Genomic DNA, 230,686 nt, shown 5'->3' on the forward strand with positions numbered 1-230,686 from the left:
CCCAATATTCGCGCGCGACTGCATCCACTTCGTCGCGGCTGGCATCGACGCAGGTCAGGTGCGCGGCGGCGGGCACGCTCGTCTCGCGCGCGATGCGGGCGACGGTGCCGTGGGTGCGGTCGCGGGTGGTACCGCCTGCCCCGTAGGTGACGCTGGCGAAGCGCGGCCCGAGCGGCGCAAGCGTCTGCACCGCGTCCCACATCGCCGCTTCCATCTTGTCGGTCTTGGGCGGGAAGAACTCGAACGACACGTCGGCATCGCCCGCCACATCGGCGAACAGCGGGCCGTCGAGCGCGCGGCGCGCTTCCTCGAGCTGTCCAACGGAAAGCGTCATGCGGCCTTGACCTCCAATTTGGCGTCGCCCGTCCGGCGCGCCAGCCACAATTTCACGGTAAGCTCGCCGCCCTCCAGCGTCTCGGTCCGCACCGGCGACAGACCGGCGGCGGCGAACCAGCCGAGCATCTGGTCGTCGGAGAAGCCCAGGCGCGCGTGATTGTCGCGCGTACGCAGTTCCTCGCGCTCGTGCGGGGCGAAGTCGGCGATCAGGAGCCGCCCCCCTACTCCCAGCACGCGCGCCGCCTCCGTGATGGCGGCGCCCGGCTGCTGCGCGAAGTGGAGGACGTGGTGCAGGATCGCGAGGTCGGCGGCACCGTCGGCAAGCGGCAGCGCATAGAGATCGGCCTGGCGAAGCTCAGCGCGGTCGAGCCCCTGCTCGGCCAGCTTGGCGCGGGCGAGCCGCAGCATTTCCGACGAGCGATCGACGCCGAGCGCGCGCTCCGCCTGCGGCGCGAACAGCTCGAGCATGCGGCCCGTGCCCGTGCCGATGTCGATGAGCTGTCCGACGCGCTCGCCGCCCAGCACCTGCGCCATCGCGCCCTCGACCGCGCTGTCGGCGACATGGAGGCTGCGGATCGCGTCCCAGGAGCCGGCATTCGCCTCGAACCATTCGGCGGCCGAGGCGGCGCGATCGGCGCGGACGGCGGCCAGGCGCGCGGTATCGGCGACCGCCCAATGGTCGCTGCCCGACGCTTCCCAGACGGCGTCGACCGCGGCGAGCAGCGCCGGCATCGCCGCGCCCGCCCCCATCGCGACGAACACCCAGCTGCCTTCCTTGCGGCGGCGCGCGAGGCCGGCGTCGCACAGGATCTTCACATGACGGCTGACGCGCGGCTGGCTTTGCCCCAGCACCTGCGCGAGTTCGCCGACCGACAGCTCCATCGCGCGTAGCAGCGCGACGATCCGAAGCCGGGTAGGATCGGCGAGCGCCTGAAAGATTTCGACTGCACCGGACATAGATGAAGATATAAAGATATCTTTATATGCGGTCAATGCCGTTCGCGCGTGTGATCCATGTTTGCGGATGCGGAACGAACCCGCGCGTCCGTGCGTCGTGCTCGCCAGCATTCACTACCGCAAAGGGCCGACCGATGAAGAAGACCGCGCTGATCCTTCCCGCCTTCGCCGCGCTGGCGCTCGCCGCGTGCAGCGAGAACGCGCAGCAGCAGACGGGCGAGGCCGCGGGCGCCGTTGCCGCCGACGTCAACGCGACCGTGGGCGATGCCGCTCGCGACGTCCGCGACGCCAGCGCCGAGGCGTTCGACGCGGCCGAGCGCACCGCCGACCGTGCCGGCCAGTCGATCGAGAACGGCGCCGATCGCGCCGGTGCGGCGATCGATCGCGGTGCGGACCGCGCGGCCAACGCTGCCGACCGCGCCAAGCGCGAGACCGGCCAGGAGCTCGAAGAAGCCGGTCGCGACATGCAGAAGAACTGATCCGTCTCGGGATCGTTGTGACGGGGTCGCGCCGCGCCTAGTGCCGGCGCGACCCTTTGCATTTCTGGAGGTTCGATGCGCCCCCTTGCCGCTGCCCTGCCCCTGTTCCTCCTCGCCGCCTGTGGGGCCGGCGACAACGACCCCGGCCCGGGCAGCGTGACGCAAAGCGAGGCGCGCGAGCTGAACGAGGCGGCCGAGATGCTGGACGTCAACGCCGTCTCTGCCGAGGCGCTCAACGATACGGGAGACGCGCAGTGACCGAGAATCGAAGGATCGGCGCGACCGATCTTCACACCCCGCCGATGGTCCTGGGCGGCAACGTTTTCGGCTGGACCACGGACGAGGCGACGAGCCATGCGATCCTCGACCGCTTCGTCGGTGCGGGCGGGACGATGATCGACACCGCCGATGTCTATTCGGCGTGGGTCGATGGCCATCAGGGCGGCGAGAGCGAGGCGGTGATCGGCCGCTGGCTCAAGGCGTCCGGACGGCACGGCGACGTCCTGATCGCGACCAAGGTCGGGATGCTGGGTGACCAGGGCCTGAAGCCCGACGCGATCGCCGCGGCTTGCGACGCGTCGCTCCAGCGGCTGGGCGTCGACACGATCGACCTCTATTACGCGCATCAGGACGACGAAAGCGTCCCGCAGGCGGAGATGCTCGGCGCGTTCCAGCGGCTGATCGACGCGGGCAAGGTCCGCCACATCGGCGCATCCAACTTCCACGCGATGCGGTTGAAGTCGGCGCTCGACATCGCCGCGGCCGAAGGACTTCCGCACTTCCGCGCGCTTCAACCCGAATACAACCTCGTCAGCCGCCACAAGTTCGAGGGCGAGCTTCAGAACCTGTGCGTCACGCAGAATATCGGCGTCCTGCCCTATTACGGTCTCGCCTCCGGTTTCCTGACCGGCAAGTACCGGACGCGCGACGATCTTTCGAAGAGCGTGCGCGGCGGGCGGATGGCCGAGCTGCTCGAGGGCAAGGGTGCCGCGGTGCTGGCGGCGATGGATGAGGTCGTCGCCGAAACCGGCGCGACCCATGCACAGGTCGCACTCGCGTGGCTCGCCGCGCAGCCGGGCATCGTCGCCCCGATCGCCAGCGCCACCAGCACCGCCCAATTGGACGATCTGATCGGCGCCTGGAGCCTCGAACTTGATGCCGATCAAGTCGAGCGGCTTTCCGACGCCGGAGTCTAGCGGTCTACGGAACTCATTGGCGTGATTATACTTTATCAGCGCCGTGACTGACCTAGACGACCCATCCGACACAGCCGATCGCTTCAAGACCATGATCGCCGACAAGTCGTTCCCCTGCGTGGGCGCGAAGTCGGCGCTCGGGCGCGGCCAGCTCGATCTTCTCTCCGCACGCTCGATCACCAGCGCGTGGGACGACATCGCCATTCACGAGGCGCTGATGCGCTTCGCCTGGGCGTATCGCGAGAACCCGACCTTGTTCCGCAGCTTCGCGGTGCTGTTCGACGGACCCGACGACCTCGACGAGGCGGGGTTCGAGGCGGCGCTCTGGACGCGGCTGCAATCGCTGACGGACAAGGACGAGTGGCGAGGCCAAGCCGCCGATCCGCGCGTCAGCAGCGACCCCGCGGATCCGCATTTCGGCATGAGCTTCGGCGGCGAGGCGTTCTTCATCGTCGGCCTCCACCCCCATGCCAGCCGCCCCGCCCGGCGCTTTGAACGGCCGGCGATCGTCTTCAACCTTCACGATCAGTTCGAGCTCCTCCGCGAGCAGAACCGCTACGAACAGCTTCGCGCCTCGATCATCGAGCGCGACGTGGCGCTGGCGGGAAGCGTGAACCCGATGCTCTCGCGTCACGGCGAGACGTCCGAGGCAAGGCAATATAGCGGCCGCGCGGTCGGCGACGGCTGGCGTTGCCCCTTCCACCGGAGCGGCGGCACCGGCGACGCCGACATGGGCGTCCTGCCATGAGCGGCGGCCGGATCGAGCCGCGCAGCGGCACCGCCTTCCTGCTGAACGCGGGGCAGGAACTCACCGTCATCGACCCGATGGGCGGCCAGGTCGCCGACCTTCTCGCAGTGGCGCGCGACGACGTGCGGGAGATGCTCTCGTCGGGCCGGACGCTCGACTATGCCGAGCGCATCTACCTGACGACGGGCGACAAGCTCTACTCGAACCGTTCAAACGTGATGCTGGAGATCGTCGGCGACGATGTCGGGCGTCACGACTTCCTGCTCACCCCGTGCAGCGAGGCGACGTTCCGCCTCTGCTACGACAACGAACCCCCGCATCAGGGGTGTCACGGCAATCTCGCCGGGGCGTTGGCGCCCTATGGGATCGAGGAGGACGCGGTCCCGATCGCGTTCAACTGCTTCATGAACGTCCCCGTCGATGGGGAGACCGGCCGGTTCAAGGTGCTGCCGCCGCTTAGCAAGCCCGGCGACACCGTGCGCTTCCGGGCGACGATGGACCTGGTGATCGGCCTAACCGCGTGCTCGGCCCCGGCGAGCAATGGCGGCAGCTTCAAACCGATCGATTGGTGCGTGACAGACTGATCTGGATTACTGTTATCGATAATCACTCGCAAAGTGATTGACAGTGCGAGTGACTCGCAATAGCCGAGCCCCGGCAAACAAGAGGGGTTCGGGGTGGCACATCAGTGTCTTGCACTTTCGTGCATCGGTTTTCTGGCAACCGCACCGGCCTATGCCGCAGAGGACGACACGCGTCCTGCCGCACCGGTGAACGATCCGGTCGGCCAGACGCGTCCGGCTGACCGCGACATCATCGTGACCGGGCAAAAGGAAGCCGCGCCGCCTCAGGTGGAAAGCCCCAAGGCGACGTCGGACATTCTGGACACGCCGCAGACGATCACCGTCGTCAGCGAGCAGACGATCCGCAAGCAGAACCTCCAGACGCTGCGCGACGTGCTTCAGACGATTCCCGGTATCACCTTTGGCGCGGGCGAAGGGGGCGGCGGCTATGGCGATTCGATCAACCTTCGCGGGTTCTCGGCCAACAACGACATCACCATCGATGGCGTCCGCGACAGCGCACAGTACAGCCGCACCGACCCGTTCAACCTGCAGCAAGTCGAGGTCTATAACGGCGCCAACAGCGTCTTCAACGGATCGGGCAGCGTCGGCGGGACGATCAACCTGGTCAGCAAGGTCCCGGGCACCGAGACGCTGACGATCGCCCAAGGGTCGGTCGGCACCGACGATTATTATCGCGGCTCGATCGATAGCAATGTGCGCGTGTCGGACTTCGCGGCGGTGCGCCTGAACGGCATGTACCATCACAACGGCGTGCCCGGCCGCGACGTCGAAACGTTCGAGCGCTGGGGCATCGCACCGTCGGTCACGCTCGGCATCGGCGGGTCGACCAGCCTGACCATCGCCTATGTCCATCAGGAGGATCGCAACGTCCCGATCTTCGGCGTGCCTTACTTCGACAACGGCATCACCGACGGCTTCGCCCCCGACTTCGACAAGTCGGGCTATTACGGGATCGAGAATCTCGATCGCCAGGACGTGACGATCGACCGCCTGACCGCGACCTTCCACCACGCGATCGACGACAGCCTCAGCGTCCGCAACCTGACCCGCTGGCAGCGCGTCGCGCAGTACAGCGTAACCTCCGCGCCGCAGGGCACCTTCTGCCTAGGCTCGACCGGGCGGCAGCCGATCGCCACCACGCCGGGCGCGACGGTGGGTGCCGCCTGCCCAGCCAACGTGCCTGCCGGCTTCTACCTGCCCTCGGGTCCGCGCGGCCTCGTGCGCGATCAGGAGAACCAGCTTCTCTACAACCAGCTCGACCTGCGGCATGAGGCGGGCGGTCGCGGCGGTGTGTACAACATCCTCAACATCGGCGTGTCCGGCCTCGTCGAGAGTTATCACCTCAACCAGGCGTCGCTGCTGCGCAACGCCGATGGCAGTGCGGTATCGCCGTTGCCGCTGATCGACATTTCCAACCCGAACACCAATTATTCGGGGCCGATCAACTACACGCTGACCTCACGCGCGCGCAGCGAGACGCGCAACATCGCGGTCTATGCTTTCGACACGCTCGAAATCGGGCCGATGTTCGAACTGAATGGCGGCGTCCGCTTCGAGCATCAGCATGCGACGTTCCGCAACCTGCCGCTCGCCTTCGTGCCGCCGGGCACGACGCCGCTGACCCCGCTCCAGCAGCAGCCGCAGGACAGCCGCGAGGACCTGTTCTCCTGGCGGGTTGGCGCCGTGTTCCACCCGGTGCAGGACGTCAGCCTGTACGCCGGCTATGGCAATGCCAAGACGCCGTCATCGGCGACGGTGCGCCTGGGCTGCGGTGTGCCCGCGACGCTCGGCGGCACCGACCCGTGCGCCGTCGCGCCGGAAACCGCCAAGAATTACGAGGCGGGGATCAAGGCCGGGCTGTTCGACCGCCGGCTCCAGTTCACCGCCGCCTTCTTCCGCAACGAGCGGACCAATTATCGCGTGCCGTCGAACGACCCGGCGCTGCCTGCGGGGCTGCAGGTGCTCGACGGGCGCAGCCGCGTCGATGGCATCGCGCTCGGCCTGTCGGGGAACGTCACACCCGCCTGGACCGTATTCGCCAACTACACCTATCTCGACAGCGAAGTGCTCCAGAGCATCTCCGACCGCGATGTGGCGGCCGGCGTCGTCGATCCGCAGCGGGGCAGCCGCCTCTTCCAGACGCCGGAGCATTCGGGCAGCCTGTTCACCACCTACAAGCTGCCGTTCGGGCTCGAGATCGGCTACGGCCTGACCTATCAGGGCGGGTTCGCGACCAACGCCCCGGTCGGCCTCAACCGCGTGCAGTTCGAAGTCGACGACTATCTGATCCACCGTGCCTTCGCCGCTTACACGCTTGCGGATCACTGGACGGTGCAGCTCAACGTCCAGAACTTCACCGACGAGCAGTATATTACTGGAATCCGCAACAATCTGAACGGCACGACCGGCGCGGTGACGGGCGGATGGGCGACGCCGGGCGACCGGCGGCAGGCGACGCTCAGCCTGTTCTACAGCTTCTGATTTCGATAGGCAGTCGCAATGCTGCTGGCGATCCCCCAAATTCTCGACGCCGATGGCGTGGCGCGCGTGCGCCGCGTCATCGATGGCGGGCGCTGGATCGACGGCAATGCGACCTCCGGACCCCAGGCGGCGCTCGCCAAGCGCAACGAGCAGTTGGTCGAGGATGACGCGGCGACGGTCGAGGCGGGGCGCGTCATCCTGGACGCGCTCGGCCGATCGCCGCTGTTCGTCGCGGGCGCGCTGCCGCTCAAGGTCTTTCCGCCGCTGTTCAACCGCTATGCCGGCGGCCAGGCGTTCGACGTCCATGTCGACAATGCGGTCCGGCTGAAGCGCGGCAGCGACTTTCGGTTGCGCAGCGACCTGTCGATGACGGTCTTCCTCGCCGATCCCGCCGACTATGATGGCGGCGAGCTGGTGGTCGAGGATTTGTTCGGCGAGCAACGGGTCAAGCTCGCCGCCGGCGACGCGGTGCTCTATCCCGCGTCCAGTCTGCACCGTGTCGAGCCAGTGACGCGCGGCACCCGTGTCGCCTCGTTCCTCTGGATCCAGTCGATGGTCCGCGACGATGGCGAGCGGCGCATCCTGTTCGACCTAGACCGCGCGATCCAGCGGGTCGCCGCCGACAAGGGCCAGGGCGACCGGTCGGTGGTCGAGCTGACCGGCGTCTATCACAATCTGCTTCGCCGATGGGCCGACGCATGAACGCCCCCACGCCCATCCGCCCCGCCGCCAAGCGCAACCTGCGCAGCTTCTGGATGCGCCAGTTCCAGACGTGGCACTGGATCAGCGCGGCGATCAGCCTGGCGGCGATGCTGCTGTTCTCGATCACCGGCATCACGCTCAACCACGCCTCGACTATCTCGGCCGAGCCGGTGGTAACGCAGCGCACCGGCCAATTGCCCGCGCCGCTGGTCCGCCGCCTGACCGGGAACGGCAGCGAGCCACTGTCACCCGCCGTCGCTGATGCCGTCGAGAACGCCATCGGCCTCGACGCGATCGGCCGCGCCGCCGAATGGTCGGACGGCGAGGTCTATGTCGCCCTCCCCCGCCCCGGCGGCGACGCGTGGGTCAGCATCGACCGGACGACCGGCGCGATCGAGGCGGAGGTGACCGACCGCGGCTGGATCGCGTGGGCCAATGATCTCCACAAGGGCCGCAACTCGGGCGCCGCCTGGTTCTGGTTCATCGACCTCTTCGCGGTGGCGTGCGTCGTCTTCACCATTACCGGGCTGCTGCTGCTCCAGATGCATGCGCGCCGCCGCCCCTCCACCTGGCCGATCGTCATCGCGGGGCTCGTCCTGCCCGCCGTGCTGGCGATCTTCTTCATCCATTAAGGGAGCCACGATGCGCCTTTCCTCGCTCATGCTGCTCGGCGGCGCGTTCTCGGCCCCAGCGGTCGCCGGGTCGGTGACGATCACCATCCCGCGCCTCAACGTCGCCGAATATCACCGCCCCTATGTCGCGGTCTGGATCGAGCCCGCCGCCGGCGGCCCCGCGCGTACCATCGCGATCTGGTACGACGTCAAGAAGGGCGGCGCGGAGCCGGGGACCAAGTGGCTCGCGGACCTGCGCGCCTGGTGGCGCAAGGGCGGGCGCAGCATGAAGCTGCCCGCCAATGGCGTCAGCGGCGCGACGCGCGCGCCGGGCACCCACACCATCCCGCTGCCCGCGGACATCAAGCCCGGCGACTATGTCCTCAATGTCGAGGCGGCGCGCGAGACCGGCGGGCGCGAGCTCGTTCGCGTGCCCCTCACCGTCCCGATCAAGCCCGCTCGCGCCGCCGGCAGCCACGAGCTCGGCGCCGTCACCCTCTCCGCCCGCTAAGGACGTCGCCCATGAACAAGCTCACCCTCCGCCTGCTCGCCGCCGCGGCGCTCGTTTCGGTGCCCGTCGGCGTTTCCGCGCACCGCCTGTGGCTGCTGCCCTCGGGAACGATCTTTTCCGGCACCGACAGCTGGGTGACGGTCGACATGGCCGCGTCCAACGACCTGTTCTATGCCGACCATCAGCCCGGCCGGCTGGACGGCATCAAGGTGTGGCGGCCCGACGGCAGCGACGGGCGGGTACAGAACGGCTCGACCGGCCGCTATCGCTCGGTGTTCGACGTCCAGCTCGATACGCCCGGCACGTGGAAGATCGGCATGGCGCAAACCGGCCTGATGGGCAGCTTCAAGGTCGGCGGCGTCGAGAAGCGCGTCGGCGGGCGCCCGCAGATGGGGCCGGATGGCAAGCGCCTGCCCCCGCTGACCGCCGCCGATATTCCCGCCGACGCAACCGACGTGCAGCTCTCCGAAGCCTCGACCCGCAACGAGATTTTCGTGACCGCGGGCGAGCCGACCGACACGGTGCTGAAGCCGATGGGCAAAGGCCTAGAGGTCGAGTGGCGCACCCATCCCGACGAGCTGGTCGCGGGTGAGCCCGCGCAGCTCCGCTTCCTGATCGACGGCAAGCCCGCTCCGAACCTGAAGGTCACGGTCGTCCCCGGCGGCAAGCGCTATCGCGATGCCGAGGGCGCGCGCGACCTGACGACGGGCGGCGACGGCATGCTCGCGGTCGATTGGCCGAACGCCGGCATGTACTGGCTGAACGCCGTCGCGGAGGATGCGGCGGCGACGACGCCGCGCGCGACCAAGCGGCGGATGAGCTACACCACGACGCTCGAGGTGATGACGCCCTGACCCCGCGCATCGCGCTCCCCCCGCGGCTGGATGCCGCCGCGCTCGCCGACCATGATCCGGCGGCGCGTCTCGCGGCGCTCGCGGGCGAGACGATGGGGACGACCTGGCGCATCCTCTATGCCGAGCGCGCCGTGCCTGTCGCGGCGGTGCGCGCGGCGGTCGAGGCGCGACTGGACGAGCTCGACGCGGCGCTGAGCCATTGGGCACCGGACTCCGCACTGTCGCGCTTCAACCGGTCGGCTGGCGAGTGGGTGACGGTGCCGCCCGATCTCGCCCATGTCGTCGACGCCGGGCTGGAGCTAGCACGCGTGAGCGGCGGCGCGTTCGATCCGGCGATAGGGGCCCTGGTCGACCTGTGGGGCTTCGGCCCGCCAGGGCATCAGCCGACGCCGGAGGACGCGGCGATCGCCGCGGCACGCGCTCGTTCGGGATGGCAGCGGCTCGATTGGGATCGCGAGGGGCGGCGATTGCGCCAGCCCGGCGGCGTCCAGCTCGATCTGTCGGGGGTTGCCAAGGGACATGCCGCCGACGCGCTTGCCGACCTGCTCGCGACATTCGGACTCCGGCACTGCATCGTCGAGGTCGGCGGCGAGTTCGCAGGGCGCGGAATGCGGCCGGATGGCGATCCCTGGTGGGTCGAGCTGGAGACACCGCCCGGCATGGCGTTGGCGCCCTTGAGAGTGGCGGCTCATCAGGTCGGCGTGGCGACCAGTGGCAGCTATGTCCGCGGCGCCCACAATCTCGACCCGCGCATTGGACGAGCGCCTGAGAACGGCGTCGTCGGCGTCAGCGTCGTCGCGCGAACCGCGATGGCTGCCGACGCGCTCGCGTCCGCGATCACTATCGCATGGCCGGATCTCGCGTCATTGGCGCCGCTTCGCCCGGCGGCGAGGATCATCGCGACCGAAAACGGGAGCGTGCGTGAGCACCTCACCCCCGCCCTCGCCGCGATGATCGATTGAGTCAGGCGGCCGCCTTCGAGTCGGCGTCGTCGGGTCCATAGACCTGATCGAGATAATAGCTGGCGAGCACATAGTGCGCCTGCACCACCGCGGGATGCTCCGCGCGCTGGGCCTGGACGAGTTCCTGTTCGGCTCGGCGGTAGAGATAATCGGTGTCGACGGAGGTTGGAGCGGTAACGCCGGTTTCGCTTGAGGATAATGCTTGGTTTTCCATGTACATGGAACGCTTTGCTCGCTCGATTGGTGCCGCGGTTGGTCGCAAATCGCAGAAACGCGTGATTGCGCACATCTTGGAAGATTGGGTATGCCGGCCTCTCAGGCGAGCGGCAGGACGGACGGTGATGATCGAGCAACGGGTATGAGCGACCTCGATCTAACGGCACTGTCCGGCTGGATTGCGGCACATGCGCCGCAGCTCGGCACAGCCACCGCCGCCGAGAAGTTCGCCGGCGGTCAGTCGAACCCCACGTATCGCATCGACACCAGCAAAGGCGGCGCGATCGTCCTCCGCCGCAAGCCGTTCGGCCCGATCCTGCCCTCCGCCCACGCGATCGAGCGCGAGTACCGGCTGATCGCCGCGCTCCATGCGACCGGCTTCCCGGTCCCCGTCCCCATCGCGCTGTGCGAAGATGCGGCGGTGATCGGCGCCGCCTTCTACCTGATGGCAAAGGTCGATGGAACAACGCACTGGGACGGCACGCTCCCATCCGTCCCGATGCCCGCACGGCGCCGGCATTATGAAGCGCTGATCGACACCCAGGCGGCGCTGCATCGCCTCGATCCCGATGCGCTCGGCCTCTCGGACTTTGCACCCCCGGGCAACTATATCGAGCGGCAGGTCGCGCGCTGGACGCGCCAGTACCGCGCCGCACAGACCGACGACATCGCCGAGGTCGAGCGCCTGATCGAGTGGCTGCCCACCACCTTGCCCGCGCAGGACCGCATCTCGATCATCCATGGCGATTACCGCATCGACAATCTCATCTATGGCGATGACGGCGACGTACGCGCGGTGCTCGACTGGGAGCTGGCGACGCTGGGCGATCCGGTCGCCGACTTCGCCTATCTGGCGATGAACTGGGCGATGCCGCGCGACGGCCGCGCGGGGCTGGCCGGCGTCGACTTCGCGGCCGAGGGATTGCCGACGCTCGACAAGGCGGTGGCGCGCTACTGCGCGGCGACGGGGCGGGCGGGCCTGCCCAATCTCAACTGGTATTTCGCCTACAACCTCTTCCGCCTGGTCGGCATCGTCCAGGGGATCAAGAAGCGCGTGATCGACGGCAACGCCTCAAGCGACCGTGCCGCGGCGATGGCCGAACGCGTGGTCCCGCTCGCGCAGGCGGCATGGGGGCAGGCGAAGCTGGCGGGGGCGTGAGCCTCTCCGGCCGTTCGTCCTGAGCCTGTCGAAGGACGTGTCCCGAACGTACGTGCTTCGACAAGCTCAGCACGAACGGGAGAGCGATCGTCAGTTCTTGACGGGCGTGCCCGAGGATGGGGGATTGACCGACTGCTGTGCGGTCGCGGTGATCGGCGGACCCTTGGCGATCGCGGCGGCGAGCAGGGTCGCTTCTCCGCACGGCTTGGTGCCGCACAGCGTCTTGATCTTGGCAAGGTTCTCGCGCGCCTTCGACACCGCGCCCTTGTCGACCAGCGCCTGACCCTGGCCGGCCAGCGCGGCGGGGTCGTTGGGCTCGATCGTCAGCGCCTCGCGATAGAAGCGGATCGACTTGCCGGGCAGCTCCTGCGAGCGCGCGACTTCGGCCAGCAGGATGAACGCCTGGCGGTTGCGCGGATCGACGACGACGGAGCTTTCGAGCAGGTCGTTGGCAGCGGAGAGGTTGCCCGCCGCGCGCGCCGCCTTCGCGCGCTCCATCAGCGCCAGCGACCGTGCGTCGATCTGGTCGTCCGGCCGCTGGCCGTGCAGCGACGTCGACAGGCTGACCGCGGCAAGGGCAAGGGCGACCGATACGCTGGTGAACCGCATGATGTTCTCCGAAACCACACTCACTGGGCTATCACGGCTTATTGAGGACCGCGACAAAAAAGCCGTCGGTCCCATGATGGAGGGGGTCGAGCCGGATTCCAAGGCCATGCGGCGTTCCCGCGGGCACCGGGGGTGGTGACACGTGCCAGCCGGGGTGACGCGAGAGGAACGCGTCGGCCTGATCGCGCCCCTCGGCATCCAGCAGCGAGCAGACGACATGGACCACCCGCCCGCCCGGTCGCACGAGATCGGCGGCGATATCGAGCAGCCGCCCCTGTGTGGCGGTCAGCCACGCCAGCCGGTCGGGCGTCAGTCGCCACCGCGCCTCCGGATTGCGGCGCCAGGTTCCAGTGCCCGAGCAAGGCGCATCGACGAGGACGAGGTCGGCGCCCTCGCTCCAGTCGGCCAGCGCCTCCGTCTCACGATTGGGGTTGAGGAGGCGCGTCTCGGCGATCGTCACGCCGGCGCGCTCGGCGCGCGGCGGCAGGCGCTGGAGGCGCGCGCGGTCGCTGTCGCTAGCGAGGATCGCGCCCTGGTTCGCCATCGCCGCGGCGAGCGCGAGCGTCTTGCCGCCCGCCCCCGCGCACAGGTCGACGACGCGCTCGCCCGGCCGCGCGGCGCAGGCGAGCGCGACGATCTGGCTGCCGGCGTCCTGCACCTCGATCGCGCCTGCTTCATGCTCGGGCAGGCGCTCGACCTGCGTGTTGGGCGGCAGGCGAAGCGCGTCGGGCAGGCCGGGGATCGGCTCCGCACCATCGATCGAGACCGATGCTGCGCGCAGGCGATTGATGCGGATGTCGAGCGGCGCGCGGTCGAGCAATGCCGCCTGGGTCGCCGCGTCGACGCCGGAGGCGGTGAGCGCATCGACCAGCCAGGCCGGCGCGATCCCGGGTTTCGCTGTCGGTTCGCCCTCGGCAACCGCCGGCGGGCCATAGCCATTGCCGTCGAACGCCGCCGCGATCGCCGGATCGTCGGCGAGTGCGAGCATCGCCGCTCGTCCGCTCGCCGGCACCTCGCCGCAGCGGCGGATCGCGCGATAGACGAGTTCGCGGATCGCGCGGCGATCCTTCGACCCGGCAAAGCGATGCGCGGCGAACCAGCGCGCGAGCACCGTATCGGCCGCCGCCCCGCCACCCTTGGCCGCGGCGATGACGAGGTCGAGGATCTCGATGGCCGATTGGACGCGTGCACCCGGGGTCATTCGCCGCGCTCCCTTGCCTGCTCGGCGGCGAGCTTGGCACGCGTCACGTGCCACTTCCGGCGAAGCCAGCGGATGCGCAGGAAGATGTAGAGTCCGGTGATCGCGACGATCAGCAGGACCTTTTGCTGATCGGTCATATGGGGAGGCGGGAAGAAGGTTGGTTCACGCAAAGGCGCAAAGACGCGAAGAAGGATTGTTCACGCGGAGGCGCAGAGGACGCAGAGAGGTTGAGCTTGCCGCGGAGCGGCTCTCCCAAACCACCTGCGTAGAGCGCGCCTGCGGCGCCGTTCAACGCAACTCCTCCGCGTTTCCGCGCCTCCGCGTGCATAACTGCTTCGCGCCCTTGCGCCTTTGCGTGAACAAACTTCTTCCTACCCTCACCGCGTCGGATAGTTCGGCGCCTCGCGCGTGATCGTCACGTCGTGGACGTGGCTTTCGCGGAGGCCCGCGCCGGTGATCCGCACGAAGCGCGCCCGCTCGCGCAGGTCCTTCAGCGTGGCGCTGCCGGTATAGCCCATCGCCGCCTTCACGCCGCCGACAAGCTGATGGATGACGTCGCGCGCCGGGCCCTTGAACGGCACCTGACCCTCGATTCCCTCAGGAACGAGCTTCATCTGGTCCTTGATGTCCTGCTGGAAATAGCGGTCGGCCGAACCGCGCGCCATCGCGCCGACGCTGCCCATGCCGCGGTACGACTTGTACGCGCGGCCCTGATACAGGAACGTCTCGCCCGGCGCTTCCTCGGTGCCCGCGAGCAGCGATCCGATCATCACCGCCGACGCGCCCGCCGCCAGTGCCTTGGCGACGTCGCCGGAGGTGCGGATGCCACCATCGGCGATCACCGGCACGCCCGCCTTCGCGCCCTCGCTTGCGGCATCCATCACCGCGGTGAGCTGCGGCACGCCGACGCCGGCGACGACGCGCGTGGTGCAGATCGAGCCCGGACCGATGCCGACCTTGATTCCGTCCGCGCCCGCATCGATCAGCGCCTTGGTCGCCTCGGCGGTCGCGACGTTGCCGGCGACGACCTGGACCGAGTTAGAGAGCTTCTTCACCCGCTCAACCGCGCGCGCGACGTCGCGGTTATGGCCGTGCGCGGTGTCGATGACGATCAGGTCGCACTCGGCATCGACCAGCGCGGCGGTCCGGTCATAGCCCTTGTCGCCCACCGTCGTCGCAGCCGCGACGCACAGGCGGCCGGCGGCATCCTTGGTCGCTTCCGGGTACAGCACCGCCTTTTCGATGTCCTTGACGGTGATGAGGCCGACACAGGCGTAGTTGTCGTCGACGACCAGCAGCTTCTCGATCCGGCGCTGGTGGAGCAGTCGGCGCGCCTCCTCCTGCGTGACGCCGGTCTTCACCGTCGCCAGATTGTCGCGCGTCATCAGCTCGGACACCGGCTGCTCCGGATTCTCGGCAAAGCGGACGTCGCGGTTGGTCAGGATGCCGACGAGCTTGCCGGATGCCTCGACCACCGGGATTCCGCTGATGCGATGGCGCTGCATCAGCGCCTGCGCGTCCTTGAGCGGTGCCGAGGGCGTGATGGTGATGGGGTTGACGACCATGCCGCTTTCGAAGCGCTTGACCTGGCGCACGGCGGCGACCTGTTCCTCGACCGACAGGTTGCGGTGGAGCACGCCGATGCCGCCCATCTGCGCCATGACGATCGCCATGTCGCTCTCGGTCACGGTGTCCATTGCCGAGGACAGGATCGGAATGTTGAGGTCCAGCCCGCGCGCCACCCGCGTGCGCGTGTCGGCCATGCTCGGCAGGACGTCCGATTCCGCCGGATAGAGGAGGACGTCGTCGAAGGTGAGGCCGAGAGTGATGTCCATGGGGGCGCCGGATCCTGTGGGTCGATTCGAGGATTGGCGGCCCATCTAAACGCGGGGGCCCGGATGCGCTACCCCCCTGCCCTCGTCTTCCTTATCGCCGCGCCAACAGCGCCCGCGCCTGCTCGACATGCATCGTCTCGATCATCCGCCCGCGATAGCGCTCCGCCCCGCCGGTCGCGGCGGCGATCAGCGCCTCCGCCTCGGCGATCTCGACCTCGCTCGGCCCGAACGCGCGCGCGGCGATATCGATCTGGTTGGGGTGGATCAGCGTCTTGCCGTCGAAGCCAAGGAGCCGTCCCGCGCTGCAATCCTCCGCCAGCCCCTCTGCGTCCTCCAGCGCGTTGTAAACGCCGTCAAGCGCCCAGCCGCCGCCCGCCCGTGCCGCGAGCACGATCGCCTGGAGCGCATAGCCGATCCCCGCGCGCCCGCTGTCCGCGGGGACGCCCAGCGTCGCGCGCAGGTCGTTGACGCCGGCGATGAGCCCTTCGACGCCGGGCACCGCGGCGATTGCGGGCGCCGCGAGCACCCCCGCGGGCGTCTCGATCATCGCCAGCACCGGCTTGCCCGCCGCCGCCACGCGCGCGGCGAGTTCGGCGGTCTCGACCTTTGGCACGACCAGATAGTCCGCCGCCGACGGCGCAACGGCTGCGACGTCCTCTCCGTGACAGCCATGATCCTCGCCATTGACGCGGATCGCGACCAGCCGCGGTCCGAAGCCTTCCTCCGCCGCGGCGACCGCGGCGGTGCGTGCGCGCGCCTTGTCCTCCTCGCGGACCGAATCTTCCAGGTCGAGGACGATCATCTCGGCGCCGAGCCCCCGCGCCTTCTCGATCGCGCGGGCATTCGATGCGGGGAGGAACAGCGACGTGCGCGGCGGTTGGCGAAGGGCGGTGCTCATGACGCGATCCCTACCCCCGCCTCATCTTCCCGTCATCCCGGACTTGATCGGAAATCCCGCTTCTTTCGAACCTGAAACGAAGAAGCGGGACCCCGGATCAAGTCCGGGGTGACGATGAGGCGGGATGCGCATAACATGCGACCGCAACACGGAGGGACAAGATGGACGGGATCGTCGGCGTGCTGGGACTGATCGTGCTGCTGGTGGTCGTGTACCTGTTCGCCAGCATCAAGATCGTGCGCCAGGGCTATCAATACACGATCGAGCATTTCGGCCGCTTCACCAGCGTCGCGCGACCCGGCTTCAACTTCTATCCCGCCTTCTTCTATCGCGTGGGTCGCCGCGTGAACATGATGGAGCAGGTGATCGACATTCCGGGGCAGGAGATCATCACCCGCGACAATGCAATGGTCTCGACCGACGGCGTCGTCTTCTTCCAGGTGCTCGACCCCGCCAAGGCCGCGTACGAAGTCTCCGACATGTTCGTGGCGCTGCAACAGATCACGACGACCAACCTGCGCACCGTCATGGGTTCGATGGACCTCGACGAAACGCTGTCGAAGCGTGACGAGATCAACGCGCGGCTGCTGTCGGTGGTCGACCACGCGACCAATCCCTGGGGCGTCAAGATCACGCGCGTCGAGATCAAGGACATCCGTCCGCCCGCCGACATCGTCAACGCGATGGGTCGTCAGATGAAGGCCGAGCGCGAGAAGCGCGCCAACATCCTGGAGGCCGAAGGCAGCCGCGCGAGCGAAATCCTGCGCGCGGAGGGCCAGAAGCAGGCACGCATCCTGGAGGCCGAGGGTCGGCGCGAATCCGCCTTTCGCGATGCCGAGGCACGCGAACGCGCCGCGGAGGCCGAGGCGAAGGCGACCGCGCTGGTCAGCGACGCGATCGAGCAGGGATCGGCCCAGGCGATCAACTATTTCGTCGCGCAGAAATATGTCGAGGCGATCGGCAAGTTCGCGACCAGCCCCAATGCCAAGACCGTGCTGTTCCCGGTCGAGGCAACGCAGCTGATCGGTACGCTGGGCGGCATCGGCGAGCTCGCGCGCGAGGCGCTCGGCCGCGAGCCTGCGCCCAAGCCGCCGTCCCCGCCGACGCGGCCGGGTGTGCCGCAGGTGCGCGAGGGCTGAGTTGGGCGACTGGCTGAGCCAGCCCGGCATTCTCTGGCTGATCGGCGCGGTGCTGCTCGCCGGCGTCGAGCTGATGGTGCCGGGCGTGTTCCTCGTCTTCCTCGCCTTTGCCGCGGCGGTGACGGGGGCGTTCACGTTGCTGTTCCCCGATCTGGGGCTCGGCGGCCAGCTTGCCAGCTTTGCCCTGTGGTCGGCGGCGGCGGTGGCGATCGGGCGGCGCTGGTATGGCGGCGATGCGGTGGCCTCGTCGGACCCGATGCTCAACGACCGGGCGGCACGCAGCATCGGCGCCACCGTCGTCGCCGCCAGCGACTTCGTGGCGGGCGAAGGGCGCGTGCGGCTGGGCGATGGCGAGTGGCCCGCGCGGGGGCCGGCGATGCGGACGGGCGCGACCGCGCGCGTCGTCGCCATTGACGGGCTGACGCTCGTCGTCGAACCTGTGGCTTCGTTGCCGGAGTAACCAATTCCCATGTCCTCGCCGCTGTCGTTGTCGCGCCGTACCCTCATGTCCGCCGCCGGCTCGGGCCTTGCGCTCGCCGCGCTGCCCGCCCGTGCTCGCCAGGCGGCGCCCGACCCCAGCGCCGCCGCGCTCGACGCGATCGCCGAGAGCTTCCTCGTCCTCCAGCCCGAGGGCGCAACGGGCCTGGGCATCGACACCGGCGCGCGCGCGCCGCTCAAGTCGCGCGTGACCGACCGGTCTCAGGCGGGTCGCGACAAGGAAGCGGCGTGGCTGCGCACCGCGCTCGGCCGCATCGAGACGCTGAAGCCGAGCGAGACGGCGCGCACCGATGTCGAGGTCGCACGCACTGCCTATTCGACCGCGCTGGAGGGCTATGGCTTTCCCTATGGCGCGATCGACATCGGCGGCTGGCGCAACGGGCCCTATGTCGTCGCGCAGAACATGGGCGCCTATCTCGACGTCCCCAAGTTCCTCGATTCGAGCCACACGGTCGAGACTGCCGCGGATGCCGAGGCCTATTTGGCGCGGCTGAACGCCTTTGCCGACCAGCTCGATGGCGAAACCGGGCGGCTGGAGAGCGCGCGCGGCCGCGGCATCGTCGCGTCCGACGTGCTCATGAAGAAGACGCTCGACGGCATCCGCCTGTCGCGCCAGGGGCAGCCGAAGGACTGGCTCGTCGTCAGCTCGCTCGCCAAGCGGACCGCCGCGATCTCCGGCAACTGGGCCGCGCGCGCCGAAAAGATTGCCGCCACCCGCGTCGCCCCCGCGCTAGACCGCCAGATCGCCGAGCTGGAGCAGCACGCCAGGGTCGCCACCGCGGATGCCGGCGTGTGGAAGTTCCGGGACGGCGACGCCTATTACGCCTGGGCACTCCGCGCCTCGACCACCACCCGCATGAGCCCGGACGAGGTCCATGCGATGGGCCGCGCCGAACTCGCCCGGCTCCAGTCCGAGATGGACGGCATCCTCAAGAAGCTCGGCTATTCAAGCGGCAGCGTGGGCGCGCGGATGATCGCGCTGGCCAAGGACCCGCGCTACACCTTCCCCAACGACGATGCCGGCCGCGCGCAGATCATGGCGCTGATCCAGGACCGCATCGCCGACATCCGCACCCGCCTGCCTCGCGCCTTCGCGACGCTGGTCGACGGGCGTGTCGAGGTCCGCCGGATTGCACCCGCCGAAGAGATCGGCGCGCCGGGCGCCTATGGCGGCGCGGGGTCGATCGACGGCAAGGTACCGGGCCGCTTCTGGATCAACCTGCGCACCACCGACCTGCACACCAAATACAGCCTGCCGACGCTGACCTATCACGAGTCGATCCCCGGCCATGTCTGGCAGGGCGAGTACACGCACAAGCTGCCGCTCATCCGCACGCTGATGGGCTTCAACGCCTATTCGGAGGGCTGGGCGCTCTACGCCGAGCAATTGGCGGGCGAGCTCGGCGTCTATGACGACGATCCGGTCGGACGGCTCGGCTATCTTCAGTCGATCGCGTTCCGCGCGTGCCGCCTCGTCGTCGACACCGGCCTCCATGCCAAGCGCTGGACGCGGGCGCAGGCGATCCAGTGGTTCGCGGAGACCAACGGCTCGGGCCTGGACGAGGTGACGAGCGAGGTCGACCGCTACTGCGCATGGCCGGGCCAGGCGTGCGGCTACAAGGTCGGGCACAGCGAGATCAATCGCCTGCGCATGGCGTCGCAGCAGCGGCTGGGCGATCGCTTCGACTTTCGCGGCTACAACGACGTGGTCGTGGGCGGCGGCGGCGTGCCGCTCAACGTCCTGGCGCAGAATGTCGAGCGGTGGGAGGCGTCACGTCGCGGCTGACGCGGGCGTGCCGTCCACCGCCACGCGGCGGCGCGGCAGCGCCTCCGGCATCTCGTCGCGGATATAGCCGAGCAGCGCCTCGCGAATGTCGCAGCGCAGGTCGAACGCGGTGCCCGCGTCGCGCGCAGTGGCGAGCACGCGGACCTCGATCGCATCCGGCTTGGTATCGGTGACCTGGAGCACGAAGGCGCGCCCGTCCCAGCGCGGGTTGGCCTTCACCACCCCCTCCGCATGCGCGCGCAGCCGGTCGATGTTGGTGGCGGGGTCGAGGTTCAGGAACACCGACCCCAGCAGCTGGCTGGCGTTGCGCGTCCAGTTCTGGAAGGGCTTCTCGAGGAATTGCGAGACCGGCACCACCAGCCGCCGCTCGTCCCACAGCGCGACGACCACGTACGTCAGCCGGATCTCCTCGATCCGCCCCCATTCGCCCTCGACGATGACGACGTCGTCCAGCCTTACGGGTTCGGTGAAGGCCATCTGGATGCCGGCGATCAGGTTCTTGAGGAGCGGCTGCGCAGCGGCACCGACCGCGAGGCCGGCGAGACCCGCCGAGGCCATCAGCGTGACGCCGACGCTGCGGATCGAAGGAATGCTGAGCAGCATCAGGCAGATCGTCAGGAAGCCCGCGCCGAACACCGCGATCCGCACCAGGATGGCGCTGCGCGTCCGCCGCCGCCGTGCGCGCAGATTGTCGGCGACGGTGATGTCGGCATCGAGCTCGATCGCCTTGCCCACCGCGCGGATCATCGCGATCGCGAGCGAGCCGACCAGCAGCGGCACGATCAGCCCCGCCGCCTGGGTCCACGCCGCATCCGCCGTCTTTGATAGGTCCAGGAAACGGCGCACCGTGGCGAGCGCGATGCCGACGCCGATCCAGCGCAGCGGCTTTCGCGCATGCGCGACGAAGATGTCGTCCGCCGACCCCGGCGTGCGCCGCGCGATCCGGTCGAGCACGCGCATGCCGAGCGCATGAATGACGAGCGCGATCAGGACGGCCAGCGCCACCACGCCGATATCGATGACGAAGCCGGGCACGCGCTGGCCCAGGAGCGTTACATGCTGCATGCGCGAACAACGCATGGGCGCGATGATGTTCCGAACGTCACAACGTGCTTGACGCTCGCCCCACCCCCCGGTAAGCGGCGCCTCTCGCAACGACGGCCCCTTCGTCTAGCGGTTAGGACGTCGCCCTCTCACGGCGAAAACACGAGTTCGATTCTCGTAGGGGTCACCAGCGACGACGCGGGCGTTACCGGCCCGCCTCATCCAGCCAGATCCGGAACTTACGTTGAAATATTGCGCTCCTCTGCGAACGCGGAGGATGGCGATGGATCACCGAGTTTCAAGCGTTACGTCGGAACGGCAGCTGCGTAAGAAGCTGATCGCGGCCGGTGCGGTTGCGGGTGCGGCGGCGATCGCGCTGCTGGCGACGCGCGGGGCGAGGCATCGCGACTTGCCGGTCACCTATCCACCGCTCGACGTGCCGAAGCCGCTCGCGCCCGACATCTGGGTGGTCGACAGCGGGCCGATCCACGTCGCCGGGCTGAGCCTGCCGCTACGCATGACCGTTGTTCGGTTGCCGGACGGTGGCCTGCTGCTCCACTCGCCCGTTCGGCACACGCCGGCGCTGGCCGAGGCGCTGGCGCCGATCGGGCCGGTCCGGCATCTGGTCGCGCCGAACATCGCGCATTGGACGTTCCTGACCGGCTGGCAGGCCGCCTTTCCTGAGGCCGTTACCTGGGCGGTCCCCGCGCTGCGCAAGCGCGCACCGGTGCGACGATCGGGGGTCCGCATCGACCTTGACCTGAGCGACATCGCGCCGGATGCCTGGTCAGGCGTCATCGACCAGCGGATCGTCCGCGGCCGCGGCTTCGAGGAGGCCGGCTTCTTCCACAAGCCGAGCGGAACGCTGATCCTGGTCGACCTGATCGAGAATCTGGAGCCGGCCAGGCTGCCGCCGATCACCTCGGCATTGATGCGGGCCACGCTGGCGACGCGCGAAACGACCGCGCTGCACGTACGCGCCGCCGTCGCGCTGGGTGGTGAGGCGGCGCGCGATGCGGTCGCGGCGCTCGTCGCCACCGCGCCGACCCGCGTCGTCTTCGCGCACGGGACGATCTTCACCGAGGACGCGGCGCGGCGTCTCCGCCGCGCCTTCGCGTGGCTGATCGGGTAGGCGCTCAGCCCATCGTCGGAATGACGAAGGCGTTGCTGCCGTCGGGCGACCCGTCGGGCCAGCGCTGCGTCACCGTCTTGACCTTGGTCCAGAAGCGCACGCCTTCCATGCCGTGCTGGTTGACGTCACCGAACGCCGAGCGCTTCCACCCGCCGAACGTATGATAAGCGACGGGCACGGGAATCGGCACGTTGATGCCGACCATGCCGACCTCGACGCGGGCGGCGAATTCGCGCGCGGCGTGGCCGTTGCGGGTGAAGATCGCGACACCGTTGCCGTATTGATGCTCGCTCGGCAGGCGCACCGCCGTCTCGAAATCGGGCGCACGGACGATCTGGAGGACGGGACCGAAGATCTCCTCCTGATAGCTCTGCATCTTCGGCGTCACGCGGTCGAACAGCGACGGACCGATGAAGAACCCTTCCTCATGCCCCTGAAGCGTGAAGCCGCGCCCGTCGACGACCAGCTCGGCGCCCTCGTCCACCCCGGTCTGGATCCAGTTCTCGACGCGCGCCTTGTGCGCGGCGTTCACGACCGGGCCGTAATGCGCCTCCGCATCGGTGGAGACGCCGACGCGCAGCTTCTCGATCGCGGGGATCAGCTTTTCGCGCAGCGCGTCGGCGGTCTTGTCGCCGACCGGCACCACGACGGGAAGCGCCATGCACCGCTCCCCTGCCGAGCCGAACGCCGCGCCCGACAGGTCGTTCACCACTTGGTCGAGGTCGGCGTCTGGCATGACGATGCCATGGTTCTTGGCGCCGCCCATCGCCTGGATGCGCTTCCCCGCCTCGACGCCGCGGCGATAGACATAGTGGGCGATGTCGGACGAGCCGACGAAGCTTACCGCCGAGATCGCGGGATGGTCGAGGATCGCGTCGACCATCTCCTTGTCGCCGTGCACGACCTGGAGAATACCCTCGGGCAGCCCCGCCTCGCGCATCAGCTCGGCCAGGCGAACCGGGACCGAGGGGTCGCGCTCGCTGGGCTTGAGGATGAAGGCGTTGCCGCAGGCGATCGCGACGCCGAACATCCACATCGGGATCATCGCGGGGAAGTTGAACGGCGTGATGCCCGCGCCGATGCCGAGCGGCATCCGCATCGAATAGACGTCGATGCCCGGCCCTGCCCCTTGCGTATATTCGCCCTTCAGCGCGTGCGGGATGCCACAGGCGAACTCGACGACCTCAAGGCCGCGCTGGATGTCGCCCTTGGCGTCGGCGATCACCTTGCCATGCTCGGACGAGAGCGTGCGGGCGAGCTCGTCCATGTTCGCCTCGACCAGTTCCTTGAAGCGGAACATGACGCGGGCGCGGCGCTGGGGGTTGGTGGCGGCCCAGGCGGGCTGCGCGGCACGCGCGGCGGCGACCGCGACCTCCAGCAACGCGGCGTCGCCGAGCGAAACCTCGGCCTGCACCTGGCCGCTGTTGGGGTCGAAAACCGGGCTGGTCCGCCCGCTGCCCGCCTCGCCCTGTCCCGCAATGAAATGATCGATTGCACGCATGCCGTCTCTCCTTGGCAGCTTGCTTGAACGCTTGCGCACGTGCAATCAACCCGCGATTCTGCAAGGCTGGACTGCATCGATGCAAGAGCGAGCACGCCTCTCCTGGACCGAACTCCAGGACTTCCTCGCGGTTGCGCGCGCGGGCAAATTGGGCGTGGCGGCGCGGACGATCGGCGTCGATGCCTCGACGATCGGGCGACGCATCCGCCGCCTTGAGCAGCGACTGGGACGGACGCTGTTCGAGCAGGGACGCGATGGCCAGACACTGACCGATTCGGGCGAGAAGCTGCTGATCCACGTCGAGGAGATGGATCGCGCCGCCCTGCCGATCGAGGACATGCCCGCCGACGGATCGACCCTCGCGGGGACGCTGCGGATCAGCGTGTCCGAAGGGTTCGGGACCGGCTTCCTCGCGCGGCACCTGGGTGAGTTCTGCGCCGCGCACCCCAAGCTCACGGTCGAACTCGTCGCCAGCTCGGGCTTTCTCAGCCCGTCACGGCGCGAAACCGATATCGCAATCATGCTGGCCCGGCCGCGGACCGGGCCCGTCGTCAGCCGCAAGCTCTCCGACTACACCCTCCACCTTTATGCGGCGAAATCGTACCTGATGGGCGCGCCGCCGATCGGCGAGGCCGACGACCTGCGCCGTCATCCGCTGATCGGCTATGTCCCCGACCTGCTCTACGCCCCGGAGTTGCGCTATCTGGGCGAGATCGACGCTGCGCTCGAACCGACGATCCAGAGCAGCAGCATCAACGCCCAGCACCGCCTCATCGCGTCGAGCGCGGGCGTCGGCGTGCTTCCGGACTTCATCGGTGCGCGGGACGAAACGCTCGTGCAGGTTTTGCCGGATCACGCGATCCTGCGGTCCTTCTGGACGGTCATGCACCAGGACAATCGCAAGCTGCGGCGCGTCGTCGTGTTCCTCGACTGGCTGACCCTGCTGACCGACCGGGCTGCGCTATGCGCCGCCGGCGACGTCGGCTAGCGTGCGGGCGATGACGCCTGCTACCGACCAAGCGATCGCCTTCGACCGCCCCGAAGCCCTGGCCGACTGGCTCGCTGCCAATCACCAGAGCGCTCGGGAGCTTTGGGTGCGCATCTTCAAGGCGGGATCGGGCGTCGCCAGCGTCACCTGGACCGATTGCGTCGTCGAAGCGATCCGCTTCGGCTGGATCGACGGCCAGAAGCAGGCAGGCGATGCCGCATCGTATTTCCAGCGTCTGACGCCGCGGCGCGCCGGCTCGAACTGGTCGGCCAAGAACCGCGATCACGCCGACCGCCTCATCGCCGAGGGGCGGATGACCGCCGCCGGCCTCGCGCATGTCGAGGCGGCGCGGGCTGATGCCCGCTGGGACACCGCCTATCAGGGATCGGCGACGATGGTGATTCCGCAGGACTTCCTCGACGCGCTCGCCGCCCGGCCCGAAGCACAGGCGTTCTTCGATACGCTGGATCGCAGGAACCTCTACCCGATCTATTATCGGCTACAGACCGCCAAGCGCCCGGAGACGCGCGCGCGGCGCATGGCCCAGATCCTCGACCAGCTATCGCGCGGCGAACGCTTCCACTGAGCGATCAGGCGTCCCGCAGCGGGGTGCCCGACCGTTCGCAGACATATGCCGCCAGTTCCTCGCGCAGCGGCAGGCCGTGGATCGAGCGCAGCGGCCCGTCATGCGCGACGTCGCTCTCGACGCGTCCGCGGGTCGAAGCAACGCCAACGACGTGGAACAGCCGGCGCGCGCAATCCACCTCGGTCCGTGCATAGGCGACGCGGTCGCCCTTCTCCTGGCGCATGATCGCGATGCTGGTGCCGACAAGCGTGGTGCGGTGGCGGAGCAGGTAATAGCGCGATTGCGAGTCCGACGGGGTCGGGATGAGCTGGCCAACGATCTTGAGGTGCTCGGGCCGCGGCGCGGCAACCTCCGTGTCGGCAAGGTTTCTCAGCACCACGGTGCCATTGTCCGTGCTCGCGTCACTCGTCCCACACGCTGCCAGCGTCGTCGCGGCCAGCATCACCATCATCCGCATCGCTCGATCTCTCCTCGTCATTTCAGGGCTTCAGCGTGCGCGCAGCAGCTCGACCGTGACGCACACTCCGACCGCGAGCGCGACAATCAACGCGCTGACGACGTCGTTCCACGACGGTCCGAGCGCGAGCATCAGCGCGGTGAGGTTCATCGATTCGAGCAAGGGGGCACGTCCTTCGAGACTGACGCTACGGCACCGTGGCGTCTTCGAAGGGCAAGCTAGGCGGGGCCGCGTTGCAATACTCGCGGGGCAACGCAACAAATTGTTTCCGGTAACAGATGGACGGAACGGGCGCGGCGACGAACCGCGCCCGTTCCGAAATCAGCGGCCGAGCAGGACGCGCGCCTGGCCGGCGATCTGCGCGAGCATCGCGGCGCTAGGGGTCGGCGCGCGGCGCGCGCGCGCGACCAGCGACGCGAACTGTTCGACACGCGGCTTGTTGGCCTGAAGCCAGGCATCCACCGCCGCCTGCGGATCGCCGTCCCGATGCCGCGCGAGGAAGTCGAGGCGAAGCTGCTGGAAATCACGGGCAAGGCCGGCGATCAGCAGCCGCTCCCACGGATCGCCGGAACCGACCCGCGCCGCATTCGCCTGTGCCCAGTCGAGGCCGAGCGCGTGACCCAGATGCGTAAACGCGCGCGTCAGCACCGCCTCCTCCGTCCCCAGCCGCTGGCTGAGATCGGCAAGGCCAACTGCGCCGTCGAGTTCGAAGATGCGGACGACCTTCTTGACTAGCGACGCGGGTGCGCCCGCGGACTCCAGCCGGGCGGCGATGCGCGCCGACTGTGCGCTCGCTTCCTCGAGCAGCAGCTCGCGGGTCTGGCGGTCGAGGCTGGCGATGCCGGGCTTCAGCCGCCCGATGACCTCGCCGGGCGACGTGCCGGGGAGTGCGACGCGGAGCAGGTCGGCGATCTGCGACCGGGTGGCCACCGCCACTTCCTCCAGCAGCGCCAGGCGCGCGCCCTCGGGCATCTCGGCGGTCTCGATCGCTTCCCAGAGCGCGGGCAGGCCGAACAATCGCTCGACGACGACGAACATGCCGGCGATGTCGGCCATCGACGCGCCCTCCTCCTCGGCAAGCTCGAAGGGGTGGAGCACACCCAGGCGATTGACGACGCGGTTGGCGAGCTTGGTCGCGACAATCTCGCCGCGAAGGCGATGCTGGCGGATCGCGTCGGCGAACTTCTTCTGCATGGGCCGCGGGAAGGCGGCCATCAGGTCGGGTTCGAGCTCGGCATCCTGACCCAGATCGGTGTGCTCGATCGCATCCTGGAGCGCGAGCTTGGCGCTTGCCAGCAGCACGGCGAGCTCGGGGCGGGTGAGCCCCCTGCCCTCCTGCGCCACGCGGAGCATGTCCTCGTTGGTGCCCAGCCCCTCGACCTGGCGATCCAGCCGGCCGCTCGCCTCCAGGATCTCGATCACGCGGACATAGCTCGGCACCGCGACCGCACCGTCATTCTCCATGAAGGAGAGCGCGAGCGTCTGGAGGCGGTTGTCCTCCAGCACCAGCTCGGCGACCTCATCGGTCATCGAGACGAGCAGGTCATCGCGCTTGGCGAGCTTGAGGCGTCCTTCGGTGACCTCGCGATTGAGCGCGATCTTGATGTTGACCTCGTTGTCCGAGCAATCGACGCCCGCCGAATTGTCGATGAAGTCGGTGTTGATGCGTCCGCCGCGCGCGGCAAAGGCGATGCGCGCCGCCTGGGTCACGCCCAGGTTTGCACCCTCGCCGATCGCCTTGGCGCGCACCTGTTCGGCGTTGACGCGCAGGCGGTCGTTGGCGGGATCGCCGACCTCGGCATTATTTTCGTGCCCCGCCTTGATGTAGGTGCCGATGCCGCCGAACCAGATGAGGTCGACCGGCGCCTTCAGGATCGCGCCGATCAGCGCGGTGGGGTCGAGCTCCGCCGCGTCGATGCCAAGCAGGTCGCGCACCTGCTTCGACAGCTTGATCGACTTTTCGGTGCGCGCGAAGACGCCGCCGCCCTTGGAGATGAGCGAAGGGTCGTAATCGGCCCAGCTTGACCGCGGCAGCTGGAACAGCCGGTCGCGTTCGCCCCAGCTTGCCGCAGCGTCGGGATCGGGGTCGAGGAAGATGTGCCGGTGATCGAACGCGGCACGCAGCCGCACCGCCTTTGACAGCAGCATGCCGTTGCCGAACACGTCGCCCGACATGTCGCCGCAGCCGACGACGTCGATCGACTGGGTCTGAACGTCGACGCCCATTTCGAGGAAGTGGCGCTGCACCGATACCCAGCCGCCCTTGGCGGTGATGCCCATCGCCTTGTGGTCGTATCCCTTCGACCCGCCACTGGCGAAGGCGTCGCCCAGCCAGAAACCGCGCTCCTGCGCGATCGCGTTGGCGACGTCGCTGAAGCTGGCCGTGCCCTTGTCGGCGGCGACGACGAAATAGGGGTCCTCGCCGTCGTGGATCACGACCTGATCGGGATGGACGACCGCGCCCTCGACGATGTTGTCGGTGATCGACAGGAGCGAGCGGATGAAGATGCGATAGCTCTCCGTCCCCTCGGCCAGCCATGCCTCCCGATCGGAGGCGGGCGGCAGCTGCTTGGGATAGAAGCCGCCCTTCGCGCCGGTCGGCACGATCACGGCGTTCTTGACCCGCTGCGCCTTCATCAGGCCAAGGATCTCGGTGCGGAAGTCGTCGCGCCGGTCCGACCAGCGCAGCCCGCCGCGCGCGACCGGGCCGGCGCGCAGGTGGATGCCCTCCACCCGTGGCGAATAGACGAAGATCTCGCGCCAGGGGAGCGGCATCGGCAGACCCGGGACCTTGGCCGAATCGAGCTTGAACGCCAGCGCCTCGTCGGCGGCGGGCGCAAAGGCGTTGGTGCGAAGCGTCGCGGCGACGACGCCGCCCAGGGCACGGAGGATACGGTCGTCGTCGATCGCGGACACGGCGTCCAGGCCGGCCTCGATCGCCTTTGCCGCCTTTTCGACCGCAGCCTCGCGACCGTTGGGGCGCGAGGGATCGTGCGCGGCAGAGAACTGCGCGATCAGTCCCGCCGCCACCTTGGGCGCGCGGCGCAGCGCATCGACGACGGTGGACAGGCCGTAAGCAAGCCCGGTCTGGCGCAGATAGCGGAACCAGGCGCGGTACAGGACGACGGACAGCGGCGAGGTGCCGCTCTCGACCACCAGCCGGTTGAAGGCGTCGTTCTCGGCGCGGTTTTCCAGCACCGCCTGGATCGCGCCCTCGACCATCGCGTGGTCGATCCGGCGCTCGGCATCGGGCGCGCCGGGCACGTCGACATAGAAGTCGTGGATGACGATCTGTTCGTCGCCCTCGAGCAGGGTCGGCACCTCGGCGATGACGCGGAAGCCGAAATTCTCGAGCGCGGGCACCGCGTCGGACAGCGGCAGCGCCCCGCCCTGGCGATAAATCTTGATCCGGAAGCGGCCGTCATCGGGATCGTCGTCGGCCAGGATGCGGACCTGGCGATTGTCCGCCTCCTCCAGCTCGGCGATGCGCAACGTATCCTGCGCCGCCTCTTCGGGCGAGGAGCTGTTGCGATAATTGACGGGGAAGCTGCTGGCGAAGCGCAGCGCCAGGCGCGCCGCGCGGCCGGCACCGACCAGGTCGACGAGCGAAGCCTCGACCGCCGCCGACCAGCCGCGCATCATCCGCACCAGGCGCTGGTCTAGCGCGTCGGCATCGGGCATCCGCCCCGCCCCGCGCAGGTCGAGCGTGTAACGGATGAGCGCGGTCTCGCCGTCCTCCAGGCTGATCGACCAGCTGAGCAGCGACGCGCTCGCCGCTTCCGCCAGCATCGTCCCGATCGCCTCGCGGCGCCCCGTCGTCAGCTCGTCGCGCGGCAGCCAGACGAAGCCGAACAGGTGGCGTCCGAGCGCCGACTTGACGAGCACCAGCCTGGGCCGCGGGCGATCCGCGATCGACATCGCCGTCAGCACGAGCTGTTCCAGCGCATCCTGGTCGAACGCGGTGGTCAGGTCGTGCGGCAGCTCGGTCAGCGCATGCGCCATCGCCTTGCCGGTATGGCCCTTCGGATCGAAGCCGAAGCGGGCGTTGAGCGCCTTCAGGTTGCGGCGAAGCAGCGGCACCTCGTTCGGCGTCGAGTGAAGCGCCGCGCTGGTCCACAGCCCCGCATGGATCGACAGCCCCGTCACCCGCTCGCCATCCAGGATCGGCAGCAGGATGAGGTCAAGCGGCACGCGGCGGTGGACGGTCGAGATGCAGTTCGACTTGAGGAGCAGCGGCGACCGCCCGCCCTTGGCGAACCATTCGGCGGCAAGCTCGCGCGACGACTCTGCCAGAAGCGGCGTCTCCAGCGGCTCGCCGGCGATGCCGATCGCATCGCGCACCCCGCCCTCGACATCCCAGAATTCATGGCCGAGCAGCGTCATGTTGCCGTTGAGGAACCAGCGCAGCAGCGCCGCGCCCTCGTCATCCTCGGTCCGGTCGGCGTCGGCCTGAAGCGCGGCCTGAAGCCGGGGCCAGTCGGAGACGGCGCGGCGGACATGAACGAGGTTGCGCTCGAGATCCTCGACCAGCTCCCGGCGCTCCTTCGCGTCCAGGCGATCCATCTCGATATAGACCATCGATTCGGGCGATCCGCCCTCATCCTCGACCAGCCGCTTGAGCTGCCCCTCGGCGTCGCGCTCGACGCGGAGCACCGGGTGGACGATCCGCTCGATCGGGCCGCCCGCCGCGCCAATCGTCGCGGCGATCGAGTCGACCAGGAACGGCATGTCGTCGTTGATGACCGCGAGCCGCATCCGCCGCCGCTCGCCCCGCGCGAACGTGTCGATCGCGATCGATGCCTGGCCGGGCGGGCGCGTCGCCGCCGCCTCCGTCACGAAGCGCACCGCATCGGCGCGCTCGGCCTTGTCCAGGCCTTCAGTCTCTCCCGGAAGCGCCCCGTCGAAGAAGCGCGCTGCGATCGCCTTGGCCGGCGTCGTGCCTGTCTTTTTCAGCATGGGCGCGGCTATGCGCCCGTTGGCCGATCGTCTCAAGTATTACGATCAGACCCCGGCGCGTCGAATTGCCCGTTCGGTCAGGCCGGTCTCGTTCTCGACCCGCGCGACGACCTCGAGCATGCCGTCCAGGCCCGCCCGCGCGAGCAGCAGCACGAACTCGTCGTCACCCGCGGCGATCGGTAGCGCCGCGATGGGTGCGCGCGCCCGCAGCGTGGCGGCGGCATCGGCCAGCGTGTCCGGGCGCGATGCCGGGCGGCGGGCCGCACGCTCGGCCGCGACGATGCCCTTCACCCCGCCCTCGGCACCCGAGAGGAATGCGGCGAACGCGTCCGCGGCGATGTCGTGGCGGCGGGCATGGGTCAGCACCGCGCCATATTCGGTCAGCCGCGTCTTGTCGTGGTTGGCGCCGAACACGAGCTTGACGATCGGCGTCATCGGCGCGCGTGCTTGCGGCTTGAGCCCCGCATCCGCGAGCAGTTCGGCATAGCCTTCCGCATCGCGCGCCGCCGCCTCGGCAAAGGCATAGGCGCGGTCGAGCGCGCGGTAGAGCGCGGCGCGGGTGCGCTGATCGGCGCTCCCCACGTCCGCGGCACAGGCTCGCGCATGGTCGAGCAGGTCGGCCAGGCCAATGTCGGCATCGAGCAGGTCGGGCGTCACCGACGCTTCGTCGACCGGCGGCGCGTCGAAGCCCGATGACGGACCATCGGCCCAGGCGGCGGGCGCGGGCGTGTCGATGCGCGGCAGGTCGCGGCGCGCCGCCTCGACCTCGGCGGATAGGCGCGCCTGCGTCTCGGCGTCGACCATCACCTTCCAGTTGATGACGCCATAGATGAAGTCGATCGTGTCGTCGTCGGACGAGAACGGCATCAGGATGCCGCGATAGAGCGTGTTGTCGCCGCGCTGGCCGACGAACTCGGCCTCGAAGCCGATCGGCGCGCGATTGGCGATGATCTGAAGATAATGGTCGGTCAGGCGCGACAGCAGCGAGCGGCTGGGCACTTCGCTGATCTTGCGGATGCCGGCATCGACGCCGCATTCCTCGCGCAGCGACCGGCCGAGATACTGGATCGAAGGATCATCGATCCCTATCGAGAAATCGAGCAGCACGCTGTTGGCGCCGAAATCGGCGATGTTCGCAGGATCCAGGTCCTCGATCGACGGATAGGCACGCCCGCCGAGCAGCGACACCCAGTAATTATAGGCGCGCACATGCATGCGGCGCTCGTCCGAGCCGATGTCGAGCGGATGCCCCGCGCCGCCCGCCGCGCCGCTGACCTCCCCGCCCGTGCCCTGCACCATGTTCATGCGGCCATCCTTACCCGGGCAAACGCGCCCCTGCCTGATCCGGCGGCCGTTTTGCAGCGTCCGTGGTAAACGTCGGGTAAAGCCGGCACGGGTTCCGGAAGCTCGCGAACCCCGCTTGTCAGCCTCCGCCCTGCCTGCTAAGCGCCCCGCCTCGACGCCTCACCGGCGCCGCGTGCCGCCTTAGCTCAGTTGGTAGAGCATCGCATTCGTAATGCGGGGGTCACAGGTTCGAGTCCTGTAGGCGGCACCATTCGCGCACCAAGCTGCGCGGTCCCCAATTCAGTTTGCCCGATCTGGCAGCGCCTTCAGACGCGCCCGAACGTTCGGGAACGAGAATGGTGCGTCACCGCTCGATCCGGAGCGGTGACGCACGTCCGTTCAGATCGCCACGGTCGGCCCTATTCGTATCGCAGCGCCTTGACCGGGCTCGTCCGTGCGACGCGCCAGGCATGGCCGGCGACGGTTACCACCGCGATCGTCAGCGCGAGGCCGCCCGCCAACAGGAACGGCACCGGCGTCAGCGTGATGCGCTGGTCGAACCCGTTCAGCCAGTCGCGCATCAGCCACCAGGCGATCGGCCAGGCGATCAGGTTGGCGACCAGCACGGGCCGGGTGAACTGCCACACCAGCAGGCGCACGATGTCGGTGTTGCGCGCACCCAGCACCTTGCGGATGCCGATCTCCTTGGTCCGCCGCTCGGCCGTGAAGGCGGCGAGGCCGAACAGGCCCAGACAGCCGATGACGACGGCGAGGATCGCGAAGGCGGCGAAGAGCTGGCCGCGGGCCGCCTCCCGGTCATAGAGCTCGCGGACGATGTCGTCGGCGAAGCGGGCCTCGAACGGCACCTGCGGCACGTTGCGCTTCCACACCTGCTCCGCCGCCTCCCGCACCGCGGCCGGATCGCCTTCGAAGCGGACGACGATGTCGCCGAACCCGTTTCGCTGCATGATGTACATGATCGGTTGGAGCGGGTCGCGGATCGAGCGGAAGCGCGCGTCCTCGACCACGCCGACGATCGTGACGGGAACCAGCCCGAACTCCTCGATCGTCAGTCCGGCGCGAAGCTCCTTGCCCACCGCATCGGCGGGGCTCGCGAAGCCCAGCCGCCGTGCCGCCTCTCGCGTCAGGATGACGTTGACGCCGCGCTGCGCCAGCGCCTGTTCGGCGGCGCGAACGACCGGATAGGGCGTGGTCGCGTCGTCGCGCCCGATGGCTTCCGAAAAGTCGCGGCCGGCGAGCAGCTTCATACCCATTGCCTTGAAGAAGCCGACCTCCACGGCATAGCGGCCGAGGTCGATGCGATCCTCCGTGCTGCCGGGCTTGTAGACCGTCGTCATCGAGTTGTTCTGGGGCGCGACCGCGATCTGCGTGCGGGCGACCGAGAGGACGCCGGGCACGCGGCGAAGCTGTTCGGCCACCTGCTGGTCGCGGCCATCGACGCCGCGAAAGCCCAGATTGCCGATCTGGAGCATGCCGTCGCGCTGATAGCCGGCGTCGGCGCTGCGCGCATACACCGTCTGCGCATAGATGACGCCGGTGCAGATGATGAGGCCGATCGACACCGCGAACTGGCCGATCACCAGCGCGCTGCGCAGCTTGCCCGACCCTTGCGCGTCCGCCGCCGACTTGTTGGCCTTGAGGATCTTGGCCGGCTCGAACCGCGCGAGGTAGAAGGCGGGATAGAGGCCGGCGAGCAGTCCGACGATCAGCGTCAGCCCGACAACCCAGGGCAGTACCCCGCCGGCGCCCAGATAGGTCAGCCGCATGTCCGCCTTCAGAAAGGCGTTGAACGACGGCAGGATCAGCTCGACCGCTGCCAGCGCGATCAGCATGGCGATGGCGGTGACCAGCACCGCCTCGCTCAGGAACTGGGCGATGAGCTGGCCGCGGCTGGCGCCCAGCACCTTGCGCAGCGCGACCTCACGCGCCCGCTGCGATGCGCGTGCAGTGGCGAGGTTGGTGAAGTTGACGCACGCCATGCCCAGGATCAGCAGCGCGATGATCGCAAAGGTCGTGACGGTGAACCGGTCGTTGCCGGGCACCGCGGAGGCGCGCTGCGCCTCGCCCAGATGGACGTCGCGCAGGCTCTCCAGCTTGAAGTCCTGATAGTCGCCAGGGTTCACCCGCCTCCCCTCGTTCGGGTAATCGGGGATGTTGCGCTTTTCCCATTCGGCCATCCGCGACTGGATCAGCGCGGCATCGTCGGGCGAGCGCAGGCGGACGAAGTTCCAGCCTTGCTGGTTGTCCCATTGCGCCAGCTGCTCGGCCCGGTCGGCGAACTGAGTGCCGAGGTCGAAGCGCGCGATCGCGTCGGCGGTGAAGCTGGAGTTCTTGGGCCAGTCCTTGAACACGCCGGTGACGCGGTGATCGACGGGACCGGTATTATCGACGATCGTCAGCGTGCGGCCGGTCGGATCGACGTCGCCGAACCGCTTCTTCGCCTCGCTCTCGCTCAACGCGATCGAGTGGCCGTCGGGAAGCGCGGTCGAGCCGCTGCCGCGAACGAAGGGCACGTTCATGATCTCGAACAGGTTGCCATCCGCCATGCGCAGATGCTCGATCGTGCTCGCCTGGCCGTCCTGGATCACCACGGGGGCGAAGCCGCGGACCCAGACCAGCTTTTCGACCTGATCGGGATAGTCCTTCTTGAGCGTGCGTCCGGCGACGATCGCGCTCATCTGAAGCTTCATTTCCTCGCCGCCGGTCTCGGTCGCCTGATAATGCGTCTGGAACTGGAACGCGCGGTCGGCGCCCGGCATCCAGTCGTCATAGCTCGTCTCGTACCGCACATAGAGAAGGATCAGCAGGCACGCGGCGAGGCCGAGCGCGAGGCCGGCGATGTTGATCGCGGCATAGGCGCGGTTCTTGGCCAATGCGCGCAGGCCGACGAGAAGATAGTTGCGCCACATGAGGACGGCTCCCGAAATCAGAAGAAGGATCAGGCGGCGCGGCGGCGTTCCTGAAGGACCCGGCCGTCCAGCATGTTGACGACGCGGCTGGCATAGTCGGCATGCGCGGGCGAGTGGGTGACCATCACGATCGTCGCCCCCTGCCCGTTCAGCGTCTGGAGCATCCGCATCACCTCCTCGCCATGCGCGGTGTCGAGGTTGCCGGTGGGCTCGTCCGCCAGGATCAGCTTGGGCTCGGCGACGAGCGCGCGGGCGACCGCGACGCGCTGCTGCTGGCCACCCGACAGCTGGCTGGGGCGATGGCGCGCGCGGTGGGCGATGCCGACGCGGTCCATCACCGCCTCCGCCCGCCGCCGCCGCTCGGCCGCGGGGACGTCGTGATAGAGAAGCGCGAGCTCGATATTTTCGCGCACCGTCAACTCGTCGACCAGGTTGAAGCTCTGGAAGATGAAGCCGAGATTGGCTTTTCGCACGCCGGACAGCTGCGTCTCGCTCAGCCCCGACACTTCCTGTCCGTCGAAGACGTAGGAGCCGCTCGATGGCCGGTCGAGCATGCCGATCAGGTTGAGCAGCGTCGACTTGCCGCACCCCGACGGACCCATGATCGCGACGAACTCGCCCGCACCGACGTCCAGGTCGATGGCGTCGAGCGCCGTCGTCTCGACGGTGTCGGTCTGATAGACGCGAGACAATTGGCGCATCTGAAGCATCGTCATTCCTTTGGCGTGGAGAGGTCGAGCCGATCCTTGTCGGCGAAACCGGTATAGGGAGAGGTGATGACGCGCTCGCCGGGGTCGAGCCCTTCGAGCACCTCGATCGAGGCGGCATTGCGGCGGCCCAGGCGGACGGGGCGCTTGACCGCGCTCTGCCCGTCGGCGGCGACGACGAAGACGAAGCGGCCACCGCTTTCGGTATAGAAGGCGCCGTTGGGGATCAGCCGCGCGGGCGCCGGATCGCCGAGCGTCAGCCGCGCCTGAAGCGTCTGTCCGCGAGAGATGCCCGCGGGCTCTGCCCCGGTGAATTGCAGGTCGACCTGGAACTGGCCGTTCTGCACCTGGGGATAGATCTTCGAGACGCGCGCGGCATAGGTGCGCCCGGCCAGCTCCACGCTCGCCTTCTGGTCGATGACGATGCGGCCAAGATAGAATTCGTCGACGCCGGCCATCAGCTTGTTGCGGCCCGGGCTGTCGATCTGGCCAATGCGCTCGCCGCGCGCCAGGCTCTGGCCGACCTGAAGGTCGAACCCCGACAGCTTGCCCGCAACCGGTGCGCGCAGGTTGAGCGCGGCGAGGTTCGCGCGCGCGATGTCGAGGCCGGCGCGCATCGACCCGATCGAGGCGCGCTGCTGCGACAACTGGCTCGATTGCAGCCGCTCGTCGTTCGACTGGCTGCGCGCGACGGCGGCCAGGCGCTGCTGCTCGTAGCGATACTGGTCGCTGGTGTCGGCGAACACGCGCCCCGCGACGAAGCCCTTCTGCGCCAGCGGCGCCTCGCGCTCATATTGCCGCTTGGCGCGCTGAAGGCCGAGCCGCGCCTCCAGCAATGCGCGTTCGTTGGCCAGGCGGGTCTGCGACAGCGCGAGTTCCTGGCTGCGCATGTTGTTGATCTGCTGCTCGACCTCGGTCTGGCGCGCGAGGGTCGAGAGCTGGAGTTCGGCGTTCGACAGCTCGACGATCGGCTGGCCGGCGGCAAGGCTGGCGCCGTCCTCGACCAGGATCTTCTCGACCCGCCCCCCCTCGATCGCGTCGAGATAGACGGTGAACAGCGGCGTGACGCGGGCGCGCAGCGGAATGAAGTCGTCGAAGGTACCGTTGGTCACCTTGGCGATCGTCAGGCGGTCGCTGGAGACCGTCTGGCTGTCGCCGCGCGGGGCGTAGAGCCAGAAGACGGTCGCGGCGATCGCGACGCCGGCCGCGGCGATCGCCGCCCAGGCCCAGCGCGGCAGGCGCCGGCGCTCGACGACGCGATCCATCGCGCCGCCGGTCGCGGGGCGGTCGAGCGTGCGGACGGTCGTCAACGCATCGCCCCCATCAGCGAGACCGCAGACCGTCCGATTTCGAACAGGCCTGTCCGGTTTCGGACAGGGGCGCCGCCGCCGCTGATCGACAGGCGGACCGACGCCAGCTCGAGCTTGAGCTGCCACGGCGCCGCCGGCGCGCCCGCCGGCCGCCAGAGCGCCGCGCCTGTCAGCGCCAGCAGCGCGAGCGTCGCCGCCACACCCTTTTCCCGGTTCATCGTCCCCATTCCCGCATCGTCATCATGGGGATCGAATTTGCAGCTTTCGTGCCAAGCGCCTCGCGGACCGCTCGAAAGCGACTGGCACGCTTATTGTCTGTGCGGCTTCGGACACCCGATGTACGAAAGCGGTCTATGCAGGGAAATATGGGGCAGCAGGGCAAATACGGGTTGTGCGTCGTCGTCGACGACGATCCCGACATCCTGACCGCGGCGCGACTGGCGCTGCGCGGCTTGTTCGAGGAAGTGGTGACGTGCGCCGCCCCCGACGAGGCGCGGCGCGTGGTCGAGGCCCGGCGGCCCGACATCGTCCTGCTCGACGCCAATTTCGCGCGCGGCGCGACCGATGCAGTCGAGGGGCTGGCGCTGCTCGAACACTTCCTCGCCGCCGATCCCGGCCTCGCCGTCGTGATGATTACCGCGCATGCCGGCATCCATGTCGCGGTCGAGGCAATGAAGCGCGGTGCCGCCGATTTCGTCGCCAAGCCCTGGTCGAACGACCGCCTGGTCGCCGCCGTGCGCAGCGCCGCCGCCCTGGGCGCCAGCCGCCGCACGCTCCCGCCCGAAGTACAGAAGTCCGTGCCGCCGCCGGGCAGCAGCGCGCTGATCGGCGGGTCGCCGGCGATGGCGCGCATCCACGCGCTGATCGGCCGCGCCGCCCCGACCGAGGCGAACGTGCTGGTGCTGGGCGAGAACGGCACCGGCAAGGAGCTCGTCGCGCGCGCGCTCCACGCGCAATCGCGCCGCGCGGCCAGGCCGATGGTGACGATCGACCTGGGCGCGATCGCGCCCGAGCTGATCGATTCGGAGCTGTTCGGCCATGTGAAGGGCGCTTTCACCGACGCGCGTGCCGACCGCGTCGGCCGCATTCAGGCGGCGGATGGCGGCACGCTGTTCCTGGACGAGATCGGCAACCTGCCGCTCCACCTCCAGCCCAAGCTGCTGACCGCGCTGGAGCAGCGGCGGATCACGCCGGTGGGCGCGAACCGCGAGGTGCCCGTCGACATCCGCGTCGTCGCCGCAACCAACATGACCCCCGCGGCGCTGCGCGACCCGCGCCATTTCCGCCAGGACCTGCTGTTCCGGCTCAACACCGTCGAGATCGAGTTGCCACCCCTGCGCGAGCGGCGCGAGGATGTGGCGGGGCTGATCGACCATTATCTCGCGCTCCATGCCGAGCGTTACGGCCGCGCGGTGCCCGCGCTTGCCGCCGGCACGATGGCGGCGCTCTCCGCGGCCGAGTGGCCCGGCAACGTCCGCGCGCTTCGTCACGCGACCGAACGGGCGGTGATCCTGGGCGGCGAGGCACCGCTCACCGCCGCGGACTTCGGCATCGTCGCCGCCGCCGGCCCCATCCTCGACGTCAGCGTCGCCGTGCCGGAGGTCGCCGACCTGAATCTCGACCGGGTCGAGCGGCGCCTCGTCGAAACCGCGCTCCGCAAGCACGGCTACAACATCTCGGCGGCGGCGACCGAACTGGGGCTTTCGCGCGCGGCGCTCTATCGACGCATGGAAAAGCATGGGCTTTGACCGCCGCTTCACCGCGGTCGCACTCGGCTGGGTGGTACTGCTCGGGCTGGGCCTGTCGGCGCTGGCGGCGGCGATCGCGCTTGGCGGCGGCGGGGCGACGCTGATCGTCGCGGGCGCGGCCGCACTCGGCGGCATGACGGGGCTGCTCCACCATGTCACCCGCACCAACCGTGCGCTGGTGCAGTTCGTGGAGGCGCTGCGGCTAGGCGACAACTCCGCGCGGATGGCTCGCGGCGGCGGCGAGAGCTTCGCCGCGCTCGCCGACGCGCTCAACGCCGCGATGCGCGACCTCGACCGCGCGCGCACCCGCGACGCGGCCGAGATCCGCTTTCTCGAGGCGCTGCTCGACGACATGCCGATCGCTTTGCTCCTGATCGAAGCGGGCTCGGTACGCCTCGCCAACAAGGCCGCGCGCGGGTTGTTCGGCGGTGAGGCGGAGGGCGACGCCGGCCGGCTGGCCGCACCGGGCGAGCCGTTCCACGCGATCCTGACCGGCGCGCGTGCAGGCGGCGAGCCGATCCCCCTCACCCTGCCCGGCGGGACGCAGCGCGCGATCGTCCGCGGCGCCGACCTCGCCCGGCTGGGGATGCCGGTGCGCGCGGTGCTCGTCGAGCCGATCCAGCAGGCGCTGGACCGCGCAGAGGCAGGCGCGCAGACCGCGATGGTGCGCGTGCTGACGCACGAGATCCTCAACTCGCTGACGCCGATCGTCTCGCTGGCGGGCACCGCCGCGGTGCTGCTGGGCGAGGATCCTATCGAACTCGACGAGGCGCGGCTGGCGGTCGAGACGCTGGCCCGCCGCGCGGAGTCCACGCGCCGCTTCATCGACAGCTATCGCGAGATGGCGCGCCCCGTCGCCGCCCGCCGTCGCCGCTTTGCCGCGGAACCCTTCGCCGCCGAACTCGCGCGGCTGTTCACGATCGAGTGGCTGGAGCACAAGCTCGATTGGCGCGTCGAGCCGGGGCTGACGATCGATGCCGATCCCGATCTGCTGGCACAGGCGCTGCTCAACCTCCTGCGCAACGCCGCGCAGGCGAGCGACGCAAGAGAGCGTCGCCGGGTCTCGCTTCGGCTGTACGCGGGCGCGGGCGGCGCGGTGATCGAGGTCGGGGACAACGGCCCCGGCATTCCGGAGGCGCTGCGCGGCGACGTCCTCCTCCCCTTCTTCACCACCAAGGCGGAGGGGTCGGGCATCGGTCTTCACCTCGTCCGCCAGATCGCGATCGCGCATGGCGGGCGACTGGAGATCGCAACCGGCGCGGAAGGCGGCGCGCTGATCCGGTTGCAGGGGTTTTAGCCCTTCTGGAGTTCCCCGGCGAAGGCCGGGGTCCAGTTGCAAAGGCTGTCGTTGGCAAGCGCTGCGCACGCTTACCTCGGCTTTCCCGACTGGGCCCCCGCCTCCGCCGGGGCACATGCTCCTTGGAATGCCCCCCGCTCCCGATTGAAGCCGCCCGACGATCATGATTAGGAACGGCGATGACCCACCTGATCCCCGACCGCCAGCCACGCCCATTGGGACGCAGCGACATCGCCGTCTCGCCGATCGCGTGGGGCATGTGGCGGCTTGGCGGCAGCGTCGCGGCGGTGCGCGGCTGCATCGATGCCGCGCTCGACGCCGGCATCACGCTGTTCGATACCGCCGACATCTATGGCTTCGGCTCGCCGATCGGATTCGGTGGGGCGGAGGCGCTGTTCGGGCGGGCACTGGCCGAGGACGCGTCGCTGCGCGACCGGATGGTGATTGCGACCAAGGGCGGCATCACCCCGCCCCGCCCTTACGACTCCAGCGCCGCTTATCTGGCCGCCGCCTGTGACGCTTCGCTCGCCCGGCTCGGGATCGACGTCATCGACCTGTACCAGATCCACCGCCGCGATTTCCTGACGCACCCACAGGAAGTCGCCGGCGCGCTGACGCGGATGGTCGAGGCGGGCAAGGTCCGCGCGGTCGGCGTCTCCAACCACAGCCCGGCAGAACTCGCCGCGCTCCAGCGCTTCCTCGACCTGCCGATAGCCTCGACGCAGCCGGAGTTCTCGCCGCTGCGGGTCGCGCCGCTTTATGACGGCACGCTCGATCAGGCGATGGCGGAGGACATTGCGGTGCTCGCCTGGTCGCCGCTTGGCGGCGGGCGGCTGACCGATCCCACGCATCCGGTCGCCGCGCTGCTTGCCGAACAGGGTGCCGCTTACGGTGCCGACCCGGTGGCGGCGGCGCTCAGTTGGGCGATGGTGCATCCGGCGCGGATCATTCCGATCGTCGGATCGCAAACTCCGTCGCGCATCCGTGTCGCCGCCGACGCGCTGCGGATCGAATGGACTCGCGATCAATGGTATGCGGTGCTCCAGGCGGGGATCGGCGAGCCCCTGCCATAAGCTGCCGAGTATCTGGAGTGGACGCGCTGTTGTTTAAGCCAATCGACCTCGCGAAATATCCCGTGCGCGGTTCGCGCGTTACAGCGCCATGAACGGATCCGCCGCCATCCTGATCGACGCGCTCGACCGGCGCCCCGCGCGCGCGGCCGACCATGCGGTGGAAGCGCGCATGCTCTCGTCGCTGGCGCACGACCTGGCCGAGCAACCCGACCATGTGCTCGAACGTCTAACCCAATGCATGGTCGATGCCGGGATCGCCGGATCGGCCGGGATCAGCCTGCTGGAAGGCGACCGCTTCGTCTGGGAAGCGCTATCGGGTCAATGGGCGGGCTATCGCGGCGGCACGATGCCGCGCGATGCCAGCCCCTGCGGCCGCGTGCTCGATCACGACGCGCCGCTGTTCCTGATCGATCCGCAGTCGACTTACGCGGGTCCGGTGCTCGACCCGCCCGCGGCCGAGATGCTGCTCGTGCCTTTCCACCTGGAGGGGCGGCCGGTGGGAACGCTGTGGGGCATCGCACATGACGGCGACCGATGCTTCGACCGTGAGGACCTGCGCCTCTTGGAGAGCCTGTCGCAGTTCGCCGCCAGCGCGTTCCTCATTCGACAGCGCAGCCGCGAGCTCCAGCGCAGCCGCGACCTCCTTCAAGGAACGATGGACGCCTCCACCGACATGATCCAGGTGTTCGAGGCGGTGCGCGACGAAGGCGGAGCGATCGTCGACTTTCGCTGGCTGCTCAACAATCACACCTCCGAAAGCCGATATGGCGAGGTGCGCGGCGAAAGCCTGCTCGAGCGCAATCCCGGCGTCGTTGTCGAAGGCATTTTCGACACGTTCAAGCGCGTGACCGAGACGGGCGAGCCGAGCGTTCGCGAGCGACATTATGTCCACGAGCAGTTCGACGGCTGGTTCCTGCAGAGCGTCGTCAAGCTGGGTGACGGGATCGCGACGACCACCAAGGAGATCGGCGACTGGAAACGCGCCCAGGCCGAGGTGCTGCGGCTTCGCGACGAGATCGCCAACGACCGGCTGCAGGAAAGCGAGGCGCGGCTGCGCCGCTTCGGCGAGGCATCGCGGGACGTGCTGTGGATCCGCGATGCCGGGACGTTGCAGTGGGAGTATCTGACCCCCGCGTTCGAGGCGATCTATGGCCTTCCCGTAGCCCGCGCGATCGCGACGCCGGGGATCGACCGCTGGATCGATCGGATCATGCCCGCCGATCGCGATCAGGCGCGCGCCGTCATCGCGCGTGCCCAGCGCGGCGAGTCGGACAGTTTCGAGTATCAGATCCACCGCCCCGACGGCGAAGCGCGCTGGCTTCGCAGCACCGTCTTCCCGATCCGCGGCAATGACGGCGCGGTGCAGCGCATCGGCGGGATCGACCAGGACATCACCGGCATCAAGGAAGCGCAACACCGGCTGGAAGAGAGCGAGGAGCGGCTGCGCAGCGCCATGGAAGTCGGGCGGCTGGGCCTCTGGGACTGGAACATCCGCTCCGGCCGGATCAGTTGGTCCGACGAGCATTTCCGCATGGAAGGATATGCGGTCGGCGAGGTCGAGCCAAGCTATGAGGCATGGCTCGCCGGCGTGCATCCCGAGGATCGCACCGAAACCGAGATGGCGCTGCTCGGCGCGATGGCGCGACACGAGGAATATGCGCGCGAGTTCCGCTCGCTCCACCCTGATGGATCGGTTCGCTGGCTGTCGGCGCGTGGTCGCTTCACCTATGGCGAGGACGGCAAGCCCGAGCGGATGGTCGGCGCGATGGTCGACCTGACCGAGCGGCGGGAGGCCGAGGAGCGGCAGCGGCTGCTGCTCGGCGAATTGCAGCACCGGGTGCGCAACATCCTGGCAGTCGTCCGCTCGATGGTGCGCCGCACGCACGAGGCGGACCAGTCGGCGGAGGAGTTCGTCCAGCATCTGGAGGGGCGGCTCGGCGCGCTGGCGCGGACGCAGGTGCTGCTGACGCGAGCGGTGGATGCGGGTGCCGACCTGGAATTGCTGGTCCGCGACGAGCTTGCCGCGCAGGCCGCCGATTTCGACCGCATCGACCTGATCGGCGCGCGCGTGCTGCTGCCGCCGAAGGCTGCCGAGGTGCTGACGCTGGCGGTACACGAATTGGCGACCAACGCGCTGAAATACGGCGTGTTCGCGCGGGAGAGCGGGCGGCTCCGGATCGAGTGGCGAGTGGTGTCCCAGGCCGAGGAGCGGCGCCTGGAACTGGACTGGCGCGAGACGGGGCTCGATCTCGACACCCGCATGGCACCGCGCGAGGGGTTCGGGACCGAGCTCATCACCCGCCGCGTCCCCTATGAGCTGCGCGGTGCGGGCAGCCTGACGATCGAACCGGAGGGCGTGCATTGCCGGCTGGACGTGCCGCTCGATCCGCGAAGCAGCATGCTCGAAAGCAATGGCGGGAGGCACGGATCGTGAGCGCAGAGCACCCAGGCGCCCTCGACGGCGTCGACGTGCTCGTCGTCGAGGACGAATTCTATCTCGCGGCCGAGGTCAAGGAACTGGTCGAGCGGGCGGGCGGCGGCGTCGTCGGGCCATTCGCGCAGGTCGCCGCCGCGCTCGCGGCAATGGCGGCGGCCCGGCCAGATTGTGCGATCGTCGACGTCAATCTGGGCGAAGGCGTGACGTTTGAACTGGCCGACGCGCTCGTCGCTCAAGCGATCCCGTTCGCGTTCCTGACCGGCTATGACGCGTCGATGCTGCCCGCCCGTTTCGAGGGAACACCGCGAATCGAGAAGCCGGCGGAGCTGCCGGCGATCGTCGCCGAACTCCGCCGCCTCGCCTCGTCAGGCGGCGCTTAGATAGGTGCGGTCGAACTCGCCCGCCGCGGCGAGCGCGTCCCAGTCAAGTATCTCGATGCTGTCGCGCGCAACCGACACCAGCCGCTCCTCGCGAAGGCCCTGAAGCGTGCGATTGACGTGGACGGAGGTGAGGCCGAGCGCGTCGCCGAGTTGCTCCTGTGTCATCGGCAGTCGATAGCGCCGCCCATCCGACTGATCGAGCGTGCGATACCGCGTTGCCATCTCGCAAAAGAGATGCGCCAGTCGCGAGCGCGCGGGCCGCTGGCCGATGTTCACCAGCCACTGCGCGACGATGCCGCTGTCGAGCACGCAGCTTCGCCAGAAGGCGGTGGCGATCTCCGGATGCTTGAGCCCGATCGCGCGAAGATCGTCATGCGCGATCTTCAGCACCGTCGAATTGCACAGCGCGGTCATCGCGGTCGTGACGTGCGGCACGATCACCGTCTGAAGGTCGATGACCTCACCAGGGATATAAAGCGCGACGATCTGCCGGCGTCCGTCGCCCGTCTGGCCAAAGCGTCCGACCAGCCCTTCCGCCACGAGGCTGGCATGCTCTACATGCGAGCCCACCTGGATGAAGTCGGTATGCGCCCGCACCTCCTGGCGCTGCGCGGGCAGCGAGAGCAGCGCGTCGCGCGCCTCCGCCCCGATCGGCGTATGCGACTCGAGCCGCTGGACGAACAATGACATGGCAGAATGGTTCGAGGGATAGGGCATGCGCAGGTCCATTCATGCTCACGCCGCGCGGAGCATCCGCCGCCGTGTCGTCGCACGATAACTCAAGCTGGTGAAGCCCACCCTTACCTGCGCTAAGGTGCTGGCAGGAAACGTTCGCGCGATACACGCGCGCGATGAACCGAGATGTTCGTCCATAATCCTGCCACGGTTACCCGCGGATGAACAAGTTGCGCAGCCAGAGCGGTCCACTGCGCGTGGCGGCGCGCCAGTCCCCTTCCTCTTCCGGCAGCGCCTGATGATCCGCCGGATCGAGCAGGCGCATCTTGACGCCCCGGAACGCCGCACGCTCGCGCGTGACCAATGTCAGCCCGTGTTCGATCGCCGTCGCCGCCAGCAGCGCGTCGCGCGTTTCGGCCAGCGCCACCATCGCCCGCCGCCGCGCGACCGCGGCATCGAGCGGGAGAATGTGGCCGTCGAACGCGGGGATCAGCCGCTCGTCGATCCAGCGGCGCATCTTCGCACCCGCAGCCTTGTCGGTGCGCGCGGCCCGGGCCGCAGCGCCCTCGATCTCGACCAGGCTGATCGCCGAGAGGAACAGTCGCTCGCGCGGCGTCGCGTTCGCCCAGGCGACCAGTCGCGCGTCGGCGCCACCGCTCTGCGCCAACCGCAGTTCCAGGACGAGCGGCGTGTCGAGCAGGAACATCAGCAATCCCAGCGATCATGCGTCGGCGCCTCGACCGGGACGGCGTCGGAAAGGCCCAGCAGGTCGACGATCGACTCGCGTCGCCCGCTCATCGCGCGGAACGACTCGATGCTCATCAGCACGTGCGTGGGTCGGCCGCGATCGGTGACGAAGACGGGCTCGTCGCGCGAGAGTCGCTTCGCGGCGCTCACATCCTGGTTGAACTGGCGGCTCGTCAGAACCTTCATCGCGTACCTACATCGCTACATTGTTGGCGCTATCATGTAGGTACGTTGCTACCCTGTTGAGGCCGCGCAACACAAGTGCCGCCATCGCCGGAAAAGTGAACGAGGCGCGTCGGACGCCTATTGCCGAGCGCCCCCAACCTGTTGTTGCTGCCATCAAAGCGCGGGCGCCAAAGCGCCGCGCCGCGGGGGAGGAACGATGATCGAATTGCTCAATCAGGGCTGGTCGGCATTGGGTGACGTGCTCAATCCCCACGGGCCCGCCGTGAACGCCGCCGCGACCTATGCGCCCGGCGATTTCAGCATCCACTTCTTCCTCCAGCTGGCGATCATCATCGCGGTCTGCCGGCTCGTCGGCTGGATCGGCCAGCGTTTCCTGCATCAGCCGCAGGTAGTGGGCGAGATGATCGCTGGCGTGCTGCTCGGGCCGTCGCTGTTCGGCATGCTCGCCCCCGAACTCCAGAATGCGATCTTTCCGAAGGAAACGCGCAACGTCCTCTATGTCGGCGCGCAGCTCGGCGTCGGGCTGTACATGTTCCTGGTCGGGCTGACGCTCCGCCTCGATCATTTCCGCACCAAGGCGAAGAGCGCCGCGGGCGTTTCCGCGGCCGGGATCGCCGCACCGTTCGCACTGGCGGCCCTCATCACGCCGTGGCTGCTCGGCGTACCGGGGCTGTTCACGCCGGGCATCAGCACCAGCAACGCGACCTTGTTCATGGGCGCGTGCATCGCCCTCACCGCCTTTCCGATGCTGGCACGGATCATCAACGAGCGCGGGCTCGCCAATTCCTCGCTCGGCACGCTGACGCTGACCGCCGGCGCGTTCGACGATGCCGCATCCTGGTGCGTGCTCGCGGTCGTGCTGGCGACGTTCGGCGCGGGGCCGGGCGTCGCGGTGATCGCGATCGTCGGCGCGGTGCTCTATGCCACCTTCATGATCGTCTGGGGCCGCCGCCTGCTCGTGCCGCTCGGCCGCGCGGTCGAGGTCGGCGGCGAGATGTCGCATACCGTGCTCGCGATCACGCTGGGACTGTTCTGCCTATCGGCCTTCCTGATGGATGCGATCGGCATCCACGCCATCTTCGGCGGCTTCCTCCTGGGCGCCTGCATGCCGCGCGGGCTGTTCGTCGCCGAGCTGAAGCGCAAGGTCGAGCCGGTCGCGGTCGTTTTGCTCCTGCCGATGTTCTTCACCTATTCGGGGCTGAACACGCGCATGGACATGGTCAATTCGGTATCGCTGCTGGTCGTCGCACTCGGCATCCTGGCGGTGTCGATCCTCGCCAAGTTCGGGGCCTGCTATGCGGCTGCGCGGCTGGCGGGCGAGGATAATCGGACGGCGCTGGGCATCGGTGCGCTGATGAACTCGCGCGGGCTGATGGAGCTCATCATCATCAACATCGGCCTGCAAAAGGGCATCATCGGCCCGACATTGTTCTCGATGCTGGTGCTGATGGCGATCGTCACCACCGTCATGGCCACCCCCTTGTTCGAGGCGGTGTACGGCCGCCGCGCCCGCCAGTCGGGCGAGCTCGAGCGCCTCGACACGCGCGAGTTCGCCGCCGCCTGATCCATCCCCCGCTCGCGCCGGCCTTCCTGCGAGGGCCGGCGCATCTTTTTGGGGCCCTTCCAGATGAAGCACCTACTTGCCGCAGCCGCCGGGCTGCTGGCTGCCGCCCCCCTGTGCGCGCAGGACATCAAGCCCGCAATCGAAGCGCGCCTTCGCTACGAGCATGTCGATCAGGATGGTCTGCCCCGCCCCGCCGATGCGGTGACGCTCCGCGTTCGCCCCAGCCTGACGGCGGAGCACGGCCGCTGGTCGGCGCTGGTGGAGGGTGAAGCGGTGGTGGCGCTGGTCGACCGCTACAATGACGGGCTGAACAGTCGCGGCGGCTACCCGACCATCGTCGATCCCGAGAATTTGGAGCTTAACCGCGCGCAGCTCCGCTATGCCGCGCCCGGGACCGCGGCGACGCTGGGCCGTCAGCGCGTCGCGCTCGCCGACGAGCGGTTCGTGGGCACCGCACCGTGGCGCCAGAGCGAGCAGACCTTCGACGCCGCGCGCGTGCAGCTCGGCAAGGAGGCGGGCCTGCGTCTCGACCTCAGCTACGCGCGGGCGGTGTGGACCGTCTATGGGCGGAACGGCGAAGGCGCCCGCCCAACCAGCATCGGCGGCGACAATCTGTTCGCGCTCGCCAGCATCGGCGGGCCGCGCATGACGCTGTCGGGCTTTGCCTATCTCGTCGATCAGAACGCGGCGCCGGTGCAGGGCTTCCGCCTGTCGAGCCAGACCTATGGCGCGCGGGTGGCGGGCAAGCTGCCGGTCGGCGCGGACCTCTCGCTCAGCTACGCCGCAACACTCGCGCGGCAGAGCGATCATCATCGCAACCCGAACGACTATGCCGCGACCTATTGGCTTGCAGAAGCGACGCTGACGCGCGGCGGCTGGTCACTGGGCGGCGGGCGAGAGGTGCTGGGCGCCGACGATGGCACGCCGCTGACGAGCGTCCAAGCGCCGCTTTCATCCGCATTCAAGTTCAACGGCTGGGCCGGCAAGTTCACGACCACGCCGCCCGATGGCCTGCGCGACCTGTACGCGACGCTCGGCCATGGCTGGAAGGCGGCAGGCCCGTTCGATGCGATCGCCCTGTCGGCGGCATGGCACCGCTTCGACAGTGACCGGCTGGTGCGCCCTTATGGCGAGGAACTCGACCTGCTCGCGACGGTGAAGCGCGGGCGCACGCTGGTTTCGGCGCGCTGGGCGCACTACCGTGCCGACGGATTCGCGACGGACACCGACAAGCTGTGGTTGCAGGTGGACTGGAGCCGCTTAAGCTGCGACCGAAATCGGGTACGCCGCGTTAACCACAAAGCAGGCTCGCCATGCCAAAGCGGCCGGATGGCCCTCACTTTGCGCCATTGGCTGATCCTCGCGCTGATCCCGGTCGGCCTGTACCTTGCGCTGTTCGATCCCGTAACGCTCGACCCGACGCGCGTGGGCTGGCTGATCCGCGGCACCGACAATGGCGAGAATGCGCTGGGGCTGCACGCCTTTCTCAACGATCCTGCCGGCGGGTGATGGCCGCGCACGACGTTGCTCAACGCGCCCGACGGCGTGACCTTGCTGTTCACCGACAGCAACCCGCTGGTCGCACTGCTCGCCCGCCCCTTTGCGTCGTGGCTGCCCACCGAGTTCCAGCTCGTCGGGCCGTGGATCCTGCTCTGCTTCGCGCTGCATGCGTTGTGCGCAGTGCTGCTGCTGCGCGACCATGCGCCGAGTTTCGTCGCGCTCTGGTGCGGCGTGGCGCTGTTCCTCCTGGTGCCGACGCTCGCCAATCGGTTCGTCCATGCCAAACTGATGGCGCACTGGCTGATCCTGTGGGGGCTGTGGCTGTTCCTCGACACGCGGCGCGCGGGCGACCTTCGCTGGTGGGCGGCGCTGATGATCGTCGCGGCGCTGGTCCACAACTATCTCCTGTTGATGGTCGCCGCGATCTGGGCGAGCACGATGCTCGAGCGGTTCGTTCATGGTGATGCGGGGCGACGCGTCCGGCTCGTCACCGGCTCGGCGGTGATCCTGGCGGTCGTCGCGCTCATCGCCCGCGCGCACGGCGCTGGCGGCAGTTTCGAGGTGACCGGCTCCTACGGCGCGTTTGCGATGAGCCTCGACGCGCCCTGGAACCCCGGCAACGCCAGCTATTCGACCTTCCTGCCCGCGATCGAGCAGCGCCAGGGGCGCGGGTTCGAAGGGTTCCAGTATCTCGGCCTCGGCCTGTTGATCCTGATCCCGATCGCCATGGTCACCCGCATCGCCAAGGGTCGCGCCTCCTCCGACCTCGGCCGCCTGGTGTGGCTGGCGCCCGCGCTGATCGTGCTCACCGCTCTCGCGATCACGCCCGCAATCGACATCGCCGGGCAGAAGCTCCTGCGCCTTCCCATCCCCGCTGCGTTTGCGCCCGCGCTCGACATGGTGCGCGCGTCCGGACGGTTGTTCTGGCCCGTCGCCTACGCGCTGGTGCTCGTCACCGTCCGGCTGGTCTTTCGCCTCCGCCACGATCGCGCGACGCTGGTGCTGGCGAGCGCGACGGCGTTGCAGCTCCTCGACCTGTCGGGACTGCTGCGCGCGGTCCATGCCGCCAGCGCCGACCGGCGGCCGACCTATGTCCGCACGCCCTCATCCGAATGGACGCGCCTGGTCGCCGCGGTCGACGACGTGACGCTTGCCCCGGCCGACGCGATCGCCGACCTTCAGCTCTATCAGGAGATCGCCTGGCGCGCGGCGTCGGCGCGAAAGCCCATACGCCACGTCTATGCCGCTCGTACCGCGATGGCGACGCGCCAGCGGCTGATGCGCGAGGATCTGGACGTCTCGCACGGCCGGCTCCAGCCGCGCCGCCTCTATGTCCTCCTTCCCGGCACGCCCGTCCCGGACGGCGCTGCCCGGCGGCTTCGGACGGTCGACGGCATCCGCGTGATCGCGCCCGAAAAGCGCTGACCGGCGCGAACGCTGGCAATTTTATTGCGGCTGTGTTAAAGCGCCGCGACGGAGACGAAGACTCGCTTCCGCCTCTCGGAGACGCACTCAAATTTGGCCCGACCATCGCTGTTCGTCTGCCAGCGACATGCGCTGGTGTCTCAGCGCTCCTAACGGGTCAAGGGTCCACGGAAAGGTTTGTAAGAATGGCTGCCAAGGCGCTGTCCTTCGACGTCGGTGATTACGTTGTCTATCCCAAGCATGGCGTCGGTCGCGTCATCGAGCTGCAACGCCAGGAAATCGCGGGCATGCAGCTGGAGCTCTATGTGCTCCGCTTCGAAAAGGAGCGCATGACGCTCCGCGTCCCCACCAACAAGGCCGAGAGCGTCGGCATGCGCAAGCTGTCGAGCGACAAGACGCTCAAGGAAGCGATGGAGACGCTGAAGGGCAAGCCCAAGGTCAAGCGCACCATGTGGTCGCGCCGTGCGCAGGAATATGAGGCAAAGATCAACTCGGGCGACCTCGTGTCGATCGCCGAGGTGGTCCGCGACCTGTTCCGCGCCGACGACCAGCCCGAGCAGAGCTATTCGGAGCGCCAGATCTTCGAGGCCGCCGCCAGCCGCCTCGCGCGCGAACTCGCCGCGATGGAAGAGGTCGACGAGCCCAAGGCGCTCGAAAAAATCCTGGACGTGCTGCGCAAGGCTGCGGCGATCCACAACAAGGACAAGGCCGAGGCGGCCTGATCGCCTCATCCTTGATCGAGGACGAAGGGGAAGCGGGCGACCGCTTCCCCTTTTTCGTTGCGGCTGGGGAATGCCGGGTGTATTAGTTGCGCAATACAGAAAATGAGGGAGTTACCCATGCGCTTCACCGCTCTTCTGCTCGCAATTCCGCTTGTCGCATGCGGCGGCGGCTCCGCGGATGCCGGCGGCCAAGGGCCGCGCGGCGAGCGCAGCTATAAGCTCTCGGGCTTCACGCGTGTCGTCAACGCCGCCCCGGCCGAGGTGCGCATCACCACCGGCGGCGGCTTCGACGTGGTCGCCAACGGCAACCAGAAGCTTCTCGACCGGCTGGAGATCGACGTCGTCGACGGCACGCTCCGCATCCGCACCAAGAAGGACGGCTGGAACTGGGGCAATAGCGGCTCGGCGACGATCGAGGTGGCGATGCCGCGGATCGAGGGCGCGAGCATCGTCGGCGCGGGCGACATGACGATCGACCGCGGCACCGGCAACTTCGCGGGCGAGATTTCGGGCGCCGGCGACCTGACGATCGGGCGGGTCGAAGGCGGGAACGTCAGCCTCAACGTCTCGGGCGCGGGCGACGTCGCGGCGGCCGGCACCGCGCAGACGCTCAACGCCACCGTCGCGGGCGCCGGATCGGTGCGCGCCAAGGAGCTGACCGTCCGCTCGGCCGATGTCGAGGTGGCGGGCGCCGGCAGCATCAGCGCGACGGTCGATGGCGACGCGCGCGTGTCGATCGCCGGGCTTGGCTCGGTCGACCTTGGCCCGCGCGCGAAATGCACCGTCAGCAAGTCGGGGCTCGGCAGCGTCACCTGCGGCTGATCGGGCGGGCGATTGGGCGCTTGCGCGGGCGCCGGATGAGGTGCGATCAGGAAGCATGCACCGCGCCCTGATCGCCCTCGTCCTCACCCTCCCCTCGATCGCCCAGGCCGAGGAGCGGCGGGTGATGGTGACCAGCTTCGAGCGCGTCCGCGTTGAGGGGCCCTTCGTGGTCGAGATCCGCACCGGCGCCAGCCAGGGCGCGGTCGCGCGCGGCGATGCGCGCGCGCTCGACGGCCTCGACATCCGCGTCGAGGATCGGACCCTGGTGGTGCGCGCCAGCCCCAATGGCTGGGGCGGATGGCCCGGCGACCGCAGCGAAGCCGCGACGATCGCGGTGACGACGCCGCGCCTCACCGATCTGACGCTGACGGGCGCGGGCTCCGCGAGGGTCGACACGATGAAGGGCCTGGAGGTCGCAATCGCGCTGACCGGCTCTGGCCGGATCGAGGTCGCCCGGGTCGAGGCCGACCGGCTGGACGCCGTGATCGCGGGATCGGGCGGCCTCGCGCTCGCCGGCGCCGCGCGCACCGCCCGCCTGACCAGCACCGGCGTCGGCAGCATCGATGCCGAGCGCCTGTCGGTCCGCGACCTGACGCTCCAGTCCGAAAGCGCCGGTGACACGCGCGCCGCCGCCAGCGAAACCGCACGCGTGCTGGCAAGCGGAACGGGCAGCGTCACCGTGACCGGGAACGCCGCCTGCATGGTCGGCGGATCGGCGCCGGTCAAGTGCGGGCGCAACTAGATTTCGAGGATCGGGCGTTCTCAACCCGGCCGAGCGGGCTAGAGTCGGGGCTTTGCCGGAGATTGGTCTTGACCGTCCGTACCGCAGCGCTCGCTGTCGCCATCGTCCTCGGCGCCTGTTCCGTTGAGGCACCGAGCGCCAAGCCGAACCAAGTGCTCGGCACCTGGCGAATGGTGTCGGCGACGATCGATCCCGATGGCCGCAAGGCGCCCGCTTACGGCGCACAGCCGAGCGGCATGCTCGTCTTCACGCCCGAGATGCGCTATATCGAGGTGCTGACCGCCGGCGGTGAGCCGCCTTTCGCCTCCAACGCGCGCGGCGAAGGGACCGATGCCGAGAACCGCCGCGCGATGGCGACGAGCATCGCCCATTTCGGCACCTACACCGTGGACGGCAACGGCGTGTTCACCGGCAATCGCGTCGAGGGCGCGACTTTTCCCAACTGGGTTGGCAACGTCCGCACGCGCAAGGAACTGACGCTCGTCGTCGAGGGCGATCGCATGACCGAGCAGTTCCAGCGCCCGGACGGCACCCGGATTGCAATCATCTTCGAGCGCGTGCGCTAGCGCTCAGGCCGCCAGCGGGAACCGCAGCAACCGCCCGCCCGCCGTCACCAGCGCCTGCGCCCTGCCCCCGACCACGCGCATCAGTTCGGGGTGCGTCGCGTCGAGCCCGCCGGTGAGCGAACCGAACGCCGGCAGCACCAGCTTGGTCGCGGTCGCGACGAAGCAGCGACGGGCGACCAACCGGCCGCGAACCGCGACGCGCAGCTTGGGATGCCAGTGGCCCGACAATTCGGGCGCCGCCTCACGCGGGTCGGCTTCGTGGCGGAGCACAAGGTCGCCGATCCGCGCCTCCGCCATCACCTCGCCCCCGCAGCGGTCCACCATCCCGGCGTCGTGGTTGCCGGTAATCCACACGAAGCGCCGGGCCGCGGTCATCGCACGCAACCCCGCCTGCACCGCCGCCGGCAGCCGCTCGCAGCCCGCCGCATCGTGGAAGCTGTCGCCCAGGCACCAGATCTCCGCCGGATCGCACGCCTCGACCACTTCCTCCAGCGCGGCGAGCGTGGCGAAGCTGTCATAGGGGGGCAGCATCTGCCCGTGCTTGGCGAACCAGCTCGCCTTTTCGAAGTGCAGGTCGGCGACCATCAGCGCGCGGCGCGCGGGCCAGAACAGCGCGCCCTGAGGCATCGCGGCGAACGCATGGCCGGCGAACGAAAACGGAACCATGGGGTCGCTATGCCGATGCTCGAAGCGGTGGGCAAGCCTGAGCGGTGGCAGCGTCAGCCAGCCGCAGCACGGCCGATCAGGGCATCATCCGCGCGGCGACGCCGGGCGGACGATTGCCGCGCGGGAGCAGGAACCGGACCTCGCGATTGGGAAAGTCGATCCGCACCTGTCGGAACAGCTTCATCGCATCCATGCCCAGGAACAAAGCGGGCTTGTCGTCGAGCTTCAAGCGGCGGAACGGCGGCACGTCGGCGAACGCGACGGGCAGCGTGTTCACCTCGACCCCGCCCACCGACATGCGCGGCACCACGCGATAGTCGGCCTGGATCATGCCGCCGGTGACGCTCATGATCCGGATCGGCAGACCGACCTTGGCCTTTTGCTCGACCAGCCGAAGCAGCGCGGTGTTGCCGACGCTGACCGAGGTGCCGGTATCGAGCACGACGTTGATCTTCTTGCCCGCAAAGCGCGCATCGGTGACGATCAGCCGGCCCATCATCGACTTGGCGGTGACGACGATCTCGTCCGGCGCGGCGCTGCGCTGGCGGCGGCGCGACTTCTGAACGTGCATGACGCTCTGATCGAAGTCGATGAGCAGCGCATTGTCCGCCAAGCTGTCGAGCCCCACGAGGCCGTCGGCGCCCAGATGCGGTCCCTCCAACTGCGGCGCCTCGATCGCCGCGCGGCGCGGGACGGCGTCGATCTCCAGCGAGGGGATCCGGACGGTCGGCACTGGCACGACGCCGGTCATCGCGGCGATGTTGACGACGGGTCCGGGCGCCAGGCCGAGCGAGGTCGCGACTTGGCGTGAGATGACGGTGCGCTCGGCACCGGTGTCGATCACGAACTGGAACGGGCCGGCGCCGTTGACGCGCACGGGCACGCGCATCCGCTGCTCGTACTCGGCAAAGGCGAGGAGTTCGGCGGGATCGACCGGCGTGACCACGCCCGCCCCGGGTGCGGTCGGGAGCGGCGGCACCACCACCTGCGGCTCACGCGCCGATGCCGCGGCGGAGAGCGACAACAGGAGCGCGAGCGAGGCGCGGGGGTGCAGCATAACCGCAGCATAGCATGCGGCGAATGGGGGCGGAAGGTGGACGAGCTGCCCCGACCCTCCGCTTCAATCCAGCCGCATCGCCTCGTTCGCCAGCACCTCCGCCTCGGCGAGCAGGTCGTCGTCGACCGACCCCTGCGCCACCCGCTCGCGGCCGATCAGCACCAGCACCGGCACCGCCAGCGGGCTCACGCGATCGAGCTCGACATGCACCATCGTGTCCGCCGCGCGGTCCAGCAGCCCGGCCAGCCGCCCGACATCGGTCATCCGCGCCCGCGCATCCTCCCACGCCGCCTGGAGCAGCAGATGCCCCGGCTCGTACTTGCGCAGCACGTCATAGATGAGGTCGGTCGAGAAGGTGACCTGCTTGCCCGTCTTCTTCTTGCCCGGGTGCTGGCGCTCGACCAGCCCGCCGATCACCGCCACCTCGCGAAACGCGCGCTTGAGGAGCGCCGATCCCTGCACCCACTCGACAAATTCGTGCTCCAGGATGTCGGGCGAAAACAACGCCGCCGGGTCGGTCACCGGCTCCAGCCCATAGCAGGCGATCGCATAGTCGTTCGAGACGAAGCCCATCGGCTTCAGCCCCATCGCCTCCATCCGCCGGGTGATGAGCATCCCCAGCGACTGGTGCGCGTTCCACCCTTCGAAGCTATAGGCGACCATGTAGTGCCGCCCCTCCCGCGGGAAGGTCTCTACCAGCAGCTGGCCGGGATCCGGGAGCACCGACCGGCGGTCCTGCACCTCCAGCCATTCGCGCACGTCGTTGGGAAACCGCGGCCACTCGCTCCGGTCATGGAGGAAGGTGCGAACGCGATCGGCAAGGCTCGTCGACAGCGGCATCCGCGTGCCGACATAGGTGGGGATGCGCGCCGGCTTGCTCGTCGCGCGGACGAGCAGGTCGAGCTGGTCGATCCGCTCCACCTCCAGCGCCATGCCCGCGAAGAAGAAGGTGTCGCCCGGCGATAGCGTCGCGGCGAAATACTCCTCGACGGTGCCAAGGCTCCGGCCATTCTTGAACCGCACGCTCAGGACTGGCGCGTCGACGATGATGCCGGCATTCAGGCGATGCTGCGTGACGAAGCGCGGATGGCTGACGCGCCACAGCGCGTCCGGCCCCTTCGTCAACCGCTTGAACCGGTCATAGGCACGCAGCGCATAGCCGCCATCGGCGATGAAGCCGAGCACGCGCTCGAACGTCTCCGCGGTCAGAGCCGAATAAGGGAGCGCCGACTGCACCTCCGCCAGCATGTCCGCGGCATCGAACGGCTCAGCACAGGCACACGCCATCAGATGCTGCGCGAGCACGTCGAGCGCGCCGGGGCGGAACAGGTCGGGGTCGAGCTCACCTGCTTCGACCGCATCCAGCGCCGCGCGCGCCTCAAGATATTCGAATCGATTGCCGGGGACGAGCACCGCTTCGGACGCCTCGTCCAGCCGGTGATTGGCGCGGCCGATCCGCTGGAGCAGGCGCGACGACCCCTTGGGCGCGCCCATCTGGATCACGCAGTCGACGTCGCCCCAATCGACGCCCAGGTCCAGGCTGGCGGTCGCCACCAGCGCGCGTAGGCGACCGTCCGCCATCGCCCCCTCGACCTTGCGCCGCGCCTCGACCGCCAGGCTGCCATGATGGACGCCCATCGGCAGGTTGGCGTCGTTGTTCTTCCACAGGTCCTGAAAGATCAACTCGGCCAGGCTGCGCGTGTTGCAGAAGACGATGGTCGTCCGGTGCGCCTCGATCTCCCGCATCACCTGCGGCGCGGCATAGCGGCCCGAATGACCCGACCACGGCACGCGATCCTCCGGCAACAGGATCGAGATGTTCGGATCGGCGCCCGGCTCGCCCTCGACCAGCGTCACCGCGTCGATGTCGCCATCGGGCGCCAGCCAGGCTCGATAGCCGTCGGGATCGGCGACCGTCGCCGACAGCGCCACCCGGCGCAGCGCCGGAGCATAACGCTGAAGCCGAGCGAGGCACAGCGCGAGCAGGTCGCCGCGCTTGCCCGTCGCGAACGCATGCACCTCGTCAATGACGACGGTGCGCAGCCCCGCGAACATCCGTGGCGCATCGGGATAGCTCAAGAGAAGGCTGAGCGATTCCGGGGTCGTCAACAGGATGTTGGGCGGCTTGGCACGCTGGCGGGCCTTACGATCGCTGGGCGTGTCGCCCGTTCGCGCCTCGACACTGATGTCGAGCGCCATCTCCTCTATCGGTGTCAGCAGGTTGCGGCGAACGTCGATCGCGAGCGCCTTCAGCGGCGAGATGTAGAGCGTGTGCAGCCCCTCGGCCGGCGCCTCGACCAGTTCGGCGAGCGTCGGAAGGAAGCCCGACAGCGTCTTGCCCGCACCGGTCGAGGCGACCAGCAGCGCGTGCCGCCCTGCCCGCGCGGCCGTCAGCATGTCCATCTGGTGCCGCCGCGGGCGCCAGCCGCGCGCGGCGAACCAGTCGGCGATGGTGGCGGGAAGCTGCGGCGTCACGCCAGCCAGGGTATGCGCTCCCCGGCGCGGCTCGCCAGCTCGTATTTTCGGCGCTGGCGCGATTCGAGCGCGAGATTGAACAGCGGCGTAGACGCGCGCTCGAACGCGGTCGGCGTCATGCCGGTGAAGTGGCGGAACTCACGCACCAGGTGCGACTGGTCGTAGAAACGGAGCGCCGCGAGCATCGCCTCGTCCGGCACCGCGATCCCGCGCACCGTCGCCGCCATGTCGAGGAACCGCGCGCGCCGCAGGACGAGCTTGGGCCCCATGCCGAAGCCCGCCTGGATCCGCCGGTCGAGCGTCCGCGGCGTCGTCCCGACCTCGCGCGCCAGTTCGGCGACGGAGCGGGTGGGATCGAGGTGGACGCGCTGGTCGAACCGCTCGGCGATCGCGTCGATCTCGCCAGTGCCGAGCCTGATCCAGTCGCGAACCACCGAATTGAGCGCGGCAAAGGTCCTGGCATGCGACCAGGGATCGTCGCCCGCCTGCGCCAGCCGATCGCCGATCGGCCCCGACACGCGCTGGACCCGGTCGGCGAGATCATGATGATCGATGCCGGTCAGGCTGCGCCACGCGCCCGGCAGGATCGCGAAGCCGCACATCGCGAACGACCCGCGCACGCGCGCGCGGAACGGGCGGGACTGCGCGCCGAACAGGACCGGCCCGGCATAGGGGTGCCACCCGCCTTCCTCCAGCGTCTCCCACGCGCCCGTCAGCAGGATGCGGACGAACCCCGTCTCGCTGACGATGAAGTCCTCGAGCACCGCCTCTTCCGGCTGCTCGACGATGGTGATGAACAACCGTGCGATGTGGCGCGCCAGGTCCGTATCGGGCGCGAGGTTGATCGAGACCGGGTGGCCGCGCTGAGTCTGGCCGGTTCGCGCGACGAGGGGGGACGGCATCGCCCGATGGCTATCGGCGCGAGGTGCGACGTGCAAACGGCCGGAGTCAGGGGTTGTCGCGCGCCGCATCGTCGCGGTTCTGCTCGTCGTACATCCGGTGCGTCGCCGCCTCCGTCCGTTCGATGTCATGCTTGCTGGCGCCGCGATTGCGCAGCATCGCCCACGCGATCACCGCGGCCAGTACGATCGGGCCGACGATCACCATCACGCCCCAGATTCCGCTTTCATCGAAAAACATGGGTGCTCTCCCGTTAATCAGGTGCGGCCAACGCGCCGCCGAGGCGTTTCGATCCGCTTGCGCAGCCGGGCACCCCGCCCCACATCGTTCGAATGGCTGCACCCGGACGCTGGATCGACCCCCGCCGCGAGGGCATATACATCCCCGCCGCCGATGCCTGGATCGACCCATCGCAGCCCAAGCCGCGCGCGCTGGTGACGCATGGCCATGCCGACCACGCACGCGGCGGGCATGGCGAAGTGTGGGCGACGCCGGAGACGCTGGCGATCATGGCGGCGCGCTATGGTCCGCAGAACGGCGTGCCGGTGGCGTATGGCGAGAGCGTGCGACTGGGCGAGGTCGAGGTCGGCTTTGTGCCCGCGGGCCATGTGCTCGGCTCCGCGCAGATCATCCTCGACCATGCCGGAGAGCGGGTGGTGGTGTCGGGCGACTATAAGCGGCGCCCCGATCCCACCTGTGCGCGGTTCGAACCCGTGCCGTGCGACGTGTTCGTGACCGAGGCGACATTCGGCCTGCCCGTCTTTCGCCATCCCGAAACGCGCGACGAACTCGCCAAGCTGGATGCCGCGATCCGCGCCGAGCCCGACCGCTGCGTGCTCGTCGGCGCCTATGCACTCGGCAAGGCGCAGCGTGTCATTCGCGAGCTGCGCGACATGGGGCATGACGATCCCATCTATCTGCACGGCGCGCTCCAGCGGCTGTGTGATCTCTATGTCGAGCATGGTGTCGACCTGGGCGAGCTGCGCCCGGTCGCGGACGCGAGCAAGGACGACCTACGCGGCCGGATTGTGATGGCGCCACCCTCCGCGCTCAACGATCGCTGGTCGCGGCGCCTGCCCGACCCGATTACCGCAATGGCGTCGGGCTGGATGCGCGTGCGCCAGCGCGCGCGGCAACGGCAGGTCGAGCTTCCGATCATCCTGTCCGATCACGCCGACTGGGACGAGCTGACGACCACGATCCGCGAACTCGGACCCCGTGAGGTGTGGGTAACGCACGGCCGCGAGGACGCGTTGGTCCACTGGTGCGCGATGCACCAGATCAAGGCGCGGGCGCTCGATCTGGTCGGCTTCGAGGATGAGGACGATTAATCGTCATTCCTCCTCTGGAAGGGGAGGTGGCAGGCCGAAGGCCTGACGGAGGGGTAAGTCGCGAGGTAGCGTTTCCGAGGCGACTGGGTCCACCCCTCCGCCATGCTGCGCATGGTCCCCCTCCCCCTCCAGGGGAGGATTTGGGCACCCGCCAAAACTGATCGTGCTCCCGCCTGCGCGGGAGCACCGTGCGCTTACTGCTCCTCGGCGGGAACCGCTTCCGCCTCGTTGCTGCCGCGCTGGACGCGGGCGGTCATGCCGGTCGCTTCGGCATCGTCGATCATCTGCTCGTCCTCGGCGATCTTCGGCGCGGGCGCGGTCTCGAAGGTCGGGGTGGGCGACGGCGTCGGCGTGGGCAGCGGCTCCGGCGTCGGCAGCGGCTCGGGCTCGACCATCGGCTCGGTCAGGTTGGCGTCGGGGCCCTCGGGCGCGGCCACTTCGGGCTCGCCCGAACAGGCAGCGAGCGCGAGCGGCAGGATGGCGAGGGCCGGAACGAAACGACGCATCGGGGAGTGTCTCCTTGGGAAAGCTTAGCGGCTGGCGATCTGCATCGCCGACCGGTTCTCGATCTTGTCGGCGAGCTTGGCGTCCCAGCCATAGGGATCGTCGCGGAAGTTGATCTGGCCGTTCCCGCTGGCGAACGCGGTCCAGTAGAGGAGATAGACCGAGACCGGCGTGTTGAGCCGCGCGCGCACCGTCTTCGTCGATCCGGTGACCTGCTCGTCGATCGCCTCAGGGCTCCATTCGGGCACGTCGCGCAGCAAGCGCTTGGCCAGCAGGTTGGGCTTCTCGAGCCGGATGCAGCCATGGCTCGCCAGCCGGTCGAAGCGCGAGAAGCCGCCCTTGGCCGGCGTGTCGTGGAGATAGACCGCGAACGGATTGTCGAAGTCGAACTTGAAGCGGCCGAGCGCGCTGGTATCGCCCGACGCCTGCTGAAGCCGCGCGCTGTCGCCTTCGCCGATCACCCGGAAACCGTTGGCCTTGAGATAGCCCATGCCCTTCGGGAACAGCTCGCGCTTGGCGATGCCGGCGGGCACGTTCCACGGCGGATTGAGCACGACCGAGTGGATGCTCGACTGGAGCATCGGCGTCTCGCCGCCACCGGGCTTCCCCGTCACCGCCTTCATCGACATGACCGGCTGATCGCCCTCGAACACCGTCAGCACCGCCGCGGCAATGTTCACCTGAATGCGGTCCTTGGGCAGCTGATCGGGTAGCCACCGCCAGCGCTCCATGTTTGCCATGATCTGGCGCACGCGCGTCGCCACTGGCACGTTGAGCGCGCCCAGCGTCCCGGTCGAGACGACACCGGTGGGATTGAGGCCATAACGGCGCTGCGCCCGCTGGACGGCGCTCCGCAGGCCCTCGTCATAGCTGTCGCTGCTCGCCGACACGCTGCTGTCCTCGATCGCGAGCCGCTGGCGCAGCGCCGCGACGCGTGCGCCCTTGGCGCCCAGGCCCATGTCGGGACCGGCCGGGATCGACTTCCACCCGCCATTGGCGGCGATCTTGCGATAGGTGGCAAGGCCCGCGCGCAGTCCCTCATAGCCCGCCCAAGGCGGCGGCAGCTCGGCGAACCACTGCGCGACGCGGTCGCTCTTCACCGCCTGCACGAACGAGGGATAGGGATCGTACGCCTGCGGCCGAAGCGCCCAGTCCTCCTGGAAATCGGTCGCCTCCAGCCGGCCCGCGCGCACCGCATGTGCATGGTCGAGCGCCGCGCGGACGAGCGCGTCGTTGTCGGCGGGCGCCGGAGGGGTCCGGCCCGAGAAGCGCAGGCCCTGATCGTGGCTGTCCTTGCCGAGCAACTGGGAGAGCAACGCCGCCTGCTCGCCCGACAGTCGCGGCAATACGCGCTGCGTCAGGCGCGGCGGCACCGGCACCGCGGGCACCTGCACGGGCGCGGCCTGCGTTGCCGGCGCCGTATCGGTCTCGGGCACGATATCGGCGGGCAGTAGCGATTCCTGCGCCTGCGCCGTTCCCGCCAGCATCGTCGCCGCACCCAGCATCACGCTCAACCGAATCATCGTCTTGCCAGCCATCCACTCGCCTCAGCATCGGCGCCGATACGCGCGCCCTGATCCCTTCCACATAGCGACTGGCGACGCGCGTCGCAAAGGCGAACGGGCAAAAGCGGTGCAATTCTTGCAACCTTCGTTGCATGGAACGGGAGACTTTCGTCATCCCGGACCTGATCCGGGATCCCGCTTCTCCAGCCCGACGATGCAGAAGATAGCGGGAGCCCGGGTCAAGTCCGGGGTGACGGTTTGAAGTTGGTGGTGGCCAGATCCTCCCCGTTCGTCCTGAGCTTGTCGAAGGACGTGTGGCAGGGTGCATCGCTGGCAACACGTGCTTCGACAAGCTCAGCACGAACGGAGAAAGGAGCCGTGCCCCCTCCCCCAACCCGCAGAACGAAAAAGGGCGGCCCGTCGCCGGACCGCCCCTTCCCTGTCTCAACGCATCCCTTGGATGCGGGCGAGCCGTTCGAGATTACTTGACCTCGACGGTCGCGCCGGCTTCCTCGAGCTGCTTCTTGATCTTCTCGGCCTCGTCCTTCGACACGCCTTCCTTGACGGCCTTCGGCGCGCCCTCGACGAGAGCCTTGGCTTCGGTCAGGCCGAGCGAGGTGATCGCGCGGACTTCCTTGATGACGTTGATCTTCTTGCCGCCGTCGCCGGTCAGGATCACGTCGAACTCGGTCTTCTCCTCAACGGGGGCAGCAGCCGCACCGGCGCCACCACCAGCAGGCGCAGCGGCGACGGCAGCAGCCGAAACGCCCCACTTCTCTTCGAGCAGCTTCGAGAGCTCGGCGGCCTCGAGGACGGTCAGTTCGCTCAGCGACTCAACGAGCGCGTTCAGGTCAGCCATGGTAAACTCCAATCTTGAATGGGTTGAATGTGGTCAGTGTCCGATACCGCCCGGATGTCAGGCGGCGTCCTTTTCCGCATAGGCGCTGAGCACGCGCGCGATCTGCGCCGCGGGTGCCTGCGTAATGGTCGCAAGCTTGGTCGCGGGCGCCTGCACCAGGCCAATCAGCTTGGCGCGCAGTTCGTCCAGCGACGGCAGCGACGCCAGCGCCTTGATGCCTTCCGCGTCGAGCACCTGCTTGCCCATCGCGCCGCCGACGATCTCGATCTTGTCGTTCGTCTTGGCGAAATCCGACACGACCTTGGCGGCCGCGACCGGATCGGTCGAGGTGGCGAGTGCGACGGGCCCGGTCAGCAGGTCCGAAATCCCTGCGTAGTCGGTGCCCTCGAGCGCGATCTTGGCAAGGCGGTTCTTGCTGACCTTGTAGCTCGCACCGGCTTCGCGCATCTTCGTGCGGAGCTGCGTCGACTGGGCGACGGAAAGCCCCAGGTTGCGGGTGACGACCACCACGGCAACCTCGTTGAAGGTGCGGTTCAGCTCGGCAACGGCTTCGGTCTTTTGCGAACGATCCATGCCGGTCTCCTCACAATGGACCCGAAGGTCCGGTTACGTCGAGGATCGGGCGGCTGCCCGGTCCCCTCGTCCAAGGGGGCATGCTCGTCATGGCCGGACACTGCCCGGCGGCCGACCCGATCCGAAAGCAGACCGGTGGAAACACATTCCCCGTCTCGGCAGGACATTAAGGTGGGCAGACCCCACCACCTGCTGTCTCGGACGGACGCGCGGCGACCGAGGTCACCGTGCGAAGCGCGCGCTGTTAGCCGAAGTCCACGACGAGTCAAGTCCTACTCACCGTCACCCCGGACTTGTTCCGGGGTCCACCTCGCCGCGAACCCAGCGGCGGCTTGTCAGGACCAACGGTGGACCCCGAAACAAGTCCGGGGTGACGAAAAGGGGGGCGGTTACCGCACCTCGCGACCCACGGGGTACAACAGGTACCGCGAGTCATAATACGGCGTCCGCTCGTAGAACCACGCGAGCCGCGCCTGCGGGTCTGCGGCGAACTTCGCGTCCGCCGCCAGCTTCGCTTCGAACTCGGCGCGGAGCTTGGCATCCTTGGCCAGCATCGCGTCGGCGAGCGGCGCGATCGCATAGCCCTCGATATACTCGGTCCGCGCGAGCATCGACGGGGTCAGGTTCCACGCCACCGCCCCATCCTCGCTCTCGGGCTCGAGCAGCGCCGCCGCGACAAGCGCCAGCGGCTGGTCGGCGGGAACGCGCACCGATCCCGCGGGCATCGTCACGCGCCGCCGTTCATGCACGATCCGGCCGGACAGCGGCACCCGTCCCTCGCTCGCCGCGCCCAGCTTCGGACCGAGCACCCGCGTCATGTCGAGCTCGATCTCGCGGGGCTTGTCGATCAGTTCCATCTTCAGGCCCTGGAGCCCGGCGACCTTCTGGATCGCAGTCGCGCTTGCAGGGATCCACCATGCCCGGGGCAGCGTCACGGTGGCACCCGGCGACTGGCCCATCACCGGCACCTTCATCGTCACCGGCCGCCCCGTCCAGCGCAGTTCGTCACGCCCCGACGCGGCCGAGCGGAACGTCTCGTGGCCGATGCCCTTGAAGTCCATGACGAACAGCGGCTTGGGCTTGTCCTTCCATTCGGTGACCATCGTCGTCGGCCGCGCCGCGCGGTCCGCGGCGATCGCGCGGCGCAGCGCCGCCGCCTCGTCACCCGCGGTCCGCAGCGCCGTCTCGACGAAGACATAGGTGCCGAGCACGCGGCGGCGATAATTCTTCAGGCTGTGCGTCTCCAGCAGCACCGTCGGCACCCGCGCGACATCCCCCCACCCCGTCGAGAAGCGCGGGGTGTCGGCATTGTGCGCGATCCCCTTTTCGGGCGCGCGATTATCGAGCGCGTCGATGTAGAGCGAGGGCACATGCCCCGCCGCGGTCAGGTCGCGATCGAACGCCGGGCGCAGCCGCGTGTCGAGCCACCGCCCGATCGCCGGGCTCGCGGCATAGCGCCCATAAAGGCCGTTGAAGTCGTAGGTGATGTCATACTGGTAATCGATGCCGTCGGTGACGTGCAGGTCGAGGTAGAGCACCGGATCGAGCCGCCGGATCAACCCCAGCATCGCCTGCATTTCGGGCGCGTCGGCCTTCAGGTAGTCGCGGTTGAGGTTGAGGTTCTGCGCCGTCGTGCGCCACCCCTGCACCATCGGTCCGCGCTGGTTCGGGCGGCTGTAGCGCGACGCGCGCTCATGCCCGTCGACGTTGAAGATGGGGACGAGCACCAGGTCGGCCTTGTCGAGCAGACCGTGCTTGCCCCCGAACGCGATGTCGCGAAGGAGCATGAAGCCGGCATCCTTGCCGTCGATCTCGCCCGCATGGATGCCCGCCTGCGCGAGAACCACGGGCCTGCCCGGCCCCTTGCTCGCGCGGATGAAGTACAGGTCGCGACCCTCGGGACTGCGCCCGAACACCTCCAGCGTGAGCAGCGGCGACGCCGCGACCAGCTTTTCGGCAAACGCCCGGGTCGCGGCGTAGTCGGGCGTCCGCTCGAAGTTGGCCGCCTCCGCCGGGGTGATCCAGGGTGCGCCCGGCTTGGCGATCAGCGCCTCGCTGGCGCCGCGCCACGGTATTTCGGGCGGCAGCGGCGCGAGCTCCTGCGCGGCGGCGGGGGCGACAAGAAGGGCGGCGAGCGGAAGAACGAAACGCATGGGCAGCGGCATAGCGGGGCGGCAGCCCGACTGGAAAGGGCACGTGGGTAAAATCCGATCGCGTCATTCGCTCGAAAGAGGGATAGCCAGCCGCAGGAAAAAGGCGAACGATCTCAATCACCCACCTGCCGGCGCACCTCCCTTTCGTCCGGCGGGTGGGTCCTTCGCCGAGCCCGGTTAATCCTTTGTTTAGGATGCGCCGACTAGCGCGCTGCGAGGCGAGCGCGATCCATACGGACAGCAACCCGGATCGCGCTCGCTGCGCCGACGATGGCGATTGCGCCCAACAAAGGCGTGCCGATAGGATCGGCCGATGATCCTCCAAACGATATGGCGAACAGGCGCGACGTTGCTGCTGGCGATCCCGGCGGCGTCCCCGATCCATGCGCAGGTTGCTTCGCCCGGCACGTGCGACGGCGGCAGGGCGAGCGACTGCCGTTTGCTGCTCGCCGCAACCATGGCGTTCACCGACATGCTGAGGACGGCGGACCCGACGCCGCTCCGCCGCCACCTCGACCCACGAGCGCTGTGGATCACCGTCGACGGAAAGGTGCGGTCGGGCGCCGACCTGATCGAAACGGTCGGCCGCGACGCGAAGCGCGCGACCGCGACGATCGAGCGCGCGGACGTGCGCTTCTTCGGCGACGTCGCGATCGTCACCTGGCAGGAGTCATGGACCGCCCCCGACGCGGCGGTGAAGCAGGGCCGACTTGCGGGCGTCGACACCTGGGCGCAGCGCGGTCGGACGTGGAAACTGGTTAAGACGGCCGAGGTGCGGCTGGCGCCCTAACCCGCCGCGAGGACGAACCACCACCCGAACGCCGCCGCCGCGAGCAGCGTGCCCAGCGGCAGCCGCGCATCGCCGCGCATCCGCATCGCAACCGCCCAGACGAGCCCGATCACGCACGCCGCCAGCAGCACGCCCGGCAGCGCCCGCCATCCGAGCCACAGCCCGATCGCGCCGAACAGCTTGGGATCGCCGCCCCCCAATCCCATCCGTCCGCGCAGCCGTCGGTACCCCGCGGCCACCAGCCACAGCACGCCGAACCCGGCCGCCCCCCCGATCAGCCGCGCCTCGACCCCCGGCGGCAGCCCCGCCAGCCCGCTCGCCAGCCCCGTCACCGCCAGCGCCGCGACCAGCCCGTTCGGCAACCAGAACGCGGCGAGATCGATCGCGCCGAGCGCCAGCAGCAGCCAGCCGAACACCGCACCGGCCACACCCTCGATCCCCGGCGCCGCCCAGCCGGCCGCGATGCCGATCGCTGCGCCAATCAGCTCGATGGCGAGGTGCGATCGCCCGACCCCGGCGCCGCAATGGCGGCACCGGCCGCGCTGGACGAGGAAGCTCAGCACCGGCACCAGCTCGGCTGCGCCCAGCGTCTCGACGCACGCATCGCATCGCGACCGCCCGCTCGCCCGCTCGCCCGCCGGCCAGCGGATCGCGATCACCGCGATAAAGCTGCCGAACACCGCGCCCAGCACGCCGAGCAGCACGGGCCAGAGAAGCGGCGGAACCATCGTTCGCCCCTACGCCTGCGCCGCCACGCTCGCCAAGGTTTCAATCGTCACCGTTCGCCCCTAGATCGCAGGCAAACGAAAACTGGAGAGCCCCATGTCCGCCGATCCCGTCGTCATCGCCAGCTATGCCCGCACGCCGATGGGGAGCTTTCAGGGGGTGCTGACCGGCGCGAGTGCGACCGAACTCGGCGCCGCCGCCGTGCGCGCCGCGGTGGAGCGCGCCGGACTGAAGGGCGAGGCGGTCGAGCGCATCTACATGGGCTGCGTGCTGCCAGCCGGGCTGGGCCAGGCGCCCGCGCGCCAGGCCGCGATCGGCGCGGGCCTGCCCACCCATGTCGAGGCGACCACGGTCAACAAGATGTGCGGATCGGGGATGCAGGCCGCGATCATGGCGGCCGAGACGTTGGCGGCGGGCGGCGCCGACTGGATTGTCGCGGGCGGCATGGAGAGCATGACCAACGCGCCGTATCTGTCGATGCGGCATCGGGGCGGCGCGCGGATCGGCCACGACGTGCTCAAGGATCACATGTATCTCGACGGGCTCGAGGACGCCTATGAGCCCGGCCGCCTGATGGGCAGCTTCGCCGAAGAGACCGCGGCGGAATATCAGTTCACGCGGGCCGCGCAGGACGATTTCGCGATCGCCAGCCTCGAGCGCGCGCAACAGGCGCAGCGCTCCGGCGCGTTCGACCGCGAGATCGTGTCGGTCGATGTGAAAGGCCGCAAGGGCACCGAGACGATCCGGCTAGACGAACAGCCCGCGCGCGGCGACATCGCTAGGATCCCGACGCTCAAGCCCGCCTTCTCGAAGGAAGGCACGATCACCGCCGCCAATGCAAGCTCGATCAGTGACGGCGCCGCCGCGCTGGTGATGACGCGCGCATCGATCGCGGAGAGGTACGGCCTGACCCCGGTCGCGCGCGTCGTCTCGACCGCCGCGCACGCCCATGCGCCTGCCCTGTTCACGACCGCGCCGGTCTTCGCGATGCGCAAGGCGCTGGAAAAGGCCGGCTGGCAGGCGAGCGACGTCGACCTGTTCGAGGTCAACGAAGCATTTGCCTGCGTCGCGATGATCGCGATGCGCGACCTGTCGATCGGCCATGAGGTGCTCAACGTCCATGGCGGCGCCTGTGCGCTCGGCCACCCGATCGGCGCCTCGGGCGCGCGGGTGCTGGCGACGCTCTTGTCGGCGCTCGAAACCAACGGCCAGAAGCGCGGCCTTGCCTCGCTCTGCATCGGCGGCGGTGAAGCCACGGCGATGGCGGTGGAGTTGATGTGAGGCTGCTTCCGACGGCCAATGGGATTGTCCATCATCACCGAAAGCCAGCGGGTCTGTTAGAATAGGCTCGCCTGCTGGCCACTGCCGCCGTCCTTAGCAGCACGGCGAAAGCCGGTCTGTCGGTCGAGAAGCGGAACTCGCGGCCGTCGACCCTGGAACAGCTCGGCGAGTGTGAATAGCTGAACGCGAGGAAAGGCCTCGGCAGTCACCGGATCGGTCCAGATGCCTGCTGCGGCCGCTTCGCGCTCCATGTCGCGAGAGGGTGCGGTCACGCAAACGAAGACGCCGATATCCGATTTCTCGCGTTCCAGGACGCCCCGCAGATCGCGCACCATGGCCACGCCGACGTTACGGCCGGCTTTGACCGAGATGATCGCTGCGGCAGTCGCGGTCTGGCCTGCGCCGACGGCGTTGCGCGTGTAATAGATATAGCCGTCGACACCCCGATCTGGTCCCTTGCGACCGCCGCGATAGGGCTGGCCGCCGATCTTCTGGGTGATCCAGTATTGGAACTGATGCGGCTCGACGGATGCGAGATGCTCGGCATCGGAAAGGCTGCTGGGTTCCCCGACAACGCTGAACTGAATTCCGGGGAACGCATCCATCAACCTTCGCTCGATCAGACCGATGGAAAGATAGGTTATGTCTATCCCGATCCACTGGCGCCCCATTCTTTGCGCAGCATGGACCGCGGTTCCGCAACCGCAAAAGGGGTCGAGCACGACAGCGCCGGGATCTGACGAGGCCGACAGGATGCGTTCAAGGAGACCTACGGGTTTTTGCGTCGGATAGCCCAGCCGTTCACGATTCCCTTGAGCCGTGAGCCAGCGAACATCCTCGTCTATTCCCTCCTTCGATCCATAGAGCGCCCCTCGTGTATGTGGCTGATAGGCCCATATGTCTTGCAGCAGATTGCCCGGGCTTCGATCGAGATACTGTCGATAGGTCGGGAGCGCGCCGCTGCCTATGGCCGGAAAGTCGATCAGGCCCATATCTGCCAGTGCATCAAGCTTTTCATGCTGTGGAAGTTTCGGATCGACGCCAAAAGCAAGCACAAGATCGTTAGGCACTGCCCAATGTCGCTTGGACGCCGTCGGATTGTAACCGCGCCACGACTTGCCTGAGTCGCCGTTCCGTGTTCCGGCACCATGTATCGAGTTCGTCCAGTACCGCCCTCGCTCGTCCTGCTTGCGGAAGTAGCTGTCGATATGGCCATTGGCATATGGCCGATAGACTGCCTTGTGCCTGTAGTGTTCACTTTTCTGATAGAAGTGGATGACGTCATGGACTGGGCCGAACCGTTTGGCGTTATTGTGGGCCCCTGTCCGTCTCCAGATTATTTCGTTGAGGTAGTTTTCTATCCCGAACGTGCCATCCAGGATCAACTTCAGATAATGGCTGGCTGTAGGATCACAGTGTAGATAAAGACTCCCCGTCGGCTTCAGTACGCGGTGCAGTTCGATGAGCCGAACCGCCATCATGGCCAGATAGGCCATCATGTCGTTCGAGTTGAACGGCGGATCGAGATAGATGAGGTCGACGCTCTCGTCCGCGATGTGCTCGCGCAGCACGCCCAAATTGTCGCCATAGAAGAGTTGGTTGATCGGGATCATCGACGGGTCCGCTCGCCTGATTGACGATCGGAACCTATGTTGATCGAAAGAAGAACAGAATTTGAACTTCATTCATTCCGGCGCGATCGGGTTGAGGCGCAGGAATGGTTCGACGCCGCGGATCGTCCTTCAATGACGAATAGATCCATCCTGAACAGCAGGGGTGCGATTGGCGTTACCCCCTGTTGGCAACCTGATCGGCGAGGTCCGAAATGGATGAGATTGAGCGGGCAGCGCTGGAAACCCGCTGGCTCGACCTCACCCGCCGCGTCATGCCCGCGCTCGCCGCCGAGCGCGGATGGCCCGTTCGGGCCGACCACTGCTTCCAGCGCATCCTGCTCGACAACGCGTTCGGCGGTGTCTGGTACGATCATGTCGCCAAGCGGCCGGCCTATGCTCATGCCGACCTAGTGACGCTCGCCAGCGCCGTCAGGCTCGGCGAAGCGGCCATCGCCGGCGAGGTCGACCTTGCCGATCTCAACCGCCGTTCGCTCCGCTGGCGACGCGAGCGCAAGGCGGGGCGCTGATCGCCGCCGTTCGTCGCCCCCCTCGCATGCATCAACCCTCGTTCCTATCTGCAATGCTGGCGATCTTCCCGGAACGAAGCTAGAACGGACTGCATGACCCTGAGCCCCATTTTTCAGCATCGGTTTTCCGGATGCTGAGCCACATCAAGGTGCGCGGCGCGCGCGAGCACAACCTCAAGGGAGTGGACATCGACATCCCGCGCGACACGCTGACGGTCATCACCGGGCTGTCGGGATCGGGCAAGTCGAGCCTCGCCTTCGACACCATCTATGCCGAGGGGCAGCGGCGCTATGTCGAGAGCTTGAGCGCCTATGCGCGCCAGTTCCTCGAAATGATGCAGAAGCCCGACGTCGACCATATCGAGGGTCTGTCACCGGCGATTTCGATCGAGCAGAAGACGACGTCGCGCAATCCGCGCTCGACCGTCGCGACGGTGACCGAGATCTACGACTATATGCGCCTCTTGTGGGCGCGGGTCGGCATCCCCTATTCGCCCGCGACCGGCCTGCCGATCGCGGCGCAGACGGTCAGCCAGATGGTCGACCGCGTGCTCGCGCTGCCCGAGGGAACGCGCCTCCTCCTTCTCGCCCCGGTCGTGCGCGGGCGAAAGGGCGAGTATCGCAAGGAACTCGCCGAGTGGCAGAAGGCCGGCTTCCAGCGCGTCCGCATCGACGGCGAGATGTATTTGATCGAGGAAGCGCCGACACTCGACAAGAAGTACAAGCACGACATCGAGGTGGTGGTCGATCGCCTGGTCGTCGGCGGCGACATCGCCACGCGGCTGGCGGAGAGTTTCGAGACCGCGCTGAAGCTGGCCGAGGGACTCGCGTATGTCGATCTGGTGGACGGGCCGGTTCCCTCCCTCTCCCCTTCAGGGGAGAGGGCCGGGGAGAGGGGCAGTGCCGCTGACGCTGGTCTCGGCGAGGCTCCTTCCCCTCTTCCAACCCTCTCCCCTGAAGGGGAGAGGGCTCAGAAGATGAAGGGCGCGGGCGTCCCCGCCAACCGCATCGTCTTCTCCGAGAAGTTCGCCTGCCCCGTCTCCGGCTTCACCATCCCGGACATCGAGCCGCGGCTGTTCAGCTTCAACGCGCCGCAGGGTGCCTGCCCCGCATGCGACGGGCTGGGCGAACGGCTGGAGTTCGATCGCGACCTGGTGGTTCCCAATCACGACCTGTCGATCAAGAAGGGTGCGGTCGTGCCCTGGGCCAAGTCGAACCCGCCCAGCCCCTATTACATGCAGGTGCTGGGCAGCCTCGCGCGCGAGTTCGGGTTCAGCCTCGACGCGGCGTGGAAGGACCTCGCCCCCGAGCATCAGGACGTCATCCTGTCGGGGACCAAGGGCAAGCCGGTCACGCTGACCTTCGTTGACGGGCGCAAATCCTATGACGTGAAGAAGCCGTTCGAGGGGGTGATCGGCAACCTCAACCGCCGCATGCTTCAGACCGAGAGCGCCTGGACGCGCGAGGAACTGTCCAAATATCAGGCCGCGCATCCGTGCGAAACCTGCGGCGGCGCACGGCTCAAGCCCGAGGCGCTGGCGGTCAAGGTCGCCGGCACCGACATCAGCGCGGTCACCCGCCTGTCGGTGGTCGACGCGCTCGGCTGGTACCAGTCGCTGCCCGAGAAGCTGACGCCGCAGGGCCGCGAGATCGCCCGAGCGATCCTCAAGGAGATCGACGAGCGGCTCGGCTTCCTCAACAATGTCGGGCTCGACTATCTCAACCTCGACCGCACGTCGGGCACCTTGTCCGGCGGCGAGAGCCAGCGCATCCGCCTGGCGTCGCAGATCGGCAGCGGGTTGTCGGGCGTGCTCTACGTCCTCGACGAGCCCTCGATCGGCCTCCACCAGCGTGACAACGACATGCTGCTGGCGACGCTTCGGCGGCTGCGCGACCTCGGCAATACCGTGCTCGTCGTCGAGCATGACGAGGATGCGATCCGCACCGCCGATTATGTCATCGACATGGGCCCGGGCGCGGGCGTGCATGGCGGTGAGATCGTCGCGAAGGGGACGCTCGACGAGCTTCTGGTCGCGGAAGGCAGCGTCACCGCCGACTATCTCAACGGCACGCGCGAAGTCGCGGTGCCGCCGGTGCGGCGCAAGGGCAACAAGAAAAAGCTGACCGTCCACAATGCGACGGCGAACAACCTGACCGGCGTTACCGCGTCGATCCCGCTCGGCACCTTCACCTGCATCACCGGGGTGTCGGGATCGGGCAAGTCGAGCTTCACGATCGACACGCTCTATGCCGCCGCCGCGCGCACATTGAACGGCGCGCGCGTGCTCGCGGGCAAGCACGACAAGATCACCGGGCTGGAGCATTGCGACAAGGTCATCGACATCGACCAGTCGCCGATCGGTCGCACCCCGCGGTCGAACCCCGCCACCTACACCGGCGCCTTCACCCAGATCCGCGACTGGTTCGCGGGCCTGCCGGAGGCGCAGGCGCGCGGCTACAAGCCGGGCCGCTTCAGCTTCAACGTCAAGGGCGGGCGGTGCGAGGCGTGTCAGGGCGACGGCGTGCTCAAGATCGAGATGCACTTCCTCCCCGACGTCTATGTCACCTGCGACGTGTGCCACGGCGCGCGCTACAATCGCGAGACGCTGGAGGTGAAGTTCAAGGGCAAGTCGATCGCCGACGTGCTCGACATGACGGTCGAGGACGCGTTCGAGTTCTTCAAGGCGGTGCCGCCGATCCGCGACAAGATGGCGATGCTGTCCGAAGTCGGCCTGGGCTATGTCAAGGTCGGGCAACAGGCGACGACGCTGTCGGGTGGCGAGGCGCAGCGCGTCAAGCTCGCCAAGGAACTCGCGCGCCGATCGACCGGACAGACGCTCTACATCCTCGACGAGCCGACGACCGGCCTCCACTTCGAGGATGTGCGCAAGCTCTTGGAAGTGCTCCACGCGCTGGTCGACCAGGGTAACACCGTGGTGGTGATCGAGCACAATCTCGACGTCATCAAGACCGCCGACTGGATCATCGACCTGGGCCCCGAAGGCGGCGTCAAGGGCGGCGAGATCGTCGCCGTTGGCACGCCAGAGACGGTGGCGAAGGAGCCGCGCAGCTACACCGGGCGATATCTGGCGCCGCTGCTCGGGCGCGGACGGCGGGAGGCGGTGGCGGCGGAGTAGCCGGAGCGTCATAGCGAGGCCCGTTCGGTCTGCTATTGCGACTTGCTCTCAAGTTGGTCGCGCGTCATAAGCGGCGTCATGATCCGTGACGCTGCCTCGCTCCTATGCTGACCGCCACCCTTCTGCTCCTCGCCGGCGCGGGTGTCGTGCTGCTCCGCTTCGGCTGGGACGCGCGGGAGCCGGCTCAGGTTCGTCTGACGCTTGGCGGATGGGCGGCGATCGTCGTCGCGATCGGCATGCTGACCGCGATCGACGGCGCCTGGGGCTTCGCGATGGGGACGATCCCCGTGATGCTCGTCGCCTTTGCGCTGTTGGCGCGTGAGGCGATCGCCTCGACCGCCCCCGCCCGCGCGGCGCGGGTGGTCGAGAGCGATCCGAGCGTCCACCTGCATGCGCGCGACTGGCGCGATGTCGGCCGCCGTATCGCTATCTTCATGCTCGCCATGCCCGTCGCCGGTCTCGTCTCGCTGCTTGCCGGGCTCGCCTTTGCCGCGACGGCGCGAGCGGGCGGCGCGGTCGACGCGGACAGCACTACGCTCGCGCTGATCGTCACGCCGCTAGTCTGGTCGGTGCTCGGCACCGTGCTGCTGCTCGAGGATCGCGCGCGCGGCATGCTGCGGCCGCTCGCCGCGCTGGGCGCCGTGTCGGGCGCGACCTTCTGGCTGCTCGGTTGAGGACGTCCGCGATGCGCTTCCCTTCACCCGACCTCGTCCGCCGAGCGCTGTCCGGTCATGCCGCGATCGGCCTGCTCGCCGGCGGACTTCTCTACCTGATCTGTCTGTCGGGCACGATCGTCGTGCTGCGCGAGGAGCTGCAACGCTGGGAGCAGCCCAATATCGCCGAGACGCTGTCGATCAGCCCCGAAGCGCTTCAGACCGCCGCCGCCACCGTTCTGGCGAGCGAGACGGGCAAGAAGCCGACCGAGCATTTCTACATCCATCTGCCCAACGACGCGCTGCCGCGCACCGTCGTCACCACCGACAACCAGGCGGTCTATGTCGACCCGACCGGCGCGATCGCGGGCAAGGAGGCGCATGGCTGGACCGAGTTCCTCATCAACCTCCACGTCTATCTGCACGTCCCCGGTACGCTGGGCCTGACGATCGTCGGCGCGCTGGGCGTGATGATGGCGGCGCTGACGCTGGGCGGCGTCCTCGCGCATCCGCGCATCTTTCGCGACGCATTCCGGCTGCGCGCGCGCGGTCAACGCCAACTGGCGCTCGCCGACTGGCACAACCGGCTGGGCGTCTGGACCCTGCCCTTCGGCCTCGCGCTCGCGCTGACCGGCGCGATGATCGGGCTGAGCGGCGTCGGCTTCTACGCGATGGCGACCAAATGGCATGGCGGCGACATCGAAAAGGCGTACGCGCCGCTGTTCGGCGGCGAGCCCGCGCATGACGACCGCAAGGCGCCGCTCGCCAACATCGCCGCGGCGATGACCAACCTCAAGGCGATGCAGCCCGAGGTGCAGCCGAGCTATGTCGTGATCCACGAACCCGGCACGCGCGGCCAGTATCTGACGATCCTCGCCAAGCACCCGCGCCGGCTGATCTATGGCGAAACCTATGCCTTCACCGCCGATGGCCGGCCGACGCACAAGGTCGGGCTGAGCAACGGGCCGATCGGCAAGCAGTTCGCTGCCTCGACCTATGACCTGCATTTCGGCTCGTTCGGCGGGCTGCCGGTGCGGCTGATCTATGTCCTGCTGGGCGCGGCGGTGACGATTATCTGCGGCACCGGAATGTCGATCTGGCTGGTCAAGCGCCGCCAGCGCGGCCGCGCGAGCCCGCGGCTGGAGGCGATGTGGGCGACCGTGATCTGGGGATCGCCCGCGCTGATGATGGCGGCGCTGGTACAGCGCGCGCTGTTCGGGGCGGAGGCGCCGATGGTCGCATTGTTCTGGCTTGGTCTGGCGCTGATGATGGGCGCGGCGATCATCGTGCCGCGTGCCGAGGTCTGGGCGCGCTCGCTGCGGCTGGCGCTCGGCGCGGCGATGGTGGTGGCGGGCGTCGTCCATGCCGCGACGATCGAGAGCGGCATCGCGGCGCTATACCTGATCGACGCGAGCCTGGTGCTGGGCGGCGCGGCGTTCCTGTGGCCGGCGATCTCGCGCCTCGCGCGCGCCCGCACCACCGAGCCCGAGTTCGCGCCGGCGGAGTGACCGGCGGCCCTCCCTACTCCTTCGCCTCGTCCACCGTTCGGAACCACACCATGTCCGCCTGCCAGCCGCGCTCGGCGGCGGTGGAGACGAACTTGTTGGTCCAGTCCGGCCCCCGCGCGCCGAGCGGCGGAGCGATCAAATCCTTGTCGAACGGCCCCTTGCCGCTCAGCATCAGGATGCCCGACCAGCCGGCGTGATTGACCTCCAGCTGGAGCTTGAACTTGTCGCCGGGCAGCGCCGTCACGTTGCGTGAGCCTTGTGCGGCGACGCCCGCCACCTGCTTCCGGTCGGCGACCGATCCGCTGCCGAAAAAGTCGCCGTCGATCACGCCCGACGGCTCCAGCCCCACCATCACGAAGTCGCGCGCCGGATCGCCGAGGTTCATCTCGACCACGACGTTGGCGGCGTTCTCGCCCGGATAGCCCGATTGCGACGGATCGTTCGGCTGCATCCGCATCTCGAAGCTGCGCTGCGGCACCGCGAGGCGGCTGGCGTCGGGCGAGCGGATCTGGCGATAGGTATTGAGCGCCGCGCAGCCCGACTGGGTGATCGGCGAGACCTCGTCGAAGTCGATGCTGGCGCCCTGGATGCCTTGCTGCGCCAGCCCCTGCGCGATCTCGGTCTGCGCGGCGGCGGGATTACCCGCGACGCCGGTCAGCTTGACCAGCGGGCCGCCCGCGCCGCCGCCGACGTCCACGACCTGGAGCCAGGTGCAGTTGACCGACGGGAGCGTCGAGTCGACGATCGATCGCGCGCGCGCCACCGGATCGCCCGCGGCCGCCACCGGCGCGCCGGCCTTGCCGCCGGGATCGACCGGCGTGTCGCCGCCGCGCATCGCGAACCAGCCGACACCCGCCACAGCGAGCAGCACCGCCGCGCCGATGCCAGCCGGCACCGCCATGCTCTTCCTGGCCGGCGTCGGGGGCGGCGCGGGCGGGGCCACTGCCTCCAGCGCGTTGAGCGCAGCCAGCACTTCGTCCATCGAGCGGAAGCGCTGCGCCGGATCGGCGGCGAGCATCCGCTGGAGGATCGGCTTCAGCTTGTCGGGCGCCGCCGCCAGGTCCGGACCCGCGCGCCGCTTGTCGACCGCATCGACCAGCGATCCGCCCATCGCGACATTCCTGCCCTCGGCCACCGCCAGCATGACGAGGCCGAGGCTGTACACATCGGTCCAAGGCCCCACTTCGCGACCGAAATCGCCGAGCTGCTCGGGCGCGACATAGCTGAGCTTCCCCGCGAACCCGTCGCCGACGATCGTCGCCGAACCGGGATCGAGATCCTTGGCGATGCCGAAGTCGATCACCTTGGCCTTGTCGAGCCGTCCTTCCTCCAGCAGCACGTTGTCGGGCGAGATGTCGCGGTGGATCGCGCCCAGCGCATGCGCGGCGTTCAGGCCGGACGCGAGCCGCCGCAGCAGCCGCATCTGGTCCGCTTCGTCCGGCCGCAACTGGCCGAGCACGTCGGCAAGGTTGGTCCCGTCGATATATTCGGTGACGATGTAGAGCACGCCGAGCTGCGGCTCCTGCGCGAGCACGCGATACTGGACCAGCGCCTCGTGCTGGAGGCGCGTCAGCGTGCGCGCCTCCTTGCGGAACATGCCGATCACGTTGGGGTCGGCGGCGAGCGCGGGCAGCATCACCTTGATCGCGACGCGCTCGTCGGAGTTGACGTTCATCCCCTCGAACACCTCGCCCATGCCGCCGCGAGCGATGAAGCGCTTGACCTCATAGATGTGATTGAGGACGTCCCCAACCTGGATCCCCTGCCCGTCGGTGCGCGGGGCGAAGTGCGTCTGGAACGCGGCCGCCTCGGTTCGCATCGGCGGCGGCGAGGGCTCGGCCGGCGGCGGCGGCGGGGCGGCGGACGGCATGAACACCGTCGCATCCTCAGGAGGGGGCGACTTGTCGTCGGGGTCGGTCATACGCTGGGTCCACTCACCGGTTCGGCAAAGCTGAGCGAGGTCGTCTCGTTGAGGGCGACAACGACGATGGTCACATTGTCGGGCGCGCCGCGGTCGAGCGTCGCGGCGACCAGCCGCTCGGCCGCCTGCGCGTCGCCCGTCCGCAAAAGGCCGGCGATCTCGGCATCGGCGAGGGGGCCGCTGAGGCCGTCGCTGCACAGCAGGAACACGTCGCCGGGCACCGCCTCGTCCGCGACGATGTCGACCTCCGTCTCGGGCCGCACACCGACCGCGCGGGCGAGAACGTGGCTCATCGGATGGCCCGCGGCGTCGGCTTCGCTCAACAGACCGCGATCGACCATGTCCTGCACCTGGCTGTGGTCGCGCGTCAGCTGATAGAGCGTCCCACCGCGCAGCAGATAGGCGCGGCTGTCCCCCACCCACAGCACCGCGAAGCGCCAGCCGCGCAGGAGCAGCGCGACGACGGTCGACCCCATCTGCCCGCCGCGCTCCTGCCCTTCGGCCCAGATGCGAGCGTTGGCGGCGTGGATCGCGTCGGCGGCGATGGGAGCGTCGTCGTCGAACTGCCCCGTCAGCGGCGCGGCGTGCAGCGCCTCGACGATCGCGGCGGACGCGACTTCGCCGCGCTCATGTCCGCCCATGCCGTCGGCCACCGCCCACAAGCCATCGCGCGGACGCTCGCAGAAACTGTCCTCGTTGTTCTTGCGCACGCGTCCCACATGGGTCAGCGCATGCGCGTCGATGCGCGGACCGGTCACGGCGCGTCTCCCTGCGTATCGAGCATCGCCGCGATCAGCGCAGGCGGGCGCTCGCCCTCGCGCCGCGCGGGCGGGAATGGGTCGCTGCCCTCGGTCCACCAGAGCGCTACGTCGGACGGAGACGCGGCCAGCCCCCCTGCCTCGACATGGAGGCGGTCGGCGTCCCACGCTTCCCCGAGTGCGCGATAGAGCAACGCCTCGCACGCCTCTCCCGCCGGCCCGAGCAGCACCAGCGGAAAGCGCCGCCCCGCCGCGTCGACCGAGGCGCAGATTGCCCCGCCCCCGGCCGGTCCAGCATGGCGCCACGGCGGCGCAGCATCGTAGCGCGCGTCGAAATCCTCATAGAGAGCCGCCGCTTCCGCCATCGAACCGGACAGCCATGCGTCCAGCGCGTCACGATCGCCGGCGCTCAGCCCCCGCGCGACGAAATCGCCATGCGTCGGCAGCTTGCCGAACAGGCTCACACTGCCGGTCACAGGGCCACCGGGCAGCGGAACGACCAGATGCCGCCGCGGCTGAACGGGTTGCGGTCGGACGGCAAGCCGATCAGGAAAGTGACGCTCGCCGCGCCTTCACCAAACGTCGCCTTGATCGCGCGCTCGCCCGCATTCTCCTTTTGCGCCTGGTCCATGAGCTTGAAGAGTGCCCACGGTCCCTCCGCCTCGATCTTGCGAAGCGGCGCGGGCGCGCCGGTCGCGGCGGCACCGACGGGAAAGAGCGTGACCGACGCCTCGGGCAAACCACCCGACACCGACCAGAGCAAAGGCCGCGCGGGCGCCCCCACTGCATCGAAGCGGTAGGTGGTGCCGCCGCTCGCGATCTCGACCGCACCGACGCCGCTGCCGAGCTTCGCCAGCGCGACCTTGATAGGCAGCCCGCCGACCAGCAGGTCGCGGATCTGCGCGGCCTTGGCGAGTTCCTCGGGGCTGGCGGGCGAGAGTGCCGCGGCGACCGGATCGTCGGCGCGCCAGCGCCACACCGGCCCCTCGGTCTCCATCATCGGCTTCAACCGCTGCTGGACGAAGCTGTCGATCGTGCCGCCCATCCCGAAGACGCGCAGCACGTCAACCGTGGCGGCGTCGGTCTGCGCGGCACCGAAAAAAGGGTAATGCTCCTGCGCGACCTCCCGGCAGGCGGGGCCGACGGTCTGCGCATAGGCATCGGCGACCGCGCCGGTCGCGGCGTCGACGCGCGCGGTCGATCCGCCCCCCGCCGCCGCGCCGACAAAGCCCTGGAGCTGCGGCGGTGCGCCGGCGGCGGCGGCCTGCACCTGCGCGACCGCCTGTGCCATCGCCGCCTGTGTCGCCTCAGCGCCGCCGCCACCGCCGACCGCCTTGGCGGCGATGACCGCCTGGCCCGCCTGCTTGATCGCGGCGACGAACTCGTCGATCGGGCCCGGCGCCTTGCCGTCGCCGACATAGTCGTGGAGCGGCTCGAAATAGCCGGTGATCTCCGCGCCCGCATCAAGGCCCGTCGCACGCCCCGCGCCCGCATTCTGGATCAGGCGCCCGCCGGGCATCGACGACATGCGCTGCGCGATCGCCTTGTCCGCCGCGCCGCGCGCGCCGCCGGCGAAGATCGTGTTCTTCCGAAGTTCGAGCAGCACGCGCTTCAGCGGCGACGGGCTCTTGGTGAACGCGCCGAACGCAGCCGGGTCGCTGAAATAGCCGCCCGGTTGCATCAGCTTCACAATGCCTTCCCAAGCTGCGATGTACTCGCGAGCGTAAAGCCCGGCGACGCCGGGGCGGATGTTCGCCATCTCGCCCTGCACGCCAGACGTCGAGGCGTCGCCGCCCAGCACCCACAGGTCGCGCTTGAGGTCCGCCTGCACCGTGGCGAGGCCGACGGTGTACGCCTTCTCGAACCCCTCGCGCGTGAAGAAATAGGGCACGCGCGCGCCGAGTACCTGGTCGGCATTGGCGAACGCGGCGGCATCGCCCTGGCTCAGCACGTTGGCGACCAACCAGTCCGCACCCTGCCCCGCCGCCTTCTGGCGCATCACCGCATAGGCGCGATCGGCAAGACTGAGCGTCCCCACCGATGCGCGCGCCGAAGCGACGAGGTCGCCGTCCAACGGCGGCTTGCGCCCCGGCCATACGGCGGCGAGGTCCTTGTCCTCGAGGAGTGCGGCGAGGTGCTTTCCGAGCTTCTCCCGCTCGGGCGCGGCATCGGCGCCGGGCAGCACTTCGCGCGCCCAGTCGGCCGAGACCCACTGGCGCACCGCCTTGGCATCCATCGGCCCCTGCTGGCCGAGCATCAGATAGACCTTGAGCGGCTCGTAGAGCGCCATCGGGTCGCCCCCATGCGCCTGGAGATAGGTCTCCAGCCGCAGCATCAGCCGCGGCAAGAGCACGCGGCGCAGCCCCTCGCGATAGGTCTGCTCGGCCTGTTCACTCAGCCCGGACTGATAGAGCCCGAAGCGCATTGACAGAGGCGCGCCCGTCGCCCGCCGTTCGGCATAGCCACGCGGCAGCGCCCGCAACGCATCGAGGCCGGGCAGGACGGCGCGCAGGTCCGCATCGCCATCCCGGACCTGTTTCAGATCGACACCAGAGTCGCGCAGCAGGGTCGCCGCCGCCTCGGTCCTGGCGAGCAGCTCGCCCTCGAAGCTGCGGTTCGCGGCGTAGCTCACGCCCCACGCGCCGAGCGTCAGGACGGCGGCCGCGCCGATGCCGGCGAACGCCGCGGCCAGCCGCGTCCGCCGCCGCCGGACCGCCGCGGGATCGAACGCGACGAGGCCGGATTCGGGGAACAGCGTCTCGGTCAGCAGCCGGTTGAGGAAGTAAGCACGCCCGCCGCCCGCCGCCTGCGGCTCGGGCGCGCGGTCGTAGACGTCGGCCATGCCCGACAGGATGCGATCGAGCGGCGCGCCCTGCTGGACGCCGCTCGTCAGATAGAAGCCGCGAAGATTGCCCGCCGCCTCGTCGCCCGACACGAACGCGCCGTCGAGGAAGCGCATCAGCCGCGAGCGCAGCGACTGAAGCTGCGATGGGAAGCCGAGGATCAGGCCGCGCCGCGCGGCGTCGACTTCCTCGAACAGGCGCTTGGCCTGGCGATCGGTCGCCGCTTGCGCCATCGTGTCGAACGCGCGCGCCAGTGCCTCGCCCGACGGCTTGCCGGCGCCGGCGGGCAGCGTCGCGCCGAGCACCGCGCGGCGCCCCTCGACATCCAGGTCGCCGAAATATTCGGTGAAGCCCGCGAGCAGATCGGCCTTGGTGAGCACGACATAGACGGGCACCGCCACTTCGAGCGACTGGCGAAGCTCGACCAGCCGCCGCCGGACCGCGCGGGCATGGGCGTCGATCCTGGCGCAGTCGCTTCGGATCAGCTCGTCGACGCCGATCGCCACCATGACGCCGTTGATCGGCTCCAGCGGACGATGCTTGCGCAGCAGCGACAGGAACGACGTCCAGCCGCTCGCATCGACCTTATAGTCGCTGTCCTGCGTCGTGTAGCGGCCCGCGGTATCGAGCAGCACCGCCTCGTCCGCAAACCAGAAGTCGAGGTTGCGGGTGCCGCCGACGCCCTTCACCGCCTGATCGGTGTGCGGGAAATGAAGGCCCGAATTGAGCAGCGCCGTCGTCTTGCCCGCGCCCGGCGGACCGATGATGACGTACCAGGGCGCGGCATAGAGATAGTCGCGCTTCTTGCCCGACCCGGCCTTCAGCTTGGTCAGCGCCTCGCCCATCCGCTGCGCGAGCGCGCGGCCCTCCTCGTCGGCGGCGTTCGGGCCGGACAGCTCGGCGGCGAGCGCGGCGGCGGCGCGCTGCGCCTTGCGGCGGCGGAGCCAGAAGGCGAGCCCCCACAGCCCCAGGATCAGGACCGCGAACGCGAGCCGCACCCAGAGCGGCCTGAGGCCCGCCACGAAGAACGGCAGCCCGACCGACAGGACGAGCACGGAGAGGATCGCGCAGGTCAGCGTGACCGCGGTCCAGTTGCCGAAAAAGCGCTTCATGCCTCCGCCCCCAAGCCGTCAGTAGCGCCGCGGTACGATGATCTCGACGCGCCGGTTCTGGGACTTGCCCTCCGCGCTGTCGTTGGAGGCGATCGGCACGCTCTCGCCCATCCCCTTCGTCGTCACCCGGCCGGGATCGGACAGCACCGACTTCAGGATGCCGCCGATCGTCTCGGCGCGCGCCTGGCTCAGCGCCATGTTGTCGGGGAAGCTCAGGTTCGACACCTTGTCGCTGTCGGCATGCCCCTCGACCAGGACGCTGCCCTGCTCTTCCTCGATCGCGCGGCCGATCCGCTCGAACAGCGCCTGCCGGCCGCTCTCGAGCTGGTCGGAGCCCGACTGGAACAGCTGGCCAACGGTGGTGCGGACACGCACGGTCTGCGCGTCCTCCTCGACCACCACCAGCTTCTGCGCGATCTCGGGCGCGAGGAATTGCTTGAGCTTCGAGGCCTGGGCGCTTTCCGCCGCGGGCATCGCCGCGCCGCTTCGCGACAGCGTCAGCGGATCGTCGGGGAAGATCGCCGCCAGCCGCTCGGACGGCGCATCCGCGCCCGACATGAGGAGAAGCCGCAGCACGATGTAGATGACCAGCAGCAACGCCGCCGCCCCCGCCGCGGCCAGCGCGATCAGGCTCCAGAAGCCGCGGCGCTCGCGCGGTGCCTTCTCGCCCCGCCATTCGGGCGACACCTCGACCGACGACACGGTCCGCGTCTGCGGAATCGCCGAGTTGAGCCGCGACAGGATCTCGTGCAGCCGGCGCTTGCCGTCCGGCATGATGCGAAAGCGCCCCTCGAACCCCGTCGCCAGGCAGGCGTGATAGAGCTCGATCAGATCGGCATTTTGCGCCGGGTCGCGCAGCATGTCATCGACCAACTGCCAGAAACGGTCGCCGCCGATATTCTCCTGGAAGAAGCTGACGACCATCGATCGGCGCGCCCATTCGGCACCGTCGCTGCCCGCATGCGGCAGATTCTGCGCAACGTCGTCGATCGTCGCGCACACCGCATACTTGGCGCGCTGACGTGTCTCCTGCGGGTAATGCGGCGTGATCGCGCGGTCGAAGGCGGCGATCGCCTGCGTCGCCTGATTGTGGAACTGCGGCAGCGCCACGCGAACGCGCCCGCCGCGAACGCTGGCGGCGAGGGCCAGGACCGGCCCGGCCTCCGCCAGCAGGATGTTGCGCACTTGGCGCGGGGTGGCCGGCAGCGGCACGTCGTCCTCGGCCAGCCGCGAGGGGGCGAGGTTGGACGGCGGCGCATAGGCTTGCGGCGCGGCAGCAGGCGGCGGTGCGTAGGCGGGGGGCGGTGCGGGCGGCTGCGGCGGGCCCCAACTGGCCGGCGCGGGCGGCGGCGGCGCGGCGCCCGGCTGTTGCCCCTGACGAAGTCCCTGGAGCGGTGACGGTCGGAAGACCGTCTTGTTGCCGCCCCCACCGCCCCCTTCGCTCATCGGTTCGCCCTCTTCACGCACCAGAGTTCAAGCTTGAGCTCGGGCCACTGCCCCGCGACGTGCAGGCCCAGGGCAGGCGCGGAGGCGAAGTCGCGCCAGTCGGCGGAGCCCCGGTCGAGCTCGAAATAGACATAGCCGGGCAGCACGCGAAGCTGCGGCGGGGGGGTGGGCGTGTGGCGGAGCGGTACGCCGGGCAGCGCCGAATCGACGATCTGCCGCATCTTGGTCACCGACCCGATCTTCGCGACGGACGGGAACACCGCGCGGATCTCCTCGACCGGCGAGGCGGCATTCACCGCGAGATAGAAATAGCCGGTGGTGTAAAGGTGATGATCGGTGATCTTGGAGACATAGGCGCCCGGCCCGGCGAGCTCGAGCGGCAGCCGGATCGCCGACCGGTCGAACACCGCCGACAGCATCGACTGGAGCAGGTCGATGACCGGGTCGAAGCAGAGCTGCGGGTTCTCATGGTCGTAGCGCGGCAGCGGCGGCGGCTTGCGGTCGGGCCGCACCAGTGTCGCCAGCTCGCCCGCCATCGACACGAAGCACTCGAACAATCGCTCGGGATGCACCATCGGCAATCCGCCGAGATGCTGGAGCACCGGCACCCAGCGATTGAGCGCCTGGAGGAGGAGGAAGCTCGCGAACGTCTCCGCGCCGCCATCGGTCGCCTCGACCGCGCGCAGCGCCAGTTCCTCGGCGCGCTGCTCGGCGCGGCCCAGAATGTCGGTCGCCGCCCCGCGCAGCCGCGGCGCCGCGTCGAAGTCGAGTGTCGGCGCGATGTAGCGGTCGTCGAGCATCACCCGCCCGTTCGCGACCTCCCGCACGCGCGCCGCGCCTAGCACGATCCGGCCATAGGTCTGGTCGCGGGTCACGCCGAAGCGCAGGTTCGGGCGCCCGAACGCGATCGGCTCGCTCACCCGCTCGTCGGCATAGGCGTCTAGCACCTCGCCCTCCTCGACGACGAAGCGCGCGTCGAACGATCGTGCCTCGACGTCCTTGAATTCGGTCGCGCCGGGCTGGCGTGCGGGCAGTGTCAGCGAAACGACGGCATCGCGCGCATCACCCGGCACGTCGAGCGGTTCGGGCGGCGGCAGCATGTCCGGAATGGCGAATGGCGTGCCGTCCGGCATCACCCCGCTGGCGCGTGCGACGCCGAACTTGCCCAGTGAAGCCAAGTCCTCATCTATGACGAGTTCAGTAAAGCCCCATGCCCAGGGCCGAACGCTATCGACGCGGTCACGAAGCTGACCGTCGAAAAAACGATCCTGTGCCTGGAAATGCTGTGGCCGGAGGAACATCCCCTCATGCCAAGCGACACGATTCCTGCCCGACATGCCCCATTCCCCCCGCCGCACTTTAAGCACAGCTTTCGTCCAGGCAAAAGCCGCGTTATCGTGACCGGTGGGGGAAAAGCGGTCGATGGTCGGCCGCGCGGGGGGATGCGCGATGGCCGATCAACCGGGCGCCGACGCGCCGTCGTTCGATCCGCGCAGCTGGGTTGCGGCTGCACCCGCGAGTGACGGCACGTCCTTCGATCCGCGAAGCTGGGCCGGGCCGCCATCGACGCCGGCGCCGCCTGCCGCCGGGCCGCGCGATCGCACGCGCTGGCTGGCGGGGGGGAGCGCCGCGCTGATCCTCGCGGCCGGCGCGCTCACGGCGCGGAGCCAGCGTGTCGACGCGCCGCAAACACCGGCTCCGACCGTCGCCGCGCCGGTCGCGACCGGCGAGGATGCGCCGCCCGCCAGCCGCCGAACGCTCAACATCGGCGGCGTGGCCGAGCTGCCCGACACGCTCGTCGCCGCGGGCGTCGTCCCCTCCGACACGGCCACCGCCGCAAAGGCCGCGATGGCGGCGCTGGGCGAAGCGGCGGGCGAGATCCGGCTGGAGATCGACCTGGTCGGTGCCGCCCCTAATGCGCGCCTCACCCGCCTTGCCGCCACGCGCGGCGATGGCGCGGGCGTGACGCTGCTCGCCAAGGCGGGCGGCGGCTATGCCGAACAGCGCGTCGCCGCCCAGCTGGAGACGCGGGTCAAGGTCGTGCGCGGCGAGCTCGATGCCGAGAGCTTCTACACCTCGGCGGTCGCGGCGGGGGTGACCGACAGCCTGATCGACGACTTCGCCAACGCCTTCTCGTTCGACTTTGACCTTCAACGGGAGGTCGCGCCCGGCGACATCTTCGAGGTTGCGTTCGAGCAGGACTACAATCCCAGCGGCGATCCCTCGGGGGCGCCCCGCCTCCTCTACGTGTCGCTCAGCACCGCCAAGAAGGCGCGCGCGCTCTACCGCTTCCTTGCGCCCGGCGAGACCGAACCCGGCTGGTTCGACGGCAATGGCGCGAGCACCGTGCGGTCGCTGATGCGCACCCCCGTCGACGGCGCGCGGATCAGCTCGACCTTCGGGTTCCGCAAGCATCCGATCCTGGGCTACCAGAAGCTTCACAAGGGCACCGACTTCGCCGCGCCGATCGGCACGCCGATGTACGCCGCGGGCGACGCCACGGTCGAGGTCGCGGCGCCGCGCGGGGCGGCGGGCAATTTCGTGATCCTGCGCCACGACAATGGCTGGCAGACGCGGTACATGCACCTCAACCGCTTCGCCCCCGGCCTGGTGCCCGGCGCGCGCTGGCGGCAGGGGCAGCAGATCGGCGAAGTCGGGACGACCGGCCGCTCGACTGGCCCGCACCTTCACTACGAGGTCTGGATCGACGGCGCCCCCGTCGATCCGCAGAGTATCGAGACAGGCACGGGCAAGACGCTGGCGGCCGATGCGATGGCGGCGTTCCGGCGCGAGCGTGACCGGATCGACTCGGCGCGCGCCGATCAGGCGAGCTGAGGGGCGGGCAGCGACGGTCGCCTGAACGCATCGATCGCCAGCGGCACGACGATCGCCAGCAGCGCGAACGTCATCGCCAGGCTGGCGTTGAGCCCCTCTTCCGACCCGCCCCACACCCCTGCGCCGACCAGGTCGAAGTCGCGGATCGCACCAAAGCCGCCAAGACCGGGATTGGGGTCGAGCCCGAGCACGAGCTGCTCCCCCGCATTCCAGACGAGATGCGCAAGCGTCGATGCGGCGATCCCCCCGCCCCGCGCCGCCAGCAGCCCGAACCACAATCCGCCGAGCAGCAGATTGAACAGCGTCAGCGGCGTCCGCGCACCGCCCAGCAGGTGCAGCCCGGCAAACGCCGCCGCACCCACGCCGATCGCCGCCGCAAGCCCCCAACCCTTCGCCAGCACCGGCTGAAGCCAGCCGCGGAAGAACGCCTCCTCGCCCAGCACCTGCACCGCGACCGCGACAATCCCGACCAGCGCCAGCGACGCTCCGCCGCCACCGGTCAGCGTGCCTGCGATCGAGACGAACGCGACCGCACTCGCCAGCCCGGCCAGGCCGAGCGCTGCGCCAAGCCCGGCGCCGCCACCGAACGTCAGTGCATTACCACCCGTCATCCGAGCACCCGTCGCAGCAACGCCGATCATCACGCCGAACACGACGATCGTGAACGTCGCCTCGATGCCAGCGTCACCCAGCCCCAGTCCCGCGATCGGCCCCGCGATCAGATGCGGAAGGCCGAGCACCATCGCCGCCATCAGCGCGATCGAGGCGGCAAGCGTCGCGGCGGCGCGGACGCCCGCGGTCATGCCCGAAGCGCGTTGGCGATGACGGGTACGCTGCCGAGCGGACCGAAGCGGCCGACCTGTTGCCCCTCCTCGCTGACCGACGGGAAGGCCATGCGCGGCCCCTCGCTCGTTTCGACACTCTTGGCCATCGCCTCCACCCCCGGCCGGCCGACGAACCAGCCAAGCTCGAAGAAAACGGGCAGCTCACGCCGCTGCGGCACCGGCGGCCGCTCGAACTTGCGATAGGGTTCGTCGCCGACCAGCGGCAGCGACGCGGTCACCCGCCGCTCGATCCGCTCGCCCGGCGCGATCCGCGTCGGCACTGGAACATTGAGCGCGTTGACGAACATGCCCGGAGGTGCCGCATGGAAGCGCGCGGTCAGCACCGCCTCCCCTTCCCCCACGAAGACCCAGGGGCGGTTCCGCATCGGCAGCTTGCCGCCGGCGGCAGGGTCATGGATGCCGTCCAGCAGGAAGATCGCCTCGCTCCCCGTCGCACGCGCTTCGTAGCTCAGCACCAGAGCGTCGGCCTCGACCGCCAGCGCGACGCGCACCGACAATCCCTGGAACTCCTTGGCCACCGTCATCGGCTTTTCCATCCTTCGTTGCGCGGCATCGCCCGCCTTGCCGCAACCGCCGAGCATCGGCCACAGCAGCGCGCCCAGCACGGATCGCCGCGCCAGCATCAGTAATAGCGCCGCTGCGGTTGCGGCGGGTCCCATTCGGCGCGGATGCTGTTCTCCGAATAGGGCGTCGCCGCGTCGTTATAGGGCGGGATGCCCGCGGTACGGACTTCCTCGGCAATGTAATGATTGTAGCCGCTGGGGTGCGTGGGATCGACGAGGTGGTCGTTCTGCACCTTGGCCATGCTCGCTTCACCGCGCGCGACGTGGGTGGCATGCGTCATCTCGTGCCCCAGGATGACGCCCGGCGGGGCGTTCATCCACGGCTCGCTGCCGTCGTACATGGTCGATGGATTGGGGTTCCACCGCACCGTCGATCCGCTGCCCGTCCCGTCGGTCGCGCCCGAACCGAAATCGCCGCAGCTGTCGCCGCCAGGCGCCGACTCCAGGATCGTCACCGGCTTGCCCGTCGCTTGCAGGTCGGCGAGCATCTTCGCGCCCGACGGCGTCGCCGCGATCGCCGCCATCGCGCGCAGCGTCGCCTCGACGAACTCGGGCGTGCCGCGGACGGTGACGTTGGGGAAGACCTGCACCATCGTCGGCGGTGCGGCGCCGCCCGCCATACCGATCAGCACGGTGAACATGCCCATGACGATCACGCCGCCATGCGCCGTCATGTCGAGGATGCGCGCGGCCGGGCTGCCGCTGACGATGGTCGTGAAGGCGCCGGTCGCGATGACGTCGGGCGGGCCGACACAAACGCACATGTCGCCGATCCGCGCCTGCGGCATCGCACCGGTCAGCACCGTCGGCGCGCAAGGCCCCGACACCGGTCCGCCGACATGCGGGACGATGCCCGTCACCATCGGACAGACGTGCATGTCGCCGATGCGTGCCGCGGGAAAGCCGACCACGCGCCCGACCCCTACCGCGCCGCGGTCCGCACGGGCTGCGTCAGCAACGGCTTGGTCGCGTCGCCGACGACGAAGTACGGCGCCCAGTAGAAGGGGTGGGAGTATTGCGGCTGCTTCATCAGCAGGCGCTGCGCGTCCTGAAGCGAGGTACCGATCGTCTGCGTCCGCGCGGCGGTATAAAAAGCGCGGATGAAGTCCTGGCTCTCCTGCTCGGCCGAGACCTGCCAATAGGTCGCGAGCACCGCGCGCGCATTGGCGGTCAGGAACGCGCGCACGAGCCCCTCCAGCGTCGAGCCCGCCTCCTCCTGCCCCGACGCACGCGCCAGCCCCTCGTCGCGCACGCCCGACGCGGTGTCGCAGGCCGACAGGACGACCAGGTTCGCATCGAGCCGCAGCGCCGCAATCTCGGAAAAGCTCAGCAGCCCGTCCGAATTGGCGTCGCCGAACGAGGTGACCAGCGCAGGCGGCGACTTCGCGCAACCCCACACGCCCTCCTCAAGGCCGTGGGTGGCGAAGTGCAGCACCTGATACTGGTTGAGGTCGCCGCGCGTCTCGATCGCGGTGTCGCTGAAGCTCGCGTCGATCAGCATTGGCGCCTGCGGCACGCCCAGCGCATCGGCCGCGAGGCGAAGCTCGGTCGCGGGGATCGGCTTGAACTCGCGCGAGAGCGCAGCAAGCTCGGTATAGGGCACCGAGCAGCCGAAGCCGACGCTGACCGTCCGCGCATTGCCGTCACCCGGCGGCGGCGCCTGATGCTCGCCGAAACCCATGAACGGATTCCGCGCAGCCGACGGCGGCAGCGCACGCGCAACGAGGAAGGAACGCGGCGACACCGCGTTTGAGATCGTCGTCGTCGCGGCCAGGAACGCGGTCTGGCTGAAGTCGAAGCCGCTCGGCCGCTTCGCCGCCGGGTCGAAGCGCGTGACGAGCGCGCCGACCGGCAATTTCTGGAGCGGGCCGCCCGGATCGACGACCAGCGCCTTGGTCGCGGTGATCGCCTCATAGGCGGGGCCGGTGATGAGGCGATAGAGCACGTGCGCCTTGGCATCGGCGAACGCGACCAGCGTGCCCTCCGTGGCGACCCGCCCGTCGATCGAGGCGCGGACATCGGCGGCGAGCTGGTTGAGGTCGGCCACCGCCTTGCTCGATCCCGCCACGCGATAGGCAAAGGCGCGATCGGCATCGACGAACAGGCCATAGGCGCGCGTGCCGAACTGGACGATCTTGAGATAGCCTTCGCCCGGCTTCAGCGCGCCGCGGATGTCGGCGATCGTCGCGGGCCGGTCGTCGACCGATCGGAAGCGCGGATCGGCGGCGAGCTGGTTGTCGATCGCGAGCAACCGCGCCTCGGCATCGGCGCGCTGGCGTTCGAGCTCGACGGGCGTCGCGACCGGCGCGTCACCGGCGCCGGACGACGCGCCGCCGGTCGAGATGGCATAGCGCAGCCGCGTGATCTCGCGCTCCAATTCGGCGCGGTCGCGCACCTTGACGCCGATCGCCGGGTCAGCGGTGACCACCGTCTGGATCTGGCTCAGCTGCCGCGCCACCGCCGGCTCGCCGGTGGCCTGCATCGCGCGAAAGAAGCGCTCGAACGTGTCGGCCTGCGGCGTCCCGCTCGCCTCAGCGACGAGCAGGTCGAAATAGCCCTCGATCCCGACCGGCGGAGCCGTGCCCGTCGCCCCCGCGGCGATCAGCGCATCGACGGCCTCGGCATATTCGCGGCGCGCCGCGTCCTTGTCCGCGCCCGATGCTGCGAACACTGCCGCGCGCTCCAACCGCGCTTCGGCGATCGCGGGCTCGGTGCCCGTGCCGGCGGTCGCGAGCGCGCCGGTGCGCAGCTCGGCGAGTGCCGCATCGAACGCCCCCAGCGCCTTCGACCAGTTCCGCTCGCGCGCCGCCAGCCGCCCGCGCTGCCGGGCGATCCGCGCGCCCAGCCACATCACCTGTGCCCGGTCGATCCGCTCGCCGCGAATCGGCGCATAGCTGCGCTCCGCCGCCGCCAGCGCGCGTTCGGCCCCCGGTGCGTCGCCGAGCGACAGCAGCGCGACGCTGCGCGCCCAATTGGCCTGCGCGTCAAGGACGAGTTGCTCGAGCTCGGCCGTGTCCGGCACCGACACGGCGCGCGAGATGTCCTGCGGCCGCTCGCCCGACCGGTTGAGCACGCGGACGAAAGCGGGGTCGTTGAGCGGATCGGCCGCGCCGACGCCCGTCACCGTCAGCCTGTCGAGCGCCGCCAGCGCCGGCCGGAACTGGCGCCGGTTGAGCAGGTCGAGCGCGCGATACGTGTCGCGCTTGCGGATCAGGAACGGGGTCGCCGCGGCGGGATCGCTCGCCATCAGCGCCTCGGCGCGGGCGAAATGTTCTTCCGCGCTGCCACCGAAGTTGATGTTCGAATCCGCCAGCGCGGCCTCCAGCAGCAGGCCCACGCGCGTCTGCGCCGGCGCGTCGGCCGGCAATCGGCTCAACGCGTCGTTGAGCACGCGCGACGCCTCGACATGCAGGCCCTTGTGGTTGAAGCCGATCCCCTGCGCGAGGGCGAGCGGCGCATCGAACCCGCCCGCCGCCGCCTGTTCCCCGCTCTGGAGCGGCGTCAGCGTCGCGAGATCGAGGCTGCTCGTCGTTACGCGCCCGGGATCACCGCCGGGCGCCTGCGTCCCCGCGACGATCGCCGCCGCTTCCTCCAGCGGCCCGGCGAGCGCGGGCGTGGCGGTGGCAACGAGGATGCGGCCACCCGACAGCGGCTGCTCGATTGCGATCGTCTCGGTCCCCAGCGACTTGTCGAAGCAGCGGCGCGCGCTTGCCCGGCCGCTTCGCAAAGTCACTGCGACCGGCGCGGCACAGGCGAGCTGCGCATCCAGCGCGCCGCGCCGCGCCGCGGTCGTCACGCGGATCGCCCCCAGCGGCCGCGCGGCGGCGACGTTGCGACAGGTGACGAGCCAGGAATAGTCGAACAGGTCGGGCGCCGCCGCGTCGCGCCACTGCCGCGTCGCCGTACACGGCTCGCCGCCGCTGTTGCGGCCCAGCGCGAAGCTGTCCGTTCCCGCCGTCGCCAGCCGCCCGCCCGTCGGCGCGCACGCGGCGAGCGTCGCGGCGCTCGCGAACCACAGGGCATGGGTGCGATGCTTCACGGCTGTTCTCCCGGCGCGGCGCAGCGGCCGGGCTCGACCTGGTCGCATTCGGGCACGATCGCGCCCGGATCATTGGCAAAGGCACCGGCGAACAGCGCCTCGTTGTTGCTGCCGACGACGGGGTCGAACGGCAGCGCGAAGTCGTCGGATGCCGCGAACACATTGAGGCGGCTCGAATCGAACACGTTGAGCGGCGCCTGTGCAATGACGGTGGTCAGGCACCCTGCCGCCGATCCGATGATGCAGCCGTTGACGCGGCTGGCGGGCAGGTTGATCCCGCTCGTCTCGATCGTCTGCGCGCCCAGGATCGCCGCCGAAATGCCGGTCACGCCGTTGATCGATCCGAACAGCGCGAAGCCGTTGCTCGCCCCGCCCCGCGCCGCATCGAGCACCAGCGCCGCGCTTCCCGCCGGCGCGTTGAGCGTGACGCCGGTGTTGAGCCCCTGCCCCCCGGTGTTCTGGAACAGGGCATAGCCGGAGTAGCGCACGGTCATCCGCCCCGCCGACACCAGGGTCGCCGCCCCGTCCGCATACGGGCTTCCGCCGACCAGTGCATTGTAGAGCGACGAGCCCGGATTGCTGACGAAGCGGCTCGCCACCTCGTCCGCCGACAATCCGCCGCCGGTGAAGTCGACGCGGTCGAGGAACCCCGCCGCTTGGCCCACGCCGATGCGGTCGGCATTGAGCTCGACAGCGGCATTGTCGAACAACAGCCGCCCGCCGCCGTCGGCGGTCGCCGCCACGCGGATCACGTCGGCGTAATCGATGCCGGTCGCGATCGGTCGCCCGCCGATGAAGAAGACGCGGCCCGCCCCGCTGCCGCTGACCGCGCCGGTCACGTCGACGCGCCCGCCTGCCCACAGGTTGACGCGGGCGCGTCCGGCGTCGGCGTCGAACGCGAGCGTGCCGAGCTCGATCGACCCGGTCGCACCGCCATCCAACGTCAGCGTCGCCGTCTCGATCCGCCCGACCTCGGCATTGGACAGCCGGAACCCGCCCGCGCCGGTGCCGTCGCCGACGCGCAACACCGCCGAGCCCGCGAGCCGGTTGACGAGCGTGACCGTCGTCGCGGCCACCGTGCCGCCAAGCTCGGCATCGGCCGCGGTCAGGGTCAGCGACGGCGCGGCAAACGAGCCGAGCGTCGCCAGACCGCTGGCCTGCAACGTCGCCGCGCCGCTCGCCCGCGTCGCCCCAAGCGTCAGGTCGCGGCCGGCGGTGACGCTGAGCGCGCCACTGGTGACGCTGCCGATCTGGACGCCCAGGCCCGTGACCGTGGTCGCGCCGACGACATCGATGCTGCCGATCGCCGCATTGCCGCTCGCTGCCGCGTCGAGCGTGCCGCCCGCCCGCAGCCCGCCGGTGGTGAGCGCGCCCGCGCCGATGCGCAGATTGCCGCCCGCACTCGCCGCCTCGATCGTCGCGACGCCAGGCGTGACGATGTCGAGCGTCGTCGCCGCGCCGAGCGCACCCGTGGTGACGCCCGCACCCTCGAGCCGCAGCGCGCCGCCCGTGCCGACGCGTCTCGTGGTCAGGTTGCCGCTCACCCGCACCGACGCTGCGTCGGTGATCTCGGCCGACCGGATCGCCGCATCGCCGTTCGAACTCAGGTCGAGCGACGCGGCGCGCAATGCTCCCGTCGTCACGCCGGCACCGGCGATCCGCATCGCGCCGCCAGCGACGGCGCTGTCGATCGTCACGCCACGCGTCGCGACGACGTCGATCGTGCTGCCGGCGCCGAGCGCGCCCGTCGCGATCTGCGTGCCCTCGATCCGCATCGCGCCGCCAGCGGTCAGTCCCGCTGTCGTCACCGATCCACCGCGCAGCGTCGCCGCACCAGCGGCGCTCGATGCGCCCGACACGGTCAGCGTGTCGGCCGCCGCGCTGAGGTCGCGGCCCGCCCGCACGCTGGCGATCCGCACCGTCGCACCCGACGCTGACACGTCACGGCCGGCGACGATCGCCCCTGCTTGCAATGATCCCGCCCCCGCGGGAAGATCGCCGCGCGCCGACGCTAGCAGCACGTCGCGCGCCGCATCGATGGCACCGACCGTGATGCTCGCACCTGCCACGTCGATGTCGCCGCTCCTCGCTCGCGTCTCGCCGAGCGTCGCCAGACCACCCGCACGCACCGTCACACTCCCCGCGCGCGTCGTGCCGAGCGTCACCGATGTCGGTGACGACGCTTCGAGCGCGCCGCCGACTTCGGACGACGACACGCGAACGCCGCCGAGGCCCGAGATCGTGGCGTCGCCCGTGATGCCGATCGCGTCGACCGCAGCCTCGCCACCGGCTGTGAGCTCCAGCGACGCCGCGTCGATCCGGTCGGCCCCCACCGCCCCGCTGGCGGTCAGGGTTGCTGCGGCGCCGGCGCTCAGCGTGTCGAGAACGATATCGCCCGCCTGCGCGGCGATCGCTGCGTTGCCGGCCGCCCGCGCCGGCCCGGCCACGCGCACCGACCCGCCGGTCAGCGCAAGCGTGCTGCCCGCGGTGACGCTCGCCAGGTCGATCGCGCCGCCCGCGGTGACTTGGGCGTCGCCGCCCGCCGCGACCGTCAGCGCGTTGCGCACGTCGCCGCCCGCGCGCACGGCCAGCGACCCGCCCGTGGTCAGCCCTCGCGCGAGGACCGAACCACCCGCCTGGATGTCGAGCGACGCCGCCTGGATCGTCCGAACCCCGACCGACCCCGCCGCGCGAACCTGCGTCTCGCCCGCGAAATCGAGCGTGCCGGACGACGCGTCGCCGGCACCTGCGATCAGCGTCGCCGCGCCGTCGCCGCTGGCGGTGTCGATCGAAAGGCTCGCGCCCTCGACGCGCACCGCACCGACGCTCGCAAGCCGCGCGATCGTCACCGCGCCGACCGCGTCGGCATCGAGCCCATCGGCGCCCAGCGTCAGCGTGCCCGCACGCAGCACCCCGCCCGACCGCAGCACCGCGCCGCCCGACAGCGTCGCCGCGCCCAGGATCGACAGGTCGCCAACGCGCGCGTCGGCGAGGAGCGATCTGCCGGTCACCTCGCGCAGCGACACCGAACCGCCGATGGTCGAAAGCCTCGCGCCGTTGAGCGTGCCGATGCCCAGCCGCCCCGCGGCGAGCGTGTCGACGCCGGCATTGCCGCTCGCAAAGCCGATCTCGGCACTGCCCGCTTCGGCGCGCAGCACGATCGTATCGGGGGTCGCAACGCTGCCGATCGCCAGTGCCGCGCCCGCTGCCGGATCGCCGCCCGTGGCGCGCGCGCCGATGCGGCCCGAGGAACTGCGCAGCGAGGTGAGCGCGACGGTCGCGCCGGTCACGTCGACGGCGCCGACGCCCGACCAGATGCCCCCTCTTATCTCGCCCGACGCAGCCGCATCGATCGACGAACCCGCGGCATTGCCGATCGCCAGCGCGCCGCCGGCGTTCAGCGCCAGGGCGCCCGATCCCGCATCGACATTGCCCGTGCGGATGTCGCCGCCGATCGTCGTCAGCGCGATCCCCTGCGCGGCGATGCTGCCCGCGCGCAGGTCGGCACCGTCCACCGTCAGCGACAGCGCCTCGGCCAGCGTCACGTCGCCCAGCGTCACCGGCGCGTCGAAGCGCACAGCGCCGCTCGCATCGGCGACCGCGCCGTCGATCGCCGAGAGCTGAACCAGCCGCGCCGCATCGACGCGGCCGAGCGTGATCGGCGCGCCCGGCGCCGCAAACAGCGCCAGCGTGCCACCCGTCGTGATGCTGGTATCGGTGGCGAAAGCGATCCCACCTGCGCCGCCGGAGCGCAGCGCCAGCGGCCCGCCGCTTGCGGACAGCGCCGCGCCGCTCCCCGCCGTGATCGCCACCGTCCGCGCGGTCAGGTCGGCGGCGGTGCTGTCGATCCGTGTGCCGGCCGCCAGCGCGATCCCGGCCCCGCGCGCGGTCAGCGTGCCGGCGGTGACGTTGCCCGAGAGCGCGACGTCGCGACCCGCCTCGATCGCCAGCGCGCCGGTCACCTGTCCGCCCGACAGGCTGATGCGGCCCGCGTCACTGGTGAGCCCCGCGCTCGCCGCCGCCAAGTCGGCGACCGTCGCGTCGCCCGCCGCGCGGACACTGGCGGCGCCGCTCACGTCAATGCGATCAGCACGGAACCCGCCGTTGCGGCTGATCAGCGCCGCGCTCGCGCCCGACAGGTCGGCGAGGCCGATATCGCCGACACTGGTGATGGCCACGCTGCCGCCCGCGTCGACACCGCCGCCGATCGTGACCGACGCCGGCGCGACCGTTCCGCCGATCGCGATGTCGCCCGCCACCGCGATCCCGCCCGTGACGTCCAGCGCCCCGTCGCGATCGAGCGTCAGGCTCGTCAGGTCGCTCTCGCCGCCGATGCTCGCGATCCGCGTCGCGCCGGTGCCCGTCAGCGCGATCGCGCCGTTGGCGGTGATCGCCCCCACCTGCACGTCGCCGACCGACCGCAGCGTGACGTTGCCGCCGGAGACGAGGTCGCCGGTCGTCAGGCCGAACCCGTCGAGCAGGATCTGCCCGCGAACCGCCACGCGGCCGGTGACGATGGGCGACAGGCGCACGATCCCCGTTGCCGCCGCCTCACCCCCGACGGCGCCTTGGAGATTGACGGCGTTCACGGCGCCAAGCACCACGCGATTGGCGGCGTCGCGCGAGCGCACGATGACGGTACTGCCATCGATGACGCTGGCCGCATCCAACCGGATGTCCCCGCCGACCGTGCCCCTCGTCGCAAGCTCGACCGTTCCGCCCAGATCGCCGGCGATCCGCGTACCCGCACCCGCGACGATGTCGCCGCCCGTTGCCGTGATCGCGATCGCACGCGGCGCCTCGATCGTCGTGGCGGCGCTGCTGCCTAAAGTGACCGATCCACCCGTAATCGACGCCGCAGTCGCCGCGACGACGCTGCCATTGACCGTAAGCGCACCCGTGGCGGTCAGCGCGACGCTGCCCCCGCTGCTCGCGACGCGACCGGCCAGGTCGAGCGCGCCGCCCGAGGTCGCGGCGAAATCGCCCGTCACCTGCGTCGCGCCCGTCAGCGAAAGGTCGTCGCCCGAGGTCAGCGCGGCCGAGGCGCCGTTCACACCCGCGACCGACAGGCTCGTCGCGGCGGTCAGCGTCGCCGCACCGCTCCGCGCCGTCACGACGCCCGTCGTCACGCTCGCGCTACTGCTGACCACATCGACGGTTTCGCCGCTCAGCGCCCCCGCCACGATCGTGCCGGGCGCCGTGAGCGTCAGCGCGCCGCTACGCGCCAGCGCGTCGCCGGTGGTGATGCCGCCCGTCCCGCTGGTCACGGCGACGCTTGCGCCGGTCAGCGCCGCGGTCGCGATCGCGCCGGTTGCGCGCAGCAAGACGTTCCCGCCCGCGCTTGCCGGACCCGTGATCGTCAACGTCTCCGGCCGCACGGCGGCGCCCACCGCCAGGGTCGTCGCGGCATCCGCACCGCCCAGCGTCACGCTGCCACCGCGCTCGACCGACACGTCGCCTGTCCATGCCGTGAGCACGCCGGTGGTCGTCTCCAATCCCGCACCCGCCACCGCCACGCGACCGCCAGCATCGATCGCGCCCGTCATGATTGCGCCGGGCGAGGTCAGCAGTACGTCGCCGTCGCTTCGCACCGCTCCCGTCGTCACCGCCGCGGCGTCGAGCGTCAACCCGCCGGTCAGAGTCACGTCGCCCAGCGTCAGCGCGCCGGTGCGCGTCAGTCCCTGCGCGGCGACGGCGGTGCCCACCGCGCCGTTCAGCACCCGCGCCTCGACCGCGCCGAGCGTCACCGCGTTGTCCGCGGTCCGGGTGCGGATCAGCACGTCGCTCTCGCGGTTCGCGCCCGCGATCAGCGCGACGCCGCCCGCCGCGATGTCGCCGCCGCTGGTCCCGCCGGTGATGAGCGACAGCCCCTCGCTGCCGACGCCATCGGCATTGGCCTGGAGCGTCGTGCCCGCCGCGCCGGTCAGCGTGCCGCCGCGCACCTCGATCGTCAGCGCGCCGTCGGCCGCCTGGAGCACATCCGCGCCGCCCAGCGTCACGCCCTGCCCGCGCACCGCATAGTTGCGACCGGCATCGACGGCGCCGGTGACGCTCGCCGCGCCCTCGGCCGTGACCGTCACCTCTCGCCCGGCCGCGATCGCGCCCGACAGCGCCGCGTCGCCCTGACCCGCGATGATGGCGTCGCGCACCGCCGTCATCGTCGCTGCGCCCGTGATATTATCATTGGCGCGGACGACGACGTCACCGCCCGAGGTCAGCGATCCGGCGGTGCTCACGGCCACGCTGCCCGCATCGGCACCGGCGGCGACGGTCACGCCGTCGACCGCGACCGGACTGCGCCCGGCGACGATCACTACGCCGCGCGGACCCGCAACCGCGCTGACCTGGCCATCGACCTGGAGCAGCGAGTCGACCACGTCCGCCTGCGTCGCCATCGCGAACGCGACGCTGCGCCCGTCGACGCTGCCCCGCACGATCTGCGCCGCGCCGCCGACCGACGTACCGCGATTGATCGTCACGTTGATCGGGCTGCCGGGGACGTAGGCGAGCGACACGTCCGTCGCGGTCACGAACGCCGCGTCCTGTCCGCCGGCATCCAGCGAACCCGCGCTGTCGATCGCCGGCGCGACGAGCACCAGCCCGCGATTGCCGGTGCCCAGGTTGATCGAGGCCCCACTCTCGATCCGCACCGCCGCCGTCGAGGCGGCGTCGGCGGTCAGGCGATAAGCGCCGCCGTTCTGCCCGATGAGGAACGCTGCGGCGCCGGGATCGAGCGTGGTGAGCACCAGCGAGCCGGTGTTGATCGCTGCCCCTTCGCCGACGATGATGCCGGCCGGATTATAGACCCAGATCGCGACATTGGTGTCCGACGACATCGACCCGCGGATCGCGCTGGGGCTTGCCGAACCGCTGACATCGCGATTGAGCACGGAGATTGGCGATCCGGGCGTCGCGCGCGTGTCGCTGAACCGCGCGGCGGTTTCGGCGGGGACGTTGAAGCCGTTCCAATTGATGACCGTCGCGCTTGCCTTCAGGTCGACCTGGAGCGAGGTGGCGGTGGGATTGCCGATGACCGGCGCCGTGCCGCCGGGCGAGACCGACGCGCCGACGACCTGTGCGGGGCCGGGCAGGCTCTGCGCCGCCGCCGCCGCGGGCACCAGCGCGCTCGACAGGATGAGCGCGGCGCGGAGCCCCTTGCGGCCGGTCGTGATGTCCATCGCCCTTCTCCCCCCTATCCGGCCCCGTCCGGCTCAGCGTGCGCGATCCTGGAACCGCCATGTCAGCGACGCGAGCAGCCGGTCCGGTGGCCGCCGCCGGTCGATCAGCAGCGCGCGGTCGATCGGATGCGCGTATGTGAGCTCAAGCAACGCCGTCTCGAACAGCCGGAGGTGAAGGCCGCCGCCATAGCTTCGCAGCGTCCGGTTCCGCTCGCTCGCATTCTCGTCGAGATTGTCGAGGTGGACATAGTCGTAGAAGCCGAACACCTGCGGCGCGACCTTGGGATCGACGGGCACGTCGGCGCGAAGCTCACCACGGAACGCCGCCGCGCGATCGCCGCTGTTGGCGCCGGGATCATAGCCGCGCCCGATCGTCAGGTTGCCGAGTGAGAATTCCTCGTAGTTGAGGAGCGGATCGTTGGTCCATTGCACCAGGCTCTCGCCCGCGACGCTGAAGATCGATCCGATCGCCGCCGAGGCGCGCACGCTCGCGCGCACCACGAACGCGGTCGCGCGCCCGTCCAGTCGCGACTGCAGCGCGCCGCCCTGCGCAAACCCCGCTTCGCTCGGGTCGAAAATGTCGAGGCCCTTGCGCAGCTCCACGTCGGCGGCCAGCGACCAGGCGGTGCCGCCATCGCCGCGCAGGCCCCGGACGTTGCCGTCGATCGACACGAACCCGACGCGCAGCTTGTCCTTCGACAAGGGTAGCCGCTGGTCGCCGCTGACCAGGTCGGTGGTCTGGTCAATATAGTCGAAGCCGAGGCCCGCCGTGACATTCTCCCGCACCGAACGAACCAGCGGCTGCGTCACGTCGAAGCCCGCCACCAGCGTCTTGGTGCGATAGTCGAGCTGGTCGAGATCGGGCCGCGACCAGGCATGCGTCGCGCGCACGCCAAAGGTTGTGCCCGCGGTGCCGAGCGTCATGATGTGCCCGCCCTGGACGATCACCTGCTCGTCGAAGTCGGCGGTCGACGACGCGCCGAGGTAGGTGATGTCGCCCATGCCCGTCAGGCCGTAGAATTCGCCCCGAACATAGCCGACCTCGCGCCCCAACAGCCGCGAGTTATAGTTCTGGACGTTCGCGACGACGGCGAAGCGGCGATAGTCGATCGCCAGTTCGCCGATCACCTCGCCCGGCGCGGTGCCCGCGGGGCGGAGCGCCAGCCGGACGTTGAGGCCCGGCACATCGTCGGCGAGGAGCAGGATGCGCGCCGCCTCGATCTCGTTGAGCGGATCAAGCGCCTCGAGCTGTGCGACGCGGGCGCGGAGCAGCGCTTCATAGGGGCCGGCATCGCCGCGCACGCGCGTCTGGACGATGCGCGCGGTGACGACGTTGAGCTTGAGCTCGCCGCCTGCGATCTGCTGCGGCGGCACCTGGATCGACGCGACCCAGCCGCGCCGGCGCAGCGCCGCATTGGCCGCATCGCGGATGTCGCAGATGACGCGGATCGGCTGTGTCCCCGTCGGCACCGTGATCCCCGACAGCGCCGCGGCGATCGCGGGTGCGGGCGCACTCCCGTCAGGCCGGGTGAAGGCGACGCGCGTCAGGTCGACGGTGAGCGCGGAGTCGGCGAAGGGGCATGGCGCCTGCTCCACTGCGCCGCGCGTATCGACGTCGACGCGCGGGGTCGCGCGCGGTTCGGGGGCGGGCGGCGTGATCTCCGGCGTGCTGGGCAAAGCGGGCGGCGGCACGGTCTGCTGCGCCGCAGCCGCGCCCAAGGGCAGCAGCGCGGCGCCGACGAGCAGCGCAGCCGACATCGACATGGACGTCCGCATCCTTGACCTTCCCCCCAGGCCAGTCGCCCGGACGAAGATCGACCGGACGTTACGCGACTCTCACGATGTTCTTGTACAAGCTTCCCCGACCGGAGGCTTAGTCTTGACCGGGTCATCGCGTCAATTGTGCATTGAGGGATTGCGACCGGGCGGCGCGCCCGTTAGCCGCCATCGCGACGGCCCCGTAGCTCAGCTGGATAGAGCAAGTGCCTTCTAAGCACTAGGTCGCAGGTTCGAGCCCTGCCGGGGTCGCCACAATCTTCGATGTCGCCCGACTATTCGCCCGGCCGCGCCTCCGGCGCCACAGGACGGCTGCGGTTGATGAGCAGGGGCAGCGCCAGGAGCGAGACGCCGATCATCACCGCATAGGCGATGCTGGGCCCCGCGCTCCAGATCAGGCCCGACAGCGCGGTGACGCCCGCCAGGATCGCACCGATGAAGACGGCGTTCAGGCCCTGCGCGCTCGCCGCCAGATGCGCGGGCACGCGCCGCGCGATCATCATCATCGGCGCGAGCAGCGGCCCCGTCGACGACAGGCCCTGCAAACCCTGCGCGACATAGAGCACCGGCAGCGAGGGATCGGTTGCCATGATCGCCCAGCGGATCGCGGCTGCGATCGCGGCGAACAGGATGAGGATGCGCGGATCGCGCCCGCCCAGCAGCGCACCGCCAAAGGTGAAGACGACGATCTCCGACGCGATCGCGACCGAATTGAGGAAGCCGATCTGCGTCGTCGAGATGCCGCCCGCGGCCCACTGGATCGCGCCGAAGCTGTTGACGACGCCGTGGCTGCCCATGATGCACGACGCCGCGATCATCGCACCGATCAGCGTGCGATCGCCGAACAGGTCGCGCCAGCTTCCGCGTGCATCGGCTTCGTTCGCGGCGAGCCGCCGGTCGCCCGGCAGGATCATCGCGACCGCGGGGGTCAGCAGGAGGAGCGCGGCGATCAGGATCGGCACCGATCCGATCCCCGTCTGCGTCACCGTCCATCCCGCCGCCGCCGTCGACACGACAACGCCGATCGATCCCCACACGCGCAGCCGCCCGAAATCGAGCCCGGCCGCGCGCACCGCCATGCTGGCATAAGCATCGACGAGGACGGGGATCTGGTCCCAAACGACTGAGAACACAACGACGATGGCGAAGCGCTGCGCCGCGCTGTCGGCCTGCGACAGGAGCGCGACGAGGATCGCCGCGGCGCCCGCGCTGATGGCGATGCCGCTCCGCACGTGGCGGTGCTTGCCCGCCCAGTTGGCGATCGGCGCCACGGTCACCAGCCGCAGGATCAGCGGGATTGCCATCAGCAGCCCGATCTCGGCGGGCGTCGCGCCCTTGCTGGACAGATAGAGCGGGATCAGCAGGAAGAACCCGTAGTGCAGATAGAGCGCGGCGTAGAGCGCCGAGGTCTTGAGCGCGAGCCGCGGCGGGCGCACGCCCGTGCCGCCGTCCAGCTCGTCCGCCTGCATCGCGCCGGCCATCAGCATCGCCTTTCCCCATCCCCGTTGCGGCCGTCCAGGAGATCGACAAAGGCTGCGGTCACGCCGTTGGTCCAGCCAAAGCCCACCTGCGGCACATATTCGCCGCCGGCGCCTCGCCCGCCCAGTTCGACATCGTATTTCTCGTGGATCGCGCCGCTGCGCCGGAACTCGGCATCGACCGTCGCGATCCAGCGGGTCGCGATCGTGTCGGCCAGCGCCGCGTGCCCATATCGGCGGAGGCCGCGGAACGCGATCCACTGGAGCGGCGCCCAGCCATTGGGCCAGTCCCATTGCTCGCCCGTCTCGACCAGGGTGGTGCGAAGACCGCCCGGCCCCAGCAGCCGATCGGCGACGATCCGCGCCGCCGCCTCGGCCTGTCCAGCGGTCGCGACGCCGGTGAACAGCGGCGCGAGCGTGGCGGCGGTCGGCCGGTCGGCGAGGCGCCCCTGCTCCAGATCGAAGTCGCCGTACCAGCCGGCGGGCGACCACAGCCAGCGATGCATCGCGGTCCGACGGCGCCGCGCATGCTTGCGGAACTGCGCCGCGACCCGGTCGCGGCAAAGCGCGTCGGCGAACTCGGCGATCGTCACCTCCAGGCCATAGAGGAAGGCGTTGAGATCGACGGGCACGATCCGATGCGTCCGGATCGTCGCGAGGTCGCCGCCCTCGGCCAGCCAGCGCGAGGAAAAGTCCCACCCGCTTTCTGCGCCCGCACGCAGCGCGCGGAAGACGTCGGCCGGGTCGCGCTGGCCCGATGCGGTCGCCACGTCCTCGGCAAAGGATTCGTCTCGCGGCGTGTCGCGATCATCCCAGTAACGGTTGAGGCGCGCGCCATCGGGCATCGCGAACACGCGCCCGCCGCGGGCGTCCTCCCGCATCCAATAGGCGTGCTCGGCCAGCATCGCCGCCAGCCGACGCGCCTGCACCGCCGGATCGGCATCGGGGAGCAGCCGCAGCATCGCGAAATAGAGCGGCGGCTGCGACCGACTGAGATAATAGCTGCGCGTGCCGTTGGGGATGTGCCCGAACCGCTCGATCAGGCCGGTGAACGCCTCGACCATCCCGCGCGCCACGCTCTCGTGCCCGTCGCGCACCAAGCCCAGCATCGTGAAATAGCTGTCCCAGTAATAGAGCTCGGCAAAACGGCCGCCGGGCACCGCATGCGGCTGATCGATCGGCAGCAGCGACGTGCCCGGCACCGCATCGTGCGGCGGCCGGATCAGCTCCGGCCACAGCGATCGGATATAGCCGCGCAGGTCCTCTTCCCGCACCGCCTCGTGCACCGCGACGGAGGCGGGCAGCGCGAAATGCGCCTCGACGAAGGCGCGCAGGTCGGCGTCGTCGCGCGGCGTTCCGGCAAAGCGCGCCATCACCTCGGCGGCGGGCATCGCCGGCACCGCGTCGACGAAGGTCTTGCCGTCGGCGAACAGCCGCCGGAGCTGAACCGCCTCGAACAGCGGGCCATAGCGGTCGGCCGGCGACAGGACCGGATCGTCCGGCATCCACATGCTGATGGCTCCGATGCCGGACGGAAGCTTAGTTGCCAAACCGGTAGCCGACGCGAATGCCGTACATCCGCGGCTCGGTATAGGTCAGGCCCACGACCGACGGCCCGGCGGCATAGAGATCGATCACGCCGACGGGCTTCGCGACATTGGTCAGGTTGGTGCCGAACGCGGTGATGCTGAGCGGTCGCCCGCCGACATTGTTCAGCCCGACACTGGCGTTGAGCAGGCCATAGCCCGGCAGCTCGCGATAGAAGGACTGGTTGGTCTGCGCGGTCGAGACCTCGGTCTGGCGCACATAGTTGGCGCTGAGCGTCAGGTCGCCCGCACGCCCCAGCGGCGCCTCGTACGTCCCGCCGACCGAGAATTTGTGCTCGGGCGTATAGGGGAAGGGCGCGCCGTTCAGGATCGCACCCGCGCTCGCATCGGCAACCTCGGTATAGCGCGCGTCGATATACGAGTAGCTGCCGTTGAGCGTCAGCCCGGTGAACGGGATGAGCGCGGCGTTGATCTCGACACCCTGCACCCGGCCCTTGGCAGCGCTGCGCGTGACGTTGAGCACGACGCCGCTCACCTGTTCGGCGGTCGTGCGCTGGATGTTGTCGTAATTGCCGCGATAGGCCGCGACGTTCAGCCGGCCCTTCATCGTGCCGACGTCAAACTGGGCCTTCAGCCCCGCCTCGATGTCCGACAGCCGCTCGGCGGGGAACACGCGAAAGGCCGAACCCTCGGGCACCGGGCCGTTGACGCCGCCCGACTTGTACGCGTCGCGCGAGGTCAGATAGACATGGATGCCGCTCGACACGTCATAGTCGATCGTGGCGGTGTAGCTCAGGTAATCGTCGTCGAACGTTCCCTCGACCGCCGGCGGCGCGATCAGCGTCGTGGCGGTGAAGCTGTGCTCCCAGGTATAGCGAAGCCCGCCGGTCAGGCTCAGCCCGCGAAGCGCCGGGGTCAGTACGCCCAGGTCCACGGTCGCTTGGCCGAACACCGCTTCGCTGCGGTTCTTCAGCACCTGAAAGAAGGGCACCGGCGGGATCAGCGTGCCGACCGGGAACAGCGTGAACTCCTGGATACCTGCCGGCCCGCTCCACGTCTGACGGTCGAGATAACCGCCGATCGAGAAGTTGATCGCGCGATTGGCGGCGGTCCCCTGAAGCTGGAGCTCCTCGGTGAAGGTGTTGGGCGCGAGCACCGGGATGCCGCGGCTGACCTGTCCCGCGAGCGGCAACGGCGTCGCGTCATAGTCATAGGTGTATTTGCTGCGAAACTCCGAATAGCTGGCGATGTTGCGCAGCTTCAGCGTGTCGCCGAGGTCGATCGAGGTCTGGTTGACCACTTGCCAGTAATCGGTCAGCGATCGCTGGTTGAGGTCGTAGCTGACGCGGCGCGGCCCGCGCCCCTGCTGGTCGGCGAGCTGCGAGCCGATCGTCGGATAGAACAGGCCGATCAGCGCCGCCCCCGCCGGATTGACCGCGCCCAGCACGGTGCCGCCACCATTGGTGTCCGAGTTGTAGTAGCGCGCGACCGTATAGCTCTCGATCCCGTCGGCGGGACGGAGCGTTAGGCCTAGGCGAACACTCTGATAAGCAAGGTTGTCGTAATCCTTGCCCGCAAAGTTCGGCCCGACATCGATGGTATAGCCATCGCGGCGACCGACCTCGCCCGCAACGCGCAGCAGCACCTTGTCCGGCACGACGGGCAGGTTGAGCGCGCCCTCGATCCGCGCATTGTTGTAGTTGCCATACTCGGCGCGGACATAGCCCTCGAACGCGTTTCGCGGCTTCGCAGGCTCGAACAGGATGTTACCGCCGGTCGCGTTCTTGCCGAACAGCGTGCCCTGCGGCCCCGACACGACCTGGACGTTGGCGAGGTCGTAATAGGTGCCGACGCGGCCATCGATGCTGGTGGTGTTGGGGACTTCGGCGAAATAGTTGATGACGCCGGGGGTCGACCCGAACGCCGGCCCCTGCCCGCGCAGCGCGAAGAAGGCGAATTCGCGCGGATAGCCGCCATTGATCGTGAACAGCGAGGGCGTGTTGTCGGCGAGCGACGTGCGGTCGGTGATCGCCTTCTGCACTAGCACCGCGGGCGTGAAGGCCGTGACCGCGACCGGCACGTCCTGCAGATTCTCCTCGCGGCGACGGGCTGTGACGACGACGTCGGCAAAGGCGTCGGGATCGGTGCCGGACGGGTCGGTGGCCGCCTCAGCGGTCTCGCCCGACACCTGCGCCATGGCCGGAGCGGCGTGCATCATCACCAACGCGCTCGCCGTCGCCCAGAGCTGCCGCTTCATCGATCATCCTCCCTCACGTCCGGCGCTTCGCCGTTCTGTCACCCTGACCTGCGTCGTTTTGATATCGATGTCAATCTAACTCCTTCGGGGTATGGACAAGCCCCATTTTGCTCTACAGGCTGATGGTGTGATCGATATCAAAGATGCTCCGCCCCGCCATGCTCGCTGGATCAGCGAGGCTTCAACGGCTCGTTTCGCGCGATTCGCCGACCAGGCGCGCGCGCCCGCCGGCGACGTCACGGCACAGCGCGCGCATTACGACGCGATCAATAGTGTGCGCCTCGACGTGGCAATGGAGCGCTATCCGGTCGCGATCGAGACTCGGTCGATCGGCGGCGTGACGGTGCATGACGTCGTCCCCCGACAGCCGGCGCGCGGCACGCTGATCTGCCTGCATGGCGGCGCGTTCATCTGGGGCGCGGGCGCCGGCGCCTTGCTCGAGGCGGTGCCCGTGGCCGCCACCGCGGGGATGCGCGTCCTCGCGGTCGAGTACCGCCTCGCGCCCGAGCATCGTTTCCCAGCGGCGGTCGACGACGTGCTCGCGGTGATCGCGGCGCTGCGCGAAGCCCGTGACGAGCCGATCGGCATCTATGGCTGTTCGGCGGGCGGCGTGCTGGCCGCGCAGGTGGTCGCGCGTCTGATCGCCGAGGGACAGCAGCCGCCCGCGGCGATCGCGATGCTGCATGGGTCGGGCGTCGACGTCGGCGGCGATTCGCTCGCGACCGCGGCGCTTCTCAACGGCGCGCCCGGCGATATCCGCCGCCTGCACGACCTGTCCTATTTCGACGGGACCTCGCCCACCGACCCGCTCGTCTTCCCGGGCGAGAGCGCACAAGGGCTCGCCGACTTCCCCCCGTCGCTCCTGATCTCGGGCACCCGCGACTTCGCCGCCAGCAGCGTCGCGGTGATGCATCGCCGCCTCCTTGCCGCGGGGGTCGATGCGCAATTCGTGCTGTTCGACGGCATGTGGCACGCGCATCACGTCGACACCGACCTACCCGAAGCGCAGGAGACGCACGACCTGCTGGGCCATTTCTTCCGCCGGCAGCTGTCGCGCGCCTAGCCCGCCTGGCTGCTGTCGCGGACGATCAGTTCGACGGGCAGCAGGCCGGGCAGCGCGAACGCCTCCGGGTCGTCGATCAGCGCCAGGATCGCCTCGCCGAGCATGCGCCCGGCGCGTGACCAGTCCTGGCGGATCGATGACAGCGGGGGGCGGTGATTGGCGGCGACGGCGATGTCGTCGAAGCCGACGATCGCGACCTCGCCCGGAACGCTCCGCCCCCGCTCGATCAACGCATCGCAGGCGCCCGCCGCGATGAAGTCGCTTGCCGCCACCACCGCATCGAAGGCGACGCCCGCCTCGGCCAGCTCGGCGATCGCCGCCGCACCCGCGGCTCGCGAAAAGTCGCAGGGAACAGTGGCGGCGATGATCGCCGGGGCCGCCGCGACGACGTCGCGCACGCCCTCCAGCCGCGCGGCGACCTCCGGATGCTGCGCATCGCCCAGGAACACCAGCCGTTGGCGACCGCCCTCGACCAGATGCCGCGCGCTCAGCTGGCCGCCCAGCCGGTTGTCGCTGCCGATTACGGCATGGTCGCTGCCCGGCAGCGGCGATCCCCACAACACCATCGGAAGGCCGGATGCCGCGATCGCCTGGGCGCGCTTGCCGCCGATCCCCTGCCCCAGCATGACGATTCCGTCGGCATCGACGATCTGGCTGTCGAGGAAATGGTCGCTCGACGTCACCAGCATCGCCTGCCCCGCAGGCGTCAACGTCTCCAGCAGCCCACCGATGATCGACAGGACGAGCGGGTCGGAGATCGGGCGATCGCCCGCGACCAGACGCTCGATCACCAGCGCCACCGTCCGGCTGCGCCGCGTCCGCAGCGCCCGCGCCGCGCCGTTCATGCGATACCCCGCCTCGCGCGCGATCTCGGCGATCCGCTCGCGCAGCTCGGGGCGGACGAGATCGCTGCCGCGCAGCGCGCGCGACACCGTGATCTTCGAAACGCCGGCCAGTTCGGCGAGCGTCTCCATCGTCGGCCTGGCGGTTTCCTTCCTCATGGGCGATCGAAATAGAGGGCGATCCGCGCGCCGAGCAAGTCATAGGCGGCAGCGACGCGCGGTTCGGAAGCCGGCAGGAACATGAACCCGTGCGGCAGCGCGGGCAGGCGCTGCACCGAAACCTCGTTCCCCGCCCGCGTAAGCGCGAGGGCGTAGAACTCGCCGTCGTCGCGAAGTGGGTCGAGCTCGACGGTGACGACGACCGCGGGGGCGAGGGCGGACAGGTCGGCGGCGTGTAGCGGCGACACATGGGGATGCTCCGCCGACACGTCGCCCAGATAGGCGCCGACGCATTCCGCCAGGAACGCGCGGCTGAGGCCCGGCAGCTCCACCGCGTCGATGCTCGGCTGCGACAGGGTGAGATCGGTCGGCGGATGGACGAGCAGCTGGAAACGCGGCTGCGCCTCGCCCGCCTCACGCAGGCGCAACGTCAGCGCGGCGGCCAGGTTCGCGCCCGCGCTCTCGCCACCAATCGCGACCCGCGCCGGATCGCAGCCCAGTGCCGCCGCCCGCGCCGAAGCCCAACGCCAGGCGGTACCGACATCGTCGAGACCGGCGGGAAAGCGATGCTCGGGCGCGAGCCGATATCCGACCGCCAGCACCGCGCAACCCGCGCGCTCGCTCAACCAGCGGCAACAGGCGTCGTGCGTATCGAGGTCGCCAAGGATCCAGCCGCCGCCGTGCAGGAACACGAGCAGCGGCAGCTGCCCGGCAGCGCCCGCCGGGCGATACAGACGCACCGGCACGCCGTCCGCATCGTGATCCGCCGCTTCGAGCTCGGGTGCCGGCAGTGCCCGCCCCTGCTCGGCCATCGATCGCCGAAGCGCGGGCAGGTCGCCCAACAGCGTCGCGCCATCCCTCATCGCTTCGTACCCGCTTGCACCGCTGCCCCCTCAACACTCCGCAGCGTTATTGACATCGATATCATCGGCATTGCAAGTCTGTGTGCATCAGGCGCCCGCTTGAGGCGCAGGGAGAGATGAAGCCGATGCCCCCAACCTTCCCGCAACCCGCGCTCGCTCCCACCGTCAGCGCCGAAGCGCGCGAGGCGCTTGCACCGCTGTTAGCTTCGCTGACGATGCCGCGGCCCGAGGTGACGGTCGAGCAGATGCGCGATTTCGCCACCATGACGATGGCCGCCGTGGTCCAGCGCCGCGCGCCGGGGCAAAAGGCGGTGGTCAAGCCGGGCAGCCTTGCCGGTGTCCCGGTGCAGATCGTCTCGCGCGACGGGTCGCTGCCCGATGGCGGCCCGCTGCTCCTCAACTTCCACGGCGGCGGCTTCGTGGTCGATTCGGGATCGCTGGCGGAATCGATCCCGATCGCCGACCTGACGGGAATCCCCGTGCTGTCGGTCCTTTACCGACTGGCCCCCGAGCACCCCTATCCCGCCGCGGTCGACGATGCGCTTGCCGCGTATCGGACGGCGTTGAAGACCCGCCGACCCAGCGAGATCGCGATCTTCGGCACCTCGGCAGGGGCGGGCCTGTGCGTCCAGCTCGTCGCCCGGCTGCGGCGCGAGGGCCTGCCCTTGCCGGCGGCGATGGGCTTCTTCTCGGGCGCCGCCGATTGCGCGCTGCCCGGCGACATCGAAGGCTATCTGCCGCCACTGCTCCCCGGCCAGTCGGTGCCGGAGACGCTGAAGCCCTATCTCGCCGCGGCGGACCCTCGCGATCCGCTCGTCTCGCCAATCTACGGCTCGCTCGATGGCTGGCCGCCGACGCTGGCGATGACGAGCACCCGCGACATCCTGCTCAGCCAGACCGTGCGCTTCCACCTTGCCCTCCGCGCGGCCGGCAACGCGGCCGATCTGCTGGTGTACGAGGGGATGCCGCACGCCTTCTGGGCCTATGCCGATTGTCCGGAAACCGATGCGGCGTACAAGGCGCAGGCGAACTTCCTCGCGCATGCCATCAGGTCGCGCGGATGATGGAGCTTTGGTCATGATTGGCGAAACGCAGCGCTATCGCGACAAGCTGATGTCGGCTGACGCGGCGGCGGCGCTTATCCCGGACGGCGCGCGGATCTGTATGGCCCTTGGCGTCGCGCAGCCGCCGGCACTGCTCGATGCGCTCGCCCGCCGGGCCGAAGCGGGCGGGATCGAGGGGGCGAGCCTCTATTATCTCCTGTCGACATCGATCGCCGGCCGGACCGTCCTGCGCCGGGATCTTCGTCACCGCCTGCGCCCGATGAGCCTCTTCCACAGCGCGATCGAGCGGACGCTGAACGGAGAGGCGGTCGCGGCTGGCGATCCGGATGTCGACTTCATCCCCGTCGCGTTCAGCCGCGTCCCGCGCATGCTGAGAGACGAGATCGGCGTCGACACGCTCATCACGCAAGTCGCCCCCCCGGACGAGCACGGCAATTTCAGCCTGGGCACCAACATCGACTATGCGCACGGTGCGGCGCGGTCGTGCGAGCGGGTGATCGTCGAGGTCAACCCGCGGATGCCCCGCGTCGGCGGCGACAGCATGATCCCATTCTCGGTAGTCACCGCGATCGTCGAGCACGACCAGCCCCTGATCGAGATCCCGTCGGCTGCTCGCCGGCCGCAGGACGAGGCGATCGGCGCGATCATCGCCGGGATGATCGAGGACGGCTCCTGCCTTCAGATGGGGATCGGCGCGGTGCCGGAGGCGGTCTGCGCGGCGCTGCACGGGCATCGCTATCTCGGCATCCACTCGGAACTGCTGACGCCGGGCCTGGCCGGGCTGATGCAGGCGGGCGTTGCCGACAACAGCCGCAAGGAGATCCATCGCGGGCGGACGATCTTCACCTTCGCGATGGGCGACCGGGGCTTCTACGACTTCCTGCACGACAATCCGGCGCTGGAGGGTCATCCGGTCGATTACGTCAACGACGCCGCGGTGATCGCCCGGCACTCGAAGATGGTCTCGATCAACGCCACGCTGGAGGTCGACCTTCACGGCGCCTGCAATTCGGAGGCGGTGGACGGTCGGCAGTATAGCGCGGCGGGCGGCCAGCTCGATTTCGTCCGCGGCGCAGGCGCGTCGATCGGGGGCAAGTCGATCATCGCCTGTCACGCCACCGCGGCGGGCGGCGCCGTGTCCCGGATCGTGCCGCGCCTGTCGGGCCCCGTCACCACGCCGCGCAACGACGTCCACATCGTCGTCACCGAGTTCGGCGCCGCCCATCTGCGCGGCAAGTCGCTGGTCGAGCGCGGCGAAGCGCTGATCGCGATCGCCCACCCGAAGTTCAGGGACGCGCTGACCGAACAACTGCACACGCGCAGGGCCGGCTAAGAACGGACAAGCATCTATTTTCCAAAGATTATTTCCGGGCGGCGGGCACGGCACCCTGACGTGCGCGTTGGCGCGGGATGGTCTCACCGTCGGCGGCGCCGCCCCTCTCCTCGTCCGATCCGGCCACCAGCCATCATCGGGAGCCGGCCCGCCTCCGCGCCGCCAATGCCGCGCTGCACGCGCTATGGGATCGGGGTTGGGCGACGACGCCCTCGCTGAACTGTGACGCGCTGATCGGCAAGGCGTCGGCCAAGGCGGGCGCGGCGCCGGACGAGGACCGGGTCGGCTGGCGCGATCGGCTGGCGATCCTGTGCGAGGATCTGGAGGCGCATGCCGGGCTGAGCGACCTGGGTCGCACGATCGCGCATGGGCAACTCGTCTCGGCGCTGACCGCCCGCTTTCGCGCCCATGCGCTCTGGCGGCGCCATCCCGAGATCGCGGACCTGCCCATCACCCGGCCGATCATCATCGTCGGGCAGATGCGATCGGGCAGCACGCGGATGCAAAGGCTGCTCGCCTGTGACCCACGGCTGACCTTCACCCGCTTTTTCGAAAGCTGGAACCCCGTTCCCGGCTCCGGGATCGTCGATACCAGGCGCCTGAAGGGCTGGACCGGGCTGAAGCTCGCGCACCTGCTCAATCCCGCGTTCGGGACGATCCATCCAACCGCGTCGGACGCGCCGGACGAGGAAATCGGGCTGCACAGCCTGTCGATCTTCGGCTCCGCTTTCGAAGCGCAGTGGCGCGTGCCGACCTACACCGCCGCGATCGAAGAGGGCGACGCGGTCGCCGTCTATCGCGAGTTCCGCCACCTGCTCCAGACGCTGGCGTGGCTGCGCGGCGGGGCGGAGACACGGCCCTGGGTGCTGAAGGTGCCGCAATTTACGCAGGACCTGCCCGCCATCCTCCGCGTCTTCCCCGACGCGCGTCTGATCCGCCTGCGCCGCGACCTGGGCGACGTGGTCGCGTCCTCGGCCTCGCTGGTCTGCAATCAGATGCAGGTGCAGTCGCGCGACGTCGATCCAGACTGGGTCGCACGCGAATGGGCACGCAAGGTCCAACTCCGCCACGACCGAAGCGAGGCGGCGTTCGAGGCAACCACCGCACCGCGGGTCGAGGTCGGCTATGACGAGCTGTCGGGCGATTGGACGCGGGAGATGCGCCGCGTGTACCGGATGCTCGACATGCCCCTGCCCGCCGATGTGCTCGATCGGATGCAGCGCTATCTGGAGACGTCCGATCCGTCCCGGCGAAAGCGTCACGATTACCGCGCCGTGCCGTTCGGCGGCGGCGCAGAGCCGAAGCGACTGGATCCCATACCCGCGCGATAGCTTCGTTCGCGGGTCACGCGGCCCCGGCGGAACCTTCCAGCCGCTCGCGATCGTTCATGCCTGGTGCTAACCCAGGTGAATGATGAAGAGTGAAATCAACCCGCGGGTGTTCTGGGGGGCCTCCGCGATCATCGCCCTGCTGCTCGCGACGACGATCGCGATGCCGGGGACGGCCGATGCGGCGTTCAAGGCGGCGCAAAGCTGGGCCATCGACACGTTCGGCTGGTTCTATATCTCGGCCGTAGCCGTGTTCCTCGTCGTGGTGCTGGCGCTCGGCTTCGGCCCGGCGGGCAAGCTGAAGTTCGGGCCGGACGATGCCGAGCCCGACTTCCCCTATCTCTCGTGGCTCGCCATGCTGTTCGCCGCGGGCATGGGCATCGGGCTGATGTATTTCGCCGTCGCCGAGCCCATCCAGCACTATATCTCGCCGCCCGAGGCGGAGAGCGGCACCATCCTTGCCGCGCGCGAGGCGATGGCGATCACCTTCCATCATTACGGCGTCCACGCCTGGGCGATCTATGCGCTGGTGGGCATGAGCCTCGCCTATTTTACCTATCGCAAGGGCATGCCGCTGACGTTGCGGTCGGGGCTGTCGCCGATCCTGGGCAAGCGGATCGACGGACCGCTGGGCGATGCGATCGACATCTTTGCCGTCTGCGGCACGGTGTTCGGTGTCTCAACCTCGCTCGGATTCGGCGTGTCACAGATGACGGCGGGCCTCGCCTACGAATACGGGCTCGTCGATACGACCGCGACCAAGCTCGTCATCATCGTGGTGGTGATGGGCGCGGCGACGCTGTCGGTGCTGAGCGGCGCGGATCGCGGCATCCGGCGATTGTCGGAGCTCAATCTGGTTCTCGCCATCCTGCTGATGCTGTTCGTGATGGCGGTCGGGCCGACCCTCTTCCTGCTTCGCGCGCTGGTGCAGAATTTCGGCCTCTACCTCGACCATTTCGTGATCCGGACCTTCACGCTCTACGCCTATGAACCACGCGCGTGGATGGCGGACTGGACGCTGTTCTATTGGGCGTGGTGGATCGCCTGGTCGCCGTTCGTCGGCATGTTCATCGCGCGCATCTCACGCGGGCGGACCATCCGGGAGTTCGTGATCGGCGTGCTGTTCGTGCCGACCGCCTTCACCTTCCTGTGGATGACGGTGTTCGGCAATACCGCGATCTCGCTCGATCTGGGATCGGCCGCTGGTGGGATCGCCGACGCCGTTCAGGCCAATCTTTCGACCGCGCTGTTCAAGTTTCTGGAGTATCTGCCGGCGGCGGGCGTCACCTCGACGCTGGCGATCGTGCTGGTGGCGGTCTTCTTCGTGACGTCGGCCGATTCCGGTGCGCTGGTGATCGACACGCTCGCATCGGGCGGATCGGATGACACGCCGCGGTGGCAGCGCATGTACTGGTGCGTGCTGCTGGGCGCGACGGCCGCCATGCTGCTGGTGGCCGGCGGCCTAGGCGCGCTGCAAGCGGCGACCTTGCTCGCCGCCCTGCCCTTCTGCTTCATCATGCTGCTGCTGGCGTTCGGCCTGATCCGTCAGACCAACGCCGATCTGGCGGGCGTCACGCTGTCGAGCGACACACCGTCGGTCGGCGAGCGGATCAAGCGGATCCTGGTCCCGGCGCGCCGTGCCGACATCCTCCAGCAGATCGCCGAGAATGGCGAGCCGGCGCTACGCTCCGTCCAGGAGGCGATGGAGAAGGAAGGCCTGTCCACCTGCGAGGTGAACAGCGAGGGCAACGCGGTCGAGCTCATCATCGCCGGGGCCGGCAATCGCCCGTTCGTCTATCGCCTGGCGCCGCGGTCGCGGCCGATGGCCGCCTATACCGCGCTCGAGGCGCCGGAAAACCGCCGCAGCCTCGTCTGGATGCTCGCCGCACAGGTGAATGGCGAGACCGGGTTCCGCGACCTGACCGGCTTCACCGTCGCCCAGATCGCGAGCGACGTGCTGACCCAGCTCGAACGCTGGCGCCTCGCCGGGCCGGCGACCGATCGTAAGGAGGTCGCGCCGGACCGCTGAACGCCCGCCGGGGTTGTGAACAGGCCGTCCGTCGTGCAGTAACCGGGCCGGGTGTTCGCAAAACCATGCGGGCAGGTTTTAACGCTGGTCGGGCCGCCAGCGTGGACCTTGCTGTGCCTGGAGCTCCGGCTTGCCCGTTCGCCTCTGCCCTTCGTTGATGGTCGTCCCGCGCTCAAGCGCCGGCGGTCGCGCGCGCCTTCGGCTTATCGGATAAGGGGCGGCGCGGGTGTCGTTGGTTGCCCTGATGGCGCTGCCGTTCGTCGCGGCGCTCCTGCTGGTTGCGTTCCGGCACGCGCCGCGCGGCGTGCATTTCCTGATCGCCGCGGCCGCCAGTGGCGGCGGACTGGCGATCCTGATAGCGCATGCAGGCGCCGTCCTCTCCGGCCAGACGCCGGCCGTCGCCCTCGCCTGGGTCCCGGCCCTCGGTCTCGATCTCAGCCTGTGGCTCGATCCGCTGGCGCTCCTGTTCGCGGGCCTGATCCTGGGGATCGGCCTGCTCGTCGTCCTCTATGCGCAGGGCTATCTGGCCAGAACCGAGCCGACGGCGAAGTTCCTGTCCTTCCTGATGCTGTTTCAGGGCGCGATGGTCGGCATCGCGCTTTCCAGCAACGTGCTGCTGATGCTGGTGTTCTGGGAACTGACCAGCCTTGCCTCCTTCCTGCTGATTGGCTTCTGGCGCGAGCGTGCCGATGCGCGGCAGGGCGCGCGCATGGCGCTGACCATCACCGGCGGTGGCGGTCTTGCGCTCATCGCGGGCATGGTGCTGCTCGTCAATGTGGCGGGCAGCTACGATCTGGCGACGATCCTGTCGCGAGCGGATCTGGTCCAGGCCTCGCCGCTCTATCCGGCGATCCTCCTCCTGATCCTGGCGGGCGCCTTCACCAAGTCGGCGCAGTTCCCGTTCCACTTCTGGCTGCCGCACGCGATGGCTGCGCCGACGCCGGTCAGCGCCTATCTCCATTCGGCGACGATGGTGAAGGCGGGCGTGTTCCTGCTCGCGCGGCTGTGGCCGGTGCTGGCCGGCACCGATCTGTGGTTCGCGATCGTCGCTCCCGTCGGTCTCCTGACGATGCTGTTCGGCGCGGGCGTCGCGCTGTTCCGCCACGATCTGAAGGCCATTCTCGCGTATTCGACGATCAGCCAGTTGGGGCTGATGGTCATGCTCCTCGGCTTCGGCACCGGGGCGGCGGTGGTCGCCGCGATCTTTCACATCCTGAACCATGCCGCGTTCAAGGCGGCGCTGTTCATGCATGCCGGCATCGTCGACCATGAGACGGGGACGCGGGATATCCGCCGGCTGGGCGGCCTGGCGGCGATCATGCCGCTGACGGCGACGCTCGGCGTGCTCGCCGCCGCCGCGATGGCGGGGTTGCCGCCGCTCGGCGGGTTCATCTCGAAGGAGATGATGCTGGAAGAGAGCGCCGACACGGTGCTGGCGGGCCGGGCGCTGCTGGTGCCGGCGCTGGCGACGATCGCGGCGATGCTGTCGGCCGCCTATTCGCTGCGCTATGCGGTGGCGCTGCATTTCGGCAGGCGACAGACCGGCGATGTCGCCGCGCTGCACGATCCGGGCGCGATGCTGCTCGGTCCGCCGGCCGTGCTCGGCGCGTTTGCGCTGGCACTCGGCCTGTTGCCGATGACGCTGGCCGGGCCGCTGGTCGCCGCGGCAAGCTCGGCCGTCACCGGCGGAGCGAAGCCCGACCTGCACCTGGCGCTGTGGCACGGGATCAATCCGGCCTTGCTGATGAGCCTGGGTGCGGTCGCCGTCGCGGTGCTGCTGCTGTTCCGTTATTCGGCCATCGCGGCGCTGGTCGCCCGGCTGCCATCGCCTGATGCCAAGCGCCTGTTCGACATCGTCATGACCGCAAGCGTCGACGCGCTTCGCCGCGTGACCGGCGTCCTTCATGTCGCTTCGTTGCAGCGCTATCTGGCGGTGCTGTTCGTCGTCGCGGTGGCGCTCGGCCTGGACGCGGCGCTGCGCTTCGGGGTGACGGCCGGCGCGCGCGCGACGGCGCCCGCCTCGCCGGTGGCGATCGTCGCCTGGGCGGCGCTGATCGTGGCGACGGTCGCGGTGCTGGCGGCCGACCGCCGCCGCTATCTCGCGCTCATCTTCATCAGCGTCATCGGCCTGGTCATCGCGCTCGCCTTCATCCACCTGTCCGCCCCCGACCTTGCGCTGACACAAATCGCGGTGGAGGTGGTGACGATCCTCCTCATGCTGCTGGCGCTTCACCTGCTTCCCGGCCACCCACCGCGCCTCTCAACCGCGACCCGCCGCGTGCGTGACGGCGTGATCGCGGCGGTCGGCGGGCTCGGCACCGGCTGGCTCGCCTGGGCGGTGATGACGCGGCCGGAGCGCGCGGGCGTCTCTCGCTTCCACTGGGATCACAGCTATTCGGGCGGGGGCGGCACCAACGTCGTCAACGTGACGCTGGTCGACTTTCGCGCGTTCGACACGCTGGGCGAGATCATCGTGCTGGGGATCGCGGGTCTTGCCATCTATGCGTTGCTCGAACCGGCGGCGCGCGGGGTCGCGGGGCGCCGGCTGCGCGCGTGGCGATCGCAGGACCGGCATTCGCCAGAGCTGCATCCGATGATGTTCGTGATGGCGACCCGGCTGCTGCTGCCGCTGGCGCTGCTGGTCGGCAGCTACATCTTCCTGCGCGGTCACAATCAGCCGGGCGGCGGGTTCATCGCCGCGCTGGTGTTCTCGATCGCCATCCTGCTCCAGTATCTCGCCTCCGGCTTCGACTGGACCGATGAGCGGCGCAAGTTCGGCGAGCACAACCTGATCGGCATCGGCGTGCTGATCGCGATCGCGACCGGGCTGGGATCGCTGGTGTTCGGGGCGCCGTTCCTGTCGAGCAGCTTTGATTATTTCCACCTGCCGCTGATCGGCGAGTTCGAGCTCGCGACCGCCCTGCTGTTCGACCTGGGCGTCGCATCGGTCGTGGTCGGCGCGGTAATGATGGCGCTGGCGCAGCTCGCCCATGTTTCGCAACGCGCCGCCAAGCATGACGACGGGGACGCGGCATGAGCCTCGAGTTCCTCGTCGCCTCCGCGATCGCCGTGCTGACCGCGGGCGGCATCTATCTTTCGCTTCGCGGCCGGACGTTTCAGGTCGTGCTGGGGCTCACCCTGATCTCCTATGCGGTCAACCTGTTCCTGTTCGCGGTCGGCCGGCTGGTGGTCGACCGGCCGCCGCTCTGGGCCAAGGACGTGACCGAGCATGCCGACCCGTTGCCTCAGGCGCTCGTCCTCACCGCCATCGTCATCACCTTCGGCATGACCGCGCTCACCGTCATCCTGTCGCTTCGCAGCTATCTCGAGAGCGGGTCGGATCAGGTCGATGGCTATGCCGACCGCGATGCGGAGGAAGGCGCATGACCCTGTCCGATCATCTGATGATCGCACCGGTCGTCGTCCCTGCGATCGTCGCGCCGGTCACGATGCTGCTGATGCAGCGCCGGCGCCTGCTCGGGCTGTATGTTTCGCTCGGCGGGTGCGTCGCGATGCTGGCCGCCGCGATTGCGCTGTTCGTCAGGGCACAGGACGATGCGATCCGCAGCTATGCGCTGGGCGCATGGTCGGCGCCGTTCGGCATCGTGCTGGTGCTCGACCGGCTGGCGGCGACGATGCTGGTGCTGGCGGCGGTGCTGGCGCTGGCGGTGCTCGCGCATGCGATCGTCACCGGCGCCGATCGCAAGGGATGGCATTTTCACGCGCTGTTCCATTTCCAGCTGCTCGGGATCAACGGCGCGTTCCTCTCCGGCGATCTGTTCAACCTGTTCGTCTTCTTCGAGGTGCTGCTGATCGCCTCCTATGGCCTGATGCTTCATGGCCAGGGCGCGCTGCGGCTGAAGGCGGGCATTCCCTATGTCGTGGTCAACATCGTCGGGTCGGCGCTGTTCCTGATCGCGCTGGGGCTGATCTATGGCCTGACCGCGACGCTCAACATGGCCGATCTGGCGATCAGGGTTGCCGCGCTGGGGCCGGAGGATCAGGGGCTGGTGCGCGCCGCCGGGCTGTTGATGATGACCGTCTTTGCGCTGAAGGCGGCGGTCGTGCCGCTCCATCTCTGGCTGCCGCGCACCTATGCCGCGACGATGCCGGTGGTCGCCGCGCTGTTCGCGATCATGACCAAGGTCGGCGTCTATGCGATGATCCGCACCGTCCCGCTGATCTTCGGCGCACAGGCGGGCGCGGCGGCGTGGGTTCCGGCCCCCTACCTCCTGCCCGCCGCGATGCTGGGCGCCGTCATCGGCTTCGTCGGCGTGCTGACGTCGCGGAGCCTGCGCGAGCAGGCGGCGTTCGCGGTCCTCGCCTCGACCGGCACGCTGCTGATGCCGGTCTCGCTGTGGCAGGCAGCGGCGTTGTCGGCCGCGCTCTACTACATGGTTCAGGCCGTCCTTGCGGGCGCCGCACTGTTCCTCGTCGCCGACGTGACGATGCGGCGCCGCGGGCAATATTCGGATGCGCTCGTGCCCAGTCCGCGGTTCGCGGGCCAGGATACGGCGGGCCTGCTCTACCTCGTCGCAGCGATCTCGGCGGTCGGGCTGCCGCCGCTCGCCGGCTTCGTCGGCAAGCTGCTGATCCTGGATGCGAGCTTCGCGATGCCCGACTGGCAGGCGATCTGGGCGACCATCCTCGTCACCACGCTGATCGGCGTCGTCGGCTTCTCGCGCAGCGGATCCTCGCTGTTCTGGAAGCCAGCCCCGGCCGAGGCGGACGCCATCGCCGCCGTGCCCCGGTCCCGCGCCGAGTTCGTCGCGCCGGCCGCGCTGCTCGCGCTGCTGGCCGCGCTGACCGTCGCCGCCGGCTGGGTGACTGCTCAGACCCAGGCCACCGCCGCGCAGGTGATGGCGCCCGACCGCTATGTCGACGCGATCCTGGGGGTCGGGCGATGAAGCGGCTGCTCCCTCACCCGGCGCTGTCGGCAATGCTGCTGATCGTCTGGCTGTTGATGGCCAACGAGATCACCGTCGGCGGCATCGTGGTGGGCAGCGTCTTTGCACTGATCCTGCCCAAGTTCACCCAGCCCTTCTGGCCCGATCGCCCGCGCATGCGGTTCGGCCGCGCCTTCCTCGGCTATCTCGCCATCGTCCTGTTCGACATCGTGGTCGCCAATTTCCAGGTCGCGCGCGTGATCCTGTTCCGGCGCAACCGCGACCTGCGCGCGCGCTGGCTGGTCGTTCCGATCGCGCTCGACACGCCGGAGGCGATCACGATGCTGGCGGGCACGATCAGCCTGACGCCCGGCACCGTCTCCTCCGACGTCTCCGCCGATGGCCGCTTCCTGCTGGTCCACGCGCTCGACGTGGTAGACGAGGCGGCGGAGATCGCGCGCATCAAGGCTCGCTACGAGTCCCGCCTGCAACGGATCTTCGCATGACCGAAGTCGCGCTCCTTGTCGCGGCGGGCTGCGTCTCGCTAGCCCTGACGCTCAACGTCTGGCGGCTGCTGCGCGGGCCGGCGCTGGGCGATCGGATCGTCGCGCTCGACACGATGGTCATCAACGCCATTGCGCTCATCATCCTGATCGGCATGATCGCCGCCAACGACATCTATTTCGAGGCCGCACTGCTGCTCGCCATGGTCGGCTTCGTCAGCACCATCGCCTATTGCAAGTTCATCCTGCGCGGGGACATCGTCGAATGAGCGTGGTCGCCGACGCCGCCATCGCCCTGTTGCTGCTGCTCGGCGGCGGCTTCGCGCTGATCGGCAGCTGGGGGCTGGTCCGCCTGCCGTCAACGATGGAGCGGCTGCACGGCCCGACCAAGGCGACGACATTGGGGCTGGGGGCGCTGCTGCTCGCCTCGGTGATCTATTTCCAGGTGCGGCTGGGCGTCTGGACCGCGCACGAGCTGCTGATCTCGCTATTCCTGTTCATCACCGCGCCGATCTCGGCCAACATGATCGCCAAGGTGCATCTGCACCGCCACCGGCTCGGCGCGGCCGGCGAGCAAGAGAGCGTCGCCGGCCCGCCGCCCAAGCCGAGCGGGGACGGCGACTGGGCGACGTTCGAAGCGCCGAAGCAGGACACGCCCGCCACGACCGCGAACAGCTGACGTGGCGCTAACCGGCCCGGCATGAGCGAGATCGTTGCCTTCGTGGAAGTGCACCGGGCGGTGCTTGGGCTGCTGTTCGTCATCGCGCTGTTCGGCGCGTTCGCGCTCGAACGCTTTCCCCCGGTCACCGTCGCGGTGGCGGGCGCGGCGATCATGATCGCGCTGGGTTGGCTGACGCCGCCGCTCGTCACCGGCGCCTTTGCGAATTCGGCGCCGATCACCATCGCCGCCTTCTTCATCCTGTCGGGCGCGCTCGTGCGTACTGGCACGATCGAGGCGCTGGCCAGCCTGATCGTCAGGCGGGCGGGCAAGGCACCCCGGCGAACGGTCGCGGAGATGCTGACCGGCGCCGCAATCGCGCCCGCCTTCATCAACAACACGCCCGTCGTGATGGTCCTGATCCCCCTCGTCCGCCGGTTGGCGCGGTCGGTGGGCATCCCGGCCACCCGGCTACTGATCCCGCTATCCTATCTGTCGATCCTGGGCGGCACGCTGACGCTGGTCGGCACGTCCACCAACCTGCTGGTCGATGGCGTCGCAAGGGCGAACGGGCAGCCCGGCTTCGGCATCTTCGAAATCACCGCCGTCGGCCTGGTGACGATGGCCGCGGGGGCGGTGACCATGCTCGTCCTGGGCCCCCGGCTGCTGCCGTCCCGGCCAGACAACGCGATCGCCGATCGGCACCAGCTCCCCTATCTCACCGAGATCGCGCTGCTGCCCGAGGCGCTGGCCAAGACCGTCAGGATCGCCGATCTGGCCTTTCTTCGCCGCAACGCGGTGCGCCTGATCGCGGTCCGCCGCGGCTCGCAACTGGATCGCAGCCCCTCGCCCGACCTGGCGCTGCAAGCGACCGACCGCCTGATCGTCAGTGCAACCGCTGACGAGCTCGACGATCTGGCGCGCAGCGAAAGCTATCTGGTGGGGCTTCAGAATGTCGGGCGCCCCATCCGGCTGTCCGCCGGCGCGCGCGCCGACGACGTCCAGCTCATCGGCCTGACCGTCAGCCCGACGCATCCCGCACTCGGCCGCGAGTTGCGCGACATACCGTTCCTGTCGAACCTGCCGGCACGCATCCTAGGGATCGGCCGGGTGCGGCATCTGCCGGGGCCGGACCTCGGCAGCGTTCGCGTGCGCGCCGCCGACAGCCTGCTGGTGGCGGCCGACGAAGCGGCGATCACCGAATTGCGCGCGAACACCAACCTGATTTCGGAGGACACCTCGCACATCCGCCGCTTCCGACGGCAGCGGGCGCCGGTCGCGATCGGCGTGCTATGCGGGGTGATCGCCCTCGCCGCGCTCGGCGTGATGCCCACCGCGCTGCTCGCAATCGTCGGCGTCGGCATCGTTCTCGTCACCCGCTGCGTCGATGCGGAGGAAGCGTGGCGCTCGCTCGACGGCAGCGTGCTGGTGCTGATCTTCGCGATGCTGGGCATCGGCAGCGCGCTGGAGGCGATCGGCACCGTCGACCTGATCGTCGGCGCGATCTCGCCCTGGCTTGGCGGCCTGTCGCCGCTCGGCGTGATCCTGATCCTCTATTTCCTGACGTCGATGCTGACGGAGACGGTCACGAACAACGCGGTCGCGGTCATCATGACACCGGTCGCGATCGGCCTGGCCGAGGCGACGGGGCAGGATCCCCGCGCGCTCATCATCGCGGTGATGTTCGCCGCCTCCGCCAGTTTCGCGACGCCCGTCGGGTATCAGACGAACACGATGGTCTATGCCGCCGCCGACTATCGCTTTTCCGACTTCATCAAGATCGGCTTGCCGATGAACGTCGTCGTCGGCCTGTCCACCTGCCTGGCGATCGCGGCGCTGGTCTGACGGCCGGCAACACGCCCCTGCGTGTCGCCGGTCCGCCTTGGCCTCAGAGGATCGTCTCGAGCGGGAGCAGGCTCTCGCCGCGCTCGAACGTCACCTTGCCGATATTGTCGATGCCGAGCAGCGTGACGTCGCCGCCCAGCGCGAACACGAGCTTGAGGTCGAGCTGGCCGTCGCGGTCGAAGTCGCGGACCTCGTGGCGCGCGACCGCGGCACCCGTCTCCAGCCGGATGATGTCGGTCCCGACCTCGTAATCGGTGATCGTGTCGCTGCCCGACAGGATGCCGAAGGCGAAGCGGTCGATGCCGTCGCCGCCGGTCAGCGTGTCGCGGCCGAGCCCGCCCGCCAGATAGTCGTCGCCCGCGCCGCCCAGCAGCGTGTCGTTGCCGAGCCCGCCGGCCAGGCGATCATTGCCGTTGCCGCCGTCGAGCAGGTCGTTGCCGAGGCCGCCCCACAGCATGTCACGCCCATCCAGGCCCTGGATCGTGTCGTTACCGATCAGGCCATAGATCGTGTCCTCACCCGCGGTACCGACCAGCTTGTCGCCGAAGATCGTGCCGATCCGCACGCGGCTGTCGTCGATGCCGGTAATCGTCACGGTGACGCTCGCACTGCTCTCCAGCCCGCCCGCATCGCGAACGGTATAGGTGAAGCGGTCGGTCGCCTTGGCGCCGTTCGCCAGGCCGTCGAACGCGTCGGCATCGGCGATGTAGCGCAGGCTCTGCGTCGCGGCATCGAACACGACGCTCCCCTGCGTCCCCGACGTGTCGACGCCGACGATCGTCAGCGCGCCCTCGTCGCGGTCGTTGGCGAGCAGGGTCGGCACCAGGTTGCCGGTCGAGGCATCCTCGTTGACCGCCACCGCATCGTCGACGGCAACCGGCGCCTCGTTGGGGCGGGCGATGTGGAGCAGCGCGACCTGCGGGTCATGGTCGCTGGTCTGACCCGACTGGCCGGCATTGATGTGGACCGCGTCATATCGCGCGCCGCCCAGCAGCCCGCCGGTGACGAGGATGTTGTCGAGCAGTTGGAAATTGCCCTCGAACAGATAGCTGTAGCGCTCCTCCTCCGGCAGCAGCGTCGCCAGGTTGGTGAGCACGCCATCGCGCGTCAGCTGCTGCTGCGCTTCCTCGAAATAGAAGCCGTTGAAATCGCCGAGCACGGCGAAATTGGCATCGGGATCGCCCGCCAGCGCTTCGTTGATATAGGCGAGCACGCCCGCCGCCTGCGCCTCCCGCGCAGCCTCCCCGGCGTTGGCGGGCGGCTGATTGGCGCCGAACAGCGGCTCGCTACCGCCGCGCGACGTAAAGTGGACGTTGATCGCGCTCACCGTTTCGCCGTTGAAGGTGAAGTCGGCGACGAGCGGCTTGCGCGAGCCCTCATAGGGGCTGCCCTCGATCAGCCGGGCGCTACCCTCGACATAGTCGACGCGGTCGGTACGATAGAAATAGCCGTTGCGGATATTGCCGCCCGGCTCGCCGCCGGTCGAGCCGGCGACGGTGGGCGCGACCTCGACATAGGCATAGGACGGCCCGCCCGCCGCCTCGATCGCGGCGATCAGCGTCTGGGCAGTCAGCGTTCCCGACAGGTCGGTGCCGTTGGCCGCGCCGTCCGCGTCCTGGATCTCCTGCACGCCGATGATGTCGGGCGCGCGCAGGCTATAGACGATGTTCTGCGCGAGCAGGCCGAAGCTCGTGTCCGAAGGATCGAGATTCTCGACGTTGAAGGTCGCGATCGTCAGATGATCGGCGTCGCCTGCGAAATCGGCAACTTCCTTGGCCGGCGGCGCCGCGTCCTCGACCACCGTCACCGCCTCGGTCACGATGACTTCGTAGCTGTTGAACGCATAGTTGACGATCCCGGTAACGTCGCCCAGCCGGTCGCCCTGCGAATAGTTCGGCGCGAAGCCTGCGAACACCGCGGCATCGTCGTCGATCTGGATACGCTCCGGATTATAGTCGCCCGCCGAGATCGTCATGCCGCCGCGGTCGTTGAGGCCCGTGGCGCCGACGCCGTTCGAGGCGACCACCCAGGTCTCGCCGAACGAATTGGTGGCATCGACGACGCGCGGCGCGTCGATCGTGACGCGCATCCCCTCCAGCGCCTCATAGAAGTCGAGGCCGTCGGTGGTCGGGTCGAAGCTCGTGAAGCCGTCATCCTCGATCACCTCGGTCGGGGGCATCAGGCCGCCCTGGCCGATCCGCACCGCCTCGGGCAGCGCATTGCCGCTCGAGGTAACGGTGGCGGTGACGTCCGACAGCTGCGTGATCGACAGGCCGGTGGCGCCCGGCAGGAACTCGCTGACCGCACCGGTCAGGTCGAGCGCGTCGCCAACGCGGACGGTCGGCGCGCCGCCGGTGAAGACGAAGATGCCGTCCGACGTCGCCGCGTTCCCGTCGCCCGCGTCCTGGATGTAGTAGCCGTTCGAATCGACCGCGGTGACGATGCCCGCGGTCCGCACCGTCTGGCCGACGAAAGCCGAGCTGTGTCCGGCGCCCTGGATCGCCCCGATCGCCAGCGTGACCAGATCGTCGTTGACGATCGTCCCCACCGCCTCGCCATCGGCGATGGCGATATTGCCGACCGGGTTGGACAGGACGACGCGGAGCGTCTCGTTCCCCTCGCCCACCGTGTCGCCCGCGACCGGCAGCGTGACGACCGCGTTCGACTGGCCAGCGGCGAAGGTGATCGTGCCCGTCAGCACGGCCCCGGGCGCCAGATCGCCGACGTCGGCGGTGCCGTCCAGCACGACCTGATAGTCGACGCTGGCGGCGGTCGCGGTGCCGCCCGCGCGGCGGATGGTGAAGCTCAGTTCGGCGGTGCCGGCATCGCCCTCGCCCACCTGCGCGTCTCGGATCGAGACCTGACCCGTCGCGGTCGCCCCGATGAAGCTCTGGCCGTCATTGATTGCGCCGAAGCTGTCGTCGCTCGCCGGCGCCCAGGTGAAGTCCTCATAGCCCGCGCCGGTGCCCTTGAGCTGGAGCGAGGTGCCCTCCGGCACGCCCTCCTCGGCGACGCCGATGTCGGTCGCGGTCATGCCCGCGGCCGGGCCGTTGGTGGCGGTGAGCGGCCCTTCATAGGACAGGAACTGCACGACCCGGCCGGCCGCATCGACCAGCGCGATGCCGTCGGGCGAGCCGTTCTGGATGCCCGGCGTCGCGACCGAAACGGTGCCATAGCCATTGGCCTGATCCGCGATCGTGCCGCCCAGCGCATAGGTCGCGTAGGTGGTGCCGCCATTGCCGTTGTAGAGAACCAGCGACCAGCCGGTGAGGTCGGTACCCGCCGCGCCCGCGACCTCGACCGCCTCGCCGACATCGACACCGGCATCGTCGTAATGGATCTCGTTGATGAACACGTTGGCGGGGCCGGCGGGCGCCGGGACGTCGTCGTTGACGATCGTGCCGACCGCCTCACCATCGGCGATCGTCGCGCCGCCGGTGGGCGCGGTCAGCGCGATGCCGATCGTCTCGTCGGCCTCGAACCGCGTGTCGCCCGCCACCGCGATCTCGATCACCGCGCTCGTCGCGCCATCGGCAAAGGTGACGGTGCCCGTCAGCGTGGTCGTCGCCAAATCGTCGGCACCGGCCGTGCCCGGCGTCACCGTCCAGGTCGCCGACACCTCACCCGCGCTGCCACCGGCGCGCGTCACGGTGAAGGCGAGCGTTGCGGTGCCCGCATCGCCCTCGACCACGCTGGCGTCGGCGATCGACAGGATGCCGGCGGCGGGCGGCGGCGCGAGCGGCTGGCTGGTCACGCTGATGTCGTCGATACCGATGAACGCGTCGCTTCCGGCCGCGTCGACGGTGATGACGCGCACCTGCACCTCGGCCTGACCGTTGGCGGCGGCGGGCAACGTGACGCTGACGGCCGTGTCGCGGCCGATATTGGCGTTGGCGACATAGCCACCCTCGATGTTCAGCCAGTCGCCGCTGTCGCCGATGCGGTACTGCACCGCGATCTGCTGGACCGCGCTGGTCGCGCCGTCGATGTCGCGCAGCCGCGTCGAGAAGACGATGTCCTGCCGGCCCGTCGCATCGAGGTAGAAGGCTAGGTAAGGCGCGTCGGCCGTCCCGGACCCCTGGAGTGCGACGACCGCGTCGGCCAGCTCGAACTCGGCGACGCCGCCGGTGGTGTAGGTGTCGGGGTTGGGCAGGTTGACGTTGACGTCGACCACGTTGCTCGTGCCCGAGACCTGGCGTGGATCGTCGAAGTCGAGATCGTCGCCGCGATACCCAACGATGCTCGCCACCGCGTCCCAATTGTCGGGGGTCGAGAGCAGGTCGGTGTTCGACCAGTCCTGCGCGAAGTTGCTGGTGGCGAGCGAGTGATACTGACGACCCATGTGACGCGACCTCCCATGACGCCATGCGCGTCATCCGGGCGGCCGACTATGATCCGAAAATGACGCGCGAGTGACGGTTAAGGTCTTATGCGACCACGCGCTTCAGGGATTGGCCGAGCCGAACGTCAGGGTGGAAAGCCTACCTGCCGGTGGCTGCCGCCGATTGCGGTTCCGCCTGGATGACGGCGGTCGGCACGTCGCGCAGGCGAAGGTACAATCCGGGTCCTCGCGGCCGCGGCAACTCGATCTGGCTGCCGACGAACCCCGCGGACACGACCACCGGCCGGGTGAAATCCGGCTCGTCCGAGATCGCGCCCAAGAAAAAGAGGCTGCTGCCGGTCAGCGTGCATGGTCCGGCCTCTGTCGGGCAGGACAGCCGATCCAGGAAGGGCAGGCGCGCCACCTGAGCCAGCGGTTGCCAGTCGCCGTCGCCCGACGCGCGCAGCAGGCGGAAGCGCAGACCGCCGACCGCGGCGCTGCCCAGCAGTTCGGCCGGGCGGATCGACGCGATGGCGACATCCGCGCCGACGCGCTGCAAGCCCCCCGACGTGGCGGACAGGCGAGCGCGGGAACTGCCATCCTGCGTCGCGACCTCGATCACGTCGTCGGCGCGCAGCGAGCCCGTCGTCGCCCGGACCGAAAAGGTCAGCCTGTCGTCCGGTCGCAGCGTTCCTTCGGGCAGCGTGAACCGGAAGCCGCCAGCCTGGGGTTGCGCCTCCACGCTGCGGCTGATGAGGGCGAGGCTGGGACGCGGCGGCGCGATGACGGCGCGCACCTTCTGCGTCCGCCCGTCGCCGAACCGAACGACCGCCTCGCCGGTCCCCGCAGTTACGTTGGCGATGCTATCGCCGCTCGAAAGCTTGAGCTGCTCGCCCTTTTCGCCGCGCACCATCGCACCGGGCTGGAAATGGGCATCGCCAAGGCGAAGCTCGGTCACCTGGTCGAGCCGCGCGCCGGTGAGGATCCCTTCCGCATCGCCGACGTGGAGGGCGAACCCGTCCAGCCGGCTCGGCTCGTTGCGAGCATTCAGGCTCACCGTGACAGGTGCCGTGCCCGCCTGGGTGACGAGCAGGGTGAGCGGGCCGGGACTGGTGCGCGCGAGCGGCAATTTGGCGGTGATCTCGTCGGGTCCGGTCGCTTTCCAGTCGACCGGCACCGCCTCGCCCGCCGCCGACCGGAGCGCCACGCCGTCGATACAGGCCGACGCCCCGCCCTTCAGGACGAGCGGATGGTCGCGGCCGACCACGACATCGGCATCCGGCCGCGGCGTCCAGCCCGCCACCGCGCCGCTCTGCACCGGAAAGCGCAGATCGTCGAAGCGGTCGAAGCCCCACCGGCCGCTCAACGAGGCACCGACGACCTGGAGGATGTCCTTGGCGGCCGAAGCGTCGGCGATCCGCAGCCCGCCGCGCTCCGCGTTCACGGTGACCGGCAGCTGCACGGTGCGTCCGCCCGAAGTCTGCACGTCGAGCGACAAATCGCTCGCATAGTCGGTCGCGTAGAGCAGCGGCGCATTCTCGATCGGCAACACCATCCCGGGCCGCGCGAGGCACAGCGCGCCCTTCGCACCGGCGCGCCAGGCAGGCTTCGGCGCCGGGCCGACCGGCGGCAACGCGACCACCAGCACCGACCGGGGATTGGCAAAGGCGGGCGGCGTGTTCAGCCGGAGCTGCAACGCTTCGTCCCGCCCCAGCGCGAGCGCGGGCAGATACTGGTAGGGCGTCGAGCGGAACGCCCCGAACAGCCGCACCAGGTCGCGCGCGAGCCCGATGTACGGGCTGTAGAAGCCCGCGCCCGCCTCGCGCGTGGCGGCAATGCGATAGGCGACGTCGGTCGGCGCTCCGATCAGCCGCTCGCCGACCGACGGGGTGTTCGACGACGCCTGAAGCACCTGATTCTCTCGGCTTTGCGTCAGGCAAGCGGCCCGCAGCGCGCGCTGCCGCGTCAGGCATTCGCTGTTCAGGCGCAGCGCCAGCGAACCGGCGAGCACGGGGGAGGCGGTGTCGAGACGGTCGGGATCGCTCTCCTCGATCCTCGTGATCCCGGCCACGAACGCCTCCAGCCGGGCGCGATCGAGCGAGGCCTGGTACAGGTCCTGCGACGCGCGCACGAAGGCACCCGGCCGCTCGCGGACGGCGTCGACCACCGCACCGAAGCCTCCGCCCGCCTCGGGCACGAGCAGCGCGATCGCCTGTTCAGCCCCTTCCGGCACGGTGACGGTGAACGGCTTCTTGCCACGCTGCCACGTCTTCGTCTGGAAGAACCAGTCCTTCGGCGGCGGCGTCGCAGCGCCGCGAAGGAAACCGATGACGAGCAGGTACCGCGCCGACTTGTCCGCGGGCAGGTCCGCCCGCCCAGTCAGCCGATCGCCCGCCTGAAGGTTCGGGACGCGGGCGATCGACAGCGTCGACCCGCCGCGCGTCACGCTGAGCGCGACCGTCGGACCGACCAGATCGAAGGCGTTCTGCTGCGCATGGGCAGGCGCGGACACACTCGCCGCCATGGCGAGCAACAGGATCATGAGGGGGCGCATCACGCCCCTATACATCGACAGAAGCGTGTCAGGCCAAGGGTCTAATCAGCTCGTGGACTGCGCGCCCGTTCAGGTCGCCTGATCGCGCAGCGGCTTGATCACCGCGGCGATGTCCGCCTCGGCATGACCGGCATCGGCGCTCGCTTCGAACCGGCGCCGCGCGGCCGCCGCCAATTCGGACTCGATCGCCGCGTCGCCCAGCATCCGCTCGGCATAGCCGAGATCCTTTGCCATCAACGGCACGAAGAAGTTGGGGGCATAGGCGCGGTCGAGCATGCGGCGCGACAGCAGCTTGACCATCGGGCTGGCCGGCGCGCCGCTCAGCAGCACCTCGACCGCCCGCTCGATGTCCAGCCCGTTCCGCTCGAGCATGACGATCGCCTCGGCGAGGCTCGCGACCTGAACCCCGCAAAGATAGTTGTTGGCGAGCTTGACCAGCGCGCCGCTGCCCGTCGGACCCAAATGCTCTATCCCGCCGCTCCCCATCGCGGTCAGGACCGGCCGGGCCCGCCCGACCACGTCAGCATCGCCGCCGACGAGGAAGCGCAGCGCCCCCTCCTCGGCCTGCTGGCGGCTGCCGGTCACCGGCGCATCGAGTAGCGAGACGTCGCGCGCGGTCGCCTCGCTCGCCAGCTCGACGATCCAGTCATGCGTCAGCGTGCTCGCCTCGACCGCGATGGAGCCCGGCTCCATCGCGCCCAGCGCACCGTCCGGTCCGAGCCAGACCTCGCGAGAGGCGTCGTCATTGGCGAGCATCGCGACAACGAGATCGGCGCCGCGCGCCGCATCGGCCGGGGTGGCGGCGACGCGGGCGCCGGCCTGCCCGAGCGGCTCGGACTTGGCGGGGTTCCGGTTCCAGACCGCCACCTCCAGTCCTGCCTCGACCAGCTTGCGCGCCATGCCGGCGCCCATCAGCCCAAGACCGAGTACCGCGACCTTGTTCACCGTCATCCGATCACCTTGCAGCGCGAGAGGGCAGCCCCGTCGTTTCCGAGGCCGGAGCCGCGCAGGTCGTGAGGATCGGCGGATCCGTCAATAGGCTGCGGCCCATTCTTCAGGCGCGTTCGCTCGCCAAACTCGCCGACCGGCATCTGCGGCGCAGCCCAGGATGCGCCCCGACCGGAGCATTGGGCAAGTCTTCCGAAGGATCGGGCATCCCCCTCGCTGACGCCCGCTGCCACGGTCGCGGACGTTCGAAGCAATCGGAAGCCCTGCCATGCCCATCGACCTCGACGTTGACGATCAGATCCGGCGGCTGGTCGGCCATCTGGTGCGCGACTCCCGCACCGCCCCCACCGTCACCGACCCGCTTTCGTCCCGTGCGAACCGGGGGACGATCGCCCTACCCGCCCCGCCAGTGCCCGACGCCCGAAGCCGCGGTCAGGCGACCTGACCCTGACCATTCGCCGCGACCGCCATCAATCCTGGAGCATATTTTGACCCCCGGACCCATGCAGGCCAGCTGGTCGGACGGCTATGTCGCCGACCTTGATTATACCTATGGCTATTACCGCGAGCTCAATCCGACGATGCTTCGGCTCGCCTGCCTCGCGGCCAATGTACAGCCGCCGGACATCGACGATTGCACCTATCTGGAGCTGGGTTTCGGCCAGGGTGTGTCGATCAACATGCACGCGGCCGCGGCGCCTGGGCGCTATTGGGGCGCAGACTTCAACCCCGCGCACGCGCTGCACGCACGGACGCTGGCGGGCGTATCGGGCGCCGATGCCGCGCTGTCGGACGACAGCTTTGCCAGCTTGGCGGCGCGTGACGACCTGCCGGCGTTCGACGTCATCGCGCTGCATGGCGTCTGGAGCTGGATCTCGGACGCGAACCGCGCCGCGATCCTCGACATCATCGATCGCCGGCTGAAGCCGGGCGGCATCGTCTTCCTCAGCTATAATTGTCAGCCCGGCTGGGCAGCGACGATGCCGGTACGCCACCTGATGGCGCGCCACATCGACTATGCCGCGACCCGTTCGACCGACATCCCCGCACTGATCGACAAGGCGATCACCTTCGCCCGCGAACTCGCCGGTGCCGGCGGCCGCTATTTCGCCGAGAATGCGGGCGCAGAGCCGTTCCTGGCGCAGATCGCCGGCAGCAATCGCCACTATCTGGCCCATGAGTATTTCAATGCGGACTGGCAGGTCGGCTATTTCTCGGGTGTCAGCGACGCGCTCGGGACGGTGAAGCTCAGCTATGCCGCCTCGGCCCGGCTGCTCGACCATCTGCCCGACTATGCGCTGCGACCGAGCGAGGCGCAGATTCTCGGCTCGATCGCGCATCCCATCATGCGCGAGACCGTGCGCGACTTCCTCGTCAACCAGAAGTTCCGGATGGACATCTTCGTCAAGGGCGCGCGACCGCTCGGCAGCGTCGATGCGCGGCGACATTGGCAGGAAACCGCCTTCGCCCTCGTCCTGCCTGTCGCCACGATCGGCTATCGGCACCCGACTCCGCAAGGCGAGCTGACGCTCGACGAGCGCATCTATCGGCCCGTGGTCAAGTATCTCGCGACCGATGGTTATCGCGCCAAGACCGTCAAGGAGATCAGCGAGGCCGCCTCGCTCTCGGGTTTCGACATCCGCGAGTTGCTGAGCGCACTCATGATGCTGACGGGGCTCGGCATCGCCCAGCCCGCGCGCGAGGCGACGCCCGCGCAACGTCGGCGCTGCGACGCGCTCAACCGGCATCTGTGCGAGCAGGCGCTCGCCTCCGCCGACATCCAGGTGCTCGCCTCGCCGGTGCTGGGCGGTGGCAAGGCGGTGCCGCAGGAGCACCAGCTGATCGTCCTGGCGATCCTGGCGGGCATGCGAACGCCCGACGAACAAGCGTCTTACCTGGCCAATGCCTTCGACGCGCACGACCTCAAGCTCCAGCGGGAGGGTCGTGCCATTCCACCCGGTCCGGCCGCGATCGGCGCCTTTCGCGCGATCGCCGCCAGGTTCGAGGCCGAGGGTCAAGCGGCGCTGCTGACCGGGCTCGGCATCCTCCCGCCGGCGGAGGCGCGATCGGCCGGCGATCCCGACCTGACGATGCTCAGCGGTGAAGCGTGCGTGGCGGAGCCCCTGCTGCGTTAGGGGTTCTGGGCGGGCTTCGGCTTGTACGCGTTCGGCGCCCCCGGCGTCGGCAGTTCCGCCGTGACCGGCACGCCGGTCGGATGCGCTCGCTTAAGTGGCGCGCGCAGCTTGATCCCGCTCCCGGCAACCGCGGTGCCGACCGCATAGGCGCGGGCCAGCGGCCGGGTCAGCGTGATGCGTGCGCCGGCACGTCCATTCTGGCTGGCCGCGACGACGACCTCCTCCGCATCCGCGCCCTGACTGATGGTGATCGCCTGGCCCTTGCGAAAGCCGGTCGCGTCCGTCACCTCGACGACGCTGCCGCCCTGCTCGACCGGGCTGCGGATCGTCGTCGCACCCGACGACCCGACATCCGCCACGATCGCGCGCTCGGCGGCGGCGCCCGTGCCGATCGTGATCGACTGGCCGGGCACGAAGTCGGCCACGCTCGCCACGCCGATCGTGGTGGCGCCGGCCGCCGCACCCTGGGGCGCCGTCGTCGCTGGCTGGGTCATGAAGTCACGGCAGAGGTTGTCGGTGTCGGCACCGTCGGGATAACGGCCGATGCTGCGGTTCGGGCTGCCCGGTGCCGCCGCCGCGCGCGCGGTTGCGGACGCGCTCGGGCCGGAGCCCGCGCCGGGGATAACCGCGATGCAGCCGCCCTGATGCTGGTCGCCTTCCAGCAGCGCGACCGCGGGCGTGGTGACGACGCCGCTGGCGCTCGAATTGCTCTGCTGCGATCCGTACACGATCGCGTCGACCTGTACCTGACCGCTTGGATCGGTGAGCGCGATCGAGCCGCCGCGGATCGATAGCTCGCCGCCGAACCATTGCTGCGGCGCCGGTCCTTGATAGCCCGCCGTGCGCACGCGCGGGTTGACGATCGGCGTGCCCGGATCATGGCGGCGCGCGAGCGGCCGGTCGAGCGTCAGGCCGCTCCCCAGCGCCTGCACCGCGTCCTCGCTGCCATGCGCATGGCGGGTTGCGGGCGTGAAGCTGATGCCGGCGCCGCGACCGGCGACATCAACGCCGACCATGTTGTCGAAGCGGAGCGGTGCGGCAAGCGTCACCCCGGTGCCGGCGGCGCCTGCCGTTCCGATCGCGGCGACCTTCACCCATTCCAGCCGCTGGCCGGACCCCACGGACAGCGTATCGCCGACCGTCAGGTTGGAAACGTCCTCGACCTTGACGATCGTGTCGCCCTTTTTGGCCGGGACCGACAGAACGGTCTGCGTGCCGGCCTTGCCGACGGCGGTGACGGTCACGACCTCGTGATTGCCGCCGGCGTCGATGCCCATCCGGTCGCCGACCGTGAAGCCGGCGGTGTTCATCACCGGCAGATTGGTCGATCCGGCCGGCACGACCAGGCGCGGGCCGGTCGAAACCGGAATGAAGATCGTCGTGGGCTCGCTCGCCTCGCGCCCGACCTGCGCGATGCGGCGACGCTCGCCGCCGATCTCGATCGACTGGCCGGGTGCGAAGCCCGCTGCGCTCCGCACCTCGACCGCGCGTGATCCCGCCTCCACCGGCGCCACCAGACCCGACGCCGCGAGGCCGAGCAGATAGTGTCTGCCGGGCGCCAGCAGCGTCCGCGCCGGGATCGTCGCGAGCGGCAGCGGCGCGAAGAACGTGCGCGTGTTGACGAGCTTCCAGCCCGAAATGTCGACCGCCCGGTCCGAGGCGTTGTAGAGCTCGACGAACTGATCGGTCGCGTTCCCGCCGGTGGCAAAGCGGACTTCGTTGATCTTGACCGCTTCGGCGCTGCGCACCCGCTGCGCGCTGGTGTCGGTTCGCGCGCCCGACGCATCGCTCCACCCCGCCCGTGCGGTCAGATAGCCGGCGCTGGCGCCCGCCGGGGATGCGATCCGGAACCGGCCTTGCACCGTGCCGCCCGGCGGCACGGTGCCGAAGCGAACATCGCTCGCCGGCGTGGCGACCCATCCCGACGGACCCGCCACCGTCAGATCCACGTCGCGCGCGGTGTCGCGCGTGCTGTTGTGGAAGGTGACCGTCAGCTCTGCCGTCCCGCCCGGCGTAAAGCCGGTCAGCCGCGATTGCGCCAGGATCGGCAGGTCGTACCCGGCCGCGACGATGTTCGCCTGGACGGCTTCGGCCACCCGGGCGCTGGGATGCCCGGCCGTCATTACGCCTTCATAGAAGGTGCCGGCCGACCCGTTCCCGTTGTCGCCGCCATTTCCCATCTGGATCGCACCCTTCTTGTGCATCGGGAAATAGGCGTCGTTCTCCCGCGAACCGGGGCGTGCGCCTTCGTAGAAGGTCCGGAGCGCCCCCGCCTGCGCATCGCCGCCGCGCAGGTTCCAGAAATTGCGGCCACCCCCGCCGAACATGCCCGTCACGAACCGCCAATCGATCGACGGGTTGGCCGCGTTCACGCCCGCCTCGTATCCGGAGAAGAGGCCCGCCTCCATGTCGGACATGATCCACGGCCCCTTGCCCGCGCCGCTTCCCCAGCCGCTGGAGGTGCCGAAATAGACGCTCTCCATCGTGCCGGTGCCGACCGCGAGGCCGTTGGTCGACGCGTTGCCATAGTTGAAGCAGCAACCGCTGCTGTAATGCGTGCCGTCGACGACGACATGAATCCCGGCAGGCTCGTCGTCGATCGGCAGATCCCGCGCGTTGTTGTTCCGGAAGCCCATGCCCGGCATGATGTAAACGCCGTAGGCCTTGCGCCCGCCGCCGATGGTGATCGGCGCCATGTCGGCGATCGGCAACGCGTTGAACGCGCCCTTTTCGGGTCCGGGATAGAGGGGCCCCGGCGGCGCCTGGAACAGGTGGTTCCCCCGCCCCGACTGATCGTAGATCATCGTGATGTAGCAGAGCGTCTCGGCACAGAAGCGGTCTTGCGTGGCCGCATCGACGAAGCCCGTGTCGGGGGATCGCTCAAGGCCGATGTCGATCAGACGGCCATCGGATTGCCGCTTCACCTGATAGAGCGGCCCCTCATACCGCGAAAGCAACCGGCGCGTCGTGCTGTGCGCCGTGACGCATGGTGTCCCGCCGGCGGCATAGATATCGCACGGTGCAGGCTTGGCACGCTGATTGGACGACGCTGCCGCTCGCGCGCGCTCCCCGTCCAGCGCCATGACCAGTGCCAACGCCGACAGTCCGATCATGCCGTAATCTCCGGTTCGAGCGGCGAAGCGGCTAGCGCGCCGATCGCAAGGAGCGTCGGCTTGGCACCCTTGGGACGAAGTCTGCAAGCTTTGATGCGAGGCAAGCTCCGGAAACGACCTGCGTTTTCAAGGCGCAGGCCGTTCCGGTGGAGCAGCCGGGGCCGGAGCGCCCCTTAGAACGTCAGGTTCACCGCCAGGGCGAAGGTGCGACCGAAATAGGCGGTGTAGAGCGGATCCTGTCGCACCGAATCCGCCGTCAGCCGGTTGGTCTCGTTGGTCAGGTTCGATGCCTCGGCGATCAGCTTGATGTTGTCGGTCAGGTTGTACGAGGCGGAGGCATCGACGAAGATCGAGCTCGAGTTCGACAGCGAATCCGCATCGACCGATCCGCCGCCCGGCACGCTGGTCAGGAACGACGAGCGATAGTTGATCGTCGAGCGAATGCTGAACTTCTTGTCCTCGTAATAGAGCGTGCCGCTCGCCGTTTCGGGCGACAGGCCGGTCAGCGACGCCGTCGTCGAGGCGGTGGGCGAGATAATGTAGTTGATCGTCGACCGCACGCGCGTGAAGTTGGCCAGCACGCCGAAGTTGCTAAGTGCGCCCGGCAGGAAGCGGAACGGGATCTGGGCGTTGACCTCCACCCCGCTCAGCGGGCCGCCCGGCGTGTTGTTGTTGCGCGTCACGGTGAAGAGATTGTCGGGCGTGACGCCGGTTCCCGTATTTTCCAGCAGCGACAGCGGCAGACCCAGGTCGCGGAACGGCACCAGGTCGCGCGTCGACTGTATGAAGGTTTCGATGTCCTTGTAGAAATAGGCGATCGAGATCAGCGACCCCGGCGCGAAATACCATTCGAGCGACGCATCGAGCGTGTTGGCACGAATGGGATCGAGGAACGGGTTGCTGATCGAGGCGGTCTGGATGTTGATGTTCGCCGATCCGCTGGGGATAAGCTGGCCGTACGCCGGACGCGACATCACGCGCGCGGCCGAGAAGCGGGCGACGATGTCCGACGTGACGTCGAGCGCAAGGTTGAGCGAGGGCAGCCAATCCTCGTACGATCGATCGACTTCCGAAATCAGGTAGCGCGAGGGAAAGGGCGACCCCGCGGGCGCCGCCGCCGGAATCGCGCCATAGGTTTCGAGCTTGGTGTTGACGTAGCGGACACCGGCATCACCGCGCAGCGTGAAGGGCAGCGTATCCTCGGTGTTGAACTTTACCATCAGATAGCCCGACTTGTACGTCTCCTTGACGCCGCCATACGAACCCTTGGCGCACTCGATGTTGCAATAGCCGTAGCTGTCGAAGCCGACGGCGTTGCGGAACTTGTCGGGATCGATCGAGACGAAGTCCTGAAGCTGGCCGTTCAGGTTCTTGCCGACGCCCGACGTGACGAACGCGAAGTCGGCGATCGACACGCCAGCCGGCAGCGCCAGCGGGGTGTTGGTCTGAAGCTGCCGCTCGCGCGCGGTATATTCGTTGGTTCGATACTGGCCGCCCAGCTGGACGGTGAAGCCCGGTGCGGCTTCCCAGTCGCCGTTCAGTTCGAACGTCTTGCTGATGATCGTATTGCGACGGATGAAGTTCGACAGCTGCCCGCGCTGCGCGCCGTTGGCGAGCGGCGGACCGTACTGGAAGTTGGCCGGATTGGTGAGGTCGAGGCCATAGCCGATCGTCGGGATGTGCGGATTGTCGCGGAAGTCGATCGAGAAGTTGCGCGTGTCGTTCGAGTCGATCGCAACCTGAAGACGGTCGATGTCGAGCTTCGATTCGCTAATGCCCGCCAGACCATAGAGGCGCACAGTGTCGGAGAAGCGGTGGTCGAAGTTGAAGTTGGCCTGCCGGAATTCGGAAGTGAACGCCTCGTCCTGCATCTCAGAGCGCAGGTCGACGCCGTCGAACAGGCCGTAGACGAGCGATCCGTTCTCATCGACCTCGATATCGCGCACCGACGTCATCGGCTGACCCTGGTTCGAGGCGGCGCGGCCGAACGAACGCGCGTCGATCATCGTGTCGAGGCGGTCGACCTTGAAACGCGAATAGAGCCCGTCGATCGAGATGTCGGTGTTGTCGCTCGGCTTCCACTGCACGGTCAGCGTGCCGGCGAGGCGCTCCTGCTCCTGGCTCGACTTCACCGGACGCGGCAGGCGGGGGAGGAACACGCCGCCGCCGGGGCGGCCGGATACACCCCGCCGGCTCATAATATAGTCATAGGCTGCGGCCGTGCCGGTGCGCGGATTGTTGGTGCTGCAATTGTTGGCGTCGGCGCCGACCGAATTACCGCCATTGGCGAAGCCCGGCACCGGGCTGATCGTCGGTGCGCCGTTGTAGACATAGCCGACCGGCGTGCAGAACGGGAAGACGACGCCTGCATTGGGCGTGCCGGCGGGCTGCGCCTGACCATAGGTATAGGTCGGCACGACATCGACCGCCGAATAGGCATATTCGTCGATGTGCCGCTTTGAATAGGCGATGCTGCCGAGGATGCCGAAATTGCTGCCGAACTGCTTGGAGACGAGCGCCGACAGGCGCGGATCGACCTGTTTGGCGATGTCGTTGTAGATGCCGCGCGCGGTCGCCGAGAAGTTGAAGTCCTTCGTCGTGTCGAAGGGCTTTGGCGCGCGCAGGTCGACGGTGGCGCCGAGCGAGCCTTCCTCGACATCGGCCGAGGTCGTCTTGCGCACCGACAGCGACGAGAAGATCTCGGTCGGGAAGGTCACGAAGTCGAACGACCGGCCGCTGGCGACGCCGCCGCGGATGTCGGTGCCGCTGACCTGGCTCACGCCCTCCATGCCGTTGATGCGCACGCGCGTGAACTGCGCGCCGAGGCCGCGGACCGAGATGTTGCGCCCCTCACCGCCGTCGCCGCGCGACAGCGCGACGCCCGGGATGCGCTGCATCGATTCGGCCAGGTTCGAGTCGGGGAACTTGCCGATATCTTCGGCAACGATGCTGTCGACTGCGGCGGTTTCCTCACGCTTCTGAAGGAGCGCCTGGTTGAGCGAAGCGCGAAAGCCGGTGACGACGATGTCGGCGTTGCTGTCGCTGTCCTGCGGCGCGGCGGCCGGAGCCGGATCGCTGGTCTGCGCCGCCGCCGGCAATGCGATGAGCAATGCCGCAAGGCTGGTCGATGCACGGATGCTGCGCTTGAAATCGAATTGCACGATCAAGTCCCCTCCAGTCGCGATCCGCGCACGCGGACCCGCTTTTCCAGAGTGACGCGCTGACGGCGTTCATCCCTGGTCGGGGATTGTCATACGCTCGGAAAATCTGCCTGACAATATGATCTTACAAATCTGACTGGCAGTTTACACGGCGCGTCGTGCGAGGGCCCGGCGTCGCTGGGCGGTTTCGGCGCGGGCGCGCTCGACCGCTTCGGTTTCGGTGACGTCGAGAAGGTGCGTGATGACACGATTGAGGTGGTCGCGCATCGCCGCGCGCGCCTCCGCCGGAGACCGCGCTTCGAGCGCGCGAAGGATGCGGCCATGCTCGTCCAGCCGACTCTGCGTTCCCAGGCTGCCGGCCTTGCGCAGCACCTCTCGCGCCAGTGGCGAGCGGAAGCGCATGTCCCAGAAATCGGTCACCGCGGCGATGATGACCGCGTTGCCCGTCGCCTCGGCGATGGCGATGTGAAAGCGGCGGTCGGCGACCTCTGCGGCGGCGGTGTCCGCGGTCTCCATCTCCACCATCAGCGACCGCAATTCGGCGAGATGCTCCTCGTCGATCTCGGTCGCGGCGACGGCAGCGACCTCGCCTTCGAGCAGGCGCCGTGCCTCAATGATCTCGAATGCGCCGATGTCGAGTTCGGCCTCGTTGGAGGCGGCGGCGGCGACGTTCGAGTCGAGGACGAACACGCCCGATCCCTTGCGCGCCTCGACCAGGCCCAGCATCTCGAGCGCGATCATCGCCTCGCGGATGGTCGGGCGGCTGACGCCGAAGCGTTCGGTCAGGTCGCGTTCGGCCGGAAGCCGCGCGCCGGGCACATAGATGCCGGCGGCGATGTCGGCCCTGATCGTGTCGACGATCCTGCGATAGAGCTTTCCGCCCTGTTCCCCCGTCACCCGCTCATCCTCTTCGACCGTCACGCCCTGTCCTCTGCCGCGCCAGGGGCAGCGTCAAGCCCGGCGACCTCATAGCATGAGGAAATGTCTGACAGGAGGGTTGCTTGTGGTCTAGCCACATTCTAGGCTCGACCCATCGGCCCGAGTGAAGGCCGCGATTTGAGGGGATTAGCGATGCGCCTGGCCGCCCTTTCCATCGTTGCCGCCTGTACGCTGGCAGCGCCTGCCGCCGCGCAGGCGCCGTGGCGCGACGTCACGCCAAAGGCCGGACTGGCAGGCTGGTCGATCACCGGGGGCAACGCGCCCTATCGCGTCGAGAATGGCGAACTGATCGGCCGCGCCGCGCCCAAGACGCCGAACAGCTGGCTCGTCTCGGACCAGCAATATGGCGACTTCATCGTCGAGTTCGAGGCGAAGACCGATCCCACGCTGAATTCGGGCATGATGATCCGCGGCCAGCGTCGGCCCGACTACCGGAACGGCGTCGTGCACGGCTATCAGGCCGAAATCGATCCATCGAAGCGCGGCTGGAGCGGCGGCCTCTATGACGAGCAGCGCCGCCAGTGGCTCTATACGCTCGGTCGCAACGACGCGGCGCGTGCGGCCTTCAAACCGGGGGACTGGAATCGGTATCGGGTGGAGGCGATCGGCAACCGTATCCGCACTTGGGTCAACGGCGTCCCGGCCACCGATCTGGTCGACGACACCGATGCGCGCGGCTTCATCGCGCTTCAGGTCCATTCGGTTTCGGACGAGGTCGCGGCCAGGAACCCCGAGGTCCGCTTCCGCAAGATCCGCGTCATCACCGACCGGCCGGCGCGGCATGCCCTGCCCGAGACCAAGCTCGAACAGATCGGTTGGCTGACCAATCGGCTGAGCCCCGGCGAGCAGCGCACCGGCTGGAAGCTGCTGTGGGACGGGCGGACCACCGCCGGCTGGCGGAGCGCGAAGGGACCGACCTTCCCCGCCAAGGGCTGGGCGATCCGCGACGGCATCCTGTCGGTCGAACCCTCAGGCGGCGGCGAGTCGACCAATGGCGGCGACATCATCACCACGCGCGATTATCGCAATTTCGAGCTGTCGGTCGATTTCCGCCTGACGCCCGGCGCGAACAGCGGGATCAAGTATTTCGTCGATCCGAACCTGCTCAAGGGCGAGGGATCGGCGATCGGGCTGGAATATCAACTGCTCGACGATGCACGGCATCCCGATGCCAAGATGGGCCGCGACGGCAACCGGACTCTGGGATCGCTCTACGACCTCATCACCGCGCGCAACCTGTCGGACCCGGACAGCCCGGGCAAGCGCATCAACCCGCCGGGCGAATGGAACCGCGCGCTGCTGATCGTGCGCGGCAACCATGTCGAGCACTGGCTGAACGGCTTCAAGGTCGTCGAGTATGAGCGCGGCTCGCCCGAGTTCCGGCGACTGGTCGCGATGAGCAAATACGCCAAATGGCCGCGCTTCGGCGAATGGGAATCGGGTCCGATCCTGCTTCAGGATCACGGCGACCGCGTCGATTTCCGCTCGATCAAGCTGCGCGAACGCTAAGGGGACTAGGGAATGGACCGCAGAACGATCCTGAAGGGTGCTGGCGCCGCCGCCGGCCTGGCGATGACGGCCAAAAGCTATGCGCGCATCCAGGGTGCGAACGATCGCCTGCGCGTCGCGGTGGTCGGGATCAATGGCCGGGGACAGGCGCATCTGAGCGCCTTTACCAAGGTGCCGGGATGCGAGATCACGCACATCGTCGACGTCGACTCCGACGTGCTGACCAAGCGCGCCGACGCGTTCGCGGGCAAGGGCTTTGCCCGGCCCAAGCTGGAGCGCGACTATCGCCAGCTCCTCGCGCGCAAGGAGGCGGACATCGTCACGGTGGCGACGCCCGATTTCTCGCACGCGAAGATCGGCATCGATGCGATGCGGGCGGGCGCACACGTCTACCTCGAGAAGCCGATCGGCATCGCACCGGCCGAGGGCGAGGCGCTGATCGCCGCGCAGAAGCGCACCGGCCGCGTGCTTCAGGTCGGCAACCAGCAACGATCGAGCATCGAGACGCGCCAGCTTCTCGACCTCGTCCGCGGCGGGACGCTGGGCGACGTCTATGAGGCGCAGACCTGGTACGCCAACAACCGCAAGTCGATCGGCAAGGGCAAGGTGACTGCCCCGCCCGCCAATCTCGACTGGGAGCTGTGGCAGGGACCGCGACCGCGCGGGCCGTATCGCGACAACCTCGTCCACTATAACTGGCACTGGTTCTGGAAGTACGGAACGGGCGAGATCTGCAACAACGCGATGCACGAGCTCGACATCGCGCGCTGGCTGATGGGCGTCACCTATCCGACGCAGGTGTCCGCCAAGGGCGCGCGCAATTTCTGGAAGGGCGACGATTGGGAAATGTACGACTCCCTCGCGCTCGACCTCGATTATGACGGCGGGCGGACGATCCGCTGGAACGGGCAGAGCTGCAACGGCATCCAGACCTATGGCCGCGGGCGCGGGGTGCTGCTGCTCGGGACCAAGGGGTCGGCGATCGTCGACCGCAACGGGTTCGAGCTCTATGGCCTGGACGGCAAGAAGATCCGCGAGGCGAAGGCGCCGGCCACGTCAGAGACGACCGGGACGGTCGGCGAAGGCGCGCTCGACGTCTATCACGCGCAGAACTTCGTCGACGTGATCCGCGGCAAGAGCCGGGCGCTGAACTCACCGATTGCGGAGGGGCATATCAGCACGACGCTCTGCCACCTGGGCAACATGGCCTATCGCACCGATGCCGACCTGACCGTCGATCCGCGAACCGGCCGGCCGTCGAGCGCGGCGGCGATGAAGCTGTGGGCGGTCGACTATGCGCCGGGCTGGGGCCTGAACGCCTGACGTGAGCATCGAGACGCGGATCGAGCGGTTCGCCGCGATGGGCACCCGCGTCGAGCTGCACGTCTTCGGGCCGGGCGACACCGACTGCCTGTGGGCCGCGCGGCGCGCGATCGAGGCGGTGGACGACGCGTTGACGATCCACCGCCCCTCCCGCACCACCGCGCTCAACGAAGCGCTGGCGGCGGGGGGCGGCGCGGCGGTCGACGATCCGCTGCTGCTCGACGCGCTGGCGATTGCCGACGCGGCGGTGGCCGCAACGGGCGGGCTGTTCGATCCGACGGCCGGCGATGGCTTGCCCGGGTGCTGGGATCATCTGTCGATCGATCGCGCGGCGGCACGAGTTGCCGCGAGCGCGCCGGTCGCCTTCGACTTTGGCGGGTTCGGCAAGGGCTATGCGCTGGATCGCGCGGTCGATATCCTTCGCGCAGCCGGTGTCGTCAGCGCGTTGCTTTCGGCGGGAGAAAGCTCGATCGCGGTGATCGGGCAGCATCCGCTCGGCGGCGGCTGGCCGCTGGCGGTCCCCGACCCGGTGCTGCCCGGCGCGACCTTGGCCGCGATCGAGGTCGAGGATGCGGCGCTGTCGATCTCCTCGACCGTCGGGCCGGGGATGCTGGCGCCGCGGCGCGCCGCGACCGTCCGCCCGAGCGACGGCCGCGCGGTTGCCCACCCGCGCACCGCGATCGCGGTCGAGGCGAGCGGCGCGCTGGCCGAGGCGATCAGCACCGCGCTGATCGTCGCCGATCGGGCCGAGGCGGCGGCGCTGATCGCGGCGCGGCCCGGCGGCCGCCACCTGTTCAATCATGCCGCGGCGATGCCGGCGGTGCGTGAGGAAGCCGATGTATGAACGAGCGTGACTTCGACCTGACCCGCCGCGGCTTTCTCGACCGCGTGCTCGCCGCATCGACCGGGATCGGCATGGCGACGGTGGCGCCCTGGGCGAGCGCGGCGGCAGCGGGCGTGCAGCGCGGCGACCGGGTGCGGCTGGGCGTCGTCGGCACGGGCGACCGCGGGCGGGCGCTGATCCAGAACATCCAGAAGACGAAGAACTGCACCGTCGCCGCGATCTGCGACAGCTATGCCCCGCATCTGGCACGCGGCCGCGCGCTGGTGCCGGCGGGCACGCGCAGCTTCACCGACTATCGCGCGATGCTGGATGCCAAGGGGATCGACGCCGTCGTGATCGCAACCCCGCTCGACCTTCACGCGCAACAGACCTTCATGGCGCTCGACGCCGGGCTGCACGTCTGGTGCGAAAAGGCGATGGCGCGGACGATCGCCGATTGCGGCGCGATGATTACGCGGGCGCGAGGCGCGCGAAAGGTGCTCCAGATCGGGCATCAGCGGATGTTCCACCCGACCTATCTCGCCGCGCGCAAGCGGGCGGCGGCGGGCGAGATCGGCACGATCACGCAGGTGCGCGCGAGCTGGCACCGCAACAAGAGCTGGCGCCGCCCCGTCGCCGCCGACGCGACCGACCGCCAGATCAATTGGCGCCTCTATCGCGACCGATCGGCCGGGCTGATGACCGAGCTTGCCACGCATCAGCTTCAGGTCGCCAACTGGTTCATGGACGCGCTGCCGACGCGGGTGATGGGCTCGGGCAGCATCTGCTTCTGGAAGGACGGGCGCGAGGTCTATGACCATGTCGCTTTGGTGTTCGACTATCCGGGTGGGCGAAAGACGATCTACACGTCGCTCCTCAACAACGCGCGCTATGGCTGCGAGGAGCAGATCCAGGGGAGCAAGGGGACGATCGAGCCCGAGCTCGGCCGCATCTATTCCGAGGATCCCGGCGCGGTACCGGCGCTCGCGCAGATGCAGTGCGACGTGGCCGCGGGTACCAAGCGCGCGGTGCCGATCGGCGGCGCGACCTGGTTCCCGGAGCTTCCCGTCCGCACGCCCGGCACCCCGCTCGGCTGGGGCGAATATGACGAGACGATGCTCCAGTTCGAGGGGTTCGCGGAGGCGGTGCGCAAGGGGCGCGAGCTGCCGGGGCTGCTCAAGGAAGCCTATTACGCCAGCGTCGCGTCGCTGCTGGGCGAGCAGGCGATGGATGCCGGCCGCGCGCTCGACTGGCCGAAGGATCTGGTCGCGGTTTGAAGCCCGTCTCACCCTCCTCCGTTCGTGCCGAGTAGAGACTGAGTAGCGCCCGGCGGGCGCGTATCAAAGGCTCGTATCGAGGTACGGGTGTGGCTCCCATCCTCCCTCGATACGCGCCTTCGATACGCCGGCTGGCGCCGGCTACTCAGTCGCTACTCGGGACGAACGGGGAGGAAAGCGGACGTTGAAGCGTCACGCCGGCTTCACCTCCAGCCGGGGCACGAGCAGGTGGATGATCGCCAGCGCGATCAGATACGCGCTGCCCGCCCAGACGAACACCGGCGCATAGCTGCCGACGCTCTCGAGCACCTGGCCGACATAGGTCGACATCAGCATCCCGCCGACCGCGCCCGCCGCGCCGCCGATCCCCATGACCGAGGCGACCGACGAACGGGGGAAAGTGTCGCTGACCATCGTGTAGAGGTTCGACGACCAGCCCTGATGCGCCGCCGCGGCCAGGCCGATGATCGCCACCGCGGTCCAGAGGCCCGACACGCTGCTCGCAAAGAAGATCGGCAGTACGCAAACCGCGCAGACGAGCAGCGCCAGCTTGCGCCCGGCATTGACGCTCATGCCGCGCTTGATGAGCGCCGAGGAGAGCCAGCCGCCGCCGATGCTGCCGACGTCCGCCAGCAGATAGACGGCGATCAGCGGCGGGCCGAAGGTCTTGAGGTCGAGGCCGTGGCGCTTGGCGAAGAAGTCGGGGAGCCAGAAGAGGAAGAGGTACCAGACCGGATCGGTCAGGAACTTGCCGGCCATGAACGCCCAGGTGCCGCGGCGGCGGAACAGCGCGGTCCAGGGGATGCGCGGCTCGTCCTCGGCGGGGGCGACGTCCGAGTTGATATAGGCGAGCTCGGACGGCGAGACGCGCGGATGCTCGGCAGGCTTGCGATAGAACGCGAGCCAGATGGCGAGCCACACGAAGCCGAGCAGGCCGGTGATGATGAACGCCGCCTCCCACCCCAGCTGGATCGCCAGGATCGGCACGATGATCGGCGTCGCGATCGCGCCGACATTGGCGCCGGCGTTGAGGATGCCGGCCGCGAGCGCGCGCTCCTTCTTGGGGAACCACTCCGCCACCGACTTGATCGCGGCGGGGAAGTTCGCCGCCTCGCCAAGGCCGAGCGCGAAGCGTGCCGCCGCAAACCCGCCGGGGGTGCGGGCGAGCGCGTGGACCATCGCCGCGACGCTCCAGATCGCGATCGCGCCGGCATAACCGAGCTTCGAGCCGATGCGGTCGATCACCGGCCCGCAGGCGAGCAGGCCGATGCCGTAGGCGGCCTGGAACCAGAAGACGATGTTGCCGTAATCGATCTCGCTCCAGCCGAGTTCGTCCTGGAGCGTGGGCTTGAGGATGCCGATGATCTGGCGATCGATGTAGTTGATCGTCGTCGCGAAGAAGAGCAGCGCGCAGATGATCCAGCGAATGTTGCTGGCGGGCCGGATGGGGCCGGATGGGGTCACGCTGTCTCTCCTATCGCGGTCGTTGCCGCGCGTTTTCGTCAGTTCGCGCGGGCGTGGGCGATCCCGCGCTCCAGGCCGCGCAGTTCGGCCAGGCCCCGCATCCGCCCGAGCAGCGAATAGCCCGGCAACGTCCGCTTGTTGAGGTCGTCGAGCATCTGGTGCCCATGGTCGGGCCGCATCGGGATCGAGCGGCCCTCGCGCTGTTGCAGGTCGTGGACGGCCGCGACGATGCGCGCCATCTCGGCATTGCCCTCCAGGTGCGGCGCCTCGTGAAACGCGCCGCCGCCCTCGCGCTGCACGGAGCGCAGGTGCAGGAAGCCGATCCGGCTGCCCAGCCGCTCGACCATGCCGGGCAGGTCGTTGTCGGCGCGCGCGCCGAACGATCCCGAGCAGAAGCAGAGGCCGTTGGCCGCGCTCGGCACCGCGTCGAACAGGTGGGCGACATCGGCCTCGGTGCTGACGACGCGCGGCAGGCCGAACAGCGGAAAGGGCGGGTCGTCGGGGTGGACGACCATGCGGATGCCCAGCGCCTCGGCATGGGGGCACACCGCGTCGAGAAAGGCCACGAGGTTGGCGCGAAGCGCATCGGGACCGAGCTCGGCATAGCCGGCAAGCGCTGCCCGGAAGGCGTCGCGGGTGAACCCCTCCTCGCTGCCCGGCAGGCCGGCGATGATCGTCGCCTCCAGCGCCTGGCAGGCGTCGGCGTCCATCGATGCGTGCCGCCGTGCGGCGCGATCGAGCATGTCGGGCGCATAATCCGCCTCCGCCCCCGGCCGCGCGAGGATGAAGCAGTCGTAGAGCGCCGCCACCTCATGCTCGAACCGCAGCGCGCGGGCGCCGTCCGGCAGTTCCCAGGCGAGGTCGGTCCGCGTCCAGTCGAGCACCGGCATGAAATTATAGGTGACGACGTCGATGCCGGACGCGGCGAGATTGGTCAGCGTCTGGCAATATGCCTCGATATAGCGGGCCGCGTCGCCATTGCCGGTCTTGATGTCATCATGGACGGGCACGCTTTCGACCACGCGCCAACGCAGGCCCGCGGCTTCGACCGTGTCGCGATAGGCGGCGATCGTCTCGGCCGGCCACACCGCGCCGTTGGGCAGATCGTGCAGCGCGCTGACCACGTCGGTCGCTCCCGACTGCCTGATTTCCCGAAGCGATACCGGGTCGGATGCCCCGAACCATCGCATCGCCTGCGTCATCCACACGCGCACTGCCCCCAAAACACCCGCAGCCACTTCGCCGCTTCCGATTTGCTATCATAGCGAATATGACAGGCCAATATTAAAAGCGGTAAGACATCTTTTGGAGGGGCATCATGCAGGAAGTCGATCGACGTGCCTTGCTGGCGGGTTTGGGCATCGGCGGTGCGGCGCTGGCGGCAAGCGGCGCGATTGCGCAGTCGACCGCGCAGGGCAATGCCGCCCCCGATCGCGGGCCGCCGCGCCAGCCCGACCCGTCGGCCAGGCACCGCATCCGCTTCGCCGTCATCGGCCTGGATCATCCGCACATCTATGCGATGACCGACGCGCTGATCCGTGGCGGCGGCACGCTGGCGATGGTTCACGCACCCGATCCCAAGCAGCGCGCCGCGTTCCTCGGTCGCTATGGCGACGTGCGGCTGGCACGCAGCGAGGCCGAGGTGCTGGAGGCGCGCGACATCCAGCTCGTCGCCAGCGCGTCGATCCCCGACCTGCGTGCGCCGCTGGGCATCCGCGTGATGCGCGCGGGCAAGGACTTTCTGTCGGACAAGCCGGGGATCACCAGCCTCGCGCAGCTCGCCGAGGTTCGCCGCACCATTGCCTCGACGAAGCGCAAGTTCGCGATCCTCTATTCCGAACGCTACGAAGTTCGCGCCGCGGTGCGCGCGGGCGAACTGGTCAAGGCCGGCGCGATCGGCAAGGTGGTCCAGACCGTCAACCTCGCGCCCCACCGGATGAGCCCGGCCAGCCGCCCTGACTGGTTCTGGGACACCGCGCGCTATGGCGGCATCCTGACCGATATCGGCAGCCACCAGGCCGACCAGTTCCTGTTCTATACGGGATCGACCCGCGCCGAGGTGGTCGCGTCGCAGGCGGGCAATGTCGGCACGCCCCAGCATCCGCGCTTCCAGGATTTCGGCGACATGACGCTGACCGGCAATGGCGGCACGGGTTATGTCCGCGTCGACTGGTTCACCCCCGACGGGCTGTCGACCTGGGGCGACGGGCGGCTGTTCATCCTGGGCACCGGCGGCTTCATCGAGCTGCGCAAATATGTCGACGTCGCCGGGCGACCGGGCGGCGACCACCTGTTCATCACGGACGCCAAGGGTTCGCGCCACGAGGATTGCAGCCGCGTTCCCCTTCCCTTCGGCCCGCAGTTCGTCAGCGACGTGGTGGAGCGAACCGAAGTGGCACAGGATCAGCGCCAGGCGCTGCTCGCGGCCGAACTGGTGCTGAAGGCACAGGCACGCGCCAAGCCGCCGGTCCTGCCGACCGCCTGACGCACTGGCCAGGTGCGCGGCCGCGGGTTTGCGCTATAGCGCGCGAAAATCCTGTGGGAGTTGAGCATCATGACCATCGACCGGCGTTCGCTCATTGCAGGTGCCGCCCTGGGCGGCGCAGCGCTTGCGAGCGCCAATGCTCAGCCACGGCAGGACGCGACGATGAACCCCGAGATCTACGAGCTTCGCACCTATCGCCTCGTCCATGGCCCGATGAGGGCGCGCCTGGATGCGTATCTTCGCGATGCCTTCATCCCGGCCGCGCACCGGGCGGGCTGCGGGCCGATCGGCGTCTTCACCGTCGCCATCGGGCTCGAAAGCCCGAGCGTGTACGTGCTCGTGCCGCATCCCAGCCTCGACAGCTTCGCTTCGCTCTCCGCCAGGCTCGCGGCCGATGCCGCCCATACACAGGCCAGCCAGCCGTTCCTGAACGCGGCGCCGAGCGATCCGCCCTACGCCTCGCTCGACGTCAAGCTGATGAAGGCATTTCCCCACATGCCGCGGGTCGAGGTGCCGAGTTCGGCAACCGCCGCCCAGGGCCGCATCTTCGAGCTTCGGACCTATTACAGCCACAGCGACAAGGCCGGGGCGACGAAGATCGACATGTTCGATACGGGCGGCGAGATCGAGATCTTCCGCCGTACCGGGCTGCAACCCGTCTTCTTCGCGCAGGACCTGACCGGATCGCGGCTGCCCAGCCTGACCTACATGCTGACCTTCCCCGACCTGGCGACGCGCGAGCGCAATTGGCGCACGTTCGGCAGCGACCCGGCGTGGAAGAAGCTGATCGCGACCCCGGGGCTGACGGACCCGGAGATCACCACCGGGATCGACAACCAGATCCTGAGCCCGGCGCCCTATTCGCAGATCTGACCGGTCGGTCGGGCCGGCTCAGAAGCCGGCGAACGGTCCGTTCAGGCGCACGATCGCGCGGTTGAGGAACGCGGCGACGCTGACCCAGGCCAGGTAAGGCAGGATCAGCAACGCGGCGAAGGTGGAGATCGGCCACAGCCCCACCACCAGCGCGACGAGCGAAGCCCAGAGGAACACGACCTCGACCAGCGCCCAGTCGGGGCGGCGCATCCGGAAGAACAGCGGGCTCCACGCGGCATGGCAGAGCGCGTTAACCGCGAACAGGATCACCCCGTCCCGAAACGATCCTGTAAAGTGCGAGTATAGGCCAAGGGTCAAGGCCGGACGGAGCAGGGTCTGGCACAATAGTTTCCAAGTTGCTGAACTTGGACGACAACCTTCCCGTTACTTCCATTATGTGCGGCGCAACATCGCCTTGTCAGCCTTCATACGCCTGATCGCCGAGGCGCCGGTATCGAACACGCCGCGCCAACCCTGCGGCTTATATGGCTGGTGCGCGACAAAGCTGGGGGCGGCGGGTCCAAAGCGGCGATCGAAATTGGCGCCCCGCCGGTGCCCCGCGCCGCGCCGCATACGTATTTTACCGCTATCAAAACCGCCGATCTTGGGGGACAGTCTCGCGATGCCGGCATCAGACCGGCGTGCGACACGGGAGGATGCGGGTGGACCATCAGGATATGCGGACGAGTCGGCGCGGGGCGCTGATGCTGGGCGGCGCGGCAATGCTGGCGGCGACACCGGCGCTGGCGAGACCGCCCGCCTCCGGTCTCGATGCGATCGCACGGACGCGCGGACTGCGGTTCGGTTCGGCGGTCGCGTCCGGGGCGCCGGGTGCCGATCGCGGATCCTGGGCCAATCCGCGCTATGCCGCTTTGCTCCAGCGCGACTGCGGACTGCTCGTCGCCGAGAACGAGATGAAGTGGCAGGCACTGCGCCCCGCCCCCGACCGCTTCGACTTCGCGCGCGCCGACGCGATGATGGCCTATGCCAAGGCAAAGGGCATGACGATGCGCGGGCACAATCTGCTCTGGCATCAGCCCAAATGGTTTCCCAAGTGGCTAAACGACCATGATTTCGGCGCGCGTCCGGCCGCCGAGGCCGAGCGCATCCTGACCACGCACATCCGCACCGTCATGCGGCGCTATGGTGCGGCGATCCCCAGCTGGGACGTCGTCAACGAGGCGGTGAAGCCGGAGGACTCGACGCTCTACGATACCTCGCTGTCGCGAGCGCTCGGCGGCGCGGAGGCGACGCTCGACCTCGCCTTCCGCACCGCGCGGGCGGAGGGTCCGAAGACCGAGCTCGTCTACAACGACTATATGAGCTGGGAGCCGGGCAACGAGCGGCACCGCGCGGGCGTGCTCAAGCTGCTGGAGGGGTTCCGCAAGCGCAATGTTCCGGTCGACGCGTTGGGCGTCCAGTCGCACCTCATCACCCAATCGCCCGACATCAAGGGAACGGTGAGCCGCCAGCAGGCGGAGTGGCGCCGCTTCCTCGATGAAGTCACCGGCATGGGTTACCGCCTGCTCATCACCGAGCTCGACGTGCGCGACAATGGCCTGCCCGCCGCGGACGGGCCGCGCGATCGTGCGGTCGCCGATTATACGCGCGCCTATCTCGACGTGACGCTCAGCTACCGCCAGCTTCGCGACGTGCTCGCCTGGGGGATGTGCGACCGGTACAGCTGGATCGAGGGGTTCGAGCCGCGGCCGGACAAGGCGCTGCGCCGCCCCACGCTCTACGACCGCGAATTCAGGGCCAAGCCGATGCATGCCGCGGTCGCCGCGGCGCTGGCCGCGGCACCCAAACGATAAACGATAAAACGACGGGGGAAATCATGAAGAAAGCCGCTGCCGCCGCGCTGACCGCGCTGCTCGCCACCACTGCGCTTGCGCAGGATGCCGCCCAGCAGGGCGTCGCGCATCCGGCGCTCTGGCCCACCGCCAGAAGCCAGGGCCTGATCGATCCGGCGACCGAGGCGAAGATCACCGCGCTGATGGCGCGGATGAGCCTGGAGGAAAAGGTAGGGCAGATGATCCAGGCCGATATCGGCGCGATCAAGCCCGAGGATCTGCGCAGATACCCGCTCGGCTCGATCCTGGCGGGCGGCAGCTCGCCGCCGCTGGGCAAGCCCGACCGCTCGCCCGGTCCCGACTGGACCGCGACCAGCCGCGCGTTCGAGGCGGTGGCGATGGAGGCACGCGGCGGCCATGTGCCGATCCCGCTGATCTTCGGCGTCGACGCCGTCCACGGCAACAACAACGTCGTCGGCGCGACGCTCTTTCCCCACAATATCGGCCTGGGTGCGGCGCACGACCCCGACCTCATCCGCCGCATCGGCGAGGCGACTGCGAAGGAGACGGCGGCGGCGGGCATCACCTGGGCGTTCGGGCCGACGCTGGCGGTGCCGCAGGACGACCGCTGGGGCCGGACGTACGAGGGCTATTCGGAGGATCCGGCGCTGGTGCGCAGCTATGCCGCGCCGATGATCGCCGGGCTTCAGGGTGCACCCGGCCGCGGCACGATCCAGCAGGGGCACGTGGCCGCGAGCGCCAAGCACTTCCTGGGTGACGGCGGGACCAAGGACGGGATCGACCAGGGCAATGACGAGATCGACGAGAAGACGCTGATCGCGATCCATAATGCCGGCTACCCGCCCGCGATCGACGCGGGGACGATGACCGTCATGGCCTCGTACAGCTCGTGGCAGGGCAAGAAGATGCACGGCAACAAGAGCCTGCTGACCGACGTGCTAAAGGGACGGATGGGCTTTGCCGGCTTCGTCGTCGGCGACTGGAACGGCCATGGTCAGGTGCCCGGCTGCACCAAGGAGGATTGCGCGCAGACGTTCAACGCCGGGCTCGACATGGCGATGGCGCCGGACAGCTGGAAGGGGCTGTTCGACAACACCGTTAAGCTGGCACGCAGCGGGGTCATCCCGATGGCCCGCATCGACGATGCCGTCCGCCGCATCCTGCGCGTCAAGATGAAGCTCGGCCTGTTCGACAAGGCGCGGCCGTTCGAGGATCGAGCGGGCGTGATCGGCGCCCCCGGCCACCGTGCGCTGGCGCGGGAGGCGGTGCGCAAGTCGCTGGTGCTGCTCAAGAACGAGGGCGTGCTGCCGTTGAAGCCCAACGCCCGCATCCTCGTCGCCGGCACCCATGCCGACGATGTCGGCCTCCAGGCGGGCGGCTGGACGCTGAGCTGGCAAGGCGACGGCAACAAGCCCGCCGACTTCCCCAACGCCCAGTCGATCTATGCCGGCATCGCCGAGGCCATGCGCGCGGGCGGCGGCAGCGCCGAGCTGAACGTCGAAGGCCAGTTCACGCGCAAGCCCGACGTCGCCGTCGTCGTGTTCGGCGAGATGCCCTATGCCGAGATGCGCGGCGACATTCGCACGCTGGAGTTCCAGGCGGGCGACAAGCAGGCGCTGGCGACGCTGAAGCGGCTGAAGGCGGCGGGCATTCCCGTCGTGTCGGTGTTCCTCTCAGGCCGCCCGCTCTGGGTCAATCCCGAGCTCAACCAGTCGGATGCGTTCGTCGCGGCGTTCCTGCCGGGGTCGGAGGGCGGCGGCATCGCCGACGTGCTGATCGCCGGGCCGAACGGGCGGCCGCGCAACGATTTCACCGGGCGGCTGTCGTATAGTTGGCCCAAGACCGCGGGCCAGTTCACGCTCAACAAGGGGGCGCCCGGCTACGATCCGCTGTTCGCGCTCGGCTATGGCCTCAGCTATGCCAAGCCGGGCCGCGTGCCGAAGCTGGGCGAGGTCGCCGGCATCGACGCGAGCCTCGCCAATACCAGCCTGTTCTACACGCTCGGCCGGACGCCGGCGCCGTTCGCATGGCGGCTCGACGGCGTGACCGCGACGGCAGTGGATTCGGCGCGGACGCAGGAGGGCGCGTCGCTGCTCCGCTGGACGGCGGGGCGGCAGGGGACGGCAAAGATCGCCGGCCCGGGCCTCGACCTGACGCGCGAGACCAATGCCGACGTGCTGCTCCAGGTTCAGTATCGCGTCGAGACGGCACCGGGCGGGCCGGTGCGGCTCTCGCTCGGCTCGGGCAGCGTCGATGCGCGCAGCCTGTTCGCCGCCGGCGACGGTTGGCGCACCGCGCGGGTGCCGCTCAAATGCTTCGCGGCGGCGGGCGGCGACATGACCAAGGTCGACGTGCCGGTCGCACTGTCGGCGACCGGACCGTTCGCGGTGGCGATCAGCGACGCGCGGCTGGTGACCGATCCGGAAGGCGCGGTGTGCCCGGGGCCTTGAGGTAGTCGCTGACCTGTCACCCCGGACTTGTTCCGGGGTCCACCTTGCCGCGTTGGCGAAGCCAGAGGGGAAAGGCGGCGCTTGCCGCGTGCGCTTTCTAATCCAACGACCCGCATGCGAGCCAGCCAGGTGGATCCCGGAACAAGTCCGGGATGACGACGCAGGAGTAGAGGCGGCCCCCATCACACAAAAAAGGGCGCGTCCGGCCGGTCGGACGCGCCCTTAATCCTGGTGCAATCGGGCGCGGCATCGCTGCCGCGCCCGCTCCCCCTTAGAAGTTGCCGCGCAGGATGAACGAGAAGCGGCGGTCGTTGATGAAGTACGACCGCGGCGCTAGGCGGTCCGGATCGCCCGTGTACGCCTGAAGCGTGCGCGTGCTCTCGTTGGTCAGGTTCACGCCCTGGACGCCCAGCTTGATGTACTTGTTGACGTTGACGAACACCGACGCGTCGAGCTGGCCCGTCTCGTCGTTGAAGATCGACGTGTACGGGAAGATCACGTCCGCCGCGGTGAGCAGGAAGCGCGAGCGCCAATTGTACGCGGCACGAAGCGAGATCGGCCCCTTTTCGTAGAACACCGTCGCGTTGACGTTGTGCTTCGACAGCCCCTCCAACGGCAGGTTGCCCGGCGGGATCGGCGATTCGTTCGACGGCGTACCGCCATTGAGGAACGAGTTCGGCAGGCCCGAGCTGTCGATGTACGAATAGTTGCCGTTGAAGCCCAATCCGTTGAGGAAGCCCGGCAGGAAATCGAACGTCTGCTGGTAGGAGACCTCGACGCCCTTGATCTTGCCCGTGCCGTCGAAATTGGCCGGGCCGCGGATCAGCACCGGCACGGTCACACCGTTGCTGGTGATGTCTCGGGTGATGAGCGACGAGAAGAAGAAGTTGTCGACCGCCTTGTAGAAGCCGTTGACCGTCAGCGACCCGACGCGCGCGAAATACCATTCGAGCGTGGCGTCGAACTGCCAGGCGGTGGCAGGCTTCAGGAACGGATTGCCCGCGGTCGCTGTCGCCGCACCCGTGTTGGGATCGGTCGTCACGCCGATGAAGTTACGGATGTTGGCAAGGTCGGGACGCGTCAGCACCTTCGACACCGCAAAGCGCGCGATGAGGTCGTTGGAAAGGCCGAGCTTCAGGTTGAAGCTGGGCAGGAAGTAATCGTAATTGTTGCGCGCGATGTCAGGAACGGACTGGCCGGTCGCGAACTGCTGAAGCTGAGCATAGCCGGCCGCACCCAGATTACAGATGCCGCCCGGCTGGGACGGCGGCGTGCCCGGCGGGGCCCCCTCCGGCACCCGCGCGTCGCAGCGGCCGGTGAAGATCGTCTGGCCGGTCACCGGGTCGATCTCGGTCCGCGAGAACGGATCGACGATGCCCAGCGCTTCGCGCGTCGGCACGCCGATGTTGCCCGCCGACCGGATGTTGGTCGCGACATAGCGGACGCCGATGTTGCCCGACACGCGGATGCCGGCGAACAGCGGATCTTCCGATCCGAAGTTCAGCATGACGTACGCCGCACTGTCCTGCTGGTTCACCGGCTGGATCTCGTCCGGCAGGTACGAGGTGCCCGCAATCGCGTTCGGCCGCTCGTTCGCCGGCACCCAGCGGTTGGTCGCCGTCGCGCCATTCGTCGTCTTCCAGATGTCGTTGAGCGACTTGAAGTAGCTCGCCGACCCCTGATAGTCGTTGATGAGGTCGCCGTTATAGTAGTAGCCGCCGATCGGCCCCGGCGTCGCGCCGCGGAAGAAGTCGGGGAAGCTGAAGAAGTCCGACCGCGACGTGTCGCCTTGGTTGAACGTGACCGGCGCGCCCGACCAGACTTCACTGATCGCACCCCAGTTATAGGCGGTGTACTTGACCGTCTGGTTACGCTCCGAATAGCGCGCACCGAACTTTACGCGGTTCAGGAACGATCCGTCGTCGAACTTGTACGAGAAGTCGCCCTTGATCTGATATTCGGAGCCGCGCGAATCCTCGAGGTGATCCATCGCCGCGCGCCAGAACTGGAAGTCGCGGTTCTGGAAATACTGCTCGTCGGTCGCCGCGGTCAGCGTGGGGTTTGGCGTCGCCCAGCTTGCCGCCAGCGTCAGCGGCTTGTGCGGGATGACGACCGGCGTGTTGCCGGTCAGGTCGAGTTCCTGGTCGGCGAAGGTCGAGCCGAACACGCTGACGTCGAGATTCTCGCGCTTGGCATAGGTGTAGTCGACATCGAGGTTCATCGAGAAGCGGTCGGTGAACTCGTGCTTCAGGTTGAAGCCGAAGTCGCGAACCTCGTTCTCCTCGAAAACCTGGCGCCGCGACAACGACTGCTGGACGCCGCCGGTCGGCACCGTTGTTTCCGCCGAGCCGCTGGAGGCGGTACGCCAGCCGGTACCCGGCAGCGTGATGTAACCCTTCTGAAAAAGGCCGTCGTCGCCATACTCATAGTTGCGGAACTGTCCGGTCGGGCATTCGGCGCGGACGCCGCCGTTCGGGCCGTTGGTGTTCTGCTGACAGCCGAACGGATAGGTATTGTATTCGGCAAGATCCGGCGCGCTCTCGAAGGTCCGCTCGCCCCAGGCGTTGGTCGAATGCGAACGTAGGAACTGCGCGGTCAGCATCGTGCGCTTGTCCGTGCTCTCCCACTGAAGGGCGAGCGCCTGGCCGTCGCGCTTGCGGTCATAGTCCTGCGTGCGGAACTGGCCGCCGATCGGCGCATAGAGCGGACCCGCCGCCAGGTCGGCGAAGCCGTCAGCACCGGGCGTGCCGCCCACGCCGCAGGTCCCTGGCGCCGGAAGCGTCGTGGTGTCGGTGTTGCCAGGGAGCGGATTGCGGCAGACGGTACCGCCGTCGTTCGCCCCGGTGGTGCTGCCACCGTCGCGCGTCTGGACGTTGGTGATCTGGATGCCGTCGGCGCGGCTCTTCAGGCGCGAGTAGGACCCGTTGACCAGCACACCGAACGTACCGATCCCGGTCTCCCAGGTGTTGCTGAGCAGCAGCGACGCGGTCGGCGCCCATTGCTTGCGGAAGTCGCCGTAATTCGCCTCGATGCCGCCGCCGATATGGAACCCGCGATTGTCGAGCGGCTTGCGCGTGTTGAGGTTGACGGTACCGGCCAGCCCGCCCTCGATGAGGTCGGCGGTGGCGTTCTTGTAGATCTCGACCGACCCAAGCAGTTCAGACGGGACGTCGGCGAAGTTCAGCGCCTGGCCGCCGATGCCGGCGGCGAACGCGCTGCGGCCGTTGAACTCCGACCGGACGAAGTTGAGGCCGCGAACGACGACGCCCGAGCCCTCGACCGAGAAGTGGTCGGGATCGTTCGAGCCGGCGAAGCGGTTGATCGACACACCCGGCACGCGTTGAAGCGCCTCGGTCACGGAGCGGTCGGGGAGCGCGCCGATGTCCTGCGCAGTGATCGCGTCGACGACCGTGTCGGCGTTGCGCTTGATGTTCTGGGCGTTGGCAAGGCTCTGGCGGATGCCGGTGACGACGATCTCGTCCGCGCCGGGCTCGCTCGTCGTCTGCGTCTCGACCGACTGGCCCGACGGCTCGCCAGGTGTCGGCTGCGTCACCGCGCCGTCCTGCGGTTGGGCGGCGGGTGCGGCGTTGCCGGCCGTACCCTGGCCCGACGCCGCGCCGGTCTGCGCCCAGGCAGGCGCCGCCATGGCGAACGCGCACACCGCGCCGACCGAAACACCCGTCTTCAGAAGCTTGTTGAGATCGCGCGACTTCGACACGCGCAGCATTTCAGAGCCGATAAAGGCCATGATCCTCTCCCCCTTTGCACGTGACACGTTGACCGTGCCTTGTTCGCGAAGACTAGGCAGCGCTTCGGCGTCCTGCAAGCGGTTTTGGTTGCGGTAACATCGCCAATGCTTTGCATACGAAGTCAGCGACTTCGTGTTGCAACGCTGCAACAGAATTGACGCAATCGCCGGACGGCGGCGACTTGACGCTCGCGTGCGGATGGTCGAGCCATGCGGCCGGGAAGAGGGTCCGGAACAGCGAAATGGCGGACGAACGCGCGCAGCGGGTCGTGATCGTGGGTGGCGGCACATCGGGCTGGATGGCGGCGGCGGCGCTGGCCAAGCTGTTGCCGCGCCGGGTTTCCATCGACCTCATCGAATCGGAAGCGATCGGCATCGTCGGCGTCGGCGAAGCGACGCTGCCGCACATCCGCGCCTTCAACGAGCGGCTGGGCATCGCCGAGGCTGACTTCATGCGCTGGACGCGCGCGACCTTCAAACTCGGGATCGAGTTTCGCGACTGGGGCCGGATCGGTGACAGCTATGTCCACCCGTTCGGCACGTTCGGGCGCGGGCAGAGCGACGTCGACTTCCACCATTACTGGACCCGGCTGCGGCTGGCGGGCTACGACGTGCCGCCGCTCGAGCAATTCTCGATGGCGTGCATGATGGCGCGGATGGGGCGGTTCACCACCCCCGGCGATCCCGCGAGCGTCGCGGGCACCTTCGGCTATGCCTATCAGTTCGATGCCGTCCTTTTCGCGCCCTATCTGCGCGCGATCGCGGAGGGGCTCGGCGCGCGGCGGACCGAGGGCAAGGTCGTCAATGTCGAACTGGACGGCGAAAGCGGCAACATTCTTGCGGTCAAGCTGGAGGACGGGCGGCGGATCGAGGGCGACCTGTTCGTCGACTGCTCGGGCTTCCGCTCGCTGCTGCTGGGCGAGGCGCTGGGCGAGCCGTTCCAGGACTGGTCGCGCTGGCTCCCCGCCGATCGAGCGGCGGCGATGCCGTGCCGCACCGAGACCGCGGTCACGCCCTATACCAGCGCGATCGCGATGCCCGCGGGCTGGCGCTGGCGCATTCCGCTCCAGCACCGCACCGGCAACGGCTATGTCTATTCGAGCGCCTTCGTCTCCGATGACGAGGCGGCGTCGGCGATCCAGCGCGCGGTCGAGGGCGAGTCGATGGCATCCCCCCGCCTGCTCCGCTTTCGTGCCGGGCGGCGCGAGCGAAGCTGGGTGCGAAATTGCGTCGCGATCGGGCTGGCGAGCGGTTTCCTCGAGCCGCTCGAATCGACGAGCATCTACCTCGTCCAGCAGGCGATCACGGCGCTGCTCGAACTCTGGCCGGAGCGTGACATCGCCGATGCGGATCGGGACGAGTTCAACCGCATCATCGACCTCGAATACGACCGCATCCGCGACTTCCTGATCCTCCATTATCACGCGACCGAGCGGGATGATTCGGACTTCTGGAACTACGTCCGGACGATGCCGATCCCCGACAGCCTGGCCGAGAAGATGGAGCTGTTCCGCCGCCGCGGCCGGATCGTGAAGTATCGCGAGGGCGTGTTCCTCGATGCCAGCTGGGTCGCGGTGTACCTGGGTCAGCGGGTGGTGCCGCAGGGGTTCGATCCGCGCGCCGACCTGCCCCCCGGCGGCGCGCTGATGCGCGGCATGGCCGAGCTCAGCGAAGAGATCGCCGCGACCGCGCGCGCGATGCCCGAGCATCTGCGCTTCATCGAACGATACTGCCCGATGGCCGAGGCGGCATGATCGGCGAGGCCGTCCGTCGCGTCGTCGTGGTCGGCGGCGGGCTGACCGGCTGGTCGGCGGCGGCGGCGCTGCGGCGGCGACTGCCGCAGCTCGACGTCGCGATCGTGCCGGTCGCGCCGCCCGCCGATGCGCTGGCCGACCGGATGCCAGCCACGCTGCCGTCGATCCTCGCCTTCTATGGCGATCTCGGCCTTGCCGAGGCGGATGCGGTGGCGCGGACGGGGTCGGGCTTCCGGCTGGGAACGCGGTTCGAGGACTGGGTCGAGGGACTGCCCGACTATGTCCACGCCTACGGCTCGCATGGCGAGCCGGTCGGCACCGCCTCGTTCCACCAGCATTGGGTTCGCGCGGCGCGGGGCGGCGCGGCCGAGCCGTTCGATGCCTTCTCGGCCGCGGCGACGCTCGGGCGCGAGGGCCGGTTCGTGCCGCCCGAAGGCGGGCCGCTCGGTGGGTTCGAGCACGGCCTGTTCATCGATCCGCCCGCGCACGCCGCGATGCTGCGCGCCTTTGCCCGGCATCTGGGCGTGCGCGAGGTCGCGGGCGAGCTTCACGGCATCACGATGCGCGAGGACGGCTTCGTGGCGGCGATCGAGACCAATGGCGGTACGATCGAGGCGGATCTGTTCGTCGACTGCACCGGCCCCGCGGCCCGCCTGCGCGGCGCGCTTGGCGGCGAGTGGCTCGACTGGCGCGAGTGGCTGCGCTGCGACCGGCTGATGATCGCCGAGCAGCCGCCGGTTCCCGCCGCTGCCCCGCTCGACGAGGCGATTGCCCTGCCCTTTGGCTGGCGCTGGCGCGTCGAGGGTCTGGCGCAGACCTCGATCGGCATCGCCTATGCCAGCGATCACGCGACCGACGATCAGGCGGCAGCGGCGCTCGGCCAGCCGGGCGAGGTCGTCGCCCTCTCTGCGGGCAGCTTCGCGCAGCCCTGGCGCGGCAACGTCGTCGCGATCGGCGATGCCGCGACGCGGGTCGAGCCGCTCGAATGGACCAACCTTCACCTTGCCCACAGCGCGATCGATCGGCTGGTGACGATGATGCCGGGCCGCGACTGCGCCGCGGTCGAGGTCGCCGAGTTCAACCGCCAGGGCGCGGCCGAGGCGATGCGCGTCCGCGACTTCCTCGCGCTCCATTATCTGACCGCCCGCCGCCCCGAGCCGTTCTGGCAGCCCGCGACCCCGCCGCCCAGCCTTGCCCATACGCTCGGCCAGTTCGCCGAGCGCGGACGCCTGCCGCATTATGAGGAAGAGACGTTCGCGCGCGATTCCTGGCTGGCGGTGCTGCTCGGCCAGGGCGTGCTGCCGCGCCGAACCGATCCGCTGATCGAGGCGGTGCCGCCCGGCCCGGTCGCGGCGGGCATGGCGCGCCACCGCGAAGCGATCCTCGCCGCCGCCCGGCGCGCGCCCACGCACGCCGCCTTCGTCCAGGCGTTCCAACGACAGGTCACCCGATGAACGAACACACGATTCGCGACGTCGTCATCGTCGGCGGCGGCACCGCCGGCTGGATGGCGGCGGCGGCTTTCTCCCGCTTCCTCGCCAACGGCGTCACGCGCATCACGCTGGTCGAATCGGACGAGATCGGCACGGTGGGCGTGGGCGAGGCGACGATCCCGCCGATCATCACCTTCAATCGGATGCTCGGGCTGGACGAGAACGAGTTCCTTCGCGAGACCGGCGGCACGTTCAAGCTTGGCATCGAGTTCGTCGACTGGGGCGGGCTTGGCGAGCGCTATTTCCACCCGTTCGGATCGCACGGCCGCGACCTTCAGGGCGTGCATTTCCACCAGCTCTGGCTGCGCGAGCGGGCGCGGGCGTCGATCCCCGACATCTCCGCCTGGTCGATGAGCGCCGTCGCCGCCGGCATGGGCCGTTTCGGACGGCCGACGCCCGACGCCAAATCGGCGATCCGAGATCTCCTCTATGCCTTCCACTTCGATGCCGGGCGCTATGCCGCCTATCTGCGCGGCTATGCCGAGCGCGGCGGCGTCACCCGGATCGAGGGCAAGGTCGAACGCGTCGAGACGCGCGCCGACGATGGGCATGTCGAGGCGGTCGTCCTGTCCGACGGACGCCGGGTGGAGGGCGAACTCTTCATCGATTGCTCGGGCTTTCGCGGGCTGCTGATCGAGGAAGCGCTTCAGACCGGATACGAGGACTGGACCGAGTGGCTGCCCTGCGACCGCGCCATCGCACTGCCCACCGCGCTGACGGGGGAGCCCGATCCGTTCACCCGCGCGACCGCGCATGGTTCGGGCTGGCAATGGCGCATCCCGCTCCAGCACCGGATGGGCAACGGCCATGTCTATTCCAGCCGCTTCATCGACGACGATGCCGCCGAGCGTGTGCTGCTGGACAATGTCGAGGGCGAGCCACTGGCCGACCCGCGCCACATCCGGTTCACGACCGGGCGGCGGCGCGAAAGCTGGAACCGCAACGTCGTCGCGCTCGGGCTGTCGAGCGGGTTCATCGAGCCGCTCGAATCGACCTCGATCCACTTCATCCAGTCGGGCATCGCGCGGCTGATCTCGCTGTTCCCCGACCGTCGCTTCGACCCCATCGAACGCGACGAGTTCAACCGCCAGATGCGCGACCTCTATGAGGACGTGCGCGATTTCGTCCTCCTTCATTACAAGGCGACGCGTCGCGACGACACGCCCTTCTGGAACCACTGCCGCACGATGGCGGTGCCCGACAGCCTCCAACGCAAGATCGACCTGTTCCGCGCCAAGGGCCGCTTGTTCCGGGAGGGGCGCGAGCTGTTCGCGACGACGAGCTGGGTGGCGGTGTGCCTGGGCCAACATATCGTCCCGGAAAGCCACGAACCCGCCGCCGACGCGCTGGACGAGGGCAAGGTCGCGCAGGCGCTGATGCAGATGCACGACGAGTATCGCGCCACCGCCGAACGGCTGCCTGCGCATGGCGAGTTCATCCGCCGCGCCGGTGCCGCCTCGCCCTTCGCGTCGCCGGAACCCGCACTGCCCACCTTCTCGTTCGAGCGTGAGTCGCCCTTCGCGGGGCAGGGCTTCACGCTGTGAGGGCGGATCGCATCCGCCGCGTCGTGATCGTCGGCGGCGGGACCGCCGGGTGGATGGCGGCCGCGGGCATCTCGCGCGTGGCGGGCGAGCTGCCGGGGCTGGAGATCGAGCTCATCGAATCGGAGGAGATCGGCACCGTCGGTGTCGGCGAAGCGACGATCCCGCAGATCACTTTGTTCAACGCGATGCTCGGCTTCGACGAGGCCGAGTTCGTTCGCGAAACCCATGCGACCTACAAGCTGGGCATCGAGTTCGTCGACTGGACGCGGCTCGGCCACCGCTACGTCCACCCGTTCGGATTCTATGGCGTCGACATGATGGGGGTGCAATTCCACCATCATTGGCTCAAGGCGCGCAGCCTGGGCGACGCGACGCCGCTCGATGCCTATTCGCTGTCGGCGGTCGCTGGCATGGCGGGCAAGTTCGCGCATCCGCGCCCCGACCAGCCCAACTCGCCGCTGTCGAAGATCGGCTACGCGTTCCAGTTCGATGCCGCGCTCTATGCCCGCTACCTGCGCAAGCTCGCCGAGCGGTGGGGCGTCAGGCGGACCGAGGGGCGGATCGTCGATGTCGAGAAGCATGGCGAGAGCGGCCATGTCAGCGCGGTCGTCCTATCCGACGGTCGCCGGATCGAGGGTGAGCTGTTCGTCGACTGCTCGGGCTTTCGCGGGCTGCTGATCGACGGCGCGATGGGATCGGGGTTCGAGGACTGGTCCGACTGGCTACCCTGCGACCGCGCGCTGGCGGTGCCGTGCGAGAATGGCGGCGACCGCCTCCCCCTCACCCGCGCGACCGCACGGCCCGCGGGGTGGCAATGGCGCATTCCGCTCCAGCACCGCATCGGCAACGGCTATGTCTATTCGAGCGCGCACGTCTCCGACGACGAGGCGGCGGCGACGTTGCTCGCCAATCTGGACGGCGTGCCGCTGGCCGAGCCGCGGCAGCTTCGCTTCCGCGCCGGGCATCGACAGCGCGCCTGGGTCGGCAACGTCGTCGCGCTGGGGCTGGCCGGCGGGTTCCTGGAGCCGCTCGAATCGACGAGCATCCATCTCGTCCAGTCGGGCATCGCGCGGCTGATGACGCTGTTCCCCGCGCGCGGTTTCGACCAGATGGAGATCGATCGCTTCAACGCCGAGACGGTCCAGGAATATGTCGACATCCGCGACTTCCTGATCCTCCACTACAAGGCGACCGAGCGCGACGACACGCCGTTCTGGAACACTTGCCGGACGCTGACCCCGCCCGAGGGGCTCGCCTACAAGCTCGACATGTTCCGCAAAAGCGGCCGCATCTTTCGCGAGCATGAGGAGCTGTTCACCGAGACGAGCTGGCTGTCGGTTATGGCCGGCCAGGGGATCGAGCCCGCGAGCTATCACCCGATCGCCGACCTGCTCTCCGACAGGGAGACGCTGGAGCGAGTCGCGCATATCCGCGAGGTGGTGGGGGAGACCGCGCGGGCGATGCCGGAGCATGAGGGCTTCCTGCGCCGCCTCGGCTGCGACCTGACGCCGCTGAGGCGCGCGTCGTGATCCCCGCCCCCGCCCCGATCCGCGAGGTCGTGGGCATTACGCGCGACCGCTTCGATGCCGAGATCCGACCGGCGGGCGAGCCCGTCGTGCTGCGCGGCCTCGGCGCCGACTGGCCCGCGGTGCAGGCGGCACGTGCGGGCGACGAGGTGCTAGTCGATTATCTCAAGCAATTCAGCCGCGAACAGCCCGTCGCCGCGATCGTCGGCGCGCCGGAGATCGAGGGACGCTTCGGCTATACCGACGACCTGACCGCGCTCAACTTCACCCGCGGCCAGACGCCGCTCGGCCCCTTTCTCGATCGGCTGCTGCGCGACCGAACGGCCGACCGCCCCTATGCAATGGCGGTGCAGTCGATTCCAGCCGCCGAGCTGGTGCCGGGGTTCGAGGGCGAGAATCGCTTGGGCTTGGTCGACGCGTCGGTCGTGCCGCGGCTGTGGCTGGGCAACGCGATCCGAGTGGCGACGCATTACGACCTTCAGGAGAATGTCGGCGTCGTCATCGCCGGGCGTCGGCGGTTCACCTTGTTCCCGCCCGACCAGGTCGCAAACCTCTATATGGGGCCGCTGGAGCTGACGCCGGCGGGGACGCCGATCAGCCTGGTCGATCCCGCCGCCCCCGACATCGAGCGCTTTCCGCGCTTTGGCGAGGCCGCGGCCACGGCGCGGAGCGCGGTGCTGGAGCCCGGCGACGCGATCTACATCCCCTTTCACTGGTGGCATGCGGTGGACTCGCTCGGCCCCGTCAATATCCTGATGAACTGGTGGTGGACCACCGCCGCGCCGAGCGGCGCCAGCGCCTATGACGCGCTGCTCCATTCGCTGCTTGCGCTGGGGAGCCTTCCGGCCGACCAGCGCGCGGCGTGGCGGACGATGTTCGACCATCTGGTGTTCCGCCCCGATCGCGAGCCCGCCGACCATCTGCCGGGCGCGGTCAAGGGCGTGCTCGGCCCGATCGATCGCGACACGGCCGAGCGCATCCGCGCGACCCTCGTGCGCCAGCTCGCCCAACCGCTTTGAGGATCATCCGATGAAAGCGTTGCTCGCGCCGTTCGTCCTGCTCGCCGCCGCGCCCGCGGCACCGCCGGCGATCCACCTGAATCAGCTCGGCTTCCTCCCCGACGGCCCCAAACGCGCGGTGATCGCGACCGACGCCGCGACCGCGCTCGACTGGCAGGTGGTCGATGCCGCGGGCAAGGTCGCGGCGCGCGGGCGAACCGAGCCGGTCGGCGACGATGCCGCCTCCGGCGACAAGGTACAGGTCGCCGACTTCTCCGGCCTGACCACGCCCGGCGAATACCGGCTGCGCATGGCGGGTGCAGAGAACAAGCCGTTCGCGGTGCGCGCCGGCCTCTACGCGCCGCTCGCGAAGGGGGCGCTCAACTTCTTCTACCAGCAGCGCGCGGGCGTGCCGATCGAGGCGCGGTTCGCCGGCGGCGAGCGCTGGGCGCGGCCCGCGGGTCACAAGCGCGAGGTCGCCGCCTGCTTCAAGGGCGCCGATCCGCGCGGCACCGTCTGGCCCGGCTGCGACTACACGATCGACGTGACCGGCGGCTGGTACGATGCCGGCGACCACGGCAAATATGTCGTCAATGGCGGCATTTCGCTGTGGACTCTTCTCAACCTCTACGAAGTCACGCGCGCCTTTCCGGACGGCAGCGCCGCGCTGCCGGAGGCGGGGAACGGCGTCTCCGACCTTCTCGACGAGGCGCGGGTCGAGCTCGACTTCCTGCTGAGGATGCAGGTGCCGGAGGGCACGCGCACGTCGCTGCCGGTAGGGCAGCAGCCCCGCGACCGGGCGCTGACGCTCACCGCCGTGGACGCTGGCGGGATGGCGCACCACAAGATCGCCGACGCCAACTGGACCAAGCTGCCGATGCCGCCGCACGAGGATCGCGAGACGCGCCTCCTCTATCCGCCGAGCACGGCGGCGACGCTCAACCTTGCCGCGGTCGCCGCGCAGGGCGCACGGTTGTGGCGGACGATCGACCCCGCTTTCGCCGCGCGCTCCCTCGCCGCCGCCAGGCGCGCCTTCGCCGCCGCGCAGCGCAACCCGGAGGTGTACGCCGCCACCGCCTTCACCGGCAGCGGCGGCTATGGCGACGCGCAGCTTGCCGACGAGTTCTTCTGGGCCGCAGCCGAGCTCTACGCGACGACGGCCGAGGCACCGTACCGCGACGTCGTCACCGCTTCGCCGCGCTACACCGATACGCCCGTGTCGGAGCCGAGCTGGAGCGATGTCGGCCTGCTCGGCACGGTGACGCTCGCCACCGCCCCCGGCATCGCCGAGCCGGTCGCGGCGCATGAGCGCGCGCGCCTCACCGCGCTCGCCGATCGCTTCGCGGGAGAGCGGGCGCAGACCGGCTATCGCATCCCCTATGCGACGATGCGCTATCCCTGGGGATCGAACGGCGCGATCCTCAATCGCGGGATGATCCTGGGCGCCGCGCACAAGCTCTCGGGGAAGGCCGAATATCGTGCGGCGATGATCGACACGCTCGATTATGTGCTGGGGCGCAATCCCATCGACCAGTCGTATGTCGCCGGCTTCGGCTCGCGCCCGCTTGCCAACCCGCACCACCGCTTCTGGGCGCCCAGCCTGGATAAGCGGCTTCCCGGCCCGCCGCCGGGGACGCTGTCGGGCGGTGCGAACAACACCGCCTTCGCCGACGAGGTCGCGAAGCGCAGCCAGGGCAAATGCGCGCCGCAGCGCTGCTGGGCCGACGACATCGGCGCCTATGCGTGGAACGAAGTCGCGATCAACTGGAACGCGCCGCTGGTGTGGGTCGCGGCCTATGTGGATCAGGCCAAGCCCGCCAACCCTTGACCGTTCGTGCTGAGCCTGTCGAAGCACGTGGGGAGCCGTGCGGTCGTTGGCACGTCCTTCGACAAGCTCAGGACGAACGGGGCCTCACGCAAACCTTCGGAAAATTAGTGAAGGATGGGCCGCTCGTCGCTGCCCAAGAACGCGATCAGGCGGCCGATCTGGCGCCAGCGGCAAAAGGCGATGTGGTTGCCGACGTCGCGGCTGCGCGCGGCGCGGGCGTTGGCCTCGTCCTCGGCCTCTTCGCCCATCATCGTCATCAGGTCCTCCGCCTCGCGAAGGGCTGCGGCATCGGGCAGGTAGAAGCTCGTCATGCGCGGCCCCTATCCACGGCCCGTGCCAGCCTGACAAGCGGACGCGCGGCGGCGGCGTTCGAGGGTTAATGGCCTTCGCGGCCCCGTCCCTGCCCGGGACCGGCGTGCCGCGGCGGGACGGCTGGCGTCCCGCGCCGGGACGTGGCAAGGCGCGCGGCATGAGCGACCCGCGTTCCTCTCGCGGCCCGGTGGCGGGCGGTGCAATCCTTGCGCTGACAATCCTGATCGGCGTCGTGCTCGGGCTCGTGCTGCGTCAGCCGAGCCTGGGTCTGCTCGGCGGCATCGCCGTCGGCGCCGTCATCTCGCTTCTCATCTGGCGGCGCGACCGGCGGTCATAGCCGCCGGCTGACCCACACCACGCGGCCGATGATCGACAGATCGGCGGGGGCGACCAGACCGGGCGACTCCGCCTCCGGATTGTCGCTCGTCACGCGAACGCCGCCGGCCTCGCGCGCCACACGCTTGACCATCAGCACGTCGCCGAGCCGCAGCACATAGACGCCGCCGCTCCGCGCCACGTCGGTCCGCGCGGCGTCGACGAGGATGTCGTCGCCCGGCCACAGGGTCGGCACCATCGACTCGCCCGCGACGCGGATCATCGAGGCGTCGTCGGCGCGCACGCCCAGCCCCGCCAGCATCTCCGCCGGCAGCATCGCGGCGCGGCGCGGCGCCTCGATCTCCGCCAGCGTTCCCGGCCCCGCCGATGCCGACAGGTCGTAGCGCGCCACTGCCATCGCCGGCGCCGCACGGCCGCCCAGCAGCGCCTCGTCCACACCCAGGAACGCCGCGATCGTCTCCCGGTCCTGCTCGTCCAGCCGCCGCGGCGATCCGCGCGTCACGTGCTGGTGCACATAGGCGGCGTTGCGGCCGATCAACCGCGACAGCCTCGTCAGGCTGACGCCCCGCTCCGCCGCCAGCCGCGCCAGTGCCGCGCGAGGATCCTCGACCAACATGCCCGATCCATAGTCATAGGATTTTTCCTAGACAAGTTGGAAATGCGAGAACATTTAAGGAACATCTGAGTCGCAGGTGGGAGAAGCGGGATGGAGTTGCTGCCGCGCATCGAAGCGCATCTGAAGGCCACGGGGATACCGGTCACGCGCTTCGGCCGGACGGTGGCGCGCGATCCGCGCCTCGTGCTCGACATGCGCCGGGGGCGGGAGCCCGGTGCGTCGATGCGCGCGCGGATCGAGGCCTATCTGGCCGACGGGGAGGCGCACTGATGGCGCGCGGACCCGATGCGGGAACGCTGGTCGAACGCGCGCTGCACCAGTCGGCGGCGCGCGCGGGTGTGTCGCTGACGATCGCCGACGCGGTCGCGACGCGCTGGGCGAGCGCGACGTTCGCGGGCGCGCGGCACGTGCTGGATGTCGAGGTCGCAGGGGATGCGGCGGCGGCGTGGCTTGGCGGACTGGCCGAGGCGGAGCTGCCGATGCGGGGGCAGTTGATGGCGGATTGCGTGGTGGTTCGGCGCGCGCGGCGTGGCGACGGCTTCACCGCCAAGATCGAGGCGTTGACGGTGGAAACCGCATAGATCCTCCCCTGCAAGGGGAGGGGGACCAGCCGCAGGCTGGTGGAGGGGTGTCGCCGCAGGCGCTGCGCTCGAGGCCAATACCCCTCCACCATGCTGCGCATGGTCCCCCTCCCTTTCAGGGGAGGATTTGGGTTCTTAGTGCGCCGCTGCGAACCGCCGCAGCGTCTTCAACGCCTCGCTCAGATCTCCTGCCCCGGCGCGTTCGGTCAGCGCCGAGACGCCGCGGCGGCGGACGCCGCGTTCCAGCCGGTCGAGCAGCGCGTGGATCGTCGCTTCGGTCTCGGGCCCGGCGATCGCGGGCTCGGTGCGCTCGGGCACCGAGGACAGCAGCGACAATGACGGCACGCGCACCGTCGGGGTCACCTCGAACGTCTCGATGCGGACATGCTCGACCACCGACTTGTCCTCGACGGTTTCCGCCGCCTTAGCCTCGACGATCGGTTCGGGCTCTGCGACCGGCTCGGGGCGGAACAGGGGGCGGACCGCCGCGCTCGGCGTCATCGGTTCGGACGGGATCGCCGCCGGATCGAAGCTCGCGAGCGGCGTCTCCAGGTCCGCGGGCAGATCGCGTTCGGGCGGCGGTGTTGCTGCCTCGAGGAACGGCGTCCCCAAGTCGCGCATTGCTTTCACCGGCTCGCGTACGGGCGCATCCGGATGGCGGTCGGCGCGCCGTGCGACCTCCCGCACCACCTTGCGGACAGGCAGTACCCGCTCGGCCGCCACCCAGGTAATCGCGGCGGCGATCGCGGCGGCCAGCACGATGATCGCTCCTCGCGCAGTGACGCCCAGCGGCGGCGCGGCGGCGGGCAGCAGCGCGGGCAGCCCGCTTTCGATCACCAGCGCCTCGATCCGCCAGGTGGGCAGGATCGCCGCCGCCGCCGCCGCGGCGAGCGCCACGATCGAGATGGCCAGTAGCTTCGGGTCGGATTTCAGGCGTTGACTGGCGGTAAGCGCGACCATGATTCATCCGTTTCTGCGGCTTTGCAAAGCCGTTGGTAAACGGGCTGGTACCGCGAAATATTTGACGACCAGTTACGCTCGCGCTCCACGAACGCCCGTGCCCGCTCCCGACGCGCGTCCCAGCCCGCTCGGTCCGAAAACAGCCTTGCCATCGCCGCCGCGATCGCCGCGGGATCGTCGGGCGCGAACAGCGTGCCGGTCACGCCGTCCTCGATCAGCTCGCGATGGCCACCCACGTCGGATGCCGCGACCAGCCGCCGCTGCGCCATCGCCTCCAGGGGCTTCAGCGGCGTGACCAGGTCGGTCAGTCGCATGTGCTTGCGCGGATAGGCGAGCACGTCGATCAGGCTGTAATAACGCTCGACCTCGTTATGCGGCACGCGGCCGACGAAGCGGATGCGGCTGGCGACGGGCGACGCCGCGGCCGCGGCCCGCAGCGCCGGCTCCATCGGCCCGCCACCGACCATCAGCAGTTGCGCGCGCGGCCGCTGTGCCACCAGCGCCGGCATCGCCGCGATCAGGTCGTCCAGCCCCTCATAATCATAGAAGCTGCCGACATAGCCCACCACTTCGTCGCCGATGCCGAGCTCGGCGGCGAGCGCCTCGTCGCGTGCCATCGGTTCGCCGAACAGCGACAGGTCGACACCGTTGGGCGAGACCATGATCTTGTCGCCAGGAATGCCGCGGGCGATCAGGTCACCGCGCAGCCCCTCGCAGATCACGCCCACCGCATCGACGCGGCGGCACGCCCAGGTCTCCAGCGCGCGGGTGGCGCGGTATTTGAGCGACCCTTCCCGCCCGGTCCCGTTGCCGACCGCCGCATCCTCCCAGAAGGCGCGGATCTCGTAAAGGAGCGGCAGCCCGCGGCGCTTGGCGACGCGCAGCGCGGCGAGCGCGTTCGTCACCGGCGAATGCGCGTGGAGAATGTCGGGGCGAAACGCGTCGACCGCCCGCTCGATCGCACGCGCGAATACGCCGATCTCGCGCCACTCGCCGATCGGTGGCGGGCCGGCGGGACGCATCGAGCTGCGATGAAAATCCAGCCCGTCGAATGTCTCGACCGGCGCGTCGACGACGTTGTAGCGCGGGCCGGTGACGCCCGCGACCTGCCACCCGCGCGCCACCTGCGCCTTGAGGATCGCGCGCGTGCGAAAGCTGTAGCCGCTGTGGAGCGGCAGGCCATGGTCGAGGACGTGGAGGATACGCATGACGCCGCCTTGCCACGCCGCCCTTTAACATGGCGTCAACCGGGCTTAGACCGGGGCAAACGTTACGGGAGAGACCAGAATGCCCCTTCGCACCGGCGGCCGCGTCCTTGTCGACAATCTGGTGGCGCAAGGCTGCGACCGGCTGTTCCAGGTGCCGGGAGAGAGCTTTCTCGCGGTGCTCGACGCGCTGGTGGACGAGCCGGCGATCGACGTGGTGACGTGTCGGCAGGAGGGCGGCGTGACCTTCATGGCCTCGGCCGACGGCAAGATGACGGGGCGGCCCGGCATCGCCTTCGTAACGCGCGGGCCGGGGGCGACCAACGCCTCGATCGGCGTGCACGTGGCGATGCAGGACTCGCTGCCGATGATCCTCTTCATCGGCGACATCGACCGCGGCACCCGCCACCGGGAGGCGTTCCAGGAGATCGATTTCGAAGCGATGTTCGCGCCGATCGCCAAATGGGCGGCGCGGATCGACGATGCCGCGCGCATCCCCGAATATGTCGCTCGCGCCTATGCCACCGCGATGAACGGGCGCCCTGGCCCGGTGGTGCTCTCGATTCCGGAGGACATGCTGCTCGACGCGGTCGAGGTCGAGGATCGTCCGCGCACCCAGAAGCTGCGCCAGCCGCCCGACCCCGCCGCGATGGACCGGCTGGCCGAGCTGATCCGCGGCGCCGAGCGGCCGGTCGCGATCGTCGGCGGCGCGGGCTGGTGCGACGGCACCGCCACCGCCTTTGCCGAGGCGGCGACGCGGATCGGCCTGCCCGTGGCCGCCGCGTTCCGGCAGCAGGACTCGGTCCCCAACGATATGCCGGTCTATGCCGGCAATCTCGGCTATGGCCCCTGCCCGCTTCTCCCCAAGCGGATCAAGGAAGCCGATCTGCTGATCGTCGTCGGCGCGCGGATGGGGGAGGCGACGACCGACGGCTATATGCTGGTGACGCCCGATCATCCCGGCCAGATTTTCGTCCACATCCACCCCGATCCGGCGGAGCTCAATCGCGTCTATCGCACCGAACTGTCAATCTGCGCGGACATGCGCAGCTTCGCGCGGGCGCTGGCGGGCGTCACCGACCTGCCGCATTTCGACAGCGGCGCGGCGGCGCATGCCGAGTGGCTCGGCTGGTCCGATCCTGAGCCGCGGGCGGGCGTCACGATGGACCTCGGCCCGTGTGTCAGGACGATGCGCGAGGCGATGCCTGCCGACACGATGATCTGCAACGGCGCGGGCAATTTCTCGGGCTGGTGGCACCGTTACTGGCGTTATTCAGGTCCATGCAGTCAGCTCGCGCCCACCGCCGGCGCGATGGGATACGGCACCCCCGCAGCGGTCGCCGCCGCGCTCCGCTATCCCGGTCGCAGCGTCGTCGCGATCGCCGGCGACGGCGATTTTCTGATGAACGGACAGGAACTGGCGACCGCGGTCCAGCACGGCGCCGACCTGATCGTCATCGTCGTCGACAATGGCGGATACGGCACGATCCGCATGCACCAGGAGCGCGAGTTTCCCGGCCGCGTTTCCGCCACCACGCTCGCCAACCCCGATTTCGCCGCGCTCGCCCGCGCTTACGGCGCCTCGGCCGAGACGGTCGAGCGCACCGAGGATTTCGGCGCCGCTCTCGATCGCGCCAGGGCCGAGCGCGGCGTCCGCCTGCTCCACCTGCGCACCGATATCGAAATCATCAATTTCGCCACGACGATCGAGGCGCTGCGCAACCGCTGAGAACGCCCAAGAGCCCCCCGGGCGCGGTGGAGGCCGCGCGCCATCGCCGCCCATAGCAAAACGGCCGCTCGTCCAAAGACGAGCGGCCGTTTTCTCAAGTCAAAGCGTCAGATCGATCAGACCTTGTCGCCCAGCGCGCCCTTGACCGAGCCGCCCATCTGCTGAGCCTTACCCTTGGCCTCCTGAGCCGCACCGTCAGCCTGCGTCTCGGGGTTGTCCGAGTTCTGCTTGACCTTGCCGATAGCTTCGTTGACGTTGCCCTTGATCTTGTCGACCAGCTCGCCCATCGAAATTCTCCTTACACAATACAACGGCGACACATCCGCCGTTCGTCATGAGAACGGGTCGACTGGTCGTTGGTTCCAACCTAGATCAAACCCGCCAGCGGGCTCGACGGGTCGGCATATCGGCGCTTGGCCATGCGGCCGGCGCGATAGCTCATCCGCCCCGCCTCGACCGCGGCCTTCATCGCCGCCGCCATCAGGATCGGATCCTTAGCCTCCGCGATCGCGGTGTTCATCAGCACGCCGTCGCAGCCGAGCTCCATCGCGCGTGCCGCGTCCGATGCCTGGCCGACGCCGGCGTCGACCAGCACGGGGACGTTCGCGCCCTCGACGATCAGGCGGATCGTCACCTCGTTCTGGATGCCCAGCCCCGACCCGATCGGCGCGCCGAGCGGCATGATCGCGACCGCGCCCGCCTCCTCGAGCTGCTTCGCGGCGATCGGATCGTCGGTGCAATAGACCATCGGCTTGAACCCCTCGCGCACCAGCACCTCGGTCGCGGTCAGCGTCTCGCGCATGTTGGGATAGAGCGTGCGCGCCTCGCCCAGCACCTCCAGCTTGACCAGGTCCCAGCCCCCCGCCTCGCGCGCCAGCCGCAGTGTGCGGATCGCACTGTCGGCGTCGAAGCAGCCGGCGGTGTTGGGGAGGTAAGTGACGCGCTTGGGATCGATATAGTCGGTCAGCATCGGGGCGCCCGGGTCGCTGACGTTCACCCGGCGCACCGCCACCGTGACGATCTCCGCGCCCGAGGCTTCGACCGCGGCGGCGTTCTGCGCGAAGTCCCTGTACTTGCCCGTGCCGACGATCAGCCGCGAGCGGAAGGTGCGCCCCGCCACCGTCCAGCTGTCGTCCTCGATAGCTGCGGCATGGTCACCGCCCCCCACGAAGTGGACGATCTCCAGCTCGTCGCCATCCTCGACCCGGACTTGCGCGAGCGTCGAGCGCGGCACCACTTCCAGGTTGCGCTCGACCGCGACCTTTTCGGGGACGAGCCCCAGTTCGCTGGCCAGTTCGGCGAGCGTCAGCCCGTCCTTTACGCGCTTGTGCTCGCCATTGACGCGGATCGAGATGGTGCCGTCGCTGTGCATCGCCGTCCTTCGATGTCGTTGTGCCCCGTCAACCAAGTCTCGACTTGAGACAGTCCGTGCGGGTATGGAGGCGCTCGATCTAGGCGCCGTCCGGCGCGCCCGCAACCGGAAGTGCCGATGGCCGCCACCGTCTTCGTTCTCAACGGCCCCAACCTCAACCTGCTCGGCACGCGCGAGCCGGACATCTATGGCGCCGACACGCTCGACGACATCGCCGGCATGCTGGAGGATCGCGCGCGCGAACTGGACCTGGAGATCGACCTTCGCCAGTCGAACCATGAGGGGCATCTGGTCGACTGGCTGCACGAGGCGCAGGCGGTCGGCGCACGGGCCGTGCTGCTCAACGCCGCCGCGTTTACCCACACGTCGGTGGCGCTGCTCGACGCGATCAAGGCGATCCGGACGCCGGTGATCGAGGTCCACCTGTCCAATCCGCACACGCGCGAAGGCTTTCGCCACAAGAGCTTTGTGGGGATGGCCGCGCACGGCACGATCGCGGGCTTCGGCCCGACCTCCTACCTCCTCGCGCTTGAAGCCGCCGCACGGCTGGCCTAAAGCGCCGCCTTTTGATTGGGAAGCACTAGTCGCATGGCCGAAGAGAGCGAAGACAAGCGCCACATGCGTGTCGATATCGAACTGGTCCGGCAGCTCGCCGGCGTCCTCGACGAGACGCAACTGACCGAGATCGAGGTCGAGGATGGCGAGCGCCGCGTCCGCGTCGCGCGTGAAGTCACGGTGGCGCCGATGATGCACGCCGCGCCCGCCTATGCCCCGGCGATCGCCCACGCGCCGCAGCCGGCGGCGTCCGCGCCCGCCGTGGCGGAGACCGGCGCCTCGGCTCCGGCCGCCGCCGCCACTGCGGTCAAGTCGCCGATGGTCGGCACCGCCTATCTCGCCGCGGAGCCCGGCGCCAAGCCCTTTGCCGGCGTCGGCCAGACCGTGGCCGCGGGCGACACGCTCCTTATCATCGAGGCGATGAAGGTCATGAACCCGATCGTCGCCCCCGCCGCGGGCACGGTGACGCAGGTGCTCGTCGAGAACGGCCAGCCCGTCGAGTTCGACCAGCCGCTGATCGTCGTCAGCTGAAATGCCGCAGATCAAAAAGCTCCTGATCGCCAATCGCGGCGAGATCGCGCTACGCATCCACCGCGCGTGCCATGAGATGGGGATCAAGACGGTCGCGGTGCACTCGACCGCCGATGCCGACGCGATGCATGTGCGCCTCGCGGACGAGGCGATCTGCATCGGCCCGCCGCCGGCGGGCGAAAGCTATCTCAACATCCCCAACATCATCTCGGCCGCCGAAATCTCGGGCGCCGACGCGATCCATCCCGGCTATGGCTTCCTCAGCGAGAACGCCAAGTTCGCCGAGATCGTCGAGCTCCACAACATCCTGTTCGTGGGGCCCAAGCCCGAGCACATCCGCGTGATGGGCGACAAGGTCGAGGCCAAGCGCACCGCCGGCGCGCTCGGCCTGCCGCTCGTCCCCGGCTCCGACGGGGCCGTCTCGGATGTCGAAGAGGCGCGCCGCATCGCCGAGGCGATCGGCTATCCCGTCATCATCAAGGCGGCGAGCGGCGGCGGCGGGCGCGGCATGAAGGTCTGCAATTCGCCCGACCAGCTCGAGACGCTGATGCAGCAGGCGGGCAGCGAGGCGAAGGCCGCGTTCGGCGACGCCACCGTCTATATCGAGAAATATCTCGGCAACCCGCGCCACATCGAGTTCCAGGTGTTCGGCGACGGCAACGGCAATGCCATCCACCTGGGCGAGCGCGACTGCTCCCTCCAGCGCCGCCACCAGAAGGTGCTGGAAGAGGCCCCCTCTCCCGTCCTGTCCGCCGAGGACCGCGAGCGGATGGGCAGCATCGTCGCCAAGGCGATGGCCGACATGGGCTATCGCGGCGCGGGCACGATCGAGTTCCTGTGGGAAAACGGCGAGTTCTACTTCATCGAGATGAACACCCGGCTTCAGGTCGAGCATCCGGTAACCGAGATGATCACCGGCGTCGACCTGGTCCGCGAGCAGATCCGCGTCGCCGAGGGGCACGGCCTGTCGGTGGCCCAGGAAGACATCCGCTTCACCGGCCACGCGATCGAATGCCGCATCAATGCCGAGGATCCGCGCAGCTTCGCGCCCTCGCCGGGCACCGTCAGCTATTTTCACGCGCCGGGCGGCATGCACGTCCGCGTCGATAGCGGGCTGTACGCGGGCTATCGCATCCCGCCCTATTACGATTCGATGATCGCCAAGCTGATCGTCTATGGCCGCACGCGCGAAGGCTGCCTCATGCGCCTCCGTCGCGCGCTCGAGGAGTTCGTGGTCGAGGGCGTTAAGACAACGATCCCGCTCCACCAGTCGCTCCTCGACGATCCCGAGTTCCAGGAAGGCGCCTACACGATCAAGTGGCTGGAGGAATGGCTCGCGCGGGAGGGGTGATCGTCGGCTACGGCGATGACGGCACGCGCAGTCTTTTGACCGGCGCTAGTTCCGCGGAGGTGAGGTTCGCGCGCAGCCAACGCGCGAACTCCCACCACACGCTGACATAGGTCGCCAGGAACCAGACGGACCAGATCCCGGCGGCAAAGTACAAAGCCGTTCGTTCCTGCTCGACGCCGCCGTGAATGCGGATTGCGGCGAAGATGAGCGGTGCCAAGATGGTCGGCAGCCAGAACAGCAATCGCGTATCGATGCGGTAACGCACCTCCACCTGTCGATCATGGTGTGTGACGATCAGGCTGCCGGCGCCGGTGCTGTCAAGCATCCAGCCATTGCCCTCCGGGCGGGGACGGTCGTCATTGCCCTTCGTCACCGGATAAAACCGCAGCGTCGTTCCGACGACTTCGATGCTGTCGACCGTTTGAGCGTGCAGCGCCTCGGCGAGGCGCTGCACCGGATCGAGACCGGGCGGCAATGCGTCGATATCCAGCGTCACTCGACCGTCGATGCTGAACGGAATCGACATAGCGGGTGTCTAACTCGCGAGGGCAAAACAAAGCGGTACGACGAAACGCCGTGAGCGCCGACGCCGCTCATCATCGTTCGTGCTGAGCGTGTCGAAGCACTGCCCTTCTTCCTTCCGCTTAAAAAAGCAGCCCTTCGAGAAGCTTCGGGCAACGTTGCTTGCGTCTGATCGCCCTCACGCCCGCGGCATCATTCCCTCGATCCGCGTGATCCGCTCCGCCTCGCCCGCGTTCTGCGTGCGCGCGTCCGCCAGCAGGGTTTCCAGCTTTGGATAGGGCGGCTTGCCCTCGCTCGCGCGGTCGATCGCCAGACGCTCGATATCGGCAAGCGCCCCCGCCGAGCCGCTCCGCAGCGTGTCGAGCTCGGCAAGCGCCACCTGCGCCGCGATCCAGGGCTCGCTGCCCGCCGCCGCCCCCCTGGCGCGCGCGGCGAGCCGCTCCGCCTCGTCGGCCTTGGCGGTGAAGGACATTCCCGCCCGCGCCAGCGCACCACGCTGACGATCGATCTCGACCTCCAGCGCGGGATCGTTCTGCGCGACGGGCGGCGGCGCGGGCGTCGGATCCGCGAAGCCGCGCTTCTCGATCGGCCGCGGCAGGAGCGAGGGATAACCATCGTCGCGCGGAGCCGCGCACGCAGCCGGCACCAGGGCGATCGCAAGGGGGAGAAGAAGCCGCATCACGCCCCAACGCCTATCCCTCCGTTTTTTTGCACGCAACGGGTTGCGCGGTCCGCGAACGCCGTTTAGAGGCCCCCTCCTACCGCGCGCCCGTAGCTCAGCTGGATAGAGCATCAGACTACGAATCTGAGGGTCGGACGTTCGAATCGTTCCGGGCGCGCCAGTTTTTCCAAGACATCGACGATGCGGCAGGTGCGGGTTTCCGCCCCTTCGCCAATCCGCGTCCGCCTCGCTATAGAGCCCTCCTTTCGCGGTCGCTTCCATGTCGGGAGCCTGTGACCTGCCGCCCGGAGGACCATCGATGCCACGCCTTCTCGCTCTTGCCGCGCTGCCGCTTCTGGGCGCGGCGCAGCCGTCCGATCCCATGTCGCCGGCGGCCTTGTCGGCCGATGTGAAGGTGCTGGCCAGCGACGCCTTTGGCGGTCGTGCGCCGGGCACGCCTGGCGAGGACAAGACGGTCGCGTGGTTGATCGAGCAGTTCAAGGCGGCGGGGCTCCAGCCCGGCGGACCGGACGGCAGCTGGACTCAGGCCGTGCCGCTGGTCCGCACGCAGCTCGGCAAGGGTGCCGTCAGCGCCAACGGCACCACCTGGACGCAGGGCAAGGAGGTCTATCTGTCGACCGTCCGCCCGCTTCAGCGCGCGGCGGTCAAGGACGCACCGATGGTGTTCGTCGGCTATGGCGTCAGCGCGCCCGAGCGCGGCTGGGACGATTTCAAGGGCGTCGACCTCAAGGGCAAGGTCGCCGTCTTCCTCGTCAACGATCCCGATTTCGAGGCGGTGGCGGGCGACGATGCCAAGGGCAAGTTCGGCGACCGGCGCATGACCTATTACGGTCGCTGGACCTACAAGTTCGAGGAGGCGGCGCGGCGCGGCGCGGTGGCGGCTTTGATCGTCCACGACACGCCGGGCGCGGGCTATGGCTGGGCGACGGTCAACGCACCGGCGGGCGAAAACTACGACGTCGCCGGCCCGCCCGCCGCCCGCGTGACGCTTCAGGGCTGGATCGAGGGTGAGGCGGCGACGCGGCTGTTCGCGGCCTCCGGCCTCGACCTAGCGCAGCAGCGCAAGCTCGCGCGCCGGTCCGATTTCCGGCCGGTGACGCTGAAGGGCGCGGGCTTCTCCGCCGACCTGCCCGTCAGCTTCACGCGCGCCGAGAGCCGCAACGTCCTCGCCAAGCTGCCCGGCCGCACCCGCCCGGACGAGGTGGTGATGTACGGCGCGCACTGGGACGCCTACGGCGAAGGCGCACCCGACGCACAGGGCCGCCGCATCCGCCCCGGCGCCAATGACGACGCGCTCGGCACCGCCGGCGTCCTCGCAATCGCCCGCGCCGCCGCCAGGGCGAAGCCCGCCGCCCGCACGCAGGTCTTCGCGCTCTGGACAGGCGAGGAGCGCGGCCTGCTCGGGTCCGAGACCTATGCCGCCAACCCCGTCTATCCTGCGGCGAAGACGGTGGCCAACCTGACGCTCGACATCCTCCAGACCGCCGGTCCCGCGCGCGACGTGCTGCTGGTCGGCGCCGGCCAGAACGCGCTGGAGGACTCGCTGGCGGCCGCCGCACGGGCTCAGGGCCGCACGGTGACGCCGGAAGCGCTGCCGGAGCGCGGCCTGTTCTACCGCGCCGATCACTTTTCGCTCGCGCGTCGCGGCGTGCCGACGCTCCTCCTGATGGCGATCAGCGGCGCACCCGACCTGGTCCAGGGCGGGCGTGCGGCGGGCGAGGCGTGGCTGGAAAGCTATATGCGCTGCTATCACCAGACCTGTGACGCCTGGTCGGCCGACTGGGATCTGCGCGGCGCGGCGGCGGATGTCGAGCTGGTGCGCCGGATCGGTTTCGACCTGGCGAACGGGACCGCCTGGCCGCAGTGGCGCGCGGGATCGGAGTTCAAGGCCGTCCGCGAGCAGACCGCGGCCCAGCGGCGCTGAGCCTCAGTCGCGGGGCGGCTTGGCCTCTGGCTGGTCGCCCTGCGCCCCCTCCCCGCGCGCCTGCGCCTTGCGGCGGCGAAGATTGGTGCGCAGCGCCTCGGCCAGGCGCTTCTTGCGGTCGTCGGCAGTTTCCATGGCGTCGTCCGTAGATCGTCGCGGGCCGGGTTGACAATCGTCGGGGCGCCACTCATAGGCCCGGCCCTGTCCGCTTCCGAGCGGACCCGGTGCTGCCGTAGCTCAGTGGTAGAGCGCATCCTTGGTAAGGCTGAGGTCGTGAGTTCAATCCTCACCGGCAGCACCATTTTTCCCTTTAAAATCAACGACTTGCCACCTCGACGCCCTCGGGCATTTTTGTCGTTTTCGAATTCGGAAGCGCATCGGAAGCAATCGGAAACGTACGCCCGGCAAGCAGGCGGGCGAATGACGCCCGTCTCGAGCCTGTATGGGCACTTGAGTAGGGGCGCGATGAGGGCCTGAGCCTGCCGAACGCAGATGAATTTTAGAAGCCGTGGGCATGCGCCAGTCCTTTGGTGCGTGAAAAGACGAGGCCCTGATCTCCCGTTGCCCGTCGGCCGCTCCCCACCTCGAAGCGCTTTCACAATGACGAAAGCGATCACCGCTCGAGATCACGGTCACGCCGTTCATGCCATGTACGCCAAGCGACCGCAGCCGACCGCTAGCTGGTCCTGGGCAATGATGATCCGGGCAGTTCGCGATTGCGGCGTGCGTGTGCCCTTTCATCTATGTTCCTCACCGCCGATTTTTCGTATACTTGTAAGGCGGTTGGCGCATCTGCCTACGCAATCGCTCGACCGACTCCCTTGAGAAGTTGTTCGGACATGAGCCCGTTCAGGGGCGTTTCGTCGGAGTTGCGGATTGAGGACCGCGGCCGGCGGACGGTCGGGGTGATCATGCCTCGTTTGCGAGTCGCCGAACAGTTCGTCGAGAATGCGCGATCCGCGCCGGCGCAAAAGGACTTGTACGACGCTCTGATCCGATGCTGTTCGGACATGGGCGTACGATATTTCGCGCTTACTCATCACATTGATTTCGGCAGGGAAGCCGGGCCGGCGATCAGACTTCACAACTATCCGCCGAGCTGGGAATCGTGGTTCGACGACAATGGACTTGGCCGCACAGACCCGATTCATCGCGCCTGCAATTTAGCAAGCGTTGGTTTTGCCTGGTCAGCGGTCCCCGCGATGATCAAGCTGACGCCTGACGACAAAATCGTACTCGATCGCGCCTACCAGATCGGGATCGGTGAAGGGTTTACAATTCCGGCAAGCGTTCCGGGCGAAGCGCTGGGCTCCTGTTCGTTTGCGGTCGAAGCCGGACTTCCCTTCCCGCAAGAGTTGCAGTTCGTCTGTCAGTTAATCGGTGCCTTTGCGTTTGAAGCGGCGCGGCGCATCTCGGGGTCGCGCCGGATCCTCCCCGATCCGATCCTCACTGACAGGCAACGCGACTGCGTGCTCTGGGCGGCCCGCGGCAAGACCGACTGGGAAATTTCGGTCATTCTAGGCATCGGCCATGAAACCGTGATCCAGCACCTCAAGCACGCGCGCGAGCGCTACAACGTCCAGAAGCGCGCGCTCCTGGCGGTACGCGCGTTGTTCGACGGATTGATCAGCTTCTCCGACATTCTCAAACACTGAGGCACCCCCATTTCTTGGGATATCGCGCTTAGGCGCTGATTTGGATGCTTGGCCCCTCATCATTTCGAAGGGTCGGCATCCATGGTTCTTCTGGTTGATTCCACTGCTGACAGCGTGCCCGACGGGGTGTTCCGCTCGATGCTTGCTGCGAGGAAGCGAGTATTTATCGACCTGCTCAGATGGGACCTTCCGGTGCTAGACGGGTGCTATGAGGTCGACCAGTTCGACGACGCTCACGCCCGCTATCTCATCATCACCGATACGGATCAGGCGCATCTGGCATCGGCGCGGCTACTCCCAACCACCCGACCGCATATTCTCGACACGCTTTTCCCGAGGCTATGTCGCGGAGCGATCCCTCGCGGTCCGCAAGTTTGGGAAATCACTCGGTTTTGCCTTAGCCGGGAGTTGCGATCAGCAGGGCGGCGGCAGGCGCGCAACCAGCTCGTCTCCGCGTTGGCGGCACACGCGCTTCAGACGGGAATTAAAACCTACACCGGCGTCGCAGAGATGGCGTGGCTGCAGCAGATCTTGAACTTCGGCTGGCAATGCCGCGCGCTTGGCGAACCTTTGCCAAGCGGCGCTGCACAGCTCGGCGCGCTAGAGATCACGATCACGCCGGAGACGCCGGCAGCTTTGGCCGCTGGCGGCGTGTGGTCGCCTATCCCACGCCATGAGCTCCCGGCGCGCCGCGCCGCAAACGGTTGAGGTCCGACATGACCCAGAATTCCAAAACGATGCCTGCTGATTTCGAGGTCGCGCTGGAACTACTGACAACCGAGGGGTGGTGCGTCATCCCCAACGCCCTGCCGCGCGCGACGATCGATGCGCTCGCTGCCGACCTTGCGCCGATCTACGAGGCAACGCCCTTCTGCCAGGGCGACTTCTACGGTGCGCATACCAAGCGGTTCGGAAGCCTGCTCAGGCGCTCACCGCATGCCGCCGCGCTCGCTCGGCATGCGGTGATTTTCTCGGTGGCCGAAGCGATCCTGTCTCCCTGGTGTGATACGCTTCAGCTCAATCTGATGCAGGCGATCGCGCTCCATCCGGGCGCGCCCGCGCAATTTCCGCACCGCGACCAAGACATGTGGGAGGGGGTCAAGGGCGAGGTCGAGTATCTGGTCAATGTCATGTGGCCGCTGACGCCGTTCACGGTCGAAAATGGCGGGACGATCCTCTATCCGCGCAGTCATGGCCGCGAAGCGCTAAGTAACTCGGCACTCGAGAATCCGATCGTCGCCGAATATGGTCCCGGGGACGCGTTTCTATTCCTGGGATCGACGCTCCATGGGGCCGGTGCCAACCGCAGCGACGAGGTACGAAAGGCGGTCGTGGTGAGCTACTGCCTCGGCTGGCTCAAACCCTATGAAAACCAGTGGCTGGCCTATCCGCCAGCAATCGCGCGCGGCTTCGATCCTGACCTTGCCGCATTGGTGGGATACCGCCAGCACCGCCCCAATCTTGGCAACTACGAGGGCGTATGCCCCTCGCTTCTTCTTACCGGCAATCTCCCGGTCCATATCGGCGCGGTGGACGCGCTGCGACCGGACCAGGCTGCTGCCGTCGCCGGCCACCGCGTCAGCCAGGAGGCATCGACGTGAGTCCGGTTCAGGCGATGGAGCGAAGCTATTCTGCATTGAAGCAGATGCTGCGTGAAGGGCGGTTTGCACCGGGCGCCCGCCTCGAAGCCAACCGCATCGCTGATGAGCTAGGCGTCAGCATGACGCCGGTACGCGATGTCCTGCACCGCCTCGTTGGGGAACGCCTGGTAGCCGCCAGCACCGGCGAGGGGTTTTATGTCCCCCGATTTACCGAGGCCGGTCTGAGGGACCTGTATGAGTGGCATTCGACGCTGACGCTGCTCGCCGTGCGCACAGCGTGTCGAGCACCGGAACCCATCGCCGAAAGTCCGGATGCGAGCGACAGGTCGCAGGCAGACCGCACCGCCCGCCTGTTCGAAGCGATCGCTGCGACAGCCCCCAACCGCGAGATCGGCACAGCGATCGCGAATGCAGGCGATCGCCTCCATTCTTTTCGCTTGCTGGAGGCGGCGGTGCTCGAGCCGATGCTGGGCGAACTCGATGTCCTGTCGATCTTCGACGCGAGCCTGCCTTCGGCCGTGCGGCGATATCATCTGCGACGCATGAAAGCGGCGCCAGGGCTGGTCGCCCGTCGGGGGATCTGACGCCTAGAATATAATCCGAGTATAAACTTCTTATAGCGCTGCGCTGGCTCGAACATGGTCCGGCCGCATTCCGCGGCACGGAGAATGACCATGGACCACGAAGCCAATGAACTCGTCGAGCTGATCGATCTGGGCGCCGCCAGCGTCGAGACGCAGGGCGCCGACGAACGGCTGATCGACACGCTGGGCAAGCAGCCCGCAATGGGCCTTTCGGACGACTGACGACACAAAGCCGGTCCGGCTTCGGCCGGGCCGGTAAGGTCGGCGCAGCGACACCAACGCCGGTGATTATAATCGCATTATAAACTTCTTATAGCGCCCGACCCATCCGAACCTTGTCCTGTCGCATTCCGCGACACGGAGAGAAACCATGGACCGCGAACCCACCGAAACCGTCGACCTGATCGATCTGGGTGCCGCCAGCGTCGAGACGCAGGGCGGCGACCAGGAAGTCATCGACTTCTCGGGTCAGCAGCCGAAGCTCGGGCTTTCGGACGACTGACCCGCAGACGCCGGTCTGGCCGCATACCGGACCGGCGTCATGGTTCGAGAGGAAAGGCGAAAAATGGTCTGGCGCATCCTGCCGCACGCGACCTGCTGTCGCGCAACCGACAAGCTGTTCCTGCTCGACCTGAGACAGGATCGCTACTTCTGCGTCCCCGAGAAGCTGGCGGCGACCATGCTCGCCTGGCTTGAGTGCGGCTTCTCATGCGCCCCGCCGAAAGCGGTGAACCTGCTCCTCGAACGCTCGCGAACGCTGCGCACAGGTGATCCCGAGGCGACCAATGCGCTTCGCGAGCATATCGCGATCCCGGAGCATATCGACGAGCTTGCCCGTGCTCGAGCGGCAACATCTGCATCGGGCCTCGCGACGGGCGCTATTGCATCACGAGCGGTGGCAATAAGCGTTACGGGGTATAGGAAACGCCAGATCGCCGGGTTCCCTCTCGATTGAAGCAATGTGAGATGACGCCGCCCCAACCGTGAGACGAAGATTTGCTGTTCGCATTGCGATTAGCCGCGATCGTTGCGGTATATTTCGCAGCGCTGCTGATGGGCTAGAGGCGGAGCGGCTCTCACCGCCCCGCCGCTAGTCGTCAGTTCGCCTTTGTCGGCGCTGAGTCGACAGGCACCACAGCCGCCGGAGCAAGCGCCATCGTCGCGGCCTGAGCCGCTGGCGTAAACGCGATGTCCTCGTTTACGAAGCCCTTCGTGATCGCGCCTACCGGGATGACCGCGCTCGTGCCCGTCATGAAGAAGCCGGCCGGGAGGAACACCACCGCCGAAACTGCGACGGCACCGCCGCCCGCGGCGACACCCTTGTCATCAAGATCGCCAGACAGGCGGATTTGTCGGCCATTAGCAGTCAGCGAAACAGCCCGCGCCTTGATGTAGCCGGACTTGCCCCACATACCCTTGTTCCGGACCTCGGTCACTTCGCCAACCGCAGGTGCGCCTGCGGGGATAACAATGTGGCCGTTCACGATCACCGCTTCCGACACTTCCATGTTGAATCGGTGCCCGACCTTCAGGTTTTTGCCCTTGGTTGTGAGCATTTCAAGCACGCGCAGAGGGACAGGCGTACCCGTTCGGACGATGTTTTCTGTCTGACCGGTTACCATCGGCGCGCTTGCGTCGACCGCGGTCGGTGTGCCTTCCTGGGCCATCGCGGGCGCACAGAAGAACGAAGCCGCGCCAAGCGCAGCGAGAAAACGCATTTTCATATAACCCCCCGGTTATTGGCGAGAATCGCCGCGCGGGATCAGGGGGTAAGTGCGCGGGATTGTCAACGAACCTTGATGCGGTGTTGCGTCGATACCGGACATGCTGCTCAGCCCGCGTCATCAGGAGCCGTCACGGTATGTAACCGCTACCGCATGACTGCCAACCGAGCCTTGTCAGTTGGACTGGCCGAACGGAGCGACGGCGTTGCACGCGACCAGTTAAGGAGGCGCTCCGCCAAAGCAGCCAGCAGCCTCTAGGGCATCACTGGCTTCGCGGCTGCGGCTGAAAACGTCCCCATGACGCTGATGCAAAATAGCGTGAGGCCCAGCTGATCCTGCACCTGCACCTCTAGCTCAGCATCAAGGATCGAGACCTTGCGCGAGCGCATCAAATCGCCGGTGTACTGTCGGGCCATCGTCTCAGCCGCTCTGAGGTCCACAAGCTCGATCGAGCTTTCGGCATGGTGTTCGCCGTTCTCATAAACGCAGAAGCGGTACATAGGCATTGCGCGCTAACGCTAACCGAACCGGCAATCTCCATTGCATAACAAAGATCAGCAACTTCGCTCAATCACATAGCTGAGAACGCTGCCGCCCGGAGGCCATCAGTCGGTGCATACGCGACCGGGCAATCCATGTTGTAGCACGCTCACGCAGCCCATTTGAGCATGAGCCTGCCAAGTTCCCACCGTGCGGGGCTGCTCTCCACGAACCCGCACGTAACTTTCAGGCAGCGTGCATTCGCCGATGCAATCTGACCTGGCGCGGCAAACCTCACCTGCGTCGGCGAAATTCTGTGAACAGAACAAGCGCTGTCCGCCTGGGCCATATGGTCGAAGAACTCCCCCGGTTGCGGCACAGGCTGCTCGGCGTTCAGCCGAGGCGTCTGATTGAGTCGCCGTTGCCAAAGAAGCGATCGCTCCGCTTGCGGCCACGCCGATGCCGCAAAATATGGTCCACCTCATGCGGTCACGATAACAAGCGGCTGAGTGTCTGCAACGCCGGAAAGATTACGTCGGCCGTTCCGGCCGCTGATCCAGCGCATCCAACCGGCTGGCGATCTCTAACCACCTCGCTACGCCATCATCGTCACCGGCGAGCGCGAGAGCAGTGATCCGCTCGGCGACATGATCCGCCGCTTTGTCACCGTGCTGGCGCTCTACCATAAGCGCTTCAGCCCAGCGTTCTTCATCGGGGGTCATAGCCACGGTGACAGCAGCGCCGCGACCGAAATCACCACCACGATCCCGAACTCAATGTAGACCGCCCGGCGCCTCAGATCTGACCACGCGCGCGCAATACCGCCGCGAACTGCTCCCGGGTATTGCCAGCCGCCCCGTCGTGAAGCTCCTGCACCATCTCGTCGGTCATGAGAGCGCATGCCTGGTACAAGTCGGCGACTTCCTTCGGCAGACCGTCTGGGGCCCGCGTGGGCGCGTCGTCGTTCGCTGCGGTCATGCATGACGTGTTATGGCGGATCAACGTTGTCGATCAAGACACGTATTGCCCAGGTGCGACGCCTGTTTCAGCAGCGATGCCGCCGCCAATACCGCGCCCACTTCAGCACGGTTCCGGTCTTCACCATCGCGCACGATAGGTCGCCTACGCGCGGCGACGTGCACCAAGCTGCAGTCCTCTTCCCGCGTCCGCTTCCGTCCGATCTGCACGACAGCATCGGCCCGGTGACAAGGATGTGCCCTTCGCGGGATCGACCAACTCGGCGGCCAACCAGCCGCACAAGGGCGTCGCGTGCGGCTTCGGCGCTGGCAGATGGGCACGGCTGTTTCGATCGGCACGTTCCATCCCCCTCGCGCGCCGCGATCCCAGATAGTCGGATTCGCGGCCCCTCAGCGCACCAAAGCGGCCCATCGCCATCCCAAACCCGGATCGGCGTGCAGGTGAAAGTCGTGCCGGAAGGTACGACATCGGCGGCCAAGGCGGCGAAGAAGAAGATCATCGTGTTTTGTAGCTTTGAATCGGCAAGTCGCCATCCGAACCCGATGCCCCGATGATTTAAAACCGCTCATCGTGGCAATGGCCTTGCCGGCCACTGTATCCCCCTGCCCTCGCTACGAACAAAGGGGTCAATCGCTCACTCGACGTATGGCACTGCGGTGCGTGTGGTTGCGCAACCCATCGGACACCGACAGGCACAGAATATCCTTGTATGGGCGTCGACTTGAGGATGCTTGATCCTGAAGTCTGAAGCGACTGACCCGACGAGCTGTCGATGGAGCTAATTGCGAGCGCTTTTACTAATTCTGAGCTAATTACCCATCGTTGCGTTTATTAGCAGCTGGCTTAGCGATCTGACACCGTTCCGGTCGCAAATATAACCGTCGTAACGACAATTGATCAGAAACTCAGAGCCGCTCGCACGAACACCGAGCGGCCGTTGAAGCCATACGGCGCGATGGCGTTGTAAGGCTGCGTGCCGGCATTGTCGGCGCCGTTTGTCCCCGCCGCGACACTCGCGACGGTGGAGGCGATGTTCTCGTCGGGATAGACATCGAACAGGTTCTGCGCGCCGGCGCTCAGGCGCAGTGCACGCGTCGCCTGCCAGCCTAGTTCGATATCGGTGATGATGTCAGCGCCGAAGGTCTGCACGATGTCGGCGTTTCCCGCCGCTCCCACCGGCACGAGCCGTACATCGTATCCGGGTGTCAGCGCTGCGATCTGCGCCGGGGTGCGATTGGTCAGCGCGACCGTGGAAACCTCGCCATAGCGCGTGTTCGTCACCGATAACGTGAAGGGTCCACGGGTGTAGTTGAGGTCGAGCACCACCTTGTCGCGCGGCAGGCTGTCGGAGAAGCGAAGCTGCTGCGTGAGGTCGAACAGCGGCGTCGCGATGCCGATTGCAGCGAGCGGCGCCGGCGTTCCGGCGATCCGGTCGAAGCGCGTCTTGTTGTAATTGCCCGCCAGCGTGCCGGAAAAGCTGCTGCCGTCGCCGAAGCGATGCCGGTAATGCATGACCAGATCGACACCCTCGGTCGTCGTGTCGACCGCGTTGGTGAGATATGAGATCGCCCCAAACCCTGCCTGCCCGTTGGCGGCGAGGAAGTTCGTCAACCGCGCATCCTGGAAGGTCGAAGAGATGGCAATGCGGTCATCCAGGTCGATGCGATAGGCGTCGAGCGTCGCAGTAAAGCCGCTCCGCTCGAAGGTGAGCCCCGCTGACAGGTTCCGCGACCGCTCGGGCTTGAGGTCGGTCGCACCCGCCAGCCGCGCCGCGGGACTATCCACAGCGGCCACTCGAACGATCGCTTGCTGCCCGTTGAGGATGAGGGTGTTGGACGCATTGTAGCCCGACTGCGCGAGTGCCGGTGCGCGGAACGCGGTGTTGTAGGAAGCGCGCGCCGCCAGGCCGCCGAACAGCTTCAATCGAGCGGCGGCCTTGTAGTTGGTGGTGTCGCCGAAATCGGAATAATGCTCGTGCCGGATCGCTCCCTGGAGGAGCAGGCGATCGAACAACTCCTTCTGGAGCTCGCCATAGACCGCGACGCTAGCACGCGAGAGTGAGGCGCGATCGTCCGGCCCCGAACTCGGTCCCGGCTGCGCGCCGATTGGCGCCGCCGTTCCGGCAGCCGGTCCGTCGAGGATCGGCACGCCGCCGCTTCGGAAACCGTCGATATCACCAGGGAACAGGCGATACGTCTCCTCGCGATACTCGGCCCCGAACGCCAGGTTCAGCGGCGCGCCATCGCCGACATCGATCTGGCGTGTCAGGTCGAGATTGTTCGTCCACTGATAGAAATCCGAACCCAGCCGATAGAAGCGTCGCGGTGACTCGCGGCCAAGCGAGACGTTGACGCTGTTGTCGTAGAACAGGTCTTGCGTGCTGACGCCGTAGACGCTCGACACGTCCCACCCGAAGCCGACAATGTCGTCGCCGCGCAGACCGATCGCCGCCGACAGGTTCTCGACCCGCGAGTCCAGCTGGGGGCGATAGCCGTCGGGATAAAAAGCGCGCAGCGTCTCGTTCTGTCCCGCGCGGCGGAAGAAATACTCGATGTCGCCGTCCAGTCGATTGTATCCGCCAAATGCATAGGCCTCGACGTCGTCGGACGCGGGTGCGGCGAAGTTGAAGAAGATTTGCTTGTTGGTGCTCGGCTGGTCACCGAAGCGGAAGACGCGGCGATCGATTGTCGCTTCGCGCGGGTCGAGCGTGCCGTTCGACGGCGTCAGGCCCACGCCCGAGCCGTAATTGCCGGAGATGGCGACCGGGCGGCCGGCGGCGTTCGTGCCGAAATATTGCTGCCGGGTATCGGGGCGGGACCGGTCTGTGCCGTTGCGGTCTTGGATCGAGGCGGTGAGGCGAAAGACGCCCCCCTCGGCCACCGCGATCCCCGATGACACGCTTGCTTCCCAGAACTCCCCGTCACCTTTGGTCGTCGTCCCCGCTGTGACCTGTGCCCGCGTGCCGACTGATCGGTCGAGGATCAGGTTGATGACGCCCGAGATCGCGTCCGAGCCATATTGCGCGGAAGCACCATCTCGCAGCACCTCTGCGCGCGCCAACGCGAAGGACGGAATGGCGTTGAAGTCGACCGAGATGTCACCACGGCCGATGCCGTTGCTCGAATTGAGATCCGACGAGGTATGCCGCCGCTTACCGTTGACGAGAACCAGCACCTCGCCCGGTCCGAGCCCTCGAAGCGACGGCGGGACGAGATAGTCGCCGACCCCTGATCCCAGTGGGCGCGGCGAGTTGAAGCTGGGCACTTCGACCTTGAGCATCTGGATAAGGTCGACGCGGCCACTTTGCTGGAGCTGCTCGCGGCCGATTGAATCTACAGGCGCAGGGGAGTCGGTGGTCGTTCGCCCGCCGAAGCGATCACCAGTGACGACGATTGACGCGCCCGCTTCGTCACCGGAGGCTTCGGCCTCCTGCGCTGCAACGGGCATGGGTAGTGAAAGCAGCGCGGCGGCCGCGATCGAGCAGGCGAATTGCACGGAGGACCCCTTCAAGTGAGTTATGTTATCTTGTAACATACCTGTGCCGAGCCCCTGCTGCTCGGTCAAGACGGGATCGAGGCTTGCAGAGTAGAAGAAGCTTTATCGGCGCCGGAGCCGCGCTTTCGGTGACGCCCGCGGTGCCAGCCGCGGCGCGGCGCGGTGACTTTGTCGATCGCTACGACGTCGATCGTAGTCTCATCAACCTGGACGCAGCTTACTATGGCGCGATGACGCGAACCGTCGCGGCGCAGTATCGCGCACACGGCAAATGGGTGAACCGCGAGAATGCCTTGTTTCTGCGCAGCGCCCTTCCCGGTCCTGATCGCGACGCGCGGTTGCAGCCCGCGACCGACGCCGTCGCCGCGTTGATCGGCGCCGCGCCGGAGGATGTGGCCTTGTGCGCTGGGGGGACCGAGGCGCTTTATGCACTGATCGCGAACTACCGCCCGCTTCGGGCGGGTGATGCCGCAATCATGGCGGACATCGACTATGACGAGATGCAGCACGCAATGCGCTGGCTGACGCTCAACCGCGGGGCGAGGCTCGTCACCTTCGCCCTTCCCGAGCCGCATACGACCGCAAACCTGCTCGCTGCCTATGAGCGGGTATTGCGCGACACGCCGCGCGCCAAGCTGCTGTTGCTCACGCACTTGTCCAATCGCAACGGCGTCGTTGTGCCGGTGCGAGAGATTGCCGCGATGGCGAAAGCGCGCGGCGTCGACGTCATCCTGGACGCGGCGCAGTCGGTCGGACAGCTGCCGGTGAGCGTCGACGAACTCGGCATCGATTTCATGGGCTTCAGCCTCCACAAATGGGTGGCTGCGCCGCTTGGCACCGGCGCGCTCTATATCCGCCGCTCACGGCTTGACGCGATCGAGCCGTGGTTCGGCAACGCGATCCGCGATCCGTCCGATGTGCGCGCTCGGGCACCCACCGGCACGGTCGACTATGCCGCCCGCCTGACGATCCCCGATGCAATCGCCGAACACCGGAGCGCAGGCACCGCCAAGCTCGCCCGGCTCAACGCCATGCGATGGCGCTGGACCCAGGCGATCCGCGAGATGCGAGGCGTCGAGATCGTGCATCCGGCGGAGATCGATCGCGTGGCGGCGATTGGTGCCTTCCGCCTGCCCGGCCAGCGCAGTTGGGAGCAGGCGCAGGCAGCGCAACGCCGCTTCGTCGAGCGACATCGCATCCTCGTCGTTGCCAAACGCGGCCTTGCATCGGGTCCGGTGCTGCGCGTGACGCCCAGCCTGTTCAACACCGACGAAGAACTCGATCGCTTCGCTGCCGCCGTCGCGGCGGAACGTCACCTGTTCCCCTGAACCCGTCGCATCAATTGACAGCGTTTTCAGCAGCATCGCAGAACTCGGCTGACTCACGCTCTGAGATCCTGCCAGCTTCCGCCATGGCTTGGCGCTTGTCCGAAACGACGCGGGCATAAGATCGAGGAGAACCATTCACGATGGCGTGCAGCCTTCCTCCTTTAGCGCCACTTCTTCGCGATCGCGTGCTTCTCACCCGCCTCGTCGAGCGGCTGGTCGCCCATCATATCCTGTGCCTCGGCCAGCAGGGCGGCATCGGCCGAACCGGCCTGACGATAGGTCCCGGCCTCGACCCGGCCCGACGCGGTCCGGCGCAACGTCCAGGCATCGCCTTCGCGGCAGGCGATGCCGTCGGTCGCGCTGCCGGCAAAGACCCGGCAGTATCGGCCGTCCTGTCCCTTGAAGCTCGCCAGCATCCGCACGCCGCCGATCGCGCCGTCGCCGCCCGCCTGCGTATCCAGCGCGCGAGCAAGCGTCCCGGCTGCAACGAGACCGCCGGGGCTGGCACCGACCGGGCCATTCGGCGTACTGCCGCGGCCGATCAGCAGCCCCATGACCAGACTTGCCGCCACGGCACCGGCCCATGCGGCCGGAAACCGGCGCCGCGCGCGGCCGGGGAAATCGACGACGTTGGACCGGAGCGGCTCGGAAAGACGCGGCGGCACCGGCGCTTGGGCGATCGGCGCGAAGGCAGCGTTCAGCCTGGTTCGGAGCGCGCGATGCGCCTCGACCTTGGCGGCGAGCTCGGGATCGGCGGCGATCGCGCGCTCGACGCGGCGCGCGGTCAGCGCATCGCATTCGCCATCGGCATAGGCCATCAGCGTTTCGCGGTCGATCGTCATGCCGCTTCTCCCAGCTTCGCCATCAATGCCGTCCGTCCGCGGACAAGCCGCGAGGTCAGCGTTCCCATCGGTATGTCGAGCACAGCGGCAGCCTCCTTGTAGGCGAGACCCTCGACGAGCACGAGCGCCACCGCTTCGCGCTGCTCGTCCGGCAGCGTCGCCATCGCACGCCCGACCAGATCGAGCTCGACCCGTGCCTCGATCGCGCGGTCGCCGGCGTCACCAATCGCAGCGCCCGCCTCCTCCGCAACGAAGGTTTGCTCGGCGCGGCGGCGCGACCGGGTCGTGTCGATCCAGGCATTGCGCATGATCCGGTACATCCAGCTGTCCATTCGTGTACCCGGCACGAAACTGGCGCGCGAGACGAGCGCCCGCTCGACCGCGACCTGGGTCAGATCGTCGGCATCCGCGCCGTCGCGGGCCAGTGCGTGCGCAAAGCGGCGTAGGCGCGGCAGCGAAGCCGTCAGGTCGCGCTCGAAGCTCAACGGGGTTCCTCGGTCGGGTTCGTGGATGAAACGAATGGGGTTGCGCGTTTCATCCCTTGATAGCGAATTCATGCGCATCAAGAAGGATCGGGATGAAGCGACACCTCGTCACTCTCGCGATGATCGCGGCTACGCCGGCAAGCGCGCAGCTGGTGCCGTCCCTGCCGCCGCGGATCGGCGCACTGCCGGAACGGCTGCTGAACACGGTCGACGGCGTTGTGGAGACTGCACCGAAGGCGCTGGAAACCGCCCGGCTCGACCGGATCGCCGCCCTGCTCCGTTCGAGCGGCGGGCGCGTCGTGCGCGACGATCGCGGTGATGCGGCCCGCGCGGGCGAGGTCGTGCTGACCGACCCCAACGACGCGGCGATCGATGCGCTCGAGCGGGACGGCTTCCGGACGATCGAGCGTACCGAGATCGAAGGGCTGGGTGTCGGCTATGCCCGCCTTGCAATCCCGGCGGGCATCCGATTGGACCATGCTCTCGCGCGGGCGCGGCTTCGGTCGCCAATTGTGACCGCGGATGTCATTCACTTCAGGAGCGGCGACCTCGAGGCCGTCAGCGCGGCGATTGCAACCGCGGGCCTCGTCCAGAGCGGCCCCGTCGTCGGCATGATCGATGGCGGGGTGTCCGGCGGCGCCGTCCGGCAACAAGGTTTTGCGACGGGCGCGCCGCGGCCGAGCGACCACGGCTCCGCGATCGCCTGGCTGATCGGCCGCGGCGCGCCGGGCGCACGCGTGGTGGCCGCCGACGTCTATGGTAGCGATCCGGCGGGCGGCGGCGCGGTGGCGATCGCGCGTGCGATCGGCTGGCTGGCAAGGGCGGATGTCGGCATCGTCTCCATTAGCCTCGTCGGGCCGCCCAATCCCCTGCTGTCGCGCGTGATCGCCGCGGCACAGGCGCGCGGCATGACGATCGTGGCCGCGGTCGGCAACGATGGGCCCGCCGCGCCGCCCGCCTATCCCGCTTCCTATCCCGGCGTCGTCGCGGTGACAGGCGTGGATGCGCGCGGGCGCGTCCTGATCGAGGCCGGACGTGCCAGCCACCTCGACTATGCCGCGCCCGGTGCCGGGTTCGCTGCCCCGGATGCAAAGGGACGCATGGAGGTTGTTCGCGGAACGTCATTCGCCGCGCCGCTGGTCGCCGCGCGCCTTGCCGCGGTGGGACGCGGGCAGGTCGATGGCGAGGCGGTGGCCGGGCGCCGCTATGGCCGGGGTCTCGTCTGCGGACGTTGCGTGCAGCGGCGCTGAAGAAAAGCCTCAGGGTCGGGATTAAACCCCGACGCGGCGCCGTTCTCCTTTCAGATCTGAGAGGAGATACGACATGCGTTCCATCCTGTTCACGACCGCTGCGCTGGTGCTGACGATTGCGGCCACGCCTGCTTCTGCGCAGTTGCTCGGCGGCGGCGGCGGCGGTCTTGGCGGGAGCGTTGGCGGTTCGCTCGGCGGCACGCTCCGCTCGCCGGGTACGATGACCGAAAGCACCCTTCGCCGCACCGGCAGCACCGACGTTCGCACCGATCGCCAGGTCGACCGCCGCAGCGGCCGGGTCCGCGCCAATGGCAACGCCTCACGTGAGGGCGGCATGCTCCTCAACGGCCGCTCGCCGATTGGCGGGGGCAGCGTCGACGCGCGCGGGTCCGGCAGCGCCGCGGGCGGCGTCGATGCCGACCTGATCGGCACCGACGCCGTTCGCTCGGCCGCGGCAGGCACTGCCCGCGAAGCACGCGGCCTTGCGGCTCGCGGGCGGGACACGGTGGCCGGCGCTCGAAAAGCGGTGGGCGAGCCGACCGGCAATGCTGCAAGCGACGCTATGGTATCCACCACGGGCAGCGCTGGCGCTGGCAACGGCACTTTGGCGCTTGCGGGCAGTGCGGCGGCAGCGGGCGCGGGCAGCTTCGACGTGCAGCCGGGCATGACCGTCGTTGACACCAAGGGGCGCGTGCTCGGCACCGTACGCGATCTGCGTAGCGAAGCTGACGGCCGCGTCCGTGAGGTTCTGGTCAGGGTAGGAGATCGCGTCGCGACGCTGCCGGCAGCGAACTTCTCCGGCGAAGGCAGCGTCCTCGTCTCGGCCATGAAGCGCGGCGACGTGAAGCGCGAGGCGACCGACTGATCGACATTCGGATCGGCTGGCACAGCCCGGTCGGTCCGGACGTCGCCCCATGCTCATGTGAATCGCCAGCGTTCAATTGCCGCCATAACAGTCACATCGCTGATCCGTTAACTACCGGCGCTTGTCTAAGAGCGAGCCAGATCCGCCGCCGCGGGGCTCGCGATCATCATTGATGGCAGTTTGATAAAGCGACGATCGGACTGAGCGCTAAGCCGCTGTAAGCCACGCTCTTTGCCGCTGCCAACTCGGCTCGATGATCCGGTCCAGCGTCAGCGCCTTTGCGTCCAGATCGAGCGGCTGACGTCCGGCGAAGATCGCCTCGACAAGCTGCGGCGATAAGAACGCGAGCCGCACCACCCGCGTCATCCGTGGTAAGTGCCCCCTTCTCGCGCCGCGAGTGTGGTATTGTCAAACTTACCCGCGCGCAGCTCGGTCCACCAGTGGCGCGCCTGGATAAGGGGGCTGGTCAGCGAGGCACTCGGCGGCTGCGTGGGCTGCTGACCGCCCTGGATGAGCCGCACTGCCCTGCCCCGCCGCGCCACCTCAGCATCGATGACGTGGGTGATCGTATCCACCGCATCGGGATGTCGGCCGACGTTGAGCAGGGTCGCTAGACCTTGGCTGTCGAGGGTGATGACGATCTCCCCCGTTCGCTGCGCCGGGCGCACCAGCGGAGGAGCGATGCACGACGGAAGCAGGTGAAACGGCACTGCAACTAGGGGGCGGAAAAAGGAATGGCATTTCGAACCCACCATAAGGCGCTGCAGTTCAGATGCACGGATCGGTCAAGCTGATCGGTGCGGTCAGATCTGATGATCCTTCGGATCGAAGCCAATGATTCTACATTGTAAAACGGAACGGATACGTCTTCAGTGAGGGAGACGTTATGCTTGTTGAAGATCCGCCATTGTCCCACACCCGGGTCGCAGAACGATCTGCGGTCGAGGCCGCAACTTTCCTGGCCGAAGTGGCGGAGGCCGGGATGCCTGTCGTGCTGCGCGGGCAGGTGCGTGATTGGCCGGCGATTGCGGCCGGCATGGAAGGCGACCGATCCATGGCAAGCTACCTTGCCGGCTTTGGTACGGGCCAGCCTCTCGATGTAATGATCGCGGCGCCCCAAGAAGAGGGTCGATTTTTCTACAATGATGATTTGACCGGCTTCAACTTCCATCGTCAGCCGGTTGCGCTGCACCAGCTATTGCACGAGCTAGTCCGATTTTCGGAAGAAAACGTAGCGGCACCCCATGCGCTTTACGCTGGGTCTGCAGCCGCGCCGGCACACTTGCCTGGATGGCAGAGTGAAAACCCCCTCAATCTGCCGACGAGTGGGGCGCCAGCGCGGCTATGGATTGGCAACGCGACGAGGATCGCAACGCACTACGACGAGTCGGATAATCTGGCCTGCGCGGTCTATGGCCGCCGCCGATTTACCCTGTTCCCGCCTGATCAAATCGGCAATCTCTATGTCGGCCCGCTTGATCAAACGATCGCCGGTCCGCCCTCTAGCCTAGTCGATCCGGATGCTCCCGATCTTGCTCGCTTTCCCCGTTTCGCTGAGGCTGCCCGGCACGCACAAATCGCCGATCTTGAGCCGGGTGATGCACTTTTCATTCCTGCGCTCTGGTGGCACCACGTCCGCGCCTTCGATCGGTTGAACGTCTTGGTGAACTATTGGTGGGGACAACCCGACGCAGGTTCGCCGTTTCCCGCGCTTATACATGCGATGATGAGTGTTCGAGACCTCCCCCCGGCAGCTAAAGCCGCGTGGCGCGTTTGGTTCGACCACTACGTCTTTGCCGACGATGCAGCGGCGGTCGCAGCGCATTTGCCGGCGAGCGCGCACGGGGTTTTGGCGTCCGCCAACCCTGCACGAACCGAGCGGATTCGAGGCTTCCTTCTACGCATGCTGGGCAATGCAGCGCCGCGCTAAGTTCCGTGAGTGGATAGAATTTTAGGCTGAGCTCGATTGTAAGGAACGCCGTTGACGGAACCTTTGTCACTAGCGCGCCATGGCCTGAGTACGGTGATTATCCTGCTCTTGGCGCTGCTTATTCAGTTCGTCGAGATAGCCCGCAAGCCCGAACCTATGGCATCAGGCATTCCGTGCCCTTTTCCGGAGCGGCTCAGGCACGTTAGGTGCCTGCTTGTTAAAGCAAAACCTCAGGGCCATAGCCCTGCCGTATGGAAAGTCGCGTACCCGCTTCCCCGAGGTTGACTCGTGTTCAAAAAAATTGGCTGGCAGTGAGTGAGCGACGGTTGCTCACTTGGCTTTGCGGCATGATGCCGGCCTCAATCACACCTGATCGATTGACCGCTATCGGCATGGTTGGCGCCGCTCTGGTTTTTGTCGGCTATCTGGGCAGCAATCTAGCGACTTGGTGGCTCTGGATCGCGTTGCTCGGCTATGTCGTTCAATGGTTTGGCGACTCCCTCGATGGAAGCTTAGCTCGTTTCCGCGGCATCGAGCGACCGTCCTACGGCTATTTTCTTGATCATAGTTGTGACGGCGCCGCCAACTTACTAATCGTAGCTGGGATTGGTCTTTCGCCATTCGTAGACATGACGGTCGCTATGATCGCCTACAGGCGGATCAACCGCCTTCTGCGACAAAGCCGCTCGTGGATACAAAAGCGCTGGAAAAAAGGATGGCTAAACGTGAGCGAAACGTACAACCTCCATTTCGGACAGACTGCCGGGTTTCACTCCCTTTTCTTCTCGGCTGTTCTGACCTGGCCAGGTTGCCCCCAACCGCGAGGCCGAGTGGATGAAGAGGCGAGGCGCAATCTCGACACCCCCGGGGAGCGCTTCGCCTCTTCTCTTCAATCATAGGTTGCTCAGTCTGATGGGCTCAGCTCGAGCTCAGCCTTGGCGATTGTACCATTCGCAGACCGGCGCTCGTTAACGCTGCTTACCCAGCCTTTCGGAGGTATTTGCGCCGAAACCGCTCAAAGCGCGTTTCGCGACGATGCCCACGTATCAATTTTGCATATTTGAAGCCGGCGAGCGCAGGAGCACGAGCACGGTCACGCTTCCAAGCGTGGCCGCTGCGGAGTCCATGGTGCAGCGCTATGCAGGCGATCTGCTGCGTTTTCAGGAGCCGTCTATTTTCAATAGAGACCTAGAGGTTCGTGTTTAGACCGAAACAGGTCTGACGCTGTTCCAGATCCTGATCGTCGGCATGCCCTCCGCGGCGACCGTCAGATTGATCAAGCGCTGATTTCCGCAATCGCAGCCAGCGTGCAAAGCAATTCTCGATTCTCGATGTAATTTGCCGAGCATTTGACCAGCAATGCGGAGTGCTAAAAAGCTACGTACCGGACGCGTGACAAGGCGACCGCATCCACCTTCACGAAGAAGGCGCCCAAACGCCGCGGCTTCGTGCGCGATACTGTGAACGTACTGTACCTGCCCCGATCGCACGTTCGTCAACGCTATTTTCACCAGCTCTGCCGCATTGTCTTACGGTGGTCAGTGCAGCGGACTTGCTCGGCTAGTCTCCCAGTCGGCCGGCGTGTGCTTGCTGATAAGCAGACCCGCAGCGCGCAAGCTGGCTCTCGCCGCAACCGGTGCAGTGGCTTGGCAGCATTTAAAGAGGTAAACGTCCTCCCACAATCAGGCGTGCGCACGGTTGTTGCCGATCCCGCTAGCCGATGAACATTACGCTAAGACCGCTGCTCGACCTTCAGAACTCGTCTATTGGCTCGGCACCAAAGCTAATGCACGGTTCCGGCTTTACGTCGCGTGCTGAGCTGCGCCAGCCTCAAGCCTACAAAGGTCCGATGAATAACTATTGCGTCGCACGCTGACTGCTTGGCCTTCTTTAGCCGCGTAGAACCTGCACTGTCACTTGATCCCGCGCCTCCGCTGCAGCTTGGAGCAGCCGGCTGCATGTTTCTGCCGCGGCGTCCGGAGTCAAATACAGCGCGATGCCACCTGGGCCATGGACGATTACTTGGCCGTCATCAGCGTGGACATCAATTGGAAGATCATCAGGTCCGGCCATAGCGCCCTCCTATGGAAGTAACGTCAGGGGTTTGGCGAAGATCCTGTACGCTACGGACACAGATGTGCTCTGCAACTACACCCGATAAGCCGTTCGATGTCGGATGTGCAGCCTCACGACCTGATCAGCCCGGCGGCCCGCAGTGCGTCGTTGATCGTTGCCGCCGTGTCTAAGCGCCCGGTCGCGGCGCTGGGCGTCTTGACTGGCCGAAGCGGCGCAACGGTAGGAACAATGCCCCACGCGGCCGCTATCCGGTAGGTGGAGGAGATACCAGCGTCGAGCATGTGCGCCCCGGGGGTACCGCAGGCCTCGTCGCCGCGGGTCGCCAACGGCGTGCCACGACCCATGCCTGAGACCGTGTACTGTTCGATCACCGCCCGACCGGTGGCATCGCGCCAGGTCCGGTGAGCATGCCCCGCGACCCGCCCGACCGTGTCGGGCTCGCCAACGCGGTGGAGCCCGCGCCACTGGTCGACGATCATCTCTGCGTTGACAGCGTCGACTGTCGGGTCGCTGCTGCCGTGCCAGACCGACACGGCGGGCCATGGCCCGCGATGCGGCGATGCCGCCCGTACCCGCTCGCTGAGGCTAGCGCGGTCATGGCCGCGGCCGCGCATCCGCTCTAGCGCCTCGGGCACCCCCCACGCGGTGCCGAACGGCAGCCCGGCGATGATCGCGCCGCCGGCGAAGATCTCGGGATGGCAGGCCAGCATCGCCGAGGTCATCGCTCCGCCCGCCGACAGACCCGTGACGAACACCCGTGCCGGGTCGAGCCGATGGCGCTCAACCGTGGCGAATACCATTTCGCGGATAGACTCGACCTCGCCGCTACTGCGCCGCACGTCCTCGGGCGAAAACCAGTTGAAGCAGAGATTGGGGTTATTCGCCCGCTGCTGTTCGGGGAACAGCACCGCAAAGCCGAACCGCTCGGCCAGTTCGGACCAGCCTGAGCCATGGTCGTAACTCGCGGCGGTCTGCGTGCACCCGTGTAGCACGACCACCAGTGGGGCGTTGGCAGCTAGGCCGGCTGGCACGTACAGCAGCGCACGCAAAGCGCCGGGGTCGCTGCCGTACCCTTCCATTGGGGTCAGATTATTGTTCTGCCCGTCGCCGCGAAGGGCGGACTGCGGCATTTGCTTAAGGTGAGTGATCGTGTCGGAGATTGAGCGCATGCGATGCTCCTTGTTGGCAGTGAGGAGCATGGGACCAGCGATGCGACTGCCGCACACGCGATCATTGTGCGTTGCAGCAAATGTGGGGTCCTTGCTATGATCCTGCAAGGTGGCTGGCATGCGGAAACTGCAACGATCGAAGCGCCTCCGCTCCGCGACCACGCGGCTAAACGACTGCGGCAGCGACCTCGGCAGCTAGGGCCAGTCGACGTGATGATGATGCGCCGCTCTAGCTAAGCCAGATGCGTGCTTATAGAGTTATAACTCGCCGTGCTGGTCGGCGTGTCCCTGCAGACTGATAGGCTTGCAAAGCAGGAACTGGGCCTCGACGCATCCGGCCCAGTTGCTTTGATGTCTTACCTCACAATGGTGCTTGATACATTGTTGTCAGGGCCCATGATGCTGACCTGTCATCACGCCAGCTCACCACAAACGAAACCGGCCAGATCTGTAGCGATTTCGGCTGTACGTCGCAGCCGTCGATTTTCAAGTGTCTCGACTGCGATGGTCAGCACAGGGTAGATCGCCAACGTTCGGAGCCTGAAAGCTCAAGCAGCGAGCGCGTATTGCCGACAGTGATCGAGGTAGCCGGACTCGTGACTTCCGGCGAGGAAGACGACGCTTTCCCAAAGCCAGGAGGGCGCATCGATTTGACCCCCGCGATTCCCGCGCAGCGTGTCGAGCCAGCTCGCCCGCGTTGCTTCGTCCATCTGCCGCGCGTGCGCCTTGCCGACCACGAACGCCAGATAGCGCGCCGAGCGCACAGCCTCGCGATGGCCGAACTGCTCAATCTCGATCTTCAGATCCTGCGGCGCGAGCTCGCGAAGGAACAGCGACCGGTCGAGTATCCGGACCGCCATCATCCGGGCGCCCAGATGCGGTGACAGGGCCCGGGCCGCTGTCACCACCCGCTCGCCATGATCCGCAGGCATCTTGGCGCCGCCGGCGGCGGGCGCAATCGGTGCCGCCGCCTGCTTCAGATCGACGAGCGCATAGCTCCAGCTGCCTTTGCTCGTCCGGATGCCGACGATCGCGGCATATCGCAGCAAGCCGAGCGAACTGCACCCCTTCATCCAATATGCGGCGTCGACAAGCCGGACTTTTCGATCGGCGGGCTTGCCCTTCATCGACAGAATCAGGTGCGCGACGTCCGGCTTTGCGAACAGGTCCTCCAGTGCCGAGCGCTCGACCGGGTCAAGCGTCCAGAACTTCTTGCCGAGCGGAATCCGCGGCTCGACCGCCTCGAGCCGCTCCTTGGCCAGATGGCGCCAGCGCCGTCCGAGCGCGGTGCGCCTGATGCTGCGGACGACGTCAGGTTCGACCCCGGCATCGCCGCTCGTCGGGTCGAGGATCGCCTGGGCATAGCCCTCGACCATCTCCTCCATCATGCGAGCGGTGGTGACACCTGGCAGATCAGAGCCGCGGGCCGCAGTGGCAAGCGAGAGGCCGAGCCGGATGAGATCGTGGGCGGGATTGCCGATCACTGCCTGATCGAGATCACGAATCTGGATCTCGACCCTGCCGTCACTATTGGCAAGCGGCCCCATATTGCCAAGGTGGCAGTCGCCGCAGATCCAGACCGGTGGACCCTTGGGCAGACGATCCGCCAGCGACGAGGCTTGCAACCACTCGTAAAAATTCGCGGTGTTGCCACGCACATAGGCGTGAGCAGAGCGCGCCATCTTCAGGGTGCGATTGGCTTCAAGAATGGCAGAACGTTCGGTCGGAAGGGGCATCAAATCGCAACCTCGCTGTCTTTTCAGCCAGTTCAACGTGCCGGAAGTCATTTGTGTCGCATTGTTGCTGGCATTCGGGAAAAGCCGCTTTCCTCCACGCCGACCCCAGGCTGGGATCGTTAACCTTGTGCGGCCTCCACAAGCGATCGACGGTGCGCCTCGAAACTCTGGGCTTCGACAAACACACGGGTAACGTCCGGGTGCGCGGCCTTTATGGCGCGCTCGATCGCACTCACCGTATCCTCCACGCCGGCTGCGGGCAGTGTGTTGCTGAAATCCAGGCTCAACGCCACCAGAACATCGTTCGGACCAAAATGCATAGTCAGCGATTCGTTGATCCGCTCGACACCATTTCCGGCCGCGGCGATCGAGCGGATGCTGGCGCGAACCGGCGCTGAGACTCCCTCGCCGGTGAGCAGGCTCTGACACTCGTACGCGAGAAAGGCGGCAGTCAGCGCCAGGATGATGCCGATGATGACAGAGGCAACGCCATCAAGGATCGGCATCTCCAGCGTTTGCGCAAGCGCGATGCCGATCAGCGCCGTAACGAGACCCAGAAGCGCCGCTGAGTCCTCAAACAGCACCGTAAAGATGGTCGGATCCTTGCTCGCGCGGATCGCGGCGATCCATCCGCCATCTCCTTTCTCGGCACGGAACGCCTTGAACGCGACCATCCAAACTGCGCCTTCAAACACAATACCCAGTGCAAGCACGATATAGTTAACCCAAGCATCCTGAATCGGATGCGGGTCCCTGATCTTTTCGATGCCGTGCAGGATGGACAGTCCGGCGCCTAGACCGAAGATCAGGATGGCAACGACGAAAGCCCAAAAATACAGACGTAAGCCATAGCCAAACGGATGCTCTGCTGTTGCGGGTCTTGCCGCCTGCCGCATCCCGTAGAGCAGCAGTATTTGGTTGCCGGTATCAACGAGCGAGTGGATGCCTTCCGACATCATGGCCGCCGAGCCGGTGAAGGCAGCCGCGACAAACTTGGTCCCGGCGATCAGCGCATTGCCGCCAAGCGCCGCCAGAATGACGGTCTTCGAGCCGTGTCCGGCCATTTATCTGTGTCCCGAAAGTCGATCAGCGCCTGACGCGCGCTTCGGGCGCCTCTAGGGCGGCAGCTTACCGAAGTCGAGTTTGTACCCGAAAACAGCGACACCCATGGTCCCGTCGGCGGACCTTGGGAACGTCATCCGCCCTTATCGTCGAAGGCGACAAGCAAGCACGACCCATCGACCGGTACGGCGCGAGACCCGCACGTTCCAGCGACGGCGTGTCGCCTGCAGAAAGGCACGCTGCAGGTGCGCGGCATGTTGCGCGAAGTCGGGATAATCCACACGGTGGTGGGCCAGCACCAGAGTGCCGCCTGAGCGGAGCGTAGCGGCGAGGTCACGAGCGGTTTGGATCATATCGCGCAGCGACAGGTAGTATAGGACTTCGGCGACGACGATGACGTCGTATTGAACGCGCGGCAACCGATCGGGAATGACCAGCTTGAGGGCATGTGCGCGTCGGCGACCCTTCAAAGCCTTTGCGACCAGCGCGGTGCCGCTTTCCGTACCCTCGGTAGCGTCCAGGCGCAGCGCTCGCGATGCGATCGCAGCACTGTTGGAACCGTTGCCGGCGGCAACTTCGAGCACGCGGCCCCATGGTCCTGTTCCGATGGCATGCAGGACGGCGCGACGCTTCAGCGCCTCATCACCGTCGGTGAAGGTCGACCAGGGGTCGTCGTCATTGGCAAACTTGCGATCAAACCCGTCGAGCGAGATCGGCCTCATCGGCGGCCATCCAAGAACAGCTCGCAAGGCCGCGTGAAGGTCGCGATCTGAGCCGGCGTCATCACGAAGCCTTGAGGATCGTCGGTGATGCGGCCGGCCTGGGTCCGATATCTGCGCACGGCGTGACGCTTGGCGAGCCGCTCTTGCGCGGTCAGGAGCAGAGCGCGGGCTCCCGCAGGCCGCGAGCCGGCCGGCCAGACCGGATAGGCAAGCACGCGCAAACCGGGACGCCGCAGCGTTGAGGCGCAGATGGCGGCGCTGCGATGATCGGGATGAGCGTCGCTGGCTGCCGACACGGCGACCAATGCTGGCCCGCCATGTCCCAGCGCACGGGCCAAGCCGCGTCGCGCAGGCACGGTGTGCCGGTGAAGGCACCCGTCGGGCAGGTTGAGAAACGTTACGTCGTTCGCGGCCACGCCGATCTGGCGCAGCACGCGGCGGCTCTCTCGCCGGCGCTCCGCCGTCAGCCGGCGACGCGGCCAGCGCAAGCTGTTCGGATGCGATGCGGCACCGTCGGTCAACACGACTACTTTCACCGCCACGCCTCGCCGCCGCAATCGGCACATCAGCGCGTACGCGCCGATGGTTTCGTCGTCCGGGTGGGGGGCGACGACGATCAGCCGCCGTGGCATGCCGACACGCAGCCTCATAGGCACGCCGTGAGCGTTCCCGCCGCGATAGCAGCGCCCACCTGCATTCGCTGCGCATCGGGGGCAGGCTGGCGTAGGTACATAGACAAGTCGGTGATTGCGGCAGCAAGCGGATGAGCCGCGAAAAGCGATTGCACACCCACCGCCTGCTCGGCGAGTTCGATCGCAGGACCACCCGCCCCGTATACGGCCGCGCGAGCGGCAGCGACTAGCGGCAGGCGCGACGCCTCGTCGGCGAACCAACCCGTCGCAGCGGTGCGGATAGCGCCGGCTGCCGCCTCGGCGAGGCCGTAGAGCGCGGCCAGGCGCCCTGCCTGATGCGGATCGTTCGCGCGACCAGTGGCGACGAGGTGCGAGGCCACATGGTCGAGCAATGCCGCGATGCCTCCCGCCTGCACCGCTGCAAAGCGCAGCGCACCGCCGCTGAACCATGGCTCGCGCACATAATCACCAGGCGCGCCGATCAAGTCTTGGGCCGCAACCAGTGCATCGTGCCATCTTACAACATGGGTCTCCGACCGCTGCATTCCAGCCACCTGCCAAAACGTCCGGTCTATCTGCGGAGGCGTACGCGCGAGATCGACGAGCAGCAGTTGGCGGCCACCCGCGACGTCTACGCTCACCAGCGCATGCGAAATCAGGCCCGCACCACTCGCAAAGCTCTTGCCGCCAGTTAAACGCAATTCATCAATCCGCAGTGGCTCGCCTGCCAAGTCCGCGTTCCACACGCCGAACGCTCCGCCGCCCACCACTGCCGCGGCTGCGCGCTCGCGCTGCTTCGCGTCTCCATATCGGTTGACGATCTGCAAAGCATCGACATGCCCCTCGAACAATCGCCCGAGCGGCAGATCGGCTCGGCCGGCCTGGTAAAGGATCCGCAACAACCCAAGCATCGTTTCGGCATCGGCAGGATCGTCGAAGCTGTCTAGCAGCGTCGATCGAGCAGTAATTTCGCGACGTAGGTCAGTCACGCTGCCAGCCGTCCGGCGATCAACGTGGCCAGTTCGACCTCAGCGACCCCCAAAGACACGCATCGCATTCCGCCGGGCACCGTGGGGACAACCCGCATGGCGAAGGCTTCGCCGTTGGGACAGTCCCGAGCCACGCCCCTGATATGATCGATGGCGAGCTCAACGCCGGCAGCCAATTTGGAGAAGTCGCCGCTTTCAAAAGAGGAACGCGCGATGGCATGGAAGCTGTACTGCCAAGCAGCATCGCCAGGATGGGTCACCTCCACTATCTCTCCATTTCGATCGAGCGCACGAAGGCTCCCCGCCAAGCCGTCTGTTACGCGACCAAAGCGCCGGTCGGATGTATAGACGACGCTGGCGGCATCCCGTCGAACGTGCAGACCCGCGCGTGCCGCATCATCAATCAAAAGCGCGTCCTCGCCGCTTGCAAGAGCCATGAACCCGCCCAACGAGCGATAGCTCTCGACGAAGAGTCCGAGGTTCGCACCGCTCGAATGATGATGCGTGTTCGTCGCGTCCCAAGCTACCGGGTCGAGCGTTCGTCGAAACGCGTACAACGCATCGTAATACGCTTCGAGCCGATCCTGAACAGGGTTCGATCGAGTTACTTTCCGGATGACCTTACCCGCAACGACGTCCGCGTGATGCAGCGCGCTCACCATCGTTTGCAGCCAATCTGCGGCAGGCGTGCTGTCCGCATCAGTGGTCAGCAGCACGCCGGCACCGTTGAGGCAACGCTCACCAAGAACCATAGCCTGATGACGCGCGCGACCTGCGTTCGGCGCCAGGTCACTCACCTGTTCGACGAACACCGGGAGCGACGCGTTGACGGCGTAATCCCGAGCCACTGCTACGCTTGCGTCAGTGCAGCTGTCCAGCAGAAGGCAGAGCCGGGGTGCGACATCGCTCCGGACCATCTGTTCCAAGGCGGCGAACAGCTTGGGAAGCGCCGTCGCCTCGTCGCGAGCGGGCACACAAATGGCAATTGGAACCGTTGTTCCTCGCCAGTCGATGCTCAATTCAGACCTGTGCGCATAACCTACGTTTAACGGCACGAGCCGCTTCATGCGTTGATACGGATCAACAACGTGCACAGGGCCAGCGGCAGAGTTGAACAAGCCAAGTTCAAGAAGCGGGATGCCACCAACATATTGCAGCCGCCATCCCTGGCATGCTGCGAGCCGGCACATGCCGGCTCGCAGTTCCGATTAGGCTAACATGCGCAAACCAGGCTCGCGATCATAGAAGCGCTTGCTGGCCGCTTCGATGAAGGCGTCGTCCAGAGCGGTCACGCCTTCATCGACTTCGATCCCTGCCTTGTCGAGGAGGGGCTTGGCCGCATCGCTAGCACCGATCCCTTTCAGATGGCCAAACGCGTCCATCACAAACTGGATTGCGGCGGCTTCCTTTACCAACGCCGCACAGCCCTCCTCCGAAAGCACCACTGCGACCGCATCGAAGATCTGGCTCGGAGACCCCGCGAGCTGCCCGTCGGCCTTGCGCTTCGACCCGTCGGCCAGCGTGGCGCCGCCGACCTTGGGGGCGACCAGTACCGCCTTGCCCTTCGCGGCCCCGACGGCGGCGATCACTGCGTCGATCTGCGAACCATCACTACCATCGGTGTAGAGGATACCGACGCTGCGACCCTCCAGCGAGTTCTTCATGTTCTTGTGGATCGACAAGGCGTCGGACGGGGTCATATCGACCGGCTCACGCGCTGCCGCTGCCTTCTCCGGCAGCTCGATGCCGAGACCGTCTGCCACGCGCTTTGCCAAATCCTCATCGACGTTGCGCAGGTTGGCGACCATTCGCGGCGGCACCTGGTCGAGCAATCCCACCTTTGACAGCTCGAAGACGAAGGACGAAGCGATATGCGCCTGCTCGTTTTCGGTCTGCGAGCGATAGAAAAGTCGCGCCTGGCTGTAATGGTCGGCGAACAGATCGGCACGGATGCGTAGCTTGTCGCCCGCTTCATCGGGACCAGTTGCGGCGTTCACGGTCGCGAACCCCCGCTCCTTGCTCTCGCGCGGTCCGCCATCCTCGCCATGCGCGGCAAGGCTGTTGGGTTCGTAGTTTGCACGGCCCTTGGGGACATGGGTCTGCATCTTGCCGTCGCGCTGGAAATTGCCGAACGGACAGCGCGGCGCGTTGATCGGGATCTGGTGGAAGTTGGTCGTCCCCAGTCGCGAATTCTGGGTGTCGAGGTAGCTGAACAGCCGCCCCTGCAGCAGCGGATCGTTCGAGAAGTCGATGCCCGGCACGATATTGGTCGGCAGGAACGCGACCTGCTCGGTCTCGGCGAAGAAATTGTCGGGATTTCGGTTGAGCGTCAGCGTGCCGATGATCCGAACGGGCACGTCATCCTCGGGGATCAGCTTGGTCGCGTCGAGCACGTCATAGGGCTGCGCCTCGGCAAAGGCTTGGTCGAACACCTGGATGCCCAGATCCCATTGCGGGAACGCGCCGGTGTCGATCGCTTCCCAAAGGTCGCGGCGCTGATAGTCGTTGTCTGCGGCCTGGAGCTTCAACGCCTCGTCCCAGATCGTGGACTGAAGGCCCAGCCGCGGCTTCCAGTGAAACTTGACGAAGCTCGCCTTCCCCTCGGCATTGACGAGCTTGAAAGTATGCACGCCGAACCCCTCCATTGTCCGGAAGGAGCGCGGCAGCGTGCGATCGGACATCGCCCACATCAGCATGTGCGTCGTCTCGGGCATCAGGCTTGCCCAGTCCCAGAAGGTGTCGTGCGCGCTGCCCGCCTGCGGATAGGCGCGATCGGCCTCCATCTTCACCGAGTGGACCAGGTCAGGAAACTTGATCGCATCCTGGATGAAGAAGACCGGAATGTTGTTGCCGACCAGGTCCCAATTGCCCTCCCTGGTATAAAATTTGACCGCGAAGCCGCGCACGTCGCGCGGCGTGTCGACCGATCCAGCGCCGCCGGCAACCGTCGAGAAGCGGACGAAAACCTCGGTCTGCTCACCCTTGGTGAACACCGCCGCCTTCGACAGATCGCTGATATCCGCCGTCGCCTCGAACACGCCGTGCGCGCCGGAACCGCGGGCGTGAACGATCCGCTCGGGGATGCGCTCATGATCAAAGTGGAAGATCTTCTCGCGAAGGACGAAATCCTCCAGCAGCGTGGGCCCACGTGCGCCCGACTTCAGGCTGTTCTGATTGTCGCCGATCGGCACGCCGTGGTTTGTCGTCAGGACCGCGGCGTCGCCAGTCGCCTGCTGGTGGCGCTCACCGCCATTGCCCAAAGTCGTCTTCATGTCGCTCATGTGAGATCCCTTGTCCGCCCCGGTGCGGCTCTCGTCCCGAACGAAGCAGCCGGCAGATGGTCCCATCTTCAATGCACTCGCCCATCATCTGAAGATGCGCCCGTCCTGCTCCAGGCGAAATGTCGACGATCAGCGGCACGCAACCTACGTGAGTATGCCTAATCTAGATCAATATTTCTTGGTGGATCGCAACTGGCAGCTCAACGTTCTTGATCTACAAAGCAAAAGGGGCATGCGTGCATATCGTCCATCTTGCCCTGGGCGGCTGCCTAAAGGCACCCCCTGTGCACTTCGGTATAACCGCAGATACGGGCGGACACATTGCCTACGTCGTGGAAGCGGCGCTGGCACAAGCGCGACATCCAGACGTGCGGCAGGTCACCCTTGTCACCCGACGCTTCGATGATGATCGACTTGGCCGCGAATATGCCCAGCTGTATGAAAAGATTGCGGCAAACGCCGCGATCGTCCGCATTGCGACGCCCAACCCCAGCTATCTGGAGAAGGAAGCACTCGCAGCTGAGTTGCCGGCCTTTATCGAGAGCTTCTGCGCATATATCGCCGACCTTGAGCTTCGACCTGACGTCATCCATGCTCACTTCGCCGACGCCGCTGCCGTTGCAGCAATCGTCGAGCGCCGCTTCGGCATTCCCTTCGTCTACACGCCGCACGCCCTTGGCCTCGACAAGCAGCGTCAGGGCTTCGAGTGCCCATCGCTTTTCGCCCGGATCGAAAGCGAACGTGCCGCGATCCGCCATGCCTCCGCGATCATCGTATCGACGAAGGAAGAGGCATCGCGCCAGCTTGGCGCCTATGGCGTTGCTCTGGGCACCCGCGCGCGCATTATCCCGCCTGGCGCACCGGCGAAACGCCTGACGGGCGAGCCGACGATCGTCGACGCGCTTGGCAATTGGCTATCAAACCCGGACAAGCCGATCATCCTGGCGATCGCGAGACCGGTCGCGAAGAAGAACCTCGCCGCGCTGATCCGTGCATACGCCAGCGATTCGGTACTGATCGAGAACGCCAATCTGGTCATCCTTGCCGGTCAGCACGATCATGCGAGCGACGAGGAAGCGGCCATTGTGGCTGGCTTGCGCAAGGTCGCCGGATCGCCCGAGCTCCGCGGCCGGATCGCGCTGCCGCCGCGCCACTCGGCTGCGGACGTTGCGGCACTCTATGATCGAGCGTCAAAGGGCGGTCTGTTCGTCAATCCGGCGCTTCATGAGCCGTTCGGCCTGACCCTTTTGGAAGCGGCTGCCGCGGGCGTGCCCGTGGTCTCCACTAAGCGCGGCGGCGCGGCGGAAATCGTCAATAACCTCGGCCATGGCCTGCTGATCGACCCGACCGATGAGCCTGCCATCGCGGCGGCGATGCGCGAAATCCTGGGCGATCCGGTACGGCGCCGCAGGTTCGCGGCGGCGGCGAAGCGCGGCGCCAAGGCATACGACTGGAGCCGATATGCCGCCGCGTCGATATCGGCCTATGCCGATCTTGCGGAACCCGGCCTGCTCGCGTGCGACATCGACAACACGCTAACAGGGAATCGCCGCGCAGCGGCGTCCTTTGCAGCATGGCGAAGCGCGTCGGCTATGCCCTTTGTCGTCGCGACCGGACGCTCCCTACGGATGGCGCAGGCGATCCTTGCCGAATGGGGGCTGCCGGTTCCCGACGCCTTCATCGTCGATGTCGGAACCCGGCTCATGCTGCCTGATGGTCAGGGCGATTGGCGTGAATGCCCGGACTTCGCGGCCGCGCTTGACCGGGAATGGGATCGCAAGGCAGTTGAAGCGGCGCTTGGCGATCTCGAGCTCGATTTGCAGCCGCCCCAAACCGCGGGACCGCACAAGCTCAGCTATTTCGGCGACGAAGCGGAAGCGATGCGTATCCGGTCCGCACTGGCATCTGCCGGCGTCACGGCCCAGGTGATCTTCTCGCACGGTCGGCTCATCGACGTCATCGCGCCGGCCGGCGGCAAGGCCAACGCCATTGCCAGCTACGCCGCACGCCTGGGGTTGAGCCTCGCTGAATGCATCGCCGCGGGGGACAGCGGCAATGACGCCGACATGCTTGCCGCTTGCGGCAATGCGATCATCGTCGGAAATGCGAGCGAGGAGCTGGCCGACTTGCCCGAACGGGCCGGCCTCTACCGAGCGGCGGCCTTGAACGCGGACGGTGTGATCGAGGGGCTGGCGCGGTTGGGCCTGGCTGTTCTGCCGACGGCGAAGGTAGCATGACGCAACCAATCGGCTATTTCGTTCACCACCAGGGTCGCGGTCATGCCGAGCGCCTTGCCGCGATCGCGCATGCGCTTCCCGAAACGCGGCCGCTGACCGTCTTCTGCGCGCGCGACGACATCTTCCCTGCGCTGCCGCCAAGCGTGGAGATCATCAAGCTGCCCTCATTGTTCGAGGCGACGGGACAGGAGCGGGGCACGATGGACTGGGTGCCCACGCCAGACACGCTGCACTGTGCGCCGCTCGGCTGGCCCGGCATCCGCCGGGCGATGGCGATCATGACCGAATGGTTCGACCGCGCCGATCCCGCGCTGATGATCAGCGACGTGTCGGCCGAGGTTGCGCAGCTTGCCCGCATCTGTTCGGTTCCGCACGTCAAGATCCTTCAGCATGGCGATCGCAGCGATCCGGGTCATCGGGCGGCCTATGACGGCGCCGCAGGCCTGATCGCGCCGTTCCATGCAGCACTCGCGCAACCCGACTGGACCGAAGCGTGGCGCGCCAAGACCTGCTTCGCCGGCGGGCTCGGCGTCGACACGCGCGTCCCCGAACGCGAAGTCGCGCGCCAACGGATCGGCGTGGGCGTGGACGAGGAGATGATCCTCGTCCTGTCGGGCGGCGGCGGCTCAGGCTTTGCACAGGCGCCGATCGGGGTCGGTGCCCGCGCGCGGCCGGGTGCACGATGGATCACGATCGGCAACGTCCAGCGCGATTGGCACGCCACCGAGCCTGCCAATGTCGAGCATCGCGGCTGGGTCGAGGAAGCCGCCGACCATATCGCCGCCGCTGACCTAATCGTCGCCTCTACCGGCAACACGACCTGCCAGCAGATCCTCGCCGCCGGGCGCCCCTGGCTGGCAGTCCCTGAATGGCGCTATTTCGACGAGCAGCATCGCAAGGCTGACGCGCTCGGGGCAGCCGGCGCGGCGACGGTGCGGCCCTATCTGCCGGCCTCCGCACATGGCTGGACCGCCGCGCTTGCCGAAACACTGGCGAACCACTGCCCCGCCAAGCAGCGGGTCATGATCGACGATGCGCCAGCCGAGTGCGTCGCCCGGTGGCTCGAGGCGCTGGCTGATCGGCTCTGGAACGCTGAACCGATCCACAACACCACCGACGACGGAGCCCTGATCCCATGAACATGATTTCAGTCGTCACGCTCGCTCGTGGCCGCGCCGACCACCTCGCCAACGTCGTGCGGGGTCTTTGCCGCCAGACGCGCCTGCCCGACGAACTGATCATCGCGGTGATGCAGGAAGAGCTCTATTTGCTGCCGGAGGCGCCCTTCCCCATCCATCAGATCCGCATCGTGGCCGACGAGCTGCCGCTTGCCGCCGCGCGCAACGCCGCCGCGGCAAAGGCCTGCGGCGAGAGCGTGATCTTCCTCGACATGGATTGCATCCCGACGCCCGACCTCGTCGCCGATTACGCCAGCGGGCTCGAGGCGCTAGACGGTCTCATCATGGGCGAGGTCATGTACCTGCCCGGCGGTGCGACGGCGGGCGATTGGACGTATGACGGTTTCGCCGCGGTGGCTGAGCGGCATTCGGACCGGCGCGGCCCGCCCCCGCACGGGATCGAGATCTGCCCCGATTATCGCTGCTTCTGGTCGCTCAGTTTCGCGATGCGCAGAGCGACGTTCCTGGGTAGCGGGGGCTTCGACGAGCGCTATGCCGGCTATGGCGGCGAGGACACCGATTTCGGGAAGATGCTGAGCCTGGCGGGCGTGCCGATCGCCTGGATCAAGGGCGCGCTCGCCTATCATCAATATCATCCACACCACATGCCGCCCGTCCATCACCTCGACAGCGTCGTCCGCAATGCAGAGCTGTTCGAGACAAAATGGGGATATCGGACAATGGGGCACTGGCTGCACGCCTTTCGCCTGATGGGGCTGGTCGACGACACGCCGGGTATGCCGATCCGCATCCTGCGCCGCCCGAACGAGGCCGACCTCGCACTGACCGGTCAGCAGAGCCACATGCCCTATGCCAACTCGGCCCGCGTCCTGCGCATGCTTGAGGCGGAGGCGAACGCGACGCAGGTGTCGGTCGCGGCGTGAGGATCGCCATTCTCGCGCACCTGCGCCAGCCGATCGCCGAGCCGTTCGCGGGCGGCATGGAATCGCACTGCTGGCATCTCGTGCGCGGGCTCGCCGATCGCGGGCATGAGGTGGTGCTGTTCGCGTCGGGCGACAGCGATGCCGCGTTCACGATCGATCCGGTGGTACAAGAGCATTACGAGCGTGCCTTTCCGTGGCATGTCTATCGTGGATCGGCGGTACTGACGGGGTATCTCGACGCAGCATATGGCGCCGCGTGCGACCGCATTGAACGGGGCGGCTTCGAGGTCGTTCACAACAACAGCCTGCATCGCTTCCCGCTCGAGCCCCGACGAACCGCAAAGGTGCCGACCGTCACGTCGCTCCACGTGCCGCCCTATGACGCGCTGCACTGGTTCGTGAACGCAAGTGCCACCCCGGGGCACCGCTTGACCGTCACGTCGCGGCGACAGCTGGATGCCTGGTGGCCGAGCGGCGCCCCGCCGGAAGCATCGGTCCTGCACAACGGTATCGACCCCTCACGCTGGCCGTTCGTTGCAAACGGGAACGGTGAAGCGGTCTGGTGCGGACGGCTCGCGCCAAACAAGGGACCGCATCTGGCCATCGATGCCGCCAGGCTGGCCGGCATACCGCTGACGTTGTTCGGCGCGATCGAGGATACCGACTATTTCGCTGCCGAAGTCCGCCCGCGCCTTGGCTCATCCATCCGCTATGGTGGGCACCTGAACGGCGCGGCGCTCGCAGCGGAGCTTGGCCGCGCATCGGTGTTCGTCTTCACGCCGTGCTGGGACGAGCCCTTTGGCCTCGTCGCGATCGAAGCCATGGCGTGCGGCCTCCCCGTGGCTGCCTTCGACATGGGTGCAGCGTCGGAGGTTGTGGGGGACGGCGGGGTAATGGCCGCGCCAAATGACGTTCAGGCGTTGGCGAAGTCGATCGTCGGCGCTTTGGCGATCCCGAGGCATGTGCCGCATGACCGGGTCCGGCGTTGCTTCACCCACGACATCTGGCTCAATGGCTGTGAGGCGCTGTACCGCGCCGCGAGCACGAACAGCCGGAATACATAGCCTGCCGGAACGTTGAACTACTAAATCAAAGCCGCCCTGTAATCTAAGCGAGCGGAACAGATGCGCTTGGCGCATCTAACGATTTACAGCCGCGCTTGGCATGGCCGATTGACCATCGGCTTTTCGCGATAGCTCTTGTTCTTTTGCTGATCGCTGGGCTCATACTCGTCTGGAGTCATAGGGGACGATAAACACAAGTGCCTTCCATATCGCTGGGATCACCATAGATATTTGCCGCCAAGACCCACGACCGGACAGTCCGCGCTCGCATTCGCTTTACCGTCTTCTGCCATTTTGTTCATCCGCCGGAGACGACGTCCGCGATCGAACGGGAAACGGCTGACGCCGCAGTCGTTGCCGGCTACCATCGCCGTTGGTATGCGTTGCGGCCACGATGATGCTTCGACGTGCGCGCCCAGCCCTTGCGATCCTGCTCGGGTCGCTGATCGGGGCGTGCTCGCCGCTCACGACCTTCAATCGGCTGGTGCCGAAGGATCGCGGCGGCGAGCTCGTTGCCCGAGACCTCTCCTACGGCCCGGACGCGCGCCAGCGGCTGGACGTATATGCACCCCAGGGCGAATGCGGCGCGCCGCGGCCGGTCGTGGTCTTCTTCTATGGCGGCAGCTGGAACAGCGGGACACGCCGCGGCTATGCGTTCGTCGGGCGTGCACTCGCTGCACGTGGCTTCGTGACCGTGATACCGGATTATCGGTTGGTCCCCAAGGTCCGCTACCCCGCCTTTGTCGAGGATGGTGCCGCGGCCGTTCGCTGGGCGACCGAGCACGCTGGCACCTATTGCGGGGACAAGAGGTCGATCGTGCTGATGGGCCATTCGGCCGGCGCCTATATTGCCGCGATGCTGGCCGTGGACCAGCGCTGGCTAGGGAACACGCGCGCCGCCGTGAAGGGCCTGGTCGGGCTTGCGGGACCTTATGACTTTGCGCCGTTTGATGTCGAGGCGAGCCGTGCCGCATTCGGACAGGTGCCGGACCCGGCGGATACCCAGCCCGTGACCTTTGCCGGGGCGGGCGACCCACCCGCGATGCTGCTGTACGGGGCCACCGATACCGTCGTGCTGCCGCGCAACAGCGAGGCGCTGGCCGCACGACTGCGCGCTGGCGGCGTGGCGGTCGATAGCCGCGCCTATCCCAAGCTGGGCCATGTCGGGATCGTACTTGCCCTCGCCCGTCCCTTTCGAGGCCGCGCGCCAGTGCTCGATGACGTTTCCACCTTCGTCCGCCGCGTCACGCATGGGATCATCGCAACGAGCGTCGACACGGGACAAAATGAACCATAGCGAGCGGAAGCCACCGGCGGCAGAATGCGCCACCATCCGGTTCGGTATCAGGAGAATGTACGTGGTCGAAGCCCGTTGGAACGGCTCATTGCTTGCTCGGAGCGACGATACCGTGATCGTCGAAGGTAACCACTATTTTCCTGCCGACAGCGTCGACGCGACTGTCCTTCAGCCCAGCAGCACGACAACCATATGCCCCTGGAAGGGGACGGCTCACTACCACAGCCTGCGCGTGGGCGGTGCCGAGAACCCCGACGCGGCGTGGTACTATCCCGAGCCCAAAGCAGCGGCCGAAGAAATCCGAGGTCGCATCGCGTTTTGGAAGGGTGTGACGGTAGGCTAGCCGAGACTACCCCTCGCAATCGCGCCCGCTAAGACCCGAGATTGGTCACTCACGATGCCCATTCTGCCGTCCAGGATTTTGACCTTCGTTCAGGTTGGCCTGAAACGTCCACGCGACGCGGCGTGAGGCCCCGACTTTGTTCATTGACCAACGAGGCGCGAGCATCTCTAGGGTCCGAACTTGTTCTCCGCCACATTTCGATGCTCCATCGGAGCTGGCGATCCGAATGCTCCGGCGTGGCGAAGGAGGAGCGACGCTAGTGGACCAATCCCGTCGAACAACGCTCAGGGTCACGGCTGGGCTACTGACGGTTGGTTTCTGGCCGGGCACTTGCGGGGCCGTGAACACTACATCTGGCAATCCGCGACTCAATCAGCTCGGCTTCCGCCCCGGACGGCCTAAGCGCTTCGTGTTCAGCTGCGGTACCGACCTCGTCGAGCTTCCGGTTTTTTCCATTGAGACCCTAGACGGACGGCGCGTCTTCGAAGGCCGTTTGGACGCAAAGCTACATGACCTGAGGCGTACGACCGGAGAGCATGTGCGCACCGGTGACTTCTCCGCCTTGAGAACGCCCGGATGCTTCCGCGTCCGCGTCGGTGCAGCAATCTCGCACCCGTTCTTCATCGGCGAAACGGTATACGCCACGTTGGCGCGTGACGCGGCGCGCGCCTTCTTCTTAATCCGCGCCAATGCGGCCATCGACGATGCCATTACCGGGATCCAGCACGCCGCTGGGCATTCGAGCGAGGCGACCCTGCCGGTCGATGGTATGCCACGCGATCTGACCGGAGGCTGGTACAATGCGGGCGACTTCGGAAAGTGGACGCACATGGCGGCGATCAGCGCTAGCCAGATGATGTGGCTCCACGAGCTGAGGCCGACTGCACACCGGCTATCGCTTGCGGTCCCGCCGATCTTCCCTGGGCTTCCCGATCTGCTTCAGCAGGCGCGCTGGGGCCTCGAATGGTTATTGAAGATGCAGAATGCCGATGGCTCGGTCCTGCACAAGATCGACTCTAGCGAGCGCTATGCTTGGGGTAGCGCTCCGGAGCATGACCCTTTCCCGCGGGCGGTCTACCCAGCCACGAGCCTCGACGCCGGTAATTTCATCGGTGTCATGCTCCAGGCAGAGCGCGTATTTGCCGCTTACGACCGCGCTTTCGCTGCGAGATGCCGGAGAGCGGCGCTTAGCTCATGGCGCTGGCTGGAAACACACCCCGGCGTGACGGGGAAGGACGTCAACTACCTTGATACTGATTCGTCGCAGGAGATTGCTTGGGCGACCTGCGCGATGGCGGCGGCAACCGGTGAAGCGACGCTCGCAAGGCGAGCGGTGGCAGCCCTGGCGGCCGTCCGGGCGCCGCCGCTCTCTTGGCTAGCGCCACAGGTGCTAGGCGCGATGAGCCTCGCCCGCAGCGGAAGTGCAGCCGTATCGGCGGCCCGCGATGCGATTCTGGGCTCGGCTTCAGCGATCGCGAATAGAGTTGAAGCAGACCCTTATGGCTTCTCGACCAATCCGGACGATTATCATTGGGGGTCAACCGAAGCCGCGCTTAACGCCGCCGTGCTTTGTCTCTTCGCCGCTGAGATAGATGTGCACGAACGGCCGCGCCGAGCAGCGGAGCGACTGCTGGATTACGTTCTGGGCTGCAACGCGCTCGACCTCAGCTTCGTGACCAGCCACGGCAACCGCTGCGTGCAACGACCATACCACTGGGCCTGCCGCGTGTGGGGGATTGTTATGCCGGGCTGGGCAAGCGGCGGAGCCAATCGGTTCGCTGACGGCGCTGACCCGCTCCTCAAGGCCGTCATTGAGGCGGGGACGCCTCCTGCGCGATGCTTCGTGGACGCCTGCGAGGCGAATGGCTCATGGGCGTCCAACGAGGGGCAGACGAGCGAAAACGCGTCTCTACTCCTCGCAGCCGGGCTGCTCGGGCTCTGATCAAGATGCAGCCGGCCGGGATCTTCGAAGCGGATGGCGGTGAGAACGCAAGAACGGGCGCCTTCCGCCTCGTCGGTCAGACGCTGGCCGCGACGGAACGCCTGGCAGTCATGGGCGGCGACGAGAACGGGTTCGCGGTGCTTGCCAGCCGCACCGCCGATCGTGAAATCGTCCGCATCCTCATCGCCAACTATGCGATCCCCGCGCCCTATCTGGTCGCGCGGAATCGCGACGTCTTCGAGTTCCAGGTGCCGATCGGCTCGCTACGGACGGATATGTCCCTTAAGGTCCCGCCGCGACGGGTGGACGCCGCGAGCGCCGGGCATGCCGGGTATGCGCTGGAGGTCACCGGCCTCCCTTGGGGCGACGGGCCGCACAAGGTCGTTCGTTACCGGGCGGACGCGGGGCATCGCGGCGAACGACTGGACGCCTATGTAGGCGAAGGGGGCGGTTGTCCGTCTGAACGGCGACTTGGCCGCGCCTGGTGTAGAGATGATCGAGATCGTCCGCGATATTTGGCTGATTTGCACGCCCCGTTGTTTCGCTGCAGAAACGAACAGGGTCCGTGACTTTTCAAAATCGCGGTAAGGGGGTTCGCTCCTTATTTCGTCGATCCGCGACGTAACTCTGGCCGTTCTCCTCCGCTCTCACGATATCGAACAGGCCGACCGCTTCGAAGAGCTTGGAGAAGTTTCGCGCGCCTTGATTTCTGGGATCGATCGGCGCCTGCCGTTTGACGGCGCTTCCCGCCGCACCAAGTGGCGCCCAGCCATCCTCGCCCGCAGTTGCCTGAACGGCGCCCCGCAAGACTGCGACGAGCTTCGCATCCTGACTGAGCGATTTCGGGGGCGCGGCTCGCTCGCGTCGGCCCGGGCTGGCTTTGCCCTCGACGGCGACACGGGCGGCGGCGTGGCCTCGGCCTTGCCGACGGGATTGTCCTCTTCCCCGAGCCGGTCGAGATACAAAAACGTCGTGCATGCGTTGACGAAGGGATTTGGCGTCTTGCGCTCGCCGAAACCGTATCCGGCAGATCTTGCTGCGATGCTCAACGGCCAACTCGACCGCATCTTCGCCGATGGCGTGACGGTCGAGAATGAGGTGTTCTACGAAACGCCGAGCGGACACGCTGCGTTCTTCTCCTATCTTTGGGGGCCGATGCGCGACGGGAATGGCACGGTTGAGCTCGTCGTGGGCGTCTCGCGCGACACCAGCGAACGGCGGGCGTACGAGGATGCGATGCGCACCAGCGAGGCGCGGCTTCGCGCGGCCACCGAGCTGGTCGGCATCGGCATCTATGCGTGGAATCCGGTCAGCGGCGCGCTCGATTGGGACGACCGGCTCCGCGCGATGTCGGGGCTTGATGCCGACACCCCGGCGGACATGGCGGTGTTCGAAGCAGGCATCCATCCCGACGATCGCCAGCAGGTCCGCGACGCGATCGCGCGCTGTGTCGATCCGGTGGGCGACGGCAGCTACCAGGTCGAGTATCGCGTGATCGGGCGCGAGGACGGCCTCACTCGTCAAATTGCGACGTCCGGCCGTACCAGTTTCGCAGATGGTCGCCCCGTTCGATTCATTGGTGCGGCAATCGATGTGACCGAGAGGCGTCAGGCTGAAGCCGCCATCCGCGCCAGCGAGGCGCAATTCCGCAGCTTCGCCGAACACAGCAGCAACCTGATCTGGATTGGAGACCCGGCAGCCGAAACGATCGTCTATCGCAGCGCCGCGTTTGAGCGGATTTGGGGCATTCCCTTAGACGAGGCGCCGAGCCGAGTTGTCGACTGGTTGAAGGTCGTGCATCCTGACGACCGGCTCCAGGTCGAGCACGCGCTGACCGCAGTCGAGGCCGGCGACGTGACCCAGTTCGACTATCGGATCGTCCGGCCGCGCGACGGCGGCATCCGCTGGCTGCGCGACACCAGCTTTCCTATTCTGGATGATACTGGCCGAGTCACGCGCATTGGCGGGATCGTCGAGGACCTGACGCCCGAGGACGTCCGCCAAGTCTATATCGTCAGCGGCAAGGCGGCGGGCGCGCGCAGGCTGAGCGCGCTGGTCCGTGCGCTCGGCTATCGCGTTCGGACGTTCGCAAGCGCGTCCGACTTCCTCGACATCGCGCTCGTGCTGTGGCCGGGTTGCGTGCTGGTCGATCTCCGTACGGATCGGCATGAGGGGCTGTCGATTCCTCGCGAGTTGAAAGCACGATCGATCGCGATCCCGGCGCTCGCAATCGATGCCGCGGGGGCGGATACGATGCGCGGCGTCGCGGCGATGAAGGCCGGCGCCGCCGACTACATCATCGCGGGAGACGACGCCTCGACACGCGAAGGCCTCGCCAGCGCCATCGCGGAATGCCAGGGTTCGGCGCGTGCGACGACACGCGACGAAACCGCAAGCGCCCGGATCGCCCGACTGACGACGCGCGAGCGCGAGGTGTTAGTGGGCCTTGTGAATGGCGGAACGAACAAGACGATCGGTCAAAAGCTCGGCATCAGCCCGCGGACGGTTGAGCTGCACCGCTCGCAGGTGATGAGCCGGCTGAACGCCAGCAGCCTGACGGAGCTTCTCCAAGTTGCCCTAGCTGCAGGCGTCATTCCCACGAATGATTAAATGGCGAGCGGCTGATCACCACGTGGCTAGAGCCGATCTTATTTCTGCGGCCGAATCGCAGAGCGCGAGCGGCGAGCGGCGAGCGGCGAGCGGCGAGCGGCGATTGATCAACCGTGCGCTTACTCTAAGACCCATATCCGGTCACTCTGCTGCTTTTGATCGCCATCCAAAAGCGGACGCCCGTTCATCGCCGCGTGCTCCCTTGAGTGAAGCAGTGTTTCGACCGATGTAGAGCGATGGCATTCGTCAGCATTACCCGACTGCGCATTCGCTCGCTTCGGTTCATGCCGCAATTCGTTGTCCAGACGCTTCGAACAGGGCAGCAGACAAAGCGGGCGAGCGGTTTCCTCGGCGGCTCGCTGCTCGCTGACCGCCGGCGAACATTCTGGACCATGACCGTCTGGCGCGACCAAAGCGCTATGCGAGCCTACATGACCAGCGGAGCGCATTTGAGGGCGATGCCAAAACTGCTCAACTGGTGCGACGAAGCCAGCGTCGTTCACTGGACACAGGACAATTTGATCGTGCCGGATTGGGCGGAAGCGGACCGCCGCATGAGAAAGGAAGGTCGACCGTCCAAGGTCCGGAATCCGAGCCCGAGCCATCGCGACCTCGCTTACAATCCGCCCAGAACTACTGGAGCTGTTCCGATCAAGCCGATCACAGGGGCCTAACGAGGCTACCGGGAGGACAGGTGTTGCTCGGCATCAAGAATTGTACTCCTGATTGGGGCAGCGCCGGTCGGCCTAGGCGACGCATGACCCAATCCCGACCATCCAGCGCCGCGGTTCGGCTTCTCGGACCCGGACATCCGTTCAGCTTGCTCCGAACCTTAGGCGAACGGTGTGCTCGCTTCAGCGTTCGACATCCTCGACGACGACAGGCTCACCGAAGCGCTCTTGCGCATCCGGCCTGTTGCGGCAATCAGCCGGACGATGACGGCAAGCGAAGTTCAGGATCTGCTGGTTAGCACCCTTGCAAAACGGTCAGGGGGCTCGCTGCGGCACTGGCGCCTCGTGGTCGGTTCGGTCCGGCTTCACGACGCCGCTACTCATCCGCATTGCAACTGGTCGGTCGACCCGTCGGGAGCCGCTCGCGAGATCGGCGCGGTCGAGCAGCTGCTTGACGAAGTGCGGCTCACCCATCCCATCATCGCGGCGGACTGAGCTCTATGTCGCAGACCGTCGCCGATCGCCGCAACACCGTTCGGATTCTGCTCGCCAGCCTCGTCGGCACCTCCGTCGAGTTCTACGACTTCTACATCTACGCGACCGCAGCCAGCCTCGTGTTCGGGCCGCTGTTCTTCCCGGCCAGTTCGGCTTCGGCGCAGCTCCTGTCCTCCTATGCGAGTTTTGGGCTGGCCTTTTTGGCCCGACCTCTGGGCGGCGTGCTGTTCGGGCATTTCGGGGATAGGATCGGACGCAAATCGACGCTGGTCGCCTCGCTGCTGCTGATGGGCGGGTCGACGGCCGCGATCGCGTTCCTGCCCACCTATGCAATGGTGGGCTGGATTGCGCCGGCGCTGCTCTGCCTGTTGCGGTTTGGCCAGGGATTGGGGCTGGGTGGCGAGTGGAGCGGTGCGGCGCTGCTGGCGGTGGAGAACGCGCCGCCCGGCTGGCGTGCCCGCTTCGGCATGGTGCCGCAGCTCGGCGCGCCGCTGGGGTTCATCGCCGCCAACGGCTTCTTCCTGATCCTCGGATGGACGCTCAGCCCCGACCAGTTCCGCGACTGGGGCTGGCGGATTCCGTTCCTGGCGAGCGCCCTCTTGGTCGGGCTGGGAATGTGGGTCAGGTTGAGGCTTACCGAAACGAAGGCCTTTACGGCCGCCCTGCGTAACGAGCAGCCCGCGCGGGTGCCGGTGATGCTGGTGCTGAATCAGCATGGCGGGGCTGCGATCGCCGGCACGCTGGGCGTCATCGCATGCTTTGCACTTTACTACATCGCGACCGCCTTCGCGCTTGGCTACGGCACCACCACGCTAGGCTATGATCGTCAGCCGTTCCTGCAAGCGCAGCTTGGCACGATCCTGTTCATGGCCGCCGGCATCATTGCCGCAGGCTGGCTCGCGGATAGGGTTGGCGAACGACGGGTGCTGCTCGGCGGATGTGTCGCGACGATGGTTGTCGGCGCGTTGCTGCCCTCGCTGCTCGGAAGCGGCTCCATGACGGGCGTGTTCGCGTTCATGGCGATCGCGCTGCTCGCCATGGGGTTCGTCTATGGTCCGCTCGGGGCTTGGCTGCCGAGCCTATTTCCGGCGCGCGTACGCTACACGGGCTCGTCGCTGGCGTTCAACCTCGGCGGCGTGATCGGCGGTGGACTAACCCCGGCTTTTGCCCAGGTCATGGCGGAGCGCGGTGGCCTGCCCCCGGTCGGCGTCTACCTCGCCAGTGCCGCGGTGCTCAGTGGGGCCGGCTTGTTGCTGTCGCGCCGGGAGAGGCAAGCCACCGACCGTCGGTAGCGCGCGGCTGCCGCGCGCCCTTCATGCAGCCAGCCATGGCTGTTCTACAGCCATGAGGGCAGCGTTGTGACCCAGAAGCCGCCGTTCAGAGCGGCCTATGCGCTCCCTAGCTTCTGCCGTCTGTTCAGCTGAGCGGTACAGCAGCTGTGCGCACCCCGTCAGGCCTATTCGACAGCATCGCCCGGTGACTTGCTGCTATGTAGCTTTCGGGAGATGATCCGAAGTAAGTGGTCTCAACGCGAGAGTCTGTCGGGGGCGATGTGGCGAGCAGAGAAGGCATCACCCGAGCGTTCCTCTGGCTTGCCGTGCTGGCCGGAGGGCCTCTGCTCGGCGCCAAGCTATTCGATCTTCTCGTTCTTGCTGGAGCATGGAGCGCCCATCCGCCGGCTTCGCTCGCGATGATGCCGTACGGCAAGGCTTGGCCAGTTGATACCGGCCTGTTCTTCGTTCCGTTCTCGGCGGGCATGCTGATTGCTGGGTTCGGGGCGCTCATTGCCGGCTGGCGAACCCCGTGGCGCTATCGGTGGCTGCTTTGCCTCCCCTCGATCGGCATCTTGCTTCTGCTCATTCTGACAGTGGTCGCGTTCTGGCCGATGAACGCTGCGCTCTATTATCACGGCATCGGCTCCACCAAAGACACCATCACGGACGCGCAATCGGTCGCCATGGCGCAACGTTGGGTGGCGCTGGACTGGCTCCGGGTAGTGGGCGCGACGGCCGCGTTCGTCGCTCCCCTTAAGGCGCTCACCTTACCTTGGCCTCAGGTTGCTGCTCCTAGAGACCCGCCCCTCGTCCGCGGTGCGCTCGCGCTCACGCTTCTTGGAGTAGCGGCCTTCATCGTATGGTTCGTGTTGAACCTGTGACTGCAAATGGGGGTGTGACGCACGACAGTTTGCGGCTTGGACCCACAACTGGACGTTCTGCAGGGCAAGGCGGCTTCTTCGATCCGGACGTTCGTTCATGTGAGCTGAGCGTCGAGCCCTTGGCTCTGCGTGGCGGAGGCCGTCTAAGTCCGTAAAGGTCAATCGGTAATGGACGCTGGAGCCGGCCGAGAGCCGTTTCGAAAGCAGCCAATCCGCTGACCAGCGGCACATTCAATAGCTCTAGCAACAGCTGACGGGCGCCATGCTCATTCGCTAAAAGTTTGCGGATCACGATCGTGAGATCATTGATCTGGGTGTTGCACGACGCGCAAATGTTGCTTCTAGGAAGCAGACAATAGGGCTTAATGAAGCGCCACATGGCAGAAGAAGTTACGCTGAACGCAGTCGAGCTCGCGACCGAGCTGACGATCGCTTGGCTGGGCAATCAGAATCACCGGGTAGCGGCCGAGGACGTGCCCTCGTTCTTGCGCCAGATGCACACGACGATCAGCGAACTGTCAGGAGCGGCGTTGCCAGACGGCACCTCTGGCGATCAGGTATCGGGCTCGGAAGAGCATGTGCCCGCAGTCTCGGTGCGTAAGTCGCTGGGGTCGCCGGATCACATCCTCTCGATGATTGACGGCAAGCCGTACAAGACGCTTCGCCGCCATCTATCGCGTCACGGCCTGACGCCCGAGCAGTACCGCGAGCGCTACAACCTCAAGCCCGACTATCCGATGGTAGCGCAAAGCTACTCTGAATCGCGTCGTGCCATGGCGCACCAGATCGGCCTGGGCTCAAAGGGACGCCAAGCCAAAGCGGCGACGCAGGCAACTGAGGACGCCAAGCCGAAGCGTACGCGCAAAGCGCGTGCCGAAACCGCAGAGTAATGCCATTGAGCGCCGCGCCACCCCGCAGCGCTGTCCTACATGGAACATAATAGGTACATGATGCGGCATAGGAGTCGCAACATGATCATGCTTGATCCCCCGCTTCTGATTGCCTTGGCTGCCATCATCGGCAGCATCGCGTCACTCATCCGAGCCTGCCGGCGCCTGTCTGAGCGCGAACCAAATACGCCTCCGCCAAGTGCAAGATCATCGTTCGTGCCGAGGCTATGGAGCGACGATCATCGAGAGCGCTAAGCCGCCGCAAGCCACGCTCTCTGCCGCTGACAACTCGGCTCATTGAACCGGTCCAGCGTCAACGCTTTGGCATCTAGGTCGAGCGGCTGACGCCCTGCAAGGATCGCCTCAACAAGCTGCGGCGACAGAGCTGTACAAGCGAATGTTCAAAGGCTGATGCATAGCGCGACTAAACCGGCATAGCCTCGGCTCACGCGGAAAATCACTAGCACGAGCATGATGAAAAATTGGCATCATGCTCGTGCTCGCTTATCGCTTCGCCCGGATTCGATATCTATGGACGACAGATACACTTCGCTCAGGCGTCCTTCATGATATTATTTCAGAAGCGAAAGCCCGCAGTCACCCGCATCGTGTGGAAGTCAAAACGCGGATCGCTGCGGCTAAATTCGGTACCCGGCTGGCCGTTCAGGACGAACGGATTGCTCGCAACTGCATTGCCGGCGGTCGCGCGAACCCGATAATCGTCTTCGGTATAGCGGGTGTAGAGATATTCCAGACCGATGGAGAAATTACGGCCCAGCGCCTGTTCAACACCGCCTCCAAACGCCGCACCTTTCGAAAACAGCTTGCGGCCATTATCCGAAAAGGCGTTGACTGTATTGCTTGTCGTGAAGCTATTCTTGATGCGCGCGTAAGCCGGACCACCTGTCGCGTAGAACAAGGTTTTGCCGCCCGCCGCGTAGCCGACACGGCCACGAATGCTTGCTTCCCATTCAATCTCGCGCGTCATCGTGTAGAAGGCCGGCGTTGTGCTGAACGAGCTGACGCTGTCGACCACGTCGGTCCGGCCGAACTCGCCCAGGATGCCGACGACAAAGTCGCCAAGCCGCGCGTCCCAGCCGATGCGGCCATGATAGGCGATATCGTCCTTGTCGTTGCGGCACGCGTTCACGGGTCGGGGACCATTTGCTGCGCCGTTGCAGAAACCGGGCGAGAAGGCGTCTGCGCCCGTTGTCGTCGTGACGGTATCGAACGAACCGTCAAATCCTCGATCGAACCGCTGAAACTCACCCGCATCGTTGCTCTGCACGCCGATCCCGAACGAACCGCCGACATAGGGTCCGTTGAAGTTGTCGTCGCTGGTTGCGTCCTGCGCGATGGCCGGCGCGGCGGTGAAGGCCAATGCCACAGCAGCGGCGCTCATCAGGTGTCGCATCGTTTATACTCCCCTTTGATCCGCTTTGAGCTTAGTTGGCGGCGCTCAGCCGGATGGCGCCGTTGACGCCCGCCGGGAAGAAGCCGCCGCGGTCGGTCGCAAGCCTGTTGAGATAGGCGATGTTGAGCACCTGTCCTGCCGAGCGGCTGTACGCCACGGCCGAGCTGTCAGCAGGCACGATGTTCGAAGCATTGCCGATCGGTCGCACGCCCTGATCCAGGTCGCTGGGCCCGTCGAGGCTGTCTCGCGCGTTCGAGATCGCCTCGGTCGCATCGATCAGCGCAGCAGTGTCGACACCTTTTCGATACAGAACGGTGCGCACCAGACCGGCGTGATAAGCCTCCGCCGCCAGGATGCCCGCCGCGGCCTCAAGAAAGCCCTTGTTGGTGATGAGCACCGACGCGCCCTTATAAGCGGTGACGCCCACATCCTCGAAGATGAACGCACCGAGCAGAAAGTTCTCGTCGGTCGAATAGGGATCGAACGACGCACCCGCGCCGATCAGGCCAGCGGCTCGGGCCGCCGACGAAAACGCGCCGTTCGGGTTGGTGCCGATGTCGATCGCCGGCTGCGCTACCGCGCTGGCGCCAAGGTTGCGACGCAGGAACGCGACGTGTGCGATCTCGTCATTGGCGATCTCGCGCGCATACTGGCGCACCAGTGGGTCTGTGAAATTGACCTGCCTCCCGCCGGTGACGCCGCCCTGAGTGCCCGTACCGGTCAGCTGATTGGAAGGCAGCCCCGTGCCGAACGCGGCAAACGAATAGAACTGCGCCTCGAGATATTCGAGGTTCAGCGCGAAGTTAAGCACGTCGGCGTCGGTCACCGGTGCGGGCGTCGGCGTCGGCGTCGGGGTGATGATCGGCTCGAAGTCGTTCTTGCTGCCGCCGTCGCAGGCACTCAGCACCGCGGCGCCGGCGACCGCGGTCGCTGCACTGCCAGCGACGCGCAGGAAACGCCGACGCTCTTCGCGGCGATGCGCACACGCATCAAGAATGAGGGGTAGCTGGTCGTTCTGGCTCATGTCGTCCTCCCGTGTCGGAGCTATTCGCTGGATCAGTTCGCCGCGCTCATGCGCAGCATGCCGTTGACGCCGTTCGGGAAGAACCCGCCGCCCGTCACCGCCGCCCGGTTGAGGTAGACAATGTTGAGGACCTGGCTCGCGGTGCGGCTGTACGCCAACCCGTCGGTGTCGAGCGGTACGATGTTGCTCGTGGTTGCAAGCCCCGAACCGCTCGGCCGCACCCCCTGATCAAGGTCGGCCGACCCATCGAGGCTGTCGCGCGCGTTCGAGATGGCCTCAGTCGCGTCGATGAGCGCGGGGGTGGCAATGCCCTTGGCATAGAGCGTCGTGCGTACGATCGCGGCATGGTACGCCTCGACCGCCAGAATGCCGGCCGCCGCCTCGAGGAAGGTCTTGTTGCTGACCAGTGGCGACGCACCCTTGTACGCAGTCACGCCCACGTCCTCGAAGATGAACGCGGCGAGCAGAAAATTCTCGTCGCTGGCGTAAGGGTCGAAGGCAACGCCCGGCCCAACAAGACCAGCGGCGCGCGCGGCGCTTGAGAACGCGCCATTCGGATCGGCGCTGATATCGATTGCGGGCTGCGCCACCGCAGTCGCGCCGATCGCAGTCCGCAGGAAGTCGACGTGCGCGCGCTCGTCGGCCGCGATCTCCTGAGCATAGCGTGCGACGACGGGGTCGGTGAAATTAACGCGGCGCCCGCCCGTTGCTGCGCCTGCCGTGCCCGTGCCCGACAGGCTGGTGCCGGGCAGGCCGGCACCCGTTGCCGCGAACAGATAGAACTGCGCCTCAAGATACTCGAGGTTCAGCGCGAAGTTCAGGATGTCGCCGTCCGTCACCGTCGAGGTCTGCGCCGAAGCGGATGACAGGCCAGCGCTGAGCGCGAAACCACCGGCAAGCGCAGAAGCTGTCCCGAACGCGGTGAAGAGGGCACGGCGGTCCGTTCGCCGCTGCGAACGCGCTTCCAATGTGTCAATAAGGTCGCTGGTATCAGCCATGAGCGGATCTCCCTGAAGGTCGCCACGATGCTGAGGCAGGCTATCAGGATTTCAGAGCGTTATGACGTGCGTACGCCTGCCGTACGCTGTGCATCCAAAACGGGAACCTTTCCGTAGCTGTCTGTCCCGCAGACGATCGGAGGAACGCACCAGCATGAATTGGAATGCCGATGAACGGCCGCCGGCATCGTCCAGCAATCGTCTTCTCGCTTCGATCTCGAGTTCGACGTTGGCCTCGCTGCGTGAGCATTTCACTCGTCGGCATGTTGATCAAGGGACTACTCTTGAAGGAGGGTACGGAGTCGAGGGGCCCATTTATTTTCCCGAGACAGCAGTCTTCTGCGTCCGCGCGTCTGTCGAAACCGGCAAGCAACAGGGGTTTGCCCTAGTCGGTCGGGACGGAGCGTTGAATTGGGGACTGCTGGCGGGACTGCCGGCTCCCCTCTGCCAAGAGATGATCGCCGTCACCAGCGGAACAGTTCTGGTTATCGACAAGCGCATGCTCAGCATCGAATGCGGTTCGCATCATGAGTTATTTGCGCAGCTTTTAGGCTTTGCCTTTCATTTTGCCTGCCAGCTCGCGTCGACGCTCCGTTCCAGCATGAGCGATTCTATCGACGTGCGGTTAAGCCGCTGGCTGCTGCTCTGGCATGACCGAGTGGACGATGCTGAATTGCATTTGACCCATGACCTGCTCGCAGGCCTACTCGCTGTTCGACGAGCAACCGTGACTGATGCGCTGCACATCCTAGAGGGTGAGCGGCTGATCACCTCCACCCGTGGGCGCATCATTATACGATCGCGCTCGCTTCTGGAGGCGCATGCCGGTATCGCCTATGGCGTGGCAGATCGGACATGGTCAGGAATCTCTGGCGCGTAAGGGGCGACCTGTTGAAACGATCTCAGGATCAAGCTCGGACCCATCTGTCACAGTTGCTGACAAGGGTAGGCGGCGGTGATCGCGCCGCGATGCGTGAAATTTATGGCCTCACCGACTCAAAACTTTTTGGGATCTGCGTCCAAGTCACTCAAGAGCCAAACTCTGCCGAGGAAATTCTTCAGGAGGTTTATCTTAAGGTCTGGCGTCGCGCGGCGAGCTTCGATCCAGCAAGAGCGAGTCCCATCACCTGGATGTGCACCATCGCTCGCAACTCGGCGATAGATTGGCGACGAGCGCACCGGGCCCCTACAATGGTTAGCGACGATCATATTACCACGCTTGCTGACGACCGCATGGATGTGGAACAGGCGTTGAGCGACCAGCAGGAGCGTGCGCGCATCTTCCATTGCATGGAAACGCTCGGCGCGAAGCAGCGCGAGGCAATTCGGTCCGCCTTCTTCGGCGGTCTGACATATGCCGAGCTTGCGATCTCGAAGAACGTTCCTTTGGGTACAATGAAAAGCTGGGTGCGTCGCGGCCTCGCTCAATTAAAGGACTGTCTTGGACATGGCTGATACGATTGACCCTGATCTTGACGGATTAGCGGCCGATCTCACGCTCGGCCTTTTGACGGGCGACGAACGCGCACGTGCGTTGCGATTGTCACTCTCCAACCCAGCGTTCGCGCAAGCCGTTGATGCGTGGCGGGGTCGGCTCGATCCCATGTACGCTGAGTTTGATGAGCGGCCTGCGCCCAACGTTTGGCCCAAGATCGAAGCGCGACTTGGATCCGGCGTTGCCTCGGGGAGCGAACGTCTTCGTCGCTGGCGATGGACCGCGATCGGCAGCAGCGCCGTCGCTGCTGGCTTCGCAACCGCCTTCTTTATGGCGAAGCCAGAACCAATCACGATCGTGCGAGAGGTTTCGCGAGCGCCTTCAACGATTACGGTCGCTCAACTAGCCGGCACCCAAGGAGCGCTGCTCGCGGCGAATTACACACCCGGCTTTGGCGACCTACGCATCCGTGCGGTCTCTCTGCCAACAAGTGATCTTGTGCCTGAACTCTGGATTATTTCGGCTGGTGGAGTTCCGCGTTCGCTCGGCTTACTCGATGGCGCGGGCACAACGACGGTGAAAGTGCCTGCGTCACTTAGAAGCCTGCTAGTTGACGGCGCAACTCTGGCAGTGAGTCTTGAGGTGCGTGACGGCGCGCCCCATCAATCGCCTAGTTCGACGCCGATCGCCACGGGTAAGATCACGCAGATATGAGGGGCCGGGGCGCTGTCAGATTAACGTGGCAGGAACATACGGACGCTGTTAGCGTGGCCACGTGCCATGTCGATCGAGAGCCAAGCCCCCGCCCTCCCGGCAGTGCGAGATCGCGGATCCAGGAGTTCCACGCGCAGCTTCCCACGGCGCCGAACGCGGCGAGCACGACTTGCGCCGCGATGAACGTCCAGAGCGCGATCGCCCCGCCCCAGAAGGCGGTGAGCGCCATCAGCGCCAGCATCGCGCGGCCGATCAGGCTGGTGACAACCGCGATCTTCTTTCGCGCACGCCAGCGCTCCACCAGTCCGATTGCCGGAAGCTGGAGCAGCTGGGCCAGAAAGGGGATGCTCGCCAGCAATCCGATCATCGCCGCCGATGCGCCGAGATGGAGCGCAAAGGCGTTGAGCACGACGCCGCTGGTCAGCGCCGCGGTGCCGCCGGAAAAAGCAGCCTCCAGCACAAGGATATGCAGTCCACGTTCGCGCGCCGCCGCATCGAGATCCTCGATCGGCTCGAACCGACCGCGGCGCACTACCGATGCTGTCATCTCTCAGAGCTCGGGATCGCACAGCCCCGGCATTCTCATGACGCTATCCCGGCATCGATCTGTCGATCGCTCATCTGCAAGCTCCTTGCCGGATTTTGCAGTTCTGACCCGCTAAAACTCGTGAGATCACCGATCGATCGATCAGAAAGTGTCTTTTTTTCATACACCTATGTTGCATTGGCGCAGCAACGGTGCGCTTGCGGCGCATCGTGTCTGCGGGACGAGGCCGAGTACAATCGGACTGGGCGACTTGTAGGTTTGGGCCGGATCAACCGCCGTCTGCGACAAAGCCACCCGCGAATGCAAAAACGCTGAAAAAGGGTTGGATAAGCGCGAGCGAAATGTAAAACCTCCATTTCGGACAGACTGCCGGGCTTCACTCCCTTTGCTTCTCGGCTGCTCTGACCTGGCCAGGTTGCCCCCAACCGCAAGGCCGAGTGGATGAAGAGGCGAGGCGCAATCTCGACACCCCCCGGTAGCGCTTCGCCTCTTCTCTCCAGGCAAGCTCTTCTCAATCTGATGGGCTCAGCCTGCCCGTAGCGGCAGATACACGCAGCGCCATTATGATCGCAGACGATCTCGGAAACACCGTCTGGCGGGTCACGTCTCGCGAAAATCGGTCAGCTCAGACGAGCGCACTCGATTGGACCAATCCACGGGGTGAGACCTGCCTTGGGGATGGCGATGACCCCTTTTTGGTGCAAAGAGGGGTGCTTGTCTGTCCGGATACGTCATCGGGCAAAAGGTGGCACATGAGAGGCGCCATGCGGGTCCTCGACGAGCCGGGCTGGTCACCCTCTCCGTAGACATTGATGAGCCTTTGTTCGGTCAAGCGCTGCGGGTCTGCCGTTGAGCGGTCAACGCGCTAAAGGACGCTCATGCCACTAACAAAACCGAAATCCGCCTTTCAAATAATTGTTAACGAATGTTTCTGTTCCTGATATGGCTGATAAAGAGTTAACGTTCAGGATGGTCGGGACCGTGACCAGGGACAGCGGTGTTTCTGCACAACGCCTCAGGTGGGCGAGTCAGGACCCACAGATTCCCGAAGACGCGCGCACAGGTTTGCTGTGATGCCCGGCGGTGAAACCAGCGGCACGCCAAAGCTTACGCCACGGCAGCACGATTGCATGCGCCTTGCAATCAAAGGACAAACCAACAAGGAAATTGCGCAC

General features: G+C 67.8%; 194 protein-coding genes, 5 tRNA genes and 1 pseudogene (2 of these 200 cut by a window edge). 109 read left to right on the top strand and 91 right to left on the bottom strand.

Annotated elements, in window-relative coordinates; translation table 11 throughout:
- Window positions 1-334 carry the 5' end (the start) of a methylenetetrahydrofolate reductase [NAD(P)H] gene (gene metF / locus RS883_RS13005; RefSeq protein ID WP_315760605.1) on the bottom strand. It extends 608 nt beyond the left edge of the window, so only the first 334 of its 942 coding nucleotides appear in the window; its start codon is at window positions 332-334; its stop codon lies off the left edge, out of view.
- Entirely contained in the window at window positions 331-1,293 is a 963-nt protein-coding gene (locus tag RS883_RS13010; protein WP_315760606.1) for a metalloregulator ArsR/SmtB family transcription factor, read from the bottom strand. The genes metF and RS883_RS13010 overlap by 4 nt, the downstream gene beginning before the upstream one ends.
- A 134-nt stretch (window positions 1,294-1,427) precedes the next feature.
- Between RS883_RS13010 and RS883_RS13015 the strand changes: the two genes are divergently transcribed.
- The 11 genes from RS883_RS13015 (at window position 1,428) to RS883_RS13065 (ending at window position 10,424) form a co-directional block, all read left to right on the top strand.
- The gene (locus RS883_RS13015) at window positions 1,428-1,772 is read left to right on the top strand and encodes a hypothetical protein (protein ID WP_315760608.1); all 345 of its coding nucleotides are present in this window, start codon (window positions 1,428-1,430) and stop codon (window positions 1,770-1,772) included.
- A 75-nt stretch (window positions 1,773-1,847) separates the two neighbouring features.
- Entirely contained in the window at window positions 1,848-2,030 is a 183-nt protein-coding gene (locus tag RS883_RS13020; protein WP_315760609.1) for a hypothetical protein, read from the top strand.
- Window positions 2,027-2,968 (top strand): aldo/keto reductase, encoded by a 942-nt coding sequence (locus RS883_RS13025; RefSeq protein ID WP_315760610.1) that lies wholly within the window; start codon window positions 2,027-2,029, stop codon window positions 2,966-2,968. Before RS883_RS13020 ends, RS883_RS13025 begins: the two co-directional genes overlap by 4 nt.
- A 91-nt stretch (window positions 2,969-3,059) precedes the next feature.
- The gene (gntA, locus tag RS883_RS13030; RefSeq protein ID WP_315760611.1) at window positions 3,060-3,716 is read left to right on the top strand and encodes a guanitoxin biosynthesis heme-dependent pre-guanitoxin N-hydroxylase GntA; all 657 of its coding nucleotides are present in this window, start codon (window positions 3,060-3,062) and stop codon (window positions 3,714-3,716) included.
- A complete protein-coding gene (locus tag RS883_RS13035) occupies window positions 3,713-4,300 on the top strand; it encodes an urea carboxylase-associated family protein (protein WP_315760612.1) in 588 nt (195 codons plus the stop codon). The genes gntA and RS883_RS13035 overlap by 4 nt, the downstream gene beginning before the upstream one ends.
- A 123-nt stretch (window positions 4,301-4,423) precedes the next feature.
- Window positions 4,424-6,784: a TonB-dependent receptor gene (locus RS883_RS13040; RefSeq protein ID WP_315765135.1), complete on the top strand. Its 2,361-nt coding sequence runs from the start codon at window positions 4,424-4,426 to the stop codon at window positions 6,782-6,784.
- 18 nt (window positions 6,785-6,802) lie between these two features.
- Window positions 6,803-7,486, top strand: a complete 684-nt coding sequence (locus RS883_RS13045; RefSeq protein WP_315760613.1) for a Fe2+-dependent dioxygenase — start codon at window positions 6,803-6,805, stop codon at window positions 7,484-7,486.
- Window positions 7,483-8,118, top strand: a complete 636-nt coding sequence (locus tag RS883_RS13050; RefSeq protein WP_315760614.1) for a PepSY-associated TM helix domain-containing protein — start codon at window positions 7,483-7,485, stop codon at window positions 8,116-8,118. The genes RS883_RS13045 and RS883_RS13050 overlap by 4 nt, the downstream gene beginning before the upstream one ends.
- A 10-nt stretch (window positions 8,119-8,128) precedes the next feature.
- Window positions 8,129-8,608 (top strand): DUF2271 domain-containing protein, encoded by a 480-nt coding sequence (locus RS883_RS13055; protein WP_315760615.1) that lies wholly within the window; start codon window positions 8,129-8,131, stop codon window positions 8,606-8,608.
- Between the two features lie 11 nt (window positions 8,609-8,619).
- On the top strand, window positions 8,620-9,462 hold the full coding sequence (locus RS883_RS13060; protein WP_315760616.1) for a DUF4198 domain-containing protein: 843 nt from the start codon (window positions 8,620-8,622) through the stop codon (window positions 9,460-9,462).
- Window positions 9,463-9,554: 92 nt separating this feature from the next.
- Window positions 9,555-10,424, top strand: coding sequence for an FAD:protein FMN transferase (locus tag RS883_RS13065; RefSeq protein ID WP_315760617.1), 870 nt, complete (start codon window positions 9,555-9,557; stop codon window positions 10,422-10,424).
- Window position 10,425: 1 nt separating this feature from the next.
- Here RS883_RS13065 and RS883_RS13070 read toward each other — a convergent pair whose 3' ends face one another.
- Window positions 10,426-10,644 (bottom strand): hypothetical protein, encoded by a 219-nt coding sequence (locus tag RS883_RS13070; protein ID WP_315760618.1) that lies wholly within the window; start codon window positions 10,642-10,644, stop codon window positions 10,426-10,428.
- 138 nt (window positions 10,645-10,782) lie between these two features.
- Between RS883_RS13070 and RS883_RS13075 the strand changes: the two genes are divergently transcribed.
- Window positions 10,783-11,799: a phosphotransferase family protein gene (locus RS883_RS13075; protein WP_315760619.1), complete on the top strand. Its 1,017-nt coding sequence runs from the start codon at window positions 10,783-10,785 to the stop codon at window positions 11,797-11,799.
- 90 nt (window positions 11,800-11,889) lie between these two features.
- On the opposite strand, the gene RS883_RS13080 is transcribed toward RS883_RS13075, so the two are convergent.
- The 5 genes from RS883_RS13080 to RS883_RS13100 all read right to left on the bottom strand — a co-directional run bounded on the left by RS883_RS13080 (window position 11,890) and on the right by RS883_RS13100 (window position 16,342).
- Complete coding sequence (locus tag RS883_RS13080; protein WP_315765137.1) at window positions 11,890-12,408, bottom strand: hypothetical protein; 519 nt, start codon at window positions 12,406-12,408, stop codon at window positions 11,890-11,892.
- Window positions 12,409-12,439: 31 nt separating this feature from the next.
- Entirely contained in the window at window positions 12,440-13,609 is a 1,170-nt protein-coding gene (locus RS883_RS13085; protein WP_315760620.1) for an RsmB/NOP family class I SAM-dependent RNA methyltransferase, read from the bottom strand.
- Window positions 13,606-13,746: a hypothetical protein gene (locus tag RS883_RS13090; RefSeq protein ID WP_315760621.1), complete on the bottom strand. Its 141-nt coding sequence runs from the start codon at window positions 13,744-13,746 to the stop codon at window positions 13,606-13,608. The genes RS883_RS13085 and RS883_RS13090 overlap by 4 nt, the downstream gene beginning before the upstream one ends.
- 240 nt (window positions 13,747-13,986) lie before the next feature.
- Entirely contained in the window at window positions 13,987-15,444 is a 1,458-nt protein-coding gene (guaB, locus tag RS883_RS13095) for an IMP dehydrogenase (RefSeq protein ID WP_315760622.1), read from the bottom strand.
- A 91-nt stretch (window positions 15,445-15,535) separates the two neighbouring features.
- A complete protein-coding gene (locus RS883_RS13100; protein ID WP_315760623.1) occupies window positions 15,536-16,342 on the bottom strand; it encodes a CoA ester lyase in 807 nt (268 codons plus the stop codon).
- Window positions 16,343-16,503: 161 nt separating this feature from the next.
- On the opposite strand from RS883_RS13100, the gene RS883_RS13105 reads away from it, so the two are divergent.
- The 3 genes from RS883_RS13105 to RS883_RS13115 are packed head-to-tail and all read left to right on the top strand — an operon-like array spanning window position 16,504 to window position 19,765.
- Window positions 16,504-17,481: an SPFH domain-containing protein gene (locus tag RS883_RS13105; protein WP_315760624.1), complete on the top strand. Its 978-nt coding sequence runs from the start codon at window positions 16,504-16,506 to the stop codon at window positions 17,479-17,481.
- Window position 17,482: 1 nt separating this feature from the next.
- Window positions 17,483-17,941 carry an NfeD family protein gene (locus RS883_RS13110; RefSeq protein ID WP_315760625.1) on the top strand — a complete coding sequence of 153 codons (459 nt, stop codon included), beginning with the start codon at window positions 17,483-17,485 and terminating at the stop codon, window positions 17,939-17,941.
- A 45-nt stretch (window positions 17,942-17,986) separates the two neighbouring features.
- Window positions 17,987-19,765, top strand: coding sequence for a DUF885 domain-containing protein (locus tag RS883_RS13115; RefSeq protein ID WP_315760626.1), 1,779 nt, complete (start codon window positions 17,987-17,989; stop codon window positions 19,763-19,765).
- On the opposite strand, the gene RS883_RS13120 is transcribed toward RS883_RS13115, so the two are convergent.
- A complete protein-coding gene (locus RS883_RS13120; RefSeq protein ID WP_315760627.1) occupies window positions 19,751-20,830 on the bottom strand; it encodes a mechanosensitive ion channel family protein in 1,080 nt (359 codons plus the stop codon). The genes RS883_RS13115 and RS883_RS13120 overlap by 15 nt on opposite strands.
- Before the next feature lie 94 nt (window positions 20,831-20,924).
- Between RS883_RS13120 and RS883_RS13125 the strand changes: the two genes are divergently transcribed.
- Both RS883_RS13125 and RS883_RS13130 read left to right on the top strand, forming a co-directional pair.
- A tRNA-Glu gene (locus tag RS883_RS13125) sits at window positions 20,925-20,999 on the top strand.
- Window positions 21,000-21,092: 93 nt separating this feature from the next.
- Window positions 21,093-21,941, top strand: coding sequence for a DUF4336 domain-containing protein (locus tag RS883_RS13130; RefSeq protein WP_315760628.1), 849 nt, complete (start codon window positions 21,093-21,095; stop codon window positions 21,939-21,941).
- A 4-nt stretch (window positions 21,942-21,945) separates the two neighbouring features.
- Here the strand turns inward: RS883_RS13130 and RS883_RS13135 are convergent, their stop codons facing one another.
- Complete coding sequence (locus tag RS883_RS13135) at window positions 21,946-23,442, bottom strand: CoA-acylating methylmalonate-semialdehyde dehydrogenase (protein WP_315760629.1); 1,497 nt, start codon at window positions 23,440-23,442, stop codon at window positions 21,946-21,948.
- A 79-nt stretch (window positions 23,443-23,521) separates the two neighbouring features.
- Between RS883_RS13135 and RS883_RS13140 the strand changes: the two genes are divergently transcribed.
- Complete coding sequence (locus RS883_RS13140; RefSeq protein WP_315760630.1) at window positions 23,522-24,430, top strand: LysR family transcriptional regulator; 909 nt, start codon at window positions 23,522-23,524, stop codon at window positions 24,428-24,430.
- A 10-nt stretch (window positions 24,431-24,440) separates the two neighbouring features.
- Window positions 24,441-25,016: a YdeI/OmpD-associated family protein gene (locus RS883_RS13145; protein ID WP_315760631.1), complete on the top strand. Its 576-nt coding sequence runs from the start codon at window positions 24,441-24,443 to the stop codon at window positions 25,014-25,016.
- 4 nt (window positions 25,017-25,020) lie between these two features.
- Here RS883_RS13145 and RS883_RS13150 read toward each other — a convergent pair whose 3' ends face one another.
- The 3 genes from RS883_RS13150 to RS883_RS13160 all read right to left on the bottom strand — a co-directional run bounded on the left by RS883_RS13150 (window position 25,021) and on the right by RS883_RS13160 (window position 31,734).
- Entirely contained in the window at window positions 25,021-25,473 is a 453-nt protein-coding gene (locus RS883_RS13150; RefSeq protein WP_315760632.1) for a hypothetical protein, read from the bottom strand.
- A 321-nt stretch (window positions 25,474-25,794) separates the two neighbouring features.
- Window positions 25,795-30,429 (bottom strand): NAD-glutamate dehydrogenase, encoded by a 4,635-nt coding sequence (locus RS883_RS13155; protein ID WP_315760633.1) that lies wholly within the window; start codon window positions 30,427-30,429, stop codon window positions 25,795-25,797.
- Window positions 30,430-30,474: 45 nt separating this feature from the next.
- Window positions 30,475-31,734, bottom strand: coding sequence for a hypothetical protein (locus RS883_RS13160; RefSeq protein WP_315760634.1), 1,260 nt, complete (start codon window positions 31,732-31,734; stop codon window positions 30,475-30,477).
- A 174-nt stretch (window positions 31,735-31,908) separates the two neighbouring features.
- Between RS883_RS13160 and RS883_RS13165 the strand changes: the two genes are divergently transcribed.
- Window positions 31,909-31,984, top strand: a tRNA-Thr gene (locus RS883_RS13165).
- Window positions 31,985-32,132: 148 nt separating this feature from the next.
- Here the strand turns inward: RS883_RS13165 and RS883_RS13170 are convergent.
- Genes RS883_RS13170 through RS883_RS13185 form a run of 4 tightly spaced genes read right to left on the bottom strand, consistent with a single transcriptional unit; the run spans window position 32,133 to window position 36,878 of the window.
- Window positions 32,133-34,643 (bottom strand): FtsX-like permease family protein, encoded by a 2,511-nt coding sequence (locus RS883_RS13170; protein ID WP_315760635.1) that lies wholly within the window; start codon window positions 34,641-34,643, stop codon window positions 32,133-32,135.
- 29 nt (window positions 34,644-34,672) lie between these two features.
- Window positions 34,673-35,353 carry an ABC transporter ATP-binding protein gene (locus tag RS883_RS13175; RefSeq protein WP_315760636.1) on the bottom strand — a complete coding sequence of 227 codons (681 nt, stop codon included), beginning with the start codon at window positions 35,351-35,353 and terminating at the stop codon, window positions 34,673-34,675.
- A 2-nt stretch (window positions 35,354-35,355) separates the two neighbouring features.
- Window positions 35,356-36,660: an efflux RND transporter periplasmic adaptor subunit gene (locus RS883_RS13180; RefSeq protein WP_315760637.1), complete on the bottom strand. Its 1,305-nt coding sequence runs from the start codon at window positions 36,658-36,660 to the stop codon at window positions 35,356-35,358.
- Window positions 36,657-36,878 carry a hypothetical protein gene (locus RS883_RS13185; RefSeq protein WP_315760639.1) on the bottom strand — a complete coding sequence of 74 codons (222 nt, stop codon included), beginning with the start codon at window positions 36,876-36,878 and terminating at the stop codon, window positions 36,657-36,659. Before RS883_RS13185 ends, RS883_RS13180 begins: the two co-directional genes overlap by 4 nt.
- A 147-nt stretch (window positions 36,879-37,025) precedes the next feature.
- Between RS883_RS13185 and RS883_RS13190 the strand changes: the two genes are divergently transcribed.
- The 5 genes from RS883_RS13190 (at window position 37,026) to RS883_RS13210 (ending at window position 43,595) form a co-directional block, all read left to right on the top strand.
- Complete coding sequence (locus RS883_RS13190) at window positions 37,026-38,408, top strand: sigma-54-dependent transcriptional regulator (RefSeq protein WP_409977417.1); 1,383 nt, start codon at window positions 37,026-37,028, stop codon at window positions 38,406-38,408.
- Window positions 38,398-39,705, top strand: a complete 1,308-nt coding sequence (locus RS883_RS13195) for a sensor histidine kinase (RefSeq protein ID WP_315760641.1) — start codon at window positions 38,398-38,400, stop codon at window positions 39,703-39,705. Before RS883_RS13190 ends, RS883_RS13195 begins: the two co-directional genes overlap by 11 nt.
- Window positions 39,706-39,884: 179 nt before the next feature.
- Window positions 39,885-40,778, top strand: coding sequence for an aldo/keto reductase (locus RS883_RS13200; protein WP_315760642.1), 894 nt, complete (start codon window positions 39,885-39,887; stop codon window positions 40,776-40,778).
- A gap of 88 nt (window positions 40,779-40,866) precedes the next feature.
- Window positions 40,867-43,212 carry a PAS domain-containing protein gene (locus RS883_RS13205; RefSeq protein WP_315760644.1) on the top strand — a complete coding sequence of 782 codons (2,346 nt, stop codon included), beginning with the start codon at window positions 40,867-40,869 and terminating at the stop codon, window positions 43,210-43,212.
- A complete protein-coding gene (locus RS883_RS13210; protein ID WP_315760645.1) occupies window positions 43,209-43,595 on the top strand; it encodes a response regulator in 387 nt (128 codons plus the stop codon). The genes RS883_RS13205 and RS883_RS13210 overlap by 4 nt, the downstream gene beginning before the upstream one ends.
- On the opposite strand, the gene RS883_RS13215 is transcribed toward RS883_RS13210, so the two are convergent.
- The 3 genes from RS883_RS13215 to RS883_RS13225 all read right to left on the bottom strand — a co-directional run bounded on the left by RS883_RS13215 (window position 43,581) and on the right by RS883_RS13225 (window position 45,203).
- The gene (locus RS883_RS13215; protein WP_315760646.1) at window positions 43,581-44,285 is read right to left on the bottom strand and encodes a Crp/Fnr family transcriptional regulator; all 705 of its coding nucleotides are present in this window, start codon (window positions 44,283-44,285) and stop codon (window positions 43,581-43,583) included. The genes RS883_RS13210 and RS883_RS13215 overlap by 15 nt on opposite strands.
- Window positions 44,286-44,481: 196 nt before the next feature.
- Window positions 44,482-44,976, bottom strand: a complete 495-nt coding sequence (locus RS883_RS13220; protein WP_315760647.1) for a PIN domain-containing protein — start codon at window positions 44,974-44,976, stop codon at window positions 44,482-44,484.
- Window positions 44,976-45,203 (bottom strand): type II toxin-antitoxin system Phd/YefM family antitoxin, encoded by a 228-nt coding sequence (locus RS883_RS13225; RefSeq protein ID WP_315760648.1) that lies wholly within the window; start codon window positions 45,201-45,203, stop codon window positions 44,976-44,978. Before RS883_RS13225 ends, RS883_RS13220 begins: the two co-directional genes overlap by 1 nt.
- Window positions 45,204-45,399: 196 nt before the next feature.
- Here RS883_RS13225 and RS883_RS13230 point away from each other — a divergent pair, with 196 nt between their 5' ends.
- From RS883_RS13230 to RS883_RS13260, 7 genes are all read left to right on the top strand, one after another.
- Window positions 45,400-46,767 (top strand): cation:proton antiporter, encoded by a 1,368-nt coding sequence (locus RS883_RS13230; protein WP_315760650.1) that lies wholly within the window; start codon window positions 45,400-45,402, stop codon window positions 46,765-46,767.
- 63 nt (window positions 46,768-46,830) lie between these two features.
- Complete coding sequence (locus tag RS883_RS13235) at window positions 46,831-48,276, top strand: alginate export family protein (protein ID WP_315760651.1); 1,446 nt, start codon at window positions 46,831-46,833, stop codon at window positions 48,274-48,276.
- Window positions 48,277-48,312: 36 nt separating this feature from the next.
- Window positions 48,313-49,692: a DUF6311 domain-containing protein gene (locus RS883_RS13240; protein WP_315760653.1), complete on the top strand. Its 1,380-nt coding sequence runs from the start codon at window positions 48,313-48,315 to the stop codon at window positions 49,690-49,692.
- Window positions 49,693-49,877: 185 nt separating this feature from the next.
- Complete coding sequence (locus tag RS883_RS13245; RefSeq protein ID WP_315760654.1) at window positions 49,878-50,414, top strand: CarD family transcriptional regulator; 537 nt, start codon at window positions 49,878-49,880, stop codon at window positions 50,412-50,414.
- A 117-nt stretch (window positions 50,415-50,531) separates the two neighbouring features.
- Entirely contained in the window at window positions 50,532-51,236 is a 705-nt protein-coding gene (locus tag RS883_RS13250) for a head GIN domain-containing protein (protein WP_315760655.1), read from the top strand.
- A 55-nt stretch (window positions 51,237-51,291) separates the two neighbouring features.
- Window positions 51,292-51,978, top strand: a complete 687-nt coding sequence (locus RS883_RS13255) for a head GIN domain-containing protein (RefSeq protein ID WP_315760656.1) — start codon at window positions 51,292-51,294, stop codon at window positions 51,976-51,978.
- Between the two features lie 68 nt (window positions 51,979-52,046).
- Window positions 52,047-52,544, top strand: coding sequence for a lipocalin-like domain-containing protein (locus tag RS883_RS13260; RefSeq protein ID WP_315760657.1), 498 nt, complete (start codon window positions 52,047-52,049; stop codon window positions 52,542-52,544).
- A gap of 3 nt (window positions 52,545-52,547) precedes the next feature.
- On the opposite strand, the gene pdeM is transcribed toward RS883_RS13260, so the two are convergent.
- From pdeM to RS883_RS13285, 5 genes are all read right to left on the bottom strand, one after another.
- Entirely contained in the window at window positions 52,548-53,210 is a 663-nt protein-coding gene (gene pdeM, locus RS883_RS13265; RefSeq protein ID WP_315760658.1) for a ligase-associated DNA damage response endonuclease PdeM, read from the bottom strand.
- Window positions 53,211-53,286: 76 nt separating this feature from the next.
- A complete protein-coding gene (locus tag RS883_RS13270) occupies window positions 53,287-54,267 on the bottom strand; it encodes a retroviral-like aspartic protease family protein (RefSeq protein WP_315760659.1) in 981 nt (326 codons plus the stop codon).
- Window positions 54,268-54,330: 63 nt separating this feature from the next.
- Window positions 54,331-56,670: a ligase-associated DNA damage response DEXH box helicase gene (locus RS883_RS13275; protein ID WP_315765139.1), complete on the bottom strand. Its 2,340-nt coding sequence runs from the start codon at window positions 56,668-56,670 to the stop codon at window positions 54,331-54,333.
- Window positions 56,671-56,738: 68 nt separating this feature from the next.
- Complete coding sequence (locus RS883_RS13280) at window positions 56,739-57,644, bottom strand: AraC family transcriptional regulator (RefSeq protein ID WP_315760660.1); 906 nt, start codon at window positions 57,642-57,644, stop codon at window positions 56,739-56,741.
- 46 nt (window positions 57,645-57,690) lie between these two features.
- Window positions 57,691-57,882, bottom strand: a complete 192-nt coding sequence (locus RS883_RS13285) for a hypothetical protein (RefSeq protein WP_315760661.1) — start codon at window positions 57,880-57,882, stop codon at window positions 57,691-57,693.
- A 92-nt stretch (window positions 57,883-57,974) separates the two neighbouring features.
- Here RS883_RS13285 and RS883_RS13290 point away from each other — a divergent pair, with 92 nt between their 5' ends.
- Window positions 57,975-58,973, top strand: a complete 999-nt coding sequence (locus RS883_RS13290) for a ligase-associated DNA damage response exonuclease (RefSeq protein ID WP_315760662.1) — start codon at window positions 57,975-57,977, stop codon at window positions 58,971-58,973.
- Between the two features lie 194 nt (window positions 58,974-59,167).
- On the opposite strand, the gene RS883_RS13295 is transcribed toward RS883_RS13290, so the two are convergent.
- The 5 genes from RS883_RS13295 to RS883_RS13315 form a co-directional block, all read right to left on the bottom strand.
- Window positions 59,168-59,479: a hypothetical protein gene (locus RS883_RS13295; protein WP_315760663.1), complete on the bottom strand. Its 312-nt coding sequence runs from the start codon at window positions 59,477-59,479 to the stop codon at window positions 59,168-59,170.
- Between the two features lie 24 nt (window positions 59,480-59,503).
- Window positions 59,504-61,015, bottom strand: a complete 1,512-nt coding sequence (locus RS883_RS13300; protein WP_315760664.1) for a L,D-transpeptidase family protein — start codon at window positions 61,013-61,015, stop codon at window positions 59,504-59,506.
- Window positions 61,016-61,463: 448 nt separating this feature from the next.
- A complete protein-coding gene (rplL, locus tag RS883_RS13305) occupies window positions 61,464-61,841 on the bottom strand; it encodes a 50S ribosomal protein L7/L12 (RefSeq protein ID WP_315760665.1) in 378 nt (125 codons plus the stop codon).
- Window positions 61,842-61,898: 57 nt separating this feature from the next.
- A complete protein-coding gene (gene rplJ / locus RS883_RS13310; protein WP_315760666.1) occupies window positions 61,899-62,414 on the bottom strand; it encodes a 50S ribosomal protein L10 in 516 nt (171 codons plus the stop codon).
- Window positions 62,415-62,803: 389 nt separating this feature from the next.
- Window positions 62,804-64,567: a M14 family metallopeptidase gene (locus tag RS883_RS13315; protein ID WP_315760667.1), complete on the bottom strand. Its 1,764-nt coding sequence runs from the start codon at window positions 64,565-64,567 to the stop codon at window positions 62,804-62,806.
- Window positions 64,568-64,880: 313 nt separating this feature from the next.
- Between RS883_RS13315 and RS883_RS13320 the strand changes: the two genes are divergently transcribed.
- Window positions 64,881-65,357 (top strand): nuclear transport factor 2 family protein, encoded by a 477-nt coding sequence (locus tag RS883_RS13320; RefSeq protein WP_315760668.1) that lies wholly within the window; start codon window positions 64,881-64,883, stop codon window positions 65,355-65,357.
- Here the strand turns inward: RS883_RS13320 and RS883_RS13325 are convergent.
- On the bottom strand, window positions 65,354-66,085 hold the full coding sequence (locus RS883_RS13325) for a prepilin peptidase (protein WP_315760669.1): 732 nt from the start codon (window positions 66,083-66,085) through the stop codon (window positions 65,354-65,356). The two genes, RS883_RS13320 and RS883_RS13325, sit on opposite strands and share 4 nt — an antisense overlap.
- 94 nt (window positions 66,086-66,179) lie before the next feature.
- Between RS883_RS13325 and RS883_RS13330 the strand changes: the two genes are divergently transcribed.
- Window positions 66,180-67,364, top strand: coding sequence for an acetyl-CoA C-acyltransferase (locus tag RS883_RS13330; protein ID WP_315760670.1), 1,185 nt, complete (start codon window positions 66,180-66,182; stop codon window positions 67,362-67,364).
- A 56-nt stretch (window positions 67,365-67,420) separates the two neighbouring features.
- Here the strand turns inward: RS883_RS13330 and RS883_RS13335 are convergent, their stop codons facing one another.
- A complete protein-coding gene (locus tag RS883_RS13335) occupies window positions 67,421-68,977 on the bottom strand; it encodes a DNA methyltransferase (RefSeq protein WP_315760671.1) in 1,557 nt (518 codons plus the stop codon).
- A 212-nt stretch (window positions 68,978-69,189) separates the two neighbouring features.
- Here RS883_RS13335 and RS883_RS13340 point away from each other — a divergent pair, with 212 nt between their 5' ends.
- The 4 genes from RS883_RS13340 to RS883_RS13355 all read left to right on the top strand — a co-directional run bounded on the left by RS883_RS13340 (window position 69,190) and on the right by RS883_RS13355 (window position 74,802).
- Window positions 69,190-69,504: a GCN5-related N-acetyltransferase gene (locus RS883_RS13340; protein WP_315760672.1), complete on the top strand. Its 315-nt coding sequence runs from the start codon at window positions 69,190-69,192 to the stop codon at window positions 69,502-69,504.
- 131 nt (window positions 69,505-69,635) lie between these two features.
- Complete coding sequence (uvrA, locus tag RS883_RS13345) at window positions 69,636-72,641, top strand: excinuclease ABC subunit UvrA (protein WP_315760673.1); 3,006 nt, start codon at window positions 69,636-69,638, stop codon at window positions 72,639-72,641.
- Window positions 72,642-72,745: 104 nt separating this feature from the next.
- On the top strand, window positions 72,746-73,315 hold the full coding sequence (locus RS883_RS13350) for a hypothetical protein (protein ID WP_315760674.1): 570 nt from the start codon (window positions 72,746-72,748) through the stop codon (window positions 73,313-73,315).
- An 11-nt stretch (window positions 73,316-73,326) separates the two neighbouring features.
- A complete protein-coding gene (locus RS883_RS13355) occupies window positions 73,327-74,802 on the top strand; it encodes a PepSY-associated TM helix domain-containing protein (protein ID WP_315760675.1) in 1,476 nt (491 codons plus the stop codon).
- A gap of 13 nt (window positions 74,803-74,815) precedes the next feature.
- On the opposite strand, the gene RS883_RS13360 is transcribed toward RS883_RS13355, so the two are convergent.
- Genes RS883_RS13360 through tssK form a run of 6 tightly spaced genes read right to left on the bottom strand, consistent with a single transcriptional unit; the run spans window position 74,816 to window position 84,219 of the window.
- The gene (locus tag RS883_RS13360; RefSeq protein WP_315760676.1) at window positions 74,816-76,723 is read right to left on the bottom strand and encodes a serine/threonine-protein kinase; all 1,908 of its coding nucleotides are present in this window, start codon (window positions 76,721-76,723) and stop codon (window positions 74,816-74,818) included.
- A complete protein-coding gene (locus RS883_RS13365) occupies window positions 76,720-77,481 on the bottom strand; it encodes a PP2C family protein-serine/threonine phosphatase (RefSeq protein WP_315760677.1) in 762 nt (253 codons plus the stop codon). The genes RS883_RS13360 and RS883_RS13365 overlap by 4 nt, the downstream gene beginning before the upstream one ends.
- Window positions 77,478-77,957: a type VI secretion system-associated protein TagF gene (gene tagF, locus RS883_RS13370; protein WP_315760678.1), complete on the bottom strand. Its 480-nt coding sequence runs from the start codon at window positions 77,955-77,957 to the stop codon at window positions 77,478-77,480. Before tagF ends, RS883_RS13365 begins: the two co-directional genes overlap by 4 nt.
- Complete coding sequence (gene tssM, locus RS883_RS13375) at window positions 77,954-81,436, bottom strand: type VI secretion system membrane subunit TssM (protein ID WP_315760679.1); 3,483 nt, start codon at window positions 81,434-81,436, stop codon at window positions 77,954-77,956. The genes tagF and tssM overlap by 4 nt, the downstream gene beginning before the upstream one ends.
- A gap of 18 nt (window positions 81,437-81,454) precedes the next feature.
- Complete coding sequence (icmH, locus tag RS883_RS13380) at window positions 81,455-82,882, bottom strand: type IVB secretion system protein IcmH/DotU (protein WP_315760680.1); 1,428 nt, start codon at window positions 82,880-82,882, stop codon at window positions 81,455-81,457.
- On the bottom strand, window positions 82,879-84,219 hold the full coding sequence (gene tssK / locus RS883_RS13385; protein ID WP_315760681.1) for a type VI secretion system baseplate subunit TssK: 1,341 nt from the start codon (window positions 84,217-84,219) through the stop codon (window positions 82,879-82,881). Before tssK ends, icmH begins: the two co-directional genes overlap by 4 nt.
- Window positions 84,220-84,331: 112 nt before the next feature.
- Between tssK and RS883_RS13390 the strand changes: the two genes are divergently transcribed.
- On the top strand, window positions 84,332-85,717 hold the full coding sequence (locus RS883_RS13390; protein ID WP_315760682.1) for a M23 family metallopeptidase: 1,386 nt from the start codon (window positions 84,332-84,334) through the stop codon (window positions 85,715-85,717).
- Here RS883_RS13390 and RS883_RS13395 read toward each other — a convergent pair.
- Genes RS883_RS13395 through RS883_RS13420 form a run of 6 tightly spaced genes read right to left on the bottom strand, consistent with a single transcriptional unit; the run spans window position 85,705 to window position 100,106 of the window.
- Window positions 85,705-86,520 carry a CPBP family glutamic-type intramembrane protease gene (locus RS883_RS13395; RefSeq protein WP_315760683.1) on the bottom strand — a complete coding sequence of 272 codons (816 nt, stop codon included), beginning with the start codon at window positions 86,518-86,520 and terminating at the stop codon, window positions 85,705-85,707. The genes RS883_RS13390 and RS883_RS13395 overlap by 13 nt on opposite strands.
- Window positions 86,517-87,185 (bottom strand): hypothetical protein, encoded by a 669-nt coding sequence (locus RS883_RS13400; RefSeq protein WP_315760684.1) that lies wholly within the window; start codon window positions 87,183-87,185, stop codon window positions 86,517-86,519. Before RS883_RS13400 ends, RS883_RS13395 begins: the two co-directional genes overlap by 4 nt.
- Entirely contained in the window at window positions 87,185-88,036 is an 852-nt protein-coding gene (locus RS883_RS13405; protein WP_315760685.1) for a M91 family zinc metallopeptidase, read from the bottom strand. Before RS883_RS13405 ends, RS883_RS13400 begins: the two co-directional genes overlap by 1 nt.
- Window positions 88,037-88,047: 11 nt before the next feature.
- Window positions 88,048-91,164, bottom strand: a complete 3,117-nt coding sequence (locus tag RS883_RS13410; protein ID WP_315760686.1) for a CHAT domain-containing protein — start codon at window positions 91,162-91,164, stop codon at window positions 88,048-88,050.
- Window positions 91,161-98,342 carry a filamentous hemagglutinin N-terminal domain-containing protein gene (locus tag RS883_RS13415; protein ID WP_315760687.1) on the bottom strand — a complete coding sequence of 2,394 codons (7,182 nt, stop codon included), beginning with the start codon at window positions 98,340-98,342 and terminating at the stop codon, window positions 91,161-91,163. Before RS883_RS13415 ends, RS883_RS13410 begins: the two co-directional genes overlap by 4 nt.
- A gap of 33 nt (window positions 98,343-98,375) precedes the next feature.
- Window positions 98,376-100,106, bottom strand: a complete 1,731-nt coding sequence (locus RS883_RS13420; RefSeq protein ID WP_315760688.1) for a ShlB/FhaC/HecB family hemolysin secretion/activation protein — start codon at window positions 100,104-100,106, stop codon at window positions 98,376-98,378.
- Window positions 100,107-100,296: 190 nt separating this feature from the next.
- Here RS883_RS13420 and RS883_RS13425 point away from each other — a divergent pair.
- Window positions 100,297-100,373: transfer RNA gene (locus RS883_RS13425), tRNA-Arg, on the top strand.
- A 20-nt stretch (window positions 100,374-100,393) separates the two neighbouring features.
- Here the strand turns inward: RS883_RS13425 and RS883_RS13430 are convergent.
- From RS883_RS13430 to RS883_RS13440, 3 genes are read right to left on the bottom strand one after another with little or no spacing between them, the layout of a single operon-like run.
- A complete protein-coding gene (locus RS883_RS13430; protein ID WP_315760689.1) occupies window positions 100,394-101,599 on the bottom strand; it encodes an MFS transporter in 1,206 nt (401 codons plus the stop codon).
- Window positions 101,599-103,107 (bottom strand): alpha,alpha-trehalase TreF, encoded by a 1,509-nt coding sequence (gene treF / locus RS883_RS13435; RefSeq protein WP_315760690.1) that lies wholly within the window; start codon window positions 103,105-103,107, stop codon window positions 101,599-101,601. Before treF ends, RS883_RS13430 begins: the two co-directional genes overlap by 1 nt.
- Before the next feature lie 28 nt (window positions 103,108-103,135).
- Window positions 103,136-105,400, bottom strand: coding sequence for a TonB-dependent receptor (locus RS883_RS13440; protein WP_315760691.1), 2,265 nt, complete (start codon window positions 105,398-105,400; stop codon window positions 103,136-103,138).
- A 127-nt stretch (window positions 105,401-105,527) separates the two neighbouring features.
- On the opposite strand from RS883_RS13440, the gene RS883_RS13445 reads away from it, so the two are divergent.
- Window positions 105,528-106,463 carry an alpha/beta hydrolase fold domain-containing protein gene (locus RS883_RS13445; RefSeq protein ID WP_315760692.1) on the top strand — a complete coding sequence of 312 codons (936 nt, stop codon included), beginning with the start codon at window positions 105,528-105,530 and terminating at the stop codon, window positions 106,461-106,463.
- Here the strand turns inward: RS883_RS13445 and RS883_RS13450 are convergent.
- Window positions 106,460-107,464, bottom strand: coding sequence for a substrate-binding domain-containing protein (locus RS883_RS13450; protein ID WP_315760693.1), 1,005 nt, complete (start codon window positions 107,462-107,464; stop codon window positions 106,460-106,462). The genes RS883_RS13445 and RS883_RS13450 overlap by 4 nt on opposite strands.
- On the bottom strand, window positions 107,461-108,327 hold the full coding sequence (locus tag RS883_RS13455) for an alpha/beta hydrolase (RefSeq protein WP_315760694.1): 867 nt from the start codon (window positions 108,325-108,327) through the stop codon (window positions 107,461-107,463). Before RS883_RS13455 ends, RS883_RS13450 begins: the two co-directional genes overlap by 4 nt.
- A gap of 116 nt (window positions 108,328-108,443) precedes the next feature.
- Here RS883_RS13455 and RS883_RS13460 point away from each other — a divergent pair, with 116 nt between their 5' ends.
- The 11 genes from RS883_RS13460 (at window position 108,444) to RS883_RS13510 (ending at window position 121,973) form a co-directional block, all read left to right on the top strand.
- Window positions 108,444-109,391 carry an alpha/beta hydrolase gene (locus RS883_RS13460; protein ID WP_315760695.1) on the top strand — a complete coding sequence of 316 codons (948 nt, stop codon included), beginning with the start codon at window positions 108,444-108,446 and terminating at the stop codon, window positions 109,389-109,391.
- Between the two features lie 13 nt (window positions 109,392-109,404).
- A complete protein-coding gene (locus RS883_RS13465) occupies window positions 109,405-110,724 on the top strand; it encodes an acetyl-CoA hydrolase/transferase family protein (RefSeq protein WP_315760696.1) in 1,320 nt (439 codons plus the stop codon).
- 77 nt (window positions 110,725-110,801) lie between these two features.
- The gene (locus RS883_RS13470) at window positions 110,802-112,055 is read left to right on the top strand and encodes a sulfotransferase (RefSeq protein WP_315760697.1); all 1,254 of its coding nucleotides are present in this window, start codon (window positions 110,802-110,804) and stop codon (window positions 112,053-112,055) included.
- A gap of 79 nt (window positions 112,056-112,134) precedes the next feature.
- Window positions 112,135-114,081 (top strand): BCCT family transporter, encoded by a 1,947-nt coding sequence (locus RS883_RS13475; RefSeq protein WP_315760698.1) that lies wholly within the window; start codon window positions 112,135-112,137, stop codon window positions 114,079-114,081.
- A gap of 226 nt (window positions 114,082-114,307) precedes the next feature.
- Window positions 114,308-117,118, top strand: coding sequence for a monovalent cation/H+ antiporter subunit A (locus RS883_RS13480; protein WP_315760699.1), 2,811 nt, complete (start codon window positions 114,308-114,310; stop codon window positions 117,116-117,118).
- Entirely contained in the window at window positions 117,115-117,468 is a 354-nt protein-coding gene (locus tag RS883_RS13485; RefSeq protein WP_315760700.1) for a Na+/H+ antiporter subunit C, read from the top strand. The genes RS883_RS13480 and RS883_RS13485 overlap by 4 nt, the downstream gene beginning before the upstream one ends.
- A complete protein-coding gene (locus tag RS883_RS13490; protein WP_315760701.1) occupies window positions 117,465-118,988 on the top strand; it encodes a monovalent cation/H+ antiporter subunit D in 1,524 nt (507 codons plus the stop codon). The genes RS883_RS13485 and RS883_RS13490 overlap by 4 nt, the downstream gene beginning before the upstream one ends.
- On the top strand, window positions 118,985-119,473 hold the full coding sequence (locus RS883_RS13495; protein WP_315760702.1) for a Na+/H+ antiporter subunit E: 489 nt from the start codon (window positions 118,985-118,987) through the stop codon (window positions 119,471-119,473). Before RS883_RS13490 ends, RS883_RS13495 begins: the two co-directional genes overlap by 4 nt.
- Window positions 119,470-119,739, top strand: a complete 270-nt coding sequence (locus RS883_RS13500) for a K+/H+ antiporter subunit F (protein ID WP_315760703.1) — start codon at window positions 119,470-119,472, stop codon at window positions 119,737-119,739. Before RS883_RS13495 ends, RS883_RS13500 begins: the two co-directional genes overlap by 4 nt.
- Complete coding sequence (locus tag RS883_RS13505; protein ID WP_315760704.1) at window positions 119,736-120,149, top strand: Na+/H+ antiporter subunit G; 414 nt, start codon at window positions 119,736-119,738, stop codon at window positions 120,147-120,149. The genes RS883_RS13500 and RS883_RS13505 overlap by 4 nt, the downstream gene beginning before the upstream one ends.
- Before the next feature lie 21 nt (window positions 120,150-120,170).
- Complete coding sequence (locus RS883_RS13510) at window positions 120,171-121,973, top strand: SLC13 family permease (RefSeq protein ID WP_315760705.1); 1,803 nt, start codon at window positions 120,171-120,173, stop codon at window positions 121,971-121,973.
- 43 nt (window positions 121,974-122,016) lie between these two features.
- On the opposite strand, the gene RS883_RS13515 is transcribed toward RS883_RS13510, so the two are convergent.
- The 3 genes from RS883_RS13515 to RS883_RS13525 all read right to left on the bottom strand — a co-directional run bounded on the left by RS883_RS13515 (window position 122,017) and on the right by RS883_RS13525 (window position 129,799).
- Window positions 122,017-126,315, bottom strand: coding sequence for an Ig-like domain-containing protein (locus RS883_RS13515; RefSeq protein ID WP_315760706.1), 4,299 nt, complete (start codon window positions 126,313-126,315; stop codon window positions 122,017-122,019).
- 139 nt (window positions 126,316-126,454) lie between these two features.
- Window positions 126,455-128,848, bottom strand: coding sequence for a hypothetical protein (locus tag RS883_RS13520; protein WP_315760707.1), 2,394 nt, complete (start codon window positions 128,846-128,848; stop codon window positions 126,455-126,457).
- 69 nt (window positions 128,849-128,917) lie between these two features.
- A complete protein-coding gene (locus RS883_RS13525) occupies window positions 128,918-129,799 on the bottom strand; it encodes an NAD(P)-dependent oxidoreductase (protein WP_315760708.1) in 882 nt (293 codons plus the stop codon).
- Between the two features lie 265 nt (window positions 129,800-130,064).
- Between RS883_RS13525 and RS883_RS13530 the strand changes: the two genes are divergently transcribed.
- A complete protein-coding gene (locus RS883_RS13530) occupies window positions 130,065-130,241 on the top strand; it encodes a hypothetical protein (protein WP_315760709.1) in 177 nt (58 codons plus the stop codon).
- Window positions 130,242-130,299: 58 nt separating this feature from the next.
- Window positions 130,300-131,931, top strand: coding sequence for a methyltransferase regulatory domain-containing protein (locus tag RS883_RS13535; protein ID WP_315760710.1), 1,632 nt, complete (start codon window positions 130,300-130,302; stop codon window positions 131,929-131,931).
- Here the strand turns inward: RS883_RS13535 and RS883_RS13540 are convergent.
- The 3 genes from RS883_RS13540 to RS883_RS13550 form a co-directional block, all read right to left on the bottom strand.
- On the bottom strand, window positions 131,928-135,044 hold the full coding sequence (locus RS883_RS13540; protein WP_315760711.1) for an arabinofuranosidase catalytic domain-containing protein: 3,117 nt from the start codon (window positions 135,042-135,044) through the stop codon (window positions 131,928-131,930). The genes RS883_RS13535 and RS883_RS13540 overlap by 4 nt on opposite strands.
- Window positions 135,045-135,217: 173 nt before the next feature.
- Window positions 135,218-138,205, bottom strand: coding sequence for a TonB-dependent receptor (locus RS883_RS13545; protein ID WP_315760712.1), 2,988 nt, complete (start codon window positions 138,203-138,205; stop codon window positions 135,218-135,220).
- A 144-nt stretch (window positions 138,206-138,349) separates the two neighbouring features.
- Window positions 138,350-139,126 carry a FadR/GntR family transcriptional regulator gene (locus tag RS883_RS13550; protein WP_315760713.1) on the bottom strand — a complete coding sequence of 259 codons (777 nt, stop codon included), beginning with the start codon at window positions 139,124-139,126 and terminating at the stop codon, window positions 138,350-138,352.
- 150 nt (window positions 139,127-139,276) lie between these two features.
- Between RS883_RS13550 and RS883_RS13555 the strand changes: the two genes are divergently transcribed.
- From RS883_RS13555 to RS883_RS13570, 4 genes are read left to right on the top strand one after another with little or no spacing between them, the layout of a single operon-like run.
- On the top strand, window positions 139,277-140,653 hold the full coding sequence (locus tag RS883_RS13555; RefSeq protein WP_315760714.1) for a DUF1080 domain-containing protein: 1,377 nt from the start codon (window positions 139,277-139,279) through the stop codon (window positions 140,651-140,653).
- Window positions 140,654-140,665: 12 nt separating this feature from the next.
- Window positions 140,666-141,976 carry a Gfo/Idh/MocA family oxidoreductase gene (locus tag RS883_RS13560; RefSeq protein ID WP_315760715.1) on the top strand — a complete coding sequence of 437 codons (1,311 nt, stop codon included), beginning with the start codon at window positions 140,666-140,668 and terminating at the stop codon, window positions 141,974-141,976.
- Window position 141,977: 1 nt separating this feature from the next.
- Window positions 141,978-142,820 (top strand): FAD:protein FMN transferase, encoded by an 843-nt coding sequence (locus RS883_RS13565; RefSeq protein WP_315760716.1) that lies wholly within the window; start codon window positions 141,978-141,980, stop codon window positions 142,818-142,820.
- Complete coding sequence (locus RS883_RS13570; protein ID WP_315760717.1) at window positions 142,817-144,076, top strand: Gfo/Idh/MocA family oxidoreductase; 1,260 nt, start codon at window positions 142,817-142,819, stop codon at window positions 144,074-144,076. The genes RS883_RS13565 and RS883_RS13570 overlap by 4 nt, the downstream gene beginning before the upstream one ends.
- Window positions 144,077-144,268: 192 nt before the next feature.
- Here the strand turns inward: RS883_RS13570 and RS883_RS13575 are convergent, their stop codons facing one another.
- The gene (locus RS883_RS13575) at window positions 144,269-145,540 is read right to left on the bottom strand and encodes an MFS transporter (protein WP_315760718.1); all 1,272 of its coding nucleotides are present in this window, start codon (window positions 145,538-145,540) and stop codon (window positions 144,269-144,271) included.
- Window positions 145,541-145,578: 38 nt separating this feature from the next.
- Window positions 145,579-146,742, bottom strand: coding sequence for a mannonate dehydratase (gene uxuA / locus RS883_RS13580; protein ID WP_315765141.1), 1,164 nt, complete (start codon window positions 146,740-146,742; stop codon window positions 145,579-145,581).
- A 116-nt stretch (window positions 146,743-146,858) separates the two neighbouring features.
- Between uxuA and RS883_RS13585 the strand changes: the two genes are divergently transcribed.
- Together RS883_RS13585 and RS883_RS13590 are read left to right on the top strand one after the other, a co-directional pair.
- The gene (locus RS883_RS13585) at window positions 146,859-148,025 is read left to right on the top strand and encodes a Gfo/Idh/MocA family oxidoreductase (RefSeq protein ID WP_315760719.1); all 1,167 of its coding nucleotides are present in this window, start codon (window positions 146,859-146,861) and stop codon (window positions 148,023-148,025) included.
- Between the two features lie 69 nt (window positions 148,026-148,094).
- The gene (locus RS883_RS13590) at window positions 148,095-148,898 is read left to right on the top strand and encodes an NIPSNAP family protein (RefSeq protein WP_315760720.1); all 804 of its coding nucleotides are present in this window, start codon (window positions 148,095-148,097) and stop codon (window positions 148,896-148,898) included.
- Window positions 148,899-148,916: 18 nt separating this feature from the next.
- Here RS883_RS13590 and RS883_RS13595 read toward each other — a convergent pair whose 3' ends face one another.
- The gene (locus tag RS883_RS13595) at window positions 148,917-149,168 is read right to left on the bottom strand and encodes a TspO/MBR family protein (RefSeq protein ID WP_315760721.1); all 252 of its coding nucleotides are present in this window, start codon (window positions 149,166-149,168) and stop codon (window positions 148,917-148,919) included.
- A 392-nt stretch (window positions 149,169-149,560) separates the two neighbouring features.
- Between RS883_RS13595 and RS883_RS13600 the strand changes: the two genes are divergently transcribed.
- Together RS883_RS13600 and RS883_RS13605 are read left to right on the top strand one after the other, a co-directional pair.
- Window positions 149,561-150,712, top strand: coding sequence for an endo-1,4-beta-xylanase (locus RS883_RS13600; protein ID WP_409977350.1), 1,152 nt, complete (start codon window positions 149,561-149,563; stop codon window positions 150,710-150,712).
- 23 nt (window positions 150,713-150,735) lie between these two features.
- Entirely contained in the window at window positions 150,736-153,162 is a 2,427-nt protein-coding gene (locus tag RS883_RS13605) for a glycoside hydrolase family 3 protein (protein WP_315760723.1), read from the top strand.
- Between the two features lie 271 nt (window positions 153,163-153,433).
- Here RS883_RS13605 and RS883_RS13610 read toward each other — a convergent pair whose 3' ends face one another.
- Window positions 153,434-156,910, bottom strand: a complete 3,477-nt coding sequence (locus tag RS883_RS13610) for a TonB-dependent receptor (RefSeq protein ID WP_315760724.1) — start codon at window positions 156,908-156,910, stop codon at window positions 153,434-153,436.
- 242 nt (window positions 156,911-157,152) lie between these two features.
- Here RS883_RS13610 and RS883_RS13615 point away from each other — a divergent pair, with 242 nt between their 5' ends.
- Genes RS883_RS13615 through RS883_RS13640 form a run of 6 tightly spaced genes read left to right on the top strand, consistent with a single transcriptional unit; the run spans window position 157,153 to window position 166,053 of the window.
- The gene (locus RS883_RS13615) at window positions 157,153-158,664 is read left to right on the top strand and encodes a tryptophan halogenase family protein (RefSeq protein ID WP_315760725.1); all 1,512 of its coding nucleotides are present in this window, start codon (window positions 157,153-157,155) and stop codon (window positions 158,662-158,664) included.
- Entirely contained in the window at window positions 158,661-160,118 is a 1,458-nt protein-coding gene (locus RS883_RS13620) for a tryptophan halogenase family protein (RefSeq protein WP_315760726.1), read from the top strand. Before RS883_RS13615 ends, RS883_RS13620 begins: the two co-directional genes overlap by 4 nt.
- The gene (locus tag RS883_RS13625; RefSeq protein ID WP_315760727.1) at window positions 160,115-161,701 is read left to right on the top strand and encodes a tryptophan halogenase family protein; all 1,587 of its coding nucleotides are present in this window, start codon (window positions 160,115-160,117) and stop codon (window positions 161,699-161,701) included. Before RS883_RS13620 ends, RS883_RS13625 begins: the two co-directional genes overlap by 4 nt.
- On the top strand, window positions 161,698-163,230 hold the full coding sequence (locus RS883_RS13630) for a tryptophan halogenase family protein (RefSeq protein WP_315760728.1): 1,533 nt from the start codon (window positions 161,698-161,700) through the stop codon (window positions 163,228-163,230). The genes RS883_RS13625 and RS883_RS13630 overlap by 4 nt, the downstream gene beginning before the upstream one ends.
- Entirely contained in the window at window positions 163,227-164,246 is a 1,020-nt protein-coding gene (locus RS883_RS13635) for a cupin-like domain-containing protein (protein ID WP_315760729.1), read from the top strand. The genes RS883_RS13630 and RS883_RS13635 overlap by 4 nt, the downstream gene beginning before the upstream one ends.
- A gap of 10 nt (window positions 164,247-164,256) precedes the next feature.
- Complete coding sequence (locus RS883_RS13640; protein WP_315760730.1) at window positions 164,257-166,053, top strand: glycoside hydrolase family 9 protein; 1,797 nt, start codon at window positions 164,257-164,259, stop codon at window positions 166,051-166,053.
- A 104-nt stretch (window positions 166,054-166,157) separates the two neighbouring features.
- Here the strand turns inward: RS883_RS13640 and RS883_RS13645 are convergent, their stop codons facing one another.
- Window positions 166,158-166,364, bottom strand: a complete 207-nt coding sequence (locus tag RS883_RS13645) for a hypothetical protein (protein WP_315760731.1) — start codon at window positions 166,362-166,364, stop codon at window positions 166,158-166,160.
- A gap of 158 nt (window positions 166,365-166,522) precedes the next feature.
- On the opposite strand from RS883_RS13645, the gene RS883_RS13650 reads away from it, so the two are divergent.
- Window positions 166,523-166,702 carry a hypothetical protein gene (locus RS883_RS13650; protein ID WP_315760732.1) on the top strand — a complete coding sequence of 60 codons (180 nt, stop codon included), beginning with the start codon at window positions 166,523-166,525 and terminating at the stop codon, window positions 166,700-166,702.
- On the opposite strand, the gene RS883_RS13655 is transcribed toward RS883_RS13650, so the two are convergent.
- Entirely contained in the window at window positions 166,697-167,317 is a 621-nt protein-coding gene (locus tag RS883_RS13655) for a S24 family peptidase (protein WP_315760733.1), read from the bottom strand. The genes RS883_RS13650 and RS883_RS13655 overlap by 6 nt on opposite strands.
- A gap of 90 nt (window positions 167,318-167,407) precedes the next feature.
- On the opposite strand from RS883_RS13655, the gene RS883_RS13660 reads away from it, so the two are divergent.
- Together RS883_RS13660 and RS883_RS13665 are read left to right on the top strand one after the other, a co-directional pair.
- Window positions 167,408-167,587, top strand: coding sequence for a hypothetical protein (locus RS883_RS13660; RefSeq protein WP_315760734.1), 180 nt, complete (start codon window positions 167,408-167,410; stop codon window positions 167,585-167,587).
- Window positions 167,587-167,898 carry a hypothetical protein gene (locus RS883_RS13665; RefSeq protein WP_315760735.1) on the top strand — a complete coding sequence of 104 codons (312 nt, stop codon included), beginning with the start codon at window positions 167,587-167,589 and terminating at the stop codon, window positions 167,896-167,898. Before RS883_RS13660 ends, RS883_RS13665 begins: the two co-directional genes overlap by 1 nt.
- Window positions 167,899-168,033: 135 nt before the next feature.
- Here the strand turns inward: RS883_RS13665 and RS883_RS13670 are convergent, their stop codons facing one another.
- Together RS883_RS13670 and RS883_RS13675 are read right to left on the bottom strand one after the other, a co-directional pair.
- On the bottom strand, window positions 168,034-168,858 hold the full coding sequence (locus RS883_RS13670; protein ID WP_315760736.1) for a hypothetical protein: 825 nt from the start codon (window positions 168,856-168,858) through the stop codon (window positions 168,034-168,036).
- Window positions 168,828-170,066 (bottom strand): TIGR04063 family PEP-CTERM/XrtA system glycosyltransferase, encoded by a 1,239-nt coding sequence (locus RS883_RS13675; protein ID WP_315760737.1) that lies wholly within the window; start codon window positions 170,064-170,066, stop codon window positions 168,828-168,830. Before RS883_RS13675 ends, RS883_RS13670 begins: the two co-directional genes overlap by 31 nt.
- Before the next feature lie 79 nt (window positions 170,067-170,145).
- Between RS883_RS13675 and RS883_RS13680 the strand changes: the two genes are divergently transcribed.
- Window positions 170,146-171,792 carry a thiamine pyrophosphate-binding protein gene (locus tag RS883_RS13680; RefSeq protein WP_315760738.1) on the top strand — a complete coding sequence of 549 codons (1,647 nt, stop codon included), beginning with the start codon at window positions 170,146-170,148 and terminating at the stop codon, window positions 171,790-171,792.
- Between the two features lie 116 nt (window positions 171,793-171,908).
- Here RS883_RS13680 and RS883_RS13685 read toward each other — a convergent pair whose 3' ends face one another.
- Both RS883_RS13685 and thiS read right to left on the bottom strand, forming a co-directional pair.
- Entirely contained in the window at window positions 171,909-172,079 is a 171-nt protein-coding gene (locus tag RS883_RS13685) for a CsbD family protein (protein ID WP_315760739.1), read from the bottom strand.
- An 80-nt stretch (window positions 172,080-172,159) separates the two neighbouring features.
- Window positions 172,160-173,164 (bottom strand): sulfur carrier protein ThiS, encoded by a 1,005-nt coding sequence (gene thiS / locus RS883_RS13690; RefSeq protein ID WP_315760740.1) that lies wholly within the window; start codon window positions 173,162-173,164, stop codon window positions 172,160-172,162.
- Between the two features lie 117 nt (window positions 173,165-173,281).
- Here thiS and aroQ point away from each other — a divergent pair, with 117 nt between their 5' ends.
- From aroQ to accC, 3 genes are read left to right on the top strand one after another with little or no spacing between them, the layout of a single operon-like run.
- On the top strand, window positions 173,282-173,719 hold the full coding sequence (gene aroQ / locus RS883_RS13695) for a type II 3-dehydroquinate dehydratase (protein WP_315760741.1): 438 nt from the start codon (window positions 173,282-173,284) through the stop codon (window positions 173,717-173,719).
- A gap of 33 nt (window positions 173,720-173,752) precedes the next feature.
- Window positions 173,753-174,250: an acetyl-CoA carboxylase biotin carboxyl carrier protein gene (accB, locus tag RS883_RS13700; protein ID WP_315760742.1), complete on the top strand. Its 498-nt coding sequence runs from the start codon at window positions 173,753-173,755 to the stop codon at window positions 174,248-174,250.
- A 1-nt stretch (window position 174,251) separates the two neighbouring features.
- Window positions 174,252-175,601: an acetyl-CoA carboxylase biotin carboxylase subunit gene (accC, locus tag RS883_RS13705; protein WP_315760743.1), complete on the top strand. Its 1,350-nt coding sequence runs from the start codon at window positions 174,252-174,254 to the stop codon at window positions 175,599-175,601.
- Between the two features lie 7 nt (window positions 175,602-175,608).
- Here the strand turns inward: accC and RS883_RS13710 are convergent, their stop codons facing one another.
- Together RS883_RS13710 and RS883_RS13715 are read right to left on the bottom strand one after the other, a co-directional pair.
- Window positions 175,609-176,127 carry a hypothetical protein gene (locus RS883_RS13710; RefSeq protein WP_315760744.1) on the bottom strand — a complete coding sequence of 173 codons (519 nt, stop codon included), beginning with the start codon at window positions 176,125-176,127 and terminating at the stop codon, window positions 175,609-175,611.
- Between the two features lie 174 nt (window positions 176,128-176,301).
- Window positions 176,302-176,805 (bottom strand): hypothetical protein, encoded by a 504-nt coding sequence (locus RS883_RS13715; RefSeq protein ID WP_315760745.1) that lies wholly within the window; start codon window positions 176,803-176,805, stop codon window positions 176,302-176,304.
- A gap of 83 nt (window positions 176,806-176,888) precedes the next feature.
- Here RS883_RS13715 and RS883_RS13720 point away from each other — a divergent pair.
- Both RS883_RS13720 and RS883_RS13725 read left to right on the top strand, forming a co-directional pair.
- Window positions 176,889-176,965 (top strand) — tRNA-Arg (locus tag RS883_RS13720).
- A 138-nt stretch (window positions 176,966-177,103) separates the two neighbouring features.
- The gene (locus tag RS883_RS13725) at window positions 177,104-178,729 is read left to right on the top strand and encodes a M28 family peptidase (RefSeq protein WP_315760746.1); all 1,626 of its coding nucleotides are present in this window, start codon (window positions 177,104-177,106) and stop codon (window positions 178,727-178,729) included.
- A 3-nt stretch (window positions 178,730-178,732) separates the two neighbouring features.
- Here the strand turns inward: RS883_RS13725 and RS883_RS13730 are convergent, their stop codons facing one another.
- The gene (locus tag RS883_RS13730; RefSeq protein WP_315760747.1) at window positions 178,733-178,864 is read right to left on the bottom strand and encodes a hypothetical protein; all 132 of its coding nucleotides are present in this window, start codon (window positions 178,862-178,864) and stop codon (window positions 178,733-178,735) included.
- A 91-nt stretch (window positions 178,865-178,955) separates the two neighbouring features.
- Here RS883_RS13730 and RS883_RS13735 point away from each other — a divergent pair.
- The 8 genes from RS883_RS13735 (at window position 178,956) to RS883_RS13770 (ending at window position 183,524) form a co-directional block, all read left to right on the top strand.
- Window positions 178,956-179,030 (top strand) — tRNA-Thr (locus RS883_RS13735).
- Window positions 179,031-179,568: 538 nt separating this feature from the next.
- Window positions 179,569-180,384 (top strand): LuxR family transcriptional regulator, encoded by an 816-nt coding sequence (locus RS883_RS13740; RefSeq protein WP_315760748.1) that lies wholly within the window; start codon window positions 179,569-179,571, stop codon window positions 180,382-180,384.
- An 81-nt stretch (window positions 180,385-180,465) separates the two neighbouring features.
- Entirely contained in the window at window positions 180,466-181,092 is a 627-nt protein-coding gene (locus RS883_RS13745) for an acyl-homoserine-lactone synthase (RefSeq protein ID WP_315760749.1), read from the top strand.
- 29 nt (window positions 181,093-181,121) lie between these two features.
- On the top strand, window positions 181,122-181,985 hold the full coding sequence (locus RS883_RS13750; RefSeq protein ID WP_315760750.1) for a phytanoyl-CoA dioxygenase family protein: 864 nt from the start codon (window positions 181,122-181,124) through the stop codon (window positions 181,983-181,985).
- Window positions 181,982-182,569: a GntR family transcriptional regulator gene (locus tag RS883_RS13755; protein WP_315760751.1), complete on the top strand. Its 588-nt coding sequence runs from the start codon at window positions 181,982-181,984 to the stop codon at window positions 182,567-182,569. The genes RS883_RS13750 and RS883_RS13755 overlap by 4 nt, the downstream gene beginning before the upstream one ends.
- A 90-nt stretch (window positions 182,570-182,659) precedes the next feature.
- The gene (locus RS883_RS13760) at window positions 182,660-182,791 is read left to right on the top strand and encodes a benenodin family lasso peptide (RefSeq protein ID WP_315760752.1); all 132 of its coding nucleotides are present in this window, start codon (window positions 182,660-182,662) and stop codon (window positions 182,789-182,791) included.
- A gap of 148 nt (window positions 182,792-182,939) precedes the next feature.
- On the top strand, window positions 182,940-183,071 hold the full coding sequence (locus RS883_RS13765; protein ID WP_315760753.1) for a benenodin family lasso peptide: 132 nt from the start codon (window positions 182,940-182,942) through the stop codon (window positions 183,069-183,071).
- 63 nt (window positions 183,072-183,134) lie between these two features.
- Entirely contained in the window at window positions 183,135-183,524 is a 390-nt protein-coding gene (locus RS883_RS13770; protein ID WP_315760754.1) for a hypothetical protein, read from the top strand.
- 142 nt (window positions 183,525-183,666) lie between these two features.
- On the opposite strand, the gene RS883_RS13775 is transcribed toward RS883_RS13770, so the two are convergent.
- The 6 genes from RS883_RS13775 to RS883_RS13800 all read right to left on the bottom strand — a co-directional run bounded on the left by RS883_RS13775 (window position 183,667) and on the right by RS883_RS13800 (window position 189,246).
- Window positions 183,667-184,293: a hypothetical protein gene (locus RS883_RS13775; RefSeq protein ID WP_315760755.1), complete on the bottom strand. Its 627-nt coding sequence runs from the start codon at window positions 184,291-184,293 to the stop codon at window positions 183,667-183,669.
- Window positions 184,294-184,547: 254 nt separating this feature from the next.
- Window positions 184,548-184,793 carry a DUF6894 family protein gene (locus RS883_RS13780; protein WP_315760756.1) on the bottom strand — a complete coding sequence of 82 codons (246 nt, stop codon included), beginning with the start codon at window positions 184,791-184,793 and terminating at the stop codon, window positions 184,548-184,550.
- A 510-nt stretch (window positions 184,794-185,303) separates the two neighbouring features.
- The gene (locus RS883_RS13785; RefSeq protein WP_315760757.1) at window positions 185,304-185,495 is read right to left on the bottom strand and encodes a DUF6961 family protein; all 192 of its coding nucleotides are present in this window, start codon (window positions 185,493-185,495) and stop codon (window positions 185,304-185,306) included.
- Window positions 185,496-185,568: 73 nt separating this feature from the next.
- Window positions 185,569-185,751 carry a hypothetical protein gene (locus RS883_RS13790; RefSeq protein WP_315760758.1) on the bottom strand — a complete coding sequence of 61 codons (183 nt, stop codon included), beginning with the start codon at window positions 185,749-185,751 and terminating at the stop codon, window positions 185,569-185,571.
- A 67-nt stretch (window positions 185,752-185,818) separates the two neighbouring features.
- Entirely contained in the window at window positions 185,819-186,247 is a 429-nt protein-coding gene (locus RS883_RS13795; protein WP_409977418.1) for a thermonuclease family protein, read from the bottom strand.
- A gap of 401 nt (window positions 186,248-186,648) precedes the next feature.
- Window positions 186,649-189,246, bottom strand: a complete 2,598-nt coding sequence (locus RS883_RS13800) for a TonB-dependent receptor plug domain-containing protein (protein WP_315760760.1) — start codon at window positions 189,244-189,246, stop codon at window positions 186,649-186,651.
- On the opposite strand from RS883_RS13800, the gene RS883_RS13805 reads away from it, so the two are divergent.
- Entirely contained in the window at window positions 189,204-190,574 is a 1,371-nt protein-coding gene (locus RS883_RS13805; RefSeq protein ID WP_315760761.1) for an aminotransferase class V-fold PLP-dependent enzyme, read from the top strand. The genes RS883_RS13800 and RS883_RS13805 overlap by 43 nt on opposite strands.
- 161 nt (window positions 190,575-190,735) lie before the next feature.
- Here RS883_RS13805 and RS883_RS13810 read toward each other — a convergent pair whose 3' ends face one another.
- Window positions 190,736-191,416, bottom strand: a complete 681-nt coding sequence (locus RS883_RS13810) for an anti-sigma factor (protein WP_315760762.1) — start codon at window positions 191,414-191,416, stop codon at window positions 190,736-190,738.
- The gene (locus tag RS883_RS13815) at window positions 191,413-191,901 is read right to left on the bottom strand and encodes a sigma-70 family RNA polymerase sigma factor (protein WP_315760763.1); all 489 of its coding nucleotides are present in this window, start codon (window positions 191,899-191,901) and stop codon (window positions 191,413-191,415) included. The genes RS883_RS13810 and RS883_RS13815 overlap by 4 nt, the downstream gene beginning before the upstream one ends.
- Before the next feature lie 92 nt (window positions 191,902-191,993).
- Here RS883_RS13815 and RS883_RS13820 point away from each other — a divergent pair, with 92 nt between their 5' ends.
- Both RS883_RS13820 and RS883_RS13825 read left to right on the top strand, forming a co-directional pair.
- Window positions 191,994-193,151 (top strand): S8 family serine peptidase, encoded by a 1,158-nt coding sequence (locus RS883_RS13820; RefSeq protein WP_315760764.1) that lies wholly within the window; start codon window positions 191,994-191,996, stop codon window positions 193,149-193,151.
- A gap of 73 nt (window positions 193,152-193,224) precedes the next feature.
- Window positions 193,225-194,016 carry a PRC-barrel domain-containing protein gene (locus RS883_RS13825; RefSeq protein ID WP_315760765.1) on the top strand — a complete coding sequence of 264 codons (792 nt, stop codon included), beginning with the start codon at window positions 193,225-193,227 and terminating at the stop codon, window positions 194,014-194,016.
- A gap of 207 nt (window positions 194,017-194,223) precedes the next feature.
- Here the strand turns inward: RS883_RS13825 and RS883_RS13830 are convergent, their stop codons facing one another.
- Both RS883_RS13830 and RS883_RS13835 read right to left on the bottom strand, forming a co-directional pair.
- Entirely contained in the window at window positions 194,224-194,382 is a 159-nt protein-coding gene (locus RS883_RS13830) for a hypothetical protein (protein WP_315760766.1), read from the bottom strand.
- A complete protein-coding gene (locus RS883_RS13835) occupies window positions 194,379-194,684 on the bottom strand; it encodes a hypothetical protein (RefSeq protein WP_315760767.1) in 306 nt (101 codons plus the stop codon). Before RS883_RS13835 ends, RS883_RS13830 begins: the two co-directional genes overlap by 4 nt.
- Window positions 194,685-194,902: 218 nt before the next feature.
- Here RS883_RS13835 and RS883_RS13840 point away from each other — a divergent pair, with 218 nt between their 5' ends.
- Entirely contained in the window at window positions 194,903-195,946 is a 1,044-nt protein-coding gene (locus RS883_RS13840; protein ID WP_315760768.1) for a cupin-like domain-containing protein, read from the top strand.
- Window positions 195,947-196,197: 251 nt separating this feature from the next.
- A pseudogene (locus tag RS883_RS13845) lies at window positions 196,198-196,596 on the top strand (CDP-alcohol phosphatidyltransferase family protein); the annotation flags it as partial.
- A 1,536-nt stretch (window positions 196,597-198,132) separates the two neighbouring features.
- Here RS883_RS13845 and RS883_RS13850 read toward each other — a convergent pair.
- The 8 genes from RS883_RS13850 to RS883_RS13885 form a co-directional block, all read right to left on the bottom strand.
- On the bottom strand, window positions 198,133-199,221 hold the full coding sequence (locus RS883_RS13850) for an extracellular catalytic domain type 1 short-chain-length polyhydroxyalkanoate depolymerase (RefSeq protein ID WP_315760769.1): 1,089 nt from the start codon (window positions 199,219-199,221) through the stop codon (window positions 198,133-198,135).
- Between the two features lie 518 nt (window positions 199,222-199,739).
- Complete coding sequence (locus RS883_RS13855) at window positions 199,740-200,927, bottom strand: DUF2252 family protein (RefSeq protein ID WP_315760770.1); 1,188 nt, start codon at window positions 200,925-200,927, stop codon at window positions 199,740-199,742.
- Window positions 200,928-201,046: 119 nt separating this feature from the next.
- Window positions 201,047-201,991: a cation diffusion facilitator family transporter gene (locus tag RS883_RS13860; protein ID WP_315760771.1), complete on the bottom strand. Its 945-nt coding sequence runs from the start codon at window positions 201,989-201,991 to the stop codon at window positions 201,047-201,049.
- Between the two features lie 141 nt (window positions 201,992-202,132).
- Window positions 202,133-202,711 carry a class I SAM-dependent methyltransferase gene (locus RS883_RS13865; protein WP_315760772.1) on the bottom strand — a complete coding sequence of 193 codons (579 nt, stop codon included), beginning with the start codon at window positions 202,709-202,711 and terminating at the stop codon, window positions 202,133-202,135.
- A complete protein-coding gene (locus RS883_RS13870; protein ID WP_315760773.1) occupies window positions 202,708-203,361 on the bottom strand; it encodes a PIG-L family deacetylase in 654 nt (217 codons plus the stop codon). Before RS883_RS13870 ends, RS883_RS13865 begins: the two co-directional genes overlap by 4 nt.
- Window positions 203,358-204,332, bottom strand: a complete 975-nt coding sequence (locus RS883_RS13875) for an acyl-CoA dehydrogenase (RefSeq protein ID WP_315760774.1) — start codon at window positions 204,330-204,332, stop codon at window positions 203,358-203,360. Before RS883_RS13875 ends, RS883_RS13870 begins: the two co-directional genes overlap by 4 nt.
- The gene (locus tag RS883_RS13880; protein ID WP_315760775.1) at window positions 204,329-205,522 is read right to left on the bottom strand and encodes a glycosyltransferase; all 1,194 of its coding nucleotides are present in this window, start codon (window positions 205,520-205,522) and stop codon (window positions 204,329-204,331) included. The genes RS883_RS13875 and RS883_RS13880 overlap by 4 nt, the downstream gene beginning before the upstream one ends.
- An 18-nt stretch (window positions 205,523-205,540) precedes the next feature.
- Window positions 205,541-207,613, bottom strand: a complete 2,073-nt coding sequence (locus RS883_RS13885; RefSeq protein ID WP_315760776.1) for a catalase — start codon at window positions 207,611-207,613, stop codon at window positions 205,541-205,543.
- Between the two features lie 332 nt (window positions 207,614-207,945).
- Here RS883_RS13885 and RS883_RS13890 point away from each other — a divergent pair, with 332 nt between their 5' ends.
- The 8 genes from RS883_RS13890 to RS883_RS13925 all read left to right on the top strand — a co-directional run bounded on the left by RS883_RS13890 (window position 207,946) and on the right by RS883_RS13925 (window position 217,127).
- On the top strand, window positions 207,946-209,850 hold the full coding sequence (locus RS883_RS13890) for an HAD-IIB family hydrolase (protein ID WP_315760777.1): 1,905 nt from the start codon (window positions 207,946-207,948) through the stop codon (window positions 209,848-209,850).
- Window positions 209,847-210,989, top strand: a complete 1,143-nt coding sequence (locus RS883_RS13895; RefSeq protein WP_315760778.1) for a glycosyltransferase — start codon at window positions 209,847-209,849, stop codon at window positions 210,987-210,989. The genes RS883_RS13890 and RS883_RS13895 overlap by 4 nt, the downstream gene beginning before the upstream one ends.
- Window positions 210,986-211,912, top strand: coding sequence for a glycosyltransferase (locus RS883_RS13900; RefSeq protein ID WP_315760779.1), 927 nt, complete (start codon window positions 210,986-210,988; stop codon window positions 211,910-211,912). Before RS883_RS13895 ends, RS883_RS13900 begins: the two co-directional genes overlap by 4 nt.
- Window positions 211,909-212,976, top strand: coding sequence for a glycosyltransferase (locus RS883_RS13905; RefSeq protein WP_315760780.1), 1,068 nt, complete (start codon window positions 211,909-211,911; stop codon window positions 212,974-212,976). Before RS883_RS13900 ends, RS883_RS13905 begins: the two co-directional genes overlap by 4 nt.
- A 394-nt stretch (window positions 212,977-213,370) precedes the next feature.
- Complete coding sequence (locus tag RS883_RS13910; RefSeq protein ID WP_315760781.1) at window positions 213,371-214,273, top strand: alpha/beta hydrolase; 903 nt, start codon at window positions 213,371-213,373, stop codon at window positions 214,271-214,273.
- Window positions 214,274-214,334: 61 nt separating this feature from the next.
- On the top strand, window positions 214,335-214,616 hold the full coding sequence (locus RS883_RS13915) for a DUF427 domain-containing protein (protein ID WP_315760782.1): 282 nt from the start codon (window positions 214,335-214,337) through the stop codon (window positions 214,614-214,616).
- Window positions 214,617-214,956: 340 nt separating this feature from the next.
- A complete protein-coding gene (locus RS883_RS13920; RefSeq protein ID WP_315760783.1) occupies window positions 214,957-216,558 on the top strand; it encodes a glycoside hydrolase family 9 protein in 1,602 nt (533 codons plus the stop codon).
- Window positions 216,559-216,563: 5 nt separating this feature from the next.
- Window positions 216,564-217,127: a hypothetical protein gene (locus RS883_RS13925; protein ID WP_315760784.1), complete on the top strand. Its 564-nt coding sequence runs from the start codon at window positions 216,564-216,566 to the stop codon at window positions 217,125-217,127.
- Between the two features lie 4 nt (window positions 217,128-217,131).
- On the opposite strand, the gene RS883_RS13930 is transcribed toward RS883_RS13925, so the two are convergent.
- The gene (locus tag RS883_RS13930) at window positions 217,132-217,365 is read right to left on the bottom strand and encodes an OST-HTH/LOTUS domain-containing protein (RefSeq protein WP_315760785.1); all 234 of its coding nucleotides are present in this window, start codon (window positions 217,363-217,365) and stop codon (window positions 217,132-217,134) included.
- On the opposite strand from RS883_RS13930, the gene RS883_RS13935 reads away from it, so the two are divergent.
- From RS883_RS13935 to RS883_RS13960, 6 genes are all read left to right on the top strand, one after another.
- On the top strand, window positions 217,261-219,168 hold the full coding sequence (locus tag RS883_RS13935; protein WP_315760786.1) for a PAS domain-containing protein: 1,908 nt from the start codon (window positions 217,261-217,263) through the stop codon (window positions 219,166-219,168). The two genes, RS883_RS13930 and RS883_RS13935, sit on opposite strands and share 105 nt — an antisense overlap.
- Window positions 219,169-219,404: 236 nt before the next feature.
- Window positions 219,405-219,842, top strand: a complete 438-nt coding sequence (locus tag RS883_RS13940) for an antibiotic biosynthesis monooxygenase (protein ID WP_315760787.1) — start codon at window positions 219,405-219,407, stop codon at window positions 219,840-219,842.
- A gap of 171 nt (window positions 219,843-220,013) precedes the next feature.
- Window positions 220,014-220,334 carry a hypothetical protein gene (locus RS883_RS13945; RefSeq protein ID WP_315760788.1) on the top strand — a complete coding sequence of 107 codons (321 nt, stop codon included), beginning with the start codon at window positions 220,014-220,016 and terminating at the stop codon, window positions 220,332-220,334.
- Between the two features lie 5 nt (window positions 220,335-220,339).
- Window positions 220,340-221,626, top strand: a complete 1,287-nt coding sequence (locus RS883_RS13950) for an MFS transporter (RefSeq protein WP_315760789.1) — start codon at window positions 220,340-220,342, stop codon at window positions 221,624-221,626.
- Window positions 221,627-221,886: 260 nt separating this feature from the next.
- Window positions 221,887-222,489: a DUF1772 domain-containing protein gene (locus tag RS883_RS13955; protein ID WP_315760790.1), complete on the top strand. Its 603-nt coding sequence runs from the start codon at window positions 221,887-221,889 to the stop codon at window positions 222,487-222,489.
- A gap of 365 nt (window positions 222,490-222,854) precedes the next feature.
- Entirely contained in the window at window positions 222,855-223,379 is a 525-nt protein-coding gene (locus RS883_RS13960) for a MucR family transcriptional regulator (protein WP_409977351.1), read from the top strand.
- Between the two features lie 577 nt (window positions 223,380-223,956).
- On the opposite strand, the gene RS883_RS13965 is transcribed toward RS883_RS13960, so the two are convergent.
- From RS883_RS13965 to RS883_RS13975, 3 genes are read right to left on the bottom strand one after another with little or no spacing between them, the layout of a single operon-like run.
- Complete coding sequence (locus RS883_RS13965) at window positions 223,957-224,793, bottom strand: outer membrane protein (RefSeq protein WP_315760791.1); 837 nt, start codon at window positions 224,791-224,793, stop codon at window positions 223,957-223,959.
- Between the two features lie 31 nt (window positions 224,794-224,824).
- Window positions 224,825-225,817: a ferritin-like domain-containing protein gene (locus RS883_RS13970; protein ID WP_315760792.1), complete on the bottom strand. Its 993-nt coding sequence runs from the start codon at window positions 225,815-225,817 to the stop codon at window positions 224,825-224,827.
- Between the two features lie 32 nt (window positions 225,818-225,849).
- Window positions 225,850-226,815 (bottom strand): ferritin-like domain-containing protein, encoded by a 966-nt coding sequence (locus tag RS883_RS13975; RefSeq protein ID WP_315760793.1) that lies wholly within the window; start codon window positions 226,813-226,815, stop codon window positions 225,850-225,852.
- A 154-nt stretch (window positions 226,816-226,969) separates the two neighbouring features.
- On the opposite strand from RS883_RS13975, the gene RS883_RS13980 reads away from it, so the two are divergent.
- From RS883_RS13980 to RS883_RS13990, 3 genes are all read left to right on the top strand, one after another.
- The gene (locus tag RS883_RS13980; protein WP_315760794.1) at window positions 226,970-227,695 is read left to right on the top strand and encodes a Crp/Fnr family transcriptional regulator; all 726 of its coding nucleotides are present in this window, start codon (window positions 226,970-226,972) and stop codon (window positions 227,693-227,695) included.
- 89 nt (window positions 227,696-227,784) lie between these two features.
- Window positions 227,785-228,270 (top strand): sigma-70 family RNA polymerase sigma factor, encoded by a 486-nt coding sequence (locus RS883_RS13985; protein WP_315760795.1) that lies wholly within the window; start codon window positions 227,785-227,787, stop codon window positions 228,268-228,270.
- Window positions 228,263-228,964, top strand: a complete 702-nt coding sequence (locus RS883_RS13990; protein WP_315760796.1) for an anti-sigma factor — start codon at window positions 228,263-228,265, stop codon at window positions 228,962-228,964. Before RS883_RS13985 ends, RS883_RS13990 begins: the two co-directional genes overlap by 8 nt.
- Here the strand turns inward: RS883_RS13990 and RS883_RS13995 are convergent.
- Window positions 228,951-229,496, bottom strand: a complete 546-nt coding sequence (locus RS883_RS13995; RefSeq protein ID WP_315760797.1) for a hypothetical protein — start codon at window positions 229,494-229,496, stop codon at window positions 228,951-228,953. The genes RS883_RS13990 and RS883_RS13995 overlap by 14 nt on opposite strands.
- 1,088 nt (window positions 229,497-230,584) lie before the next feature.
- Between RS883_RS13995 and RS883_RS14000 the strand changes: the two genes are divergently transcribed.
- Window positions 230,585-230,686, top strand: partial view of a helix-turn-helix transcriptional regulator gene (locus RS883_RS14000; protein ID WP_315760798.1) — the 5' portion only. Its footprint extends 366 nt past the window's final position; the window shows 102 of its 468 coding nt (coding positions 1-102); its start codon is at window positions 230,585-230,587; its stop codon lies beyond the right edge, outside the window.

Source organism: Sphingomonas sp. Y38-1Y (genome assembly GCF_032391395.1).
Classification (GTDB): domain Bacteria; phylum Pseudomonadota; class Alphaproteobacteria; order Sphingomonadales; family Sphingomonadaceae; genus Sphingomonas.

Bases quoted from the DNA above. Each gene is read 5' to 3' on its own strand.
- RS883_RS13010 (WP_315760606.1), bottom strand. From the start codon at position 1,293: ATGTCCGGTGCAGTCGAAATCTTTCAGGCGCTCGCCGATCCTACCCGG.
- RS883_RS13015 (WP_315760608.1), top strand. From the start codon at position 1,428: ATGAAGAAGACCGCGCTGATCCTTCCCGCCTTCGCCGCGCTGGCGCTC.
- RS883_RS13020 (WP_315760609.1), top strand. From the start codon at position 1,848: ATGCGCCCCCTTGCCGCTGCCCTGCCCCTGTTCCTCCTCGCCGCCTGT.
- gntA (WP_315760611.1), top strand. From the start codon at position 3,060: ATGATCGCCGACAAGTCGTTCCCCTGCGTGGGCGCGAAGTCGGCGCTC.
- RS883_RS13035 (WP_315760612.1), top strand. From the start codon at position 3,713: ATGAGCGGCGGCCGGATCGAGCCGCGCAGCGGCACCGCCTTCCTGCTG.
- RS883_RS13045 (WP_315760613.1), top strand. From the start codon at position 6,803: ATGCTGCTGGCGATCCCCCAAATTCTCGACGCCGATGGCGTGGCGCGC.
- RS883_RS13050 (WP_315760614.1), top strand. From the start codon at position 7,483: ATGAACGCCCCCACGCCCATCCGCCCCGCCGCCAAGCGCAACCTGCGC.
- RS883_RS13055 (WP_315760615.1), top strand. From the start codon at position 8,129: ATGCGCCTTTCCTCGCTCATGCTGCTCGGCGGCGCGTTCTCGGCCCCA.
- RS883_RS13060 (WP_315760616.1), top strand. From the start codon at position 8,620: ATGAACAAGCTCACCCTCCGCCTGCTCGCCGCCGCGGCGCTCGTTTCG.
- RS883_RS13065 (WP_315760617.1), top strand. From the start codon at position 9,555: ATGGGGACGACCTGGCGCATCCTCTATGCCGAGCGCGCCGTGCCTGTC.
- RS883_RS13070 (WP_315760618.1), bottom strand. From the start codon at position 10,644: ATGTACATGGAAAACCAAGCATTATCCTCAAGCGAAACCGGCGTTACC.
- RS883_RS13075 (WP_315760619.1), top strand. From the start codon at position 10,783: ATGAGCGACCTCGATCTAACGGCACTGTCCGGCTGGATTGCGGCACAT.
- RS883_RS13080 (WP_315765137.1), bottom strand. From the start codon at position 12,408: ATGCGGTTCACCAGCGTATCGGTCGCCCTTGCCCTTGCCGCGGTCAGC.
- RS883_RS13085 (WP_315760620.1), bottom strand. From the start codon at position 13,609: ATGACCCCGGGTGCACGCGTCCAATCGGCCATCGAGATCCTCGACCTC.
- RS883_RS13090 (WP_315760621.1), bottom strand. From the start codon at position 13,746: ATGACCGATCAGCAAAAGGTCCTGCTGATCGTCGCGATCACCGGACTC.
- guaB (WP_315760622.1), bottom strand. From the start codon at position 15,444: ATGGACATCACTCTCGGCCTCACCTTCGACGACGTCCTCCTCTATCCG.
- RS883_RS13100 (WP_315760623.1), bottom strand. From the start codon at position 16,342: ATGAGCACCGCCCTTCGCCAACCGCCGCGCACGTCGCTGTTCCTCCCC.
- RS883_RS13105 (WP_315760624.1), top strand. From the start codon at position 16,504: ATGGACGGGATCGTCGGCGTGCTGGGACTGATCGTGCTGCTGGTGGTC.
- RS883_RS13115 (WP_315760626.1), top strand. From the start codon at position 17,987: ATGTCCGCCGCCGGCTCGGGCCTTGCGCTCGCCGCGCTGCCCGCCCGT.
- RS883_RS13120 (WP_315760627.1), bottom strand. From the start codon at position 20,830: ATGCAGCATGTAACGCTCCTGGGCCAGCGCGTGCCCGGCTTCGTCATC.
- RS883_RS13130 (WP_315760628.1), top strand. From the start codon at position 21,093: ATGGATCACCGAGTTTCAAGCGTTACGTCGGAACGGCAGCTGCGTAAG.
- RS883_RS13135 (WP_315760629.1), bottom strand. From the start codon at position 23,442: ATGCGTGCAATCGATCATTTCATTGCGGGACAGGGCGAGGCGGGCAGC.
- RS883_RS13140 (WP_315760630.1), top strand. From the start codon at position 23,522: ATGCAAGAGCGAGCACGCCTCTCCTGGACCGAACTCCAGGACTTCCTC.
- RS883_RS13145 (WP_315760631.1), top strand. From the start codon at position 24,441: ATGACGCCTGCTACCGACCAAGCGATCGCCTTCGACCGCCCCGAAGCC.
- RS883_RS13150 (WP_315760632.1), bottom strand. From the start codon at position 25,473: ATGCGGATGATGGTGATGCTGGCCGCGACGACGCTGGCAGCGTGTGGG.
- RS883_RS13155 (WP_315760633.1), bottom strand. From the start codon at position 30,429: ATGCTGAAAAAGACAGGCACGACGCCGGCCAAGGCGATCGCAGCGCGC.
- RS883_RS13160 (WP_315760634.1), bottom strand. From the start codon at position 31,734: ATGAACATGGTGCAGGGCACGGGCGGGGAGGTCAGCGGCGCGGCGGGC.
- RS883_RS13170 (WP_315760635.1), bottom strand. From the start codon at position 34,643: ATGTGGCGCAACTATCTTCTCGTCGGCCTGCGCGCATTGGCCAAGAAC.
- RS883_RS13175 (WP_315760636.1), bottom strand. From the start codon at position 35,353: ATGCTTCAGATGCGCCAATTGTCTCGCGTCTATCAGACCGACACCGTC.
- RS883_RS13185 (WP_315760639.1), bottom strand. From the start codon at position 36,878: ATGAACCGGGAAAAGGGTGTGGCGGCGACGCTCGCGCTGCTGGCGCTG.
- RS883_RS13190 (WP_409977417.1), top strand. From the start codon at position 37,026: ATGGGGCAGCAGGGCAAATACGGGTTGTGCGTCGTCGTCGACGACGAT.
- RS883_RS13195 (WP_315760641.1), top strand. From the start codon at position 38,398: ATGGGCTTTGACCGCCGCTTCACCGCGGTCGCACTCGGCTGGGTGGTA.
- RS883_RS13200 (WP_315760642.1), top strand. From the start codon at position 39,885: ATGACCCACCTGATCCCCGACCGCCAGCCACGCCCATTGGGACGCAGC.
- RS883_RS13205 (WP_315760644.1), top strand. From the start codon at position 40,867: ATGAACGGATCCGCCGCCATCCTGATCGACGCGCTCGACCGGCGCCCC.
- RS883_RS13215 (WP_315760646.1), bottom strand. From the start codon at position 44,285: ATGTCATTGTTCGTCCAGCGGCTCGAGTCGCATACGCCGATCGGGGCG.
- RS883_RS13220 (WP_315760647.1), bottom strand. From the start codon at position 44,976: ATGTTCCTGCTCGACACGCCGCTCGTCCTGGAACTGCGGTTGGCGCAG.
- RS883_RS13225 (WP_315760648.1), bottom strand. From the start codon at position 45,203: ATGAAGGTTCTGACGAGCCGCCAGTTCAACCAGGATGTGAGCGCCGCG.
- RS883_RS13230 (WP_315760650.1), top strand. From the start codon at position 45,400: ATGATCGAATTGCTCAATCAGGGCTGGTCGGCATTGGGTGACGTGCTC.
- RS883_RS13235 (WP_315760651.1), top strand. From the start codon at position 46,831: ATGAAGCACCTACTTGCCGCAGCCGCCGGGCTGCTGGCTGCCGCCCCC.
- RS883_RS13245 (WP_315760654.1), top strand. From the start codon at position 49,878: ATGGCTGCCAAGGCGCTGTCCTTCGACGTCGGTGATTACGTTGTCTAT.
- RS883_RS13250 (WP_315760655.1), top strand. From the start codon at position 50,532: ATGCGCTTCACCGCTCTTCTGCTCGCAATTCCGCTTGTCGCATGCGGC.
- RS883_RS13255 (WP_315760656.1), top strand. From the start codon at position 51,292: ATGCACCGCGCCCTGATCGCCCTCGTCCTCACCCTCCCCTCGATCGCC.
- pdeM (WP_315760658.1), bottom strand. From the start codon at position 53,210: ATGGTTCCGTTTTCGTTCGCCGGCCATGCGTTCGCCGCGATGCCTCAG.
- RS883_RS13270 (WP_315760659.1), bottom strand. From the start codon at position 54,267: ATGCTGCACCCCCGCGCCTCGCTCGCGCTCCTGTTGTCGCTCTCCGCC.
- RS883_RS13275 (WP_315765139.1), bottom strand. From the start codon at position 56,670: ATGGACATGCTGACGGCCGCGCGGGCAGGGCGGCACGCGCTGCTGGTC.
- RS883_RS13280 (WP_315760660.1), bottom strand. From the start codon at position 57,644: ATGCCGTCCCCCCTCGTCGCGCGAACCGGCCAGACTCAGCGCGGCCAC.
- RS883_RS13285 (WP_315760661.1), bottom strand. From the start codon at position 57,882: ATGTTTTTCGATGAAAGCGGAATCTGGGGCGTGATGGTGATCGTCGGC.
- RS883_RS13290 (WP_315760662.1), top strand. From the start codon at position 57,975: ATGGCTGCACCCGGACGCTGGATCGACCCCCGCCGCGAGGGCATATAC.
- RS883_RS13295 (WP_315760663.1), bottom strand. From the start codon at position 59,479: ATGCGTCGTTTCGTTCCGGCCCTCGCCATCCTGCCGCTCGCGCTCGCT.
- RS883_RS13300 (WP_315760664.1), bottom strand. From the start codon at position 61,015: ATGGCTGGCAAGACGATGATTCGGTTGAGCGTGATGCTGGGTGCGGCG.
- rplL (WP_315760665.1), bottom strand. From the start codon at position 61,841: ATGGCTGACCTGAACGCGCTCGTTGAGTCGCTGAGCGAACTGACCGTC.
- rplJ (WP_315760666.1), bottom strand. From the start codon at position 62,414: ATGGATCGTTCGCAAAAGACCGAAGCCGTTGCCGAGCTGAACCGCACC.
- RS883_RS13315 (WP_315760667.1), bottom strand. From the start codon at position 64,567: ATGCGTTTCGTTCTTCCGCTCGCCGCCCTTCTTGTCGCCCCCGCCGCC.
- RS883_RS13320 (WP_315760668.1), top strand. From the start codon at position 64,881: ATGATCCTCCAAACGATATGGCGAACAGGCGCGACGTTGCTGCTGGCG.
- RS883_RS13325 (WP_315760669.1), bottom strand. From the start codon at position 66,085: ATGGTTCCGCCGCTTCTCTGGCCCGTGCTGCTCGGCGTGCTGGGCGCG.
- RS883_RS13330 (WP_315760670.1), top strand. From the start codon at position 66,180: ATGTCCGCCGATCCCGTCGTCATCGCCAGCTATGCCCGCACGCCGATG.
- RS883_RS13335 (WP_315760671.1), bottom strand. From the start codon at position 68,977: ATGATCCCGATCAACCAACTCTTCTATGGCGACAATTTGGGCGTGCTG.
- RS883_RS13340 (WP_315760672.1), top strand. From the start codon at position 69,190: ATGGATGAGATTGAGCGGGCAGCGCTGGAAACCCGCTGGCTCGACCTC.
- uvrA (WP_315760673.1), top strand. From the start codon at position 69,636: ATGCTGAGCCACATCAAGGTGCGCGGCGCGCGCGAGCACAACCTCAAG.
- RS883_RS13350 (WP_315760674.1), top strand. From the start codon at position 72,746: ATGCTGACCGCCACCCTTCTGCTCCTCGCCGGCGCGGGTGTCGTGCTG.
- RS883_RS13355 (WP_315760675.1), top strand. From the start codon at position 73,327: ATGCGCTTCCCTTCACCCGACCTCGTCCGCCGAGCGCTGTCCGGTCAT.
- RS883_RS13360 (WP_315760676.1), bottom strand. From the start codon at position 76,723: ATGACCGACCCCGACGACAAGTCGCCCCCTCCTGAGGATGCGACGGTG.
- tssM (WP_315760679.1), bottom strand. From the start codon at position 81,436: ATGAAGCGCTTTTTCGGCAACTGGACCGCGGTCACGCTGACCTGCGCG.
- icmH (WP_315760680.1), bottom strand. From the start codon at position 82,882: ATGAGCGAAGGGGGCGGTGGGGGCGGCAACAAGACGGTCTTCCGACCG.
- tssK (WP_315760681.1), bottom strand. From the start codon at position 84,219: ATGTCGGGCAGGAATCGTGTCGCTTGGCATGAGGGGATGTTCCTCCGG.
- RS883_RS13390 (WP_315760682.1), top strand. From the start codon at position 84,332: ATGGCCGATCAACCGGGCGCCGACGCGCCGTCGTTCGATCCGCGCAGC.
- RS883_RS13395 (WP_315760683.1), bottom strand. From the start codon at position 86,520: ATGACCGCGGGCGTCCGCGCCGCCGCGACGCTTGCCGCCTCGATCGCG.
- RS883_RS13400 (WP_315760684.1), bottom strand. From the start codon at position 87,185: ATGCTGGCGCGGCGATCCGTGCTGGGCGCGCTGCTGTGGCCGATGCTC.
- RS883_RS13415 (WP_315760687.1), bottom strand. From the start codon at position 98,342: ATGGACATCACGACCGGCCGCAAGGGGCTCCGCGCCGCGCTCATCCTG.
- RS883_RS13420 (WP_315760688.1), bottom strand. From the start codon at position 100,106: ATGTCGATGTCGGCTGCGCTGCTCGTCGGCGCCGCGCTGCTGCCCTTG.
- RS883_RS13430 (WP_315760689.1), bottom strand. From the start codon at position 101,599: ATGGCCGGCGCGATGCAGGCGGACGAGCTGGACGGCGGCACGGGCGTG.
- treF (WP_315760690.1), bottom strand. From the start codon at position 103,107: ATGTGGATGCCGGACGATCCGGTCCTGTCGCCGGCCGACCGCTATGGC.
- RS883_RS13440 (WP_315760691.1), bottom strand. From the start codon at position 105,400: ATGAAGCGGCAGCTCTGGGCGACGGCGAGCGCGTTGGTGATGATGCAC.
- RS883_RS13450 (WP_315760693.1), bottom strand. From the start codon at position 107,464: ATGAGGAAGGAAACCGCCAGGCCGACGATGGAGACGCTCGCCGAACTG.
- RS883_RS13455 (WP_315760694.1), bottom strand. From the start codon at position 108,327: ATGAGGGATGGCGCGACGCTGTTGGGCGACCTGCCCGCGCTTCGGCGA.
- RS883_RS13460 (WP_315760695.1), top strand. From the start codon at position 108,444: ATGAAGCCGATGCCCCCAACCTTCCCGCAACCCGCGCTCGCTCCCACC.
- RS883_RS13465 (WP_315760696.1), top strand. From the start codon at position 109,405: ATGATTGGCGAAACGCAGCGCTATCGCGACAAGCTGATGTCGGCTGAC.
- RS883_RS13470 (WP_315760697.1), top strand. From the start codon at position 110,802: ATGGTCTCACCGTCGGCGGCGCCGCCCCTCTCCTCGTCCGATCCGGCC.
- RS883_RS13475 (WP_315760698.1), top strand. From the start codon at position 112,135: ATGATGAAGAGTGAAATCAACCCGCGGGTGTTCTGGGGGGCCTCCGCG.
- RS883_RS13485 (WP_315760700.1), top strand. From the start codon at position 117,115: ATGAGCCTCGAGTTCCTCGTCGCCTCCGCGATCGCCGTGCTGACCGCG.
- RS883_RS13490 (WP_315760701.1), top strand. From the start codon at position 117,465: ATGACCCTGTCCGATCATCTGATGATCGCACCGGTCGTCGTCCCTGCG.
- RS883_RS13495 (WP_315760702.1), top strand. From the start codon at position 118,985: ATGAAGCGGCTGCTCCCTCACCCGGCGCTGTCGGCAATGCTGCTGATC.
- RS883_RS13500 (WP_315760703.1), top strand. From the start codon at position 119,470: ATGACCGAAGTCGCGCTCCTTGTCGCGGCGGGCTGCGTCTCGCTAGCC.
- RS883_RS13505 (WP_315760704.1), top strand. From the start codon at position 119,736: ATGAGCGTGGTCGCCGACGCCGCCATCGCCCTGTTGCTGCTGCTCGGC.
- RS883_RS13510 (WP_315760705.1), top strand. From the start codon at position 120,171: ATGAGCGAGATCGTTGCCTTCGTGGAAGTGCACCGGGCGGTGCTTGGG.
- RS883_RS13515 (WP_315760706.1), bottom strand. From the start codon at position 126,315: ATGGGTCGTCAGTATCACTCGCTCGCCACCAGCAACTTCGCGCAGGAC.
- RS883_RS13520 (WP_315760707.1), bottom strand. From the start codon at position 128,848: ATGCGCCCCCTCATGATCCTGTTGCTCGCCATGGCGGCGAGTGTGTCC.
- RS883_RS13525 (WP_315760708.1), bottom strand. From the start codon at position 129,799: ATGACGGTGAACAAGGTCGCGGTACTCGGTCTTGGGCTGATGGGCGCC.
- RS883_RS13530 (WP_315760709.1), top strand. From the start codon at position 130,065: ATGCCCATCGACCTCGACGTTGACGATCAGATCCGGCGGCTGGTCGGC.
- RS883_RS13535 (WP_315760710.1), top strand. From the start codon at position 130,300: ATGCAGGCCAGCTGGTCGGACGGCTATGTCGCCGACCTTGATTATACC.
- RS883_RS13540 (WP_315760711.1), bottom strand. From the start codon at position 135,044: ATGATCGGACTGTCGGCGTTGGCACTGGTCATGGCGCTGGACGGGGAG.
- RS883_RS13555 (WP_315760714.1), top strand. From the start codon at position 139,277: ATGCGCCTGGCCGCCCTTTCCATCGTTGCCGCCTGTACGCTGGCAGCG.
- RS883_RS13560 (WP_315760715.1), top strand. From the start codon at position 140,666: ATGGACCGCAGAACGATCCTGAAGGGTGCTGGCGCCGCCGCCGGCCTG.
- RS883_RS13570 (WP_315760717.1), top strand. From the start codon at position 142,817: ATGAACGAGCGTGACTTCGACCTGACCCGCCGCGGCTTTCTCGACCGC.
- uxuA (WP_315765141.1), bottom strand. From the start codon at position 146,742: ATGACGCAGGCGATGCGATGGTTCGGGGCATCCGACCCGGTATCGCTT.
- RS883_RS13585 (WP_315760719.1), top strand. From the start codon at position 146,859: ATGCAGGAAGTCGATCGACGTGCCTTGCTGGCGGGTTTGGGCATCGGC.
- RS883_RS13590 (WP_315760720.1), top strand. From the start codon at position 148,095: ATGACCATCGACCGGCGTTCGCTCATTGCAGGTGCCGCCCTGGGCGGC.
- RS883_RS13605 (WP_315760723.1), top strand. From the start codon at position 150,736: ATGAAGAAAGCCGCTGCCGCCGCGCTGACCGCGCTGCTCGCCACCACT.
- RS883_RS13610 (WP_315760724.1), bottom strand. From the start codon at position 156,910: ATGGCCTTTATCGGCTCTGAAATGCTGCGCGTGTCGAAGTCGCGCGAT.
- RS883_RS13615 (WP_315760725.1), top strand. From the start codon at position 157,153: ATGGCGGACGAACGCGCGCAGCGGGTCGTGATCGTGGGTGGCGGCACA.
- RS883_RS13620 (WP_315760726.1), top strand. From the start codon at position 158,661: ATGATCGGCGAGGCCGTCCGTCGCGTCGTCGTGGTCGGCGGCGGGCTG.
- RS883_RS13625 (WP_315760727.1), top strand. From the start codon at position 160,115: ATGAACGAACACACGATTCGCGACGTCGTCATCGTCGGCGGCGGCACC.
- RS883_RS13640 (WP_315760730.1), top strand. From the start codon at position 164,257: ATGAAAGCGTTGCTCGCGCCGTTCGTCCTGCTCGCCGCCGCGCCCGCG.
- RS883_RS13645 (WP_315760731.1), bottom strand. From the start codon at position 166,364: ATGACGAGCTTCTACCTGCCCGATGCCGCAGCCCTTCGCGAGGCGGAG.
- RS883_RS13650 (WP_315760732.1), top strand. From the start codon at position 166,523: ATGAGCGACCCGCGTTCCTCTCGCGGCCCGGTGGCGGGCGGTGCAATC.
- RS883_RS13655 (WP_315760733.1), bottom strand. From the start codon at position 167,317: ATGTTGGTCGAGGATCCTCGCGCGGCACTGGCGCGGCTGGCGGCGGAG.
- RS883_RS13660 (WP_315760734.1), top strand. From the start codon at position 167,408: ATGGAGTTGCTGCCGCGCATCGAAGCGCATCTGAAGGCCACGGGGATA.
- RS883_RS13665 (WP_315760735.1), top strand. From the start codon at position 167,587: ATGGCGCGCGGACCCGATGCGGGAACGCTGGTCGAACGCGCGCTGCAC.
- RS883_RS13670 (WP_315760736.1), bottom strand. From the start codon at position 168,858: ATGGTCGCGCTTACCGCCAGTCAACGCCTGAAATCCGACCCGAAGCTA.
- RS883_RS13675 (WP_315760737.1), bottom strand. From the start codon at position 170,066: ATGCGTATCCTCCACGTCCTCGACCATGGCCTGCCGCTCCACAGCGGC.
- RS883_RS13680 (WP_315760738.1), top strand. From the start codon at position 170,146: ATGCCCCTTCGCACCGGCGGCCGCGTCCTTGTCGACAATCTGGTGGCG.
- RS883_RS13685 (WP_315760739.1), bottom strand. From the start codon at position 172,079: ATGGGCGAGCTGGTCGACAAGATCAAGGGCAACGTCAACGAAGCTATC.
- thiS (WP_315760740.1), bottom strand. From the start codon at position 173,164: ATGCACAGCGACGGCACCATCTCGATCCGCGTCAATGGCGAGCACAAG.
- aroQ (WP_315760741.1), top strand. From the start codon at position 173,282: ATGGCCGCCACCGTCTTCGTTCTCAACGGCCCCAACCTCAACCTGCTC.
- accB (WP_315760742.1), top strand. From the start codon at position 173,753: ATGGCCGAAGAGAGCGAAGACAAGCGCCACATGCGTGTCGATATCGAA.
- accC (WP_315760743.1), top strand. From the start codon at position 174,252: ATGCCGCAGATCAAAAAGCTCCTGATCGCCAATCGCGGCGAGATCGCG.
- RS883_RS13710 (WP_315760744.1), bottom strand. From the start codon at position 176,127: ATGTCGATTCCGTTCAGCATCGACGGTCGAGTGACGCTGGATATCGAC.
- RS883_RS13725 (WP_315760746.1), top strand. From the start codon at position 177,104: ATGCCACGCCTTCTCGCTCTTGCCGCGCTGCCGCTTCTGGGCGCGGCG.
- RS883_RS13730 (WP_315760747.1), bottom strand. From the start codon at position 178,864: ATGGAAACTGCCGACGACCGCAAGAAGCGCCTGGCCGAGGCGCTGCGC.
- RS883_RS13740 (WP_315760748.1), top strand. From the start codon at position 179,569: ATGAGCCCGTTCAGGGGCGTTTCGTCGGAGTTGCGGATTGAGGACCGC.
- RS883_RS13745 (WP_315760749.1), top strand. From the start codon at position 180,466: ATGGTTCTTCTGGTTGATTCCACTGCTGACAGCGTGCCCGACGGGGTG.
- RS883_RS13750 (WP_315760750.1), top strand. From the start codon at position 181,122: ATGCCTGCTGATTTCGAGGTCGCGCTGGAACTACTGACAACCGAGGGG.
- RS883_RS13760 (WP_315760752.1), top strand. From the start codon at position 182,660: ATGGACCACGAAGCCAATGAACTCGTCGAGCTGATCGATCTGGGCGCC.
- RS883_RS13765 (WP_315760753.1), top strand. From the start codon at position 182,940: ATGGACCGCGAACCCACCGAAACCGTCGACCTGATCGATCTGGGTGCC.
- RS883_RS13770 (WP_315760754.1), top strand. From the start codon at position 183,135: ATGGTCTGGCGCATCCTGCCGCACGCGACCTGCTGTCGCGCAACCGAC.
- RS883_RS13775 (WP_315760755.1), bottom strand. From the start codon at position 184,293: ATGAAAATGCGTTTTCTCGCTGCGCTTGGCGCGGCTTCGTTCTTCTGT.
- RS883_RS13780 (WP_315760756.1), bottom strand. From the start codon at position 184,793: ATGTACCGCTTCTGCGTTTATGAGAACGGCGAACACCATGCCGAAAGC.
- RS883_RS13785 (WP_315760757.1), bottom strand. From the start codon at position 185,495: ATGACCCCCGATGAAGAACGCTGGGCTGAAGCGCTTATGGTAGAGCGC.
- RS883_RS13790 (WP_315760758.1), bottom strand. From the start codon at position 185,751: ATGACCGCAGCGAACGACGACGCGCCCACGCGGGCCCCAGACGGTCTG.
- RS883_RS13810 (WP_315760762.1), bottom strand. From the start codon at position 191,416: ATGACGATCGACCGCGAAACGCTGATGGCCTATGCCGATGGCGAATGC.
- RS883_RS13820 (WP_315760764.1), top strand. From the start codon at position 191,994: ATGAAGCGACACCTCGTCACTCTCGCGATGATCGCGGCTACGCCGGCA.
- RS883_RS13825 (WP_315760765.1), top strand. From the start codon at position 193,225: ATGCGTTCCATCCTGTTCACGACCGCTGCGCTGGTGCTGACGATTGCG.
- RS883_RS13830 (WP_315760766.1), bottom strand. From the start codon at position 194,382: ATGACGCGGGTGGTGCGGCTCGCGTTCTTATCGCCGCAGCTTGTCGAG.
- RS883_RS13840 (WP_315760768.1), top strand. From the start codon at position 194,903: ATGCTTGTTGAAGATCCGCCATTGTCCCACACCCGGGTCGCAGAACGA.
- RS883_RS13850 (WP_315760769.1), bottom strand. From the start codon at position 199,221: ATGCTCCTCACTGCCAACAAGGAGCATCGCATGCGCTCAATCTCCGAC.
- RS883_RS13855 (WP_315760770.1), bottom strand. From the start codon at position 200,927: ATGCCCCTTCCGACCGAACGTTCTGCCATTCTTGAAGCCAATCGCACC.
- RS883_RS13860 (WP_315760771.1), bottom strand. From the start codon at position 201,991: ATGGCCGGACACGGCTCGAAGACCGTCATTCTGGCGGCGCTTGGCGGC.
- RS883_RS13865 (WP_315760772.1), bottom strand. From the start codon at position 202,711: ATGAGGCCGATCTCGCTCGACGGGTTTGATCGCAAGTTTGCCAATGAC.
- RS883_RS13870 (WP_315760773.1), bottom strand. From the start codon at position 203,361: ATGAGGCTGCGTGTCGGCATGCCACGGCGGCTGATCGTCGTCGCCCCC.
- RS883_RS13880 (WP_315760775.1), bottom strand. From the start codon at position 205,522: ATGTGCCGGCTCGCAGCATGCCAGGGATGGCGGCTGCAATATGTTGGT.
- RS883_RS13885 (WP_315760776.1), bottom strand. From the start codon at position 207,613: ATGAGCGACATGAAGACGACTTTGGGCAATGGCGGTGAGCGCCACCAG.
- RS883_RS13895 (WP_315760778.1), top strand. From the start codon at position 209,847: ATGACGCAACCAATCGGCTATTTCGTTCACCACCAGGGTCGCGGTCAT.
- RS883_RS13900 (WP_315760779.1), top strand. From the start codon at position 210,986: ATGAACATGATTTCAGTCGTCACGCTCGCTCGTGGCCGCGCCGACCAC.
- RS883_RS13910 (WP_315760781.1), top strand. From the start codon at position 213,371: ATGATGCTTCGACGTGCGCGCCCAGCCCTTGCGATCCTGCTCGGGTCG.
- RS883_RS13925 (WP_315760784.1), top strand. From the start codon at position 216,564: ATGCAGCCGGCCGGGATCTTCGAAGCGGATGGCGGTGAGAACGCAAGA.
- RS883_RS13940 (WP_315760787.1), top strand. From the start codon at position 219,405: ATGGCATTCGTCAGCATTACCCGACTGCGCATTCGCTCGCTTCGGTTC.
- RS883_RS13950 (WP_315760789.1), top strand. From the start codon at position 220,340: ATGTCGCAGACCGTCGCCGATCGCCGCAACACCGTTCGGATTCTGCTC.
- RS883_RS13960 (WP_409977351.1), top strand. From the start codon at position 222,855: ATGAAGCGCCACATGGCAGAAGAAGTTACGCTGAACGCAGTCGAGCTC.
- RS883_RS13965 (WP_315760791.1), bottom strand. From the start codon at position 224,793: ATGCGACACCTGATGAGCGCCGCTGCTGTGGCATTGGCCTTCACCGCC.
- RS883_RS13970 (WP_315760792.1), bottom strand. From the start codon at position 225,817: ATGAGCCAGAACGACCAGCTACCCCTCATTCTTGATGCGTGTGCGCAT.
- RS883_RS13975 (WP_315760793.1), bottom strand. From the start codon at position 226,815: ATGGCTGATACCAGCGACCTTATTGACACATTGGAAGCGCGTTCGCAG.
- RS883_RS13980 (WP_315760794.1), top strand. From the start codon at position 226,970: ATGAATTGGAATGCCGATGAACGGCCGCCGGCATCGTCCAGCAATCGT.
- RS883_RS13985 (WP_315760795.1), top strand. From the start codon at position 227,785: ATGCGTGAAATTTATGGCCTCACCGACTCAAAACTTTTTGGGATCTGC.
- RS883_RS13990 (WP_315760796.1), top strand. From the start codon at position 228,263: ATGGCTGATACGATTGACCCTGATCTTGACGGATTAGCGGCCGATCTC.